Source organism: Salinibacterium sp. NG22 (assembly GCF_015864925.1).
In the GTDB taxonomy this organism is placed as follows: domain Bacteria; phylum Actinomycetota; class Actinomycetes; order Actinomycetales; family Microbacteriaceae; genus Rhodoglobus.
This window is the reverse complement of sequence record NZ_JADYWG010000001.1, coordinates 1024119-1253488: the sequence shown is the minus strand read 5'-3', so window position 1 is coordinate 1253488 and position 229370 is coordinate 1024119. Positions and strand designations below refer to the sequence as shown.

235 protein-coding genes, 2 tRNA genes and 1 pseudogene (2 of these 238 cut by a window edge) are annotated in these 229370 nt (G+C 60.9%); 172 read left to right on the top strand and 66 right to left on the bottom strand.

What is annotated here, in order from left to right; genetic code table 11:
* The 14 genes from I6E81_RS06190 to tuf all read left to right on the top strand — a co-directional run.
* Nucleotides 1-483, top strand: partial view of a type II secretion system F family protein gene (locus I6E81_RS06190; protein WP_197106480.1) — the 3' portion only. The gene continues 759 nt to the left of window position 1, outside the view; 483 of the gene's 1242 nt are visible here — the last part of the coding sequence; the start codon falls outside the window, past its left edge; its stop codon occupies nt 481-483.
* Between the two features lie 352 nt (nt 484-835).
* Nucleotides 836-1255, top strand: coding sequence for a prepilin-type N-terminal cleavage/methylation domain-containing protein (locus I6E81_RS14545; protein ID WP_197106479.1), 420 nt, complete (start codon nt 836-838; stop codon nt 1253-1255).
* A gap of 141 nt (nt 1256-1396) precedes the next feature.
* On the top strand, nt 1397-2776 hold the full coding sequence (locus I6E81_RS06180) for a prepilin-type N-terminal cleavage/methylation domain-containing protein (RefSeq protein ID WP_197106478.1): 1380 nt from the start codon (nt 1397-1399) through the stop codon (nt 2774-2776).
* Entirely contained in the window at nt 2776-3483 is a 708-nt protein-coding gene (locus tag I6E81_RS06175; protein WP_197106477.1) for a Tfp pilus assembly protein FimT/FimU, read from the top strand. Before I6E81_RS06180 ends, I6E81_RS06175 begins: the two co-directional genes overlap by 1 nt.
* Nucleotides 3480-5231, top strand: coding sequence for a hypothetical protein (locus I6E81_RS06170; protein WP_197106476.1), 1752 nt, complete (start codon nt 3480-3482; stop codon nt 5229-5231). The genes I6E81_RS06175 and I6E81_RS06170 overlap by 4 nt, the downstream gene beginning before the upstream one ends.
* Nucleotides 5228-6031, top strand: a complete 804-nt coding sequence (locus I6E81_RS06165; RefSeq protein ID WP_197106475.1) for an A24 family peptidase — start codon at nt 5228-5230, stop codon at nt 6029-6031. The genes I6E81_RS06170 and I6E81_RS06165 overlap by 4 nt, the downstream gene beginning before the upstream one ends.
* Before the next feature lie 19 nt (nt 6032-6050).
* Complete coding sequence (gene pilM, locus I6E81_RS06160; protein WP_197106474.1) at nt 6051-7091, top strand: type IV pilus assembly protein PilM; 1041 nt, start codon at nt 6051-6053, stop codon at nt 7089-7091.
* Nucleotides 7088-7882 (top strand): fimbrial assembly protein, encoded by a 795-nt coding sequence (locus I6E81_RS06155; RefSeq protein ID WP_197106473.1) that lies wholly within the window; start codon nt 7088-7090, stop codon nt 7880-7882. Before pilM ends, I6E81_RS06155 begins: the two co-directional genes overlap by 4 nt.
* Complete coding sequence (locus I6E81_RS06150; protein ID WP_197106472.1) at nt 7879-8589, top strand: hypothetical protein; 711 nt, start codon at nt 7879-7881, stop codon at nt 8587-8589. The genes I6E81_RS06155 and I6E81_RS06150 overlap by 4 nt, the downstream gene beginning before the upstream one ends.
* A gap of 117 nt (nt 8590-8706) precedes the next feature.
* Nucleotides 8707-9543 (top strand): hypothetical protein, encoded by an 837-nt coding sequence (locus I6E81_RS06145; RefSeq protein WP_197106471.1) that lies wholly within the window; start codon nt 8707-8709, stop codon nt 9541-9543.
* Between the two features lie 335 nt (nt 9544-9878).
* A complete protein-coding gene (gene rpsL, locus I6E81_RS06140) occupies nt 9879-10253 on the top strand; it encodes a 30S ribosomal protein S12 (RefSeq protein ID WP_197106470.1) in 375 nt (124 codons plus the stop codon).
* The gene (rpsG, locus tag I6E81_RS06135; RefSeq protein WP_009773140.1) at nt 10253-10723 is read left to right on the top strand and encodes a 30S ribosomal protein S7; all 471 of its coding nucleotides are present in this window, start codon (nt 10253-10255) and stop codon (nt 10721-10723) included. The genes rpsL and rpsG overlap by 1 nt, the downstream gene beginning before the upstream one ends.
* Before the next feature lie 89 nt (nt 10724-10812).
* Nucleotides 10813-12927: an elongation factor G gene (gene fusA / locus I6E81_RS06130; protein ID WP_197106469.1), complete on the top strand. Its 2115-nt coding sequence runs from the start codon at nt 10813-10815 to the stop codon at nt 12925-12927.
* A 109-nt stretch (nt 12928-13036) separates the two neighbouring features.
* Nucleotides 13037-14230, top strand: coding sequence for an elongation factor Tu (gene tuf, locus I6E81_RS06125; protein WP_197106468.1), 1194 nt, complete (start codon nt 13037-13039; stop codon nt 14228-14230).
* 54 nt (nt 14231-14284) lie between these two features.
* Here the strand turns inward: tuf and I6E81_RS06120 are convergent, their stop codons facing one another.
* Nucleotides 14285-15052 carry an IclR family transcriptional regulator gene (locus I6E81_RS06120; protein WP_197106467.1) on the bottom strand — a complete coding sequence of 256 codons (768 nt, stop codon included), beginning with the start codon at nt 15050-15052 and terminating at the stop codon, nt 14285-14287.
* 79 nt (nt 15053-15131) lie between these two features.
* Between I6E81_RS06120 and hutH the strand changes: the two genes are divergently transcribed.
* The 27 genes and pseudogenes from hutH (at nt 15132) to I6E81_RS05985 (ending at nt 33731) form a co-directional block, all read left to right on the top strand.
* Complete coding sequence (hutH, locus tag I6E81_RS06115; RefSeq protein WP_197106466.1) at nt 15132-16676, top strand: histidine ammonia-lyase; 1545 nt, start codon at nt 15132-15134, stop codon at nt 16674-16676.
* Nucleotides 16677-16684: 8 nt separating this feature from the next.
* Complete coding sequence (hutU, locus tag I6E81_RS06110) at nt 16685-18349, top strand: urocanate hydratase (RefSeq protein WP_197106465.1); 1665 nt, start codon at nt 16685-16687, stop codon at nt 18347-18349.
* The gene (locus tag I6E81_RS06105; RefSeq protein WP_197106464.1) at nt 18336-19193 is read left to right on the top strand and encodes an arginase family protein; all 858 of its coding nucleotides are present in this window, start codon (nt 18336-18338) and stop codon (nt 19191-19193) included. The genes hutU and I6E81_RS06105 overlap by 14 nt, the downstream gene beginning before the upstream one ends.
* Nucleotides 19190-20359, top strand: coding sequence for an imidazolonepropionase (gene hutI, locus I6E81_RS06100; RefSeq protein ID WP_197106463.1), 1170 nt, complete (start codon nt 19190-19192; stop codon nt 20357-20359). Before I6E81_RS06105 ends, hutI begins: the two co-directional genes overlap by 4 nt.
* 512 nt (nt 20360-20871) lie before the next feature.
* Nucleotides 20872-21180: a 30S ribosomal protein S10 gene (gene rpsJ, locus I6E81_RS06095; protein WP_009773132.1), complete on the top strand. Its 309-nt coding sequence runs from the start codon at nt 20872-20874 to the stop codon at nt 21178-21180.
* Between the two features lie 40 nt (nt 21181-21220).
* A complete protein-coding gene (gene rplC, locus I6E81_RS06090; RefSeq protein ID WP_197106462.1) occupies nt 21221-21871 on the top strand; it encodes a 50S ribosomal protein L3 in 651 nt (216 codons plus the stop codon).
* A gap of 5 nt (nt 21872-21876) precedes the next feature.
* A complete protein-coding gene (gene rplD / locus I6E81_RS06085) occupies nt 21877-22536 on the top strand; it encodes a 50S ribosomal protein L4 (protein ID WP_197106461.1) in 660 nt (219 codons plus the stop codon).
* A complete protein-coding gene (gene rplW / locus I6E81_RS06080) occupies nt 22533-22832 on the top strand; it encodes a 50S ribosomal protein L23 (RefSeq protein ID WP_010203832.1) in 300 nt (99 codons plus the stop codon). The genes rplD and rplW overlap by 4 nt, the downstream gene beginning before the upstream one ends.
* Before the next feature lie 17 nt (nt 22833-22849).
* Entirely contained in the window at nt 22850-23689 is an 840-nt protein-coding gene (gene rplB / locus I6E81_RS06075; RefSeq protein WP_197106460.1) for a 50S ribosomal protein L2, read from the top strand.
* A 15-nt stretch (nt 23690-23704) separates the two neighbouring features.
* Complete coding sequence (rpsS, locus tag I6E81_RS06070; RefSeq protein WP_009773127.1) at nt 23705-23986, top strand: 30S ribosomal protein S19; 282 nt, start codon at nt 23705-23707, stop codon at nt 23984-23986.
* Between the two features lie 24 nt (nt 23987-24010).
* The gene (gene rplV / locus I6E81_RS06065; protein WP_197106459.1) at nt 24011-24403 is read left to right on the top strand and encodes a 50S ribosomal protein L22; all 393 of its coding nucleotides are present in this window, start codon (nt 24011-24013) and stop codon (nt 24401-24403) included.
* On the top strand, nt 24403-25218 hold the full coding sequence (gene rpsC / locus I6E81_RS06060; RefSeq protein WP_197106458.1) for a 30S ribosomal protein S3: 816 nt from the start codon (nt 24403-24405) through the stop codon (nt 25216-25218). Before rplV ends, rpsC begins: the two co-directional genes overlap by 1 nt.
* 2 nt (nt 25219-25220) lie before the next feature.
* Nucleotides 25221-25640: a 50S ribosomal protein L16 gene (gene rplP / locus I6E81_RS06055; protein ID WP_009773124.1), complete on the top strand. Its 420-nt coding sequence runs from the start codon at nt 25221-25223 to the stop codon at nt 25638-25640.
* The gene (gene rpmC / locus I6E81_RS14540) at nt 25640-25972 is read left to right on the top strand and encodes a 50S ribosomal protein L29 (RefSeq protein WP_197106457.1); all 333 of its coding nucleotides are present in this window, start codon (nt 25640-25642) and stop codon (nt 25970-25972) included. Before rplP ends, rpmC begins: the two co-directional genes overlap by 1 nt.
* Before the next feature lie 2 nt (nt 25973-25974).
* Entirely contained in the window at nt 25975-26274 is a 300-nt protein-coding gene (rpsQ, locus tag I6E81_RS06045) for a 30S ribosomal protein S17 (protein WP_197106456.1), read from the top strand.
* A complete protein-coding gene (gene rplN / locus I6E81_RS06040; protein ID WP_100388198.1) occupies nt 26274-26645 on the top strand; it encodes a 50S ribosomal protein L14 in 372 nt (123 codons plus the stop codon). The genes rpsQ and rplN overlap by 1 nt, the downstream gene beginning before the upstream one ends.
* A gap of 2 nt (nt 26646-26647) precedes the next feature.
* A pseudogene (rplX, locus tag I6E81_RS06035) lies at nt 26648-26989 on the top strand (50S ribosomal protein L24); the annotation flags it as partial.
* Between the two features lie 89 nt (nt 26990-27078).
* Nucleotides 27079-27669: a 50S ribosomal protein L5 gene (gene rplE, locus I6E81_RS06030; protein WP_197106454.1), complete on the top strand. Its 591-nt coding sequence runs from the start codon at nt 27079-27081 to the stop codon at nt 27667-27669.
* Between the two features lie 73 nt (nt 27670-27742).
* Nucleotides 27743-28141, top strand: coding sequence for a 30S ribosomal protein S8 (gene rpsH, locus I6E81_RS06025; protein WP_197106453.1), 399 nt, complete (start codon nt 27743-27745; stop codon nt 28139-28141).
* Between the two features lie 6 nt (nt 28142-28147).
* The gene (gene rplF, locus I6E81_RS06020) at nt 28148-28684 is read left to right on the top strand and encodes a 50S ribosomal protein L6 (RefSeq protein ID WP_197106452.1); all 537 of its coding nucleotides are present in this window, start codon (nt 28148-28150) and stop codon (nt 28682-28684) included.
* Between the two features lie 2 nt (nt 28685-28686).
* A complete protein-coding gene (gene rplR / locus I6E81_RS06015; RefSeq protein ID WP_100388203.1) occupies nt 28687-29058 on the top strand; it encodes a 50S ribosomal protein L18 in 372 nt (123 codons plus the stop codon).
* Nucleotides 29055-29780 (top strand): 30S ribosomal protein S5, encoded by a 726-nt coding sequence (gene rpsE / locus I6E81_RS06010; RefSeq protein ID WP_197106451.1) that lies wholly within the window; start codon nt 29055-29057, stop codon nt 29778-29780. Before rplR ends, rpsE begins: the two co-directional genes overlap by 4 nt.
* Nucleotides 29780-29965, top strand: coding sequence for a 50S ribosomal protein L30 (rpmD, locus tag I6E81_RS06005; RefSeq protein WP_009773114.1), 186 nt, complete (start codon nt 29780-29782; stop codon nt 29963-29965). The genes rpsE and rpmD overlap by 1 nt, the downstream gene beginning before the upstream one ends.
* Complete coding sequence (rplO, locus tag I6E81_RS06000) at nt 29965-30597, top strand: 50S ribosomal protein L15 (protein ID WP_197106450.1); 633 nt, start codon at nt 29965-29967, stop codon at nt 30595-30597. The genes rpmD and rplO overlap by 1 nt, the downstream gene beginning before the upstream one ends.
* Nucleotides 30598-30722: 125 nt before the next feature.
* A complete protein-coding gene (gene secY, locus I6E81_RS05995) occupies nt 30723-32045 on the top strand; it encodes a preprotein translocase subunit SecY (RefSeq protein WP_197106449.1) in 1323 nt (440 codons plus the stop codon).
* A complete protein-coding gene (locus tag I6E81_RS05990; protein ID WP_197106448.1) occupies nt 32042-32641 on the top strand; it encodes an adenylate kinase in 600 nt (199 codons plus the stop codon). The genes secY and I6E81_RS05990 overlap by 4 nt, the downstream gene beginning before the upstream one ends.
* An 82-nt stretch (nt 32642-32723) precedes the next feature.
* Nucleotides 32724-33731, top strand: a complete 1008-nt coding sequence (locus I6E81_RS05985) for a hypothetical protein (protein ID WP_197106447.1) — start codon at nt 32724-32726, stop codon at nt 33729-33731.
* 15 nt (nt 33732-33746) lie between these two features.
* Here the strand turns inward: I6E81_RS05985 and I6E81_RS05980 are convergent, their stop codons facing one another.
* On the bottom strand, nt 33747-35678 hold the full coding sequence (locus I6E81_RS05980; protein WP_197106446.1) for a transcription antiterminator: 1932 nt from the start codon (nt 35676-35678) through the stop codon (nt 33747-33749).
* Nucleotides 35679-35806: 128 nt separating this feature from the next.
* Between I6E81_RS05980 and I6E81_RS05975 the strand changes: the two genes are divergently transcribed.
* The 12 genes from I6E81_RS05975 (at nt 35807) to I6E81_RS05920 (ending at nt 43847) form a co-directional block, all read left to right on the top strand.
* Nucleotides 35807-36139, top strand: coding sequence for a PTS sugar transporter subunit IIB (locus tag I6E81_RS05975; protein ID WP_197106445.1), 333 nt, complete (start codon nt 35807-35809; stop codon nt 36137-36139).
* Nucleotides 36132-36398 carry an HPr family phosphocarrier protein gene (locus I6E81_RS05970; protein WP_197106444.1) on the top strand — a complete coding sequence of 89 codons (267 nt, stop codon included), beginning with the start codon at nt 36132-36134 and terminating at the stop codon, nt 36396-36398. Before I6E81_RS05975 ends, I6E81_RS05970 begins: the two co-directional genes overlap by 8 nt.
* 57 nt (nt 36399-36455) lie before the next feature.
* Nucleotides 36456-37985, top strand: a complete 1530-nt coding sequence (locus tag I6E81_RS05965; protein ID WP_197106443.1) for a PTS mannitol transporter subunit IICB — start codon at nt 36456-36458, stop codon at nt 37983-37985.
* An 11-nt stretch (nt 37986-37996) separates the two neighbouring features.
* Nucleotides 37997-38434: a PTS sugar transporter subunit IIA gene (locus I6E81_RS05960; protein ID WP_197106442.1), complete on the top strand. Its 438-nt coding sequence runs from the start codon at nt 37997-37999 to the stop codon at nt 38432-38434.
* Nucleotides 38431-39564, top strand: a complete 1134-nt coding sequence (locus tag I6E81_RS05955) for a mannitol-1-phosphate 5-dehydrogenase (RefSeq protein ID WP_197106441.1) — start codon at nt 38431-38433, stop codon at nt 39562-39564. Before I6E81_RS05960 ends, I6E81_RS05955 begins: the two co-directional genes overlap by 4 nt.
* 144 nt (nt 39565-39708) lie before the next feature.
* Nucleotides 39709-39930 carry a translation initiation factor IF-1 gene (gene infA / locus I6E81_RS05950; RefSeq protein ID WP_010203795.1) on the top strand — a complete coding sequence of 74 codons (222 nt, stop codon included), beginning with the start codon at nt 39709-39711 and terminating at the stop codon, nt 39928-39930.
* A 75-nt stretch (nt 39931-40005) separates the two neighbouring features.
* Nucleotides 40006-40122 carry a 50S ribosomal protein L36 gene (rpmJ, locus tag I6E81_RS05945; RefSeq protein WP_197106440.1) on the top strand — a complete coding sequence of 39 codons (117 nt, stop codon included), beginning with the start codon at nt 40006-40008 and terminating at the stop codon, nt 40120-40122.
* A gap of 196 nt (nt 40123-40318) precedes the next feature.
* Nucleotides 40319-40693, top strand: coding sequence for a 30S ribosomal protein S13 (gene rpsM, locus I6E81_RS05940; RefSeq protein WP_197106439.1), 375 nt, complete (start codon nt 40319-40321; stop codon nt 40691-40693).
* A gap of 51 nt (nt 40694-40744) precedes the next feature.
* Nucleotides 40745-41143, top strand: coding sequence for a 30S ribosomal protein S11 (gene rpsK, locus I6E81_RS05935; RefSeq protein ID WP_197106438.1), 399 nt, complete (start codon nt 40745-40747; stop codon nt 41141-41143).
* Between the two features lie 163 nt (nt 41144-41306).
* Entirely contained in the window at nt 41307-42302 is a 996-nt protein-coding gene (locus tag I6E81_RS05930; protein ID WP_129072180.1) for a DNA-directed RNA polymerase subunit alpha, read from the top strand.
* A gap of 38 nt (nt 42303-42340) precedes the next feature.
* Nucleotides 42341-42853, top strand: coding sequence for a 50S ribosomal protein L17 (gene rplQ, locus I6E81_RS05925; RefSeq protein WP_197106437.1), 513 nt, complete (start codon nt 42341-42343; stop codon nt 42851-42853).
* A 73-nt stretch (nt 42854-42926) separates the two neighbouring features.
* A complete protein-coding gene (locus I6E81_RS05920) occupies nt 42927-43847 on the top strand; it encodes a tRNA pseudouridine(38-40) synthase TruA (protein WP_197106436.1) in 921 nt (306 codons plus the stop codon).
* Nucleotides 43848-43899: 52 nt separating this feature from the next.
* On the opposite strand, the gene I6E81_RS05915 is transcribed toward I6E81_RS05920, so the two are convergent.
* A complete protein-coding gene (locus I6E81_RS05915; RefSeq protein ID WP_197106435.1) occupies nt 43900-44952 on the bottom strand; it encodes a LacI family DNA-binding transcriptional regulator in 1053 nt (350 codons plus the stop codon).
* Nucleotides 44953-45233: 281 nt separating this feature from the next.
* On the opposite strand from I6E81_RS05915, the gene I6E81_RS05910 reads away from it, so the two are divergent.
* The 11 genes from I6E81_RS05910 to glmM all read left to right on the top strand — a co-directional run bounded on the left by I6E81_RS05910 (nt 45234) and on the right by glmM (nt 56089).
* Entirely contained in the window at nt 45234-46265 is a 1032-nt protein-coding gene (locus tag I6E81_RS05910) for an autoinducer 2 ABC transporter substrate-binding protein (RefSeq protein ID WP_197106434.1), read from the top strand.
* 92 nt (nt 46266-46357) lie between these two features.
* Nucleotides 46358-47872, top strand: coding sequence for a sugar ABC transporter ATP-binding protein (locus I6E81_RS05905; protein WP_197106433.1), 1515 nt, complete (start codon nt 46358-46360; stop codon nt 47870-47872).
* A 1-nt stretch (nt 47873) separates the two neighbouring features.
* Complete coding sequence (locus I6E81_RS05900) at nt 47874-48890, top strand: ABC transporter permease (RefSeq protein WP_197106432.1); 1017 nt, start codon at nt 47874-47876, stop codon at nt 48888-48890.
* A gap of 8 nt (nt 48891-48898) precedes the next feature.
* Nucleotides 48899-49942 (top strand): ABC transporter permease, encoded by a 1044-nt coding sequence (locus tag I6E81_RS05895; RefSeq protein WP_197106431.1) that lies wholly within the window; start codon nt 48899-48901, stop codon nt 49940-49942.
* Nucleotides 49939-50502 carry an RpiB/LacA/LacB family sugar-phosphate isomerase gene (locus tag I6E81_RS05890; RefSeq protein ID WP_197106430.1) on the top strand — a complete coding sequence of 188 codons (564 nt, stop codon included), beginning with the start codon at nt 49939-49941 and terminating at the stop codon, nt 50500-50502. The genes I6E81_RS05895 and I6E81_RS05890 overlap by 4 nt, the downstream gene beginning before the upstream one ends.
* A gap of 26 nt (nt 50503-50528) precedes the next feature.
* Nucleotides 50529-51278 carry a glutamine amidotransferase gene (locus I6E81_RS05885; RefSeq protein ID WP_197106429.1) on the top strand — a complete coding sequence of 250 codons (750 nt, stop codon included), beginning with the start codon at nt 50529-50531 and terminating at the stop codon, nt 51276-51278.
* Between the two features lie 21 nt (nt 51279-51299).
* Nucleotides 51300-52715 carry a rhamnulokinase family protein gene (locus tag I6E81_RS05880; protein WP_197106428.1) on the top strand — a complete coding sequence of 472 codons (1416 nt, stop codon included), beginning with the start codon at nt 51300-51302 and terminating at the stop codon, nt 52713-52715.
* Nucleotides 52716-52775: 60 nt separating this feature from the next.
* Nucleotides 52776-53552 carry a class II aldolase/adducin family protein gene (locus tag I6E81_RS05875; protein WP_197106427.1) on the top strand — a complete coding sequence of 259 codons (777 nt, stop codon included), beginning with the start codon at nt 52776-52778 and terminating at the stop codon, nt 53550-53552.
* Between the two features lie 172 nt (nt 53553-53724).
* Nucleotides 53725-54171 (top strand): 50S ribosomal protein L13, encoded by a 447-nt coding sequence (gene rplM / locus I6E81_RS05870; protein ID WP_197106426.1) that lies wholly within the window; start codon nt 53725-53727, stop codon nt 54169-54171.
* A 41-nt stretch (nt 54172-54212) separates the two neighbouring features.
* Entirely contained in the window at nt 54213-54701 is a 489-nt protein-coding gene (gene rpsI / locus I6E81_RS05865) for a 30S ribosomal protein S9 (RefSeq protein ID WP_010203784.1), read from the top strand.
* A gap of 26 nt (nt 54702-54727) precedes the next feature.
* Nucleotides 54728-56089 carry a phosphoglucosamine mutase gene (glmM, locus tag I6E81_RS05860; RefSeq protein WP_197106425.1) on the top strand — a complete coding sequence of 454 codons (1362 nt, stop codon included), beginning with the start codon at nt 54728-54730 and terminating at the stop codon, nt 56087-56089.
* Between the two features lie 60 nt (nt 56090-56149).
* Here glmM and coaA read toward each other — a convergent pair whose 3' ends face one another.
* On the bottom strand, nt 56150-57097 hold the full coding sequence (coaA, locus tag I6E81_RS05855; RefSeq protein ID WP_231600380.1) for a type I pantothenate kinase: 948 nt from the start codon (nt 57095-57097) through the stop codon (nt 56150-56152).
* A gap of 55 nt (nt 57098-57152) precedes the next feature.
* On the opposite strand from coaA, the gene glmS reads away from it, so the two are divergent.
* The 9 genes from glmS to I6E81_RS05810 all read left to right on the top strand — a co-directional run bounded on the left by glmS (nt 57153) and on the right by I6E81_RS05810 (nt 64552).
* Complete coding sequence (gene glmS / locus I6E81_RS05850; protein ID WP_197106423.1) at nt 57153-59003, top strand: glutamine--fructose-6-phosphate transaminase (isomerizing); 1851 nt, start codon at nt 57153-57155, stop codon at nt 59001-59003.
* An 8-nt stretch (nt 59004-59011) separates the two neighbouring features.
* The gene (locus I6E81_RS05845) at nt 59012-59386 is read left to right on the top strand and encodes a holo-ACP synthase (RefSeq protein WP_197106422.1); all 375 of its coding nucleotides are present in this window, start codon (nt 59012-59014) and stop codon (nt 59384-59386) included.
* Nucleotides 59379-60479 (top strand): alanine racemase, encoded by a 1101-nt coding sequence (gene alr / locus I6E81_RS05840; protein ID WP_197106421.1) that lies wholly within the window; start codon nt 59379-59381, stop codon nt 60477-60479. The genes I6E81_RS05845 and alr overlap by 8 nt, the downstream gene beginning before the upstream one ends.
* Nucleotides 60476-61048, top strand: coding sequence for a tRNA (adenosine(37)-N6)-threonylcarbamoyltransferase complex ATPase subunit type 1 TsaE (tsaE, locus tag I6E81_RS05835; RefSeq protein ID WP_307784109.1), 573 nt, complete (start codon nt 60476-60478; stop codon nt 61046-61048). The genes alr and tsaE overlap by 4 nt, the downstream gene beginning before the upstream one ends.
* Nucleotides 61032-61652 (top strand): tRNA (adenosine(37)-N6)-threonylcarbamoyltransferase complex dimerization subunit type 1 TsaB, encoded by a 621-nt coding sequence (gene tsaB / locus I6E81_RS05830; protein WP_197106420.1) that lies wholly within the window; start codon nt 61032-61034, stop codon nt 61650-61652. The genes tsaE and tsaB overlap by 17 nt, the downstream gene beginning before the upstream one ends.
* The gene (gene rimI / locus I6E81_RS05825; RefSeq protein ID WP_197106419.1) at nt 61649-62140 is read left to right on the top strand and encodes a ribosomal protein S18-alanine N-acetyltransferase; all 492 of its coding nucleotides are present in this window, start codon (nt 61649-61651) and stop codon (nt 62138-62140) included. Before tsaB ends, rimI begins: the two co-directional genes overlap by 4 nt.
* The gene (gene tsaD, locus I6E81_RS05820; RefSeq protein WP_231603992.1) at nt 62140-63249 is read left to right on the top strand and encodes a tRNA (adenosine(37)-N6)-threonylcarbamoyltransferase complex transferase subunit TsaD; all 1110 of its coding nucleotides are present in this window, start codon (nt 62140-62142) and stop codon (nt 63247-63249) included. Before rimI ends, tsaD begins: the two co-directional genes overlap by 1 nt.
* A gap of 100 nt (nt 63250-63349) precedes the next feature.
* Nucleotides 63350-63628, top strand: a complete 279-nt coding sequence (locus tag I6E81_RS05815) for a DUF4190 domain-containing protein (RefSeq protein ID WP_197106418.1) — start codon at nt 63350-63352, stop codon at nt 63626-63628.
* Between the two features lie 75 nt (nt 63629-63703).
* Nucleotides 63704-64552: a DUF4190 domain-containing protein gene (locus I6E81_RS05810; RefSeq protein WP_197106417.1), complete on the top strand. Its 849-nt coding sequence runs from the start codon at nt 63704-63706 to the stop codon at nt 64550-64552.
* A gap of 53 nt (nt 64553-64605) precedes the next feature.
* Here the strand turns inward: I6E81_RS05810 and I6E81_RS05805 are convergent, their stop codons facing one another.
* Complete coding sequence (locus I6E81_RS05805; protein ID WP_197106416.1) at nt 64606-65796, bottom strand: class I SAM-dependent methyltransferase; 1191 nt, start codon at nt 65794-65796, stop codon at nt 64606-64608.
* A gap of 123 nt (nt 65797-65919) precedes the next feature.
* Here I6E81_RS05805 and groES point away from each other — a divergent pair, with 123 nt between their 5' ends.
* From groES to I6E81_RS05780, 5 genes are all read left to right on the top strand, one after another.
* Nucleotides 65920-66216, top strand: a complete 297-nt coding sequence (groES, locus tag I6E81_RS05800; protein WP_197106415.1) for a co-chaperone GroES — start codon at nt 65920-65922, stop codon at nt 66214-66216.
* A gap of 138 nt (nt 66217-66354) precedes the next feature.
* Complete coding sequence (gene rarD / locus I6E81_RS05795) at nt 66355-67299, top strand: EamA family transporter RarD (protein WP_197106414.1); 945 nt, start codon at nt 66355-66357, stop codon at nt 67297-67299.
* Nucleotides 67300-67354: 55 nt separating this feature from the next.
* Nucleotides 67355-68641 (top strand): ABC transporter substrate-binding protein, encoded by a 1287-nt coding sequence (locus tag I6E81_RS05790; RefSeq protein WP_197106413.1) that lies wholly within the window; start codon nt 67355-67357, stop codon nt 68639-68641.
* A 130-nt stretch (nt 68642-68771) separates the two neighbouring features.
* Nucleotides 68772-70031: an ABC transporter substrate-binding protein gene (locus I6E81_RS05785; protein ID WP_197106412.1), complete on the top strand. Its 1260-nt coding sequence runs from the start codon at nt 68772-68774 to the stop codon at nt 70029-70031.
* A gap of 170 nt (nt 70032-70201) precedes the next feature.
* The gene (locus I6E81_RS05780; RefSeq protein ID WP_197106411.1) at nt 70202-71473 is read left to right on the top strand and encodes an ABC transporter substrate-binding protein; all 1272 of its coding nucleotides are present in this window, start codon (nt 70202-70204) and stop codon (nt 71471-71473) included.
* Between the two features lie 371 nt (nt 71474-71844).
* Here the strand turns inward: I6E81_RS05780 and I6E81_RS05775 are convergent, their stop codons facing one another.
* The 4 genes from I6E81_RS05775 to I6E81_RS05760 are packed head-to-tail and all read right to left on the bottom strand — an operon-like array spanning nt 71845 to nt 75813.
* Nucleotides 71845-72582 carry an ABC transporter ATP-binding protein gene (locus I6E81_RS05775; RefSeq protein ID WP_197106410.1) on the bottom strand — a complete coding sequence of 246 codons (738 nt, stop codon included), beginning with the start codon at nt 72580-72582 and terminating at the stop codon, nt 71845-71847.
* Nucleotides 72579-73553: an ABC transporter ATP-binding protein gene (locus tag I6E81_RS05770; RefSeq protein ID WP_197106409.1), complete on the bottom strand. Its 975-nt coding sequence runs from the start codon at nt 73551-73553 to the stop codon at nt 72579-72581. Before I6E81_RS05770 ends, I6E81_RS05775 begins: the two co-directional genes overlap by 4 nt.
* Nucleotides 73543-74523, bottom strand: coding sequence for a branched-chain amino acid ABC transporter permease (locus I6E81_RS05765; RefSeq protein WP_197106408.1), 981 nt, complete (start codon nt 74521-74523; stop codon nt 73543-73545). Before I6E81_RS05765 ends, I6E81_RS05770 begins: the two co-directional genes overlap by 11 nt.
* A 9-nt stretch (nt 74524-74532) precedes the next feature.
* Nucleotides 74533-75813 carry a branched-chain amino acid ABC transporter permease gene (locus I6E81_RS05760; protein WP_197106407.1) on the bottom strand — a complete coding sequence of 427 codons (1281 nt, stop codon included), beginning with the start codon at nt 75811-75813 and terminating at the stop codon, nt 74533-74535.
* Between the two features lie 281 nt (nt 75814-76094).
* Here I6E81_RS05760 and guaB point away from each other — a divergent pair, with 281 nt between their 5' ends.
* Complete coding sequence (gene guaB, locus I6E81_RS05755; RefSeq protein WP_197106406.1) at nt 76095-77597, top strand: IMP dehydrogenase; 1503 nt, start codon at nt 76095-76097, stop codon at nt 77595-77597.
* 120 nt (nt 77598-77717) lie between these two features.
* On the opposite strand, the gene I6E81_RS05750 is transcribed toward guaB, so the two are convergent.
* The 3 genes from I6E81_RS05750 to I6E81_RS05740 are packed head-to-tail and all read right to left on the bottom strand — an operon-like array spanning nt 77718 to nt 80075.
* Entirely contained in the window at nt 77718-78536 is an 819-nt protein-coding gene (locus I6E81_RS05750; protein WP_197106405.1) for an ABC transporter permease subunit, read from the bottom strand.
* Complete coding sequence (locus I6E81_RS05745) at nt 78533-79447, bottom strand: ABC transporter ATP-binding protein (protein WP_197106404.1); 915 nt, start codon at nt 79445-79447, stop codon at nt 78533-78535. Before I6E81_RS05745 ends, I6E81_RS05750 begins: the two co-directional genes overlap by 4 nt.
* 25 nt (nt 79448-79472) lie before the next feature.
* Nucleotides 79473-80075, bottom strand: coding sequence for a TetR family transcriptional regulator (locus tag I6E81_RS05740; RefSeq protein WP_197106403.1), 603 nt, complete (start codon nt 80073-80075; stop codon nt 79473-79475).
* 81 nt (nt 80076-80156) lie between these two features.
* Between I6E81_RS05740 and I6E81_RS05735 the strand changes: the two genes are divergently transcribed.
* Genes I6E81_RS05735 through guaA form a run of 5 tightly spaced genes read left to right on the top strand, consistent with a single transcriptional unit; the run spans nt 80157 to nt 85910 of the window.
* Entirely contained in the window at nt 80157-81278 is a 1122-nt protein-coding gene (locus I6E81_RS05735; RefSeq protein WP_197106402.1) for a GuaB3 family IMP dehydrogenase-related protein, read from the top strand.
* A gap of 40 nt (nt 81279-81318) precedes the next feature.
* Nucleotides 81319-83046 carry a glycerol-3-phosphate dehydrogenase/oxidase gene (locus I6E81_RS05730; protein ID WP_197106401.1) on the top strand — a complete coding sequence of 576 codons (1728 nt, stop codon included), beginning with the start codon at nt 81319-81321 and terminating at the stop codon, nt 83044-83046.
* Nucleotides 83043-83855, top strand: a complete 813-nt coding sequence (locus tag I6E81_RS05725; RefSeq protein ID WP_307784108.1) for an SURF1 family cytochrome oxidase biogenesis protein — start codon at nt 83043-83045, stop codon at nt 83853-83855. Before I6E81_RS05730 ends, I6E81_RS05725 begins: the two co-directional genes overlap by 4 nt.
* A gap of 4 nt (nt 83856-83859) precedes the next feature.
* Nucleotides 83860-84318 (top strand): DUF3817 domain-containing protein, encoded by a 459-nt coding sequence (locus tag I6E81_RS05720; protein ID WP_197106400.1) that lies wholly within the window; start codon nt 83860-83862, stop codon nt 84316-84318.
* Nucleotides 84315-85910 carry a glutamine-hydrolyzing GMP synthase gene (gene guaA / locus I6E81_RS05715; protein WP_197106399.1) on the top strand — a complete coding sequence of 532 codons (1596 nt, stop codon included), beginning with the start codon at nt 84315-84317 and terminating at the stop codon, nt 85908-85910. The genes I6E81_RS05720 and guaA overlap by 4 nt, the downstream gene beginning before the upstream one ends.
* Nucleotides 85911-85985: 75 nt before the next feature.
* On the opposite strand, the gene I6E81_RS05710 is transcribed toward guaA, so the two are convergent.
* The 3 genes from I6E81_RS05710 to I6E81_RS14320 form a co-directional block, all read right to left on the bottom strand.
* On the bottom strand, nt 85986-86789 hold the full coding sequence (locus I6E81_RS05710; protein ID WP_197106398.1) for a Bax inhibitor-1/YccA family protein: 804 nt from the start codon (nt 86787-86789) through the stop codon (nt 85986-85988).
* Between the two features lie 79 nt (nt 86790-86868).
* A complete protein-coding gene (locus I6E81_RS05705; protein WP_197106397.1) occupies nt 86869-87378 on the bottom strand; it encodes a hypothetical protein in 510 nt (169 codons plus the stop codon).
* Nucleotides 87368-87562 carry a DUF4190 domain-containing protein gene (locus tag I6E81_RS14320; RefSeq protein WP_197123207.1) on the bottom strand — a complete coding sequence of 65 codons (195 nt, stop codon included), beginning with the start codon at nt 87560-87562 and terminating at the stop codon, nt 87368-87370. The genes I6E81_RS05705 and I6E81_RS14320 overlap by 11 nt, the downstream gene beginning before the upstream one ends.
* A gap of 171 nt (nt 87563-87733) precedes the next feature.
* On the opposite strand from I6E81_RS14320, the gene I6E81_RS05695 reads away from it, so the two are divergent.
* Genes I6E81_RS05695 through I6E81_RS05685 form a run of 3 tightly spaced genes read left to right on the top strand, consistent with a single transcriptional unit; the run spans nt 87734 to nt 92618 of the window.
* Complete coding sequence (locus I6E81_RS05695; protein ID WP_197106395.1) at nt 87734-88735, top strand: glycerophosphodiester phosphodiesterase family protein; 1002 nt, start codon at nt 87734-87736, stop codon at nt 88733-88735.
* A 12-nt stretch (nt 88736-88747) separates the two neighbouring features.
* Entirely contained in the window at nt 88748-91153 is a 2406-nt protein-coding gene (locus tag I6E81_RS05690; protein WP_197106394.1) for an ATP-dependent helicase, read from the top strand.
* The gene (locus I6E81_RS05685; RefSeq protein ID WP_231603869.1) at nt 91140-92618 is read left to right on the top strand and encodes an RNB domain-containing ribonuclease; all 1479 of its coding nucleotides are present in this window, start codon (nt 91140-91142) and stop codon (nt 92616-92618) included. The genes I6E81_RS05690 and I6E81_RS05685 overlap by 14 nt, the downstream gene beginning before the upstream one ends.
* Before the next feature lie 37 nt (nt 92619-92655).
* On the opposite strand, the gene I6E81_RS05680 is transcribed toward I6E81_RS05685, so the two are convergent.
* Entirely contained in the window at nt 92656-93429 is a 774-nt protein-coding gene (locus I6E81_RS05680; protein WP_197106393.1) for an oxygenase MpaB family protein, read from the bottom strand.
* Nucleotides 93430-93618: 189 nt separating this feature from the next.
* Between I6E81_RS05680 and sucC the strand changes: the two genes are divergently transcribed.
* The 3 genes from sucC to I6E81_RS05665 all read left to right on the top strand — a co-directional run bounded on the left by sucC (nt 93619) and on the right by I6E81_RS05665 (nt 99540).
* On the top strand, nt 93619-94788 hold the full coding sequence (sucC, locus tag I6E81_RS05675; RefSeq protein ID WP_197106392.1) for an ADP-forming succinate--CoA ligase subunit beta: 1170 nt from the start codon (nt 93619-93621) through the stop codon (nt 94786-94788).
* Between the two features lie 10 nt (nt 94789-94798).
* Complete coding sequence (gene sucD, locus I6E81_RS05670; RefSeq protein ID WP_197106391.1) at nt 94799-95686, top strand: succinate--CoA ligase subunit alpha; 888 nt, start codon at nt 94799-94801, stop codon at nt 95684-95686.
* Nucleotides 95687-95940: 254 nt separating this feature from the next.
* A complete protein-coding gene (locus I6E81_RS05665; RefSeq protein ID WP_307784107.1) occupies nt 95941-99540 on the top strand; it encodes a S8 family serine peptidase in 3600 nt (1199 codons plus the stop codon).
* A 114-nt stretch (nt 99541-99654) separates the two neighbouring features.
* On the opposite strand, the gene I6E81_RS05660 is transcribed toward I6E81_RS05665, so the two are convergent.
* A complete protein-coding gene (locus tag I6E81_RS05660) occupies nt 99655-100428 on the bottom strand; it encodes an IclR family transcriptional regulator (RefSeq protein WP_197106390.1) in 774 nt (257 codons plus the stop codon).
* Nucleotides 100429-100554: 126 nt separating this feature from the next.
* On the opposite strand from I6E81_RS05660, the gene I6E81_RS05655 reads away from it, so the two are divergent.
* The 10 genes from I6E81_RS05655 to I6E81_RS05610 all read left to right on the top strand — a co-directional run bounded on the left by I6E81_RS05655 (nt 100555) and on the right by I6E81_RS05610 (nt 112421).
* Nucleotides 100555-101370: an MIP/aquaporin family protein gene (locus I6E81_RS05655; protein WP_197106389.1), complete on the top strand. Its 816-nt coding sequence runs from the start codon at nt 100555-100557 to the stop codon at nt 101368-101370.
* On the top strand, nt 101370-102368 hold the full coding sequence (dhaK, locus tag I6E81_RS05650) for a dihydroxyacetone kinase subunit DhaK (protein WP_197106388.1): 999 nt from the start codon (nt 101370-101372) through the stop codon (nt 102366-102368). The genes I6E81_RS05655 and dhaK overlap by 1 nt, the downstream gene beginning before the upstream one ends.
* A 5-nt stretch (nt 102369-102373) precedes the next feature.
* Nucleotides 102374-103015 (top strand): dihydroxyacetone kinase subunit DhaL, encoded by a 642-nt coding sequence (gene dhaL / locus I6E81_RS05645; RefSeq protein ID WP_197106387.1) that lies wholly within the window; start codon nt 102374-102376, stop codon nt 103013-103015.
* Nucleotides 103016-103017: 2 nt separating this feature from the next.
* Nucleotides 103018-103791, top strand: a complete 774-nt coding sequence (dhaM, locus tag I6E81_RS05640; RefSeq protein WP_197106386.1) for a dihydroxyacetone kinase phosphoryl donor subunit DhaM — start codon at nt 103018-103020, stop codon at nt 103789-103791.
* 146 nt (nt 103792-103937) lie between these two features.
* Nucleotides 103938-105152 carry a DUF6350 family protein gene (locus I6E81_RS05635; RefSeq protein WP_197106385.1) on the top strand — a complete coding sequence of 405 codons (1215 nt, stop codon included), beginning with the start codon at nt 103938-103940 and terminating at the stop codon, nt 105150-105152.
* A 9-nt stretch (nt 105153-105161) separates the two neighbouring features.
* Nucleotides 105162-105746 (top strand): phosphoribosylglycinamide formyltransferase, encoded by a 585-nt coding sequence (gene purN, locus I6E81_RS05630; protein ID WP_197106384.1) that lies wholly within the window; start codon nt 105162-105164, stop codon nt 105744-105746.
* A gap of 5 nt (nt 105747-105751) precedes the next feature.
* Nucleotides 105752-107353: a bifunctional phosphoribosylaminoimidazolecarboxamide formyltransferase/IMP cyclohydrolase gene (gene purH / locus I6E81_RS05625; protein ID WP_197106383.1), complete on the top strand. Its 1602-nt coding sequence runs from the start codon at nt 105752-105754 to the stop codon at nt 107351-107353.
* An 84-nt stretch (nt 107354-107437) separates the two neighbouring features.
* Nucleotides 107438-108640, top strand: a complete 1203-nt coding sequence (gene ddaH / locus I6E81_RS05620; RefSeq protein ID WP_306790140.1) for a dimethylargininase — start codon at nt 107438-107440, stop codon at nt 108638-108640.
* Nucleotides 108641-108912: 272 nt separating this feature from the next.
* Nucleotides 108913-110619 (top strand): ABC transporter ATP-binding protein, encoded by a 1707-nt coding sequence (locus I6E81_RS05615; protein ID WP_231599854.1) that lies wholly within the window; start codon nt 108913-108915, stop codon nt 110617-110619.
* Nucleotides 110616-112421: an ABC transporter ATP-binding protein gene (locus I6E81_RS05610; protein ID WP_197106381.1), complete on the top strand. Its 1806-nt coding sequence runs from the start codon at nt 110616-110618 to the stop codon at nt 112419-112421. The genes I6E81_RS05615 and I6E81_RS05610 overlap by 4 nt, the downstream gene beginning before the upstream one ends.
* Here the strand turns inward: I6E81_RS05610 and I6E81_RS05605 are convergent.
* Together I6E81_RS05605 and I6E81_RS05600 are read right to left on the bottom strand one after the other, a co-directional pair.
* Nucleotides 112418-112729 carry an MGMT family protein gene (locus tag I6E81_RS05605; RefSeq protein ID WP_197106380.1) on the bottom strand — a complete coding sequence of 104 codons (312 nt, stop codon included), beginning with the start codon at nt 112727-112729 and terminating at the stop codon, nt 112418-112420. The two genes, I6E81_RS05610 and I6E81_RS05605, sit on opposite strands and share 4 nt — an antisense overlap.
* Nucleotides 112730-112731: 2 nt before the next feature.
* Nucleotides 112732-113184 (bottom strand): GNAT family N-acetyltransferase, encoded by a 453-nt coding sequence (locus tag I6E81_RS05600; RefSeq protein ID WP_197106379.1) that lies wholly within the window; start codon nt 113182-113184, stop codon nt 112732-112734.
* A 105-nt stretch (nt 113185-113289) separates the two neighbouring features.
* Between I6E81_RS05600 and I6E81_RS05595 the strand changes: the two genes are divergently transcribed.
* From I6E81_RS05595 to I6E81_RS05570, 6 genes are all read left to right on the top strand, one after another.
* On the top strand, nt 113290-114504 hold the full coding sequence (locus tag I6E81_RS05595) for an NADP-dependent isocitrate dehydrogenase (RefSeq protein WP_197106378.1): 1215 nt from the start codon (nt 113290-113292) through the stop codon (nt 114502-114504).
* Between the two features lie 207 nt (nt 114505-114711).
* The gene (locus I6E81_RS05590) at nt 114712-115566 is read left to right on the top strand and encodes an NAD-dependent epimerase/dehydratase family protein (RefSeq protein ID WP_197106377.1); all 855 of its coding nucleotides are present in this window, start codon (nt 114712-114714) and stop codon (nt 115564-115566) included.
* Nucleotides 115567-115658: 92 nt separating this feature from the next.
* Complete coding sequence (locus I6E81_RS05585; protein ID WP_197106376.1) at nt 115659-116945, top strand: serine/threonine-protein kinase; 1287 nt, start codon at nt 115659-115661, stop codon at nt 116943-116945.
* Nucleotides 116942-117394: a hypothetical protein gene (locus I6E81_RS05580; protein ID WP_197106375.1), complete on the top strand. Its 453-nt coding sequence runs from the start codon at nt 116942-116944 to the stop codon at nt 117392-117394. Before I6E81_RS05585 ends, I6E81_RS05580 begins: the two co-directional genes overlap by 4 nt.
* A gap of 150 nt (nt 117395-117544) precedes the next feature.
* Nucleotides 117545-118039, top strand: a complete 495-nt coding sequence (locus I6E81_RS05575; protein ID WP_197106374.1) for a pyridoxamine 5'-phosphate oxidase family protein — start codon at nt 117545-117547, stop codon at nt 118037-118039.
* 37 nt (nt 118040-118076) lie between these two features.
* Nucleotides 118077-118955: a Rieske 2Fe-2S domain-containing protein gene (locus I6E81_RS05570; protein WP_197106373.1), complete on the top strand. Its 879-nt coding sequence runs from the start codon at nt 118077-118079 to the stop codon at nt 118953-118955.
* On the opposite strand, the gene I6E81_RS05565 is transcribed toward I6E81_RS05570, so the two are convergent.
* Nucleotides 118952-119464, bottom strand: coding sequence for a DUF805 domain-containing protein (locus I6E81_RS05565; protein WP_197106372.1), 513 nt, complete (start codon nt 119462-119464; stop codon nt 118952-118954). The two genes, I6E81_RS05570 and I6E81_RS05565, sit on opposite strands and share 4 nt — an antisense overlap.
* A gap of 37 nt (nt 119465-119501) precedes the next feature.
* Complete coding sequence (locus I6E81_RS05560) at nt 119502-120281, bottom strand: potassium channel family protein (RefSeq protein ID WP_197106371.1); 780 nt, start codon at nt 120279-120281, stop codon at nt 119502-119504.
* Between the two features lie 103 nt (nt 120282-120384).
* Here I6E81_RS05560 and I6E81_RS05555 point away from each other — a divergent pair, with 103 nt between their 5' ends.
* Entirely contained in the window at nt 120385-122238 is a 1854-nt protein-coding gene (locus tag I6E81_RS05555) for a heavy metal translocating P-type ATPase (protein ID WP_197106370.1), read from the top strand.
* Here the strand turns inward: I6E81_RS05555 and I6E81_RS05550 are convergent.
* The 9 genes from I6E81_RS05550 to I6E81_RS05510 all read right to left on the bottom strand — a co-directional run bounded on the left by I6E81_RS05550 (nt 122235) and on the right by I6E81_RS05510 (nt 131477).
* Nucleotides 122235-123743, bottom strand: coding sequence for an FAD-dependent oxidoreductase (locus I6E81_RS05550; protein WP_197106369.1), 1509 nt, complete (start codon nt 123741-123743; stop codon nt 122235-122237). The two genes, I6E81_RS05555 and I6E81_RS05550, sit on opposite strands and share 4 nt — an antisense overlap.
* Nucleotides 123740-124600, bottom strand: a complete 861-nt coding sequence (locus I6E81_RS05545; protein ID WP_197106368.1) for an FAD:protein FMN transferase — start codon at nt 124598-124600, stop codon at nt 123740-123742. The genes I6E81_RS05550 and I6E81_RS05545 overlap by 4 nt, the downstream gene beginning before the upstream one ends.
* Nucleotides 124584-125033, bottom strand: coding sequence for an FMN-binding protein (locus tag I6E81_RS05540; protein WP_197106367.1), 450 nt, complete (start codon nt 125031-125033; stop codon nt 124584-124586). The genes I6E81_RS05545 and I6E81_RS05540 overlap by 17 nt, the downstream gene beginning before the upstream one ends.
* 92 nt (nt 125034-125125) lie before the next feature.
* Nucleotides 125126-125599: a monovalent cation/H(+) antiporter subunit G gene (mnhG, locus tag I6E81_RS05535; protein ID WP_197106366.1), complete on the bottom strand. Its 474-nt coding sequence runs from the start codon at nt 125597-125599 to the stop codon at nt 125126-125128.
* Nucleotides 125596-125862, bottom strand: a complete 267-nt coding sequence (locus tag I6E81_RS05530; protein WP_197106365.1) for a monovalent cation/H+ antiporter complex subunit F — start codon at nt 125860-125862, stop codon at nt 125596-125598. Before I6E81_RS05530 ends, mnhG begins: the two co-directional genes overlap by 4 nt.
* The gene (locus I6E81_RS05525) at nt 125859-126494 is read right to left on the bottom strand and encodes a Na+/H+ antiporter subunit E (protein ID WP_197106364.1); all 636 of its coding nucleotides are present in this window, start codon (nt 126492-126494) and stop codon (nt 125859-125861) included. The genes I6E81_RS05530 and I6E81_RS05525 overlap by 4 nt, the downstream gene beginning before the upstream one ends.
* Nucleotides 126491-128047 (bottom strand): Na+/H+ antiporter subunit D, encoded by a 1557-nt coding sequence (locus I6E81_RS05520; protein WP_197106363.1) that lies wholly within the window; start codon nt 128045-128047, stop codon nt 126491-126493. The genes I6E81_RS05525 and I6E81_RS05520 overlap by 4 nt, the downstream gene beginning before the upstream one ends.
* Nucleotides 128044-128568, bottom strand: a complete 525-nt coding sequence (locus I6E81_RS05515) for a Na(+)/H(+) antiporter subunit C (RefSeq protein ID WP_197106362.1) — start codon at nt 128566-128568, stop codon at nt 128044-128046. The genes I6E81_RS05520 and I6E81_RS05515 overlap by 4 nt, the downstream gene beginning before the upstream one ends.
* On the bottom strand, nt 128565-131477 hold the full coding sequence (locus tag I6E81_RS05510; protein WP_197106361.1) for a Na+/H+ antiporter subunit A: 2913 nt from the start codon (nt 131475-131477) through the stop codon (nt 128565-128567). The genes I6E81_RS05515 and I6E81_RS05510 overlap by 4 nt, the downstream gene beginning before the upstream one ends.
* A 273-nt stretch (nt 131478-131750) precedes the next feature.
* Here I6E81_RS05510 and I6E81_RS05505 point away from each other — a divergent pair, with 273 nt between their 5' ends.
* Nucleotides 131751-132524: a glucosamine-6-phosphate deaminase gene (locus tag I6E81_RS05505; protein ID WP_197106360.1), complete on the top strand. Its 774-nt coding sequence runs from the start codon at nt 131751-131753 to the stop codon at nt 132522-132524.
* Nucleotides 132525-132527: 3 nt separating this feature from the next.
* The gene (locus I6E81_RS05500; RefSeq protein WP_197106359.1) at nt 132528-133070 is read left to right on the top strand and encodes a DUF1697 domain-containing protein; all 543 of its coding nucleotides are present in this window, start codon (nt 132528-132530) and stop codon (nt 133068-133070) included.
* On the opposite strand, the gene purU is transcribed toward I6E81_RS05500, so the two are convergent.
* Entirely contained in the window at nt 133067-133909 is an 843-nt protein-coding gene (gene purU / locus I6E81_RS05495) for a formyltetrahydrofolate deformylase (RefSeq protein ID WP_197107174.1), read from the bottom strand. The genes I6E81_RS05500 and purU overlap by 4 nt on opposite strands.
* A 52-nt stretch (nt 133910-133961) precedes the next feature.
* Between purU and I6E81_RS05490 the strand changes: the two genes are divergently transcribed.
* Nucleotides 133962-135215: an MFS transporter gene (locus I6E81_RS05490; protein WP_197106358.1), complete on the top strand. Its 1254-nt coding sequence runs from the start codon at nt 133962-133964 to the stop codon at nt 135213-135215.
* Here I6E81_RS05490 and nagA read toward each other — a convergent pair.
* Nucleotides 135151-136323 carry an N-acetylglucosamine-6-phosphate deacetylase gene (gene nagA, locus I6E81_RS05485; protein WP_197106357.1) on the bottom strand — a complete coding sequence of 391 codons (1173 nt, stop codon included), beginning with the start codon at nt 136321-136323 and terminating at the stop codon, nt 135151-135153. The genes I6E81_RS05490 and nagA overlap by 65 nt on opposite strands.
* A gap of 221 nt (nt 136324-136544) precedes the next feature.
* Between nagA and glyA the strand changes: the two genes are divergently transcribed.
* From glyA to I6E81_RS05470, 3 genes are all read left to right on the top strand, one after another.
* Entirely contained in the window at nt 136545-137828 is a 1284-nt protein-coding gene (glyA, locus tag I6E81_RS05480; protein ID WP_197106356.1) for a serine hydroxymethyltransferase, read from the top strand.
* Between the two features lie 206 nt (nt 137829-138034).
* Nucleotides 138035-138910 carry a bifunctional methylenetetrahydrofolate dehydrogenase/methenyltetrahydrofolate cyclohydrolase gene (locus I6E81_RS05475; RefSeq protein WP_197106355.1) on the top strand — a complete coding sequence of 292 codons (876 nt, stop codon included), beginning with the start codon at nt 138035-138037 and terminating at the stop codon, nt 138908-138910.
* 2 nt (nt 138911-138912) lie between these two features.
* On the top strand, nt 138913-139068 hold the full coding sequence (locus tag I6E81_RS05470) for a hypothetical protein (RefSeq protein WP_197106354.1): 156 nt from the start codon (nt 138913-138915) through the stop codon (nt 139066-139068).
* Nucleotides 139069-139078: 10 nt separating this feature from the next.
* Here the strand turns inward: I6E81_RS05470 and I6E81_RS05465 are convergent, their stop codons facing one another.
* Nucleotides 139079-140095 carry a galactokinase family protein gene (locus I6E81_RS05465; RefSeq protein ID WP_197106353.1) on the bottom strand — a complete coding sequence of 339 codons (1017 nt, stop codon included), beginning with the start codon at nt 140093-140095 and terminating at the stop codon, nt 139079-139081.
* 44 nt (nt 140096-140139) lie between these two features.
* Between I6E81_RS05465 and I6E81_RS05460 the strand changes: the two genes are divergently transcribed.
* The 3 genes from I6E81_RS05460 to I6E81_RS05450 are packed head-to-tail and all read left to right on the top strand — an operon-like array spanning nt 140140 to nt 142718.
* Nucleotides 140140-141060, top strand: a complete 921-nt coding sequence (locus I6E81_RS05460; RefSeq protein ID WP_307784106.1) for an aldose 1-epimerase family protein — start codon at nt 140140-140142, stop codon at nt 141058-141060.
* Nucleotides 141057-142130, top strand: coding sequence for a VIT1/CCC1 family protein (locus tag I6E81_RS05455; protein ID WP_197106352.1), 1074 nt, complete (start codon nt 141057-141059; stop codon nt 142128-142130). Before I6E81_RS05460 ends, I6E81_RS05455 begins: the two co-directional genes overlap by 4 nt.
* A 15-nt stretch (nt 142131-142145) precedes the next feature.
* On the top strand, nt 142146-142718 hold the full coding sequence (locus tag I6E81_RS05450) for a cysteine hydrolase family protein (RefSeq protein WP_197106351.1): 573 nt from the start codon (nt 142146-142148) through the stop codon (nt 142716-142718).
* On the opposite strand, the gene I6E81_RS05445 is transcribed toward I6E81_RS05450, so the two are convergent.
* Complete coding sequence (locus tag I6E81_RS05445; protein ID WP_197106350.1) at nt 142715-142918, bottom strand: PLDc N-terminal domain-containing protein; 204 nt, start codon at nt 142916-142918, stop codon at nt 142715-142717. The two genes, I6E81_RS05450 and I6E81_RS05445, sit on opposite strands and share 4 nt — an antisense overlap.
* A gap of 258 nt (nt 142919-143176) precedes the next feature.
* On the opposite strand from I6E81_RS05445, the gene I6E81_RS05440 reads away from it, so the two are divergent.
* A complete protein-coding gene (locus I6E81_RS05440; protein WP_231600547.1) occupies nt 143177-144709 on the top strand; it encodes a stealth family protein in 1533 nt (510 codons plus the stop codon).
* A gap of 32 nt (nt 144710-144741) precedes the next feature.
* Here the strand turns inward: I6E81_RS05440 and I6E81_RS05435 are convergent, their stop codons facing one another.
* A complete protein-coding gene (locus I6E81_RS05435; protein WP_197106348.1) occupies nt 144742-145749 on the bottom strand; it encodes a phosphodiesterase in 1008 nt (335 codons plus the stop codon).
* A 206-nt stretch (nt 145750-145955) separates the two neighbouring features.
* Nucleotides 145956-147995, bottom strand: a complete 2040-nt coding sequence (gene tkt, locus I6E81_RS05430; protein WP_197106347.1) for a transketolase — start codon at nt 147993-147995, stop codon at nt 145956-145958.
* A gap of 159 nt (nt 147996-148154) precedes the next feature.
* Between tkt and I6E81_RS05425 the strand changes: the two genes are divergently transcribed.
* The 7 genes from I6E81_RS05425 (at nt 148155) to I6E81_RS05395 (ending at nt 154728) form a co-directional block, all read left to right on the top strand.
* A complete protein-coding gene (locus tag I6E81_RS05425) occupies nt 148155-148922 on the top strand; it encodes a GntR family transcriptional regulator (protein WP_197106346.1) in 768 nt (255 codons plus the stop codon).
* A gap of 23 nt (nt 148923-148945) precedes the next feature.
* On the top strand, nt 148946-149398 hold the full coding sequence (locus tag I6E81_RS05420; protein WP_197106345.1) for a PTS sugar transporter subunit IIA: 453 nt from the start codon (nt 148946-148948) through the stop codon (nt 149396-149398).
* The gene (locus I6E81_RS05415; protein ID WP_197106344.1) at nt 149398-149694 is read left to right on the top strand and encodes a PTS sugar transporter subunit IIB; all 297 of its coding nucleotides are present in this window, start codon (nt 149398-149400) and stop codon (nt 149692-149694) included. The genes I6E81_RS05420 and I6E81_RS05415 overlap by 1 nt, the downstream gene beginning before the upstream one ends.
* Complete coding sequence (locus I6E81_RS05410; RefSeq protein WP_197106343.1) at nt 149691-151100, top strand: PTS ascorbate transporter subunit IIC; 1410 nt, start codon at nt 149691-149693, stop codon at nt 151098-151100. The genes I6E81_RS05415 and I6E81_RS05410 overlap by 4 nt, the downstream gene beginning before the upstream one ends.
* A gap of 80 nt (nt 151101-151180) precedes the next feature.
* The gene (locus I6E81_RS05405) at nt 151181-151813 is read left to right on the top strand and encodes an HAD-IA family hydrolase (RefSeq protein ID WP_197106342.1); all 633 of its coding nucleotides are present in this window, start codon (nt 151181-151183) and stop codon (nt 151811-151813) included.
* 87 nt (nt 151814-151900) lie between these two features.
* Entirely contained in the window at nt 151901-152731 is an 831-nt protein-coding gene (locus I6E81_RS05400) for a nuclease-related domain-containing protein (RefSeq protein WP_197106341.1), read from the top strand.
* A gap of 77 nt (nt 152732-152808) precedes the next feature.
* On the top strand, nt 152809-154728 hold the full coding sequence (locus I6E81_RS05395) for a hypothetical protein (protein WP_197106340.1): 1920 nt from the start codon (nt 152809-152811) through the stop codon (nt 154726-154728).
* Nucleotides 154729-154807: 79 nt separating this feature from the next.
* Here the strand turns inward: I6E81_RS05395 and I6E81_RS05390 are convergent, their stop codons facing one another.
* The 3 genes from I6E81_RS05390 to I6E81_RS05380 form a co-directional block, all read right to left on the bottom strand.
* On the bottom strand, nt 154808-158374 hold the full coding sequence (locus I6E81_RS05390; protein ID WP_197106339.1) for a DUF4132 domain-containing protein: 3567 nt from the start codon (nt 158372-158374) through the stop codon (nt 154808-154810).
* 144 nt (nt 158375-158518) lie between these two features.
* Nucleotides 158519-158995 (bottom strand): hypothetical protein, encoded by a 477-nt coding sequence (locus tag I6E81_RS05385; RefSeq protein ID WP_197106338.1) that lies wholly within the window; start codon nt 158993-158995, stop codon nt 158519-158521.
* 96 nt (nt 158996-159091) lie between these two features.
* Nucleotides 159092-159164 (bottom strand) — tRNA-Lys (locus I6E81_RS05380).
* A 25-nt stretch (nt 159165-159189) separates the two neighbouring features.
* On the opposite strand from I6E81_RS05380, the gene I6E81_RS05375 reads away from it, so the two are divergent.
* The gene (locus I6E81_RS05375) at nt 159190-159819 is read left to right on the top strand and encodes a DNA-directed RNA polymerase subunit beta (protein ID WP_197106337.1); all 630 of its coding nucleotides are present in this window, start codon (nt 159190-159192) and stop codon (nt 159817-159819) included.
* On the opposite strand, the gene I6E81_RS05370 is transcribed toward I6E81_RS05375, so the two are convergent.
* From I6E81_RS05370 to I6E81_RS05355, 4 genes are read right to left on the bottom strand one after another with little or no spacing between them, the layout of a single operon-like run.
* Entirely contained in the window at nt 159816-160637 is an 822-nt protein-coding gene (locus tag I6E81_RS05370; RefSeq protein ID WP_197106336.1) for an ABC transporter permease, read from the bottom strand. The two genes, I6E81_RS05375 and I6E81_RS05370, sit on opposite strands and share 4 nt — an antisense overlap.
* The gene (locus tag I6E81_RS05365; RefSeq protein WP_197106335.1) at nt 160634-161551 is read right to left on the bottom strand and encodes an ABC transporter permease; all 918 of its coding nucleotides are present in this window, start codon (nt 161549-161551) and stop codon (nt 160634-160636) included. The genes I6E81_RS05370 and I6E81_RS05365 overlap by 4 nt, the downstream gene beginning before the upstream one ends.
* A 2-nt stretch (nt 161552-161553) precedes the next feature.
* Nucleotides 161554-162735, bottom strand: coding sequence for an ABC transporter ATP-binding protein (locus I6E81_RS05360; protein ID WP_197106334.1), 1182 nt, complete (start codon nt 162733-162735; stop codon nt 161554-161556).
* Nucleotides 162735-163946 carry a PotD/PotF family extracellular solute-binding protein gene (locus I6E81_RS05355; RefSeq protein ID WP_197106333.1) on the bottom strand — a complete coding sequence of 404 codons (1212 nt, stop codon included), beginning with the start codon at nt 163944-163946 and terminating at the stop codon, nt 162735-162737. The genes I6E81_RS05360 and I6E81_RS05355 overlap by 1 nt, the downstream gene beginning before the upstream one ends.
* 514 nt (nt 163947-164460) lie before the next feature.
* On the opposite strand from I6E81_RS05355, the gene I6E81_RS05350 reads away from it, so the two are divergent.
* From I6E81_RS05350 to I6E81_RS05325, 6 genes are all read left to right on the top strand, one after another.
* Nucleotides 164461-165069, top strand: coding sequence for a sigma-70 family RNA polymerase sigma factor (locus tag I6E81_RS05350; protein ID WP_197106332.1), 609 nt, complete (start codon nt 164461-164463; stop codon nt 165067-165069).
* On the top strand, nt 165066-165962 hold the full coding sequence (locus I6E81_RS05345; protein WP_197106331.1) for an anti-sigma factor: 897 nt from the start codon (nt 165066-165068) through the stop codon (nt 165960-165962). The genes I6E81_RS05350 and I6E81_RS05345 overlap by 4 nt, the downstream gene beginning before the upstream one ends.
* 86 nt (nt 165963-166048) lie before the next feature.
* The gene (locus I6E81_RS05340) at nt 166049-166651 is read left to right on the top strand and encodes a hypothetical protein (RefSeq protein WP_197106330.1); all 603 of its coding nucleotides are present in this window, start codon (nt 166049-166051) and stop codon (nt 166649-166651) included.
* A 106-nt stretch (nt 166652-166757) separates the two neighbouring features.
* Nucleotides 166758-167330: a copper resistance protein CopC gene (locus I6E81_RS05335; RefSeq protein ID WP_197106329.1), complete on the top strand. Its 573-nt coding sequence runs from the start codon at nt 166758-166760 to the stop codon at nt 167328-167330.
* A 7-nt stretch (nt 167331-167337) separates the two neighbouring features.
* Entirely contained in the window at nt 167338-167907 is a 570-nt protein-coding gene (locus I6E81_RS05330; RefSeq protein ID WP_197106328.1) for a copper chaperone PCu(A)C, read from the top strand.
* Nucleotides 167908-169170, top strand: a complete 1263-nt coding sequence (locus tag I6E81_RS05325; protein WP_197106327.1) for a Dyp-type peroxidase — start codon at nt 167908-167910, stop codon at nt 169168-169170.
* Between the two features lie 75 nt (nt 169171-169245).
* Here I6E81_RS05325 and pstB read toward each other — a convergent pair whose 3' ends face one another.
* From pstB to I6E81_RS05285, 8 genes are all read right to left on the bottom strand, one after another.
* The gene (gene pstB, locus I6E81_RS05320; protein ID WP_197106326.1) at nt 169246-170025 is read right to left on the bottom strand and encodes a phosphate ABC transporter ATP-binding protein PstB; all 780 of its coding nucleotides are present in this window, start codon (nt 170023-170025) and stop codon (nt 169246-169248) included.
* An 18-nt stretch (nt 170026-170043) separates the two neighbouring features.
* Nucleotides 170044-171126: a phosphate ABC transporter permease PstA gene (gene pstA, locus I6E81_RS05315; protein ID WP_197106325.1), complete on the bottom strand. Its 1083-nt coding sequence runs from the start codon at nt 171124-171126 to the stop codon at nt 170044-170046.
* Entirely contained in the window at nt 171126-172070 is a 945-nt protein-coding gene (gene pstC / locus I6E81_RS05310; RefSeq protein WP_197106324.1) for a phosphate ABC transporter permease subunit PstC, read from the bottom strand. The genes pstA and pstC overlap by 1 nt, the downstream gene beginning before the upstream one ends.
* A gap of 147 nt (nt 172071-172217) precedes the next feature.
* A complete protein-coding gene (locus I6E81_RS05305) occupies nt 172218-173312 on the bottom strand; it encodes a phosphate ABC transporter substrate-binding protein PstS (protein WP_197106323.1) in 1095 nt (364 codons plus the stop codon).
* Between the two features lie 176 nt (nt 173313-173488).
* A complete protein-coding gene (locus tag I6E81_RS05300; RefSeq protein ID WP_197106322.1) occupies nt 173489-174568 on the bottom strand; it encodes a phosphate ABC transporter substrate-binding protein PstS in 1080 nt (359 codons plus the stop codon).
* A 103-nt stretch (nt 174569-174671) separates the two neighbouring features.
* A complete protein-coding gene (locus I6E81_RS14610; RefSeq protein ID WP_197106321.1) occupies nt 174672-175610 on the bottom strand; it encodes an NUDIX domain-containing protein in 939 nt (312 codons plus the stop codon).
* Nucleotides 175607-177787 carry an RNA degradosome polyphosphate kinase gene (locus I6E81_RS05290; protein WP_197106320.1) on the bottom strand — a complete coding sequence of 727 codons (2181 nt, stop codon included), beginning with the start codon at nt 177785-177787 and terminating at the stop codon, nt 175607-175609. Before I6E81_RS05290 ends, I6E81_RS14610 begins: the two co-directional genes overlap by 4 nt.
* A 74-nt stretch (nt 177788-177861) precedes the next feature.
* Complete coding sequence (locus tag I6E81_RS05285) at nt 177862-178593, bottom strand: response regulator transcription factor (protein ID WP_197106319.1); 732 nt, start codon at nt 178591-178593, stop codon at nt 177862-177864.
* A gap of 95 nt (nt 178594-178688) precedes the next feature.
* On the opposite strand from I6E81_RS05285, the gene I6E81_RS05280 reads away from it, so the two are divergent.
* The 4 genes from I6E81_RS05280 (at nt 178689) to I6E81_RS05265 (ending at nt 181605) form a co-directional block, all read left to right on the top strand.
* Nucleotides 178689-178943 carry a hypothetical protein gene (locus I6E81_RS05280; RefSeq protein WP_197106318.1) on the top strand — a complete coding sequence of 85 codons (255 nt, stop codon included), beginning with the start codon at nt 178689-178691 and terminating at the stop codon, nt 178941-178943.
* Nucleotides 178944-179099: 156 nt separating this feature from the next.
* Complete coding sequence (locus I6E81_RS05275; protein ID WP_197106317.1) at nt 179100-179696, top strand: FABP family protein; 597 nt, start codon at nt 179100-179102, stop codon at nt 179694-179696.
* A complete protein-coding gene (locus tag I6E81_RS05270) occupies nt 179686-180759 on the top strand; it encodes a folate-binding protein YgfZ (RefSeq protein WP_197106316.1) in 1074 nt (357 codons plus the stop codon). Before I6E81_RS05275 ends, I6E81_RS05270 begins: the two co-directional genes overlap by 11 nt.
* A gap of 102 nt (nt 180760-180861) precedes the next feature.
* The gene (locus I6E81_RS05265; RefSeq protein ID WP_197106315.1) at nt 180862-181605 is read left to right on the top strand and encodes a phosphoglyceromutase; all 744 of its coding nucleotides are present in this window, start codon (nt 180862-180864) and stop codon (nt 181603-181605) included.
* An 80-nt stretch (nt 181606-181685) separates the two neighbouring features.
* Here the strand turns inward: I6E81_RS05265 and phoU are convergent, their stop codons facing one another.
* Nucleotides 181686-182339, bottom strand: coding sequence for a phosphate signaling complex protein PhoU (gene phoU, locus I6E81_RS05260; RefSeq protein WP_197106314.1), 654 nt, complete (start codon nt 182337-182339; stop codon nt 181686-181688).
* Between the two features lie 167 nt (nt 182340-182506).
* Here phoU and I6E81_RS05255 point away from each other — a divergent pair, with 167 nt between their 5' ends.
* Both I6E81_RS05255 and I6E81_RS05250 read left to right on the top strand, forming a co-directional pair.
* Complete coding sequence (locus I6E81_RS05255) at nt 182507-183661, top strand: cell wall metabolism sensor histidine kinase WalK (RefSeq protein ID WP_197106313.1); 1155 nt, start codon at nt 182507-182509, stop codon at nt 183659-183661.
* Nucleotides 183658-184338, top strand: a complete 681-nt coding sequence (locus I6E81_RS05250) for a response regulator transcription factor (protein WP_197106312.1) — start codon at nt 183658-183660, stop codon at nt 184336-184338. The genes I6E81_RS05255 and I6E81_RS05250 overlap by 4 nt, the downstream gene beginning before the upstream one ends.
* A 92-nt stretch (nt 184339-184430) precedes the next feature.
* Here the strand turns inward: I6E81_RS05250 and I6E81_RS05245 are convergent, their stop codons facing one another.
* Entirely contained in the window at nt 184431-184940 is a 510-nt protein-coding gene (locus I6E81_RS05245) for a hypothetical protein (protein ID WP_197106311.1), read from the bottom strand.
* Between the two features lie 101 nt (nt 184941-185041).
* Between I6E81_RS05245 and I6E81_RS05240 the strand changes: the two genes are divergently transcribed.
* From I6E81_RS05240 to I6E81_RS05190, 11 genes are all read left to right on the top strand, one after another.
* Nucleotides 185042-185524, top strand: coding sequence for a CarD family transcriptional regulator (locus I6E81_RS05240; protein WP_129072070.1), 483 nt, complete (start codon nt 185042-185044; stop codon nt 185522-185524).
* Between the two features lie 110 nt (nt 185525-185634).
* Entirely contained in the window at nt 185635-186840 is a 1206-nt protein-coding gene (ispD, locus tag I6E81_RS05235; protein WP_197106310.1) for a 2-C-methyl-D-erythritol 4-phosphate cytidylyltransferase, read from the top strand.
* 318 nt (nt 186841-187158) lie between these two features.
* Entirely contained in the window at nt 187159-187866 is a 708-nt protein-coding gene (locus I6E81_RS05230) for a PTS glucitol/sorbitol transporter subunit IIC (protein ID WP_197106309.1), read from the top strand.
* Nucleotides 187867-187868: 2 nt separating this feature from the next.
* The gene (locus tag I6E81_RS05225; RefSeq protein WP_197106308.1) at nt 187869-188924 is read left to right on the top strand and encodes a PTS glucitol/sorbitol transporter subunit IIB; all 1056 of its coding nucleotides are present in this window, start codon (nt 187869-187871) and stop codon (nt 188922-188924) included.
* A gap of 45 nt (nt 188925-188969) precedes the next feature.
* Nucleotides 188970-189344 (top strand): PTS glucitol/sorbitol transporter subunit IIA, encoded by a 375-nt coding sequence (locus I6E81_RS05220; RefSeq protein ID WP_197106307.1) that lies wholly within the window; start codon nt 188970-188972, stop codon nt 189342-189344.
* 1 nt (nt 189345) lies between these two features.
* Complete coding sequence (locus I6E81_RS05215) at nt 189346-189747, top strand: transcriptional regulator GutM (protein WP_197106306.1); 402 nt, start codon at nt 189346-189348, stop codon at nt 189745-189747.
* Between the two features lie 128 nt (nt 189748-189875).
* On the top strand, nt 189876-191201 hold the full coding sequence (locus I6E81_RS05210) for an NAD(P)H-dependent oxidoreductase (RefSeq protein WP_197106305.1): 1326 nt from the start codon (nt 189876-189878) through the stop codon (nt 191199-191201).
* A gap of 14 nt (nt 191202-191215) precedes the next feature.
* Complete coding sequence (locus tag I6E81_RS05205) at nt 191216-192190, top strand: thiamine pyrophosphate-dependent dehydrogenase E1 component subunit alpha (RefSeq protein ID WP_197106304.1); 975 nt, start codon at nt 191216-191218, stop codon at nt 192188-192190.
* Nucleotides 192191-192195: 5 nt separating this feature from the next.
* Entirely contained in the window at nt 192196-193233 is a 1038-nt protein-coding gene (locus I6E81_RS05200; protein WP_231599651.1) for an alpha-ketoacid dehydrogenase subunit beta, read from the top strand.
* 1 nt (nt 193234) lies between these two features.
* Nucleotides 193235-194548: a dihydrolipoamide acetyltransferase family protein gene (locus I6E81_RS05195; RefSeq protein WP_306790139.1), complete on the top strand. Its 1314-nt coding sequence runs from the start codon at nt 193235-193237 to the stop codon at nt 194546-194548.
* A 76-nt stretch (nt 194549-194624) separates the two neighbouring features.
* Nucleotides 194625-194882, top strand: coding sequence for an HPr family phosphocarrier protein (locus I6E81_RS05190; protein ID WP_197106302.1), 258 nt, complete (start codon nt 194625-194627; stop codon nt 194880-194882).
* A gap of 158 nt (nt 194883-195040) precedes the next feature.
* On the opposite strand, the gene I6E81_RS05185 is transcribed toward I6E81_RS05190, so the two are convergent.
* Together I6E81_RS05185 and I6E81_RS05180 are read right to left on the bottom strand one after the other, a co-directional pair.
* Nucleotides 195041-196477 carry a PTS galactitol transporter subunit IIC gene (locus I6E81_RS05185; protein WP_197106301.1) on the bottom strand — a complete coding sequence of 479 codons (1437 nt, stop codon included), beginning with the start codon at nt 196475-196477 and terminating at the stop codon, nt 195041-195043.
* Nucleotides 196478-196580: 103 nt separating this feature from the next.
* The gene (locus tag I6E81_RS05180) at nt 196581-196862 is read right to left on the bottom strand and encodes a PTS sugar transporter subunit IIB (protein ID WP_197106300.1); all 282 of its coding nucleotides are present in this window, start codon (nt 196860-196862) and stop codon (nt 196581-196583) included.
* 156 nt (nt 196863-197018) lie between these two features.
* Here I6E81_RS05180 and I6E81_RS05175 point away from each other — a divergent pair, with 156 nt between their 5' ends.
* Complete coding sequence (locus tag I6E81_RS05175) at nt 197019-197540, top strand: PTS sugar transporter subunit IIA (protein ID WP_197106299.1); 522 nt, start codon at nt 197019-197021, stop codon at nt 197538-197540.
* A gap of 24 nt (nt 197541-197564) precedes the next feature.
* Here I6E81_RS05175 and I6E81_RS05170 read toward each other — a convergent pair whose 3' ends face one another.
* Nucleotides 197565-198491 (bottom strand): sugar-binding transcriptional regulator, encoded by a 927-nt coding sequence (locus I6E81_RS05170; protein ID WP_197106298.1) that lies wholly within the window; start codon nt 198489-198491, stop codon nt 197565-197567.
* Nucleotides 198492-198778: 287 nt separating this feature from the next.
* Between I6E81_RS05170 and I6E81_RS05165 the strand changes: the two genes are divergently transcribed.
* The 3 genes from I6E81_RS05165 to rlmB all read left to right on the top strand — a co-directional run bounded on the left by I6E81_RS05165 (nt 198779) and on the right by rlmB (nt 202222).
* On the top strand, nt 198779-199639 hold the full coding sequence (locus tag I6E81_RS05165; RefSeq protein WP_197106297.1) for a 3-hydroxyacyl-CoA dehydrogenase: 861 nt from the start codon (nt 198779-198781) through the stop codon (nt 199637-199639).
* Between the two features lie 86 nt (nt 199640-199725).
* Nucleotides 199726-201156: a cysteine--tRNA ligase gene (cysS, locus tag I6E81_RS05160; RefSeq protein WP_197106296.1), complete on the top strand. Its 1431-nt coding sequence runs from the start codon at nt 199726-199728 to the stop codon at nt 201154-201156.
* 31 nt (nt 201157-201187) lie between these two features.
* Nucleotides 201188-202222 carry a 23S rRNA (guanosine(2251)-2'-O)-methyltransferase RlmB gene (gene rlmB / locus I6E81_RS05155; protein ID WP_197106295.1) on the top strand — a complete coding sequence of 345 codons (1035 nt, stop codon included), beginning with the start codon at nt 201188-201190 and terminating at the stop codon, nt 202220-202222.
* 84 nt (nt 202223-202306) lie between these two features.
* Here rlmB and I6E81_RS05150 read toward each other — a convergent pair whose 3' ends face one another.
* The gene (locus I6E81_RS05150; RefSeq protein ID WP_197106294.1) at nt 202307-203491 is read right to left on the bottom strand and encodes a PLP-dependent aspartate aminotransferase family protein; all 1185 of its coding nucleotides are present in this window, start codon (nt 203489-203491) and stop codon (nt 202307-202309) included.
* Between the two features lie 99 nt (nt 203492-203590).
* On the opposite strand from I6E81_RS05150, the gene I6E81_RS05145 reads away from it, so the two are divergent.
* Entirely contained in the window at nt 203591-204073 is a 483-nt protein-coding gene (locus I6E81_RS05145; RefSeq protein WP_197106293.1) for an Lrp/AsnC family transcriptional regulator, read from the top strand.
* A 14-nt stretch (nt 204074-204087) separates the two neighbouring features.
* On the opposite strand, the gene I6E81_RS05140 is transcribed toward I6E81_RS05145, so the two are convergent.
* Both I6E81_RS05140 and I6E81_RS05135 read right to left on the bottom strand, forming a co-directional pair.
* Nucleotides 204088-205398, bottom strand: coding sequence for a DUF4032 domain-containing protein (locus tag I6E81_RS05140; RefSeq protein ID WP_197106292.1), 1311 nt, complete (start codon nt 205396-205398; stop codon nt 204088-204090).
* Between the two features lie 82 nt (nt 205399-205480).
* Nucleotides 205481-206581, bottom strand: a complete 1101-nt coding sequence (locus I6E81_RS05135; protein ID WP_197106291.1) for an ABC transporter ATP-binding protein — start codon at nt 206579-206581, stop codon at nt 205481-205483.
* A 246-nt stretch (nt 206582-206827) separates the two neighbouring features.
* Between I6E81_RS05135 and I6E81_RS05130 the strand changes: the two genes are divergently transcribed.
* The 11 genes from I6E81_RS05130 (at nt 206828) to I6E81_RS05080 (ending at nt 216971) form a co-directional block, all read left to right on the top strand.
* On the top strand, nt 206828-207748 hold the full coding sequence (locus I6E81_RS05130) for a thioredoxin domain-containing protein (protein ID WP_231599652.1): 921 nt from the start codon (nt 206828-206830) through the stop codon (nt 207746-207748).
* Nucleotides 207749-207983: 235 nt separating this feature from the next.
* A complete protein-coding gene (locus tag I6E81_RS14665; RefSeq protein WP_197107171.1) occupies nt 207984-208037 on the top strand; it encodes a hypothetical protein in 54 nt (17 codons plus the stop codon).
* Nucleotides 208038-208415: 378 nt separating this feature from the next.
* On the top strand, nt 208416-209585 hold the full coding sequence (locus I6E81_RS05120; RefSeq protein ID WP_197106289.1) for an ROK family transcriptional regulator: 1170 nt from the start codon (nt 208416-208418) through the stop codon (nt 209583-209585).
* Between the two features lie 59 nt (nt 209586-209644).
* Entirely contained in the window at nt 209645-210469 is an 825-nt protein-coding gene (locus tag I6E81_RS05115; RefSeq protein ID WP_231599653.1) for an ABC transporter permease, read from the top strand.
* Nucleotides 210469-211227, top strand: a complete 759-nt coding sequence (locus tag I6E81_RS05110; RefSeq protein ID WP_197106288.1) for an ABC transporter ATP-binding protein — start codon at nt 210469-210471, stop codon at nt 211225-211227. Before I6E81_RS05115 ends, I6E81_RS05110 begins: the two co-directional genes overlap by 1 nt.
* 52 nt (nt 211228-211279) lie before the next feature.
* Nucleotides 211280-212299 (top strand): ABC transporter substrate-binding protein, encoded by a 1020-nt coding sequence (locus I6E81_RS05105; protein WP_197106287.1) that lies wholly within the window; start codon nt 211280-211282, stop codon nt 212297-212299.
* On the top strand, nt 212296-213360 hold the full coding sequence (locus tag I6E81_RS05100) for a Gfo/Idh/MocA family oxidoreductase (protein ID WP_307784104.1): 1065 nt from the start codon (nt 212296-212298) through the stop codon (nt 213358-213360). The genes I6E81_RS05105 and I6E81_RS05100 overlap by 4 nt, the downstream gene beginning before the upstream one ends.
* A 30-nt stretch (nt 213361-213390) precedes the next feature.
* On the top strand, nt 213391-214821 hold the full coding sequence (locus tag I6E81_RS05095; RefSeq protein ID WP_197106285.1) for a sulfatase: 1431 nt from the start codon (nt 213391-213393) through the stop codon (nt 214819-214821).
* Nucleotides 214822-214920: 99 nt separating this feature from the next.
* A complete protein-coding gene (locus tag I6E81_RS05090) occupies nt 214921-215343 on the top strand; it encodes a DUF1761 domain-containing protein (protein WP_197106284.1) in 423 nt (140 codons plus the stop codon).
* A gap of 10 nt (nt 215344-215353) precedes the next feature.
* On the top strand, nt 215354-215701 hold the full coding sequence (locus I6E81_RS05085) for a YciI family protein (protein ID WP_197106283.1): 348 nt from the start codon (nt 215354-215356) through the stop codon (nt 215699-215701).
* 1 nt (nt 215702) lies between these two features.
* A complete protein-coding gene (locus I6E81_RS05080; protein WP_197106282.1) occupies nt 215703-216971 on the top strand; it encodes an RNA polymerase sigma factor in 1269 nt (422 codons plus the stop codon).
* A gap of 28 nt (nt 216972-216999) precedes the next feature.
* On the opposite strand, the gene I6E81_RS05075 is transcribed toward I6E81_RS05080, so the two are convergent.
* The gene (locus I6E81_RS05075; protein WP_231603867.1) at nt 217000-217635 is read right to left on the bottom strand and encodes a YdeI family protein; all 636 of its coding nucleotides are present in this window, start codon (nt 217633-217635) and stop codon (nt 217000-217002) included.
* 83 nt (nt 217636-217718) lie between these two features.
* Between I6E81_RS05075 and I6E81_RS05070 the strand changes: the two genes are divergently transcribed.
* Both I6E81_RS05070 and I6E81_RS05065 read left to right on the top strand, forming a co-directional pair.
* Nucleotides 217719-218759, top strand: a complete 1041-nt coding sequence (locus I6E81_RS05070; RefSeq protein ID WP_197106281.1) for an alcohol dehydrogenase catalytic domain-containing protein — start codon at nt 217719-217721, stop codon at nt 218757-218759.
* Between the two features lie 178 nt (nt 218760-218937).
* Nucleotides 218938-219978, top strand: a complete 1041-nt coding sequence (locus tag I6E81_RS05065; RefSeq protein ID WP_197106280.1) for an alcohol dehydrogenase catalytic domain-containing protein — start codon at nt 218938-218940, stop codon at nt 219976-219978.
* A gap of 46 nt (nt 219979-220024) precedes the next feature.
* Here I6E81_RS05065 and dapC read toward each other — a convergent pair whose 3' ends face one another.
* Both dapC and I6E81_RS05055 read right to left on the bottom strand, forming a co-directional pair.
* Nucleotides 220025-221110 carry a succinyldiaminopimelate transaminase gene (dapC, locus tag I6E81_RS05060; RefSeq protein ID WP_307784103.1) on the bottom strand — a complete coding sequence of 362 codons (1086 nt, stop codon included), beginning with the start codon at nt 221108-221110 and terminating at the stop codon, nt 220025-220027.
* Nucleotides 221111-221425: 315 nt separating this feature from the next.
* Nucleotides 221426-221499, bottom strand: a tRNA-Thr gene (locus I6E81_RS05055).
* A 36-nt stretch (nt 221500-221535) separates the two neighbouring features.
* Between I6E81_RS05055 and I6E81_RS05050 the strand changes: the two genes are divergently transcribed.
* Nucleotides 221536-222507: a DMT family transporter gene (locus tag I6E81_RS05050; RefSeq protein WP_197106279.1), complete on the top strand. Its 972-nt coding sequence runs from the start codon at nt 221536-221538 to the stop codon at nt 222505-222507.
* On the opposite strand, the gene msrB is transcribed toward I6E81_RS05050, so the two are convergent.
* On the bottom strand, nt 222504-222902 hold the full coding sequence (gene msrB, locus I6E81_RS05045) for a peptide-methionine (R)-S-oxide reductase MsrB (RefSeq protein ID WP_197106278.1): 399 nt from the start codon (nt 222900-222902) through the stop codon (nt 222504-222506). The two genes, I6E81_RS05050 and msrB, sit on opposite strands and share 4 nt — an antisense overlap.
* Nucleotides 222903-222955: 53 nt before the next feature.
* On the opposite strand from msrB, the gene I6E81_RS05040 reads away from it, so the two are divergent.
* Both I6E81_RS05040 and I6E81_RS05035 read left to right on the top strand, forming a co-directional pair.
* On the top strand, nt 222956-223414 hold the full coding sequence (locus tag I6E81_RS05040) for a GNAT family N-acetyltransferase (RefSeq protein WP_307784102.1): 459 nt from the start codon (nt 222956-222958) through the stop codon (nt 223412-223414).
* Nucleotides 223414-224214 (top strand): HtaA domain-containing protein, encoded by an 801-nt coding sequence (locus I6E81_RS05035; RefSeq protein ID WP_197106277.1) that lies wholly within the window; start codon nt 223414-223416, stop codon nt 224212-224214. Before I6E81_RS05040 ends, I6E81_RS05035 begins: the two co-directional genes overlap by 1 nt.
* Nucleotides 224215-224222: 8 nt before the next feature.
* On the opposite strand, the gene I6E81_RS05030 is transcribed toward I6E81_RS05035, so the two are convergent.
* On the bottom strand, nt 224223-225329 hold the full coding sequence (locus tag I6E81_RS05030; RefSeq protein ID WP_197106276.1) for an ABC transporter substrate-binding protein: 1107 nt from the start codon (nt 225327-225329) through the stop codon (nt 224223-224225).
* A gap of 134 nt (nt 225330-225463) precedes the next feature.
* Here I6E81_RS05030 and I6E81_RS05025 point away from each other — a divergent pair, with 134 nt between their 5' ends.
* From I6E81_RS05025 to groL, 3 genes are all read left to right on the top strand, one after another.
* Nucleotides 225464-225760 carry a DUF3263 domain-containing protein gene (locus I6E81_RS05025; RefSeq protein WP_197106275.1) on the top strand — a complete coding sequence of 99 codons (297 nt, stop codon included), beginning with the start codon at nt 225464-225466 and terminating at the stop codon, nt 225758-225760.
* Nucleotides 225761-225763: 3 nt separating this feature from the next.
* Nucleotides 225764-226360: a LytR C-terminal domain-containing protein gene (locus tag I6E81_RS05020; protein WP_197106274.1), complete on the top strand. Its 597-nt coding sequence runs from the start codon at nt 225764-225766 to the stop codon at nt 226358-226360.
* 230 nt (nt 226361-226590) lie between these two features.
* Entirely contained in the window at nt 226591-228219 is a 1629-nt protein-coding gene (gene groL / locus I6E81_RS05015; protein WP_197106273.1) for a chaperonin GroEL, read from the top strand.
* Between the two features lie 202 nt (nt 228220-228421).
* Here groL and I6E81_RS05010 read toward each other — a convergent pair whose 3' ends face one another.
* Together I6E81_RS05010 and I6E81_RS05005 are read right to left on the bottom strand one after the other, a co-directional pair.
* Nucleotides 228422-228712 (bottom strand): WXG100 family type VII secretion target, encoded by a 291-nt coding sequence (locus I6E81_RS05010; RefSeq protein WP_197106272.1) that lies wholly within the window; start codon nt 228710-228712, stop codon nt 228422-228424.
* Nucleotides 228713-228751: 39 nt separating this feature from the next.
* Nucleotides 228752-229370, bottom strand: partial view of a HAMP domain-containing sensor histidine kinase gene (locus I6E81_RS05005; RefSeq protein ID WP_197106271.1) — the final stretch only. The gene runs 1103 nt beyond the window's last position; 619 of the gene's 1722 nt are visible here — the last part of the coding sequence; its start codon lies beyond the right edge, outside the window; its stop codon occupies nt 228752-228754.

Genomic DNA, 229370 nt, shown 5'->3' with positions numbered 1-229370 from the left:
GAACGAGTGCGCAAGTTCCTTGACCCGTGGAAGCTGCGGATGCCCGTTTTCGGTCCGCTTTTCCGCAAGGTTTCGATCTCTCGCTTCACCCGTAATTTCGGCACCATGCTGGGCGCAGGTGTCCCCATCCTTCAGGCTCTGTCGATTGTCGGCGAGACTTCCGGAAACTATGTGATCGAAGAATCCCTTCGCCGCGTTGCCGATGCTGTCCGTTCAGGACAGTCGGTCTCAGCCCCGCTAGCGAAGGAAACCGTATTCCCGTCGATGGTGACCCAGATGGTCGCCGTGGGTGAGGACTCCGGATCAATGGAGGTCATGCTCTCAAAGATCGCAGACTTCTACGACGATGAGGTTCAGAAGACAACTGAACAGCTCACGGCGCTTATCGAGCCTCTCATGATTGGCGTGATTGGTGCGATCGTCGGCGTCATGGTTATCGCACTGTACCTGCCTATCTTCGCAATTTTCGATCAGATCAAATAACGCCTAGCAGCCCCAGACGGGGGCATCGCGACCCGAGTCGCGGTGCCCCCGTCTGGTCTTTAACGAGGCGCGAGATCGAGCTGCACGAGGTGCATCAGCCGGCTTGGTCCTCGGCCCTGAGCTGCCAGCTCAACTGCGCTCGCGAGGGGGTCCGTACTCCTGAAAAAGGCACAAAACGCGCTGCGACGCGCTTGTGACCCCTCAGACTGGGGGCGTGATTCGGGCAGTTCACCCCCGTTTGTGGGATTCTCAGGTAGCCCACATGTTGAGAGTATTTTTTGTGGGGGGCTGAGAAGCTAATTTTTTCTGGGGGCCCCTGTCCAAGATCCGAACCACAGACAGGAAATCCAAAATGATTGCACGTTTGAATGACGCACTGCGCAGCAAGCGCTCAGACCTCGAGAACGACCAGAAGGGCTTCACTCTTGTTGAGCTCCTCGTTGTTGTTCTGATCATCGGCATCCTTGCCGCGATCGCTATCCCCTTCTTCCTCAACCAGCGCCAGGGCGCTTGGGAATCACAGGTCAAGTCGGACATCGCTAACGCTGTTATCGCTGCTGAGACTCACGCAGTCAGCGCCAACGGTTCGTTTGAGGCACTCGACGACACGGCTTTGACCGACAACGGTTACAAGGCAACTCCCGGTGTAGTTCTCACCATCGATTCTGCATCCGCGACGCAGTACACCTTCACTGTTGAGCACGATCTCTACGACACGCGTCACTGGACTTACGACAGCGAGACTGGCGTAACTGACTTCACCGACGACTAAGAACCTAGCTAGTCACAGAACGGGGCGTCGCCAAGCGGCGGCGCCCCGTTTTCACACCTCGAGAGTGATCGCTCTCACCGGGAGAACCGATCTCCCCAGCACGACTTTCATACCCTTAAAACCCGCAAGAAAGGGCTCATCATGCTTAGGGTTCTACAGCGTCTTCGTAGCTCCGACGCAGGAATGAGCCTTCTTGAGGTTCTCGTCGCAATGATGATCTTCGCGATCGTCTCGCTCGGCGTACTGCAGACTCTGACAACGGTTCTGGCTATCACCCGCGACAACCGCGCTCGCGTTGTTGCCACCAACTTGGCTGCTCAAGAAGTTGACCTGGCGCGCGACGCCGGCGACGTCTTCACACTCTTCGACGACACGTACACCAAGACGCTCAATGGCGATGTCTTCACCGTGTCTCGCTCAACGGCTTGGGTGCCATCGAGCAACGCTGACGCGACCTGCGGATCGGGTGGCGGAACGCTTCAATACAAGCGCATCAACGTCGAAGTCACGTGGCCCAATATGCGCGTCGGCACCGAACCCGTGCAGTTCGACACTCTTCTTGCTCCGAACGACCGCATCAACGACCCCGATCTCGGCACGATCCTGGTGTCCGTAATTGGCGGTTCGGGTGAAGGGTCATCCGGGGTCAGCGTGGGGGCAACCCCCGCATCGCCGTCTGAAGGAGCTCAGAGTTTGTCGACTTCGCCAGTCCCGACCGATGACGAAGGATGCACTTTTATCCTGAAAGTTGCACCCGGCAACTACAACGTGAGCGTCTCCCGTTCGGGATACATCACCGATGAAGGTCAGTCGAGTTCGCCAAGCCAACTCACACAGGTTGTCGCGGGCACAGCAAGCTCCGTCTCCTTCAACTATGACGAAGCGGCGCGCTTCGATGTGGACTACATCGCGGCGACCGCTCCTGCAGACGTCGAGATGTCGCGCGATATGGATACCTCCTTCGTGAGCACGTACGGAGTTCATTCTGAGTCAAGCAGCTCGTCGAGTCTCTCGCGCAGCGTAGATCTTTTCCCGTGGCGCTCGGGTTATGTCGGGCTTGCCGGCACGTACATCGCCAAGCCGGAAGACCCCGACAGCACGGCAAATTATTGCGCTTCGCCTAATCCTGCTTTGTGGCCAGAAGAAGTGGTTGCCGGCGTTACCTATCGCTCTCCCGCCGCCGCTCCCGTCGCGGCCAATCCGGGCGACAGCGTCGACATGGTTGTGCCGATGGGGCTCGTCGATGTGAGCTCGATCGCTGGCTCCCGCATCCGGGCCACGTCGACGGCTCCAGTCGTAGGAAGCAGCGATCCTGGTTGCACGGAGTCGGTCACACTGAATTTCGACAGGCTGAACTCGAGCACGCAACACATCGCCCTCCCCTACGGAACATGGGAGATCGAGCGTCGTGTTTCTGGATCCTGGGTTTCTCTTGGACTCGGCGATATCCTCAGCCCGATTGTGGGCGCCACGGATACGGTCGCCAGTGTCGTCACTGTCGATCCACGGGTGGCATCGTAATGAGAAGAATACGAGCTGCACTTTTCAGCAGGCTATCGCGACTCCAGCGCGACGAGGCGGGCGTTACTCTCGCCGAATTGATTGTGACAATCGCCCTCATGGGAATGCTGCTGGCAATGGTGATGACGATCTTCATTACCTTCACCCGAACTTTCGCCGTGGAACGGTCTGCAACTGCGAACACTTCTGCGGCGACGATCGCGATGAACGAACTCACCCGTGTTATTCGTTCCGGTACAGAAAATCCTGTAGCGTCCGTGACTCTCAACGAACCAGTGTTTAGCGTCGCAAGCCCAGAAAACGTTGTATTGCAGGCCTACCTCGATACTGATGCTCTTGATCCTGAGCCGGTTCGGGTTCAATTTCAAATCACCGCGGACCGCACACTGGTAGAAACCCGTTGGGACGCGCGTGCGCTTTCCTCTGGATACTTCTCCTTCTACAGCACTCCGGCTTCTGAGCGAACAGTTGTGCGTCAGATTGCCGCTGGCAGCACCTCGGTCTTCCAGTTCTACACAAAAGAGAACATTGAACTCACGATGCCAGCAAGCGGCTATCTCTCAGAATCAGACCGTCGCCTCATCTCTGCGGTAAAGGTGACGATGACCGTTCAGACTGACCCTTCGGGCAACGCAAAAACTGCAACTCTCGAAAACACCGTAGGTATCCCCAACCTCGGTTTCTCCAGGATTGGAATTGACCGATGATTCGTCTTCTTCGTGCTCGCCTTGGTGGCGAAAAAGGTGCGGCTCTCCCCATGGTGATTGGTATCACTGTCGTGTTGGGGCTGTTGGTGACTACAGCTGTTGCTTATGCAACTGGTGGTTTTCGTCAAGCTGCAGCAACTCAAGAGTGGTCTGCCTCTCTCGCAGCTGCGTACGCTGGCGTCGAGGACTATCAGAGCAGACTTTCTGAAGACACGTCGTACATTCAGTACGGCAACCCTGCCGCCGCTTTCTCTGCCAGCAGCGACGTTCGACTTCCCACGGGAGCGAACGCTAACCCAGCATTCAATGTGGCCGCAGGCGACCCGTGGGTGAGCATTCAGGGAAGTAACGACAACTCTTCCTTCCGGTACGAAGTCGACAACTCCAATTACCAGAGCAGCGGAACAATTCGGGTTCGCTCCACCGGCAAGGTGGGCAGCGAAACCCGCACCATCGTGGCAGACCTACGCCAATCTGGATTTATCGACTTCTTGTACTTCACCGACTACGAAATCATGGACCCTACTTTTAGCAGCGCTAGTAATAGCTGCGTCAAGTACTGGTGGGATGGTCGAGACGGCATCTCTGGAAACTGTGGTGAAATCGCGTTCTCGGGAGGCGACACCATCGACGGTCCGGTGCACTCCAACGACACGATTCGAATTTGCAGTGCAAGCTTCCTCGGTGCCGTAACAACGAGCTACCGCCCCTCGAGCGGCAACAAGTACAACTCCCGCGACTCCAACGGTAACTACTGCAGCGGACAGTACTTCGAGGTTCCTGGTTCTCCGAGCTTCAGCCCGGTGATCGGCATGCCCGCGACTAACTCACAGCACTTGCGTGAAACCCGGTCCGATTTGACAACCGATGGCGTAGCTCGCCCAGGATGTCTCTACACGGGGCCAACTCAGATCACCCTGAACTCGAACGGCACCATCAACGTTCGCTCACCGTGGACTAAGAAAACTCAGATAACCGGATCGCCGGCAACTGGCGGTAGCACGCCTGCCGCCTGTGGCAGCATCACCGCGCTGAACAGCACCTCAGGAGCAACTTTCACGCTGCCGCCAAGCAACGTCATTTACATACAGAATGTGCCAAGCGTGTCCAGCGACCCCAACTACTGGTCGAGCTCCAGCCGTCCGAGCGGTTTGAGCTGCGTTGGTGCCAACAACCACACCGACTCGAACGGCAACGGCAATGGCATCGGCTATCCGATCAGCTCGGAAACAGCTCCGAGCGGAAGCTACGGATGCCGCAACGGCGACCTCTTCGTCAAGGGCACCCTCAGCGGCCAGACCACGCTGTCGGCGGAACATTACATCTATATCACCGGCGATATTAAGTACAACAATGCAGACGAAGACGTCTTGGGCCTTGTCGGAAACGACGCGGTCTGGGTCTGGAACCCGACTACCGGCGACAACCGCTACTACCACAGCACCTTGCTGAGCGGCACGAACCGTCGTATCGATGCGGCTATTCTCTCCGTCGGCCACACCTTCGCAGTGCAGAACCCGGGTATCGGAAGTGGCCGCGGAACACTCACGGTCAACGGTGCTATCGCGCAGAAGTTCCGTGGAATTGTACGCAGCGGTAGTGGTGGATATGTCAAGAACTATGTTTACGATGGCCGTCTCAAGTACACGGCGCCGCCGAAGTTCCTTTCGCCCGTGACCACCACCTATGGTGTGAACGTGTGGATTGAGGTGGAGCCGGCCTACGAGGCATCGGGTGCCGCTCGATGACAGCAACTGCTCTACTCGTCATCTTTGCTGTGATTCTTGGCCTAGCCGTCGGCTCGTTCTTGAACGTTGTGGTGTGGCGGCTGCCGCGTGGGGAAAACCTCACGTCACCGCCGAGCGCGTGCCCGAAGTGTGAACACCGCATCCGCTGGTACGACAACGTTCCGGTGCTTGGCTGGTTGATGCTCCGTGGTCGTTGCCGCGATTGCTCCGAACCCATCGCGGTTCGTTACCCTCTGGTCGAAGCAGCGACGGCGATTGCCTTTGGACTTGTCGCGGCGGTAATCGGCGCCGAAACCAGTCTTATTTGGGCATTGCCGGCGTTCCTTTACTTGGCAGCCATTTCAATCGCGCTGACTCTCATAGACCTTGACACGCAGACGTTGCCCAATCGCATTGTGTTGCCGTCAATCATCGTCGGTATTGTGCTTCTAGCTGTCGCGAGTGCTGGCACCGGAGACTGGGGAGCGCTCATCGGAGCTCTTCTCGGCGGCGCTGCACTCTTCGTTTTTTACCTCATCGTCGCCATCATCCAGCCTCGCGGGATGGGCATGGGGGACGTCAAACTAGCTGCCGTGCTTGGCCTCTACCTGGGGTGGCTCGGATGGGGGGTCGTAGCAGTGGGTGCCTTTGCGGCATTCTTGCTCGGGGGCATATTTGCAATCGCACTGCTCATTATTCGACGAGCAGGCCGACGCACAGCCATCCCATTTGGACCGTGGATGATCGCGGGCGCGTGGGTAGGCATTGCTTTCGGTTCACAACTGTGGAATGGATATATGGTGGCCGCCGGTCTCGTTTGACCGTGGCCCGGGGGGAACTATGGGAAAGAAATTAGTGGGGCTGGATATCGGCTCAACAGCAATCCGTGCTGTTGAAGTCGAAAACCCGCACCTTCAGAAGCCAACGGTGCTTCGCTTCGGCGAAGTGTCATTACCAGAGGGCGCCGTTCGCGCCGGTGAAGTTATCGACTCCGCCACCGTAACGGCATCCATCAAAAAGTTGTGGTCGGCGAACGGCTTCCGCACTCGCGACGTAGTGATCGGCTTTGGTAATTCCAAAGTTGTCGCGCGCGATGTCACGGTGCCACGTCTGCCGCTGAACCAAGTGCGCGAGTCGCTGCCCTTCCAGGTGCAGGATCTCTTGCCGGTTCCCGCATCGGATGCCCTCCTAGACTTTTATCCCGCTGCTGAGGCAATGGGCGAGAACGGCCCGATGTTGCAGGGCATGCTGGTCGCCGCGATCAAGGCTCCCGTTCTTGTGAACGTGAATGCCGCATCCGCAGCGTCGGTCACTCCCGTCAATGTGGATCTCGCACCCTTCGCTCTTACGCGTTTGTTTTCCACACCGGAGCTTTCGACGATGACGACACTGTTGGTCGACATCGGAGCGTCGACGACCACGCTGGTCGCGTTGGAGGGGCACGTTCCTCACTTCATCCGTTTCTTGCCTAACGGTGGTGCGGACATCACTAAGGGCATCTCGCAGCGCCTGGATATTTCAACGCGAGATGCAGAAGCGATTAAGCGTTCAGTCGGTGTCGTCGCGGCACGCGCGACCGCTGAGCAGCGCCCCGCGCTTGAAGTTTCGTTCGAACTGGTCAACGAAACGCTCATGGCCATTCGTGCCACGATCGCGTACTTCCAGAACGCGCGTAACAACCGTGCAATCGATCGGATCGTTATGACCGGTGGTGGCTCACAGCTCCTTGGCCTCGTTGAAACGGTTTCTGAGTTCACGAAGACGCCAGCATCGTTGCCTGATCCGTTCACCATGACCGCGGTATCTCGTGGGCTCAAGGGAACCGGGTCGCCGTTTGACATGGCAGTGGCACTGGGACTGGTTACGGGGGTATCCGCATGAGCGACGATAAGAAAAAGGCGCCGAAGGCTCGTAAAGAGCTGAAGGTTCCCACCGCGTACCCGCCGTACGTCAATCTCCTGCCGCCAGAAGTCGGTCAGAAGAAGGCGGCAGCTCGTGCACGAGGTCGTGCTATTTTCGTGGCAATCATCGCGATTGGCGTGGTCATTCTCGCGTCCGTGGGCATGAATCTTTACGCGCTTCAGCGTTACCTTGCGCTTGAGAATGCGCGGTCGCTCACCCAGAGCTTGCTTACGCAGCAGGGTGAATACAACGATGTGCGTGTCGCCGGTCAAATGGTGCAGTCGGCAACGAACGCTCGAATCTTCGCGACCTCCACCGAGGTCTCCGTCGAGGACATCATTACTGCATTGGGAAAGAATATTCCCGATAGTGCGCCAGGCATCATTTCCTATAGTTTTGAGACGGCCACGCCGCTTCAAGCCTTCGGCGCCGGTATCTCCGTGCTGGAACCGGAGCGGATTGCTCAGTTCGCGATGGAGATCAGTTTCGCCACAATTGCAGACGCTGATAAATGGCTTCGCTCCACCCCCGATGTTGAGGGCGTTTTTGATGCCACCCTCGTCGACGCAGAAAGCGCAGAGGACGGCACAGTCACTGTCAACGTCGTCATTTACCTCGACGACGAAGCTCTCGTCCACCGTTTTGACGAAGTCGAACTCGACCCGGAGGCCGAGGAGACTGAAGCAACGCCAGCTCCCGCGGAAACTCCGGAACCCACATCGACACCCTCACCGACCGAGGAAGCTACTGAAGAGGGGAGCGGATCATGACCATGACACGCTTATGGACGTTGATCGGTGTGCTCGCCGTCGTGATCATTCTCGCCGCGGGCTATGCGGTCGGCGTTGGTCCGGCCTATAGCGCCGCTGGGGAATCTGATCGGCAGCTTGTAGACGTTGACACTCAAAACCAGGTCAAGGCGGCCGAACTTGCTCGGCTTAAGGCTCTGGACGAAGACTCTGCGTCTCTGTTCGCCGAACTCGAAGACCTCCAGCGCGCAATTCCTGCAGTTCACAACACTTCAGTATTCACTGCGCAGATCGAGTCGCTTGCTTCCAAAGCGGATGTCACGTTGCTCAAAATCAGTTACACGAGCGCGGAAGATGCGTTGGCGCCGGAATCTGATGTCGTTCCTGCTCCTCCCGTAGAGGGAGAGGAGAGCGAGGCTGATGCGGGGGCTGCTACCGAAGCCGAGGCTGGTTCACCCGAGAACACGCAATCCGTGTCCTCAGTGCCTGGTTTGGTCGCCGTAGCAGTGAGTTTCGAGCTGGAAGGCGATCCTGTTGCGCTTCATTCATTTTTAGAGAGCGCACAAACTGGTCTACGAACGCTTACTTTGAGTTCGGTCATCTTTGATTTGAGCAGTGATGCAGGCGTGTTTGAGATGAAAGTCGCTGGATACGTCTATGTGCTTGCTGGCACGGATATCTCGACGCTCAACGCCGACACTGGCGCTGACGGCACCACAGTTGGCTAGTCTTTCCGCACGATGAAGAAGAACGCCACGACCTTTGGGCCGTGGCGTTCTTCTCGTTTCTGAGGGTTGCTTCGGTAGACTGAGCGGATCAGTCGCTGGCACGAGGAGGCATCAGTCATGACCGATCCATCTGTAGAGCGTGGTTCTTCACCGGAGAACGACGACAACATTGAGGATGCTGTGGTTGTCGACGAGACCCCCGCGGCTTCCGAACCCGTCACACCTCTTGTCGACCCCGTTGAGGTGCCCACGGCATCCGCGGAGTCCGCTGCGTACGGCGACGCCACCCTCGAAGCTGAAGCGGAGCCCGTTGTTGAGCCCGCGCTCGTTGTTGAGCCCGAGATTATCGCCGATCCCGAGCCAGAGCCGTCCGCTGCCGAAGCTACAGAATCCGCGGCATCCAGCGAGCCTCGAGTCGTCTACGTCACCGCCCCTACGCCACCCAAGGTCTCTGGCAACCGCGGATTTGGCGTGTTCATCGCGCTGGCGTCCGCTGTCGCCTTCGCGATCGTTTTCGCCATCGCTGTCGTCATCATCGGTGCAGCAGCATCCGGCCGAGTCGCGGTCGCTTTTGTGCAGGCGCCGTCGTTCTACGTTCCCGTCGCCTTCTTTGCACTTGGCGCAATCGTGATTGCGCTCATTGTGAACCGCGCAGGCTGGGCAGCGCACGTCTTTTCGAGCATCATCGTCGGGCTTGTCGTGTACTTCGGCACCGTCGGGGCGCTCCTGCTGATCAACGGAGTCATTCAGAACACTCCGGAACAAGCACATGCAATGTTCCTCGCAGCGCTGGCGGATCCACTAGTCATCGCAGCAGGTTTGCTTGGCCGTGAGGTCTCACTGTGGACGGGTGCGCTGGTCGCGAGACGAGGCCGCAAGGTCACGCAACGCAACGTGGATGCGCGTGCCAAGTGGGAAGCCGAGCTCGCGGAGAAAACTGCTGCTCAGCGCTAAAGTCTCTACCGTGCTCGCGTGCCCCGTTCTGGAGCCTGCGTGTGGGCTGTGACCATTTGACCCCGGCCTGTCCCGGGGGCTATTCTTTCTGAGGTGTGCGCTTTGTCGTGCGCTTAAGCCATGCCTCTCGAGGATTACCGCTCACGCGGGGTTTAGGTGCGAGTCACTCCACACCACAGGGTTCGACCTTCCGGTTGGCCCCCACGGCATACCCGCAAACCAACCGATCAGTTCGGTAGGGGCGTGGGTCCAGATGAACTCGGTGTTCTGAAAAGAACGTCGAATGCTAACCATCATGACGCTGTCACCGTGCAGCAAAATCAAGGAGTAATTTAGTGCCCACCATTCAGCAGTTGGTGCGTAAGGGACGCACGCCAAAGGTCGTCAAGACCAAGGCTCCCGCCCTTAAGTCCAACCCGCAGCAGCGCGGCGTTTGCACGCGCGTCTACACAACAACTCCGAAGAAGCCGAACTCGGCACTTCGCAAGGTTGCTCGTGTCAAGCTTTCTAACGGCACCGAGGTCACGGCCTACATTCCCGGAGAAGGTCACAACCTTCAAGAGCACTCGATGGTGCTCATCCGCGGTGGTCGTGTAAAGGACCTCCCCGGTGTTCGCTACAAGATCGTTCGCGGAGCGCTCGACACCCAGGCCGTTAAGAACCGTAAGCAGGCTCGTAGCCTCTACGGCGCGAAGAAGGATAAGAAGTAATGCCTCGTAAAGGACCAGCACCAAAGCGTCCCGTAGTCGCAGATCCGGTTTACGGCGCACCCATTGTCAGCCAGCTTGTCAACAAGATTCTTCTTGATGGCAAGAAGGGCCTTGCTGAGCGCATCGTTTACGGCGCACTCGAAGGCGTAACCGAGAAGACCGGCCAAGACGCCGTTGTCACGCTCAAGAAGGCTCTCGACAACGTTCGCCCGACCCTCGAGGTCAAGTCGCGTCGTGTCGGTGGATCGACCTACCAGGTTCCTGTTGAGGTCAAGTCGCACCGTGCTAACACGCTCGCATTGCGTTGGCTCACGAGCTACGCAAAGGGTCGTCGTGAAAAGACGATGACTGAGCGTCTCACCAACGAGATCTTGGACGCATCGAATGGCCTTGGCGCCGCTGTAAAGCGCCGCGAAGACACCCACAAGATGGCCGAGTCGAACAAGGCATTCGCTCACTACCGCTGGTAGTCAGCACCTCGCAGTGAGGCGGGTCAGACGCTGTCTGGCTCGCTTCACTCTTGAGATTCTCGCTTCACCAACATACTTCGGAGGAACCTGTGGCACAGGACGTGCTCACCGACCTGACTAAGGTCCGCAACATTGGCATCATGGCTCACATCGATGCCGGCAAGACCACTACGACTGAGCGCATCCTGTTCTACACGGGTGTAAACCACAAAATTGGTGAAACTCACGATGGTGCGTCGACTACTGACTGGATGGAGCAGGAGCAAGAGCGTGGCATCACGATCACGTCCGCTGCTGTCACCTGTTACTGGAACAAAAACCAGATCAACATCATCGACACCCCCGGCCACGTTGACTTCACGGTTGAGGTGGAGCGTTCGCTCCGCGTTCTCGACGGTGCAGTCGCTGTGTTCGACGGTAAAGAGGGTGTGGAGCCGCAGTCGGAGACTGTATGGCGCCAGGCCGACAAGTACGACGTTCCTCGCATCTGCTTCGTCAACAAGATGGACAAGATGGGCGCGGACTTCTACTACACGGTAGACACCATCGTGAAGCGCCTCGGTGCTCGTCCCCTCGTTATTCAGCTCCCCATCGGACTCGAGTCTGAGTTCGAGGGTGTTGTTGACCTCGTTGAGATGCGTGCACTCACGTGGCGCGGAGACTCAAAGGGTGACGTTCAGATGGGCGCTAAGTACGCCATCGAAGAGATCCCCGAAGACCTCAAGGAGAAGGCTGCGGAATACCGCACCGCTCTGCTCGAGGTTGTCGCTGAGACCGACGACGCCATCATGGAGCGTTACTTCGCCGGCGAAGAGATCAGCGTTGCTGAGATCAAGGCTGCGATCCGTAAGCTCACCGTCAACAGCGAGATCTACCCGGTTCTCTGTGGTTCTGCTTTCAAGAACCGTGGCGTTCAGCCGATGCTCGACGCTGTTATCGACTACCTTCCTTCGCCGGTTGATGTGCCTCCCATGGAAGCACGCGACCCCCGCGATGAAGACAAGATCATCATCCGCAAGCCTGACGCTTCGGAGCCGTTCTCGGCTCTGGCCTTCAAGGTTGCAGTGCACCCCTTCTTCGGTCGCCTCACGTACATTCGCGTGTACTCGGGACACCTTGACTCTGGTGGAGCTGTTGCTAACTCCACCAAGGGCAAGAAGGAGCGCATCGGAAAGATCTTCCAGATGGCTGCTAACAAGGAGATCCCTGTCGACAGCGTTACCGCTGGACACATCTACGCCGTCATTGGCCTCAAGGACACCACGACTGGTGACACGCTGTGTGACCCGAACGACCAGGTCGTTCTCGAGTCGATGACGTTCCCTGAGCCCGTGATCGAGGTAGCGATCGAGCCGAAGACGAAGGCTGACCAAGAGAAGCTTGGTATTGCTATTCAGAAGCTCGCTGAAGAAGACCCCACGTTCCGTACCGAACAGAACCAGGAAACTGGCCAGACGGTAATCAAGGGAATGGGTGAACTTCACCTCGACATCCTCGTAGACCGCATGAAGCGCGAATTCAACGTTGAAGCCAACGTTGGTAAGCCGCAGGTTGCGTACCGCGAGACCATCCGCCGCATTGTGGACAAGCACGACTACACCCACAAGAAGCAGACGGGTGGATCGGGACAGTTCGCTAAGGTCCAGATCTCGCTCGAGCCGATGGAGGTTGAAGGCGACAAGATTTACGAATTCGTAAATAAGGTCACCGGTGGCCGTATTCCTCGCGAATACATTGGCTCAATCGACCAGGGTTTCCAGGCATCGATGAACGTCGGAATCCTCGCAGGATTCCCGATGGTCGGCGTCAAGGGAATCATCCTCGATGGTGCTGCTCACGATGTTGACTCGTCAGAAATGGCGTTCAAGATCGCGGGAACCATGGCATTCAAAGAGGCAGCGCGCAAGGCTGACCCAGTTCTCCTCGAGCCGCTCATGGCGGTCGAGGTTCGTACTCCCGAGGAGTACATGGGAGATGTCATCGGTGACCTTAACAGTCGCCGCGGACAGATCCAGTCCATGGAGGACGCGACCGGCGTAAAGGTCGTTCGCGCCCACGTACCACTGTCGGAAATGTTCGGCTACGTCGGTGACTTGAGGTCCAAGACTTCAGGTCGTGCGGTGTACTCGATGACGTTCGACAGTTACTCTGAGGTTCCCCGCGCGGTAGCTGACGAGATTGTTGCAAAGAACAAGGGCGAGTAATCGCCGCACTACCAGCGCGCAACTAACATAGATACACACCAACTTGCGAAACATTCGGCAGTGAAAAGTCGTCGGGTGCAGAGCAACCGAGTCCTGAGGAGGACCCACAGTGGCTAAGGCCAAGTTCGAGCGGACCAAGCCGCACGTAAACATCGGAACCATCGGTCACGTTGACCACGGAAAGACCACGCTCACGGCAGCGATCTCGAAGGTACTTGCTGACAAGTACCCTTCGGCGACGAACGTGCAGCGCGACTTCTCGTCGATTGACTCGGCTCCGGAAGAACGTCAACGCGGCATCACAATCAACATCTCGCACGTTGAGTACGAGACCCCCAAGCGCCACTACGCACACGTAGACGCTCCGGGCCACGCTGACTACATCAAGAACATGATCACCGGTGCAGCTCAGATGGACGGTGCAATCCTCGTGGTTGCAGCGACCGACGGACCGATGGCTCAGACTCGCGAGCACGTTCTGCTCGCGAAGCAGGTTGGTGTTCCTTACCTGCTCGTTGCACTCAACAAGTCCGACATGGTAGATGACGAAGAGATCCTTGAGCTCGTTGAGCTCGAGGTTCGCGAACTCCTCTCCAGCCAGGGCTTCGACGGTGACAACGTTCCTGTTGTCCAGGTTTCAGGTCTCAAGGCTCTTGAGGGCGACGAGAAGTGGACCCAGTCCATCCTCGACCTCATGGATGCTGTTGACGAGAACGTTCCTGACCCCATCCGCGACAAGGACAAGCCGTTCTTGATGCCGGTTGAAGACGTCTTCACGATCACTGGTCGTGGAACCGTTGTTACGGGCCGCGCCGAGCGTGGAACGCTTTCGATCAACTCTGACGTTGAGATTGTTGGAATCCGTCCGACCCAGAAGACCACGGTCACTGGTATCGAGATGTTCCACAAGCAGCTCGACGAAGCATGGGCTGGCGAGAACTGTGGTCTGCTTCTCCGCGGAACCAAGCGTGAAGATGTTGAGCGTGGACAGGTTGTTGTTAAGCCTGGTTCCGTTACTCCTCACACGAACTTCGAGGGAACCGCATACATCCTGTCAAAGGATGAGGGTGGGCGTCACAACCCGTTCTACGCGAACTACCGTCCGCAGTTCTACTTCCGTACCACCGACGTCACCGGCGTCATCACGTTGCCTGAGGGCACCGAGATGGTTATGCCTGGCGACACCACTGACATGACCGTTGAGCTTATTCAGCCCATCGCCATGGAAGAGGGCCTCGGCTTCGCCATCCGTGAGGGTGGACGTACCGTAGGTGCCGGTAAGGTAACCAAGGTTCTGGCGTAAGCTCAGTAACTAATTACGACGAGGGTCGAGCCGAAAGGCTCGGCCCTTCGTCGTTTAACCAGCGCGGCCGGTGAGCCGCGAGGTGAGGGCGCGAGCGGCGGCCACTGTGGCCTGACCGAGCTCGTCCCACTGGTCATCGACGGCATCCGTTCTGAAGGTCAGCCCGATCGCTGCCGAAGGATAGCCATTGCGGTCGAACGCCGCAGCGCCCACCGAGGCGTACTCCGCAGTGATGTCGCCCACTTCGCTGGCCCAGCCGCGCTCACGAGTCGCAGCCAGCAACCGGTCGAGTTCTGCCAGTGTGTTCGGCCCGGCAGTCTGGCGTCGAGTGAGGCTACTGCGTGAGGGATACAGCGCCCGCACTTGCGGAGCTGTCAGTTGCGCGAGCATGGCTCGACCGGTCGCGGTCAAATGCGCGGGGAGTTTTACACCAACAGCCGAAACAGTGGTGGGCGCCCGGGTTCCTTGCACTCGGGCGGCGTAACTGACATCGGCACCGCTGAGCACGGCAAGGTGCGCGACAACCGGGATTGGGGCCTCGGCGGCGAGGCTCCGCATGAGCGGGCTAGCGAGTGCGGAGAGTCGTTCGCTACGCAGCGCAGACGTGCCGATCTCGGAGACGAGGGAGCTCAACCCATAGGTGCGGTCTTCGGGGTAATGCACCACGAAGCCTTCGTCGATCATGACGGTAAGCAGCTGGTAGACGGATGACCGGGGGAGCGCTAGCTCGCGCGCCAAAGCAGAGGCGGGCACTGGCCCTTTGCGGGTCGCGAGGTGTCGCAGCACGGCCATGGTGTTGCGCGCGGCAGGAATGTTGGACACAGGGCTCCTGTCTGGTATTTCAGACACCATATCGCGATATCCACTCGTGGCGGAGGGGCGATGCGCGTTCACTGGGATCATGACCTCAGCCCCCAGCCAGACAGTGACCATCGGCGTCGGCGCCGTGAGCATCTCCGATGTTGTGGCGGTCGCGCGCCACGGTGCACCCGTCACGATCTCGGCCGAAGCGACGAGCGCGATGGTTGCCTCGCGTGCGGTGATCGAAGCGTTGGCCGACGACGTGCGCCCGCACTACGGTGTCTCCACCGGTTTTGGCGCGCTGGCGACGAAACACATCGCCCCGGAGCAGCGGCTGCAGCTGCAGCGGTCACTCGTGCGCAGTCACGCCGCAAGTTCCGGTGCAGAAATTGCCGACGAAGTGGTGCGTGCGACGATGTTGCTGCGCCTCTCCACGATGGCCACCGGGCGCACGGGTGTGCGGCCCCTCGTTGCCGAAACCTATGCGGCAGTGCTCAATGCGGGCATCACCCCAATCGTCGGTGAGTACGGCAGCCTCGGCTGTTCCGGTGACCTCGCACCGCTCGCGCACTGCGCGTTAGCGGTGATGGGCGAAGGCGACGTACGGGTTGCGGGCGAGCAGCTGCCGGCATCCGCTGCTCTCACAGCTGCCGGCATTACCCCCGTTGTCTTGCACGAAAAAGAGGGCTTGGCGCTGATCAACGGCACCGATGGGATGCTCGGCATGCTGTCGCTGGCGATTACTGATCTTGAGGCGTTGCTCACCACCGCCGATCTGTCCGCTGCCATGAGCGTGGAGGGTCTGGCCGGAACCGACCGAGTCTTCGCGGAGGATCTGCACGCCCTCCGGCCGCATCCGGGCCAGGCGCAGTCGGCGGCCAACATGCGCGCGGTGTTGCGCGACTCCGACACGATCGCGGCCCACGCCACGAGCGGCTTCACGCGAGTGCAGGATGCCTACTCGTTGCGGTGCGCGCCGCAAGTGCACGGAGCGGCGCGCGACACGGTAGATCACACGCGTCGGGTGGCCGAGCGCGAGCTCATGAGCGCGATCGATAACCCGGTGGTGACGGTGGATGGCCGGCTGGAATCCAACGGTAATTTCCATGGGGCGCCGGTGGGCTACGCTCTCGATTTCCTCGCGATTGTTGCCGCCGATGTTGCGAGCATGAGCGAGCGTCGCACTGACCGCTTCCTTGACAGCAATCGCAGCGGCGGGCTCAACGCGTTCCTGGCCGATGATCCCGGGGTGGACTCTGGGCACATGATCGCGCAGTACACCCAGGCGGGAATCGTCAGTGAGATGAAGAGGTTGGCGGCTCCGGCATCCGTTGATTCAATTCCGACGAGCGCGATGCAGGAAGACCACGTCTCCATGGGGTGGAGCGCTGGTTTGAAACTTCGCCGCAGTATCGATGGGTTATCACGAGTGATCGCCATTGAGTTGCTGACGTCGGCACGCGGGATCGAGATGCGTGGCGAGCGACCGTCACCGGTATCAGCGGCGGTGATCGCGAACCTGCGCCAGCACGTTCCCGCTGCAGGGCCCGACCGCTACTTGGCGCCCGACATTGCCGCGAGCGTTGCGCTTGTGCAGTCGGGTGCGCTCTTGTCCGCCGCACGCACTATTACCGAACTCAGCTAGGAGACGTCATGATTCAGGCACACCGCGGTTCCACACTCAACACTCTTGGCTGGCAGCAGGAGGGTGCTTTGCGCATGCTCCAGAACAACCTCGACCCTGAGGTCGCCGAGCACCCGGAAGATCTCGTCGTCTATGGCGGCACGGGCAAGGCTGCGCGTAATTGGCCCAGCTATCACGCGATTGTTCGTTCGCTCACGACCCTCAAAGGTGACGAGACGCTGCTTGTTCAATCAGGCAAGCCCGTCGGTGTGATGCAGACCCACGAGTGGGCTCCACGGGTGTTGTTGGCAAACTCCAACTTGGTTGGCGACTGGGCCAACTGGGATGAGTTCCGTCGTCTCGAGCAGCTTGGCCTCACCATGTACGGCCAAATGACAGCAGGATCGTGGATCTACATTGGCACGCAGGGCATTCTGCAAGGCACCTACGAGACCTTCTCTGCAGTCGCGGCTAAGCGATTCGGTGGCACTCTCGCTGGCACCATCACCCTCACGGCTGGCCTCGGAGGCATGGGTGGCGCTCAGCCGCTTGCCGTAACCATGAACGACGGTGTTGCGATCTGTATTGATGTTGACCAGAGCCGCATCACGCGTCGCATCGATCACGGCTACCTCGACGTTGAGGCGAAGTCGCTCGCGCACGCGGTCGAACTCGCTGTTACCGCGCGCGATGCGAAGAAGCCGCTCTCGATTGGGGTGCTCGCCAATGCGGCTGCTGCCGTCCCTGAGTTGCTGGCCATGGGTGCGCCGATCGATATCGTCACTGACCAGACGAGCGCCCACGATCCTCTCGCTTACCTTCCTCTCGGCGTGGACTTCCATGACTGGCAGAGTGCCCGCAGCCATCCTGTCTTCGCTCAGCGTGCTCGCGAGTCGATGGCGATCCATGTCGAAGCGATGGTGGGCTTCCAACGTCAGGGTGCCGAGGTCTTCGACTATGGCAATAACTTGCGCACGGAGGCACTCGCGGCCGGGTATGCCGATGCGTTTGCTTTCCCCGGGTTCGTGCCGGCCTACATTCGTCCATTGTTTGCGGAGGGCAAGGGCCCGTTCCGGTGGGCCGCTCTCAGTGGCGAAGCCAGCGACATCCACAAGACAGACAAGGCGATTCTCGAGTTGTTCCCTGAGAACGAATCGCTCGCGCGCTGGATCAAGCTTGCGGGAGAGCGCGTGCACTTCCAGGGCCTTCCTGCCCGCATCTGTTGGCTCGGCTATGGCGAGCGCGACAAGGCTGGGCTGAAGTTCAATGAGATGGTGGCGTCGGGAGAGCTGGCCGCACCGCTGGCGATCGGGCGCGATCATCTCGATAGCGGCTCTGTCGCGTCGCCGTATCGGGAGACCGAAGCCATGAAGGATGGTTCGGATGCCATCGCCGACTGGCCGCTGCTCAACGCGCTCGTGAACACGTCATCGGGCGCAACGTGGGTCTCCATTCATCACGGTGGCGGTGTTGGCATCGGCCGGTCGATCCACGCCGGTCAGGTGACGGTCGCTGACGGCACCGAGCTCTCTGCCCAGAAGCTTGAGCGCGTGCTCACGAATGATCCCGGTATGGGCGTGATCCGTCACGTCGATGCTGGCTACGATGAGGCTATTGCGGTCGCTGATGATCTCGGCGTTCGCATCCCCATGAACGAGGCTCCGCTCACGAAGGATCACAATGCTCAACGCTGATCCGCTGTGGCCGCGTGCGGGGGATTGGCCTTCGCCGGTTGACGACGAGTGGGCGGATGTCGCACTCATCGGTATGCCGACGTCGCGCACGTCACTCTCGCCGACGCAGGCTCACACGACTCCCGCTGCGGTTCGTGAGGCACTTCGTCGTTATGCCGCGCTGTCTGATCTTCGGATCGTAGACGCCGGCACCGTGCGCGAGCCTGATCTGAATGAGCAGGGTGCGATTGATGCGGTGGCGCAGTTGCGGGCTGAGCTCGTTATCGCCCTGGGCGGAGACAATGCGGCGACGGTGCCGACGGCGTTGGGGCGGTGGGGTTCAGAGATCGAGTCGGCTGGATTGATCACGCTCGATGCTCACTACGACCTACGAGACGGCACCAGTAATGGTTCACCCGTGCGTCGCCTTCTTGAGGCCGGCCTCGATGGCAGTCGTGTGGTGCAGATCGGCATTGAGCCGCTCGCGAACTCGCTGGCGTACGCCGAGCGGGCGCGCGAGGCAGGAATCACGGTCATTACCCGTGACGAGTTGCGTTCGCGCTCGATGGAGAAGGTGATGGCGCAGGCGCTGGAGATCGCTGGCGCGGCGGGCGGGCCTATCCACGTCGATCTTGATGTCGATGTGTGTGATCGCTCGGTTGCTCCCGGTTGCCCCGCGTCGGTGCCGGGTGGCATCTCGGCGATTGAGTTGCGCACGGCCGCACGGCTCGCTGCCGCGCATCCGGCGGTCTCCTCGATTGATCTCGTCGAGGTGGATGCTGCCGCCGACGCTCCTGACGAACGAACGGTGCGCTTGGTGGCACTCTGCATTCTCGAAGCAATCGCGGGAATGGCGCTGCGATGACAAGCACGGTGATCGAGAACATTGGCCTATTGCTCACGCATGATGACGAGCGTCCCGAGATCGCCGATGCCGCCCTCGTATTCGACGAGGGTCGCGTGGTTTGGTGGGGTGCGTCGGTCGATACTCCTGCTGCTGACGGGCGAGTGGATGCCGCTGGCCGCTGTGTGCTCCCCGGTTTCGTTGACAGCCATAGCCACATCCTCTTCGCAGGGGACCGCTCGGCTGAGTTTGAGGCCCGCATGGCTGGCCGTCGCTACGAGGCGGGCGGAATCCGTCGCACGGTCGCACTTTCGCGCGCAGCGACTGACGCTGAGTTGCTCGCGAACGCGACCGCTCTGGTTGCGGAGATGCGCCGCCAAGGCACGACGACGGTCGAAATCAAGAGCGGCTACGGTCTGAGCGTTGCAGATGAGGCGCGGATGTTGCGGCTCGCGGCCACGCTCACTGACGAGACCACGTTCCTGGGTGCGCATGTCGTGCCGGCCGAGTACGCGGACGATCGCGCCGCCTACGTCACGCTCGTCATGGGCGACATGCTGGAGGCGTGCGCTCCCCATTCGCGCTGGATCGATGTTTTTTGCGACAGCGGCGCCTTCACCGAGGGCGAGACGCGCGCCATCATCAGGGCCGGGCAGGCTCGTGGCTTGGGCGCTCGTCTGCACGGTGCACAATTGGCGGAGTCGGGTGCTGTGCAACTCGCGGTTGAGCTGGGCGCAGCGAGTGTCGACCACTGCACCTATCTCAGCGATGACGACGTGCAGGCGCTCGCCGGCAGCAGCACGGTCGCCGGACTTCTTCCCGGTGTCGAGTTCTCCACCAAGCATCCGTTCGTGGATGCCCGACGACTCCTCGACGCGGGAGTGACCGTTGCGCTCGCCAGCGATTGCAATCCCGGCTCCAGTTTCACCTCATCCCTCCCGTTCTGCATTGCCCTCGCGGTGCGCGAAATGGGGATGACGTCGCTAGAAGCCGTCACGTCGGCGACGCTCGGAGGGGCACGTTCCTTGCGCCGTGATGACGTCGGCCACTTGAAGGTCGGCGCGCGAGCAAACGCCCAAATTCTGGATGCTCCGCACTACCGTCACTTGGCGTACCGGCCGGGGGTTCCCCTGGTCTCCAGCGTCTTTGTGGATGGCGTTCACGAGCTAGTGCGGCCGTTGGCCTGAGGCCCCCTAAAAGTCCCGCTATCAGGCGGTAGTGGATGCTCACATCGAGGCATCACGCCGTCAGCAGGACGACACCGATCGGTGCCGTAAAAATCCGACACGCCCGGGTTGCAGTAAATGCGTGGATGTGACAAACTCTTCTAGTTCAACATTTCGCCGCCATGTGCGTGCGGATCACTTCCAGGCAGTGCATAGTTCCACATCGTATGACCCACGCAGAGCGTGAGTTATACAGCGTGTTGTAGCTAGGCCGCGGGGAGCAGAACCAAGCTTAACCAACTCCCCAATTCGATTCGAAAGAATTCGTGCTGCGGGAGACGCTTGTGCCAGTTCGCTGGCATGTGCTCCTCGCGGCTTCGCGGGTTGGTATCACAAGCAGTGACAGCAAGAACTTGACAGATAAATAGTGGTGCGAAAGCAAAAGTGCTGAGCGTCTTCGGGTGGCAACATCCGGTGTCGAACAGCCCAGGTGCACGCAGTGCAGCCAAAGTACTAAGGGAAGAGAGCCAGTCATGGCGGGACAAAAGATCCGCATTCGACTTAAGTCGTACGACCACGAGGTCATCGACTCGTCGGCACGCAAAATTGTTGACACGGTTACCCGCGCGGGTGCCACGGTAGTAGGCCCGGTGCCGCTGCCCACCGAGAAGAACGTGATTGCAGTTATCCGTTCTCCCCACAAGTACAAGGACAGCCGCGAGCACTTCGAGAAGCGCACCCACAAGCGGCTCATCGACATCATCGACCCGACGCCCAAGGCTGTGGATTCGCTTATGCGTCTCGACCTGCCGGCCGACGTCAACATCGAGATCAAGCTTTAGCTCGCGCAGTTATTGAGCGACAGAGCCGATAAGGAAAATAATGTCTACAACTAAGACGACTAAGGGTCTGCTGGGCACAAAGCTCGGCATGACGCAGGTTTGGGACGAGAACAACAAGCTCGTTCCCGTGACCGTTGTCGAAATCTCCCCGAATGTGGTTACGCAGCTGCGTAGCCCCGAGGTTGATGGATACAGCGCAGTCCAGATCGCGTACGGCCAGATCGACCCTCGTAAGGTCAACAAGCCGCTTACCGGTCACTTCGACAAGGCAGGTGTTACGCCTCGCCGTCACCTCACCGAGATTCGCACCCCTGACGCCGCGGAATACACCGTTGGCCAGGAGCTCGCAGTCGACATCTTCACCCCAGGCTCGAAGGTCGACGTTGTCGGCACGAGCAAGGGTAAGGGTTTCGCGGGTGTTATGAAGCGTCACAACTTCAAGGGTGTATCTGCAAGCCACGGTTCGCACCGTAACCACCGCAAGCCTGGTTCCATTGGCGCCTCGTCGACCCCCAGCCGTGTCTTCAAGGGCATGCGCATGGCCGGTCGTATGGGTGGTGACCGTGTAACGGTCATGAACCTCGCCGTCCACTCGATCGACCTTGAGAAGGGACTCGTGCTCATCAAGGGCGCTGTTCCCGGTGCTCGTGGCCGTATCGTCTTCGTCCGCAACGCAGTGAAGGGGGCGTAGTACACATGGCTACCTCCATCGACGTCATCGACGCCAAGGGCAAGAAGGTCGACTCTGTTGAACTTCCCGCCGAGATCTTCGACGTGCAGACCAACGTTCCGCTCATCCACCAGGTTGTTGTTGCACAGCGTGCAGCAGCACGTCAGGGTACGCACAACACCCTGCGCCGCGGTGAAGTTTCGGGTGCTGGTCGCAAGCCGTTCAAACAGAAGGGAACCGGTCGCGCTCGTCAGGGCTCGATCCGTGCTCCTCAGATGAAGGGTGGTGGCATCGTTCACGGGCCGCACCCGCGTGACTACTCACAGCGCACCCCCAAGAAGATGATTGCTGCAGCACTTCGCGGCACGTTGTCCGACCGGGCTCGCGGTGAGCGCATTCACGTCATCGACGCTCTCGCTGTAGACGGCAAGCCTTCGACGAAGTCGGTCTTGGCTCTGCTGAACAACATCGCGCCGAGCAAGAACGTTCTCGTTGTTCTCCAGCGCGAAGATGCAACCAGCCTCAAGAGCATTCGCAACCTCGACACGGTTCACGTCTTGGCTTACGACCAGCTCAACGCCTACGACGTCGTCGTCAGCGACGACATCGTGTTCAGCAAGGGCGCCTTCGAGGCGTTCGTTGCGTTCAACACCAAGTCTTCGAACAAGGAAGAGGTCAGCGCATGACCGTCACGTACAAGGACCCGCGCGACATCATCATCGCTCCCGTGGTCTCTGAGAAGAGCTACAACCTGATCGACATGGGCAAGTACACCTTCGAGGTAGACCCCCGTGCGAACAAGACCGAGATCAAGCTCGCTATTGAGAAGATCTTCAGCGTCAAGGTCGACTCGGTCAACACGTTGAACCGCACGGGCAAGACCCGTCGTACCCGTTTCGGTATGGGCAAGCGCAAGGACACCAAGCGCGCCATCGTCACGCTTAAGTCCGGTTCTATCGACATCTTCACGGCTGTCGGCTAGGGACCAAGGAGAAACTAATGGCTATTCGCAAGTACAAGCCCACGACGCCTGGTCGTCGTGGATCCTCGGTTGCAGACTTTGCTGAGATCACCCGTTCAACGCCGGAGAAGTCGCTTCTGCGCCCTCTGCCGAAGACTGGTGGACGCAACAACGCAGGTCGCATCACGACTCGTCACATCGGTGGTGGCCACAAGCGCCAGTACCGCGTAATCGACTTCAAGCGCAACGACAAAGACGGCGTAAACGCCCGCGTTGCCGAGATCGAGTACGACCCCAACCGCACCGCACGTATCGCACTGCTTCACTTTGTTGATGGCACCAAGCGCTACATCGTTGCTCCGAACAAGCTCAATCAGGGCGACATTGTTGAGTCGGGTCCCGGCGCAGACATCAAGCCTGGTAACAACCTCCCGATGAAGAACATCCCCGTCGGTACGGTTATCCACATGATTGAACTTCGCCCCGGTGGCGGCGCCAAGATGGCCCGTTCCGCTGGTGCATCAGTTCGACTCGTTGCAAAAGAAGGCCCCTACGCGCAGCTGCGTTTGCCTTCCGGTGAAATCCGCAACGTTGACGTTCGTTGCCGCGCAACGATCGGCGAGGTCGGCAATGCCGAGCAGTCGAACATCAACTGGGGAAAGGCCGGCCGCATGCGCTGGAAGGGCGTTCGCCCGACCGTCCGTGGTGTTGCCATGAACCCTGTTGACCACCCCCACGGTGGTGGTGAGGGTAAGACGTCCGGTGGACGTCACCCCGTTTCCCCTTGGGGCCAGGCAGAAGGGCGCACACGTAAGCGCAAACTGCCCAGTGACCAGCTCATCGTTCGCCGCCGCAATGTCGGCAAGAAGCGCAAGTAGTAGGAGAGTCAGAAGATGCCACGCAGTCTGAAGAAGGGCCCCTTCGTCGACGACCACCTCCTACAAAAGGTTGTCAAGGCGAACGAAGCCAAGAGCAAGAACGTAATCAAGACCTGGTCGCGCCGCTCGATGATCGTTCCAGCAATGCTGGGTCACACGATCGCGGTGCACGATGGTCGCAAGCACATTCCGGTGTTCATCACCGAAACCATGGTTGGGCACAAGCTCGGCGAGTTTTCGCCCACCCGTACCTTCCGTGGACACGTGAAGGACGACAAGAAGGGTCGCCGCCGCTAACGCGGTGGTGGAGGAGGTAGAGAAATGGTGGAGTCGATCGCACGCGTGCGTCACATCCGCGTGACCCCCATGAAGGCTCGTCGCGTTGTCAACATGATTCGCGGCAAGCAAGCACAGGAAGCACTGGCAATTTTGAAGTTCGCACCTCAGGGCGCGAGCGAGCCGGTCTACAAGTTGGTTGCATCTGCAATCGCGAATGCGCGAGTCAAGGCAGACGCTTCGAACACGTTCCTGGACGAACAGGATCTGATCATCTCGAAGGCTTATGTCGACGACGGTGCAACGCTCAAGCGTTTCCAGCCGCGTGCCCAGGGCCGCGCGTTCCAGATCCTGAAGCGCACAAGCCACATCACGGTCGTGCTGGCCACGCCAGACCACGTCGTTGAAGCCGAGGCCGACAAGGCAGGGAAGAAGTAATGGGACAGAAGGTAAACCCCTACGGTTTCCGTCTGGGAATCACCACCGACCACGTGTCGCGTTGGTTCTCCGACAGCACCAAGCCGGGTCAGCGTTACAGCGACTACGTTGCGGAAGATGTAAAGATCCGCAACCTGCTCAAGTCGAACCTCGACCGCGCAGGTGTTGCTCGCATTGAAATCGAGCGCACCCGTGACCGCGTTCGCGTAGACATTCACACTGCCCGTCCGGGCATCGTGATCGGTCGCCGCGGCGCCGAAGCAGAGCGTATTCGTGGCGAGCTCGAGAAGCTCTCCGGTAAGCAGATCCAGCTCAACATCCTCGAGGTCAAGAACCCCGAGGCTGAAGCTCAGCTCGTTGCACAGGGAATTGCGGAGCAGCTTGCTGCTCGTGTCGCTTTCCGTCGTGCAATGCGCAAGGGTCTTCAGGGCGCCCAGCGCGTTGGTTCGGTCAAGGGTGTTCGCATCCAGGTATCGGGTCGTTTGGGTGGCGCAGAAATGAGCCGCTCAGAGTACTACCGCGAAGGTCGCGTTCCGCTGCACACGCTGCGCGCAAACATCGACTACGGCTTCTACGAGGCTAAGACCACGTTCGGTCGTATCGGTGTCAAGGTGTGGGTCTACAAGGGCGACATCACCAACAAGGAGCTCGCTCGCGAGCAGGCTAACCAGAAGTCGTCGCGTCCAGAGCGTCGCGATGGTGGCGACCGTGGCGGTCGTCGCACCGGTGGCCCTTCGTCCGCACCGAAAGCTGAAGCACCCAAGGCAGAAGCCCCCAAGGCCGACGCACCGGTTGCAGCAGGAGTTGAGGCATAACAATGTTGATTCCGCGTAAGGTCAAGTACCGCAAGCAGCACCACCCCTCCCGTAGCGGCCACGCTACTGGTGGAACCACGGTGTCGTTTGGCGAGTACGGTATTCAGGCTCTGACGCCCGCATACGTTACGAACCGCCAGATTGAGGCAGCTCGTATCGCAATGACGCGTCACATCAAGCGTGGTGGAAAGGTGTGGATCAACATCTACCCCGACCGCCCGCTCACCAAAAAGCCCGCTGAAACCCGCATGGGTTCCGGTAAGGGCTCGCCCGAGTGGTGGGTCGCCAACGTCAAGCCAGGTCGCGTGCTCTTCGAGCTCAGCGGCGTGGACGAGACGACTGCGCGCGAAGCACTCACTCGTGCAATTCACAAGCTGCCCCTCAAGGCACGCATCATCAAGCGCGAGGAGGGCGACGCATAATGGCGATCGGATCCAAGGAGCTAGCCCCTGTCGAGCTAGACACTTTTGAAGACGAACGACTCGTTGACGAGCTGAAGAAGTCGAAGGAAGAACTTTTCAACCTTCGTTTCCAGGCCGCAACTGGTCAACTGGAAAGCCACGGACGTATTCGCGCTGTAAAGCGCGACATCTCCCGCATCTACACGGTTATCCGTGAGCGCGAGCTGGGCATCCGTGCAACCCCTGCTGCCGTCGAGGCTCCCGCCAAGGAGACCAAGAAGCGCAGCACCAAGAAGGCAGACGCCGCGGTTGAGACTGCAGCAGACGCCGCTGACGAGACGAAGGAGGCGTAGTCATGGCCAAGGTTGAAGACAAGAAGACCGCGGAGACGACCGCCGAGGTCGCTCGTGGGTACCGTAAGACCCGTCGCGGACTGGTTACGAGCGACAAGATGGATAAGACCATCGTTGTCATCGTTGAAGACCGCGTAAAGCACCCGTTGTACGGCAAGGTTGTTCGCCGTAACTCCAAGGTGAAGGTTCACGACGAGGCCAACACGGCCGGCGTCGGTGACTCCGTACTTATCAGCGAGACCCGTCCGCTCAGCGCTACGAAGCGCTGGCGTCTGGTCGAGATCCTCGAAAAGGCTAAGTAATGCTTCAGCAGGAATCCCGAGTAAAGGTTGCCGATAACACCGGCGCCAAGGAGCTCCTCACGATTCGCGTTCTCGGTGGCTCAGGCCGTCGTTACGCAGGTCTCGGCGATGTCATCGTGGCAACCGTCAAAGACGCGATTCCTGGCGGAAACGTCAAGAAGGGTGAGGTCGTCAAGGCCGTCATCGTTCGCGTTATCAAGCAGACTCGTCGTCCAGACGGCTCATACATCAAGTTCGATGAGAACGCGGCTGTAATCCTCAAGTCCGATGGCGGAGACCCCCGTGGTACCCGCATCTTCGGGCCGGTTGGCCGCGAACTTCGTGACAAGAAGTTCATGAAGATCATCTCGCTCGCACCGGAGGTGCTGTAGATATGGCAAAGATTCGCAAGGGTGACCTCGTACAGGTCATCAGCGGCCCGACCGAAGAGCGTGGCGGAAGCCGCGGCAAGCAGGGTCGCGTAATCAGTGTTATCGCTGGAAAAGACCGCATTGTCGTGGAGGGTGTCAACTTCGTCACCAAGCACGTCAAGGTTGGCCAGACTCAGCGTGGAACCAAGACCGGTGGCATCGAGACGATGGAGGCATCAATTCACGTGTCGAACGTCGCCCTCGTTGACCCCGAGACCAAGCTCCCGGCTCGTGTTGGCTTTACCGTCGGCACCGATGACCGTGGCAAGACCACGCGCGAGCGCTTCTTCAAGAAGTCGCGCCGCGTAGAGACCAAGAAGTCAAAGGCAGCTAAGGCTGAGCCCAAGGCTTCGAAGAAGGATGCCGAGAAGGCAACCGAGAAGGACGCAGACTAATGACGACGACTGCACCTGCTGCTGGCAAAATCCAGCCGCGCCTCAAGCAGAAGTACCGCGATGAACTTGCGGCTCAGCTCAAGAAGGATCTTGGACTCACCAATGTCCACCAGGTTCCGGGGATCGTTAAGGTCGTCGTCAACACTGGTGTTGGTGAAGCTGCTCGCGACGGAAAGATCATCGATGGGGCCGTCAAGGACCTCACCGCGATCACCGGTCAGAAGCCGTACGTAACTAGCGCTCGCAAGTCGATCGCTCAGTTCAAGCTTCGTGAAGGACAGCCTATTGGCGCACACGTTACCCTCCGTGGTGACCGCGCTTGGGAGTTCCTCGACCGCCTGATCACGCTGGCGCTTCCGCGTATCCGTGACTTCCGCGGTCTGTCGGACAAGCAGTTCGATGGCAACGGTAACTACACCTTCGGCCTCACGGAACAGTCCATGTTCCACGAGATCGACCAGGACAAGATTGACCGCGTTCGTGGTTTCGATATCACTATCGTCACCACCGGTAAGAACAACGAAGAAGGTCGCGCATTGCTTAAGGCTCTGGGCTTCCCCTTCCGCACCGCTGAGAACGCATCTAACTAACCAAGTAACACCGATCGACCAGGTCGGCCTTCGTGTAACGGATGCCGAAACCAGTTGAGACAGGAAACACATAATGACAATGACAGATCCGGTCGCTGACATGCTGACCAGACTGCGCAACGCCAATTCGGCGCACCACGACAGCGTTTCAATGCCTAACAGCAAGCTGAAGTCGCGCCTGGCTGAAATGCTCAAGGCTGAGGGATACATCCTCAGCTGGAGCACCGAGGACGCTCGCGTGGGCCAGACCCTCACGATCGAACTCAAGTACAGCCCCACTCGCGAGCGTTCCATCAAGGGAATCAAGCGCGTCTCGAAGCCTGGTCTTCGTGTCTACGCTCGCTCGACCGAAATCCCCAAGGTTCTTGGCGGACTCGGTGTGGCTATTTTGTCCACCTCCTCCGGTCTTCTGACCGACAAAGAGGCGACTCAGAAGGGCGTAGGTGGGGAAGTCCTCGCCTACGTGTGGTAACCCAAAATGTCACGTATCGGAAGACTTCCTATTGATGTCCCCGCTGGTGTCACACTCACCATCAACGGCCAGGACGTCACTGTAAAGGGCCCGAAGGGTGAGCTTGCGCTCACCGTCAAGGCACCTATCGCTGTAGCACTCGAAGAGGGTCAGGTTCTCGTAACCCGTCCCGACGACGAGCGCGAATCGCGTTCACTGCACGGCTTGACTCGTACACTCATCGCTAACCAGATCATCGGTGTTACCGATGGATACACCAAGGGCCTTGAGGTCGTTGGTACTGGTTACCGTGTCACCGCAAAGGGCAGCTCAATTGAGTTTGCTCTCGGGTACTCGCACTCGATCACCGTTGACCCGCCCGCAGGCATCAGCTTCGCGGTCGAGGGCAATAACAAACTAGTTGTCAGCGGCATCGACAAGCAGGCGGTTGGCGAAGTAGCAGCCAACATTCGTAAATTGCGCAAGCCAGAGCCCTACAAGGGCAAGGGTGTGCGCTACGCCGGCGAAGTTGTTCGTCGCAAGGCCGGAAAGAGTGGTAAGTAGACATGGCTCTCGGAACCAGAGGTAAGAGCAAGTCGGCCGCTAAGGGCCGCCGTCACGCACGTCTCCGCAAGAAGGTTGTGGGCACCGAGGTGCGCCCCCGTCTCGTGGTTACGCGCTCAGCGCGTCACGTATTCGTCCAGGTTGTTGATGACTCGAAGGGCGTTACCGTCGCTTCTGCATCGACCATGGAGTCGGACATGCGTACGTTCGATGGAGACAAGACCGCCAAGGCACGCAAGATCGGCGAAATGGTCGCCGAGCGCGCGAAGCAGGCCGGTGTTGAGGCCGTCGTATTTGATCGTGGTGGAAGCCGTTACGCAGGTCGCGTTGCAGCTATCGCCGACGGAGCGCGAGAGGGTGGATTGAACCTGTGAGCGACAACGTGGACAACAAGACAACAAACAAGGAGCAGGCCGTGGCCGCTGAGGCGACTAGCGCCATCTCCGTACCCGAGGTCGTCGTAGACGCCCCCGCGACCGACGTAACGAGCGAGCCCCGCGAGGCTCGTCGTGGCGGCCGTGAGCGTGGACCCGACCGTGGTGGCCGTGGTGGTAACAACAGCCGCGACAACGACAAGAACCAGTTCCTGGAGCGCGTCGTCACCATCAACCGTGTATCGAAGGTTGTCAAGGGTGGTCGTCGCTTTAGCTTCACCGCTCTCGTCGTCGTCGGTGACGGTAACGGAATGGTTGGAGTCGGATACGGCAAGGCTCGTGAGGTTCCTCTCGCGATCTCCAAGGGTGTCGAAGAGGCGAAGAAGAACTTCTTCCGCGTTCCTCGCGTCGGCGCTACTATCCCTCACTCGGTCCAGGGCGAGGCAGCTGCAGGTGTAGTCCTGCTGCGTCCCGCATCCGCTGGTACCGGTGTTATCGCTGGTGGACCCGTTCGCGCCGTACTCGAGTGCGCCGGTATCCACGATGTACTGAGCAAGTCGCTCGGTTCCTCGAACACGATCAACATCGTTCACGCAACGGTTGAGGCACTCAAGCAGCTCGAAGAGCCGCGTTCGGTTGCCGCTCGTCGTGGGCTCGATGCAGAACACGTTATCCCGGCTCGCTTGCTGCGCGCCGAGGCTGAAGCTAAGGCAGGTGTCTGATGGCTGGTCGCCTGAAGGTAACCCAGATCAAGTCCAAAATTAGTGAGAAGCAGAACCAACGCGACACGCTGCGCAGCCTTGGGCTCAAGCGCATCGGTTCCGTGGTTGTGCGCGAGGACAACTCGCAGAACCGTGGTTACGTCAACACGGTCGCTCACCTTGTCAAGGTCGAGGAGATTGACTAATGGCTGACGAGAAAGAAACCCCAAAGAAGGCCGCAGCTGCGAAAGCACCTGCTGCCAAGAAGGCTGCTCCTGCAAAGGCCGCAGCTGACAAGGCTCCTGCTGCGAAGGCATCCGCCACGAAGGCTCCTGCGAAGTCGACCGCTGCTAAGGCGTCGACCACCACGAAGTCCTCGAGCGATGATGTTGCAAGCCGCCCGCAGGTTCTGAAAATGCACCACCTCCGTCCCGCTGCCGGTGCTAAGAAAGACCGTATGCGTGTTGGCCGTGGTGAAGGCTCCAAGGGTAAGACCGCGGGCCGTGGAACCAAGGGAACCAAGGCGCGTTACAACATGCGCGTTGGTTTCGAAGGTGGAAACATCAACTTCGTAATGCGTGCGCCTAAGCTGCGCGGATTCAAGAACCCGTTCCGCGTCGAGTACCAGGTTGTTAACCTCGAAAAGCTCGCGGAACTTTACCCCAAGGGAGGCGACGTAACCGTTGCTGACCTCGTGTCCAAGGGCGCGGTTCGTAAGAACGAAAAGGTCAAGGTTCTTGGTCAGGGTGATATTACGGTTAAGCTGAACGTTGTAGTTGACAAGGTCTCCGGCTCTGCCGAGCAGAAGATCGTTGCAGCCGGCGGTTCGGTTCAGTAACTGTCACTACGACAAACGTTAGTGTCGCGTTGGTCACACCGGTGACAAACGCAGGCAGGTTGAGTGGGGAATCCCGCATTGGGATTCCCCACTCGCCCGTAGTACATAGATAAATCGGAGGCCTTGTGTTTAAAGCTGTCGCGCGGATAATCCGCACGCCTGACCTTCGCAGGAAGATCGGGTTCACGCTAGGCATCATTGCGCTGTTTAGACTTGGCTCCTTCATCCCCGCGCCGTTCGTTGACTTTGGTAACGTCCAGGCCTGTCTCGCAGCTAATGCTTCGAGTGGCGGATTGTATGACCTCATCAACCTCTTCAGTGGTGGGGCGCTCCTTCAACTTTCCGTATTTGCACTCGGAATCATGCCGTACATCACGGCGTCGATCATCGTGCAACTACTTCGTGTGGTCATCCCACACTTCGAAACTCTTCACAAAGAGGGCCAGTCTGGCCAGGCAACGCTGACTCAGTACACGCGTTACCTCACGATCGCTCTCGCGATCCTCCAGTCCACGACGCTGATCACGGTTGCGCGAAGCGGCGCACTGTTCCAGTCGGCTGGTACTCCAGAATGTAGCCAGCTCATCACAAACGATGCGTGGTACGCGATCTTGCTCATGGTGATCACCATGACCGCCGGAACCGGCCTCATCATGTGGATGGGTGAACTGGTCACCGAGCGCGGTATCGGTAACGGTATGTCGCTGTTGATCTTCACTTCGATCGCTGCAACCTTCCCGAGCGCGCTCTGGGGCATCTACGTAGCCAGCGGAATCGAGACGTTCGTTCTTGTGCTGCTCATGGGCATCCTCATTATGGCTGCCGTTGTATTCGTTGAGCAGTCGCAACGACGCATCCCCGTGCAGTACGCAAAACGCATGGTTGGTCGTCGCACCTACGGCGGCAACAACACCTACATCCCGATCAAGGTCAACATGGCCGGCGTGATCCCCGTGATCTTCGCTTCGTCGCTGTTGTACCTCCCCGCCTTGATCGCGCAGTTCAACCAGCCACAAGCTGGCGAAACTTCTTCAGCGTGGGTTGTCTGGGTCCAGAACAACTTGGTCTCCGGCGATAGCCCGATCTACATGATCGGTTACTTCCTGCTCATCGTGGGCTTCACCTACTTCTATGTAGCGATTACCTTCAACCCTGAAGAAGTCGCTGACAACATGAAGAAGTATGGCGGCTTCATTCCTGGTATCCGTGCCGGTCGACCGACCGCGGAGTACCTCGACTACGTCCTGACTCGCGTCACTTTGCCTGGTTCTTTGTACCTTGGTCTTGTGGCAATGATCCCGCTGATTGCGTTCGTAGTCATCGGGGCCAACCAGAATTTCCCATTCGGCGGAGCTAGCATCCTGATTATCGTTGGTGTCGGTCTTGAGACCGTCAAGCAGATCGATTCACAGTTGCAGCAGCGCCATTACGAAGGTTTGTTGCGTTGACACGACTTCTCTTGATTGGTCCCCCTGGTGCTGGAAAAGGCACTCAGGCTGCTCGTCTTGCCGAGATCTACGGCGTTCCTGCAATTTCGACCGGTGACATTTTTCGCAGCAATGTGAAGAATGGCACCGAACTCGGGAACAAAGCCAAAGCATTCATGGATGCCGGCGACAATGTTCCCGACTCGCTCACGAACGCACTGATTCGCGATCGTCTCGAGGAGCAGGATGCCAAGCAGGGCTTCTTGCTTGATGGTTACCCTCGCACGACTGATCAGGTCCGTGAGCTTGACGAATTCTTGGCGACCCACGGTGCCGCGCTCGATGTCGTCGTTGAGCTCGAGGCAGACCCTGACGTTGTTGTGGGGCGTCTTCGCAAGCGTGCTCTCGAACAGGGCCGCAGCGACGATACCGAAGAGGTAGTTCGTCATCGCCTCGAGGTGTACAGCGAGCAGACAGCTCCGCTCGTGAAGGTCTATGCAGACCGCGGCGTGCTCGTAACGATCGATGCTCTCGGTGAAATCGACGCGGTTACCGCGCGAATCACTGAGGGTCTGTTCGATCGCGGCATCTCTGCCACTGATGCGGGTTCTCGCTAGAACTTTGATCGGTGGCTAGCGCCACTAGCAGCTCTCGCTGCGCCGTGCGTTGCTACCCACCCCGACAACAAGGGGCTTGTGGATGTCGAACGATGTGTCGAACTCTCAGCAGGATCCTGAGCCTCTAAGTTCGCATGCCGTAGAGCCTGCACCTGATGCCGCTACGGTCACTGATGCCGCTACAGTCGCGGATGTCCCTGGACAGCCGTCTCGGCGTCGCGGGCTCATCATCACCGTCGTTGTTCTTGCCCTCGCGTTCGTGGCCGCAGCCGTACTGTTCGTGCTTACCTTTGTTCGCCTTGAACAGGCTAGAGAAGCGATCGAGCAGAAGGATCGTGAGATCGAAGAGCAAATCGAACTCATCGATGAAAAGCAAACCTTCGGTCTCGCAATGGACGGCCTCATGGCGGTCGTCGCCGAGTTCGAAGGCGTGCGTGTGGGGGGAGTGGTGAACCTCGACCGCTATGAGGGTTGGGCGCAGCAGACTTGGAAAGACAGGTGGGATGCGCAGGAAGTGCGCGAGGATTCCCTCCGTGTCGAAGAGACAACCGTGGCACTCCAAGAGACGCTCGCTGCCGCCGCCACAAACCTCGCCACTAATTCAACCGGCACGACTATGGAATCGGTTACTGATTCCTTGGGTCGCGGTTTTGCTCTCTCTGCTGTCGATGATGCGGACGCGTTGTGTGGGCAGGACGTTGCGGGGTGCGTGACCTCTGATGACCCCTATACGGCGCACTACGATGCACAGTCCGACCAGCAGCCGTATATGAACACGTGGCAGCGCACAGGGCTCGCCTATCACGAGTACGCCCACGTGTTGCAGTTCACAAACTTCGACGAGACAGAGAAGGCTGTGGATGCCTTCGTTGCGAATGCAACCGTGGATGCGCCGAAGTACGAGATCATGGCCGACTGCTTTGCTCTCACTTATCTCGACGGCTGGGCGGTCGAGCAAACCGTATGGGTGAGCGAGTATGAGTATTGGGAGCTCGGCGGCTACGGGTATACCTGCAACGCCTCACAAAAGCAGACTATTCGTGACTGGTACGCGGCGATCGCTTTCGCGCCCCGCACTATCTCGCAGTAGCCCGCTCGCCGCTTGCTAGCTTTCGATGCCGCGAACGAGTTCGTCGATAAAGGTGGGAAAGTCGACTGCTTTCTTGACGAGTTGCTGCACGTAATCGCGATCCGAAAATACGGTGACGAACTGATCGAACACCGTCTGGAACGTCGTGCGTCCGGCAGCGCTGAAGGCGATCAAAGCGATGACGTTAACTTTGTTCTCGCCCCACGGCATCGGCGTTTCATTAATGACGATGCTGATAGCGGTGCGATGGGCATTCATGGTCATCGCGTGGGGAACAGCCAGCGTGTCAGTGAACGCCGTCGATGACATACGTTCCCGTTCGATGGCGCCCGTGATGTAGCCGTGGTCGATCACGCCAGCTTCGATCATCCGATGACCGAGGGCAGCGATCATTGCCTCCTCGCTGGGAGCCGTGAAATTGCGCAAGAAAAGCGCAGGGTCGAAGAATCGCAAGAGCTCATCAGTAAGCTCTCGACGGCGACGTAGACGACGGATGCGACTGATCGTGCGGCGAATCGCATCGACATCGGTTTCGGTCAAGAACGGCTGGATGAGCACGACATTGTCGGCGAACGACCGCAGATCGATTGTCGTGAGCACGAGATCCGTTGAAAGTTCGGCGAGGTCGACATCGGTGCGCGTGATCACGATGCGAAGTTGCAACTCGTCGCCGAGCACTGCTTCAATGCGCTCCCTCAGGATGACGTGGAGATCGTGATAGTTGGGGCACACGAGCGCAGCGGTGAGCCGCACTTCGCGTTTCGCTTGACGTTCGAGGTGCGACCCAACGTGGAGGGCGATGTAGGAGATCTCATCGTCGTGGATCGTGATGCCCTCATCACGTTGCACTTCTGCGGCGATAAAGACGGCGAGCTCGTAAATCATCGGGTAAGTGGTCTTGATCGACCGAGTCATGGGGTTGCGAGAGTAAGAGAGATCTTGGGCGCGCAAGATGAGATTGCGCACGTGCAGGGACAACCTCATGATGAAGTCGTCATCGTCAAGATCGATGAGATATTCCTCGCCGACGTGTTTCACAGTGCGGCGCACGCGTGTCGTGAGTTCTTCTAGATCGACATCGGCGGGGGAGTCGGGGCTGGCAGCGCGGGTGATCACGCGCGTAGTGAGCAGCAGCTCGATCTCGTTGAGGTCATCTTCGCGCAGGTTCGCACCGAAATGGGAGGTAATGAGCTCCGCAAGGTCGTCCGAGAACGCCGCGGCGTCTGTTGAGTGCACGGGCGCTGTACTCAACGCAGCCGCCGGTTCTGCCTCCGTTGTCTCGGAATCGCGAGGAAGCGTGCGGTCCGCCGCTATCGCGACGTGGAGCAAAACATGGTTGATCCCGTATTCGTTGACGAAGTATCCATGTGAGTCAAGAAGTTCGAGCAGCGAGGTCTTGAACGAGCGGAGGTCTGACGACTCGAACTCGCGCTGAATACTTTCGAGTTCAAGGAACCCCTGGGACTCTTCGTGGCGGAACATTTTGCTCAACAGGCGGCGCAGGTTCGGCTCGGTGCCCGACAAGATAACGAGCGGTCCTCGGCGGGCGAGGGTCAACCCCGACTCTTCGACTGCAGCCTTGATCTTTCGCAAGTCTGCCTCAATGGTGGACTCGCTCACGAAGAAGCTGTCGGCAAGAGCATGGATGTCGGTGCCTTCAGGGGCATCGCCAAGGCGACGAACAAGATGGTACTGCCGATCGCGGGGGCGCTCTGCCTCGCGATTCGAGGCGCCCTTAAGGAACTCCGCGTAGTTGTCGCGATTGAGGCGATAGCCCGAAGTCGACGACTCGATGACTTCAAGGGGGAGCGCTGAAGACTTGACCGCAGTGACATAACTGCGCACGCTGCGCGTAGTGACGCCGAGCTTGTCGGCGAGCTCGGCAGCGGTAACCCACGCCTCGGCCTGAGCGAGGTAGTCGATGAGTCGTGCATGGTTGGCGAGCATAAGAACTCCATTCTCGCCTATGAACCTTTCCGCGGGGGCGGAATCTTCTCTATTGGAACTCAGGGGACCTTCCCAGCGAATATAGATACCGAAGGAATTGAGCAGGTTTATCGCGAGGAGGCGATCAGGTGTCAACGGTGCTGGTCTTGTGCGGAGCAGGTGCCTCGAGCACCTTTTTGGCACACGCACTTCGTCGACAGGCGACTGTTCGCGGACTTCCCCATACCTTCGCCCCCGCGAGCGTTGCAGCGCTGAGCATGCCGCTCACCTCTGTGGATGTCGTGTTGGTGAGCTCCCACGTTGCCGACTTCTTCGATCAGGCAGCAATCGCGGCCCACGCGATTGGTGCGACGGCGATCCAGCTTCCCGCTCTGAACTTTGATGCGGCCGGCGCAAATATTGCCCTCGACCTTCTTGATTCCCTCCCTCAAGTAACGACAGAAAGCAGCAACAATGGCTGAACAGACTATTCGGGTGGCTTCGGCGCACGGGCTTCATGCTCGTCCCGCGTCACTCTTCACGCAGGCAGCAGCTGCCTCGGGCCTCGACATCACAATCGCCAAAGGCGACAAGTCGGTGAATGCGTCGAGCATCCTGAGCGTCATCTCGCTCGGTGTCTCCCACGGCGACGAGGTCACTATCGCCGCTGAAGGCGATGGCGCCGACGCTGTTATCGCCACCTTGACCGAAATTCTCAGTACCGATCACGACGAGAGCTAGTCGTGTTCGGTCGCTTCCCTCGCAGTATCCTCACATCACAGATATCGGAGTAAAACAATGACAACGTCGTCTACGACCGCCAAGAGTGGCGGTGCGCGCGTAGGGGTCCAGAAATTTGGAACCTTCGTTAGCGGAATGGTGATGCCGAACATCGCGGCATTCATCGCTTGGGGCTTTATCACTGCACTGTTCATCCAAACCGGTTGGTTGCCGCTACTCGGCATCGACCCGGTCTGGGTTCAGCAGCTCGGTGGCTGGAGCCTTGACCCTGAGGTAACGAACACGGGCCTCGTCGGCCCGATGATCATTTACCTACTCCCCTTGCTCATTGCTAACACCGGTGGCCGCATGGTCTACGGAACCCGCGGTGGAGTTATCGGAACCATCGCGACGATGGGTGTCATCATCGGCGCCGGTATCCCGATGTTCCTGGGTGCCATGATCGTTGGTCCTGGTGCTGCATGGGTCATGAAGAAGATCGACTCGATCTGGGTTGGAAAGATTCGTCCCGGCTTCGAAATGCTCGTTGACAACTTCTCCGGCGGAATCGTCGGAATGCTGCTCGCGATTGCTTCGTTCTTCCTCATTGCCCCGATCGTTACGGCGATCAGCAACGGTCTCGAATCCGTCATCGCGTTCCTCGTTGACAACGGCCTGCTCCCGCTCGCCAGCGTTTTCGTTGAGCCTGGCAAGATCCTCTTCCTCAACAACGCCATCAACCACGGTGTCTTCACACCGCTCGGTACGGCAGAGTCGCTCGAAAAGGGCCAGTCGATCCTCTTCCTCATCGAAGCAAACCCTGGCCCCGGCCTCGGTATCCTGCTCGCCTTCTTGGTGTTCGGTGTTGGCCTGCTGCGCGCAAGCGCTCCCGGCGCCATCCTGATTCACTTCGTCGGTGGTATTCACGAGATCTACTTCCCCTACGTATTGGCTAAGCCGCTTCTCGTTGTTGCAGCAATTGCTGGTGGAGCAACTGGTGTTCTCACGAACGTCATCTTCCAGTCCGGTCTGCGTGCTCCGGCATCGCCTGGATCGATCATTGCGGTCATCGCGCAGACTCCTCCTGGAAGCATCGTCGGCGTACTGCTGTCGGTAGTGTTCTCGGCTGCCGTTTCGTTCGCTGTCGCTGCGGTCATCATCCGCGCCGGCCGTAAGCGTGACCTTGAGGCAATGGCTAACGGCGACGACGCACTTGCTGCTGCTGTTGCTAAGAACGCTTCCAACAAGGGCAAGGACAGCTCGGTAGGCGACCTGCTCGGAACCGGTGCTGCCGCTGCTGGCGCAACCGCTGGTGCCGCAACTGCTACGAAGATCCAGAACGTTGTGTTTGCGTGTGACGCAGGCATGGGATCGAGTGCCATGGGAGCAACCGTTCTCCGCAACAAGTTTGCGAAGGCCGGCATCGAGGGCGTCAACGTGACGAACAAGGCAATTGCGAACCTCGATGGTTCGGAAGACCTCATCATCACGCAGAATCAGCTGACTGACCGTGCGACGGAGAAAGTTCCCGGCGCAATCCATGTTTCAGTTGATAACTTCATGAACAGTCCGAAATACGATGAAGTCGTAAACATGGTTAGCGAATAACAGGAGAAATCATGAGCAAGGTACTCGAGCTAGACCAGATCAAAGCGGCTGGCACCGCTCGCACCAAAGAAGAAGCCATCGCTGAGGCGGCGGAGATTCTGATTGCTGCTGGCGCGGTAACGCCCGAGTACCTTGGCTTCATGAAGGCCCGCGAAGAGTTGACATCAACTTTCATGGGTAACTTCCTAGCCATTCCGCACGGCACGAACGAGGGCAAGGACACGATCTTGTCGTCTGCGCTCTCGTTCGTGCGGTACGCGGATCCCATCGATTGGGATGGCAACGAGGTTCGCTTCGTTGTCGGCATCGCAGGCAAAGACGGTGGCCACATGGACACCCTCGCCGCCGTTGCCACGATCTTTAGCGACAATGACGAAGTTCAGAAGCTCATTGACGCGTCAAGCGAAGACGAACTTCTCGCTCTTCTCGCTGAATTGAACAACGCATGAAGGCCGTACACTTCGGAGCCGGCAACATCGGTCGTGGCTTCGTTGGTCTGATCCTGCACAAGGCTGGCTATGAGATTGTGTTTGCGGATGTCGCCGCAGAGCTCATCGACAGCCTCGCCGCCGCGGACAGCTACCAGGTGCACGAAGTGGGCGCCGAGCCCCGCACCGAGACCGTCGACAACTTCCGCGCACTCAACAGCGCGAGCAACGAAGCAGGCGTGATCGAAGAGATCGCCACCGCCGACATGGTGACTACCGCTGTCGGCCCCAACATCCTCAAGTTCGTCGCTCCCTTGATTGCTCAGGCGATCAAAGCTCGCGCTGATGATCTGCCACCGCTGCAGGTGCTTGCGTGTGAGAACGCGCTCTACGCCACGAACAATCTGCGCGCCGAAGTTGCGGTCGCTGTCGACGCTGAAACGCTCGCCGCGAAAGCGATTTTTGCGAACACTGCTGTCGACCGCATCGTGCCGGCCCAAGATCCTGCTGCCGGACTCGACGTCACGGTGGAAGACTTTTTCGAGTGGGCTATCGAGAGCGCCCCGTTTGGTGACAACGTTCCCGACATTGCCGACGTGCATTTCGTCGACAACCTCGAGCCCTACATTGAGCGCAAGCTCTTCACTGTCAACACCGGCCACGCCACTGTCGCCTACCACGGCTACCTCCGTGGGGCAGAAACTCTCTCTGCGGCGATGGCGATACCCGAAGTCTCCGCCGAGGTCGATGCCGTCTTAGCTGAGACCAGCGCGATGCTCATCGCTAAGCACAGCTTCGACGCTGCTGAGCACGCTGCCTATGTCGCGACGTGCACTCGTCGATTTAGTAACCCGCACTTGCCAGACACTCCTGAGCGCGTTGGCCGTAGTCCGCTGCGCAAGTTGTCGCGCAACGAACGCTTCATCAGTCCTGCCAGCGAACTGGCAGCATCCGGAACGACTCCTCACGCGATCCTGCGTGCGGTCGGCGCCGCGATGCAGTTCAACGTGCCAGAAGACCCCGAAAGCGTGCGGATGCTGGAGCTGCGGTCATCCCTGACGGCCCCCGATTTCGTGACTGAAGTGATGGGACTTCGCGAGGGCGATGCTCTCTACGCCGCTGCCGTCGAAACGGTTAGCGCGCAATCTTAGCCCCAACTTGGTGAAACGCCCGGGATTAGCGTAGGCTTTCTCTTTGGTGTTTCAGGCCGATTTTTTCGCGCCTTGGCTTTCTCGAAAGTCACTCACCACAATCTACGCAGACCAGCGAACCCCACTTATAGCGACGAAGAGGCTATGGCCAAAAAAGACGGTGTCATTGAGATCGAAGGAGCAGTAGTCGAGGCTCTGCCCAACGCGATGTTTCGTGTTGAGTTGACGAACGGCCACGTTGTGCTCGCGCACATCTCGGGCAAAATGCGACAGAACTACATTCGAATCCTTCCGGAGGACCGTGTAGTTGTAGAGCTGAGCCCGTATGACCTGACTCGCGGCCGCATCACCTACCGCTACAAGTAGACCGCGCTGGAAAGTAACGTCCACGGTGCCCTTGCGGGCTAGTGGAACGACGACAGCGATTCACAAGGAAAAATAATGAAGGTTAACCCCAGCGTTAAGCCCATCTGCGACAACTGCCGCGTAATTCGCCGCAACGGTCGCGTCATGGTTATCTGCAAGTCGAACCCGCGTCACAAGCAACGCCAGGGCTAAGGTTCCGCGAGCAGATCGCACAGTTGCACGGGGTGGGGCGAGCAATCGCCACACACCGCAGCGCACATAACTAAATACAAGAACTAGCAACACCAGATCCGAGGCTTGTGAAAATGAGCAACGGGGACACCACCGGTTGGAGGCCGGTGCACAGGTGCTGTTACAGACCTCCACTCATCAAACAGGAGAAGCCACTATGGCACGTCTAGCAGGCGTCGACATCCCACGCGACAAGCGTGTAGAGGTCGCACTGACTTACATTTACGGTGTTGGCCGCACGAGGGCACTCAAAACCCTCGCCGACACCCAGATCAGCGGAGAGATCCGCGTTCAGGATCTCACCGATGACCAGCTCATCGCGCTGCGCGACTACATCGAAGGAAACTTCCAGGTAGAAGGTGACCTCCGCCGTGAGGTTGCAGCAGACATCCGCCGCAAGGTTGAAATCGGAAGCTACCAGGGTATCCGTCACCGCAAGGGACTGCCCGTTCACGGTCAGCGCACGAAGACCAACGCTCGTACCCGCAAGGGCCCGAAGCGCACCGTAGCCGGCAAGAAGAAGGCCCGATAGACCCTGGGTTCAACCCCAGTGTCGTCGCCATCAACGTTTTAGGAGAAAACAATGGCAGCACCAAAATCGGCCGCTCGTAAGCCGCGTCGTAAAGAAAAGAAGAACATTGCTGTGGGCCAGGCTCACATCAAGTCAACGTTCAACAACACCATCGTGACCATCACTGACCCCACCGGCGCAGTTCTTGCCTGGTCGTCGTCAGGTGTCGTTGGCTTCAAGGGTTCGCGTAAGTCGACCCCTTATGCAGCGCAGATGTCTGCTGAGTCGGCCGCGCGCCAGGCTCAGGAGCACGGTGTCAAGAAGGTTGACGTTTTCGTCAAGGGACCGGGTTCGGGTCGCGAAACTGCGATCCGCTCGCTGCAGGCCGCTGGCCTCGAAGTGGGTTCGATCAACGACGTAACACCGCAGACGCACAATGGTTGCCGTCCGCCCAAGCGTCGTCGCGTTTAGTTTCACGCCGTACTAGCGGGGCAACTCGTTAGTGCTGGCGTCGTGGCGAGGGCCCTTGTGGCCCTCGCTCACAGTTCCAGCGCACAACTCAATACAACGTCGGGCCAGCCACCCGTCGCCCACAAGTGTCATATAGCGGACACTTCGCCGAAAGGAATTACCAGTGCTGATTGCACAGCGTCCCACCCTTGCTGAGGAGAACATTTCCGAATTCCGTTCACGGTTCGTTATCGAGCCGCTCGAACCTGGTTTCGGTTATACCCTCGGAAACTCCCTCCGTCGCACCCTTCTTTCGTCGATCCCCGGAGCAGCTGTCACCAGCATCCGTATCGATGGAGTTCTTCACGAATTCAGCACCGTCGCCGGTGTCAAAGAAGACGTCACTGAGGTCATCCTTAACATCAAGAACCTCGTAGTCTCCAGCGAGCACGACGAGCCGATCACCGCTTACCTGCGCAAGCAGGGTGCTGGTGAAGTTACCGCAGCGGACATCTCAGCACCTGCCGGTGTCGAGATCCACAACCCGGAACTCGTCATCGCAACGCTCAACGACAAGGCCAAGTTTGAACTTGAGCTGACGATCGAGCGTGGCCGTGGCTATGTCACCGCAACCCAGAACCGCAGCGAGTTCAGCGAAGCCGGCCAAATTCCGGTCGACTCGATCTACTCGCCCGTACTCAAGGTCACCTACCGCGTCGAGGCAACTCGTGCCGGTGAGCGCACTGACTTTGACCGTCTGGTTGTAGATGTTGAAACCAAGTCGGCAATCACTCCTCGCGATGCAGTGGCTTCGGCCGGTCGCACGCTGACCGAACTGTTCGGACTCGCTCGCGAGCTCAACACGGCCGCAGAGGGTATCGAGATTGGTCCTGCACCGGTTGACGCCGTGCTTTCGACCGAACTCAGCATGCCGATCGAAGATCTTGATCTTTCGGTGCGTAGCTACAACTGCCTCAAGCGCGAAGGCATCAACACCGTAAGTGAACTGGTTGCTCTGTCGGAGACTCAGCTCATGAACATCCGTAACTTCGGTCAGAAGTCGGTTGATGAAGTGCGCGACAAGCTCGTCGAGATGGGACTGTCGTTGAAAGACAGCGTTCCCGGATTCGATGGAGCACACTTCTACGGCGGATACGCCGACGACGAGACCAACGCTTGAGCCACTGGCTCGAAACTTTGACACTGGAGAATTAGAAAATGCCTACACCTACTAAGGGCCCGCGTCTCGGCGGTGGACCGGCGCACGAGCGCCACATGCTTGCCAACTTGGCCGCAGCCCTGTTTACTCACAAGAGCATCAAGACAACGGAAATGCGTGCCAAGCGCCTGCGTCCCGTTGCTGAGCGCCTGATCACGTTCGCGAAGAAGGGTGACTTGCACAACCGTCGCCGCGCGCTCGGAATCATCGGCGACAAGACCGTCATCCACGAACTCTTCACGGTCATCGCACCGCAGGTTGAGAACCGCGATGGTGGTTACACCCGCATCACGAAGCTTGGATTCCGCAAGGGTGACAACGCTTCGATGGTTCAGATGGAACTCGTTCTTGAGCCCGTAACGCCCAAGAAGAAGGCTCCGAAGGCTGCCGCTAAGGCTGAGCCCAAGGCCGCTGCAGAAGAGCCCGCCGTAGAGGAAGCTCCCGTCGAAGAAGTAGCAACCGAAGACGTCGCCGTCGAGGATGCTGCTGCAGAGACTGCAGAAGAGAAGTAACTTTCTTCGTTCGAGAAAACCCCGGCTCCGCTTCGTGCGGGCCGGGGTTTTCTTCGTGAAATAGGGTTGGACTATGACTGAAACGGCACCCGCCATCCCGGCGCTAGAGTCGGATGCCGCGCCCTTTGCTCGTCTGCGACTAGATATCGCCTACGACGGTACGAATTTCTTTGGGTGGGGCAAGCAACCTGTGCTGCGCACCGTGCAAGGCACCATTGAAGACGCCCTGGCCGTCATCTTTCGGCGGTTTGGGGTTACACCGCAACTGGTCGTTGCCGGACGCACGGATGCCGGCGTACACGCGACAGGCCAAGTGGCTCACCTTGACCTCACTGAGACTCAGCTGCGCAGCCTCGACCGCCCGCGGCGCGGCAACATGGGCGGCCGGCGGTATGACGGACCGGCCTCTCTGGCACGACGGATCAATGGCATCACGGGCCTCGAGTCCGACATCTTTGTTACCCAGTCAGTGATCGCAGCGGACGGGTTCGATGCCCGATTCTCGCCCCTCTGGCGACGCTACGAGTACCGTATTGCCGACAATGAGTCACCGCGCGACCCACGTCAACGCAATCACACACTCTGGTACCCGGCCACGCTCGACGTGGACGCGATGAATGTGGCGGCGAAAGAGCTTCTCGGGCTCCACGATTGGGCTGCCTATTGCAAGCCCCGCGAAGGTGCCACGACGGTGCGCAGCCTTGAGCGATTCAGCTTTACCCGCACCGATGAGGGCATCATCCTCGCTGAAGTGCGCGCCGATGCGTTTTGCCACAGCATGGTGCGGTCGCTGGTGGGAGCCGGAGTCTTTGTGGGACAGGGCAAGATTGATGCTTCGCGCCCTGCCGACATCCGCGATGAACGTTCGAAGGGCAGCGAATACAAGGTCATGCCTGCCAAAGGACTCACGCTTGTCGAGGTCGGTTATCCGCCAGATGAAGAACTGCACGCGCGTGCAGAACTCACGCGATCACGTCGTGAGTTGATCGACTAGTCACCGCGGTTGCTGGCTGCGCCGCCGCCGTTGCCTCGTGCCTCGTGCCTCGTCAGTGCTGCGCGGGCGCCCGAAGGTCGGTGGAACGTCGCACGACGAGCTCGGGCGGGAGTACCTCTTGGCGGTGGGTGTGGGAATCTTCTCGCGCTGAGTGCTCAATGAGCAATCGTGCAGCGCGCGTGCCGAGTTTGTCGATGGGTTGGCGCACTGACGTGAGCGGCACAACCCAGTCGCGGGCGAAGTCAATGTCGTCGTAGCCGACGAGGGCAACATCCTCTGGCACGCTGAGCCCCGCGTCGATAAGTCCGCGGTAGACGCCGAAGGCGAGCATGTCGTTACCGCAAAATACGGCGTCGGGGGTGTCTCCCTCGAGAAGAAGTTCTGCTGCTCGGCGGCCGTCTTGGATTCCGATCCCTGACGTGCTGACTTCAATCAACGACACTTCCGGATCCATGCCAGCCGCAATGATCGCTTCGCGTGCGCCTTGGGCGCGATCGGCGAACTGACGGAGCCCGGTTGGTCCTCCGACGACAGCGATGCGGGTGTGGCCTAGCTGCAGCAGGTGTTCGATTGCGAGGCGCCCGCCTGCGACGTTGTCGACGGAAATGGAGCAGTGTTCTGGGCCGCCGTTGTAATCGAGCAACACGACGGGCAGATCACCCGGGAGGTCTTTGTAGGGGTCGGAGTCTTCGTCGAGGCTCGCAGGTGCCAGTAGTACTCCGCGGACGCGCTGGGCGGCCAACATCGCGAGAAGTCCGGACTCGCGGGTGGTGTCACCTTCGGAGTTGCAGAGCATCACCACGTGGCCCGATTCGCGAACGGTGCGCTCGATGACGTGCGCGGCTTCCATGTAGAAGGGGCTTTCGATATCCAGAACAACAAGCCCGATGACGTTGCTGGAGGCTCCTGTGAGCACGCGGGCTTGCTGGTTGGGCACGAAGCCCAGTTCGGCAATCGCTTTCTCTACTGCGGCGCGGGTGCGAGGGTGGACGGTGTCGGGTCGGTTGATCGTATTCGACACGGTGCCGGTCGAAACCTGGGCCAGCGCGGCGACATCGCGGATCCCGGCGGGCGACTTCGATGTCGCAGTGTCGGGGGTACTCATGGATAGCTCACTTCTTGTGCATGGTTCGGGTGCTGCAGGTTTCTCACTCTAAGGGCATTGCTCGGGTGCGCCGCGTAAGGGTGCAGTCGAGGTTCTCGTAATCGCATCGTTGTGATCATCTCTGCCTAGCGGTTGCATATCGGTATTTGTCCAGTGTACGTTTGAACCGCTTTAAAAAATGAACCGGTTCAAATTCTCGACCGGGCGCAATGACGCGAAAGTGCTGAGGCTCTAGGCGCTGCGTCCGCGCAACACTGCACTCACACCAAAAGGAGAAACACATGAAGCAACGTCGCTTTGCAGGCCTCGCGATCGGTCTCGTGGCCGTCGTAGGACTCGGCCTCGCCGGATGTTCCGCTGACGCCGACACTTCCACCGCATCCGGGGAAGACGCCTACACAATTGTTATCGTCCCCAAGGACTCGACTAACCCGTGGTTCGTTCGCATGGAAGAGGGCGTCAACAAGTTCGCCGCTGATTCCGGCAACGATGTTTACCAAAAGGGCCCCGCTGAGACGGATGCCACACTGCAGGTTCAGGTCATCCAAGACCTCATCGCTCAGGGTGTAGACGCTATCGGCGTCGTACCGGTTGACCCGGGAGCACTTGAGACCGTCTTGAAGCAGGCCATGGACGCCGGCATCGTTGTTGTCACCCACGAAGGTGCCAGCCAAGAAAACACGATGTACGACATCGAAGCCTTCAACAACACCCAGTACGGCGCATTCATCATGGACAACCTCGCTGAGGCAATGGGCGAAGAGGGCACCTACGCCACGATGGTTGGCCACGTAACGAACGCTTCGCACAACGAGTGGGCCGACGGTGCAGTTGCTCGTCAGGCTGAGGCGTACCCCAACATGACGCTGCTTGCTGCTGAGCCGCGCGTTGAGTCGCAAGACGATGGAGAGGTCGCCTACCAGGCTGCCAAGGAACTCCTCAAGAAGTACCCCGAAGTAACCGGCATCGTCGGAACCTCGTCGTTCGACGCTCCTGGTGTCGCTCGTGCGATCGAAGAACTTGGCCTCACCGGCAAGGTCTTCGTCAGTGGAACCGGTATGCCGGCCGCTAACAAGTCGATCCTCGAAAAGGGCCTCGTCAAGACGCTGACCCTCTGGGACCCAGCAGACGCTGGTTACGCTCTGGCATCGCTCGCCGAGCAGATCCTCGATGGTGAAGACATCGCCGACGGTGTAAACCTCGGAGTCACCGGTTACGAGAACATGACGTTCGCTGAAGGTAGCGACAAGGTCCTCGAAGGTAACGGCTGGGTAGTTATCGACAAGGACAACGTAGATAGCTTCGGCTTCTAAGCAGTCCTGTTTTCGCGATCAGGGCAGAGCGAACATCCGTTCTGCCCTGGTCGCACCCCCACGATTTATTCACGCGCGGAAAGGACCGGACGATGGTAGATAACGTCATCGCGGTACGCGATATCGGTAAGGCTTTCGCTGGCGTTCAAGCGCTTGATGGCATCACCCTAGAGATCGCTCCCGGAGAGATCCACTGTCTCGCCGGAGAGAACGGCAGTGGCAAGTCCACGCTGATCAAGGTCATGTCTGGTGTGCACGCCCCCGATACCGGAACCATCGAACTGAACGGCAAAACGTTCTCGAAGCTGTCGCCCATCGAGGCGATCTCGAACGGTGTTCAGGTCATTTATCAAGACTTCTCCGTTTTTCCGAACCTTACGGTGATGGAAAACCTGGCGCTCAACGCCGAGCTCGCCGCCCACCGCACTTTCGTGAGTTGGAAGCGAATGCGGGCCGTCGCCGAAGAGGCGATCGCCAAAATCAACTTCACGATCGACCTTGACGAAAAGGTCGGCCAGCTTTCTGTCGCGCAGAAGCAACTCGTTGCTATCTCCCGCGCTCTCATGAGCGACGCAAAACTCATCATCATGGATGAACCAACGACGGCTCTAACGAAGCGAGAGGTTGACGCGCTCTTCGCCATCATCCTCGATCTCAAGGCCCGGGGAATTGCGACGCTGTTCGTGAGCCACAAGCTCGATGAAGTCTTCGAAATCAGCGAACGCTTCACGATCATCCGCAACGGTAAGTCAGTTATCACGTGCTTGCCGGAGGAACTCGATCACGCGACGTTCTCGCACCACATGACTGGTCGTGAATTCGACGACAACCATTTCGTTCCCGAGCACGTCTCGGACGAACCCATCCTCGAAACCCGCGGCCTCGGCGTCAACGGCGCCTTCGCAGATGTCGATCTCACTCTTCGCAAGGGCGAGATCCTAGGAATCACCGGGCTGCTTGGTTCTGGGCGAACTGAACTCGCGCTCTCGCTCTTCGGTGCGAAGCCCGCTGACTCTGGTGAGATCCTGATCAATGGCGAAGTCGTCGATGTGAACAGCGTTCGCTCCGCCATCGCCCACGGGATTGGCTATGTTCCCGAAGACCGCCTCACAGAGGGTCTCTTCCTCGAGCGTTCCATTAGTTCCAACATCGTGATCTCCGAGCTCGATTCGTTCGTCTCGAAGTTGGGGGCACTCGATCAGCGCAAGGCGGATGCCGAAGGCCAGCGTTGGGTAGACGAACTCAAGATCGCGACGCCCAACCCCGCTAACGCGGTGAACACTCTTTCGGGAGGAAACCAGCAACGCATCGTGCTGGCGAAGTGGCTCGCTACCCACCCGAAGATTCTGATCCTCAACGGCCCAACGGTCGGAGTAGATATCGGGTCGAAGCACGACATCCATCGCATCTTGCGCACGCTTGCGAGCGAAGGTCTCGGCGTCATCATCATCTCCGATGACATCCCTGAGGTCATCCAGAACTGCAACCGGGTCATGGCGATGAACGCAGGACGAATCGTGGCGGAAATCGACCCGCGCACGACGACCGAATCCGAGCTCGCCGAGCTCATGTCGAAAGACCCGAGCACTATTGACGGGAAGGGCTGAGATGGCCAAGTTAGTGCGAAAGCTCACTAAATCAAACGAGTTCTACCTCTTGCTCGTGATCATTGCCGTGAGCATTGTCATCCAGTTGCGGAGCGGTCAGTTCTTCTCCGCTAATAACCTGGTCGACCTTGCGAACGCGATGGTTGTTCCCGGCATCTTTGCGGTTGGCGCCTTCATGGTGCTGGTGGCCGGCGGAATCGATGTTTCGTTTCCGGCGCTGGCTTCGCTCTCGGTCTACGCGACCACCCGCGTGCTCGTGGATGCGGGCTATTCCGGGGGAGTCTGGCTCCCGTTCCTGCTAGTCATTGTGGTTGGCGCGATCCTCGGAGCGTTCAACGGACTCTTCACCTCGAGGTTCGTGGTGCCCGTGCTCATCATCACTCTCGGTACCGCGAGCGTCTTCTCCGGAGTCATGCAGGGCGTTTTCAAGTCGGTGCAGATTCCGAACCTGCCGCAGGGGATGAGTGACTTCGGCCGGTCAACACTGTTCGTGGCGACAAACCCCGAATCTGGGCTTACGTCCAACATGCCGATGGCCTTCCTCATCTTGGTTGCCGTTGTTGCCGTTGCCTTCGTCGTGATGAGATACACCACCTTCGGCCGTGGTCTCTACGCGATTGGTGGTGACGAAAGTGCTGCCGCTCGTGCCGGCTTTAAGGTGCGCAAGATCAAGTTCTGGCTCTTCGTCATCGTGGGAATCATCGCGAGCCTCGCCGGACTGGTGCGTACGAGCATGATGGACCAGATGCATCCGACGAACCTGCTCGGTATGGAGCTCATGGTCATCGCGGCGGTCGTGCTCGGCGGCGCCTCCATTACAGGAGGAACCGGAACACTGACCGGCACGATGCTGGGAACGCTTCTGATCGTGATTGTGCAAAACAGCATGATCTTGGTCGGCATCCCCACCTTCTGGCAAGGCTTCGCGCTCGGCACCCTGATCCTCGTCGGAACAGGTATCTCGGCCGTGCAACTCACCCGATCACGCAAACGCGCACCTGCGCTGGTTCAAGGATAGGGACGGCAATGTCAGCTCTTACGACTCTTACGCCTCTTCGGGATCGCCTCACTCGCGATCCGCACGTCACGCGCCTCGCCGTGATTCTCGTTCTGCTCTTGACGTTCTTCATGCTCGTCAAGACCAAGAACTTCTTTGGAATCGCGACGTGGCAGTCGATGGCTGTTCAGTTCCCCGAGTTCGGCCTCATGGCTCTCGGGGTGATGCTCACCATGATCATTGGAGGAATCGACCTCTCCGTGGTCGGTGTCGCCAACATGACGGCCATTGGCAGCGCGACCCTCATGATGTCAATCGCGCCCACCGGCGCCGACAGCCCCCAGGGCTACTTGGCTGTTGTCGCGGCGATCGCGTTCTCGCTCATTGTGGGAGCGATAGCCGGCGCCTTCAACGGGTTCTTGATAGCCAAAGTGAAGATCCCCGCCATTCTGGTGACGCTCGGAACGTTCGAGCTCTTCACCGGTATCGCAGTCATCATCACGGGAGGAAAGCCCGCAAGTGGCCTTCCCGCGCAGTACGGCGAGATCATGGCGCAGCGCGTCTTCGGGATCATCCCGATGCCGCTCATCATCTTCATCCTTGCCACTGTCGTGATCGCTCTGATCATGTACAAGACAGCATTCGGCACCAAGCTCTACATGCTGGGATCGAATGAGACGGCGGCACGGTTCAGCGGGCTCAAGACCGACAACCTCATCATCCGTACCTACATGACCTCGGGCATTTTTGCCGCCGCTGCCGGTCTCGTGATGCTCGCCAACTACAACTCGGCGAAGGCTGACTATGGCTCCACGTACACCCTGCTCGCCGTGTTGATCGTGGTGTTGGGTGGCGTGAACCCGAACGGTGGATCAGGTCGACTGTCTGGTGTGATTCTCGCGGTCGTCGTGCTGCAGGTTCTCTCCTCGCTGCTCAACACTTTCCCGAACATCAGCAACTTCTACCGCCCGCTGATCTGGGGTGGAGTGCTGCTTCTCGTCATCGTGGTGAATCAATGGACTAAAAAGAACAGGCTCTCTCGTCTGTTCGGTGTGAAAGGAAATAAATCATGAAGCTAACCAAGGACCGCCATGTAGTTGTGGGCGCTGACTTTGCCGGATTCCCGCTTAAAGAGGCCGTCAAGCGCCACTTGGAAGCACGGGACTGGACCGTCACTGACCTGACGCCAACGCTCGACGACATCCCGATGTACCACCGTGCCGGTTTCATGCTCGGAGCCAAAATCGCCGAGGGCGAGTTCGAGAAAGCTCTCGCGTTCTGTGGCACCGGAATGGGCATCCACGTTGCTGCCAGCAAGGTGCCTCACGTGCACGCCGCCGTCTGCGAAAGCGCTCCGGCAGCGCTTCGTGCAGCCACAGCCAATAACTGCAACCTCATGGCCATGGGCGCGTTCTACATTGGCCCGCGCCTCGGAATGGCGATGGCGGATGCGTTCCTTGAGAACAACTTCGGTGACGGTTACGAAGACTGGGAAGGCTTCGCTGACTACCACATGGTCGGTTACGAGGAATGCGAAAACTTCGACTACCAGGCGTACAAAGACAACGGCTTCGAGGTCGTAGGGGAGCGCAACGTTTCCATGGGGCCTGAGCCTCGCGGCCTCGCTTACTAACCGAACGAATAGCCACAGGGAGAGACATGGCGAAGGTATTACTCGCAGGAGAGTCATGGTCGACGACGTCGATCCACACGAAGGGCTTTGACTCTTTTGTCACTTCCGCGTACGCCGAGGGGGCAGATGACTTCATCGCTGCGCTGAAGTCAGCGGGTAACAGTGTTGAGTTCCAACCCAACCACGTTGCGGCCGAACGATTCCCGACTACCGCTGAGGAACTCAGCCAGTACGACGTTGTCGTGCTCAGCGATATCGGCGCTAACACGCTCTTGCTGCCCAACGGCGTCTTTGCCAAGGGCGAGCGGATTCCTCATCGCCTCGAAGTATTGGCCAAGTGGGTGCGCGACGGTGGATCGCTCTTGATGGTTGGCGGCTACCTCAGCTTCCAAGGCATCGAAGCGAAAGCGAACTACCGCAACACAGCTCTCGCGAGCATTCTTCCCGTCGAAATGGAAATCGGTGACGATAGGGAAGAGACTCCGCAGGGCGTCGAAGCGACCTCACTCGGTAATCACCCCGCGACCGCAGGGCTGCCGACCTCCTGGCCAGCAGTACTCGGTCATCACCGTTTGGCGGCACGGGGCAGCGCGCAGACCCTTGCGACCGTCGGCGACTTTCCCCTTCTCGTCGTGGATGGAGAAGGGTTAGGTCGTGTCGCGGCCTTCGCCAGCGACATGGGCCCGCACTGGTTGCCGACCGAGTTCTTGGAATGGGACGGCTTTGCCCCCATGTGGAACCAGCTCATCTCGTGGCTCGCTCGCGAGTCAGACTAAGCACGGAGCGAGTGAGATTTGATGGTGGGCCATGTTGTTGCTCTCGATTGTGGCGCGACTAGCGGCCGAGTAATTCTGGGCGAAGTCGGCCCCAACCAGCTGCGCACGGCAACGCACGCGCGCTTCGCTAACCGTCCGGTGAGCGTGCGCGGCCGCCTGCACTGGGATGTGCTCTCGCTATGGCAGGGCGCGCTCGACGGACTCACCTCCGCGATCCGTGAAGTGCCGACCATTTCGTCGATAGCGACCGATACGTGGGGCGTCGACTACGGGCTGCTGCGCGACGGGCAACTGCTCGGCAATCCACGGCACTACCGCGATGAACGAACCGGCGCCGCGATCGAGCACGTGGAGTCGATGAGCTCGCAGGCTGAGCAGTACGCGGCAACGGGCATCCAGTTCATGCCGATCAATACGATCTACCAACTTGCAGCCGACGCGGCAGAAAATCGGCTCGGGCTAGCTGACACCGTTCTTCTCATGCCTGACCTCTTTACCTACTGGCTGAGTGGGACCAGCATCGCCGAGACCACAATGGCCTCAACGACCGGACTGCTCGATGTGCACACTCGGCAGTGGAGCGACAGTCTGCTTGACGTCGCCGGAGTGCGGCGCGAACTGTTGCCCGAGCTCGTGATCCCGGGTACTCGCGTTGGCGAGCTGGACACGGATGTCGCTACCCAGGTGCGCGCAGAGTCACCCATCGAGGTGGTTGCGGTTGGTTCGCACGATACGGCCTCGGCGGTGACGGCGATTCCGATGCAACCGGAGACGGCAGCATTTATTTCGTGCGGAACGTGGGGACTGGCCGGTGTCGAGTTGGAGAGCCCCGTTGTTACCGAGGCGGCCCGTACCGGTGGGTTCACCAACGAGGTCGGCGTCGATGGACGCATTCTTCTCATGCGCAACGTCATGGGGTTGTGGATTCTGAGCGAAGCAGTGCGCCAGTGGGAACGCGACGGCGAAGCGATCAGTTTGCCCGAACTTATTGAGGCAGCCTCCGCTGTCTCCGACGCGATGCCCGTAGTCGACGTCGACGATCCTCGATTCTTGGCGCCAGGCAATATGCCTCGACGGATCACTGCGTGGTGCACGGAACGCGGCATCCGCCCACCGGGCAATCGCGCCGAAATGGCCCGCTGCATTATCGAATCGCTCGCCCAAGCTTTCGCGGATGCCGTGCTCAGCGCTGGCTCGCTCGGTGACGTCCCCGTAAAGACGATCCACATCGTTGGCGGCGGATCCCTCAACCGGTTGCTGTGTCAGCGCACCGCTGACCGCGCGGGAATCCCCGTTCTCGCGGGCCCGGTCGAGGCGACAGCACTCGGCAGTGTCCTTGTTCAAGCGCGCGCGATGGGGCACATCTCGGGCAGTCTCGACGCGCTCCGCGATCTCGTGCGACGCACGCATCATCCCGTCAGCTATACGCCTCGCTGACACCCCAACTTTCTCTGAATTCGCCTCACCCCTGAATTCGCCCAACAAAGGACTGAAAAGATGACCGCACGAATTGCTCCCGACCTCGTTAGTGCCGACCTGCTGGGACTCACCACCCGCCTCGGCCTGCCCGAGCGCGACCTCGTGATTCTCGCTGAAGGCAACACGAGTGAACTGATCGCTGATGGCACGATTATCGTCAAGACGTCGGGTTCATCGATGCAGAACGCAACGGCAGCAAACTTTGTCAGTGTCGAAATCGAGCCTCTCCTCGAGGTGCTGCGTGATCCGAATGCCAGCCAGGACCGATTGACTGCCGAACTGGATGCCGGTGAGGTCGACGGTCAGCGGGTGCGGGCATCCATTGAGACTCTCATTCACGTTGCGGTGCGTGCGTATGCCCCGGCGCGGTACGTGGCTCATACTCACCCGACCGCTGTTGTCTCGCTACTCGCGAGCGTTCACGCGGAGACTTCATTTGCGGATGCGGTCTACTCTGACGAACTCATGGTCTTGGGTCGCAGCCTCTACATTCCTTATGCTCAGCCCGGTATCGAGCTCGGCCAGTTGTTCCTCACGCGACTCGGTGAGCACGTTGAGCAGCATGGTGAGGTCCCGTCGCTGATCCTGCTCGGCAACCACGGCATTGTTGCCATCGCTGACACGGCGGAGGGTGCCGAAGCGATTTCCCTCATGGCTGTGAAAAGTGCACGGGTGCGCCTCGGTGCGTTGCAAGCCGGCGGAATCGCTAGTCTGAGTGCGGAAGTGACCGCCCACTACTTCGATCGCCCCGACTTCCGTGAGCGCCGCGCTGCTCTCACCGGCACCACCAAATAGTCGCATTGGCGTTTGCCGCCGGGCCACAGTTCCGCTAGAGTTGACCCTTGGTGTCTGCACTATAGGGTGCGGCATCCGATCATGAGCCCTCCAACCGGCATTGTTTCTTCTGAAACAACCATCGGAGCGGGATTCACGAACACCTCACTCGATCAATGAAAGCAGCACTATTGTGACGCGTACATATTCGCCCAAGCCCGAAGACGTCAAGCGGGAATGGGTCATCATCGACGCCGCCGACATCGTTCTCGGTCGTCTCGCCAGCCACGCAGCCATCTTGCTCCGTGGAAAGCACAAGGCCACCTTTGCTCCGCACATGGACATGGGTGACTTCGTCATCATCATCAACGCTGAGAAGGTTGCCCTCACCGGTTCCAAGCTCGCGCAGAAGAAGGCTTACCGCCACTCCGGTTACCCGGGTGGGCTCACGGCCACCACGTACTCCGAGCTGTTGGAGAAGCACCCCACGCGCGCCGTTGAAAAGGCCGTCCGCGGAATGCTCCCCAAGAATTCACTCGGTCGCGCTCAGCTGTCCAAGCTGAAGGTTTACGCGGGTACTGAGCACCCTCACGCTGCTCAGCAGCCGACTCCGTACACCCTCACCCAGGTCGCTCAGTAGCGCCCGCGCTTTACTAAGCAAAGATAAAAGGACTTATTACAGTGGCTAAGATCGAAGATTCAATCACCGAGGGTGCACCCGAGTCGTACACGACCGAGTCGGCAGCAGTTGAGGCGCCCAGCGCACCTCGCCCCGTTCTCACCGTTCCCGGCGCAGCCGTCGGACGTCGCAAGCAGGCAATCGCCCGCGTGCGTCTCGTTCCCGGTTCGGGCACCATCACGGTCAACGGCCGTGAGCTCGCCGAGTACTTCCCCAACAAGCTTCACCAGCAGCTAATCAACGACCCGTTCAAGGTCCTTGACCTGCTCGGCGGTTACGACGTAATCGCACGCATCACCGGTGGTGGCCCCTCGGGTCAGGCCGGCGCACTGCGTCTCGGTATCTCTCGTTCGCTCAACCAGATTGACGAAGAGAACAACCGTGCGATCCTCAAGAAGGCTGGCTTCCTTACCCGTGACGCTCGCGTCAAGGAGCGTAAGAAGGCTGGACTCAAGAAGGCCCGTAAGGCTCCGCAGTTCTCGAAGCGCTAACCCGCTTTCCCTGCTAGCAGCAACGCATGGCACGTCTTTTTGGTACAGATGGTGTTCGCGGATTAGCGAACAGTGATCTTACTGTCGAGCTTGCACTCGGCCTGGCTCAGTCGGCAGCAGTCGTACTGGGTCAGGGTCGAGTTGCTGATGGTCGGCGCGCTTCAGGCCGCCGTCCCGTCGCAGTTGTTGCACGCGACCCCCGCGTATCCGGCGAATTCATTTCCGCCGCAGTGTCCGCGGGGCTCGCGAGCTCGGGCGTCGATGTCTTCGACGCCGGAGTAATTCCCACCCCGGCAGCAGCGTTCCTCGTTGCCGATTTCAAAGCCGACCTCGGAGTCATGATCTCCGCGTCGCACAATCCCGCCCCCGACAACGGAATTAAGTTCTTTGGTCAGGGCGGCTCCAAACTTCCCGATGAGGTCGAAGACCGCATCGAAGCAGCCCTCGCCGCACCGAGCCTGGCTCCCACCGGCATCGAGGTTGGTCGCATCCGCCGGTTCGCCGATGCTGAAGATCGTTACGTCGTGCACCTGTTGTCGACGCTGCCCAATCAGCTAGCGGGCATCCACGTCGTTCTCGACTGCGCTCACGGCGCCGCGGCCGGCGTCTCACCGCAGGTATTCACGGATGCCGGTGCCAAGGTCACCGTGATCGGTGCAGACCCCGACGGCATCAACATCAATGAGGGTGTCGGCTCGACGCATCTCGACAACCTTGCCTCTGCAGTCCTCGCTCACGGTGCCGATGTCGGCATCGCCCACGACGGTGACGCTGACCGTTGCCTCGCCGTGGACAAAGAGGGCAACATCGTCGATGGCGACCAGATCATGGCAATTCTTGCCGTCTCGATGGCAGAGCGCGGTGTGTTGCAGGACCGCACACTCGTCGCGACTGTCATGAGCAACTTGGGGCTCCGCCGCGCAATGGCTGAGCACAACATCAAGATGCTCGAGACGAAGGTCGGCGACCGCTACGTGCTCGAAGCTCTGGGAGAGCATGGGCTGTCCCTTGGTGGAGAACAATCTGGCCATGTCATCATGACCAAGTTTGCTACCACCGGCGACGGCATCCTCACTGGTCTTCATCTGGTGGCCGAAATGGCGCGCACCGGCAAAACGCTGGCTCAACTCGCCGCTGTGATGACCGTCTACCCGCAGGTTCTTGTGAACGTTCGCGGGGTTGACCACCACTCGCTCGGTTCCAACGCCGCTATCGCTGACGCGGTAGCTGCTGTGGAAGCCGAACTGGGTGACACAGGGCGCGTACTTTTGCGGGCATCTGGCACCGAACCCATGATCCGCGTCATGGTTGAAGCAGAGCACCACGAGGTCGCTCAGCAGATGGCGGATCGTCTTGCCGCCGTTGTGCTCGCTCAACTCGGCTACTAACGAGAGTTCCCACGGCACGTCGTCGTTACCTGCGTGTGCACCCGGCGTGACCGCGATTCTCTAGGTCTTGCGCAGCAAAACCTTTGAGACTGCATGGTCGGCATCTTTGCGAAGAATGAGCGATGCCCGTGGTCGTGTGGGGCGAACGTTCTGGATGAGGTTGGGCTCGTTGGTGCGCTTCCACACTTCTTGAGCGCGTGCGCGGGCTGCACTCTCGCTGAGGTCGGCAAAGCGGTGAAAGTAGGATCGCGGGTTGCTGAACGCACCGCGCTGGAGTCTCAGGAAGCGCTCCTCATACCAGTGCGCAATGTCGCTCGTGCGGGCATCCACATAGATGGTGAAGTCGAAGAGGTCACTGACGGCGAGGCTATTTCCCGCGCTCGGTGGTTGCAGCACGTTGAGGCCTTCGACGATGAGTACGTCGGGTTTGCGCACAGTCACGGCCGCATCCGGAATGATGTCGTAGGCCAGATGAGAATAGAAAGGGGCGCGCACCACAGGCTCGCCGGCTTTGATCTTGCTCACGAAGCGGAGCAGCGCTCGGCGGTCGTAGCTTTCAGGAAACCCTTTGCGTTCGAGGATGCCGCGGCGTTCGAGTTCTGCGTTGGGGTGCAGGAAGCCATCGGTGGTGAGGAGTTCGACGCGTGGTGTGCCTTCCCAGCGGGAGAGCAACTCGCGGAGCAGCCGGGCGATCGTGGACTTTCCGACGGCGACCGACCCTGCGACACCAATGACAAATGGGGTGCGCCCGGTGGATGCTCCCAAGAACTGGGTGGTCGCGGAGTGCAGCTGTTGGGCGTTCTCTGCATACAGATTCAAGAGGCGACTGAGGGGGAGATACACCTCAGCAACTTCGGTGAGGTCGAGTTCGTCGCCGAGTCCGCGCAACTCAATGAGCTCCGCCTGGGTGAGGGGAACTTTCATTTTCGGGGCAAGTTCAGCCCAATCGCTCCGATCGATTTCTAGAAAGGGAGAGATGTGACCGTGTCCGGAGCCATGTTCATGCATCCCGAACATCCTATCTGCGCACGGATACCCAGCTTGGGGAACTAAACTCGTCTCCATGTGTGGAATCGTTGGTTACGTTGGTAACGAAAAAAGCCTTGAGGTTCTCCTCGGCGGTCTAAAGCGTCTCGAATACCGGGGTTACGACTCCGCCGGTGTTGCAATCATTGATGAGGCTGGAGTGCTCGGAACGCGCAAGCGTGCCGGCAAGCTGCAGATGCTCTTGGATGACCTCGAAGCCGAGCCTCTGAGCAACGGCGCCACCGGTATCGGCCACACTCGCTGGGCGACCCACGGTGGCCCCACCGATGTGAACGCACACCCGCACTTGAGCCGTGATTCAAAGCTCGCGCTCATTCACAACGGCATCATCGAGAACTTCTCTGAGCTGAAGAACGAGCTGCTGCTTGAGGGCGAAACTTTCATCAGCGAGACTGACACTGAGGTGGCGGCGCTCTTGGTTGGGCGCGAGTACGACAAGACGGGTGACCTCACTGCAGCGATGCAGAGCGTTGTTGCGCGTCTCGAGGGTGCCTTCACTCTTCTTGCCGTGCACCAAGACCAGCCTCGGGTTGTTGTCGGCGCTCGCCGCAACTCGCCCCTCGTTATCGGTTTGGGCGACGGCGAAAACTTCTTGGGCTCTGACGTTGCGGCTTTCGTGGAGTTCACCCGCCGCGCGGTTGCGATCGGCCAGGACCAGATCGTGACGATCCGTCCTGACTCCGTTGATGTCATCGACTTCGATGGCAACCCTGTTGAGGTCGAAGAATTCGATATCGCGTGGGACGCCTCAGCATCCGAAAAGGGTGGCTGGTCGAGCTTCATGGCTAAGGAAATCAGCGAAGAGCCGGATGCCGTAGCCAACACCATTCTTGGTCGTGTTCAGGATGGGCTGGTCAAGCTCACCGAATTCGAGCCCCTCGGAGACGATGTCATTGCGAACATCGACCGAATCGTCATCATTGCGTGTGGAACCGCGGCCTACGCGGGAATGCTCGGCAAGTACGCCATTGAGGCGTGGGCGCGCGTTCCTGTTGATGTTGAGCTCGCTCACGAGTTCCGCTACCGCAACCCGATTTTGACGGACCGCACTCTCGTGATCTCGATCAGCCAGTCGGGCGAGACCATGGACACGCTGATGGCGGTCAAGTTCGCTATGGAGTCCGGCGCGAAGGTTGTCTCGGTGTGCAACACGCACGGCGCAACGATTCCGCGTGAATCGCACGCTGTTGTCTACACGCACGCTGGTCCTGAAGTTGCTGTGGCATCCACGAAGGCTTTCGTTGCCCAAGCGACCGCGCTGTACTTGATTGGTCTGCACATCGCGGGCGTGCGCGGCACGCTCAGCGAAGAAGAGATTCGCGACAATGTGACCGAGTTGCAGGCTATTCCCGACAAGATCTCTGAGGTCTTGGTGACCTCGCAGTCGATCAAGCAGCTTGCGCACTGGATGACGGATACCCAGTCGGTGCTCTTCCTCGGTCGCCACGTTGGCTACCCGATCGCGCTCGAGGGTGCACTCAAGCTCAAGGAGCTCGCGTACATCCACGCTGAGGGGTTCGCCGCAGGCGAGCTCAAGCACGGTCCGATCGCGCTCATCGAGCCTGGTCAGGTTGTCTTCGTGATCGTTCCGAGCCCGCGCGACCCCAACTCCTTGCACAAGAAGGTTGTCTCCAACATTCAGGAGATTCGTGCTCGGGGCGCTCGCGTTATCGCGATTGCCGAAAAGGGCGACGCTGCAGTGCTGCCGTTCGCCGATGAGGTTATTCCGATTCCGTTGGCTGGTTCGTTCTTTGAACCGCTGCTTGCTGTCATTCCGTTGCACATCTTCGGCATGGAGCTTTCTGCTGCGAAGGGACTCGACGTCGATCAGCCTCGCAACCTCGCGAAGTCTGTCACCGTCGAATAGGTTTCACCGTGATTGTGGGGATCGGTGTGGATGTCGTCGATATCGCCCGCTTCGAGCGAGCGTTGCAGCGCACACCGACCCTCACATCACGCCTGTTCTCTGAGAGCGAACAGCTCAAGGATGGCAAACCTCGCCCCCTGCGCTCGCTGGCAGGGCGTTTTGCGGCGAAAGAAGCACTCATTAAGGCGCTCGGCGACTCTTCCGGAGTGACCTGGCACGACATGCGGGTGGTTTCCGATCAGCTCGGTAATCCTTCGCTTGAGCTCCACAATTCGACCAAAGCCATTGCCGAACGTCGCGGAATCACCTCGGTGCACCTGTCGATGAGTCACGACGCCGGAATCGCGATCGCCTATGTCATCGCGGAGGCACACCATGGCTGATCTTCGACTCGCCACCATCAACACGGCGGCCATCACCCACAACGTTGAGACCCTGCGTGCGCTCGTTGCGCCGGTGCAGGTGATGGCTGTTGTCAAAGCCAATGGGTACGGCCACGGTGCTATCGAGAGTGCCCGTGCGGCTCTGGCGGGAGGCGCCGACTGGCTCGGCGTTGCTGATCTGACCGAGGCCTTTGCTGTGCGCGGCGCCGGCATCGACGCTCCGCTGCTGGCGTGGTTGCACCAGCCGGGGGCTGCGTTTGGCGAAGCGGTTCGCGCGAACATCGACCTCGGCGTGAGCAGCACCGAGCAGCTGCATGAGGTTGCCGCGACATCCGATACTGCGTTCGTGCATTTGAAAGTCGATACAGGCTTGCATCGCAATGGCGCTTTCTTGGAAGAGTGGCACCAGTTCTTCGAAGCGGCGGTTGTTCACGAGCTCGCGGGTCGCATTCGCGTGCGGGGTCTGTGGAGTCACCTCGCCAATGCGGGCGCCGAGCACGACGCTGACCAGATTGAGCAGTTCTCGGCCGCCGTCGCGATGGCAGAGTCGGTAGGGCTCCGCCCCGAGCTGCGCCACCTGGCCGCGTCAGAGGGCGCGATCAAACATCCTTCTGCCCGTTTCGATCTCGTTCGTGTCGGCATCAGTAGCTATGGCCTGTCGCCCGCCGACGACGTGGATGCCGCGGCTCTCGGCCTTGTGCCGGCATTGACTCTCAGCGCTCCTGTCGTGTCGGTGAAGCGCGTTACGGCCGGTTCTGGGGTTTCCTATGGCTATGCCTATCGCTGCGAGCAGGACACGACGCTCGCGCTCGTGCCGCTTGGCTACGGCGATGGTGTTCCTCGTCACGCCTCCAATCGCGGGCCAGTCTCCATCAACGGTGTCGTTGGTCGGGTCGCGGGGCGAGTTGCGATGGACCAGATTGTTGTCGATATGGGCGATGCGAACGTTGCGGTCGGCGACCGGGCAGTTCTTTTCGGTGACCCATCACAGTCGGTTCCGACAGCGGATGACTGGGCTGCGGCCGCTGACACCATCAATTACGAAATCGTGACCCGCATCGGTTCTCGTGTTACCCGCAGGTATGAGTCGTGACCACTCTGACAATCGCTTCTCCCGACAGCATGGCCGAGCTCGGGGCCATTATTGCCGCGCAACTCGTGGCCGGTGATCTGGTGATGCTCAATGGTGAACTTGGCGCGGGAAAGACAACGCTGACGCGGGCGATCGGGGAGACTCTCGGCATCCGGGGCACGGTCACGAGCCCCACTTTTGTTCTGGCGCGCACGCATCCGCGACTCGACGGCTCGGGAGCAGAAGTCTCGCACACCGAGGCGCCTCCGCTCGTGCACGTCGACGCGTACCGCCTCGGTAGCGCCGTTGAACTCGACGACCTCGACATCGACTTTGAGGCATCCATCGTCGTTGTCGAATGGGGTGCAGGCCTGCTCGATGGAGTGAGTGAGAGCTGGCTCACGGTCGATATTGTGCGCCCGGTGGGTGCTGGGGCGGCAGATGAGAATCCCGCTTCAGGCGGCGACAGTGCCGCCATCGATCACACCGATGACTTTGCCGAAGAAGCAATCGAACCACGCACCGTTACCGTGACCGGAAACGGCCCGAGGTGGGCAGACATGGAGTGGCTTAATGCTGTTAGCGATTGATACCTCGGCGGGCACGAGTGTCGCGATCGTTGACGCTCAGGGTGTGGTGCATGCGGAACGTAGTTCATCAGATACTCGCAAGCACGCCGAAGTGGTTGGCGACTTCATCCACGGCTGCATTGCCGACGCTGGGTGCGCTGTAACCGACCTGACCGGTGTCGTGGCGGGAATGGGCCCAGGGCCCTTTACCGGTCTGCGGGTGGGCATCGTGGCGGCTCGAGCGTTTGCGTTCGGCGCTGGCGTGCCTGTGCTGCCCGTTGTGACCCACGACGCGATTGCCCTTGGCGAAACGGAACCGATTGTTGTGGCGACCGACGCCCGTCGCAAAGAACTTTACTGGTCGACCTATGAAGGGTCGGATGCCGCGGGCTTGCCCGTGCGCGTTGCTGGACCCGCGCTCGCCCCTGCCGCCGCGCTCGCCGCGAGCGTTCCGAATTTCGACCACTTTCAGCTGAGGGACTCGGAGCCTGTGCTGGCCTCGAACCTGGCTCGCCTTGCGTTTCTGCTGCGCGAACACAATCGCCCCTTCGCTGGCGAAGAAGCGCTCTACTTGCGTTCGCCAGACATCACGCTCTCTGCAGGGCCGAAACGAGTGACCGCATGAGCTGGCAATTGCGCCGCGCTACTGAGAGCGACCTCGATGGAATCATGGCCATCGAGCACAGCGAGTTCGCAAACGACGCGTGGTCGAGCGACATGATGCGTGCCGAGATTCGTGACAACCACGGGTACTACGTGATCGCGCATCCGGTGGGGGAGCCCACGGTGGTGACGGCCTATGCAGGTTTACGGTCACCCTTTCGGTCGCCGCAAGCGGACATCCAGACGATTGCTGTTTCTTCGGATGCCCGCCGCCAGGGCATCGGCCGGGCGCTCATGCATGCGCTCATGGTGGAAGCTCGTGATCGTGGAGCGAGCGAACTCTTTCTCGAGGTTCGCGACGACAATCCTTCTGCGCAGCGCTTGTACGATTCGCTCGGGTTCGAGCGTATTGCGGTGCGACCGAACTACTACCAACCGGATGGGGTTGATGCCATCGTGATGCGACTCACTATTCCTGAACCCAAGCTTTCGCCGGCGGTGGGCGCATGATGACGAATTCAGTGCCAGCGGTAGCAAGCTCTCCCCTTTCGGGACAGCTTCCCGCCAACACCACGAATCCCCTTGTGTTGGGTATCGAGACGAGCTGCGACGAGACCGGCATCGGTATCGTGCGTGGCAACCATTTGTTAGCCAACGTGATCTCATCCTCGATGGATGAACATGCCCGTTACGGGGGAGTGGTGCCGGAGGTTGCGGCCCGCGCGCACCTCGAGGCGATGCAACCGGCGTTGGAGCAGGCGCTCGCCGAAGCCGGCGTTGAGTTGTCAGAGCTAGATGCGATCGCGGTCACGAGTGGTCCGGGGCTTGCAGGCGCGCTCATGGTCGGAGTCGCGGCGGCGAAGGCGCTCGCGGTGGCCACGGGTAAACCGCTGTATGCGGTCAATCATTTGGTGGGCCACGTCGGCGCGGATGTTTTGCGTGACGATGGAACTGAGATTGAACTTCCCACGATCGCGCTGTTGGTGTCTGGCGGCCATACGTCGCTGCTCGAAGTGCGTGACCTGGTCTCTGATGTTGAGCTCCTCGGCGAGACGATCGACGATGCTGCGGGCGAGGCTTTCGACAAGGTCGCGCGTTTGCTCGGCTTGCCGTATCCGGGCGGGCCGCACATCGACCGTGTGGCGGTGGGAGGCAACCCGAAGGCGATCCGTTTTCCACGGGGACTCACCCATGCCAAAGACGTTGACCGTCACCGCTACGATTTTTCGTTCTCGGGCCTCAAAACGTCGGTTGCTCGGTGGGTTGAGCGCGAGCAAGACGCGGGTACTGATTTTTCGATTGCGGATGTCGCGGCAAGCTTCCGCGAGGCCGTCGTTGATGTTCTCCTCACCAAGGCCGTCTCAGCGTGTGTCGATCGCGGAGTTCCTCGCCTTTTGCTCGGTGGCGGAGTCGTGGCGAATGCGCGAGTTCGCGAGCTCGCTCGGGAGCGTTGCGCGGAGGCAGGGATCGAATTGCGCATTCCGCCGTTGTCGCTCTGTACCGACAACGGGGCGATGATCGCAGCGCTGGGCGCCCAGCTGATTATGGCAAGCAAAGAACCCTCAACGTTGGGCTTTAGTGCTGATTCGACGCTCCCGGTCACCCAAATTCAGGCGTAACACTGGCGAGAAATCTGGGGGTGCTGCGTTGACAGGCTTCTTTCAGGCTGAGAATATAGGTGCGCCGGTTTCGGCATCATCACCAAAGGAGACCTTCGTCATGTCAGAACCCACGCCTTACGCCGCATCGCCCGCAGGCGCGCCGGTTGCCAAATGGAACGTCCTCTCGATCATCTCCCTCGTGACGTCGGTTCTCGGCCTCAGCCTCGTCGGCATCATCCTCGGGCACATCAGCCTGAGCCAGATCAAGAAGACGGGTGAGCAGGGCAACGTGCTCGCCATCATCGGCCTCGTCCTCGGATACCTCGGTTTCGTTGTCTTCCTCTTCCTCGCCATTGGCTTCGTCGTCACTCTCGGCGCTGTAGGAACCTCGTACTAAGTAGCAACTCACGAAAAGGGCCCGCACGCGAGTGCGGGCCCTTTTCTGTGGGGAGAGTCTTGCTAAAGTGTGCGCATGGCTACCAACAACTCAGACGACTCAATTCCGTCGATCTCAACGCCCGGCGCGTCCTCAACTTCCGGCGAGCCCCTGGCGAAGGCCACTCCCTCAGCTAAGAAGCCCGCAGCGAAGAAGTCGACGACCTCCAAGTCGACCACTGCGTCACAAACAACTCCCGCGGCCAAGGTAACCGCCGCGCCGAAGGTCAGCGCGACAAAGCCCGCGACTGCCAAGCCCGCGACTGCCAAGGCGGCAACGACGAAAGCCGCGGCAACTAAGGCTGCAGCGGCCAAGACGACCGCTGCCACGACTGCAGCGGCTAAGACTGCCAAGGCAAATGAAACGGCTGCGCCCGCGTCTGCTGCGCCGACCGCAAGCAGCACGGGATCAAGTGTCCCGCCGGTATCGTCAGCGCCCAAGGCCGCCCCGGCTGCCCCCGCAGCGAGCGACGCCGTGAGCGCTGTTTCGCCCGCGGTAACACCACCCGCTGCAGCCGCTAATGATCCCTACTCTGCCCCGACCGGAACCCCAATTCCCGGCTATGCAGCCAGCGCCACCCCCGGTCAGGCGCCATATACGCCAGTCCCTGCCGGTCCGCCGCAGGGCCTGTCGATCGCCTCGATGGTTACCGGAATCGTGGGTGTCTTGTTGACCTTCGTCGGTATGGGACTCCTGCCTGCCGCAGCAGCCGTAGTTCTCGGACATCTAGCGCAGAAGAAGCAGAAGTATGCCCGGCCGTTCTGGTTGACCGGTCTCATCACTGGTTATGTCGGAGTCGGGCTGAGCATCATCATTGGGCTCGTCGTCGCAGCGGTATTCTTTCTGCCGTTCATGCTCATGGGTGGAAACGACTACCGCTTCTAATCGCCACTCTCCGCTGAGCTTCTCGCTCACCCGTTGCGGCGAGCTGCCTAGTCTCAGGCCGGCGTTGGCGTGACGCGCTGCGCAAGCAGTGCGCGCCGCTTGCCAGCAACGCGCGTCAGAATCAAGGTCGCGCTGTTCTCGCCCTTGAGCGAGAGTGACGTTCTAAAAGTCGCGGGGTCGATATCGACCCCGCGCTTTTTGATTTCCAGGGTGCCGATCTTGCGCGCCGCCAGTTCCTTTTTGAGTGAGCGCTTGTCGAGAGTGAAGTCCTCGACGATCTCGAAGCAGGTGGCGAACGGGCTCGCGACAGCGGCATCCGCACTGAAGTAGGCGATTGAAGTGTCGAGCATGCGCCCGTTCAGTTGTCGTGCGAGATCCCCGATGAGGCGCGCGCGGATGACAGCGCCGTCGGGTTCGTAGAGAAACTGCCCGAGCTCTCCCGCGGGTTCGTCTTCGCTGTCAGCGGCTGCCGTGAGTTCAGCGGTGCCGTGGTCTCCGATCACGAGGGCTGCTCGTCGGATGCCGGGGCGGGCGACAGCCCCAAACCAGAGTCCGAGCTCAACAACTTCGCGCCCAACTGAGATCCACTGGGCTTCGGCGGTGTCGGGGATGAGGTCGCGGTCGATTCCGGGGCCGAGTTTGATGCCGGTGGGGTAGCGCTCGGCAAGTCCGAACGCAAAGTCGAGGGAGGGCGTCCAGTCGGCGGGGTTGGTGAGGCGAACCCGGGCGTCGCGGCGAGCAGGATCGAGATACACGCCGTCGATGCCAGCGAGGTCGGCGGTTTCGGCGTCGCCATGAACGACCTGAGCGTTGCTCCACGGCGCGAGGTTGAAGCTGGCAATGGCGGCGGTGGTTTCGTCACGCTCAACGGCGGTGACGTTGATCTCGAGGGCCGCGATGGCGAGCGCATCCGCTCCAATGCCGCAGCCGAGGTCGGCCACCCATTTCACGCCGGCCTTCGAGAACCGACCGGCGTGCTGGGCGGCAACGGAAAGGCGAGTTGCTTGTTCGAGGCCAGCCTCGGTGAAGAGCATCCGGTCGGCAAACGGGCCAAACTTGCTGGCCGCTTTCGCGCGAAGTTTGGATTGGCTCAGCACGGCGGCAACTAGGCCGGGGCTGTGGCCGGCCTTGCGAAGCTCGGCGACGGTGCGCACGATTTCGTCACTCGAGTGCCAGGTCGGCAGCGAGTCCAAGAGGCGAAGGCCCTCGGCTGAAAGTAGCTCGCGCAATTCGCTCTGATTCATTCTCTAACCGTATCCGCATCCGTATTGGCACTCACGTTGATCGAGTGCCAACCAAGCCGTATAGTTGATCTGGCACTCCCGTACGGAGTGTGCCAGCCCAAGCACTTTAGAAAGAGGTCAAACGTGTCGGTGTCCATTAAGCCGCTCGAAGATCGCATTGTTATCAAGCAGGTCGATGCAGAACAGACCACCGCGTCTGGGCTCGTCATTCCTGACACTGCGAAAGAGAAGCCCCAAGAGGGTGAAGTAGTCGCTGTAGGTCCCGGTCGTATCGACGACAACGGAAACCGCGTGCCGCTCGACATCGCAGTTGGTGACAAGGTCATCTACTCCAAGTACGGCGGAACCGAGGTGAAGTACGACGGAGAAGACCTTCTCGTACTTTCGGCTCGCGACGTTCTCGCTGTCATCGTTCGCTAAGTAGTCTCTCGCTCACGCGAAACTAACTTTCTCGTCTCCCGTTCGCGGTGAGGCGTTTCGAAAGCCCAGGGCCTCGGCTCTGGGCTTTCGTCGTTCCTGGTGGCTTTCATGGGCAGCATCCGACCCTAGGATTTAGTAGTGACCTCCACTTCTTCGGCGACTGATCGCGTCTCGCCTAGCGGCCTCGGCTTTGCTATTTCTGCCTACGTCCTGTGGGGCGCGATGCCGATCGTGTTTTTCTCGCTCAAAGAGTCGGGAGCGATCGAGATTGTCGCGTGGAGAATCGTGCTGTCGCTGGTGTTTTGCGCGGCACTTTTGGTGGTCACGCGGGGATACGCACGGGTCATGGCGATCGTCCGCGATCGTCGTACCTTCTGGATGTTGGGCCTGGGCGGCGCCTTTGTCGTCGTCAACTGGCTCATTTATGTGTACGCGAGCCTGAACGGCCACATTGTGGAGGCTGCTCTCGGCTATTTCACGAACCCGATTGTCACGGTGCTGCTCGGGGTGCTCGTGTTGCGCGAGCGACTTCGCCCGCTGCAGTGGGTTGCCCTGGCGATCAGCGCGCTCGCTGTTCTCGTCTTGGCCATTGGCTACGGCAGCTTTCCGTGGATCGCGTTGGGCCTCGCTTTCAGCTTCGGTCTCTATGGGCTCGTGAAGAAAAATGTGGGTCCGAAGGCGGATGCCGTGGGCGGCCTCGCCGTCGAGACCGCCTTTCTGACGCCGGTTGCGATCGTTGTTCTGCTCGTGCTTGCGGCCAACGGGCAGCTCGCGGCGGGCACTGCGGGCCCGGGACACCTCACTTTGACGCTCTTTTTGGGTGCCATCACCGCGATCCCATTGATTCTGTTTGCTGCTGCAGCGCGGCGGTTGCCGCTCACCTATATGGGCTTGGCCCAGTACTTGGCACCGATCCTCCAACTCATTGTTGGCGTCTTTGTTTTCCATGAGGCGATGCCGCCAGAGCGCTGGTTGGGCTTCGCGATCGTCTGGGTGGCGCTCGCCATTCTTACGTATGACCTGTTTCGGCACTCTTCTCGCACGCGGCTCGGTTCAGCCGCTGAAGCTCCGGGCGCACCGTAGTATTCCTCTGAAGGTGCGTGATCGGCCGAGAATGGGCACCGAGAGAGGTAAATAAATGACGAGGTTTCGCACGACTCGACGTGTGATTGTGGCGGCAACTATCGTTGTGGCTCTCGCAGCGTGCAGTTCACCGACGCCCACGGCAACGCCGGTTGCGGCATCAACGCCAACGGCAACTCCCGCTCCGGTCGTGACGCCGACGGGCGATGGCGTTCTTCGCATTGGAACGATCTTTCCCACCAGTGGCACGTTCTCCTTCTTGGCTGCAGCGCAAAAAGCGGGTGTTGCGGCAGCGGTGAAAGAAATAAATGCTGCCGGGGGAGTGAACGGTGAGCCTGTCGAGATTGTGGCGGTCGATTCGGGCGAGGCCAAGAACGCGAAGCTGGAATCAGGTTTCAAGACCCTGGTGTCAAAGGATGTCGACGTGGTGATCGGCCCGTCATCGTCGGTGCTGGCGCAGCGAGCGATCCCGTTGGCGATAGAGGCGAAGATCCCGCTCATTTCTCCTGCCGCGACGCTGTCGAGTCTCGATGACGTTTTTGATGACGGCTACTTTTTCCGCACCATTCCTGCCTACGACCAACAGGGGTACGCACTAGCGGAGGCATTGGCTGGTGGCGACACAACGCAGAGAATCGCTTTTGTCTATGTCGACGATGAGGAGGGCGTAGCGCTGCACGACACGTTTGTCGAAGCACTCGCCGAGTACGACACCGAACTCGTCGCGGATGAGGTCTTCACGAGTTCAACGACGAAGTTCGACACGATCACCGCCAGCGTGAAGAAGGCAGAACCCGACATCGTGGTGATCGGGTCGACCTATGAAGCTGAGAAGGCGACGAAAGCGGCAATCGAGAAGATCGTGGCTGCGGGGTATAAGGGTTCGGAGCTCTGGCTCACCTCGCTGAACACGGGCGACTATTCGCAAGCGTTCAAGAACGGCACGCTCAAGGGCGTTCGCGGGGTGATTGAGGGAGTTCAGCCGTCGAAGACCTTCACCGCCACGCTCAAGGCCACCAACTCAAAGTTGACAACCTACCGCTACGGGGCCGAAGCGTATGACGCCACGATGGTGGCGGCGCTCGCTGCAATCGTGGCGGGGGACGATGCGGGTGAGGCCATCGCCGGTTCGCTTTACGATGTCTCGAAAAGCGGTGTGAAATGTCTGAGTTTTGAGGAATGCCTCGAAGTGCTCAAGACCACGAACGACATCGACTACGACGGTGTTTCTGGCCCCGTGAACTTCACTCCTGGTGGCAACGTAGAGCCCGCATTCTGGGGTTACTACACTTATGACGGCGAAAATAAGTTCGTCTATAAGACTGGCTCAATCGTCGGCTAGGTCGAGTGCCGCCCGGATTGGGGGCGAGATTGTGCCCATAAATGGCCCGCTCTGAGTTCTTCTTTTCAGCATTGGCCAGTACCGTAACAATGCCGCTCTCTGTTGGGGGTGGTAGATAGGAGCGACTGTGATGACATCCATGCCCTATGGATCACGCGTGTCGTTGCGAACCCGTCGCGGGTTCACGGCAGTTGCAGGCGTTATCGCTGCGGCCCTTGTGTTGAGCGGATGCTCGGCCGAGGCGCCGGTTGAAGAGACCCCTGCGCCCAAAGATTTGACTCTCACCGTCGGAGCCTTGGTGCCCGAGTCGGGAGCGCTCGACAAATTCGGTCCGGCAGTGTCTGCTGCGATCGCATTGGCTGCTCAAGATGTGAATGACGCCAATGCCAAGCTCACGGTGAACGTGGAGTCGGCTGATTCCGGCGACTCCACGGGAACGACCGCTGAGGATGCCGTCACGGAGTTGCTCGCTGCTCGCGCAACAGTGATTATCGGCGGACTCTCCAACGGTATTTCCAAGAAAGTGATCGACACGATCACGGAAGCGGGCGTTGTCGAGATCTCGCCGGCGAACGATTCTCCTGACTTCTCCAACTACGGTGACAACAACCTGTACTGGCGCACCTCGCCGTCCTGCGCGCTCGAAGGCACCGCATTAGGCAATGAGATGGCAGAGCGTATTGGTGAGGGCTCGATTGCGATCCTCTCCGAGGACACCCTGTGTGAACCGCTTCTCCCGCGTGCCTTGAGTGAGGCATTCTTGCGTGGTGGTGGCGAATTGCTTTCGCAAGAGATGATCGATGAGAGCGCAATCGATCTCGATGAGCAGATCGATCGAGCGATCGCAGCCAAACCGGATGCCGTAGCAATCGTGGGTTCGAAGCAGGCAGAGAAGATTGCCAAGGCTTTCATCGCTGCCGGTTACTCGGGCGACCAGCTCTTCTTTACCGGGCTATCGCTCGGCGAGCGTGGCTCGGGATTCGCGGCGGGCAGCCTGACCGGTTCCATCGTGACGCATCCGGGGCTTGATGTTTCGACGATCTCGGACTTCACCGATCGACTGCTGGAAATCAACCCCAGCCTCAAGGACTTCAGCTACGCCGCTGAGAGCTATGACGCGGTCATCCTCGCGAGCTTGGCGGCCTTGGCCTCGCAGAAAATTTCGGGAGAAGCAATCTCGAGCAAGCTGCAAGAGGTCTCTGGTGGCAGTGGTGACGGCGAAGTGGCGACAACATTTGCGGATGCCGCGAAGATTGTGCTCGATGGGCGCACCGTTGATTACGACGGTGTTTCAGGCCCGATAACCCTCAATGACAATGGTGATCCACAGGGCGCCATCATTGGGATTTACCAGTACGGTAGCGACAACGTGTACACCCGGATTAACTGAGAAACGCCCTTGTTTCTCAAAGTCTACGAATGGTAACGATTCCCAAGAGCGTTACAAGGCTGTAGTACAGACGTATTGTGCGGATGTGCCGGGTGGGCATAGCTTGACAGTGTGGTGACACGGTAGTGCCACATTTGATTCCTGAACACATTCGAAACGCAAGGAGCAACATGAGCGTATTCGCGAAGGCTACGGCCTCCCCATCACGGTCCAAGCGGACCCTGTTGAGCGGTCTCGCAATCGTCGGTGCAAGCGCACTGGTATTGGCTGGCTGTGCTACTGACGGTGGAGAAACCTCCACTGGATCCGAGGGTGGCGAACTGTCCCTCAAGCTTGGAACGGCACTGCCCGTAACCGGTAACCTCGCATTCCTCGGCCCGCCCGAGATCGCAGGAACCGAGTACGCAGCGTCGCAGATCAACGAAGCCGACGCTGGCATCCAGATCGACCTCATTCAGGGCGACTCCGGTGACACCGACAACAAGGCATACGAGACTGAAATCCCTCGCCTGCTCGGTGAAGACGTTTCCGCAATTCTTGGTGCAGCATCCTCGGGTGTTTCGCTTCAGTTCATTGACCAGGTTGTTGGCGCTGGAGTAATCCAGTTCTCGCCGGCAAACACCTCGGCCGCATTCACGACGTACGACGACAAGGGCCTGTACTTCCGTACCGCTCCTTCCGACGTGCTTCAGGGTGAGGTTCTCGGTAACCTGATCGCTGGCGATGGTCACGAGACCCTCGGCATGATCGTTCTCAATGACTCCTACGGAACCGGTCTTGCCGGCTACACGCAGGAAGCATTCGAAGCCGCCGGTGGTGAAGTTGTTTCACAGCCCACCTACAACACCGGTGACACCACGTTCGATGCTCAGATCTCTGAAGTTCTTGCTTCGGACCCTGACGCCATCGCACTGATCACGTTCGAAGAAGTTTCGACCATGCTCCCGAGCATCGTCAGCAGCTTCCCGGCCGAGAACCTCTACTTCGTAGACGGTAACCTCGCCAACTTCGGTGATGAGTTTGCTACTGGAACCCTCGAGGGCGCCAAGGGAACTCTTCCCGGCCTGAGCGTCGACACGATTGCTGACTTCACGTCGGCCGTCAACGACTTCTGGGTCGAATCCGGACAGCCTGAGCTCGAAGAGTTCAGCTATGCAGCAGAGTCCTACGACTCGGTAATCCTTCTTGCTCTCGCATCGCTCGCAGCCGGTTCCACCGACTCCGCAGCAATCGCTGAGAAGCTTCAGGAAGTATCGGGTGGTTCGGGCAACGGCGAGAAGTGCACCACTTTCGCTGACTGTGCAGAAATCATCAACGGTGGCGGCGTAGCTGACTACGACGGCATCTCTGGTCCGATCACCTTCGATGAGCTCGGTGACCCCACCGAAGCTCAGGTTGGTATCTACCAGTACGGTGAAGACAACACCTACAGCGCTTACTAAATCTCTCCGAGAGTCACTCTCATAGAGAACGTAAGTTAGCTCAGAGAAAGGCCCCAACCCTCACCGGGTTGGGGCCTTTTTCGTGCGCCCAGCGTTCGGATGTTGTGCTGAATTTCTTTCACGGAAGTCACTAGCGGTGAACCAAACCTGAAACAGCGTCAGGAGCCGTCGTGTGGACGCGAAAGGGCTGTGCGTGAATATCAACCCGCCGAGGGGTGCAAACGCGGCTTAGCGGGCAGCGTGGCGCTCTCTAGCCCTATGGCGAGCCGTGAAGCTGAGCTGCGGAGCGGATGAGAGGGTCGCCCTTGACGCAGTGATGCCCCGTCCGGACGAATCCGGGCGGGGCATCAGGTGTTGCGAAGTGCTGGTGGCTAGGTGCCGAGGGTTCCGAGGTAGAGGCCAATAACCTTGGGGTCATTGAGCAACTCGCGCCCGGTGCCTTCGTAGGCATCGTGGCCCTGGTCGAGAACGTAGCCGCGGTCACAGATTTGCAGGCAACGACGTGCGTTCTGCTCAACCATGATCGTGGTCACGCCGGCCTTGTTGATCTCCGATACGCGGATGAATGCCTCATCCTGCTTCACTGGCGAGAGTCCAGCAGACGGCTCGTCGAGAAGGAGAACGTGCGGATCCATCATGAGTGCGCGAGACATGGCGACCATTTGGCGTTCTCCACCCGAGAGTGAACCCGCGCGCTGCTTGAGGCGCGACTTCAACTCGGCGAAAATGCCAGTCACAAATTCGAGACGCTCATCGTAGATCTTGGGGTTTTGGTACAGCCCCATCTGAAGGTTTTCTTCGATCGTCAGGCTCGGGAACACGTTGTTGTTTTGCGGAACAAAGCCAACACCGCGCGCTACAAGCTTGTTTGCTTTGAGCCCGGTGATGTTGTCACCGTTGAGGGTGATTGATCCGCCGCGCACCTGTACCTGGCCGAAGATTGCCTTCAACAGGGTCGACTTGCCGGCACCGTTCGGACCAATAATTCCGATCAGTTCACCCGGGTTAGCGACCAAATTGCAGTCGTTGAGGATGTCGACGCCGGGCAGATACCCTGCGGTCAGGTCCTTGACGTGGACAACCGCATTCTCGGTAGGGATTGCGTTCACTTGCCGGTCTCCTTGCGGTTAGCGATGTTTTCGTCGAGGTGTTTGACCTCCGCGGCGAGTTCGATCGCTTCAGTGTTGAGTTCGCCTTCGATGCGGCCCGTGACGATTCCCAGGTCGACATCCTGATGCGAACCGAGGTACGCATCGATGACGGCTTGGTTCTTCATGACCTCATCCGGGGGACCTTCAGCAACGACCTGACCTTCAGCCATCACGATTACCCAGTCGGCGATGTGACGCACCATGTGCATGTCGTGCTCGACGAACAGCACCGTCATGCCCTCTTCCTTCAGGTCGAGGATGTGGTCGAGCAGCGACTGAGTCAACGCGGGGTTAACACCGGCCATAGGCTCATCCAGCATCACCAGCGTCGGCTGGCTCATGAGGGCGCGAGCCATCTCGAGCAGCTTGCGCTGACCACCGGAAAGGCTGGCGGCGAAGTCAGACGATTTGGCGTCGAGCTTGAACTTCTTGAGTAGAACGATTGCGCGTTCTTCGATTTCGGCTTCTTGCTTGCGCCAGAGGCTGGGGATCATGGCGCGGAAAATGTTCTCCCCGATCTGATCCTTTGCGCCGAGTTTCATGTTCTCAAGAACCGTCAAGAGCCCGAGGGCCTTCGTCAGCTGGAACGTGCGCACCTGGCCGAGGCCGGCCACTTTGTGCGCGCCCATTCCGGCAAGCGAGTGGCCATCGAAAGTCCACTTGCCTTCGTCGGGCTTGTCGAAGCCGGTCAGAAGGTTGAACAGCGTCGTCTTACCGGCACCGTTCGGACCAATCAACGCGGTAATCGCATTGCGGGGGATCTCGACGTGGTCGACGTTCACCGCGGTGAGGCCACCGAAGGTTCGACGAATTCCGTCAGCGATGATGATCGGGTCGACCTTGGCGACACCAGGAACGATGTCACCCTTGTGGAGTCCGGTTGTCTTTGCTCGCTGCACCGGCGCAGCCGATGCGTCATTACTTGACAAAGGTCAGCTCCTTCTTGTTGCCGAGGATGCCCTGCGGTCGATAGATCACGAGCAACATCAGTGCCACACCCACAAGGATGAAACGCACCGTCTGCGACTGCGTCGTGGTCATGAACGGCAAGAGGCCGACGTTGACCATGGCGGGAAGCAGGTTGCTCAGGAGGGTTTGCACACCCCAGAAGATCACCGAACCGATAATCGGTCCGAAGATCGTTGCAGCTCCACCGAGCAGCAACGCGGTATAGACGAAGAACGTGAGCGACGTGACATACACGCCGGGGTTCACCGAGGCCGGGAGGGCGTAAATGATTCCACCCATAGCACCGAAGACACCACCGAGCATGAGTGACTGCAACTTGTACGAGAACACGTTCTTACCGAGGGCGCGCACGGCATCCTCGTCTTCACGGATTCCCTTGATCACTCGACCCCACGGGCTGCGCATGACAGCCCAGAGGATGAAGGCAGCAAGCGCCAGAATTGCGATTCCGAAGATGCGAACCCACCAGCCGTTGGCGTTGTACTCCCACGGGCCGAAGCCGTAGGTGCCGTCAGGAATCGGGTTGAACGCACGGAAGCTCTCGTGGTAGCCACTCAGTCCATCGGCAGAGCCGGTGTACTTGTCGAACGTCGTGGTCAGGAACAACAGACGCACAACCTCGGCGGCCGCAATGGTCACGATCGCCAGATAGTCACCGCGCAGTCGCAGAGTAGGAATACCGAGGATCAGGGCGAAGACAAGCGAGCCACCGACACCGACGAGCATGCCGCCCCACCACGGGAAACCGAAGGTGAGGATCGAGATCGCGTAGCCATAGGCGCCGATCGCCATGAAGGCGGCCATACCCATGTTGAGCAAACCGGTGAATCCGAAGTGCATGGCAAGCCCGAGCGCCGCAAGGGCGTACCCGATCGTTGCCGGTGCAATCAGTGATGACCCGGTGTTGGAGAGAATTTGCAGAATATCCATGAGCGGCCCCTAACCTATTCTCTCTTTGCGACCCAAGATGCCTTGTGGTCTGAACAACAAGACGATGATGAGCACACCGAGCGCGCCGACATACTTCAGGTCGGATGGGATGAAGAGGCTAGACGTCTCAACAAGAACGCCGACGATGATCGAGCCGACAAGCGCACCAAATGCTGTGCCCAGTCCACCGAGGGTTACCGCTGCGAAGACGAGCAGCAGAATCTGCGCCCCCATATCCCAGCGGATGCCTGGACGGAAGTAGGCCCACAGCACACCGGCGAGGCCGGCCATGGCTGCAGCGAGGATCCACACCACACGGACGACCTGGTCGACGTCGATTCCGGATGCCGCTGCCAGCGACGGGTTGTCGGAGACGGCGCGAGTTGCCTTACCGATCTTGGTCTTGACGAGCCACCACGCGAAGATACAGATCACGACGATGCTGATGACCATGCTGATCATGTTGGTTTGGCTGAGCGATACCGATCCGAAGAGCGGAATATCGGGGGAGTCGGAGCCGGGCAGTTGCTCGGTTCCTCCTCCACGGAAGTACTGGAAGGTATAGCGCAGTGCCAGCGACAGACCGATTGACACGATCATGAGCTGAACGATACCGACGCCCTTCTTGCGCAGCGGTTTCCAGAGCGCGGCATCGAGTGACCACCCGAAGCCGGCACTGAGGAGCACGGCAAGGGGTATCGCTATCCAGACGGGCCAACCGAGGTCGACCGACACAATGAGTGCCATCACCGCACCGAAGGTCACCATTTCTGCGTGCGCAAAGTTGGAGAGCCCGGTGGTTCCGTAAACGAGCGAGATGCCAATGGCCGCGAGGCCGAGCATCAGTCCGAAGTTCACGCCGTTGACGATACGTTCGACGAACTGATCGAAGAAGCTCGTGACGTTACGTTCACCGCGGCCGATAAAGAAGTTCATGACGGTCGAGCCACTGGGGCCGATCATCGCCTCTTTGACGTTGGGAGTGTCGTCGTCGCCCACCTCGTCGATTACCGCAATGCCCTCGGGCAGCGTGTCTTCGTTGAGAGTGACAGTGAATTCGTCACCGTCGGGAACGCCGACTTTCCAGCGACCATCAGCATCCGTGGCTACTTCAACCTCGTAGCCGCCGCCAGAGATGGTGAGAAGTACACCCTCTAGCGCCACGCTCTCGAGCTTGACGTTACCGATGATGCTGTTGTCGTATTCGTCGACGTTAACCTCGTCGGCCATTGCAGGCATGGCCATCAGAGAGAAGGCGGCAGAAAGAGCAACAATGAGTGCTACAAGCACTCCTCGTCTATTTTTCCGTCGCGTGCGGCGATATTCCGCTGTGTTCACAGGACCTCCAGGAAGGGACCCAGCCGGAATCAAGAATCCCAGCGGGTTCTGACGTGTCGACGGCAATGACGACACCGGCCGATTGCGGTCCGACATACAAATGCTTGTCGGGTACAAAGCGGTGAAGCCATTATGCGGGGGAATGTTCTGGCATGAAACCCGTTAATATTGATTGGCCGGAGATTTAACACAAGATCACCGGTTTCGCGCTCCCGCCGTAAGGAAGATTTAACATGGAACAGCCAGACCCCTTCGGCTTCGTCGGCCTCACCTATGACGACGTAATGCTTTTGCCCGGGCACACCGATGTAATTCCAAGCGATGCTGACACCAGTTCACGTCTCACCCGCAGAATCCGGGTGTCTTCGCCGCTTATTTCATCGGCAATGGACACGGTTACCGAGGCTCGAATGGCCATTGCGATGGCCCGCAACGGTGGTCTTGGGGTGCTTCACCGCAACCTCTCGATCGACGATCAGGCGGCCTACGTCGACAAGGTCAAACGCAGCGAATCGGGCATGATTACCAATCCGGTAACAACTACGCAACAAGCGACTGTTGCCGAAGTGGACGCCCTCTGTGGCCAGTTCCGTGTCTCTGGTCTTCCTGTCGTGGAAGAAGACGGAACACTCGTCGGAATCATCACGAACCGTGACATGCGGTTCATCGAGCCAGAAGATATGGATTCGGTGCTCGTGCGCGACGTCATGACGACGACGCCGCTCGTGACCGCTCCAGTCGGCATCGACCGCGAGGGCGCTATCGCCCTCCTGAACAAGCACAAGATCGAAAAGCTGCCTCTCGTCGACGACGCAGGCAAGCTCAGTGGTCTCATCACGGTCAAGGACTTTGAGAAGACCGACCAATACCCCAACGCCACTAAAGACGAAGAAGGACGACTGCGCGTCGGAGCGGCAATCGGTTTCTTCGGCGACGCGTGGGAGCGCGCCGAACGCTTGCGCGATGCTGGTGTTGACCTCATCGTGGTCGACACCGCCAATGGCGAGTCCGCTGGCGTGATCGATATCGTTCGTCGCCTCAAGGCTGACTCGTCGTTTGACGCGATCGACATCATCGGCGGCAACGTTGCTACTCGCGCGGGTGCTCAAGCGCTCATCGATGCAGGGGTGGATGCCGTCAAGGTCGGCGTTGGCCCCGGATCGATCTGCACGACCCGTGTCGTGGCCGGTGTCGGAGTACCGCAGGTGACCGCCGTGTACGAAGCGTCACTCGCAGCGCGGGAGGCCGGCATCCCGGTCATCGCTGATGGTGGCCTCCAGTATTCCGGTGACATCGCCAAGGCACTCGTTGCCGGTGCTGAGACCGTCATGCTCGGTTCGTTGCTCGCCGGAACCGATGAGAGCCCCGGCGACCTCATCTTCCTCAATGGCAAGCAGTTCAAGAGCTACCGCGGAATGGGTTCGCTCGGCGCCATGCAGACGCGAGGCAAAAAGACGTCCTACTCGCGCGACCGCTACTTCCAGGCTGATGTGCCGTCGGATGACCAGCTCATCCCTGAGGGCATCGAGGGCCAGGTTCCTTACCGTGGCCCCGTTTCCACCGTCATGTACCAGTTGCTCGGTGGTCTTCGTCAGTCGATGTTCTACACGGGAGCTCGCACCATTGAGGAGCTCCAGCAGAAGGGCAAGTTTGTGCGGATTACCGCCGCAGGCTTGAAAGAATCGCACCCCCACGACATCCAGATGGTTGTTGAGGCGCCGAACTACCGTCGCTAACACGCGCACTCGTCTTGGCCATTGCGCCCGGAAGTGAGTGAGCGAGAGACACTGAAGGCCTGCTGGAGCAATTGCTTCCAGCAGGCCTTCAGTCGTGAAGGGAGGTGTGTGCGTGCGCCCTTAAGCGGAGACGTCGCGGCGGTTGAAGACGACTCCGCCGAGCGCGAGCACAACGGCCGAGATGCCGAAGATGAGGCCGAGGGAACCCCCGTCGACTCCCTCGCTCAGCGGTGAATTGCCGAACGCCCAATGGTACGGGGAGAGGCTGTGAAGCCATTCGACATCGGCACTTTGGTTGCCGAGCGAGTTAAGAATGTAGCCCAGCAGGGAGATTCCGGCCGCAGCGGCGGAGGCGAAGGCGCGGCGACCAGTGATGGCGCCGACGGCGAGGCCGAAACTGGCTGCGAGCACTCCCAGACCGAGTAGCGCCGCGCATCCAGCGACCACGTGAGCAGGCTCGAGGTCGATTCCCGAGGAATCGTTGAGCGCGAGAATCAGCAGCGCCGAGACGATGCTGAGCCATAGCAGTCGGAGCATGACGCCGAGACTGCGCTCGACCATGATCTGCACTCGGGAGACGCCGTGGGCGAGAGTGAGTTCGAGCGAACCCGATTCTTCGTCGCCTGCGATTGCGGCCGAGCTCCACAGCGTGGCGGCAATGGTGAACAGAACGAAGCCGATCAGGCCGAGGAACGTGGCCTGGACATAGCCGGCGCCGCTCGTGAGGTCCTCGAAACCGAGAGTGCTCGAAAGCCCCTCGGGAATCGATTTGATGACCTCATCGAAGCCCGCGTTCTCGCCCGAGAACGACGAATACAACGGAACGTAGAGGAAGATCGCGCCGGCAACTCCGGCAGTCCAACCGAGCAGGCCACGCCAAGAATCGGCGAGATTGCGTCGAGTGAGCGGGAGAAAGCTGGCGCTCGTAGGCTGACTCATTTGGTTGCCTCATTCGAGTAGAGATCGATAACTGACGATTCGAGATCTTGCTCTTCAACCCGAAGGTCGACCACGTGGAACGGGGCGATCGCCTTGACGAGCGCATCGATGTGTCCCTCGACCGTGCCGGTGACTTGCACCACATCGCCAGCGGTGACGGCGAGATTGTCTAGTTGAGGCAGCGCAATCAATGCCGTGCGGATGTCGTCGGCTGCGGCATCCGTGAAGTCAATGACAACGCGGCGAATGGCGCTCGCTCGCAGGCTGGCAACGTCACCGACTTTTACTACCGTGCCGTTGCGCAGCACCGCGACCTGATCGGCAGCGTTCTGGATTTCGCTCAAGACATGAGAGCTGAGGAACACCGTTTGGCCATTGTGTTGGGCTTCGCGCACCATCGAGAGGAACTCTTGTTGCACCAGAGGGTCGAGGCCGCTCGTAGGTTCATCGAGCACGAGAAGTTTCGGCTCGTGCATGAAGGCCTGCACGAGCCCCAGCTTCTGCTTGTTGCCTTTGGAGAGAGTGCGTACGTGGCGGGTGAGGTCGAGCCCTAAGCGCTCAGAGAGCGCGTCGATGCGGCCGGGCGCGACGGGGCCGCTGATCGCGGCGTAGTGCTTGAGTAGTGAGCGGCCAGTGATGCGGCCCTCGAGGAGGAGTTCCCCCGGCAGGAATCCGATGTCGCGGCGCAGCGCAGCACCGCCAGCGATGGGGGACTTGCCGAGCACCGTGGCGCTGCCGGACGTGGGGCGAATGATGTCAAGCAGTAGCCTCATGGCGGTTGTCTTGCCGGCGCCGTTGGGACCAATCATGCCGAACACGCTGCCGGTTTCGACGGCGAGGTCGAGGCCGTCGAGGGCACTATTGCTGCCGTAGCGCTTGGTGAGCGCGTGGGTTTCTATGGCGTAAGTCATGGGTGGGGCCGGAGCCCGGTCCTTCCTAGGAGGGAGTGGTTGAGGGGGTGTAAATGCCGTGGGTGTAGAGCTCGAGGGCGGCATTGCCCATGCGGCTGAGGCTGTCGAGGCCGAAGTGACTGCTGCCGAGGCTGCGAGCGATGTGGCTTTGCAGGGTGAGTGTCGACAGGCTGTGGGTGACGAGGAGCACAGCGCGGGCGTGCTCGTCGGCTGTTGGCGTGATGGTGCCGCTGGCTACTCCCTCGCGCAGCATCGTGTGGGACATCTCGACAAAGCGGTCGAAGAGGTCGGCGCCCGCGACAGAGTCATCGGTGAAGAGGCGACCCAGGTAGATAAGCCAAGGCTCGAAGGTGGCGAGGTCGGCGTACCACTCGCTTACTGCCGCGCTCACGTCTCCTTCGCCCAGTCCCGCTTTGCGGTGGGTGACCTCCGTGATGATGAAGTCATCGCACGCGGCTTTGAGTTCGCGCATGCTTCCAAAGTGGTGAATGACGAGGCCAGCGCTCACGCCGGCCTCCGTTGCTACGGCGCGGGCGCTCGTTGCGGCGAACCCGTTATGCCCGATGAGCCGAATTGCGGCGTCACGGATGCGGGCTTTGGTGGTGGAGTCATCCGATCTTGAACGCATGTTTAACAAACTAAACAGTTGTTTAATGGTTGTCAATGGTGGACAGGTTCCGCCCAATCCTCGGCGCGGTAGGCTGGAGTAGTGAATGATTTCGAGATTGGCCGCGCCAAGCGCGCTCGCCGCGTCTACTCCTTTGATGACATCGCTATCGTGCCGTCGCGCCGTACGCGTGACCCCCGTGATGTGTCGGTGAGCTGGACGATTGACGCCTACACGTTCGACATCCCCGTGATCGCTGCTCCGATGGACTCCGTGGTCTCGCCAGCAACAGCAATTGCGATGGGAAAGCTCGGCGGGCTGGGAGTGCTCGACCTCGAAGGGCTCTGGACCCGGTACGAGAACCCCGAACCCGTTCTCGAAGAAATCCGTTCGTTGCCCGCCGACCAGGCGACCGCACGGATGCAGCAGCTGTATGCCGAGCCGATCAAGCCCGAGCTTGTCACTCAGCGTCTCGCCGAGATCCGCGAAGCCGGAGTGCCCGTCGCTGGCGCACTAAGCCCGCAACGCACACAAGAGCTGTACCAAACAGTGGTGGATGCCGGAGTCGACCTGTTCGTCATCCGCGGCACGACTGTGAGTGCCGAACACGTCTCCAAGACGACTGAGCCGCTCAACCTCAAGGAATTCATCTACGAACTCGACGTGCCCGTGATCGTGGGCGGTGCCGCAACCTACACCGCAGCACTGCACCTCATGCGCACCGGAGCCGCCGGAGTGCTCGTCGGATTTGGTGGCGGAGCCTCCAGCACCACGCGCACTGCCCTCGGCATCCACGCTCCCATGGCAACAGCGGTTGCCGATGTTGCTGGCGCCCGCCGCGACTACATGGACGAGTCGGGTGGACGCTACGTTCACGTCATCGCCGATGGTGGCCTCGGTACCAGTGGCGACATCGTGAAAGCGATCTCCGTCGGCGCCGACGCCGTCATGCTCGGCAGCACCCTTGCCCGCGCGACCGAAGCTCCTGGTGGCGGTTACCACTGGGGCCAAGAGGCGCACCACTCCGAACTTCCCCGCGGAAACCGTGTCGAAGTTGGGCAGCTTGCTCCTCTCGCAGAAATCCTTAACGGGCCATCGTCACACCCGAACGGTCAGTCGAACCTCATCGGTGCGCTGCGTCGCTCGATGGCCACCACCGGCTACTCCGACCTCAAGGAATTCCAACGGGTCGATGTTGTTGTTGCTCCGTACAATCCGCTGTAGCTAAACCCACGTTTACGTCAACTGGCGCTGGAGGAAAACAATGGTCACACTTCGATCGATTGCCCCGACAGCGCCACTGAGCGCTGAGCAACGAACAGCAGCCATTGCGGCGCTGCGCGACACTGAACTCGACATCCTCGTGATCGGTGGCGGCATCGTTGGCACGGGTAGTGCCTTGGATGCCGTGACGCGCGGCCTCAACGTCGGCATGGTTGAGGCGCGTGACTGGGCCTCGGGCACGTCGAGCCGGTCATCGAAGCTCGTGCACGGCGGCATCCGCTATCTGGAACAGCTCGACTTTCGGCTGGTGCGCGAAGCGCTCAAGGAGCGTGGCTTGCTCTTGCAGCGTCTTGCTCCTCATCTCGTGCGGCCGGTGCGATTTCTTTATCCGGTGACGAAGCCGATCTTTGAGCGGCTATATATCGGTGCCGGAATGTTGCTCTACGATCTTCTGAGTTACACGGGTGGGCGACCTCCCGGAGTGCCTCATCACCGTCACCTGACGCGCGGCCAGATGCTGCGGGCGGCGCCGAGCTTGCGCGCTGATGCCTTCCGCGGCGGACTTACGTACTACGACGCTCAAGTCGATGACGCCCGCTATGTATCGACGCTCGCGCGCACCGCGAGCTTCTACGGCGCTCACGTTGCGAACCGTGTTCGGGTCGAAGATTTTGTCAAGGTCGGCGAGCGGGTTGTCGGTGTGCTGGCGCACGATCTTGAGACGGGCGAGAAGTTTGAGGTTCGCGCCAAGCAGGTTGTCAACGCCACCGGAGTGTGGACCGATGACACTCAGGCGATGGTCGGTACGCGTGGCCAGTTCAAGGTGCGAGCGTCCAAAGGGGTGCACCTTGTGGTGCCGCGCGATCGTTTCCAATCGAAGCTGGGGCTGCTGCTGCGCACCGAGAAGAGCGTGCTCTTTGTGATTCCGTGGGGCCGTCATTGGCTCATCGGCACCACCGACACCGACTGGGATCTCGACAAAGCGCATCCCGCTGCCACGGCGGCCGATATCGACTATTTGCTGGCGCATGTCAATAAAGTACTGGCCGTTCCGCTGACCCGTGATGATGTCGAAGGTGTCTATGCCGGCCTCCGCCCGCTGCTCGCGGGGGAGTCAGACCTCACGTCAAAGCTCAGCCGCGAACACATCGTTGCCCACAGTGTTCCCGGTCTCGTTGTTGTCGCCGGCGGCAAGTGGACGACCTACCGCATCATGGCCAAGGACGCTGTGGATGCCGCGGTCGACGCTCTCGACGGCAAGATTTCGCCGAGCATCACCGAAGAGGTCGCACTGCTCGGGGCGGAGGGCTACCGGGCTGCATGGAACAAGCGCGCCGCCCTCGCGCGCAGCTACGACGTGCACAAGTCGCGCGTCGAACATCTTCTCAACCGCTACGGCGTGCTCGCCACCGAGGTGCTTGAGCTTGTGCGCGCGACGCCAAGCCTGGCCGAAGCGCTCCCCGGTGCAGACGACTACATCGCTGCCGAAATCGTGTATGCCACGAGTGCCGAAGGTGCCCTTCACCTCGACGACGTGCTGGCTCGCCGCACACGTATATCGATTGAGGCATGGGATCGCGGAGTCTCCGCTGCGCCCGTCGCGGCAGAACTCATGGCTGATGTGCTGGGGTGGGATAAAGCCCGTACTCAGACGGAAGTTGAGCGCTACCTACAGCGGGTCGACGCAGAATTGGCGAGCCAAAAGCAGCCCGACGACGAGTCGGCTGACAGGGTTCGCCTCGCAGCACCAGATATTGTTAGCGAGTGAGTACGAGCAATTCCCCCCTGAGCACGCCAGCCCCCAGCACTGAGCCAGCGACGATGTGGGAAATCGCGCGTCGACCGCGCTGGATCGGCGCCCTCGTCTTGGCTCTCGCTATTGCCGCCAGTTTCGCAGCCCTCGGCCAGTGGCAGCTCAGCCGCAGCCTCGAGGGTGGCGAGATCACCGCGCAACAGAGCGAGAGCGTCGTCGAACTCGATTCGGTCGCTACAGCCCAAGAACCGTTGTCGTACCTCACGACAGGTCAAACGGTCACGCTCACGGCTGAGCTCATTGCGGGCGACTACGTCATCCTCTCCGACCGCAACAACGACAGCCAAGGAATGGGCTACTGGGTCGTCGCTCATGGAGTTGAACCGAGCGGTGCGAGTATCGCCATCGCGTTGGGCTGGGCCGAGTCGGCGGATGCCGCGGCATCCGCTATCGCTGATTTAGACACGATGGCGACCACGCTGACGATCACCGGAAGGCTGCTGCCAACCGAGTCGCCCCAACAGTCTGACTTTGAAGAGGGGGAGCGCAGCGCACTCGCTGTCTCTGAACTCGTGAACCTGTGGTCAGAGGTTCCGGCGGGAACCTACGGCGGATATGTTATCAGCTTCGATGCTCCCGCAGGTCTCGAGACGATTGATTCGCCCCCGCCATCGACCGAGGTTTCGCTCAACCTGCTCAACGTGTTCTACGCCGTTGAATGGGTAGTGTTCGCGGGATTCGCCGTCTTCCTTTGGTTCCGCCTTGTGCGGGATGTGTGGGAAGAGGAGCGCGAAGCTCGCAGCTCTGACGCGGCCGTAGACTAGAGCCATGGCTCTCGGTCCCCGGCTTTCAGATATTCCCAGCATTCGACGCACTCTTTCGTTCTACAAGGTGTCGTCGATCGTCACCGGTACCTTCCTGCTTGTGCTGTGCCTCATGATGATCTTCCGCTACGGACTGGGCGGCGACATCGAGCTCAACGGCCCTTCCGCTTTCTTGACGCTCACGCCAAAAGAGCTCGTGCAGGGCATCAACGTATCGACCATCATTCTGATCGTTCACGGCTGGCTTTACGTCTTCTACGTTGCCGCAGACTTCATCCTGTGGCGCCTCACGCGTTACTCGTTCCTGCGCTTCCTCTACATCGCCCTCGGCGGTGTCATCCCTTTTCTGTCGTTCTTCCTCGAACGTCAGGTACCGCGACTCGTTGAGACGAAGATCGCGACCCTCGAATCCGCTGCAGCCGCGAAAGCGGCCGGCGCTGACTCCGCAAAGGCAACTGCATGACCGACTCCACGGCCACATCCGCAGACACGAATGCACGCCCCGTTCTTGTCGTCGACTTCGGCGCCCAATACGCGCAACTGATCGCGCGTCGTGTGCGTGAGGCGAACGTCTATAGCGAGATTGTTCCCCACACGATCACCGCAGCAGAGATCGCCGCCAAGAACCCGGCTGGCATCGTGCTGAGTGGTGGCCCCTCGAGCGTCTACGAGCCTGGCTCGCCCGACCTCGACCCCGGCATCCTCAAGCTCGGTGTTCCTGTTTTTGGTATTTGCTACGGCTTCCAGGTGATGGCACGTCAGCTCGGCGGCACCGTTGCCAAGACGGGGCTGCGCGAATACGGCGCTACCGACATGACCGTTCAGGGCGGTGGCGGAAACCTCTTGGGCGACCAGCCGTCGGAACAGACGGTGTGGATGAGCCACGGTGATGCTGTGACCGAAGCGCCAGAAGGTTTTGCCGTTTTGGCGAGCAGCGAGGCGACTCCGGTCGCCGCATTCTCCAGCGTTGAGCGCGGTCTGTATGGAGTGCAGTGGCACCCCGAGGTCAAGCACTCGACGCACGGTCAAGACTTGCTCGAGAACTTCTTGCACGATGCTGCCGGCATCCCCGCCGACTGGAACAGTGGCAACGTTATTGCTGAGCAGGTTGCGCGCATTCGCGAGCAAGTTGGCTCGGCCAAGGTCATTTGTGGTCTCTCTGGTGGCGTCGATTCCGCTGTTGCTGCCGCGATCGTGCACGAAGCTGTGGGCGATCAACTCGTTTGCATCTTTGTTGACCACGGTCTGCTGCGTCAGGATGAGCGCCGCCAGGTTGAAGAAGATTACGTTGCCTCGACCGGTGTGCGTCTCGTCACCGTCGATGCCGTCGATCAGTTCATGGATGCTCTCGCCGGAGTCACTGACCCCGAAACGAAGCGCAAGATCATCGGCCGCGAGTTCATCCGCAGCTTTGAGAACGCCGCAGAAGCCCTCGTACTTGAGACGAAGGGCAGCGAAGACACTGTGAAGTTCCTCGTGCAGGGAACGCTCTACCCGGATGTCGTCGAAAGTGGCGGAGGAACCGGCACCGCCAACATCAAGAGCCACCACAACGTTGGCGGGCTCCCCGAAGACTTGCAGTTCGAGCTTGTCGAACCGCTGCGCACCCTGTTCAAAGATGAGGTGCGCGCGATCGGTCGCGAGCTGGGCTTGCCGGAGGTCATTGTTGGCCGCCAGCCGTTCCCTGGCCCTGGCCTCGGCATCCGCATCATTGGTGAGGTCACTCACGACCGTCTCGAGTTGCTGCGCAAGGCTGACGCGATTGCTCGCGCCGAGCTGACCGCCGCTGGTCTGGATGACACGATCTGGCAGTGCCCCGTCGTGCTTCTCGCTGACGTGCGCTCGGTCGGTGTGCAGGGCGACGGTCGCACTTACGGTCACCCGATCGTATTGCGCCCCGTCTCGTCGGAAGACGCGATGACCGCCGACTGGACGCGCCTGCCGTACGACGTGCTCGCCAAGATTTCTAACCGCATCACCAACGAGGTGGATGGGGTCAACCGCGTGGTTCTCGACGTCACGTCGAAGCCGCCAGGAACTATCGAGTGGGAATAGCGCTTTAACGACAAAGCCCCCGTTACCCGGCTAATGCCGAGGTGACGGGGGCTTTGTCGTTGCTGAGTGGTGCTGCTAGTCGCGGCTGATGGCGAACATGCGCAGCAGTTCGAGGTAGAGCCAGATGACGGTGACCATGATTCCGAAGGCACCCTTCCAGCCGAACGCGCGGGGTGCGCGATTGTTGGCACCTCGCTGGATGAAGTCGAAGTCGAGCACGAGTGAGTACGCGGCCATGATGACGACCAGCACGCCCAAGATGAGACCGAAGGGGATGCCGAAGATGGTCTCGCTGCGAAGCCCGAATGCGTTGTCGGTAGCGCCGGTGATCATCATGACGAAGTTCACGAGCGAGAAGACAACGTAACCGATCATCGCAATCATGAAGACCTTGGTGGCCTTCTTCGACGCGCGAATCTTGCCACTCGCGAAGAGCGCGAGCGTGACGCCCACAACAACGACGGTGGCGATGACGGCCTGCGAGACGACTCCGCTATATGCGTTTTCGAAGACGCGCGAGATGCCGCCGACGAAGAGACCTTCAAAGGCGGCGTAAGTCAGAACAAGAGCGCCGGAGGGCTGCTTCTTGAAGATGTTGACGAGGGCCAGCACGAAGCCGATGAGGCCTGCACCGATCCACAGAAGGGGAAATGCGGGAACGAGCATCCAGCTGAGGCCAGCGCCGACGACGAGCAGCGCGAAGGCCCCTACAGTCTTGGCGATGGTGTCTTCAACGGTCATGACATCACCGGAGGCGGGAGCCGACTCCTGGTTGTACATGTCGTTGAGCTGCTGGTTGGAGACCTGGTTCGCGACGGCGATTCCGCCGCGCGAGCTGAATGCAGCATCGCGGGAGAAAGCGGGGTTATTGAGTGCCATGATTCCTCTGGTTGGTGTGGTGTCACACGTTTGTGACGCACCCCCAAAACTACCGGAGTTCGCTGAGAAATGCCGCGTTTTAGCGTCGGGCGGCTGCGCTGACAGCGATCAGCCGAGCAAGCCAGGCTGCCGCCACGAGCACGACGAAAGAAATGGCGAGTGCTTGAGGCATCTGCGAGTACTCCTGATAGAACCGCGGAAGGATGATGCCGTTGGCAATCGGGAGGGCAAGCGCGAGATACGAGATGAGCGGTCGGTGTCGCACGATGAGCCAGCACAGCAGCGGGATCACGAGGGTCCACATCGACATCGGGCCCGTGAGCATGAGCCAGATTTGGGTGACCGCTGGCAGGGCCACGATCATCCGTCGCCACCCTTTCGCAGGCATGATCGAGTACCCGACGACCGTCGATGTGGTGCCGATGAGCAAGATGATGAGCGTGTAGTTGTTGGCTCCCTGCAGGTGCATGGCGCCCGCGATGATGAGCACTAACCCCGTGTAGTAGCGGTCGGCGTAGTTGCCCCACCGCAGGGGAAGGCGCCGGGTTGGCTCCCGGAACCGCGTGCGTGTTGGCGGCTTAGCGACCATTGGTGAGCAGCGAGTACAACAGAATTGCCCACACGACTAACCACACATAACCCAGCGCCGTGGCAATGATCGCCATGGCCTTGCCGCGTTCGCCCGTCTCTTTGATCTGCCGAAGCGCCAAGTGGCCAAAGATGAGGGCTGGAGGCCCGCCAATCGCGGCCAAAATGAGCGCGAGAATAGCCAAAGGACTCGTCCGTTTTGCTGCCAGCGGCGCCGGGCGGGCGGCATCAGCAGACGTGGGTTCTCCGCAATAAATGCAGAATTTCCACTCCGGTTGCACTGTTGCAGCGCATGACGAACATTCGGGCATAACTAAATATTAGTGGTTGGTCGCGTAACGCATATTCTTGACCCAATGAGCACCACCATTCGCCCGCTTGTGATCGGGCACCGCGGGGCAAGCGGATACCGCCCAGAGCACACTCGAGCCGCCTACGAACTCGCTTTCACCCTGGGGGCGGATGCTGTCGAACCCGACATTGTGGCCACCCGCGATGGCGTGCTGGTGTTGCGCCATGAGAACGAAATTTCGGGCACAACGGATGTGGCGGAGCATCCCGAGTTTGCTGACCGGCGCACGTCAAAGACGATCGACGGCACCGCGATGACGGGCTGGTTTACGGAAGACTTCACGTGGGAGGAACTCAGCACTCTGCACGCTCGTGAACGCTTGCCCGAGGTGCGGCAAGCGAGTACCGCCCACAACGATGTTTCGCCGATTCTGCGATTGAGCGACCTGCTTGAGGTTGTGGACCAGCATCCGGAGGCTGCGCGTCGCCCCCTGAAGATCGTCGCTGAGATCAAGCATGCGAGCTATTTTGCGTCGATCGGGCTGCCGCTTGACGAGCTTTTCGCCCGCGACGTGAGCGGGTGGGCGACGGCCGACAACCTCATTATTGAATCATTCGAGCAGAGCGTGCTGCACCGCATCCGGGAGCGTGGGATTCCGGGCCAGCTCGTGTTCTTGCTCGAGTCGAGCGGGGCGCCGTCTGATTTGATTGCGCGCTTCGGTGCGAAAGCGCGGAGCTACGCCGACCATCTCACCGCTGACGGCCTTGCCCAATTGACCCGCGAAGTCGACGGAATCAGCGTCGATAAGAAGATGCTGATGGTGAAAGATCTGGCGGGCAATCTCACCGGCACCAACGATCTCGTTGAGCGCGCTCATGCGGCCGGGCTTCTCGTTTTCTGCTGGACACTGAGGGCTGAGAACCGCTTCTTGCCGAAGAACTTGCGCTCGAGCAAGCAGCCCGAGCAACACGGAGATTGGCGTGCGGAGTTTCGGATGCTCATCGATTCCGGTCTCGATGGCGTTTTCGCGGACCAACCCGACCTCGCCGTCAGCGCGCGCGGGTAGAGTCGAGGGGCCATGACGACTGCTCTTGACCCTCACGACCCTGGCCGTTCTGACGACGGGGATTCCATTAGCGACCCTCTGCTCGACGGGCTGAATCCGCGTCAACGGGAGGCTGTTGAATACCGCGGGCCTTCGCTGCTGATTGTGGCGGGCGCTGGCTCGGGTAAGACGAGCGTTCTGACGCGTCGCATTGCCGGGCTGTTGCGTTCGGGAGAAGCCTGGCCGAGCCAGATTCTTGCCATCACCTTCACCAACAAGGCTGCCGCCGAAATGCGCGAGCGTGTGGGTGCCATCGTGGGCAATACCGCCGAGGGCATGTGGATCTCGACCTTCCACTCCGCCTGCGTACGCATTTTGCGCCGCGAAGCTGAAGCCTTTGGGTTCTCCAAGAACTTCACCATTTATGACTCGGCCGACAGCAAAGCTCTGCTCAAGCGGATTCTCAAAGAGCTCGACGCCGACATGTTCGGCCTCACGGTCAGCAAGGCCGCGAACCGCATTTCGCAGCTCAAGAATGAGCTAACCGACGTCGACGGTTTCGCGCGGGATGCCAACATGAGCGACCCGACAGAGAAGAAGTTCCTTGAGGTCTTCCGGCGCTACACTCGCGGCCTCAGCGACGCCAACGCCTTCGACTTCGACGACCTCATCGGGCAGACCGTGTACCTGTTCCGGGCGTTCCCGCAGATCGCGGCCACCTACCAGCGTCGCTTCAAGCACATCCTTGTTGACGAATATCAGGACACCAACCACGCGCAGTATTCGCTCATCCGCGAGCTGACGCGGCCGCCAGCTCCTGAGCAGTTCGAGACCTCGCCTGGAGTGCTCATTGCCGGCTCCAGCAGCGAGGCGGATGCCGCGTCGCTGACCGTGGTCGGCGACAGTGACCAGTCGATTTATGCGTTCCGCGGGGCCGACATCCGCAACATTGTGGAGTTCGAGCGCGACTTTCCGAACTCGACCGTGATTCTGCTTGAGCAGAACTACCGCTCAACCCAGACGATTCTGGATGCCGCCAACGCGGTGATCTCGCACAACTTCGATCGCAAAGACAAGAAGCTCTTCACGACCGTGGGTGCTGGCGACAAGATCATGGGCTTCACCGGTTACTCGGGCCACGACGAAGCGCAGTTTGTGGCCGACGAGATTCAGAAGCTGCACGATCAGGGCGTCGCCTACAAAGACGTCGCGGTTTTCTATCGCACCAACTCGCAGACTCGTGCGCTGGAAGAGATTTTCATTCGCGCAGCGTTGCCGTACCGCGTGCTCGGCGGCACGAAGTTCTATGAGCGCGCAGAAATCAAGGATGCCTTCGGCTACTTGATTGCGGTCGCGAACCCGGCGGATCCGCTGGCTCTGCGTCGCATCATGAACACGCCGAAGCGGGGCATTGGCCCGGCGACGGAAGCTGCGCTGCAGGCGTGGGCGGATGACCGGGGCATGACATTGCGCGATGCGATGCGCAACGCCTCCGAACTCGGCCTCGGCCCCAAGGTCACGAAAGCGATCGTTGGTCTGGCTGAGGTGCTCGACGAAGTGATGGCGAAGGTGGAGACATCCAAGCCCGCTGATATTTTGACCGAGCTTCTAGAGCGCTCGGGGTATCTGACGGCGCTGCGCGCCTCGCAAGACCCGCAAGACGAAGCTCGCGCCGAGAACGTTGACGAGCTCGTGGCGGTGACGAAGGAGTTTGGCAAGAACAACCCCGACGGCACCCTGCTCGACTTCCTCACCGAGGTGTCTCTCGTGGCGGCGGCCGATGATCTGGATGACTCCAGCGGAACCGTCTCGCTCATGACGCTGCACACCGCGAAGGGCCTCGAATACGATTCGGTGTTCCTCACCGGTGTCGAAGAAGACCTGCTGCCGCACCGCATGTCGGCGAACGAGCCTGGCGGCCCCGCCGAAGAACGTCGACTGTTCTATGTCGGCATCACGCGTGCCCGCAAACGACTCTTTCTCTCGCTGGCCATGACCCGCGCCCAGTTCGGCGAAGTCAACGTCGCGATGCCGAGCCGCTACCTGCAAGAGATTCCCACCGAACTCATCGAGTGGAAGCAATCACCCGGCATGGCGAACTCGCGCGGCGGAACCCAATCCCGTGCGCTCAACGCTCGCCGCGACGGCAACAGTGGCGGTGGCTCGTGGGCCGGCTCGCTGCGGCAAGCGGCATCCGGTGGTCTGCCTCCGGCACCGCCGCGGGCCAAGACCGAATGGGCCAGCCCCATCACCGCAACCGTGCGCGACAACGGTGACCTCACGCTGGCGGCGGGCGACCGCATCCGGCACACTGATTTTGGTGACGGAACCGTGAACCAAGTCACGGGCGCTGGCCCTAAGAGCATCGCTGACGTTCAGTTCGACACCTCCGGGCGCAAGCGCCTGCTGATCAAGATTGCTCCCATTGAGAAACTTTGATTCTGAAGGAACACCGCAGTCGGGTACGCCGCGTCACTGGGAACCCCGGCTCGTGGTGCCGCGCGTTCGGCCACTCGACACCGACGACGAGTTGGCTCAGGCGCTCGCAGCAGTGCGGGTCGAGCTGAAGCTTCCCACCGAGTTCAGCGCTGAAGTCGAGGAAGCAGCCAACGCCGCAGTGGCAGCATTCGAGCCGCCGGAACGCGACCTCACCGGCATCCCGTTTGTGACGATTGACCCCGAGGGCGCGACCGATCTCGACCAGGCGCTCTACCTCGAACGCACCGGCGAAACACTGCGCGTGATGTACGCCATCGCAGAAGTGCCCGCCTTCGTGCTTCCCGGCTCAGCCGTGGATGCTGAAGCCCGCAAGCGTGGCCAAACCTTGTACGGTCCTGACGACCGGGTGCCGCTGCATCCGACGATCATCAGTGAAGACGCCGCCTCGCTTCTCGCCGGTGCGACGCGACCCGCTTTTGTCTGGACTTTTGACTTGGATGCCGCGGGCGAGGTCATCACGACAACTCTCGTGCGTGCGCAAGTGCGTAACCGTCGCCAGTTCAACTATCTCGAAGTGCAAGAGTTGCTCGACAACGACCGCGCGGACGAATCCCTCTCGCTGCTGCCCGAGTTTGGGCGCCTGCGTATCGAACTTGAACGCCAGCGCGGGGGAGCGAGCCTCAACCGTCCCGACGAAGAAGTGGCTGTCGTTGATGGCCAGTATGTGATCGAGCGTCGAGCGTCGCTGCCCGTTGAGGATTACAACGCGCATGTCTCGCTCATGACCGGCATGGAAGCCGCTCGCATCATGCTCGAAGGCAAAGTCGGCATTCTGCGCACGATGCCCGCGCCCGATGATGAAACGCTCGAACAGTTCCGCCGTCAAGTGGCGAGCCTTGGATGCCCGTGGCCCGAGAACCAGAACTATGGCGAGTACTTGCGGGCTCTCGACCACTCCGATCCGCGTGCTCTCGCGGCGACCCACGCCGCCACCTCGCTGTTCCGTGGAGCGGGCTACACGCCCTTCGACGGTGAACTGCCCGAAGACACCATCCAAGCTGCCGTAGCAGCGCCTTACGCTCACGCAACAGCGCCGCTGCGTCGACTCGTCGACCGCTTCGTACTTGTCGCGTGTGAAGCGATTGTCGCGGGGCGCGAAGTGCCGAAATGGGTGCGCGAAGCGCTGCCCCAACTGCCCAAGATCATGGGCCGCACGAGTCAGCTCGCATCGCAGTTCGACCGCGCTTCGGTCGACGTGATCGAAGCGGCACTGTTGCGGCCGCGAGTGGGCGACGAGTTCGAAGCAACAGTGGTTTCGGAGCGCGCCGAGGGTGGAGTCATTCAGATTGCTGAACCGGTGATCACGGCTCGCATCTCCGGCACGGTTTCGGCTGGCGATACGGTGCGCGTTCGACTGGTATCTGCCGAGATTGCGACAGGAAAGATCGAGTTCGAACTCGCGTAAGTAGCGCTGCTGCTCCCGGCACCCGCGCAATCGAGCGCTAGGTGGCGTCGGCGAGCGATCGCCGGAACGACGCCAGATACCGGCGCTGCGCAGCGAAGCGCACCCAGCGGGGAAGGTGCGGGTACACAGCACGCGTGACCCGCATGATCCGGTCGAAGCGTTTCTGGTTGTGGGGGAGCGCATAGGCCTCGCGCAACTCAGGGCTCAGCAATCCCGCGGTCAGCACTCGAACGAGCGGCATTGACGCTCGCAACCACCACGGTCCGCCGGTTGGATGTAGCAGCTGCTGGGCTACTCCACGGCTCGCGTTCGTGACGCGCAACGAGGCCACGCTCTCGTTCCAGTAGGCGGCAAACGCCGCGCGATCGGCCGGCCACCGCGCGCGCGGAACGCCCAACGCGGTCGCAATCACCGCGTAGTCAGCAAGTAAGGTCTCGGCATCCACGTCGCGCAGCGGCCCGAAAACCAGCTCGCGCACCCGCATCGCGGTGTCGTAGAGCGTGGCGGCGACCCACAACTGCAGCTGCGGGTCACGGGCGTCATAGCTGTCGGCCCGCACCGGGCGGTGAGCCGCGCCCACGCGCCGCGCGACCTCGGCAGCCTCGGCCGGCGTGCCATAAACGGTGACATAGAGATACGTGAGGGTGCCGTTGAGACGATCCAAGGGGCGCCGCGCAAAGTCACTGTGCTCGGCCACCGCCTGACCCACAGCGGGGTGCGCGATTTGCAACAGGATGGCCGCCCCACCGCCGGCTAACAGAGCGACGTCGGCAGAGACATCCGCAATTCTGAGGGGGTCGGATGCGGGCACACGGCCAGTTTACGAGGCCCGAACCACAAGATTCGCTGATCTTTCGCCACATTCAGCCCGCTATCGGAAAACCCACAACGTTAGGCACGGTAAGGTTTTCTATTGGCGTGCGACTCATGGAGCCGACCAATTTGGCACCGATTCGCCGCCTTCCCCACTCACCATTACGCGCGGATTGGAATGAGCAGCGTGGATCTATATGAGTACCAAGCCAGGGACGTATTTGAGTCCTATGGCGTACCAGTACTTGCCGGCCTAATTGCCGACACCCCAGAAGAAGCCAAAGCAGCAGCCGAGAAAATCGGTGGAACTGTCGTTGTCAAGGCTCAGGTCAAGACCGGCGGTCGCGGCAAGGCGGGTGGTGTCAAGGTCGTTCACAACGCCGACGACGCTTTCACCGCAGCCGAGCAGATCCTTGGTCTCGACATCAACGGCCACACGGTCAAGCGAGTAATGATTGCTGCCGGTGCTCGCATCGCGCAGGAGTTCTACTTCTCCGTGCTGCTCGACCGAGCAAACCGCTCCTACCTTTCGCTGTGCAGCGTTGAGGGTGGAGTGGAAATCGAGGTGCTTGCTGTTGAGCGCCCCGAAGCTCTCGCCAAGATCGAGGTCAACCCGCTGACGGGTATCGACCTCGCGAAGGCCACCGAAATTGCGATCGCTGCTAAGTTCCCGGCAGAGCTCGTCGACAAGGTTGCTCCTGTCTTCGTGAAGCTCTACGACGTGTACAAGGGCGAAGACGCAACTCTCGTTGAGGTCAACCCTCTCGTGATCACCGAAGACGGCGACATTGTTGCCCTCGATGGCAAGGTATCGCTTGACGAGAACGCTGAGTTCCGTCACCCCAAGCATGCAGAACTCGAAGATGCTGCTGCCGCTGATCCCCTCGAGGCGAAGGCTAAGGCCAACAACCTCAACTACGTCAAGCTCGACGGTGAAGTCGGTGTCATCGGTAACGGTGCAGGCCTCGTCATGTCGACGCTGGATGTTGTTGCCTACGCTGGCGAAAACCACGGCAACGTGAAGCCAGCCAACTTCCTCGACATCGGTGGCGGAGCCTCCGCTGAGGTCATGGCCGCCGGACTCGACGTTATTCTCAATGACCCTCAGGTCAAGAGCGTATTCGTCAACGTCTTCGGTGGAATCACCGCGTGTGACGCTGTTGCCCACGGAATCGTGGGTGCGCTCGCCGCGCTCGGCGATGCCGCCAACAAGCCTCTCGTTGTCCGTCTCGACGGCAACAAGGTTGAGGAGGGTCGCGCGATTCTCGCAGAAGCGAACCACCCCCTCGTGACGCTAGCCGCCTCAATGGACGAGGGCGCCGACAAGGCCGCCGAACTCGCCAACGCTGCGAAGTAAGGAACCGAGCATGTCAATTTTCCTCAACAAGGATTCCAAGGTCATCGTTCAGGGCATCACCGGCGGTGAGGGCACCAAGCACACTGCTCTCATGCTCGCTGCTGGCACCCAGGTCGTTGGCGGCGTCAACGCACGCAAGGCTGGCACCACCGTGACGCACGGTGACGTTGAGCTGCCCGTGTTCGGCACTGTTGCTGAAGCAATGGAGAAGACGGGAGCGGATGTTTCGATCGCTTTTGTTCCTCCGGCCTTCACCAAGGATGCCGTTATCGAAGCTATCGACGCTGAGATGCCACTGCTCGTCATCATCACTGAGGGTGTTCCCGTCGGTGACTCGGCTGAGTTCTGGGCGTACGCGCAGGAGAAGGGCAACAAGACCCGCATCATTGGTCCGAACTGCCCCGGCATCATCACGCCCGGTGAAGCACTCGTCGGCATCACGCCGGCGAACATCACCGGCAAGGGCCCGATCGGTCTCGTCTCCAAGTCGGGAACGCTCACGTACCAGATGATGTACGAACTCCGTGACCTCGGATTCTCGACCGCAATCGGTATCGGTGGAGACCCCATCATCGGCACGACGCACATCGACGCTCTTGAAGCGTTTGAGGCCGACCCCGAGACCAAGGCAATCGTGATGATTGGTGAGATTGGTGGAGACGCTGAAGAGCGTGCCGCTGACTACATCAAGGCTCACGTGACGAAGCCTGTTGTGGGCTACGTTGCTGGCTTCACGGCACCCGAGGGTAAGACCATGGGTCACGCCGGTGCGATCGTTTCTGGCTCCGCCGGAACCGCTCAGGCCAAGAAGGAAGCTCTTGAAGCTGCCGGTGTAAAGGTCGGCAAGACGCCGTCTGAAGCAGCCAAGCTCATGCGCGAAATTCTCGAAACTCTGTAGCAAGCACTCTCGCTACACAGAAGCGCCGCCGTCCACTGGACGGCGGCGCTTCTGTCGTTTAACGGCGTCCCCCAAAGAGCGGACAATATGTCACGTTAACGTAACGATGAGTTAAAGGGGGGCCCCCATTAAGGGGTAGACCGCGCATATAGTGGCTCGTGGTGAGTGCCCGACCACCAGCTTTGCAAACACGCCATGATCAGCGTGTGTACGTCACATAAGCAAGTCCCATTCACAGAAGAATAGGAACATTCGTGAGCATTCGAAGAGTCATATCGGTGGTGGCAACGACAACTCTTGTCGCCACTTCCCTGGTTACGGGCGCCGCACTCGGCGCTACAGCTGCACCAGCATCCATTGGTGGCGGCGGCCAAACTGAATTCACCCCGGGGCGTTACATCGTCACGATGGTGGATCAGGCTGCTGCAACCTACGACGGTGGTGTGCGCGGTTTTGACGCAACAACCCCACCCGATGGCGAGCAACTCGACACTCGCCGCCAAGTAGTGCAGGACTACACCGAATATTTGGAAGAGAAGCAAGACGATGTCGCGGCATCCGTCGGTGCTGATATCGACTATTCGTACACGCTCGCGACCAATGGTTTCGCGGCAGATCTGACCGCGGCTCAAGCAGTCGAGCTCTCGGCAAATAAGCTTGTTGCCTCGATCGTTCCGGACGAGCTGAAGCACATCACGGCAGCGCAACGGTCGACAGAGTTCCTTGGCCTCGAAGGCGAAGACGGACTCTGGGCATCCATTGGCGGTGCTGAAGCTGCGGGTGAAGGAATCGTTGTCGGCGTGCTCGACACTGGCTTCGCTCCCGAGAACCCCGCCTTTGCGGGAGACGCCCTCGGCAGCACGCCGGGAGCAGCTCCGTATCTCGACGGTGGTTCCGTCGTCTACGAGAAAGCCGACGGCCAAACCTTCACCGGTGTCTGCACCGAAGGCGACCAGTTCACCGCTGACGACTGCACGACCAAGGTCATCAGCGCTCGCTACTTTGTTGATGGTTTCGGTGCCGGCAACCTCGGTGACACCAGCGTTGGCGAGTACGTCTCGCCGCGTGACGGTGACGGCCACGGATCGCACACTGCGAGCACCGCAGCGGGAAATTACGAAATCGACGCCAACGTTGGCGGAAACGCCCTCGGCTACTTCTCCGGTGTCGCCCCCGCGGCAAAGATCGCTGCCTACAAGGTGTGCTGGAGCGGACCAGACCCGGTCGCCACGACCGACGACGGTTGTGCATCCACCGACCTCTTGGCTGCAATCGACCAGGCTGTCGCTGACGGTGTTGACGTGATCAACTACTCGATCGGTGGAGGCGCTGCCACAAGCACCGTTTCGCCGACCGACCAGGCCTTCCTCGGTGCGGCTGCTGCCGGCGTTTTCGTCGCAGCCTCCGCCGGAAACGACGGCCCCGGAGCGACAACCCTCGACAACGCGGCACCGTGGATCACCACCGTTGCCGCCAGCACCATCCCGAACTACGAAGCCACCGTCACCCTCGGTGACGGCCAAGAGTTCGCCGGTGCCTCGATCACGGTTGACCTCGACCCTGCCGCAGAACCGCTGACGGGCGAGCTCGTCTACGCTGCGGATGTCGCGCTCGACGGTGCTGTTGACCCCGCGCTGTGCCTGGCCGACACTCTCGACCCGGCGCTTGTCACCGGCAAGATTGTGGTCTGTGACCGCGGTGTCATCGCTCGTGTCGACAAGTCGGCCGAGGTTGCTCGCGCTGGCGGTATCGGTGCGGTTCTTGTGAACGTGACGCCGAGCTCGACCGACCTCGACACTCACGTGATTCCGACCATCCACCTGGATGCTCAGTACCGCGATGCTGTCCTTGCGTATGCAGCGACCGAAGGTGCGACCGCGACCTTCACTCCGGGTAACGAAACCGCGTACCAACCGCCGACCCCTCAGGTCGCTGGCTTCTCGTCGCGTGGTCCCGTTGAAGCTGACGGCAGCGACATCATCAAGCCCGACATCTCGGCACCTGGTGTCGGAATCCTCGCCGCTAGCGCCAACGCTGAAGGAGCCGAGCCGACGTTCGCGCTTCTCTCGGGAACCTCGATGTCGTCACCGCACGTTGCCGGTCTTGCCGCGCTCTACCTCGGCGAACGCCCCAACGCGACTCCCGCCGAGATCAAGTCGGCATTCATGACAACTGCCTACGACACCGTGGATGCCGACGGAAACCCCGTCACTGACCCCTTCACGCAGGGTGCCGGCCACATCGATCCGACCAAGTTCTTTGAGCCTGGCTTGCTCTACCTGAACGGCATCGGCGACTGGCTGTCCTACATTGAGGGCGCTGGCTACGACGTGCTCGACCCCGCGGTCGAAGCAATCGATCCCAGCAATCTCAACCTGGCATCCATCGGTATCGGCTCGCTGACGGCAGCCGAGACGATCACTCGCACCGTGACCTCCACTCAGGCGGGCACGTTCGAGGCATCCATCTCGGTCCCCGGAATCGAAGCAACGGTCTCACCTTCAACGCTGACCTTTGGTGCTGCAGGCGAGACACAGAGCTACGAAGTGACGATCAGTCGAACGGATGCTCCGCTCGACCAATTCACCACCGGAGCCCTCACGTGGACCAGTGGCGACACCGTCGTGCACAGCCCCATCGCCGTGCGCCCCGTCACCATCCTCGCGCCGGACACAGCCAGCGGAACCGGAACCTACGGCGCCGTTGACGTAACGGTCACGCCCGGCGGCAACGGCGACATCCCGCTGACATCGACCGGTCTCACCGCTGGAGTCTTCTATGAAGACCCCACTGGCACCGAAACCGATCACTCGGGTTCTGGTGTGAGCGGAGACGAGTTTGAGTACGCAGCAACCGTGCCTGAGGGCACAACGTATGCGCGCTTCGATCTCGACTCGATCGATGACACCGCTGACCTCGATCTGATCGTGTACCTGCTCGATGGCAGTGGCACTCCGATCGCCGGGTGGCAGTCCGCCACGGGAGCCGCCGATGAGCGCGTCAACCTCGCTGATCCGACACCGGGTGACTACCTCGTGATCGCATCGGTGTATGCCGCGAACCCGTCTACCGCGTTCGACGTGCGCACCTTCGCCGTCGTTCCTGGTGCGGGAGAGCCCCTCGGGTTGGACCCCGAAGTTCTCCCGGGTGTGCAGGGTGAAGCAGTGAGCTACACCGCATCGTGGGAGGGCCTCGCCCCCTTCACGAACTACCTCGGTCTCGTCAGCTATGGCGACACGGGAGCAACAACCGCGATTGAGGTTGTGACGCAGGAAGATGTTCTGCCGGGAACGCCCGTGAACACCGTTCTGCCGACCATCTCGGGCAAGCCGCTCGTGGGCAGCAAGCTCACCGCCAACGCTGGCGAGTGGGATGTTGACGGGCTGAAGTTCAGCTACCAGTGGCAGGCGAACGGCGAGAACATCGCCGGCGCCGACAAGCGCAAGTACACGGTCACGAAGGCTGACGAGGGCAAGGCGATCACCGTCGTTGTCACCGCCAATAAGAAGGACCTGCCGAGCGCAAGCGCCACCTCTGAGGCCGTGATGATCAACTACAGCTCGAGCGTGAGCCTGTCAGTGAGCAAGCACGTTGCCTTCTCGTGGAACACCGTGAGTGCCACCATCCGAGTCGCTACCGGTGAGGATGCCGCAGCGACCGGAACCGTGAAGGTGACGGTCGACGGCAAGAAGGTCGACACCATCACGCTGGACGAAGCCGACAACGGAAAGGTGACGGTGAAGCTGCCGAAGCTCGACCGTGGCCTGCACCAGGTGAAGGCAGAGTTCACTCCGGCCGGTGAGAACGTGACCGGCTCAAGCAGCCGCAACGACTGGGTCTGGATCGTCTTCTAGACGACACCTGCTCAGGAGCAACACTCAACAACGGCTGGTCGCCTCCCCACGGGCGGCCAGCCGTTGTTGCGTGTTGGCGCGCTCGCAGGGTGAGGCGTGTTGGCGCGCTGGATGTTAGTCGTCGGTGGGGCGCCGCACGACGGGCGGCGGCCAGGCGGTGTAGCCGAGTTCGCGCGAGATATTGCGGGCGGTTTCGCGCAACACATTCAATACGTTGTCTTCGGGCGGCCACTCGCTGGAGTGCAACACGACGGCCACGGCGGCGATGACGTTGCCGTTGCGGTCGGCAATGGGCGCGGCAATCGAGGATTCGCCGAGCACCGCTTCATCTTGCTCCGTGGCGATGCCGCGCTCGGCAATCTGCGCAAACTGCAGAATGAGTTTCGAGGGGTCGGTGATGGTGTCACCGGTGAGGCTGCGGAGCGGTTTCTCAAAAAGTTGGTCGGCGGCATCCGCGTTGTAGGTCAGCAGGATTTTGCCCATGGCGGAGGCGTGCACGGGAATGGAGAGGCCTGTCTCTGGCATTTGTTCGGTGCCGTCTGGCCGGTTGTTGTGGTGGATGACGATGACTTCGTCGAAAAGTTCGGAGCCGAGGCGAACAGCGAGCCCGGTGCGTCGCGACAGTTCTTGGGTCCAGCGCATTGCGCGGGCACGCACGTCGAGGGTGTCGAGGTAGACGTTGGAGAGTTTCAGCAAGGCCGGGCCGAGCATGTAGCGGTTGCCGTTGGGTTCTTTGGCGACGAGTCCGTGTACCTGGAGGGACTTAACGATGCCGTGCACCGTGGACGGCGGCAGCGAGAGAAGGCCGGCGAGTTCCGTGATGCCGAGATGCCGGGCGCCCTGGAGCGACGACAGCACTTGTGCTGCTCGATCAATGGATTGGATCAACGCTGTTCCCCGTCATTTAGCCGGTATTCATTATCTCTGCACCACCGGTCTACTTTCGAACCGGTTGGGCTTGACAAGATGTAACTGAACGTAGCATATTCGACATTATCGAATAACGTTCCGATATTGACGAACGTTCGCGACACCCGGTCGCACGCGCAATACAAGTTCAAAGGAGAACTCATGGATGAGAACAAGCAGTGGCAGAAGCTGGCTGCGGAGTTTCTAGGAACCGCCTTCCTCGTTTTCGTCGGCGTTGGCTCAGTGCCCGCGACGTTCATCTTGAATGGCGATGAGCCGTTCACCATGGCGAGTCTCGGAATCATCTCCTTCGCGTTCGGTCTGATCGTTGTCGTGACGGTCTACGTCTTCGGCTACATCTCCGGCAACCACATCAACCCCGCCGTCACGATCGGCCTCGCTGTCGCTGGCAAGTTCGCGTGGCGTGAAGTTCCCGGCTACCTCATCGCTCAGCTCCTCGGTGCAACCGCCGGTGCCTTTGCGATCGTCGGCGTTCTTGGCCAGGCCGCGGTTGACGCCGGTCTTGGCGTCGCCGCCTACAACCCCGACACGATTCCCGTCAGCCAGGCATTCTTTGCCGAGTTCGTCGGAACATTCCTCCTCGTCTTCACCGTCTTTGGAGTCATCCACCGCAAGGCAGCCCCCGGCTTTGCCGGACTCGCCATTGGTTTCGTCGTCTTCGCCGCCATCATTCCCGTTGGCCCGATCACTGGCGCATCCATCAACCCCGCTCGTACCACTGGTCCGATGCTCGTTCAGCAGATCATGGGCGGCGAAGTGGCGTGGGAGCAGCTGTGGGTCTACCTCGTAGCTGAACTGCTCGCTGGTGTGCTTGCCGCACTCGCCTTTGGTTTTATTTCCAAGACCAACGCCGACAACGAGACCCTCACTGAAGCACTCACGGAAGAGAAGGCCAAGTAATGAAGAAACTGATCAATACCCCCGAATCGGTACTCGCCGACGCGCTCGCCGGAATCGACGCCGCGCATCCAGAGCTCAAGGTCGACCACGTCAACCGCGTGATCTACCGTGCAGAACCCACTCGCGCTGGCAAGGTTGCGCTGATCTCTGGTGGCGGCTCGGGCCACGAACCGCTTCACGGCGGCTTCGTTGGCTTGGGGATGCTCGACGCAGCGTGTGCCGGCGAAGTCTTCACCTCGCCAACCCCCGACCAGATGCAGGAAGCCACCAAGGTTGCTGACTCTGGTGCTGGCGTGCTGCACATCGTCAAGAACTACACCGGCGACGTCATGAACTTCGAGATGGCTGCCGAAATGGCCGAAGCGGAAACCGGAGTGAAGGTTGCCTCGGTCGTCGTCAACGACGACGTGGCTGTTCAGGACTCGCTCTTCACGGCCGGACGCCGCGGCGTTGGCCTCACTGTATTGCTCGAAAAGATCGTCGGCGCAGCAGCGGAAGAGGGACAAGACCTCGCCGCGGTCACCGCACTGGCACACCGCGTCAACGACTCCGGCCGCTCCATGGGCATGGCACTCACCAGCTGTACCGTTCCTGCCGCAGGCAAGCCGACCTTCGACCTGCCCGACGACATGATGGAAATCGGCGTCGGCATCCACGGAGAACCCGGTCGTCACCGCGAAAAGCTCGCGGATGCGGCATCCATTGCTAAGCAACTGGTCGACCCGATCTTGGCCGACATGGACTTCACAGGATCACCAGCCATTGTGATGATGAACGGTATGGGCGGAACCCCGCAGATCGAGCTGTACATCATGTACAACGAGGTCGCGAAGCTGCTCAAGGCTGCCGGAGTTGAGGTTGTGCGCAACCTCGTCGGTGACTACATCACGAGCCTTGATATGGCCGGATGCTCGGTCACGATCCTTAAGGCTGACGAAGAAATGTTGAAACTATGGGATGCCCCGGTGAACACCGCCGGGCTCCGCTGGGGAGTCTAAGAACTATGTCTACAAGCACCATCTCTCTCGACCAACTGATCGCCTGGCTTTCGCGGTTCCGCGATCTCGTGACCGAGAAACAGAGCTACCTGACCGAACTCGATTCGGCCATTGGCGACGCGGACCACGGCTCCAACATGGTCCGCGGCATGAACGCAGTGGTCGAGAAGATTGGTGCAGAACCCGCGACCGCCGCCGACGCACTGCTGAAGTCTGTAGGTATGACTTTGGTGACGTCCGTCGGCGGCGCGAGCGGCCCCCTCTATGGCACGCTCTTCCTGCGCATGGGCGTGAACGCTGGCCCCGTGGCTGAACTCGACGCTGCCGCCCTCGGCGCAGCTCTGCGAGCCGGCCTTGAGGGTGTTGTGGCACGCGGCAAGGCTGAAGCGGGCGACAAGACAATGTTCGACGCGATCGCACCCGCGCTTGACGCGTGGGATGCTGCTGTCGCTGACGGCGCCGATGTCGCTGCGGCGGCATCTGTGGCTCTCGCTGCTGCCGAGAAGGGGCGCGACGCGACCGAACCTCTCGTTGCCCGCAAGGGTCGCGCAAGCTACCTCGGCGAGCGTAGCGCCGGACACATCGACCCGGGTGCCACCTCGAGCACACTGCTGTTCCAGGCTCTCGTCGACACCGTTTCGAGCTGATCGTGATTGGCATTGTGGTCGTAAGCCACAGCCCTGCGCTCGCGCAGGCCGCTGTGGATCTCGCGCTTGAAATGGTGGGGGAGACCCCGCCGCCGATCGCGATTGCCGCGGGTGCCGGCGACGGCATCATCGGTACGGATGCCGTGAAAGTTGCTGCGGCAATCGACGAGGTAGCCAACGGCGAGGGCGTTCTTGTCTTCATGGATCTCGGCTCAGCGGTGCTCAGCAGCACCATGGCCACCGAGTTCATGACAACAACTGACGAGGTGCGGCTCACCGATGCGCCCTTCGTAGAAGGACTCATTGCCGCGATTGTTCTTGCGAATGCAGGGGCCTCGCTCGACGAGGTCGACCGCGAAGCGCGGGCAGCAATGGGCGCAAAGCAGAGTCAACTTGCTGACCAGGGCGGTGCTCCTGCCGTGGCTGCTGCTCCTGCCGCTGAGACACCCGCTGCGGCCGCTCCTGCTGCGGATGCTGCGCCAGCCGACCCCACAGAGGTCACCGCCGAAGCCCCCCTCGTGAACCCTGACGGACTGCACGCACGACCGGCGTCTCTCATCGTTCAGGCGCTCGCGGGAGTGGACGCCAAGCTCACGATCACCGACGTGACCGCGGGCAAGGGTCCGGTTTCGGGCAACAGTCTGATCGGAATCATGTCGCTCGGGGCTGCACACGACCACGTCTTGAAATTCACGGCAACCGGTGGTGCCGCCCAGCAGGCCGTCGACACTCTGGTCGCCATGACCGGCGAAGGCTTCGGGGAACTCGCCAGCTAGCGAATCCGCGGCGACACCCGCGCGAGTTGTGCCCGCCTGAGCGTCGCCGGTCCGCCCGGCGGCGGCATCCGTCACGCTGACAGATCGATCTATTTTCGGTCCGCCGTCGCGGCTGTTGGCGCGCGGGCGGGTACGCTCACCGAGACATGAATCGCCAGCTCACTCTTCTCTTCGCCGCCTTCGAGGCGCTCCTCGTTGTCGCTATCGGGATCGCGATTCCGCTGGTCCCGCTGACGCTGCTGTGGGGCATCCACTACGGCTTGGCCATCGACTGGACAGTGTTCTGGCGTGCCGCCGTTGATATTTGGCTTGTCGGCCACGGCGTCGACATCACCGTTGTGCTTGATCCGACCGTCGCGAGCGCCGTTGGGTTGCCCGCAGCGAGCACGCCGGTCACGATCACCATGGCGCTGCTCGGGTTCGCCCTTCTGACTCTTCTGCTCGGCGTTCGGGCTGGTCGTCGGGTCGCCGAGACTCCCCACATGCTGCTGGGCACTCTCGCCTCGCTCGCCACTTTCGGCGCAACGTCGCTCGTGCTCACCTTGTCGGCTTTGCACCCGGTGGCGCGCCCCTCGCTGTGGCAGGGCACCCTGTTACCGACGGTTGTCTTCGCGGTCGGCCTGCTGATCGGCAGCCAGATCGTTTCGGCGGCGAACCCCGTGTCGGGAGGCATCCGTCGCTGGATTGCCGGATGGCCAGCCCACGTACGCACGATCGTGGCCACCGCGCTGCGGGGCGGGGCGATCGCGGCTGCCGGTTTGCTCACGGTCGCGTCTCTCGTGACGACGCTCGCGATTGTCACGTCCTTCGCTGAGATCATCACGCTGTATGAAGGACTCCACACCGAGGTGCTGGGTGGCGTCGCCGTGACGATCGGCCAACTCGCGCTGTTGCCAAACATCGTGTTGTGGGCGGCAGCCTGGCTCGTGGGGCCTGGCTTTGCGATCGGAACAGGTTCCGCGGTCTCGCCGCTGGCCACCACCCTCGGGCCCATTCCTGCCATCCCCGTCTTTGGCGCCCTGCCGAGCGGAGATTTCGCATTCGGATTCGCCGGACTCCTTGCTCCCGTTGTTGTCGGCTTCCTGGTGGCAGCCGTGCTCGGGCCGCGTATCGCCGGAGAACTTCGTCGCCGCGAACTGGCCATCGTCGCGGTCGGGATCGGGTTCACGGCCGCCACCATCATGGGGTTGTTGACGTGGGCATCCGCGGGATCTGCCGGTCCGGGACGACTCATCGATGTTGGCCCCCAGCCGTGGATTGTTGCCCTGTGGGCGTTCGTGGAGTTTTCGGTCGCAGCGGGGCTCGGTCTTCTGGCGTCCGCACGCCCGGAGCGCACTGACGACGGCTTCACTGAGCGCTAGGCTGGGTGCGTGCTCACACTCGTTGTCTTGATTTCCGGGGGCGGGTCTAACCTCGCCGCCCTGCTCGAAGCGGCCGAGAGTGCCGACTTTCCCGCCCGTGTCGTCGCCGTTGGCGCCGACCGCGTTGCTGACGGGCTCGACCATGCCGAGCATTACGGCATCCCCACCTTCTCGGTCGCGATGTCGAACTTCAAGAACCGCGACGAGTGGGGCGATGAACTGCTCGAACAGATCCAGTTCTGGAACGCCGACCTCGTCGTGCTGAGTGGCTTCATGAAGCTGCTGCCGCCGCGCGTCGTCGAGGCTCTTTCACCCAACATCATCAACACTCATCCGGCCTACCTGCCGGAGTTCCCGGGTGCCCACGCGGTTCGCGATGCGCTTACTGCTGGGGCAACCCAGACGGGCGCCAGTGTTATCAAGGTCGACAACGGTGTCGATAGTGGTCCGATCATCGTGCAAGAGCGCGTTGCAATCGAGCCGGGAGACACCGAAGAACACCTGCACGCGCGCATTAAGCCGATTGAACGGCGCTTGCTCGTGCAGACGATCGAAGACATTGCCACCAATCGCATCAACCTAAAGGAACTCTGAATCCCATGAGCGGCCCCAGCCATAACCCAGCCGATTTCCGCGAACGCGATGTCGTTCCTATCCGCCGCGCCCTCATCTCGGTGAGCGACAAGTCGCGCCTCCTTGACCTCGCGGGTGCGCTTGCCGATGCGGGCGTAGAGCTCGTCTCGACCGGTTCCACGGCGAAGACGATCGCCGAAGCTGGTTATGACGTCACCGAGGTATCCACGGTCACGGGTTTCCCGGAGTCGCTCGATGGTCGCGTCAAGACGCTGCACCCCTCCGTGCACGCCGGCATCCTCGCTGACCTGCGCCTCGAGTCGCACGAAGCTCAGCTCGCCGAGCTCGGTATCAAAGCCTTCGACCTCGTTGTCGTGAACCTCTACCCCTTCGTGGAGACGGTTGCCTCTGGCGCTGCTCCCGCCGACATCGTCGAGCAGATCGACATCGGGGGCCCCGCCATGGTGCGCGCCTCCGCCAAGAACCACGCCAACGTTGCCATCGTCACGAGCCCAGACAGCTACGACGAGATCATCGCCGCGGCAGCGGGGGAGGGCACAACCTTCGCTCAGCGTTACGCGCTCGCCTCCAAGGCTTTCGCTCAGACCGCCGCCTATGACACCGCTGTGTCGCAGTGGTTCCTGACCGGTGCGCTCCTCGGTGAGACGGATGCCGCGGCATCCGCCCCCACACTGCCGGTGCACCTCGAGGTTGCCGCCGATCAGCTCGCCGTACTTCGCTATGGCGAGAACGCCCACCAGCAGGCAGCCCTCTACGGTGTGGCCGCGCAGCCCGGAATCGCGCAGGCCACGCAGCTCGGTGGCAAAGAGATGTCGTACAACAACTACGTGGATGCCGACGCCGCTCTGCGCGCCGCCTTCGACCACGACACTCCCGCTGTTGCGGTCATCAAGCACGCTAACCCGTGCGGAATCGCCACTGCGGCCAGCATCTCGGAGGCCCACGTTTTGGCGCACGCCTGCGACCCGATCTCGGCCTACGGCGGAGTTATCGCGGCCAACGGAATCATCACGAAGGCTGCTGCTGAGTCGATCGCCCCGATCTTCACCGAGGTTGTTGTTGCTCCCGCCTTTGAGCCAGAAGCACTCGAAATCTTGAAGGCCAAGAAGAACCTGCGCTTGCTGCAGCTGCCTGAGGGCTACGCGCGTGACAGCCGTGAGCTGCGCCAGATCTCGGGCGGCATGCTCGTGCAAGAACTGGATAAGCACTTCTCCCCGGCCTCCGCGTGGACGCTCGCTGCCGGTGACGCCGCCGATGCGGAGACTCTCGCCGACCTTGAGTTCGCGTGGCGAGCAGTGCGCGCCGTGAAGTCGAACGCTATTTTGCTGGCTAACGGCGGAGCATCCGTCGGTGTCGGCATGGGGCAGGTCAACCGAGTTGACTCGTGCCAGTTGGCGATCTCGCGGGCTGGTGACCGTGCCGCAGGTTCCGTTGCGGCCAGTGACGCGTTCTTCCCCTTCGCCGATGGCCTGCAGCTGCTGCTCGATGCGGGTGTGCGTGCGGTGGTTCAGCCTGGCGGTTCGATCCGTGATGAAGAAGTAATTGCGGCAGCGGTTGACGCCGGCGTGACCATGTACTTCACGGGTGAGCGCCACTTCTTCCACTAACAAATGTCGCCCGGTGTACGCCGGCTCTCTACGAGGAGCCGGCGTAGGGCAAACGCATAGAATCTTCCCGGTAGGTTGGGGCGCATGATCAGTGCACAACGGCGTATGGCCGCAGCTTTTATTTCCGGAATTGCCGTTGCCGGCACCGTCTATCTCGCAACCGGGCTGGCGTTCTTTACGTCGAACGGTGCCGCGGCAGAGAACCTGCCGACGATCGCCGAGTACTTCTTGCCGATGGCGCTTGTGCTCTTCTTGCTCTACTCGCTTGCGGCGGCGCTCGAGATTCACCGCTACTGGTACACGACCGCCGTGTCGGCTCTCGTGATCGGCATCGCTGCGGCCTTCTTCGGCACCGCCCTCGGCATCATTGCCTCGGGAGCCGAGTGGAATCCCGAAGCGATGGCCTTCATCTTGGCGAGCCTGCTCGGCACGAACCTCATCTTTGTCGTAGCCACGATCGTGACCGCACTCACGGTTGGTCGCCGCGTGTGGTTTGCCATGGTCGCCCGTGCCCCGCAGCCGACCCCCACGCTCACCGCTCTCGTTCGCGCCCCTTCCTCGCGCATGGCTGAGGGAGAACTCACTCACCTCGACCGTGTTCCGGTGGATGCCGACCTTGCCGATGCGCAGTGGGAGGCCTACGTTGCCGCCCTCAAAGACAACGGCTTCGAAGTAATCGAAGTGCCCGCCGACGACGATCTCGCCGATTCTGTTTTCATCGAAGACACCATCGTGATGTTCGGCGAGGTTGCGGTGCTCACGAGCCCCGGCGCTGAGAGCCGTCAGGCCGAGATCGTTGCCGTGCGCACGAGCATCGACGACCTTGGTCTCGAACTCCACGAACTCACCGAACCCGGCACTCTCGATGGCGGTGACGTGCTCAAGGTTGGTTCCACGGTGTACGTCGGTCGCGGTGGCCGCACCAACGCAGAGGGCATCCGCCAGCTGCGGGCGATCGTCACCCCGCTCGGCTACACCGTGATTGCGGTGCCCGTGGAGAAGGTGCTGCACCTCAAGAGCGGCGTCACAGCCCTGCCTGACGGCACGATCATTGGGTACCCCGACCTCGTCGACAACGTCGACCTGTACGACCGCTTCTTGGCCGTTCCTGAGGCCGAGGGTGCTGCCGTTGTTGTGCTGTCGGATGACGCGGTTCTCATGTCCTCGTCGGCGCCCCAGACTGCTGCCCTCATCGAGAACTTGGGCTACCGCGTGGTTACCGTCGACGTGTCTGAGTTTGAGAAGATGGAGGGCTGCGTCACGTGCCTCTCCGTCCGCATCCGCTGAATTGAGACTCTGTCAAAAAATTTGTGGATAGTGATTGTGAAAGCGCCGGGGCGGGCATATTCTAAAAGGCTGTCTGCCCCGCGCCATTCACGACGAGGAGCAGCGGTTCACGGTCGCACACGACGCGACCCGCAGTAATCGCGATCCCTGAACGCAGGGATCCCTCTCGTCAAGGATCCATGGTGTCACCACAGTCTGACCAGCCAGAACGCGTCAAAGCGGTCGGCACTTTTACGGCTATCCGCCGGCTTTACCCCTACGCACAATCGGCCATGCCGTTCATCTACCTCGGCATGGCAGCAGCTCTCGCCGCCGGTATCGTTGCGCTGCTCATCCCGCAAGTGTTGCGCTCGCTCGTGGATGGGCCGCTTCAGTCGGGCGATTCTAGCCAGATTTGGCCCGCCTTCTTCATCGTTCTCGGGCTCGGCATTGTCGAGGCGATCATGATCGCGCTTCGTCGCTACTTCGTGCTCACGCCGGGAACCCATGTTGAAGCGCGCATGCGCAACACCCTCTACATGACCTTGCAGCACCTACCCGTGAGCTTCCACGACCGCTGGCCGAGTGGCCAGCTGCTGTCGCGCGCCGTCAGCGACCTCAACCTCATCCGCCGATGGTTGTCGTTTGGTCTCGTCTTGCTCGTGGTCAACGTGCTCACGATCATCGTGGGGCTGCTGTTCCTCGTGAACATCTCGTGGGTGCTCGGTGTGATCTTTATCGTCACGTCGATCCCGTTGTGGATCTACGGGTACGTCTTCGAAAAGAAGTACTCGATCGTGGCCCGCCGCAGCCAAGACCAAACCGGTGACCTCGCGACTGCCGTCGAAGAGTCGGTGCACGGCATCCGTGTTCTGAAAGCATTCGGGCGAGGAAAGCACGCGCTCGTCGGCTTCTCGGCTCAGGCCGAAAGCTTGCGGGGCACCGAGATTGAGAAAGCCCGCGCAATTGCCGGCATCTGGCTCTGGCTGCTGCTCGTGCCCGACGTCATGTTCGCGCTCGGACTTCTCGGCGGTGTGTGGCTCGTTGTCGAGGGCAATATCTCAGCGGGTGACCTGGTCGCGTTCTTCGCCACGGCCACCGTCTTGCGCTTCCCCGTGGAATCGATCGGCTTCTTGCTGTCGATGACGTTCGACGCGCGCACCGCCGCCGACCGTTTCTTCGAAGTGATGGACTCAGCAAACCCCATCACCGATCCAGAACACCCCGAAACGATCACGGATAGCCAGGGTCGCCTTCAGTTCACGAACGTGCACTACCGCTACCCCGATTCACCCGCGAACGTTCCCGATCTCGTGAACGGTATCGACTTGAGCATTGAGCCGGGGGAGACCATGGCCCTCGTGGGGCTGACTGGCTCAGGCAAATCGACGATCACAGCCCTGACGACACGTCTCTACGACGTGACGGAAGGATCGATCAGCATCGACGGCGTCGACATCCGCAACCTCACTCTGATTGAGCTACGGCGTCATCTTGCGATGGCGTTCGAGGATGCCACGCTGTTCTCGTCGAGTGTGCGCGAGAACGTGCTCATGGGGCGCCCCGATTCCACCGAAGAAGAACTGCGCGAAGCGTTGAGCATCGCGCAAGCCGACTTCGTGTACGACCTGCCCAAGGGCCTCGACACCCTCGTCGGCGAAGAGGGCCTGAGCTTGTCAGGTGGGCAACGACAGCGCCTCGCGCTCGCCCGCGCCGTTGCCGCGAAACCCGCGGTGCTCGTGCTCGATGACCCGCTCTCGGCGCTCGACGTCGATACTGAAGCGCTCGTCGAGGCCGCGCTGCGCAAGGTGCTGAGCTCCACGACGGCGCTCATCGTTGCTCACCGCCCATCGACCGTGATGCTCGCTGACCGCGTTGCTCTTCTCGAAGATGGCAAGGTCACCGCGGTCGGAAAGCACTCCGACCTGCTGGCCACCAGCAGTCATTACCGTTACGTCATATCCAGTCTTGAAGAGGAAGAGCAGGAGGTCAGTTCATGAGCGTGATGGGAACCTCCGGCGAAGAACGCAACGACTACACCAAGGACGAGAGCCGTCAGATTCGGCAGCGCTCGCTGCGCCTGCTCGGATCGCTGATCGCGCCCGTGCGCCTTCGTGTGGTTCTCACGATGGCCGTGGTTGTCGTGAGCACTGCCGCGCAAGTGGCTGGCCCCGCGCTGATCGCCTACGGCATCGACAACGCGTTGCCCGCCCTCATCGACGGCGAAACGTTGCCGCTCGTGCTCGTCGTCAGCGCCTACCTGTTCACGGGCATCGTTGGTGCATCGATGATTGCCTGGTACACCGTGCTGAGCGCGCGCGTGAGCCAAGCAATCCTGTTCGACCTGCGCAAACGCGTCTTCTTGCACACGCAACGCTTGAGCCTTGAATTCCACGAGAGCTACACCTCGGGGCGCATCATCGCGCGCCAAACGAGTGACCTCGATGCGATTCGCGAACTACTCGACTCGGGCATCAACCAGCTCGTGCAGGGTGCGCTCTACATGGGATTTATTGCTATCGCGATGTTCTCGCTCGACTGGGTGAGCGGCGTCATTCTGTTCTGCGCGCTCGTTCCGTTGGGCTTCCTCACGCGCTGGTTCCAGGTGCGCTCGCAATTGCACTTCCGTGAGACTCGCACGACTTCGGCCAAGCTCATCGTGCACTTCGTGGAAACCATGACCGGCATCCGTGCGGTGAAGGCCTTCCGCAAAGAAGAGCGCAATCGCGAACAGTTCGGCGGGCTGGTCGAGAACTATCGGGATGCCAACGCTCGCGTCATCCAATTGTTCGGAATCTTTGACCCGGGTCTGGTTCTCATCGGAAACGTTGCTCTCGCGATGATCCTGCTCGTGGGCGGCTTGCGCGTCTCGACTGGCGACCTTGCGATCGGTGCCCTGCTTGGTGCGCTGCTGTATGCCCGCCAGTTCTTTGCGCCCGCACAAGAGATGGCGATGTTCTACAACTCGTACCAGTCCGCTGCCGCGGCTTTGGAGAAGATTTCGGGAGTGCTTGAAGAGCGCCCGACCGTTGCTGACCCCACGACTCCCATTGACCTGCGCAAGGCCAAGGGAACCGTGACGTTCGACGGTGTGGAATTTGCCTACAACGCCGACAAAGTGATCCTGCCGAAGTTCGATCTTGAGCTGCCCGCCGGTCAGACGGTAGCAATGGTGGGAACGACGGGCGCCGGAAAGTCGACGCTCGCCAAGCTCATTTCGCGCTTCTATGACCCCAGCCAGGGCACCGTCTCGCTCGACGGGGTGGACCTGCGCAAGTTGCATCCGAAGGATCTGCGCCGTGCGATCGTCATGGTCACACAAGAGGCGTATCTGTTCTCGGGCAACGTTGCCGACAACATTGCTCTCGGCAAACCTGATGCCACCCGCGAGGAGATCATCGGTGCAGCGAAAGCAGTGGGCGCGCACGAGTTCATCGAGGCGCTGCCCAATGGGTACGACACCGACGTGAACAAGCGTGGTGGTCGAGTGAGTGCCGGGCAGCGACAACTGTTGTCGTTCGCGCGCGCGTTCATCGCCGACCCTGTTGTGCTGATTCTGGATGAGGCAACCGCGTCGCTCGATATCCCGAGCGAACGCCTTGTTCAGGCTGGCCTTCAGACGCTGCTCTCCGACCGCACCGCCATCATCATTGCGCACCGTCTATCGACGGTCGCAATCGCTGACCGCGTGCTAGTGATGGAACACGGTCGCGTTATCGAAGACGGCACCCCGCAAGAACTCATTTCGGGCTCCGGCAAGTTCGCGCAACTGCACGCGGCCTGGCGAGACTCGCTCGTTTAGGGGCGGTGTCGCGCTGACCGCAGGTCGACGCGATAGCTGCCGTCGGGCATCCATTTCAGCGGCGTTGATTCGGCCTCGTAGTGCACGAGTGCCCGGTCTTCGTGAGCGAGAGGTGGATGCCCGCCAGAACGGATGACGCGCCACCACGCCACGTCTGAACCGTAGCGGGCCATCACGGTGCCGACTGCCCGCGCGGCTCGCGAGCCGATCGTGGCAGCCACCTCGCCGTAGGTCATCACGTGCCCCGGCGGGATCGACTCCACAACCTCGAGCACGCGGCTCACGAAGTCGTCGCTAGGAGCGGGCACGCTTAGAGCGTGTATTCGCCGAGCTTCTCGCCGTACTGAGTTTCGCCGACGACCTTAAAACCGACCTTGAGGAAGAACTGCTCCGGGCCGTCGTCGCCCTCTTCCCAAATGGCGGTGATGCGGTCGAAGCCACGGCTGCGTGCTTCTTCGCTGAGAGCCTTAACGGCGAAACGGCCGATGCCCTGGCCCTGCTCGTCTCCGGCGACGCTGACCCGCCAAATGCAGCTGCGGAACTCTTCTTGCGACGCATTGTTGTCGAAATTGCCCCGGACGAATCCGACAACTTTGTCGCCGTCGAGGACAACGCGCGGCCACGACGTCAGCGGGTCGATGAAGGCGTCCGCGATCGCGTAGGAGGGCGGCGTAACGAACTGCTCCTGCCCGCGACGCAGCGACAGGTTGTTGGCAGCCACGATGGTGCTTGCCGATAATTCTTCAAGTCTTAGCTCACCCATGAATACAGGCTAACCCGCGGTAGACAGATGCGCCAAGGTATCTCGATGTCGAGATACATAGGAAAAAGAGTAAGCTGGAGGTGGCCACTAACTAAGGAGCAAAGCTTGTCCAAGATCAAGGTAGAAGGCACCGTCGTCGAACTCGACGGCGACGAAATGACGCGCATTATTTGGCACCGGATCAAGGAAACCCTGATCCACCCCTACGTTGACGTCAACCTCGAGTACTACGACCTCGGCATTGAAAGCCGCGACGCAACCGACGACCAGATCACCATTGATGCGGCTCACGCCATCCAAAAGCACGGTGTTGGCGTCAAGTGCGCAACCATTACCCCCGACGAAGCCCGTGTTGAAGAATTCGGTCTCAAGAAGATGTGGCGCAGCCCTAACGGCACCATCCGCAACATCCTTGGTGGCGTTATCTTCCGCGAGCCCATCATCATCTCGAACATCCCGCGTCTCGTACCGGGCTGGAACAAGCCGATCATCATCGGCCGTCACGCCTTCGGCGACCAGTACCGTGCCACTGACTTCCGCTTCAAGGGCAAGGGAAAGCTGACCGTCGAGTTCGCTCCCGAAGATGGTTCAGAGCCCATGAAGTTTGAGGTCTACGACTCCCCGGGCGATGGAATCGCTCAGGTTCAGTACAACCTCGATGACTCGATCGTTGACTTCGCTCGTGCCAGCCTCAACTACGGCCTCACGCGCAACTACCCCGTGTACCTCTCGACGAAGAACACGATCCTCAAGGCCTACGACGGTCGCTTCAAGGACATCTTCGAGGAGATCTTCCAGACCGAGTTCAAGGACAAGTTCGAAGCTGCCGGCCTCACCTACGAGCACCGCCTCATCGACGACATGGTCGCTTCGGCCATGAAGTGGGAGGGCGGCTACGTCTGGGCCTGCAAGAACTACGACGGCGACGTACAGTCCGACACCGTAGCTCAGGGCTTCGGCTCGCTCGGCCTCATGACCTCCGTTCTGGCCACGCCAGACGGAAAGGTTGTTGAAGCAGAGGCAGCTCACGGCACCGTGACGCGTCACTACCGCCAGCACCAGCAGGGCAAGCCCACCTCCACGAACCCGATCGCTTCGATCTACGCGTGGACCCGTGGTCTAGCTCACCGCGGTGTGCTCGACAACAACCAGGAGCTCATCGAGTTCGCTTCGACCCTGGAAGACGTTGTCATCAAGTCGGTAGAGGGCGGTCACATGACCAAGGACCTCGCACTGCTCGTCGGACCGGACCAGAAGTGGGAAACCACCGAAGAGTTCCTCGACACGCTCGACAAGAACCTCGCCGCACGCCTCGCATAATCTGCGTCTCGCGCGGTAACTGACTGGTTCACGCCACGAGGTTTCAGGAAGGGCCCGAAAGCTTCGGCTTTCGGGCCCTTTCGCGTCTGCGCACCCGCCGGAAAACACCCAGCTGTCTCTCGTTATTCTTGAGCGGCGGGTGCTGTGAGGTGCCCACTCATGCAGAACGCGACAGCGTGCCAAGCGGTGCGCCGTGAGGAGGCAGCAGTGACCGTCGTCATAGCCGGATGTGGTGACCTAGGTATCGAGGCTGGGCTCCGCTTTGCGGCGCTGGGGCATCCTGTGCTGGGCCTGCGGCGTTCAGTCGAGAAGCTGCCGCCCGAGATCGCTGGGCAATCCGTGGACTTGTCTGCGCACGTGCCCACGCTTCCTGCCGATACCAGCGTCGTAGTGATTGCCGTCAGCCCCGATGAGCGCACGCGCGACGGCTATCTCGCTACCTATGTCGAAAGCGTGCGGAACATCGCCGCCGCTATTGAGCGAGACTGCGCTGCTGCGCCGAGGGTCATTTATGTCTCGTCCACCGCGGTCTATGGCGTCAACGATGGCTCATGGGTCGATGAATCTACGCCGGCCACACCCGCCTCGCCGACCGCAACTGTCTTGCGAGAAGCCGAAGTGCTGCTGCTCGAGAGCGTCGCTAATTCGACAATTCTGCGCTTGGCGGGAATCTATGGGCCAGGCCGCACCCGTCAGATCGACCGCATTCGTGAGGGGAACGAAACCTTAGCGCTCACCCCTTACTTCACCAATCTGATCCATCGTGATGACGCTGCAGCGGCTATCGTGCACCTCGCGACAATGGCCACATCGCCCGCCAGTATCTACCTCGGGGTAGACGACGAGCCGGCCGATCAACGCGAGGTCATCGGCTTTCTCGCCCGCAGTATCGACCGACCGGTGCCGCCGCCGAAGGCAGACGACGGCGCCAACGATGGCAGGGGCCGCGGCAAGCGTTGTCGCAATGACCGGCTGAAAGGCGCAGGCTTCTCGTTCGTGTACCCGAGCTACCGCGAGGGGTATGCGGCAGTGCTCAGGGGAGTGGGAACCCTTCATCGCTAACGTCTCCTGCTCATTCGATGAGGACCGGGAAAGCGACCTCAGTTCCTGCAGAACTCATCTAAACTCTCCTCACCAGATCTAAGGGGGTTCGCGTGGCAACAGCCAATCGCTCACGGTCATCCTCTCGCTCGGATGATGAGCTCATTGACACAGTAATCGGCGGCCGGTATCGCATCACAGATCTGATCGGCCGCGGCGGCATGGCTTCCGTCTACCGGGCCCGTGATGAGTCGCTTCCCCGGGAAGTCGCGCTCAAACTGATGCTGCCTGGCCTGGCAAATCCGGATGAGATCCGGAGACAGCGCAACGAGGTGGAGACTCTCGCGGCGCTCAACCATCACGCATTGGTCACTCTCTTCGATGCGGTCACCGAGACGGCTGAGACTGCGGATCGCGTCTTTCTCGTCATGGAGTTCGTGGACGGTCCCAATCTGCGTGAAGCGATGACGGCTCCGTTGCCGTCGCCATTGGTGGCCCACCTCGGAGCCGATATTGCCGAGGCGCTTCATTACATGCACGGTCGTGGCGTCGTGCATCGGGACATCAAGCCAGCCAATATCTTGCTAGCGCCTTCGGAACTTCCGGACCGACAATTTCATTCGAAGCTTGCAGATTTCGGGATTGCACGTCTTGTCGATGGCGCGAAGATGACCTCGACGGGAACAGTCATCGGCAGTGCAAGTTACCTCAGCCCCGAGCAAGCACGCGGCAGTGACGCATTGGGACCTTCCGATGTCTATTCGCTCGGTCTCGTTTTGCTTGAAGCGCTCACGGGGCAGCGCGCATTTCCCGGGAGCGCCGTCGAGACGATCGGTGCGCGCCTCAACACCCCACCCCGGGTGCCGGATGGTCTTAGCAGGCCGTGGCGAGAGATGCTGGTCACTATGACGGCACTCGATGCTGAACAGCGGCCGCTTCCGATGGATATCGCTGTCGCTTTGCGGGCGCTCGCCTATTCCTCTGAGGACGTGAACGACGCCGAAGGTGAACCCACCCGTTCGCTCGTTTCCTCGGAGAACGGGACAAATGATGCAACGGGTCTCGAACCCACGAAGGCGTACGCCCGCGTGGAGACACAAGCAACCGAAGCGTGGCGTGCGCCGGAGGCCTCAGAATCTGCAACGGTATCAGCGGCAGCGGCATCATCCGCAGTGCCAGCGCCAGCGCCGAAGCGAAACCCCAGACTAAGTCGGCACAGCGTCAAGCGCCTCGGGATTGTGCTGGCTACCGCTCTCGTGCTCACCCTGGGTGTGGTCGCGTGGACAACTACTCAGAACCAACAGGCGACTCCGTCTGAACCGACGTCGCCCAGCTACCCGGTGGTTCCTGGCGAGCTTGGCACGCACCTCGAGCAGCTCCAAGAGAGCGTGGAGCCATGAATCTCAGAAATCTAACCCTCCCGCGCCGCATCGTCGCCGTCGGCGCTGCCCTCATGCTCGCCCTATCGTTGAGCGCCTGTGCGCCAACCTCACCGGACTTCGATCCCGACGCGGCGGCGCTGCTGCAGTCATCGGTTGCTGATGTAACTGATGCTGCCGCGGCGGGTGACCCCGTGGCAGCCCTGGCAGCCCTCGATGTTCTCCAAGAACAGCTCAACGAGAACACCGCGACCGGTGCCATCGGAGCTGAGCAAAGTGCCCGAATCCAAGCGTCTCTCGACCTTGTACGCGCCGACCTTACGGCGGCGTTGCCTGACCCCTCGCCCGTTACCGATCCGGTGGACGAAGAATCAGACGAAACATCGAACGGCAACGGCAACAGCAACGGCAACGGCAACGGCAAGGACGACGATAAAGAGAAAGACGACAAGGGCAACAAGAAGGATTAGGCGCAGTCTGTCGTGCGCGATTTTTGGTGCGCCGGCATCGGCTCCTTGCTCTCATCCAACGCTCGGCTAGTACTCGGCCAGCATTGAGGATTGCTCCCTAGCGTCGAAGGGCCAGTACAACTGCGCAACCTTCGACGAATTGGAGACACCATGTCATCTCATGCCCACGCAACAGCAGATCAGCTCGGCACCATCCGCTCCATCATGAAGAGCACGCGCATCGCGATGCTCACGAGCGTGTCCGCGGATGGCGCGCTTCACAGCCACCCCATGACCGTGCAGGAGGCAGAGTTCGATGGCGACTGCTGGTTCTTGGCTTCCGCCGAGTCGGACACCGTTCAGCAGCTGCTCGCGAATCCTCACGTCAACCTCGCGTACGCGGGTTCGTCTGAGTGGCTGTCGCTGGCCGGCTCCGCCGAAATTGTCCGGGATGGCGTCAAGAAAGAAGCGCTCTGGGACACCTTCACCGACGTGTGGTTCGACGGCGGTGCGGAAGATCCTTCGGTGGTGCTGATTCACGTGAAGGCCGACTCGGCACAGTATTGGGAGAGCCCCGGCAAAGTGGCGACTCTCGTTAGCGTTGTCGCTGCGAAGGTAACCGGGGATGAGCCTCACACCGGGTCATCCGAATCGGTCACGATCTAGTTCTCCAACAACACACGCTGAGAGGGACGAGGCTCTGATGAAACGACTGCCAGTATTGCGAAACGTTGACCGTCTAGAGGAAGCGGCCGCGCTCGATCCCGCTGTAGAGAAGACGCGGGGCGTCGTGGATGCAGTTCTTCGCCCGCGGTGGTTGCGAGACCTGCTGCATGGCGTTCCGCTGGGTCACCCCGTGCATCCGCTCGGTGTGCACGTTCCTCTGGGCGCGTGGATCTCGGCGGGCGTGCTGGATGCCCTGCCCGGAACCGAGAAGGCGTCGCGAGCACTCGTCGGAGTTGGTGTGCTGGGAGCGAGCGGAACAGCCGTCGCCGGCTTCGCGGATTGGTCGAAGCTCGACGAGAAGCAGCAGCGCGTCGGCATCGTGCATGCCGCGGTCAACATTGTGGCGACAGGATTCTTCGCGGCATCCTTCGTGCAGCGCTCGCGAGGAAAGCACACGAGTGGCAAGGTGCTGAGCTACGCGGGGCTGGCCATCGCGTCGGGCGGCGGCTACCTCGGTGGCCACCTGACCTACCGCCAAGCAGCGGGCGTCAGTCATGCTCCCGACGTCGAGGCGACCTTCCCCAGCGGGTGGCAGCAGCTAGCGCCGCTCACTGAGCTTGCGGATGGCTCACTCGAGAAGCGCGTTGTCGCCGATACCGAGGTGGTGGTCTTCCGTCGCGGAGACCGCGTCTCCGTGCTCTCGAACACGTGCAGCCACCTCGGAGCCGAACTCCATGACGGGTACGTCGTCGGCGATGATTCCACCCCGGGCGGGGCGTGTGTGGAATGCCCCTGGCATCAGAGTGCGTTCTCGCTCGACACGGGTGAAGTCATCCACGGGCCAGCGACAAGTCCGCAGCCACGCTTTGAGAGCCGCATCGTGGATGGCACGGTAGAGATTCGGTTGCCGCTCTAGTCGAAGCGCAACCCGTCGGGGCGCGATCCGCGCAGAGCGAGCACGAGCACGATGAGGGCGCCGAGCGGGACGAGTGCGAGAAACGCCCACCCTCCCGAGAGGTTCGAGTCGTGGAGGCGCCGCACGGCAATGGCGATGCCGGGAATTGCTGTGAGCAACACCCAGCCTCCCGCGATGAAGGAGAGAAACACGAGCGCGGGAGAAGTAGCCGTGGTGGCACCGCTCCAGCTTGCGATGCTGAGAGTCGGATAAACCAGCGAGCCGAACGGGCCCACGGTGAGTTCAGTCACCATCGGGCGGCCGGCAATCAGAAGCGGCGCGACGACCTCCAACGCGGTCACCACGGCGATGTTCACGAGCATCCACCACCAGTATTCGCTGCGACTGGCGCGCCCGCGCATCCGGAACGAATGATCGAAGTACCGACGCATCGCGACTCGCATCGACGCCCCGAGGAGTGGTGCGCTCGCCGGCTCCATCGTGGGTGCTGCCGTGGCAGTGAAGGTCATGCCCACAGCTTAGGTGAGCGAATTTCGTTTCGTAAGTCTAGGACGACGGTTTTTTCTCGGAGGAGCCGGGCAAGGTGGGCGCTGGGTTTCCCGAGGTTGCTGCCATTTGCGTCGCATGCTCGAGGAGCACGTGCTTAAGCTCAGCCACCTGCTTCGTGAGATCCGTGACTTCGCGACGGGTAGCGACATGCGAGAGCTCGTCTTGAGCCGCCACTCGTTCCACGATCCAGGAGGCGAGGGTTGCGGTCACGACACCGAGCAGGGCGATTCCGGCCACCATCACGCCAGCGGCAATCACCCGACCGAGCGTCGTCGCGGGATAGATGTCGCCGTAGCCGACCGTCGTGATCGTGACGAAGGCCCACCAGATGCCGTCGCCCAGATTGCTGATCTGGGTGCCGGTCACGCTGCGCTCGGTATCCAAAATGGCGAGCCCGGCGACAAACACGAGCAGGAGAGATGATCCGACCGCATAGGTGAGCACACCGCCGCGCACGGCGGTTCCCGCCCGTCGTTGCAGCACGTTCAGCAGAGTGACCAAGCGTAGGAGGCGCAGCGGGCGCAACATCGGCAGCACGACAACAAACAGGTCGAAGAGGTGCTTTCTGAACCAGAACCAGCGTCGGTCAGCCAGTACCAGATTCACGAGGTAGTCGGCCACGAATACCACCCAGGTGACGGCGATGATGATTTCGGCGACGAGCATGGCGGTGCCGTCGAGGTTGGCGATCACTTCCCACGCATACGCGATGAGGAAAATTACGGCGGCAACGGTGAGCGGAATATCCATGATCTGTTGCCAGCGCCGTTGAGTCATGGTGTCGAGCCTAGCGAGGCACAAGCGTCGTGCGGTGCAGAAAGCCGCTAAGGGGAGCCTGTGCTGGCTGGCCGGATGCCGCGAACGAGAGTACAACGAAGGTATGGCTACACTCCTTTCCGTAACGCTGCGCTCGGCCGTGCGTCGCTATCCGCTCGTTGCTCTCACGGTCGTGGTCGGCGTCGTGGGGCTCGCGCTGAACTGGACTCCGGCATCCGCCGTCGTTCCGTGGTTGTTGTCGCTCTATGCGCTGGCGGTTGCCGTGCGCGAGGGCGTGTCGATGGTGCGCAAGCTGCTGCAGCATCAGTTCGGGCTTGATGTGCTGGCGGTCACCGCGATCGTCGCGACGGTGGTCGTCGGCGAGTACTGGGCGAGCATCGTGATTGTGCTGATGCTCACCGGTGGTGAAGCACTCGAAGATTTTGCGGCTGGTCGCGCCAAGCGTGAGCTGAACGCGTTGCTCAGCCGTGTGCCTCAAACGGCCCATCGGCTGACGGCCGCCGGTGACCTGGTCGACGTGCCGGCCACTGAAGTGGCAGTCGGGGATCGTCTTGTGGTGCGTCCGTCTGAGATTGTGCCGGTGGATGCAGTGCTTGTCTCCGCAGCGACCGCCATCGACGAGTCATCCCTCACCGGCGAAAGCATGCCGGTTGAGAAAGTCACCGGAGACCTGTTGTTGAGCGGTTCAGTGAACGGGCCAGAGGCAGTCACGGTGCAGGCGAGCGCTCGCGCCGCCGACAGCCAATACCAAAGGATTGTCGAGCTCGTCACGGAAGCGGCCGAGAGCAAAGCACCGATCGTGCGCCTCGCCGATCGGTACGCGGTGCCGTTTACGCTCATCTCTATCGGCTTGGCTGCAATCGCGTGGTGGATTTCGGGTGACCCCGTGCGGTTCGCCGAAGTGCTCGTGGTGGCGACGCCATGTCCGCTGCTGATTGCGGCCCCGGTGGCGTTTATGGCCGGGATGTCGAGTGCCTCCACCTATGGCGTCGTCGTGAAGAACGCCGGCACTCTTGAGGTGCTCGCTCGGGCGAAAACTGTCGTGTTCGACAAAACAGGCACGCTCACGAGCGGCCGTCCCGTTGTGGTCGACGTTCGTCCGCAGGGCGCGCTAAGCCGCGACGAGCTGCTGGCCCTGGTGGCTGCCGCAGAACAGTATTCGTCTCACGTGCTAGCGGCATCCCTCGTTGATGCAGCGAAGCACGAGTCTCTCGACCTTCCTGAGGTGTCGGATGCCCGCGAAGTGGCGACCCACGGAGTGCAGGCTCGAATCGACGGCAGGCTCGTGACCGTCGGCAAGCCCGCGTTCGTCGCCGAACAGGCTTCCGCACTCACTCGCATCGATCTTGCGAGCGGTGAAGCTGCCGTCTACGTCGGCATCGATGATCAGTACGCCGGCGCGATCGTGCTGCGCGATGCTGTGCGGCCCGAAGCGGCCCGCACCCTGACAGGACTGCGCGAGCTGGGCATCCAGAAAACGTTGATGCTCACGGGGGATGTGGAGCAGACGGCGCGCAAGGTCGCCGACGAACTTCACATCAGCGAAGTTCATGCGGAATGCCTGCCTGAAGATAAGGTGCGTCTCGTGCACGCGACTAGCCCGCACCCGGTCGTGATGGTGGGGGACGGCGTAAACGATGCCCCCGTACTGGGAGCCGCTGATGTTGGCATCGCGATGGGCGCCAAGGGTTCGACGGCGGCGAGCGAGTCGGCTGACGTGGTGATTCTCGTCGACGATCTCTACCGCGTGGTCTCGGCGGTGCAGGTCAGTCAGCGCACGGTGCAGATTGCGTTGCAAAGCATTTGGATCGGTATCGCCATCAGCATCGGGCTCATGCTTTTTGCGATGACGGGAGCGCTGCCCGCTGTGGTCGGTGCGGCGCTGCAAGAAGTCGTTGACCTCGTCACAATCCTCAATGCGCTGCGGGCGCTGAGCCTCAAGCGTCGCTTGCGCTAATACCCCGAGAAGTAGTCGGTGTGGATGCGGCGGGCTCCGTTAGCGCGCAGCGTCGCCTTGAGGTCGTTGACCAGGGCGGGCGGGCCCGAGAGGTAGGCGCGGCGGTCAGCCAAATCGGGCACGAGCGCGGAGAGGGCGTCGCCGTTCATCCGTCCCTCGCTGCCGAGCACCCAGCCCTCAGGAAGCGACTCGACCGGCTGCGGCCCGAACACAATGACGCGCACGCCGGCTTCGACAAAGAGTCCGCTGAAGGGCAGTGTCTCAGTGCTTGAGGTGGCGTAGATCAGCACGATGTCGCGTTCGTCATCGTGCAGGTGAGAGTGCGCGATATGGCTGGCGAAAGGCGTGACACCGATGCCGCCGGCGACGAGCAAGAGCGGCTCGGTGGTCTTTCGCGGAAGTACGAAGTCGCCCCAGATGCCGGTGGCGTTCACGTCAGCGCCGCGGGGCAGTGCCAGAAGCGCGGCTTTGAAGCTGCTCGATTTCTCAGGCGCCGTAAACGTAATCGACAGGGTTGCCCCCGCCGAGGGTGCTGACGAGATCGTGAAGTATCGACGCGCTCCCCGCAGGTCGGGCGAGGGATGCGGCAACGTGAGCTCAATGTATTGACCCGCCCGGAACGAGAGGGTGCGATGCGGGGCAAAGGTGAGTTCCCACGTGCCGGGAGCTATCTCTTCTGTTTCGGTGAGTGTCATCCGGATGGTGCGGCGCTGGGTGAAGGCGAAAGCGACCAGGTTGCCGATGAGGAGTGCCAGCAGCGGGTCGCTGTAGAGGCTGCCGATGGAGAACGGGATGGCGACGAGCAGCGCGACGAGGGCGGCGACGCTGAGGCGTTGCCACCGTCGTGGCGGCAACGTGAGGGGTTCGCTGAGCATGAAGCCGACGAAGAAGATCAACTGCGACGACGTGAAGGTCACGGCAATCGCTTCGGCAATGTCACCGCCATTGGCGAGCGTGAGAGCGATGCGGATGCTGGCCGCGAGCACCACAAAGGTGATCCCCAGATCGAGGCGTTGCGTGCGATACAGGATAAGGAAGGCGGCGATCACGATCAGCGGCTGTAACCACGGTGTGCCAATCCACCAGGTGGGGAAGCCGATCGGAATCCAGTAGAAGACGTAGGCGCCGAGCGCGGCAGGGTTGAAAATATGGCGCCCGCGGAATGCGATCAGAAACTTGGATGCCGCCGCCGCTGTTGAGGCAAGCGCGATCGCCAGCAGCCCGTCGAGTTGCAGGCTCGGTGCCATGATGAAGAACACGAGCAGCCCGGTGATGAGCGACGATTCGAGGTGAGCACGCTGCCGCACGATGCGGGCGCCGAGCCAGCTGGTGGCGACGCTGAACACGACTGCGATGGGCAGGCTGGCAAGCAGAGCGAAAGGGTCGGGGGAGATGAGGCCGACGAAGGCGAGCACGATCGAGGCCACACCGATCACGGCGAGGGAGCCGAGCACGAGGGTGTACATCGGCACGGCACCGAGGGTGCGATCTAGCCAGCGCTTCATAAAAACAATTCTCCGGTGAATCCCGGCGAGTGCTCTACTCGACCGGTGGACAGCATCCGCACCCACTGAAAATCGAACTCTTCGGCAAGTGACGCAGGATCGGCAAAAAAGAGCGCGGTGGCGAGGCCGTCGGCTTCGAGTGCGGTTGGGGCGATCGCCCAGGTGGCGATGATGCGGTCGGTGGGGAGGCCCGTGCGGGCATCCAGAATGTGGTGCAGCCCAGCCCACGCGCGTCGGTTCGGGGCTGAGGCGCACATCGCCTGATTGCTCACGGGCACGACTCCGATGGCTTTGCTGGTGTCGAGTGGATGCTCCAGCGCGACCCGCAGTTCACCCGCGCCCCGGTGCAGCATGTCTCCGCTCGCATCCACCGTTGCCGTGGTGACTCCGTGCTCGGTGAGAACCGCGGCGACGAGATCGACGAGGTAGCCCTTGCCTGCGGCGCCGACATCGAGCATGGCGGGCGTGAGGGTGGTGAGGGTACTGCCGTTCCAGCTGATGGCTTCGTGCCAGTCGGGCACGCGCGTGCGGGTCGCGGTGGGCTGCAACGAGTAGGTGCGGTCATAGCCGAGCTCTTCCAGAGCGCGGCCCACGAGCGGACTCATGGCGCCGGCGGTGGCATCGTAGAGACGACGGTAGAGCTCGAACAGGGCAGGAGCATCCGCCGGGAAAAGGTAACTGCCGGGGGTTCGTGCAATGCGACTGACGAGGGAGTCGTCACGAAATCGCGAGTAAGTGCTATCGAATTGCTCGATGCGCTGCGCTATGGCCGCGAGAATGGCGGCACCCAGTGGCTGTGCCGTATCAATCTGCCAGGGCGCACCAATGGCATCGAACTGTTTACTGGGCGAGGGCATCCGCCTTGATGGCGTCGACGGCGTTGTTGAAACCGCCGCTCGTGAGGGAGGAGCCCGCTACTTTGTCGACGGAAAGTTCGTCGATGTTCTTGCCCACAACTTCGGCGGCGATTCCGTCAATGAACTCGCCTTGAAACTGCTTCGAGTTGGGGTTGTCTCCGTTGCCGACAACGGTGACGTCGGTGATGACGTTACTTTCGAGAGTGAGCGTCACGTCGACGTTTTCTTGGCCGTCGGGGGAGGTGTATTCGCCCGACTCTGTGTAGGTGCCGTCGGTGTACTCGGCACCGGTCGCGGTGGCATCGGGAACAGTCGTTTCAGCCGAACCGACATCCGCAGTGGTTGCCGTGCTTGAGCAGGCGGAGAGTGCACCCACGAGGGTGACACCGGCAAAGAGGGCAACGGCGGTCTTGTTGTCGGTGAGGCTGCGCATGGGGCTCCCAGAGGTAGGCGAGTGTTCAGTATGCCCGAGCAACCCTGACGGGAAGCTGGAACTTCGGCATCGCTCACGACGGTTGGTTGCCGTCAGCCGTCGAGTTGTGTTCCCTCGTCGCTACCGAGCGGATTGTGAGCGTTCGGCACGCTTGTAGGCGGCGCACTGCTCTCTCCATCGTCGTCGCTCGGCGTTGCGTCATCCGAATCGTCGAATTCTGGAGCGGCGTCGATGGCCTGCTCAAGTTCATCGACGAGGAGCGATTGGGGCGCGATGATTCCTCCCCGGTACCCGGCGCGAGCAATCATGTGCGCCGACACCGGAGCGGTGATCATTTGGAAGATGAGCAAGAAGATCAGCAGGAGAATCGTGGAGAGTTGACGTTCTTGCAGGGCGATGGCCAGGAGCACGAACGCTAAGCCCAGAATTTGGGGCTTGGTCGTCGCGTGCAGGCGTGCAATGGCATCCGGAAAACGGAGAAGGCCAACGCCGGCAGCGACGGAAAGGAAGCCGCCGAGCAAGAGAAATAGGCCGGTAAGGATGTCGAGGATTGAGTCGAGAATCATGAGTTGGTTCTCCTCGACACATAGCGCGCCACCACGACGGAACCGAGGAATGCGGTGCTCGCGAGCACGAGCATTGCGGGCAGGCTTCGCGTATGGCCGTTGTAGACCATCTCCGCTCCTAGCGCGCAAATGATTGTCGTGAGCAGCATGTCTGAGGCGATCATGCGGTCAAGGATGGAGGGGCCGCGGATGATGCGGTAGAGCGCCAGTAGGCCGGCCACGAGCAGCATCACACCGACGGCAATAAATACCCATTCGCTCATCGGGTGGCCTCCGCTTCGTGAATCCGAGCAAGATCATCTTTCGATCCGATGGCGCGGACGATGCGCGCTTCCACAACGAGAACTTTGGTGCGCATCGCCTCGACGTCGGCGGCCGTTGTCGTATCGAAGGAGTGGAAATACAGGATGGCGCGTTCCCGATCGGCTTCAACGACGATGGATCCCGGAACTAGAGACATCGCAATCGCGTCGAGCGTCATGACGAAGTCGGAACGGGTGCACAGCTGAACTGCAATGACCGAGGACGTGGGAATCGGCCGCGGGTTCAGAGCCTGGAACGCCACCGTAAACGACGCTACGGTGACGTCGGCGATGAAGTGGGCGATAAAGACGAGCGAGTACCAGAGATTCAGCCGCCCCGAAATATCGGCGGGGGGCAAATACAGCACTCGGGTCACGGCGATCGCCACGAGGAATCCGGTCAGGATGTTGAGCCACGAGAATTGGCCCCAGAGCACGCCCCAGAGCACCACGAGCCCGAGCAGCAGCGGCAACTGCTGCCAGACCCGGCCGCGAACTTCGGTGCGCGAGACCTTGCGTGCACTCGCTGATTCGGAGGCGGTCGGAGCCGTTGACGCCGTTACAGAGGCGGGCTGGTTGTCATGAGGACTCATTCAAGGCCTCCCGGAAACACAGTGTTGACGTAGTAGGCCGGGCCATTGATGTTCTCACCGGCGTTAGCGCTCAGGTCGAAGAGCGGGGTCGCGAAGACGGTGAGCGCGATGCTCACCGCCACCATCGCGACGGTGGCGCCGACCATGATTCGAGGTGTTGTGCGCACTGATTCGACGGTGGGGGAGCTTCCGGTTTCTGCCCGCATCGCCAACGGATTTTCGTAGTCGGCAACCTCTTCAGCATCGCGCCAGAAAATCATGCTCCACGCGCGAGCGAGAGCATAGAGAGTGAGCAGCGACACGGCCGCGCCGCAGCCGATCAGTACCCACGCGAGCACGGAACCGTTGTTGGCCCCGGCCTCGAACAGCGCCAACTTGCCGAGGAATCCGGAGAAGGGAGGGATACCGCCCAGGTTCAACAGGGGGATGAAGAACAGCACCGCAATCATGGGACTGGTCTTGAGCATCCCGCCCAGTTTGTTGATGCCGGTCGTGCCACCTTGACGTTCCACCAACCCGGTGGCCAAGAAGAGGGTGGTCTGAACGGTGATGTGGTGAACGATGTAGAACGTGGCCGCGGCGAGGCCGGCCGCTGTGTCGATGCCGATACCGAACAGCATGTAGCCGATGTGGCTGATGAGCGTAAAGGACAACAGTCGCTTGATGTCGGACTGCGCAACGGCGCCCAGAATTCCGATCACCATCGTGAGCGCCGCCACAACGAGCAGCACCGTATTGAGTTGGCCATCCGGGAAGATGATCATTTCGGTGCGGATGATCGCGTAGACGCCGACTTTGGTGAGCAGGCCGGCGAAGACAGCCGTTACCGGCGCGGGCGCCATCGGGTAGGAGTCGGGCAGCCAGAACGACAGCGGGAAGACTGCGGCCTTGATGCCGAACCCAATCAGCAACATGACATGGAGGATCAACTGGATGTCGTCGGGCAACTCCGCGAGTCGCACGGTGAGCTGCGCGATGTTGACAGTGCCGGTCGCACCGTAAATCATGGCGATGGCCGCGAGGAAGATGGCGGAGGAGACCAGGCTCACGACGATGTACACGGTGCCGGCACGGATGCGCGGCTTGGTGCCCCCCACGGTGATCAGCACGTAGCTCGCGACGAGAAGGATCTCGAAACTGACATACAGGTTGAAGAGGTCACCCGCGACGAAGGCGTTGAAGACTCCGGTCGCCAAGATGAGGTAGGTCGGGTAGTAGATCGAGACGGGAGTTTCGCGGTCGCCATCGGCGAGGCCTTGGCCCACCGAGAACACGAGAACGGCCAGAAGCACAGCGGCGGAGACGACGATCATGAGGGCCGAGAGTCGGTCGACCACGAGCACGATGCCGTAGGGGGCAGGCCACCCTCCGACTTCAACGGCAATTGCGCCATTGGTGTTGACGGCCACCAGCAAGGCGGCACCGATCAGGAGAACGGCGCTGAGCACGCTCACGGCAATGAGCGTTTGAACGCGGGGACGGTTGGCTTGGGTGAGAGCTGCTGCCGCGCCGAGCAATGGCAGGAGAACGACAAGAGTGGTTAGTGCGCTCATGCGTCTTCCTCCTTCTCGTCAATTTCTCGCTGTCTGCGTTCGGCCGCCAGGCTCTCTTGCTCCTCGCGTTCCTCTTGCTTTTTGAGGTCGAGGGCGGTGGAGATGGCCGCTGCGGCGCGAGTACCGAACTCGGTGTCATCACCGTCAACGGCACGATCGGTGGTCACCGAGGTTTTCCTGCTGCCCATCGCGAGGTCTTCTGAATCGTCGTAGACCACATCAGCGTTGGCTAGTCGCCACGACCGGTAGATAAGGGCGAGCAGAAATGCTGAGACGCCGAAGGTGATCACGATGGCGGTCAGGATGAACGCCTGCGGCAGCGGATCGGCGGTGGCATCTTCTTCGCCAAAGAACGCTGCAGCTCCGGAGGGTCCCGAGACGATGAGGATCAGCAGGTTGGTGGCATTGCCCACGAGCAGGAACCCCAACAAGACGCGCGTCATGCTGCGCTCGAGAAGCAGGTATACCCCTACCGAGTAGAGCACGACCATGATGACGACGAGGGTGAGAGAGGCGTTCATATGGTGCTTCCGCTCTCGAGAGATTCAGAGGATTCTTCGCGCTGACGGTCGATCTCAGCTCCGAGGCTGCGGAGAACATCCAGCACCATTCCAATAACGACGAGGTAGACCCCGATATCGAAGAGGGTGGAGGTAGAGAACTCCACATGGCCGAGCACGGGAATCGTCGTTTCGAAGAAGGTGGAGGTGAGAGCATCCGCCCCCAAGAGCAGTGGCACGGTTGCGGTTCCCGCCGCGAGTACGAGCCCGACCCCAAGGATGCGCCCGGCGTCAAAGGGTGCCGCTGCGCCGAGTTCGTAGCGTCCACCGGCGAGGTAGCGGCCTGCCAGCGCGAGTCCCGCCACGAGACCGGCGGCGAACCCGCCTCCCGGCAAATTGTGGCCAGCAAACAAGAGGTAGATCGACAGCACGATCAGGGGGTGGAAGAGCAGGCGAATAACAACTTCGAGGAGAATCGACCGGTTCTCGGGAGCCAACTTGCGGCCCGCGAGTAGCCACGCGTTGCGCGTCGACGGGTCTTGAACGCCGGGCAGATACTCGGAGGATACGACCTCACGCGACGGCTTGAGACGAGCGCGGATCGTTCCACGGGCGCGGGTTTCGGAGACGCGGGGCAGGTTGTCGGTGCGGCTGCGCAAGAACACCAGACTGGCGACGCCGGTGGCCGCAGCCACGATCACCGAGAGTTCTCCGAGGGTGTCCCAACCGCGGATGTCGACGAGCACCACGTTGACGACGTTGCGGCCGTGACCGATCTCGTACGCGAGTTCTGGCAGCGACGCGGAGATGGGATCTGCACTTCGGGCGCCGAGCGCGACGATGGCGACGATGCCCATGAGGAGGCCGACGGAGAGGCCAACGGCAGCACGCAAAACGCGTCGCGAACTGCCGTGCGCTTTGCCCAAGCGAGCAGGAAGTCGCCGGAGCACTAATACGAAGGCAATCAGAGTGACGGTCTCGACCAGCACCTGAGTGAGAGCGATATCGGGAGCACCGTGGAATGCGAACAACGCGGCCATGCCGTATCCCACGACTCCCACGAGCACAGCAGCTTGGAACCGCTTCTGGGCGCCGAGCAGGGCGAGGGCGGCAACGATCATGACCGTACCGATAGCGAGTTGCCCTGGGCTGTCAAAGAGTCGGATGGAGTCGGGCCACGTGCGATTCAGCGCCAGCGTGCTGCCTACCGAACCGACCATCACGAGCAGGATGACGGTGAGGTAGAACGGCAGCGAACCTCGTTGAGTGGTTGCTGTCACTCGCAGGGCAATGCGGTCGAGCGTGCGCAGGCCGGAGCGGTACAGCTTGTTCGAGTCGACTAGCGAGGGCACTCGGGACTGAAGCCTGAAGACCTGGGCGCGTGCCCAGAAGAGTGCGAGACCGCCGATGAGGGTGGCGGCAGAGATAAAGAAGGCCGCATCGAAGCCGTGCCAGAGTTTGAGGGAATACTCGTAGCCCTCCGAGGGGAACAGCTGCGAATAGCCTTCGAGCACGGTTCCGATGGTGCCGAAGAGCGGTGCGAGCACGAGTCCAGTGAGCGCAAGAATGGCCGGCGACGACAGGAACCAGACATTCTCATGCAGCGGACGCACTGTCTCGACGCCCTCTTTGCGGGCGAAGGCGCCCCAGAGGAAACGTGCGCTGTAGGCCACAGTGAGGGTGGACCCTACGGCGACTCCGATGACTGCGATCCAGCCGAGTGCCGATCCCGTGCTCGCGCTTTCGAGGAAGCTGGCGAGAACTGCTTCTTTGGCGACGAACCCGGCGGTGAAGGGGATACCGGCCATCGATGCTGCGGCGATGATCGCGACCGTGGCGAGGAAGGGCGCTTCGCGGCCGAGCCCGCTCAACTTGGTGAGGTCGCGCGTTCCGACGCGGTGGTCAATGAGCCCGACGACCATGAACAGCGCCGCCTTGAAGAGAGCGTGGGCAAGCAGCAGCGCGACTCCAGCGAGAGCCGCGGTGCGAGTGCCAAAACTCACGATCGTCAGCAAGAACCCGAGCTGACTGACGGTGCCATAGGCAAGCAAAAGTTTGAGGTCGACCTGGGTGAGCGCGCGCCATCCGCCCACCAGCATCGTGAAGACGCCCAACCCGAGGAGCAGCGGCTGCCAGCCGGGGGTTTCAGCGAACCCGGGTGCCAGGCGAGCGATGAGGTAGATGCCGGCCTGCACCATCGCGGCAGCATGCAGATAGGCGCTGACCGGGGTCGGGGCGGCCATCGCCGAGGGCAGCCAAAACTGGAACGGAACGATTGCTGACTTGCTGAGCGCGCCCACGAGAATCAGCATGATCGCGATGGTGACAGTGGTGCCCTCGGGGGCGAGGTCGATGAGCCGCGCCAAGCTGGCAGTGCCTGTCCGCTCGGCGAGCATCACAAGACCGACCAGCATCACGAGCCCACCGGCGGTCGTGACGATGAGGGCCTGCATCGCAGCAATGCGGCTCGCGAGTCGACCGGTGTTGTGGCCGATAAGGAGGAAGGAGAACACCGTCGTGGCTTCCCACAGGATGAAGAGCAAGTAGACGTTGTCGGCGATCACGAGGCCGTACATCGTGCCCGTGAACGCGAGGAAGACCGCGGCGAACCGGCCGAGACCTTCTTCGGTGGCAGCGAAGTACTTGATGCAATAGAGCATCACGAGTGTGCCGACGCCGGTAACGACGAGGGCAAGCAGCCACGAGAGGGTGTCTACCCGAAAACTCAGATCGAGGTTCAGCTGGGAGATCCACGGAATGGTTTCCGTCGGTGGCGTATCCGCGAGAACGGCGGGAGTCTGCAGCAGGGTATAGATAAATGCCGCTGCGGGAATGATGGCCGTAACGAAGAAAACACGAACGCCAATTCGGCGGGTGAGCGCAGGGATCACGAGGGAAACGAGCGCGAACGCACCGAGCAGCGCTATCACAGGGCTCTCCGCTGTGAGTTGGGGCTGGAACCTTGCGGATTCAGTGCAGTTCTCCCTTAGGGTGCTCGATCTGGTAGTCGAGTGCTGCAGCGCAACCAGGGCGAGTGGTGTTGCGGCAGAGTGGCGAGATGGTCGGTGTCTTCGTCACGAACATTCTACCGGACGAATATCTGGACGGGTGGTGAAGGTGTCGATGGGGGTGCTGCAGGGATTCGCAGAGACCACTTCGGCAATCCTCCCTCGATCACACTGGGTAGCTCTAAGGTCGATGACATGGCAGAAATAGTGATTGTCGACTCGAAGGAGGCGGCGGGCGAAGTCGCTGCCGACCTCATCGAGGCACTCGTGCGTCAGGCTCCGGATGCCGTCCTAGGCCTAGCAACCGGGTCGACCCCATTAACAACGTGGGCTGCGCTCGCGGCTCGAGCCCTCGACCTCTCTGCTGTGCGGGGTTTCGCCCTCGATGAATATGTCGGATTGCCTGCGGGGCATCCCGAAAGCTACCGCTCGGTCATCACGCGCGAAGTTGTTGAACCGCTCGGGTTGACGCCCGAGCTCGTGCAGGTGCCGGCCGAGAGCGGGCCCATCGAAACGGCGGGTGATGACTATGAGCGCGCGATTGTGGCGGCCGGTGGTGTTGACCTGCAGATTCTGGGAATCGGTTCGACGGGGCACATTGGGTTCAACGAGCCTGGATCGTCGTTCGCCTCCCTCACGCGAGTGAAGACGCTGACCCAACAGACCCGACTCGACAACGCGCGCTTTTTCGATTCGCCCGATGATGTGCCCAAGCACTGCATCACGCAGGGGCTCGGCACTATTCAACGCGCGGGCCACCTTGTCTTGTTGGCGTTTGGTGAGGCGAAGGCGGCGGCGCTCGCGGGAGCGGTCGAGGGGCCGGTGACGGCGAGCCTTCCGGGATCGGCAATTCAGTTGCATTCAACCGTCACGGTAATTGTGGATGAGGCTGCGGCATCCGAGCTGAAGTATGCCGACTACTACCGGTATTCGTGGGATAACCGACTCGACTGGGAACGGTTGCGCTAAGTCATGACGAACTATGTGGCGCTGCTTCGCGGCATCAATGTGGGCGGCTCAAACGTGATCAGCATGGCGGCGTTGAAAGAGTGCTTCGCCGATGCTGGCTTCGGTGACGTGCGCACCTACATCCAGAGCGGCAACGTCGTGTTCGCCTCTGATGCAAACGGCAGTGCCGAGCTCGAAGTCACAATTGAGCGGATGCTGCGCGAGCGGTTGGGCGCAGACATCCTCACCGTCGTGCGTTCCCGCGACGAGTTCGCGGCGACGGTAGCGACCTCTCCGAGCGACCACGGTTCTGCGGAGCTGCTGAGTGACGTGCTCTTTCTCAAGCGGCCTCTGACGGCCGCCGAAGCACTGACGCAACTGCCCGAACTCCATCCGCGGGTCGACTCTGTTTCAGCCGGCCCAGACGCGCTCTACTTCTCGCGCACCGTTGTCGATTCAGCGAAATCGCGCGTCGACCGACTGCGCGCAAACCGGCTCTCTAAGCGGATGACGGTGCGCAACTGGCGCACGACCCTGAAACTGCGCGACCTGCTCGAGGTCGATTAGCGGAAGATAATCGTGCGTGCCCCATCGAGCAGCACGCGGTCTTCGGCGAACCACTTCACGGCCTGCGTGAGGGTGCGGCTCTCTTCGTCTTGACCGATCGACCTGAGTTCGCTTGAGGTGCTCGCGTGATCCACGCGCACGACGTTTTGCTCAATGATCGGGCCCTCGTCGAGGTCGCTCGTCACGAAGTGCGCGGTGGCACCAATGAGCTTCACGCCGCGAGCGTGGGCCTGCTTGTAGGGGTTCGCGCCCTTGAAGCCGGGCAGGAAGGAGTGGTGGATGTTGATGATCTTGCCACTCAACTGCGCGCACAGTTCAGGCGACAGAATCTGCATGTAACGGGCGAGCACCACGAGCTCAATGTCGTGCTCTTCGACAACTTCGATGATGCGCTCTTCGAACGCCAACTTCTGGCCGGGTGTGGTGACCGCGTGCGACTCGAACGGCACCTCATAGAACGCGGCGAGCGAGCCCAGGTCGGGGTGGTTGCTCATGATCAGCGGCATATCGATGGGCAACTGGCCAGCGCGCTGGCGGTAGAGAAGGTCGTTGACGCAGTGTCCAGCCTTGGATGCCAACACGAGAGTACGCAGCGGGCGCCCCACAACGTCGAGTTGCCATTCCATCGTGTACCGCTCGGTCACGGGGGCGAGGGCTTGCTCGAATACTTCGCGCGGAGCATCCGACTCCACTTGAAGGCGCATGAAAAAACGGCCGGTGTCGCCGCTGGAGAACTGCTGCGACTCGGTGATGTTGCCGCCGGCCTCAACGATGGCGCCACTGATGGCGTGAACGATGCCGGGCTTGTCATCACAAGTGAGAGTTACGATCCAGTGCATTGAGGTAGTCACTGATTTAGCGTACCGGTGCTCACGGTAGAGTTAGTCAAACATGAGCACGCCACACACTTCCTCGCCATCGTCTTCTCAAGCATTTCCGTGGGCGGGCCTCTTCACTCTCTCGGCACTGATCTTCACCTCGGTAACCAGCGAATGGTTGCCCACCGGTTTGTTGCCGGAGATCGCCGCCGAGTTGTCGGTGTCAGAGTCGCAGGTCGGGCTGCTCATCACGATCTTCGCCGCGACTGTCGTTGTCTCTACGGCTCCGCTCGCCGCGCTCACGCGTAACCAGCCCCGCAAGAAGCTCGTGATCATCGTGCTGATTGTCTTCGTGATCGGCAACCTGCTTGCTGCCGTGGCGCCTAACTATGCGGTGCTCGTGATCGCCCGCATCATCGGTGGGCTTTCGCACGGACTGTTCTGGGCGGTAGTCGGTGCCTACTCGGCTCACCTCGTTCCGCCGCACCAGGTTGGCCGCGCCGTTGCTGTCACGAGCGCGGGCGCGACTGCCGCCTTCGTGCTCGGAGTGCCCGTAGGAACCGCTCTCGGTCACGCCCTCGGCTGGCGCCTCGCCTTTGTCGTCATCGCGATCATCATCGCGGCCCTCACCATCATGGTCGTGCGCATCTTGCCGCCTGTCGATCACCAGCAGCCCCTCGCCACCGGCGAGATCTCGATCCCGCTGCGCAAAGACCGGTCAGTTCCCGGCGTGATCTACGTGTGTATCTTGGTCGCTCTCGTGATGCTCGGCCACAACCTCTTCTACACCTACATCGTTCCGTACCTGATCGGCCCGGCCGGAATCGACACCGGTGCCGTCGCCGGCGTGCTCCTCATCTTCGGCGCCGCTGGTGCGCTCGGTCTCGCGCTCGCCGGTCTCCTGATCGACCGCTTCCCGCGCAGCATCATCCCCGTCACCGTTGCGCTCGTCGCTATCTGCGCCGTGCTGCTCGCCATGTTCCCCGCCGAACCCGCCATCATGTTCACCGTCATCGTCGTCTGGGGAACCGCTTTCGGTGGCGTTCCCGCGATGATGCAAACGCGACTCTTGCAACTGGCCTCTCCGCGCATGCGCGACGTCGGCTCGGCATACCTCACGACCTCGTTCAACATCGGTATCGGTGGCGGCGCGCTCGTGGGCGGCATCCTGCTCGACAACTACGGGGTCATCTCGTTGCCCTACGTCGACGCCGCCATTCTGGGCGTTGCTGTGATCTTCGCGATCATCGGCGGCGAACTGCTTAGGCGACGAGGCGCGAAGGCCGCGGCAATTCGCGACCAGCAGCCCACACCGCCCGTACCTTAAGGTCGGCATCGAGCAGCACGGCGTCAGCGGCAAATCCGGGTGCAAGCGAACCTAGGTCGCCGGAGCGCCCAATGGCCCGGGCAGGAACAGCGGTAGCCGCGGCAACAGCCTGGGGAACGCTCAATCCCACTTCGGTGACAGCGCGGCGCACCGCGGCATCCATCGTCAGAGTTGATCCCGCGATGGCGCCGCTGTCGCTCAAGCGGGCAACGCCGTCGGTCACCGTGACATCGAGCGAGCCGAGAAGGTAGTGACCGTCACCAGCGCAGGTCGCCGCCATCGCGTCGGTAACGAGCGCGATGCGGCCCGGGGCCGAAGCGAACAACATTTTTACGACATCCGGATGCACATGCACGCCGTCATTGATGACCTCGAGCGTGACACCGGGGGAGTGGAAAGCGGCAGCCACCGGGCCGGGAGCGCGGTGATGGATTTCGCGCATGCCGTTGAACGCGTGCGTCAAAATGCTGGCGCCAGCCTCGAACGCGGCGCGAGTCTCGGCGTAGGTGGCGGCCGTGTGGCCAACCGCTACGCGCACATCGGCGGCGACGAACTGGGCAACAGCGTCGGCGCCGCCCGAAAGCTCAGGGGCCAGTGTGACCTGGCGCAGAGTGCCATTGGCCGCAGCCAATAGCTGCTCGATCTCGGTGGGCGTGGGGGCGCGAAGTGTGGCCGGGTTGTGTGCTCCGCGAAACTCGTTGTCGATAAACGGACCCTCGAGGTGGCTGCCCAACACGAGCGGATCGCGGTGCGCGAGTGCGGCGACCTCGGTCAGCCGTTCAACCAGGTATTCGTGGCAATCACTAATCAGTGAGAGAACAGACCGAGTGGTGCCATGACTGCGGTGGGCGGCAAGCGCCGTTGTGATGGCATCCAGCCCATCGTCGAAGGAGACTCCGTTGGCTCCATGAGAGTGGATGTCGATGAAGCCGGGAGTAAGAAAGTCGCCTTCGGCGTCGGTAACGATGGTTGCCGCATCCGCTCCCTCGCGCCAGGAGCCCCCAGCGCCGGTAGCCGCAATGCTGTCGTTCGTGAACGCTACCCACGCGTTGTCGCGCTGCACACCGTCGCTCACGAGCGTCGCGGAGTGGATGATGCGGGTAAACATGGGTTCCGTTCAGGGGAGGAAGGGTGCTCTCAGGCGTGGCGTTTAGCGCGACGATGTAGTCCAAAGTCTGACAGAAATAGGGTGTATCTCAAGGGTGCGTTAGACCACTTTGGGCTCAGACTTCTTTCCGGCCTTGCGGAAATGAGACAAACACTAACTGCTTGCGTTGAGCGTTCACCCGGTATCTTGGAAGTATCCACCCCGTCGCAAGGAGATCATCTGTGTCAACGTTCCTTTCGCCTCTCTCTGAGGTAGACCCTGAGATCGCTGCGGTGCTCGCTCAAGAGCTCGACCGTCAGCGCAATACTCTCGAGATGATCGCGAGTGAGAACTTCGTTCCGCGCGCTGTTCTTGAGGCGCAGGGGTCGGTTCTCACCAACAAGTACGCCGAGGGTTACCCCGGGCGCCGCTACTACGGTGGTTGCGAATTTGTGGATATTGCCGAGAAGCTTGCCATCGACCGCGCCAAGAGCCTCTTCGGTTCCGCGTTCGCTAACGTTCAGCCCCACTCGGGTGCGTCGGCCAACGCCGCCGTTCTGTCGGCTATCGCCAAGCCCGGCGACCGCATCCTCGGTCTCTCGCTCGACCACGGCGGGCACCTCACGCACGGCATGCGCCTCAACTTCTCGGGCAAGCTCTACGAAGCTCACGCTTATGGTGTGAACGAAGAGACCGGCGTTCTTGACATGGCGGATGTTCGTGCCAAGGCCATTGAGGTTCAGCCGCAGGTCATCATCGCTGGGTGGTCTGCCTACTCGCGTCAACTCGACTTCGCTGAGTTCCGTTCGATCGCCGATGAGGTCGGAGCTGTGCTCTGGGTCGACATGGCGCACTTCGCCGGACTCGTTGCCGCAGGCCTGCACCCGAACCCCGTTCCTTTCGCGGATGTCGTGTCGTCGACCGTTCACAAGACCATCGGTGGTCCCCGCTCGGGCTTCATCCTCACCAACAACGTTGATATCGCGAAGAAGATCAACTCCAACGTGTTCCCCGGTCAACAGGGCGGACCACTCATGCACGTGATCGCAGCCAAGGCCACCGCATTCATGCTCGCGGCATCCGATGACTTCAAGGACCGCCAGGAGCGCACGCTTCGCGGCGCCAAGCTTCTTGCTGAGCGTCTCGTTCAAGACGACATGACGTCGATCGGCATTGACGTGCTCACGGGAGGCACCGACGTGCACCTCGTGCTCGTCGACCTGCGCAAGTCAGAACTCAACGGTCAAGAAGCCGAAGACCTGCTGCACTCCGTCGACATCACGGTCAACCGCAACGCTGTTCCGGCTGACCCGCGCCCGCCGATGGTGACCTCTGGTCTCCGCATCGGAACGCCGGCGTTGGCCACCCGCGGATTCGGAGACGCCGAATTCACCGAGGTTGCCGACATCATCGCCGAAACCCTCAAGCCCGGTGCCGACATCACAGCGTTGCAGCGTCGTGCCCGCGCGCTCGCCGATGCCTTCCCGCTCTATGAAGGACTCGAGAGCCCCGGTAGCTGGGCCTAACCAACACCACCAGCAGAACCAGCAGAATCTCGGCCGTTCGCGGTCGCTACTCAAGAGCCCGTCGTCGTGTGAACACAGCGGCGGGCTCTTTAGCGTTTAATAGACAACGCAGTTGATAAACAACGCAGTTGATAAACAACGCAGTTGATAAACATGGCAGTTGTAGGTGGCCGATCAGCGCATGGGCCCGAGGGGAACGGAAAACGATGACCGCAGTAAAGCTTGATGGTGTTGCCACAGCAACCGCAGTGAAGAATGAACTGCGCATTCGCGTCGACGCGCTCAAGGCTCGCGGCATCACTCCGGGCCTCGGCACCCTTCTGGTCGGTGACGACCCCGGAAGTCGTTCCTACGTTGCCGGCAAGCACCGCGACTGTGCCGAAGTGGGCATCGAGTCGTTCCGGGTCGATCTGCCGGCCACGGCATCCGCTGACGAAGTTCGGGATGCCATTGTGGCGTTGAACGAAAACCCTGCCGTTACCGGTTACATCATTCAGCTGCCGCTGCCCGCCGGTCTCGACGAGAACGCAATGCTCGAACTCATGGACCCCGCCAAGGACGCGGACGGACTGCACCCCACCAACCTCGGTCGCCTCGTGCTGGGCGTCGGTACGAAGCTCGATTCGCCGCTGCCCTGCACCCCGGCCGGAATTGTCGAAATGCTCGAACGCTACGACGTTCCTATCGCGGGCAAGCACGTTGTCGTTGTCGGTCGCGGCCTGACAGTTGGTCGCCCCATTGGCCTGCTCCTCACCCGCAAGGGGCTGGATGCCACGGTCACCCTCACTCATTCCCGTACGACCCAGCTGGAGACTCACGTTCGCCAGGCGGACATCGTGGTTGCCGCCGTCGGCTCTGCTGGCCTTATTCGCCCCGAGTGGATCAAGCCCGGAGCAGCCGTTCTCGACGTCGGAATCACCCGCGTCATCGACGAAGCAACCGGCAAGGGCCGCCTCGTCGGAGACGTTGACCCCGGCGTTGCGGAAGTCGCCGGCTACCTCTCGCCCATGCCGGGCGGCGTTGGCCCGATGACCCGCGCGATGCTCGTGAAGAACGTCGTCGACGCAGCCGAACGGCTGTAACGGTGAGCTCGAAGCGTCCGGCGCCGCAGCAGGGTAGCGCCACTCAGCGCACCCCGCGCAAGCGTCGGTTTCCGTGGGCCCAAGTGTGGGTGTGGACAGGCACGATCGTGGCGATTGCCTTCGCTGTCGCCCTCGTGCTCAAGATCGTGAGCGAATAGCGAATATGCCTTAGCGGTCGCGCAACGCCCCGAGCGACGGCAGTACTTCGGTCACCGTCGGCTGGCCCATGGCATGCTCGGCGAAGGCGCCATCGAGAGCAACGCGCACTCGCGATGCGGTGTCGGTGTCGACGAGAGCGACGGCTACTCCGCTAAAGGGACGGCCGAGCATCCGCGCGCCAAGTGCTCCGGATGCCAGAGCAGTTTCCACGGCAAGGTCGACCTCGGTGGTGGAGATTCCGTAGTCGTCGCGCAGGCTCGCGTGTGAGGCATCGAGCAGGGCGCCCAGCAGGCGAGGCGTCTCGTCACGGATAGCGAGAGCCGCGTCGCGGACCCGCTGGTTTTCAGTGATGGTGTGGAGGGTGCGACGCACTTCGTCATCCGCGACCGCTGTTTCGAGTTCGTCGGCGGTGGGCGCATCGGTGTCGATAACCAGCAATTCAAGGCCTGCGGTTTTCCAGTCGAGGGGGAGCGGCTCGGGGCGGGATTCGCCCTCCAAGCGCACAAGAGCGTGGTCGTCGAGCGCAAAGACGCTCGCGGCAACGTCGGGGTGCTCGGAAAGCTGAGCGGTGCGCTCGTCCAAGTTCCACAGATTCGTGAGGGCGAGCGCCAGTGCCGCCTCCAACGCCGACGATGACCCCATGCCGGCCCCGACGGGAATGGTGGTGTCGATGAACACGTCAATGCCGCTCAATGCGTCGGAATCAGCGGATGACGCCATCACCTCCTGCACGATGGCCAGCGCACTGCGGCTCCAGCCTTCTACCGCGGTCGTCGCTAGCTCGTCGAGATCCACCGTGACCATCTCGTCGACGAGGGCACTCGCGATGCGCACGGTGCGGTCAGGGCTGGGGCCGGCGGCGAGCACGGTGCGACGGTTGATCGCGATGGCGAGTTCGGCATCCGTGTCAGGGCTATCGGGGGTGCCGAGCAGGGTGAGGCGACCCGGCGCCGACCAAACGCCAGCGGCGGGGCGACCGAACACGGCCTCGAAGTCGTTGAGAACGTCATCGCGAATATCTGACATGAGTGCTTCCTTCGTTGTTGCGTCTGCGCCGGTAGGCTGTTGCGGTGAGCACGCCTACAGGAACCCAGTACATCATCACTCGCGCCACTGAGCAGGGCGAAGCGCGAGCGACCATCACTGAACTTGCCGCATCGTTGCGTGAGTTCAGCATCGGTGGTGTCGATCTTGTGGAGTCCTACGCCGAAGCGGCGATGCCGCCCTTCGCTGATGGCATCGTTTTGGTGCCGTGGCCCAATCGCATCGAAGACGGCACGTGGATGCTCGACGGTGAGCCACAGCATCTCGACATCACCGAACGCGACCGTAACAACTCCATCCACGGCCTGCTGCGCAACACGGGGTATTCACTCATTGAGCGCACAGAAGGCTCGGTCACTCTCGGCGCCACGATCTTCCCGCAGCACGGTTATCCCTTCCACGTGCACACCACGGTGCGCTACGAACTCGTCGAGGGCGGACTGCGCGTGAGCCACACCGCCACCAACCTGTCGGATGCCGCAGCCCCCTACGCGCTCGGAACCCACCCGTTCTTCAAAATCGGTGACACTCCCATCGCGGAGTTGACGCTCACGATGACCGCCGCCACTCGCTTCGAATCGAACGATCGTCTCATCCCGACGGCAGAGGTAGCCGTGCCCGGAACGGACTTTGACCTGAGCGCTGGCCGCCCCATCGGTGAACTTGATCTCGACATGGCATTCGCTGGCGTCGAAGTTGTCGATGGAGTCGCGGCTCGCCTCACCGCTCCCGATGGCCGCGAAGTGCGCGTGACGGTCGACGAGAAGTTCGACTTCGTTCAGCTCTTCACGCCCCGCAACTTCCCGACCCTCGCCGGCATTAGCCAGGTCGTCGCAATCGAGCCCATGACAGCGGCGCCCAATGCCTTCAACACGGGCCGCGGCTTGCTGTGGCTCGAGCCCGGCGCCCCGTTCTCGGCGACGTGGGGAGTCGAGTTCTCCGCATGACCCAGCCCGACGTGAGTTCAGCACCCCGAGCCCGCGATGTGCGCCGGTGGCGACGGTATCTCGCCGCCGAACGAGCCGAAGCAGCCGTGTATCGGGATCTCGCATCCCGCCGCACGGGAGAAGAACGCGAAATCCTGTTGGCGCTCGCCGCCGCCGAAAAACGCCACGAGGACCACTGGCTGGTCTTGCTGGGGGAGCACGCCGGTCGACCGCTCCCCACCGATCCGCGCACCCGGATGCTCGGCTTCCTGGCCCGACGCTTTGGCTCGGTCTTCGTGCTCGCGCTCGCCCAGCGCGCCGAGTCACGGTCGCCGTATCTGGATGACGACGACGCGACCGACACGATGGCCGCCGACGAAGCCGTGCATGAGGAAGTGGTTCGCGCTCTCGCTACCCGTGGGCGCCAACGGCTCTCGGGAACGTTCCGCGCCGCCGTGTTCGGAGCAAACGATGGGCTCGTCTCCAACCTCGCCCTCGTGCTCGGCATGAGTGCTGCCGGGCTTCCCAACGCTGTCGTGCTGCTCTCCGGAGTCGCCGGCCTCCTCGCCGGCGCACTCTCGATGGCCGCCGGCGAATACGTCTCGGTGCGATCGCAACTCGAACTCGAACAAGCCGCAGCGCACGGCCCCGTCGCCACCGACTCCGTCACCCACCTCGACGTCGACGAAAACGAACTCGCCCTCGTCTACCGGGCGCGCGGAATGTCCGCTCAGGAGGCCGAGCTGCACGCCGCCGAAGTGCTCGCCGGCCGCCAAACGGATGCCGCGACAGCGACGGCAGAACACAACCCGATCGGCTCAGCGCTCGGGGCTGCGGCATCCAGCTTCGGCTTCTTTGCGTCGGGCGCCGTCATTCCCGTGCTGCCGTATCTCTTTGGCGCCGAAGGACTCACCGCTGTGGTGATTGCGTCGGTCTTGGTGGGAATCGCCCTGCTCGTTACCGGCTCGATTGTGGGACTGCTTTCTGGGGCCTCGCCGCTCAAGCGTGCCCTGCGTCAACTCGGTATCGGTTTCGGCGCTGCTGCGGCAACGTACCTCCTCGGACTACTATTCGGGGTAAGCGTCGGCTAAACCCCGGAGGTTGTCATGGCTTCAGCACTCATCGTTGTAGATGTGCAGCAAGGTTTCGATGATGCTGCCTACTGGGGGCCACGCAACAACCCCGACTGCGAATCGAATATCGGGGTGCTGATCGGGCACTGGCGCCGCGAAGGCTGGCCCATTGTGTATGTGCGGCACGATTCCAACGACGACACGTCGCCGCTGCATCCCAGCTCGCCAGGCAATGCCTTCAAGGAGTTACTCTCGGGCACCCCCGATCTGCTCGTCACCAAGAGCGTGAATTCGAGTTTTCATGGCAGCCCCAACCTCGACGAGTGGCTGAAAGCATCCGTTATTGATTCGATTGTGGTGTGCGGCATCACCACCAATCACTGCTGCGAAACGACCGCGCGGGTGGGCGGCAACCTCGGCTACGACGTCACATTTGTGGTGGATGCCACCCACACGTTCGACCGCGAAGGGCCGTTTGGCGAAGAAGTCACCGCCGATGAGCTCTCGCGCATCACGGGAGTGAACCTGCACGACGAGTTCGCTCAGGTGGTGTTGACCCGCGACCTCGTGGGAGGAAACGCGGGATTCAGCGGCGTCGTGATCTAGAGCAGGGCGCTATTGCGACCAATCGCAAACCAGATCAGTGGTCCGAGGAATGGTGCGACCAGGATCACGATGAGCCACAGGAGTTTGGTATTCGTGGGCATGGCGGAGCGGTAAATCTGCAGCAACGCCACGGCGATTAGGGCCACGTAGGCGACGATCGCGAGAATGCCGATCACGTTCCACAAGACAACTTCAGACATGAAAGCCTCCCGATAGGCTGTTCGACCGCGTGGAGCGGGTACGTCAACTGTAGCGAGCATCGCTCATTAATCAAGCGAGGGATGAGCGTAAGGTCGGCAGCATGTAGTTCGGCGTCGCCGGGCGCAATCCGACCGATTCTCAGCGGGTCAGGCTACTCTCAGAGAAGCTAAAGGCACGCCGATTTTCGGTCGCTTGGCAGCTCACTCACGCTATAACGACGGGGCCCCATGATTGACCATGTTTCTTCTCCTGCGGTAATGAACCGCGACGATGTTGTACTGCACGATGGACTCCTCGCGCTCAGCAATGACACTCTGACGCCGCGCGAAGCAGTGCGGGACGATCTGCTGTTTATTCGCGGCATTCTTGATGACGCTGAGATCCCGTTTCTGCTCGTGCGCGGCGACGGTGAGACCCCAGTTGTTGCCGTCGATTGGAAGGATCGCAAGGCGCTGAAGAACGCGTTGGTCACGGCCTGCCAGAACGAGCCCTTCTATGTGAAGCCGGCGCGCATCAAGGAGAACGGCAAGCCTGTTGCTTCGGATGAGCGCGATAGCCCCGTGTTGGTCGCCGATGGTGTGCTGGTCTCGTCGATCAAGGCAAAAGCGATGATGCTGTTTCGGCCTCGAGTTGAGCCCGCGGGTCGCCTGCGTTTCGATGCGCCATTCGGTGTGCGTCTCGAACTGTGGGAGCACGTGCGCAACGAGGTAGTCGCGCCGAACCCTAACGCCCTCATGCGCCGCTGGGTGCCGCGCAGTGAAGCCATCGACGACACCGTTGAGTTCTATGGGCAGTCGTGGCCGACGCTGAAGGGCATGTTCGAGCCACTGGCCAGCGACATCCAGTTCGACATCGACATTGTGTTCTCGTGGGTTGATGGTGCCGCGGTCGAGTGGCAAAAGGCGAGAGCTGCCCGCATGGCGAACTTCATTGTGGGCGAGGGCGACGACTCTGAGGCGCGCTACCGGCAGTTGGATGAGCTCAAGTACGCGCTTCGTTCCGTGCACTTGTTCGCGCCGTGGATTCGCAATATCTACATTGCTACTGATTCTCCGCGACCGGCTTGGTTGGCCGAGCATCCGCGGGTCACGTTGATGCGCAGCGAAGACTTCTTCGCGAACCACGACGACCTGCCAACGCACAACTCGCATGCGGTCGAGAGCCAGCTACACAACATCCCGGGCCTCAGCGAACATTTCTTGTATTCCAACGACGACATGTTCTTCGGTCGCTCGGTAAGCCCCTCGGCGTTCTTCACCCCTGGCGGCATCTCGAAGTTCATCGAGGCACGCACCCGTATCGGTTTGGGCGAGAGCAGCATTGAGCGCTCCGGCTTCGAGAACGCGGCGCGGGTGAACCGTCGACTACTTCAAGAGAAGTTCGGCGCGACGATCACTCGTCACCTGGAGCACGCGGCAACACCGCTGCGCGTTTCGGTGATGAAAGAGCTCGAGCAGACCTTTCCGGAAGACTTTAAGCGCACGAGTGCGAGCGCCTTCCGTCAGGCCACCGATGTGTCTGTCACGAACTCGCTGTACCACTACTACGCCCTGCTGAGCGGCAAGGCAATGATTCAGGCGGATGCCAAAGTCAAGTACGTCGACACGACGTCGCTTGAGGGGTTGCGCAAGATGCGCTCGCTGCTGCGCAAGCGCACGAGCGACTTCTTCTGCCTCAATGACGGCAGCTTCCCGGAGATCTCGGTCGAGGATCGGGCAGCCGCAGTCGGCTCATTCCTTGATGAGTACTACCCGGTTGCAGCGCCGTGGGAGTTGCCAGAGCCTGAGTAGCGGCTAGCCGCTAGCGGTCGCAGCGTAGTGCTCTACGCTGCGATGGTGATTGCTGAGACCGTGTGTGTGGCGGCGTCATCCTGAGCGTCATCGGTGACGTTGCTGGGCGCTGCGTCAGTGGTGCTGTCGGCGGGGCTGCTGGCCGTCACGTGCGGGTTCACTGCGGGGGCGATCGTGATGCCCTCCTTGACCAGAATCGCAGCGGTCTCTTCTGGCGTCACATAGGCGAGACTGCCGTAGTCGCCGAGCGGAACGACCGAGTGCAAGACGGTGTCGTCATACACGTGCACCAGGTTGAACGACTGCGCGCCATCGCGGCCACGGCTGCCGCCTACGGCCACGTTGAGGTCTTGCGTGTAACAGGTTGCCGAGGCAACAGACACGGGGATTCCGGCGAAGGTTGCCGCCGTGGAGTAGTGCAGGTGGCCTGCGATGATGCTGCGGATGTCGCTGCCGCGAATGACGGCCGCGAGTTCTTTCTGGCCACGTAATTCGACGGTCACCGCAAGGTCAAGCACGGCGGGTACCGGCGGGTGGTGCATGGCGAGAATGGTGCCGTGGGGCGCCGGGGTGGCAAGCACATTCTGCAACCACAGCAGCTGGGCATCCGTCACATGGCCGTAGTGGTGGTCGAGAACGGTGGAATCAAGCGAGATGATGCGAAGCCCATTGATGTCGATGACTCGGTCGATGGGGTCTTCGGAGGCAGCCTCGTCGAGCAGGTGGGAGTTGAACGCAGAACGGTTGTCGTGGTTGCCCATGACCCACACCACACGAGCGCCGAGGCGTTCTGCTGCAGGTTCGACGATTTCGCGAATAGCACGGTAAGCCACAGGGTCGCCCTTGTCGGCGATGTCGCCGGTGAAGACAATTGCTTCCGGACGGGAATTGGATGCCTCGAGTTCGGCAAACAATTGCCGGAGTTTGACCTCGCTGTCGAGGGAGTCGTAGAGCTTCCCCCCGTTTGCCAAGAAGTGAGTGTCACTCAGATGCAAAACGAAATGGTCGGGCCGTGGATACTGCGACGCGTAGCCGGTCATAGAGGTAGTCCAACACTTCAACATGGATGCGAGGTGAACATACTGCGGCAAGTTGCAGCGCGGTACAAGGGTTTAGGCGGGTCGCGCCGCGGTTTGTGGCCCGGTTTGGGGGCATACATCCGCTTGCGGCGGAATGGTCTTGATCTCGCTGGCGATCGTGCGGTGCCGCAGCACCCTGCCGAAGCAGGGTGCTGCGGCGGTGGCGCTTACGAGTTCTGTCGTGTTGCTGCCAGGGTCGTGGCGACGGCATCTAGCACGCGCTGCACCGTCATGCCGCGAGCCTGGAGAGCATCGGCAGCGGGTGCGGAAAGCCCAAATTCGTCGATGCCGACCATCTGGCCGAATGGCCCGGCGAGGTCGCTCCAACCGAACGTCGATGCTGCCTCTACGGTGACACGGGCGGTGACCGTCGAGGGGAGTAGCTCATTGCGATACGAGTCAGGTTGTTCAGCGAACCACTCGCGCGACGGCATTGAAACGACGCGTACTGCGAGATTGTCTGAGGCGAGGGCCGCGGCAGCTTCTAGCGCGAGGCTCACTTCGGATCCGGTTGCGATAAGGATGACGTCGGGGGCCTCAGCGTCGAGCACGGCGTAGGCACCTCGGCGTACTCCATTACGAACGTCAGCGGCGGGGGTCGCGGCGACGGGCAGCGGCTGGCGAGCGAGAACGAGGCCCGCGGGAGCGTTGCGCTCCAGGATTGCGAGCCAGGCGGCGGCAGTCTCTGTGGCATCCGCGGGGCGAACAACCGCGAAGCCTGGAATGGCGCGAAGGCTGGCGAGGTGTTCGATGGGTTGGTGGGTCGGGCCGTCGCTGCCGAGCGCTACTGAGTCGTGGCTCCACAGATAGGTCACGGGGAGTTGCATCAGCGAGGCAAGGCGAATCGAGGGGCGTTGATAATCGCTGAATACCAAGAAGGTTCCGGCAAAGAAACGGGAGCCGGTGACGAGGGTGATGCCGTTCATTGCGGCTGCCATGGCATGCTCGCGAACGCCCCAATGCACGTTGCGACCGGCCCGCCCTGACGTTTCCGTCTCTTCGGGCAGGAATGATTTGCCGCCGACGATCGACGTGCGGTTGGGCTCTGCGAGGTCGGCAGAACCGCCCCAGAGTTCGGGTAGCCGCTCTGCGAAGCGTTGAATGGTGTGGCCCGAAGCATCGCGAGTAGCGAGTGCTTGACCGGGTTCGTACGTGGGAAGTAGCGATTCAAGATCGTCTGGCAACGCCCCGGAGCGGATTCGTGTCAGCTCGGCGGCGAGTTCGGGATGCTCGACGCTCCACGCGTCGAACACGCTGCTCCAGATGCCCTGAGCCTCCGCGCCGCGTGCGAGTGCGCTGCGGGTGTGCGCCAACACCTCGTCGCTCACTTCGAATGGGTCGGTGGAGACACCCAGAATCTTGCGCAGTTCGGTTGCCTCTGTGGTTCCTAGCGGGGCGCCGTGTGATGCTGCGGTGTTGACGGCGTTGGGCGCAGGCCAGGCGATCTGAGATTTTAGAATCACGAGATGCGGGCCAGTGGATGTTGCGCGTCGCTGAGAGAGCACCGAGTCGAGTTGTTCAATGTCGACGTCGCCGTTCGTGGCAAGCCCGACTTCGTCGACGGTCCACTTCTGGGCGCGGAAGCGTTCCGCGACATCTTCGGATGTCGTGAGGGCGGTGTCGCCTTCGATTTGGATCTCGTTGTCGTCGTAAATGACCACGAGGTTGTCGAGTTCATGTCGTCCGGCAATAGCGCCTGCTTCGTAGCTCAGGCCCTCTTGAAGATCGCCGTCCGAGGCCACTACCCAGACGGTGCGATCGAACGGCGATGATCCCTGCGGGGCATCAGCGTCATACATGGCGCGTTCGTGCTTCATGGCCATGGCCATGCCGACAGCAGTTGCTAGGCCTTGACCGAGCGGCCCCGTCGTCGTTTCGACACCGGCGGTGTGGCCGTATTCGGGGTGACCGGGAGTGAGCGACCCTAGGGCGCGGAAGCTCCGAAGATCATCAACGGTCAGGCCATACCCGGTGAGAAAGAGCTGCGTGTACAGAAGGATGCTCGCATGGCCGCACGACAGCACGAAGCGATCACGGCCAGCCCACTGTGGGTCGCTGGGGTTGTGGCGGATGTGTTTCTGGAACAAGAGATGCGCGACGGGAGCGAGCGCAATGGCGGTTCCCGGATGTCCAGACCCCGCGCTTTCCACGGCGTCTAATGCAAGAAGGCGGGCGGTGGTGATCGCGTCGTTGTCGACAGATGACATTGTTTTCTCCTTGGGATGTGCTCGGGGCTGGCCGTGATTAGACCGTAGCGGATAAATTATGTCGTCATAACGAATTGAGACGAGTGCTGGCCCAGATTCGTCCTGTTGCGAAAACGGCAAACGTGGCCCTACACTCGCCATAGTCGTCATGATGACCTGATGACATTACCTGCCAACAAAGATGTGGAGCTGTCGATGTCGACTGCGAGAGGAACGAGCAAGTACGTCGCGGTGAGGGAACATTTACTCACCCGCGTGCAAGGCCTTGAACCGGGTGCACGCCTTCCCTCTGAACCTCAACTGTGTGACGAGTACGGCGTCAGCCGGATCACGCTGCGGCACGCAGTTGACGGACTGATCTCCGACGGCTACCTCGTTCGGGAACAGGGGCGCGGAACCTTTGTCGTTGAACCGCAGTACCGCACGCGGTACCGGGAACGTTTCGCCGACGCCGTCACCGGATTCCATTCTCAGCAAACGAGCGACGGCTTCGAAGTAACCACGTCAGTCGTCGAACTCGCAGAGTTCCCCGCTGGCGAACCCACTGCCAGTCAACTCGGTATCAGTAGCGCGGATCGAGTGGCACGGCTCACTCGTCTTCGTTCAGTGAATGGAACGCTTCACCACCTGGCCGTCACCGATCTTCCGGTATCCCGCTTCCCCGGCATCCTCGATGAGGACTTCACCGACGCGTCGCTCTTCAGCTACCTCGGCGAGACCTACGGGGTTTCGTTGAAACGCAATGACCTGCTGGTGTCCATCAAAGCGGCGGATGAATTTATCGCCGAACACCTGGACGTCGCACTAGGCGAATGCGTGCTCGCTGTTGCCTCCACGGTCTTCGATGCAGACGACCGAGCGGTCTCCTATGGCATGGCATATTTCACGCCCCAGAACAGCGAAATCGCGTTCGGCCTCCACAGCTGACCCCCCCCCTGAAACGGAAAAGAATGCTTACCGACTACCTCACCCCCAGCACCATCAACTTCGCTGAAAACGTCGAAGGATGGCGCGCGGCGATCGCGCTCGTCGCTCAGCCCCTGCTCGAATCTGGTTCCATCACGACCGAGTACGTCGACTCCATGACGGACTCGATCGCTGGAGGCGGCACATATATCGACCTCGGCTTCGGAATCGCTCTTGCTCATTCCCGTCCGGAGGATGGCGTGGTGCGAACCGGGCTATCGAGCCTGCGGGTGACGCCACCTGTGCTGCTGAACGACGAAGCGGCGCATCCCATCGATCAGTTCTTCTGCCTCGCCGCCATCGACGCGAAAGGTCACATCGAAACTATGCAAGAACTCGCTGGATTGCTCAGTGATGACGAGCTCCGAAGCGAGCTGCTTGCAGCACAAACCTCCGCCGAGGTCACGGCGGTCCTCCACAAGATTGGAACACCCTAATGAAATTCCTCGCCGTGTGCAGCACTGGCCTAGGCAGCAGCTTCATGGTCCACATGAATATCGAGAAAGTTCTTAAGGAACTGGGGATCGCTGGGGTCGATGTCGACCACGCTGACCTCGGGTCTGTCGCTAAGGGTGATGCCGACACCATTTTTGTCGGTAGTGACTTAGCGGAGGCCGCATCAGGGCTCGGAGACGTCGTTGTCCTCGACAGCATCATCGACCTGAAAGAACTGAAGCAAAAAGTCCGCGACACCGCCGTCCGCAAGGGCATCACTATTGGAGAATCAGAATGAATGCAGTACTCGACTTACTCCTCGACATTTTTAGGCAACCAGCAATCATCGTTGCGCTGATTTCGTTGATCGGGCTCGCCGTTCAACGAAAGCACTTCAGCGACGTTCTCAAGGGAACCGTTCGCACGCTTGTGGGCTTCCTCGTGCTCGCGGCGGGTGCCGGCGTGATCGTGGGCTCGCTGAGCTTCTTTGGCGACATGTTCCAGCACGCTTTCAATGTTCAGGGCGTTGTGCCTAACAACGAGGCAATTGTCGGTCAGGTACTCCTGGACTACGGTTCCGCAGCCGCACTGATCTTCTTCTTCGGAATGATCGTGAACATTGCGTTGGCGGCAACGACGCGGTTCAAGTTCATCTACCTTTCCGGTCACGTAGCGTTCTACATGGCAGCGATGATCGCGGTTATCTTCGGCGTCGCCGGCTTCGAACCGTGGGCAGTTGTGCTGTGGGGTTCGCTTGCTCAGGGTCTCTACATGACGTTGTCGCCCGCGATCGTGCAGCCGTACATGCGAAAAGTCACCGGAACGGATGATGTTGCGCTCGGCCACACCGGCGGTGCTGGCATTGCGCTGAGTGGTCTTGTGGCAACGCTGACCCGCGGCAAGGGAACGTCGAAGTCCACGGAGGAGATCGTGGTCCCCAAGGGTCTTGGATTCTTGCGCGACACCACCGTGATCGTCGCCGTGTCGATGGCGATCATCTACCTCATCGTTGGCGCGTTCGCCGGTGCTGCATACATCGAGACTGAACTCAGCGGTGGCCAGAACTTCATCGTGTTCCTGCTGATGCAAGCCGCTACGTTCTCGGCCGGTGTATTCATCATCCTCGCCGGAGTGCGCGTCGTTCTTGCTGAGATCATCCCCGCGTTCAAGGGCATCTCTGACCGTCTCGTCAAGGACGCGAAACCTGCTCTCGACGTGCCGGTGACCTTCACCTTCGCACCGAACGCTGTGCTCATCGGCTTCATCTCGAGCTTCGTGGGTGGAATCATCGGCATGGTGGCAATGATCTTCATGGGCACAGCCGTTATCGTTCCCGGTGTGATCGCTCACTTCATGACGGGTGCTGCTTCCGGAGTTATCGGTAACGCCGCCGGTGGTCGACGCGGTGCAGTTCTTGGGGCGTTCTCCAACGGAATCGCGATCACCTTCCTTCCATTGCTGCTCCTTCCCGTTCTCGGAGAAATTGGCTTCGCGAACTCAACGTTCTCAGATGCCGATTACGGCGTAGTGGGGCTTTTCTTCGGATGGCTCTCCGTCGGAGGTGGACAGATTGCGGTCATTGCCGGCATCATCCTCTCCATCGCCGCGACGTTCGTTGTGACCTTCGCGATGCGCGGACGTGACGCACGCAAGGCTGCAGCTCAAGCAGAGGAATCGGCATCAAGCGAGTCGGTTGACGCCTAAAGTACGACTGACACAGTAGTGAAGTGCCCTAGGCAATCGTGCCTAGGGCACTTCCTTATTTTCACGAAGGGGCTAGTGCTATGGAGATTGCCACTAAAGGAATCTTGTTCGACTGCGACGGGGTTCTCGTTGACTCCTTGGAATCTGCGGGGCGAGCCTGGGATTCGTGGGCGCGACAATGGGCGCCAGCTTTCAACTTCGCTGAGGACATTGTGCATGGTCAGCGCGCGAGCGACACCGTTGCGAATCTCGTTCGCGCCGATCAGTTCGACGACGCTGTGCGGGATCTCACCGCTCGGGAACGTGCGACGGCATCCGCCACGAACGAAATCCCCGGTGCAGCTGCTTTTGTGAGATCCATAAATGCGCATGTTCGATGGACTGTCGTGACCTCTGCGTTGCGGGACCTCGCAATTCTGCGCCTGGGTGCTGCCGGGATCGAACAGCCAGAGTCCTTCGTCACCGCTGACGATGTGACTCACGGCAAGCCAGCACCCGACCCCTACCTGCGCGGCGCTGAGCTCCTGGGCCTCCACCCGTCTGACTGCGTCGTATTCGAGGATGCCCCGGCAGGGATCGCGGCTGCGCGCGCAGCTGGAGTTGCCTTTGTCGTCGGGGTGGGTGCTGATTCTGCACCGGGAGCTCCCGATGTCATCATCCGCGATCTTCGCGATGTCTCGTGGAATGGGGCGAGGCTGGCGTTGGTAGGTTGACGTCGCCCGTCTTGGGGGCCGCGCCCCAAACTGCAAACGAGATAGCCTCGGTTTGATGGCGCTCGGGGGAGTGCTCGTGGGGGAAGAATGACTAACGAAGTTCACGTTGTGCAGCCCGTATCTCCGACGCGGGTGGCGGGCGATCTGATCGAGCGGCCCGCGGCTTACGCGGTCATTGAAGAGCTGTTCCGGGTTCAAGAAACGATGGAGCCGCAGAACGTTCTTCACCAGCTCTTTGGATTTCGTCCCGTGCACCCGCATGCTCAAAGCTGGTTCTCGGGGGCGATCGGCGAACGCAAAGTCGGTGACCTCCTTCTGCAACTCGGCCCGGAGTGGGCTGTTCTCCACGCAGTTCCCGTCGGTAAGGGCGACAGCGATATCGACCACGTGGTCATTGGCCCAGCCGGTGTATTCACTATCAACACCAAGCGCCACCGAGGTAAGAAGATTTGGGTCGGTGAGCGCATGCTCATGGTTGCCGGCCAGAAAACGGACCACCTTCGTAACTCTCGTCACGAGGCCAAGCGTGCGGCCAAACTGCTGACGAAGGCCACAGGCATCCCTGTCGGCGTGCACCCGGTCTTGGCGATAGTCGAGCCGGCATCGTTCACCTTTCGGCAGCGACCACAGGACGTCAGCATTATGGATGCCCGCCGGCTGCCCCGCTGGCTGAAGCGCCGCCGGGCTGTCCTGGCCCCTGACGAACTCGCACGAATTATCGATGCCGCGGCAGAGGTGCGCACGTGGCACCCGACCGCAGACCTCTCGATAGATCCCTCCTACCGTGAACGTTTTTCCGAACTTGAGCGCAAGGATCATCAGGCCTACCTAGTTCGATTGGCGTGGTCGCTTGCTATAGCCATTGCGGCGGGTGCCGTCGCAGTCTCATTCCTCACTTCGTTAACGGCAGGTTTTTGATCGTTCCGCAGGCTCCATCGAAAGCGCTGAAGTGGTCTAAGTTCCCGCCCCGAAGAGTTTGACGTTGTTACGCTGCTGTGAACCCGAAGTCTGCTTTCAGTGCGGTGACGACAGCGAGTGGTTTCCCGCTTTCTGCTGTTGTTGGTGCTGTTTTACCCGAGATGTGCACCGTGATCCCCACCGCTTTATTCCGTTCGTCGTTCTCTGCTCTGCGAACCGGCTTTGCTGCTGTTGTCGCGTTGGCGCTGTTCGTGCCCGCTCTCGGGGTGGCGCTGCCCGCCAGTGCTGCTCCAGTAACGGTGACGACTGAAGCCGAATTGCAGTCGGCGATTGCAGCCGCGAATACTCAAGTGGGCGCAGACGTTATCAACATCGGCGCTGACATCCTCGACGTTGACGTTCTGCTCGATGTGGACGACGAACTCACGATCAACCTCAACGGGTACTCCGTGGGGAGCGTCCGTGTTCGGGCTGCGGCTGATCTCACCCTCGAGGGCCCAGGATCGTGGACAGCAGGCATTGACTATGGCGGCAACTCGGCCGACGAGCGCGACGGTGACCTTAATGCGGCACCCGGATTAGGTGTGCGCGAGGGCAGTACGCTCACGATTAGCGGCCTCACTGTTCATGCGTATGGAACCTTCTGCGACGCCGCCATTGGCGGCTGGAACACCTCAGCGGTGCTCGTGTGTGCATCGACCACCATTGTGGAACCGGGAAGCATTGTGATCGTTGGCAGCGACGTTTACGCCAGAGGAGGATCCTCTGCGTCGGGAATTGGAGGCGGGGCGTTCTCGCAAAGCTCCACCGTGTCGATCACCGGAAGTGTGGTTGAGGTTTCTGAAGGAATTGGAAGCCAGGATCGATTCGGCGAGACTGGCCCGAACGTGCTGACCGTACAGAACTCAACCCTCATCAATGCGGTCATCGAGCAGACAGCGGTATTTGACAGCGGCACCGTACGTTTTCAGGGGCGGTCAGAAATTCGACAGCCACTGCGCAATGAGGGGACTATCGAAGTTGATCCCGCGGGAACGCTGAGGGTCACCGCCGCCGTGACCAATAATGCGATCATTCGGCCATCGACTCTCGTCACGAACGTCGGCGACATGATCTCTGGCAATTCTTACCGGATCATTGCTGATGTGAACGCTCTGGCCCCCGCGGCGCCTGCAACCACAGTTCTCACCGCGTATGCGCCGACACTGGCCGCTGCCGGGGAAGAGTTTCCTGCTGTGAGCAACGGGCAACTCGTGGTCTCGGGATGGAACACTGCTCCTGATGGATCGGGGGTGACCGTCACGACCTCAACCGCCCTCTCAACGCTCGCTGACGCATCCGGAGATCTCGTTGTGTACGCACAGTGGGTTGACCCTGTTCTCACAATGGCCCCACTGCTCGCCGCGTTGACCGCAGGAGATTCGCGCAGTTTCACTCTGGATGCTTCGGGAACCGAGCAGACGGCAGCGGCGACTTTCGTTTCCTCCAACACGAGCGACGTGATCAGCGGGAACGTGATCACCGCTACCGAGGCGGGAACGCGCACGATCACGGCCCGATATGGCACCTTCGCTGTCTCGACTGAGCTGAGCGTTGAAGCGGCGGAGTTCGGCGCGCTCACCGTTACTCCTTCAGTAGCCGACGTTGATCAAGACGGTTCCGTCACCCTCACGATCGCTGGTTTCGACGCGTACGGAAACCCCGTTATGGTCGACGCTTCTGCAGCAGTGGTGACGAGCAGTGTTGCGACTGATGTTATCGACAGCCTCACTGTGACCTTCCCCCATGCCAGCCCCCACACGCTGACGGTGACGCTCGGGGCGATCTCCGGGTCGACGACGATTAATGTGATCCCTGCCGCGACCACTGCGGCTGCGGGGCTTGCTTACACGGGATCAGATGCGGGCGCAGCCGGACAGCTGATGTGGCTTGCGCTTGCGCTCGTGCTCGCCGGGCTCGCTCTGGTCGCAGCCCGAGTAGTGGCGGGTCGGGCCTAGCCCCGCCAGCTGTGCTGCGGCGCGAACGAAAAGCATGAGTTGGCCGCGAACAACGCTAGTTCTCGAGGCCTCGTCTCACTTACACGGCCCCGAAGAACTCGTAGTCGGCCACGAGTTCCGCGAGTAACGCGGGTGGCAGCTCCGAGAATTGTGCTGCGCCACCGCTGCCGCGCGGTGTGATCCGGCGAATGGTGAGCGCCCCGAGTTCGATAGGGATGTTCGTTTCCGGCAAGCTGCTTCCCGAAAACGACAGCACGCCTTCCAACCCGACGGTATCGAACCGCTTCACGTATTCGAAGAAGCTCACGTCGTCGCCCGTCTCCCCGCGGTTCCATTCCCTCGCTTTCGCTCGCGAGCGGAGTCGGAACGATTCACTCTCCGTCCCGTCGAGGTTGTCGCGCCGTGACTCCGTTCCTGTGATGGCAATCGGGGTTGCGCCAAATTGGTCAAAGCCAAGAGCCAAGGGGGCTGCATTCGCGCGCCAGGCTTCAATCACGGAGGTGTCGAGCGTTGTCGGGTGCGCAACGCTCACGCGGGCATCCGAGGTCACTTCGACAGGAGAGCCATCGACGGTTCGTAGGGTGCCGTCGAGATCAGGGCGAACTGTGATGCCATCGACGTGCCAGACCAACGCCGCAACGAGAACGCCCATGATCGGATGCTCGAGCATCCGCTCGCGCCACTCAGCGCCAGTCCACTCTCGTCGTACGCACATCGCGTCGTAAAGCCGCCGGCGTTGGGTAGTGACGACCGCGGTGAGTTCCTTCCTATTGGTGGCCCAGTGGGTTTTCGCTGCCGCAGCAGATTCGTCAGCCTTGCGCGGGGCGGGGAGTGCCTTGATCAGTTCGCCCTCAGCGGTTTCGAGACTGAGTTTGAGAGAGGTGCCGAAGCGCGCCATAAACGAGCGCGGCCCATAGTCGAGCGCGAACGAACGTGAGCTGTCGAGACCGGCAGTCGGGATCATCCGATCGGCAAGCTCGTCTGTCGACCACCCTCGCGCCTCGGCAATCGCATCGACAAGCTCGCCAGCCCGCTTTTGGATGCCGGCGGTGCGATACCGCCGTGCCGTCGCGACGAGGAGCTGGGTCGGTTCTGGATCGCCCGAGAGCGACAAGACCACGAGGAGTGCGTCGATCTGCGCCCGCTTCAAATGCTTTCGTCTCATGTACTGCCGCACGATTTCGGCAAGCTCGGCGCCTGGAACGTGGCTGCAGAGGGAGAGGATGCCGCGGTGTGCTGTCGCGGTTGGCACCTTGCCATATTCCCGCAAACGTTCCCGCTCGAAATAGTCCAACTCTCTTGAGTTCGCGAGAGAAAACTCCGGTGGCAAATCTGCATCCACGATGTCAAAGAACAGCAGAGTTTCGCGCGTAATTTCCGGATCATCTAGAGCGAGTGCCTTCACGATGCCTGAATAGCGGATAGCAGCTGTGAACGCTTTCTCCATGGAGACGGCGTCGTCTTTCGTCGCGTCGCGTGCGATCCACGTCGTCAGCACGAAGCGGCCGAGTGCACTGGCGCTCGCCGCAGTGAGCGTACGCAGGTATAGCGGCAGCAGGCCAGCACCTGCAGGGTCTTTCAGCGTGAAGCCGAGAACGATCCACCAGCGCAGAACGTCGGAGGGCACCTCAACGCCGTCCGCGTAGGCGGCCGTCGGCAGGTCGGCGAAGGGAAACCACTCCATCTCCTTGGGCAGGCCCTTAGCGAGTCCCTTGGCTGCCTCGGACGCAAGAGCAGATGGCTGCAGATAAACACCGATGTTTCGCCCTAGTCGCTCAAGCGCGGCGATGATCGTTGCGCGAACTGTCGGGACTTTTTCTTGTTCGAGTTGCTGAGCGAGTGCATCAACCGCCCAGTCGCCGCCGAGCGATCCCACCCAGACCACTGCTGCGGTGCGAATTTCGGTGTTGCCGACGCGGAGAGACTCCTCGGCGATGCGCTCCGCCAGGCCGTGCTTCTCCAGCACCCGCTGAGCCGCTGCGCGATTCGACTTTGCAGTGCCGATTGCGAGGTCAGTGACAAGGGGTAAGTAGCGCGCAGCGAGACGGGGAGATGCTTCCAGAATCGGAAGCACATCGGCGCGCAAATCATTGCCGGACCAGTGGCCTTCGATCTCACCGAACTCAAGACCCAGGACAACATCAAATAGGTGGGGATTCTCCGCCATGAAGCCCACAAGTTGGGACGGCAGCAGCGATGGTCCGCTGAAATAGTCGGTGAGCGCTGATCCGAAGATATGAATGTTGGCACTGTCGACCGTCGACCCCGATTGGATGAGCGCGTGTGCGATCGAACGAGCGTCGATCTCCCGATCGCTATCGCTAGCTCCACGTCCCCAGTAGGAGGTTCCCGATTGCCGTACCCAGTTGATGGGGGCGAAGCCCACGAGGCGATGGCTCACGTGATGCAGCGGGTACAAAAGAGTGCGCTCGGGTGCCTCGCCGCCGTAGGAAAGGTAGTCGATGATTTGGGGTAGCGCTTTCAGCGTCGCGTCTGCCTCAACGACGTGCTGCTCATAGGACTTAACCAAATCGCCCGCGTCATTGCCCGGGTGTTCTTTGAGAAAATCTTCTCGTTCTTTCTTCGCCGATTCGACCAGGCGGCTCTGTCGTGCGCGGTAGTCAGTGACAGCCGTGCGTATCGATTCGACAGCGGCGTCGTCGAGCACATTCTCGGCGAGTGGCACCATCGCGGGTACCTCAATGTGCTCCGGGGCTCCATACAGCTCGTAAATGGCGAGGCGTTGAATCGCCCGATCGATCTCTACGGTGCCCTTCGTGCCTCGTGCCAGCGCGCGCTCAAGTACACCGATGGCAGCCGGGATATCTGGCACGTTCTCCAGTGCGTAGATGACCCTTTCGCGATGGGCTGCAGACCCCGTTTCGAGAAGAGTTTCCAGAACGGCGAGTTGGCGGGCAGGGGCGATTCCGCGGAGAACGGCCAGTGCAGGCATCCGCAATTTCTTATCGCCGTGAATGGCGAGGGCCGCGATGAGCTCCCCATGCATCTCTGCGAGCGGGGGATGGCTCGCGGCGATTCTGACTAACTCGAAGAGCGCTCCGTACGTGAATTTGGGGAGCAAGTCTTCAAGCGCGTCGGCGTTCGTGACGAGAAATTCAGCCATGCCGGGAATCGCTCGAAGTCCGGTGGCTCGATAGCGAGCGTAATCGTCTGCAGTGCCGATTAGTTCGGCGATCAACGTTCGGGGGAGATCATTCTCGTTCACCTGCTCAAGTCGCATGAGCGCGGCGATTCTTCCAGCCGTTATCGACGTGAACGGAATGTCGGCAAACCTCCGCCGTCCGTTGCGGCTGAAAGCAGACAAGGCATCCATGAGGAGCGCCCACACAGAGTTGGGCATCGTGCCAGGAGTGCTGAGGGGCTCGACTCGTGCCGCCGAGAGAAAACGACCCCACCGCACGAGAGTCTCATCGTTGGCTCGCTCAATGGACTCCAGCTGAAGGTAGAAGTCCGTGCGGGTAAGGGTGTCGATGCTGGAAAACGCGGCACGGTCGTTCTTGCTGAGCCGCGACGGATAATCCTGATTGCTGCCGTCGAAGACGTAGTCGAGAATGTCGTGACGCAGCACAACATCCAATTCCGCCAAAGAATCTGCGAGCAGAGTGCGGGGGCCGCTGGATGTCATGTGGTTCCTCACCGGGACGCGAACACGGGGTGAGTGAACCTCACAATGAAATGCTACGGGTCTGGATGCTACCGCGCTGTCCCCACATAGGGGCGCGTTGAGCGCGACGTTAGCAGTGCCTCGGCAGCACTCGCGGTGAGCGTCCTAGCCGCGCAGGGGGAACTCGGCGAGTTCCGTCTCCCACGCCGCGACCGCCTGCTTGAGGTCACTCGGCGCGATCGTGAGGTCCATGAAGAATTCCATCTCGCTCGTCACGCTCGGCGGTTGTGACTCAAGCCAGAGGAACACGCGGAGCACGACGGCAGAGGGATCCCAACTCACGAGACCAAATCCGAGGTTCGGTTCGACGTGAGAAATGGTGGGCTGCAGCGCGCCCGCCCCGCTCAGCTCTATTGGCTCAACAAGTCCGCGGGCGGCGCGCGTCAGCCACGTGCCCAAGTTGAGCGCTTCCTCGACGAGCAAGCATGGCTCGAGAAAGTTCCACTCTTCGGTGCCGCAGCGCGCACGCCCGTCGATCAACAGCCAGTTGGCGTCGTAGGGATCGACCCGTACATCCTCAAACTGGTACGCCATGGGCTCGATGCTGAGATAGTTCGTTCCGCCAGCGTCCCATAACTCCATGGTGAGGAGCCTAATCGCGGCACGCTCCTGAATGCGGAAAACAACCGCAAGCCGGAGAAGAACCGCAATCAGCTACTTCGAAGGCGAAGAAAAATGTGGGCCCGCCGGGACTCGAACCCGGGACCCGCGGATTAAAAGTCCGATGCTCTACCAACTGAGCTACAAGCCCTACACGTTAAGCGTACCGTGAACTTATGGCAGATAACTTCCATAAGCCCACTCAATACTCTGGAGATAAGTTTGACACATTCGAAGGCGGTCAAGATCCAGCCCAAATAATGCGCGCGGCCCATGACACGGCCCATGCACTCATCGATGGTGCCCGCAATTCGGATGACCCTGCCGTAGTCGACCGCATCGTTGCGTACACCGACAAGCACGGCATTGATGCGCTCGCCGAACTCTGGTCGCGATCGAGCGCCAGCAGCCTTCCGGGCGCACTTTGGCGCATCTATCTGCTGCGTGCTGTCATCCAGCAGGATGCGGTGGGCACGAGCCTTCTCTTCCAGCGGGGCATCGACACTCTTCCCACTATCGATGCCGCCGTGACCGGTGCCGTGAATCCGACCGGGCCCCACGAGATCAAGGAGCTTGCTGACCAGATTTTGCGTGGGCTCTTCCACGGCGACTTTGGGGTCGCCCTCGATCGGGCGGCATCCTTCAGTCGAATTTTGGCTTCAGGGGCGACGAGCGTTGCGGATGATCAGGAACTCCTCAATCCCGAACGTGCGAGTGAGCTCACCACTCGAGCCGCTCGCTACTCGCTCACCGCCCAAGAGTTCACGGCCTGCGCGAAACTATTCCGCGCAGGTTCGCTCGACTAGTTCACTCCGGCCTGGTGCAGCTTCTCGAGCCGTTTCGCTCGGGCCGCGCCCGATACCTGCACGGTGACGACGATGATCAGCGCAAAGATGAACACTGCCGAAGCGAGAACGTTCGCTTCAGCAGGGATTCCTCGCGCCGCCGATACCCAGATGTACTTGGGGAAGGTCGACACAGCGCCCGAGTTGAAGTTGGTGATGATGAAGTCGTCGAATGACAGCGCGAACGACAGCAGGGCTGCGGCGAGAATACCGGGGAGCAACAGCGGGAACGTGATGCGCAGAAACACCTGAAGCGCTGAGCCGTAGAGGTCGCGGCCGGCTTCCTCGAGCGCCGGGTCCAAGCTGGCAACGCGGGCCTTTACCGCGACGACCACAAAGCTGATGCAGAACATCGTGTGGGCCAAAATGATGGTCAGCATGTCCTTCGGAACACCGATCGACAGAAACTGGGCAGCGAGTCCAGCCCCCAGCACAACTTCCGGGGTGGCCATGGGGAGGAACAGGAACAGGCTCAGCTGCGAGCGGAACTTGAACCGATAGCGCACCATCGCTATTGCGATCATGGTGCCCAGGGTGGTCGCCAGCACTGTTGCCACGACACCGATGAAGATGCTGTTACCGAAGGCCTCGCAGACTGCGCCGTTTTGCACGTTGCAGACGTTGAGCCACTTGTCGAAAGTGAATCCGCGCCATGTGATGTTCGACTTGAGAGAATCGTTGAAGCTGTAGACGAAGGTGTAGCCGATCGGAATCATGAGGATCAGCAGCGCGAGGGCGCTGTACGCGGGCAAAACCCATTTGCTGATGGAGTGTTTCACAGCAGGTCCTCCGTTCCCGACTTCTTCACATAGAAACTCACCATCACGAGAATTGCTGACATCAGAATGATGGAGAGAGCTGCTCCCGCCGGAAAGTTTTGCAGCACAAGAAAGTTCGCCTCGATCACATTGCCCATCATTTGGGTTCCGGTGCCACCGAGAAACTCTCGGCTCGCATTGATGTAGTCACCCGCCGCAGGAATGAACGTGAGCAGGGTTCCTGCCACGATGCCCGGCATGGAAAGCGGGATGGTTACCTTGCGGAAAACGTGGAAGGGGCTGGCATAAAGGTCGCTACCGGCTTCGAGGTAGCGCACGTCGAGCCGTTCCAGAGTCGTGTACAACGGCAGCGTCATGAACGGGATGAAGTTGTAGGTGAGGCCGAAGATCACCGAGAAGGCGGTTCCCGTGACGTGGGCATCCGGGGCAAGCAGCGACATTGCTTTGAGCGAGGTCACCAGGAATGACTCATCCGAGAAGATCTGCTTCCACGCCAGCGTGCGCAGCAGAAAGCTGATGAAGAACGGCGCGACGACCATTACCAGGGCGAGGCTCTGCAGCAGCGGCCAACGACGAGCTTTGACCCCGATGAAATACGCCAAGGGGTAACTAATGATCAGAGCAAAGAACGTGGCCGTGATCGCGTAGCCGAATGAGCGAAGAATGTGGGGCCAGTACGCGCTGATGACGTCTGTGTAGTTTTCCCAACGGAACGCGTAGCTGAACTCTCCAATGTCTCCGAACTCTGCCGGCACCTTGAACGACGTCAGCAGCAGCGACACCAGGGGAGCGAGAAAAAAGAGAACGAGGTACAGGATGCCGGGCAGGAGTAACAGGAGCGCCACCGGGCTCTTCTTCTTGATGCTGTCAGAAGAAGTCGGAGCAGCTGTCGTAGAGAAAGCCGCGAAAGCCATCGCTACGCACCCTCGAGGTGGCGCTGCGCGGCAATCGAGCGAGTGTCGAAGTCAGCCTCGAACCGCGGAGCATCCGCAGGATCGTCGTCAAGGCCAAAACCGTGGCCAACGCCCCAGCTGACCCACACTTCATCTCCGAACTTGACGTCAGAGCCGAAGGTCATGTTTTGCGCGAACACAATGAGCGTGCCTGCGCCGGGGACCTCGACCAAATACTGCGTGCTCACGCCGCTGAACGAGACATCCGTGACGCGGCCGGGGCCCATCACGTTGACGTCAGCGTCATGGGTGGGCTTTGCGGAGTGCAAGGTCAACTTCTCGGGGCGCACGCCGATCGTGATTTCACCGGTTGTGCGGTGGGCTCGGGCGGCGGGGACCACAATCTTGTGACCCGCGACATCCACTGCCACACCCGCGCTTGTCGTGCTCACAACGGGGCCGGTGAACAGATTGGACTGCCCCAGGAAGTTCGCCACAAACGATGTCCTGGGCAATTCGTAGAGCTCTTGGGGGGCGCCCATCTGCTCGATGCGGCCCTTGTTCATCACGGCGATCGTGTCGGCCATAGTCATGGCCTCTTCCTGATCGTGAGTCACGTGCAGGAAGGTGAGACCGACATCCTCTTGGATGGTTTTGAGCTCAAGCTGCATTTGGCGACGCAACTTGAGGTCGAGTGCTCCCAGCGGTTCATCGAGCAAAAGCAGTGCTGGCCGATTGACGATGGCGCGTGCCAGTGCAACGCGCTGCTGCTGCCCTCCGGAGAGTTGCTGAGGTCGCCGGCTAGCGAGGTGGTCAAGTTCCACCAGTCGCAGCACTTCGTGCGCTTTGCCCAGCGGGTCGGCCATCTTGCGGCGACGCAACCCAAAAGCGACATTCTCGAGTACGGTCATGTGCGGGAAAAGGGCGTAGCTCTGAAACACCGTGTTGACGGGGCGTTGGAACGACTTCTGGTTGGTCACATCGGTGCCGCCGACCAGGATCCGCCCGGCGGTGGGAGCCTCAAGGCCAGCGACGAGTCGCAGCGTCGTTGTCTTGCCGCAGCCAGACGGCCCGAGCAGTGCAAAGAATGACCCTGCGGGGATCGTGAGATTGAGCTCCTCAATCGCAGTGAAGCCGGGGAAGCGTTTGTGAATCCCCACCAACTCCAGGTCGGCGCCACTCTCCGCGAACGTGTCTGTTGTCATTAAGCTGCCCCGAGCACGACGCTCTGGAAAGCGGTGTTGTACTTCTGTTCCTCAGAGCTGTCGAGCTCACGGAACACGAACGCTTTCGACAGCATCTCGTCGTCGGGAAAAATCAGTTTGTTGTTGGCGAGCTCAGGATCGATGGCGGCGGCGGCCTCTTGGGCTCCGCTGACCGGAGTGATGTAGTTCACGTAGGCGGCTACCTCGGCAGCGACCTCGGGGTCGTAGTAGTAGTTGATCATTTCTTCCACGTTCGACTTCGCGCCACTGCCAATCGGCACCATGAAGTTGTCGTTCCACAGAGTTCCGCCATCGTCGGGAACGATGAACTCCCACTTGTTACCGTTTTCGGCGTTCAGCTGCACGATGTCACCCGACCACACAATCGCAGCAACGGTGTCGCCGTTCACAAGGTCCTCCTTGTAGGAGTTGCCCTTGATGTTGCGAATCTGGCCATCGGCGACTTGCTTCGAGAACTCGTCGATCGCTGCGTTGAACTCGTCGTCGCCCCAGTCCCCAGCGATATCGACGCCCTGAGCGAGCATGATCAGGCCCATAGTGTCGCGCATTTCAGAGAGCACACCGACGCGACCCTTAAGATCGGCCTTCCAGAGATCCTGAACGGATTCGATTCCACCGGGCAGCAGTTCCTTGTTCCAGCAAATGCCCGCGAAGCCGCCCTGCCACGGGATGCTCAACTCGCGACCCGGGTCAAAGTCGACGTTCTGCAGCGACGGCAACAGGTTGTCGACGTTCGGCATCTTGCTGCGATCAAGCTTCTGCGCGTAGCCAAAGCGGATGAGGCGAGTGGCCATCCAGTCCGTGAGGCAAACGACGTCGGCACCAATATCTTTGCCGAGCGAGAGCTGGTCTTTGACCTTGGCGTAGTAGGTGTTGTTGTCGTCAACAGCTTCGGTGTATTCGACCGTGATGCCGGTCTGAGCTTCGAAGGCGTCGATGGTGGGGTAGTTGCCCGCATCATCGACGTCGACATACAGCGCCCAGTTGTCCCAACGGACGAGCTTGTCGGTGGCGCTGGTGTCTGGGGCTGCGGTCAATTCAGCAGGGCCGGTCGAGCAGGCAGAGAGTGCAAGCCCGGTCGCGCCTGCAGCGGCACCAGTCAGCAACGCACGTCGATTCATGGTGGCGCTCTGGGCCTTGCGGACCAGCTCGCGGATGATCGGATCAGCAGGTAAAGGCTTGGACTTCATGACAAGTTCTCCTAGCATTCGTGACGTGCACCGGACGCCCCGCTGCGCTGTAGGGCTGACTGATATTTGCACATATGCGCAGGAAAATCATTAAAAAGTGTCGAAAACATCGGCATTGCAATATATTTGTCACGAAATCCGCACAAACCGGAAACAAAGGGCGTCTGCTCACAGGAGCGCATTCGGAGCGTGCGCACAGGAAGCCCTTTGCTACACTTTTCTTCGCCGGGCCACAGTAACCCCGGGCTCCAAAATTAGCCGCTTAGAGCGGCCCTGCGTCGTGAGGCGTTCTCTGTGGCTCGGCTTTTCTTCTGTCCGGGCACAATGCTGCACGACAGTACTGCGCCGCGAGACAACACCACGGTTTCTGAATGCCGACCAATCCCTTTGCGCAAGGGCACCGAATCACCCACCAGTGAAAGCAACCGACACAAGCCATTGTCGGCCCGCATCCACTGACTGAAGATTCGCTGCTGAACCCGAAAACTGCGATGAAGGAGCACAGGAACCTGTCATGCTTGTCCTTATGCCTCGTGAAGCTGATGTCGGCGTAAAGCCCGAAGAACCCGGCGTGCCCGCCACAAGCCCGCAAGACCTACTCGAGCGTGTCTCCACCGGTGATCAAGCCGCTTTTAGCGAGCTCTACGACCAGATGGCTCCCCGAGTCTTTGGACTCGTCAAGAGGCTCCTGCGTGACCATTCGCAGTCCGAAGAAGTGACGCAAGAAATCTTCTTAGAGATCTGGCAAACCGCAACCCGTTTCGATTCGAACCGGGGTGCCGCGGTCAGCTGGATTCTCACCATGGCTCACCGCCGAACTGTTGACCGTGTGCGTGCATCACAGTCGTCTCGCGACCGTGACGTACGCATCGGCATCCGTGATCACAACCCGGACTACGATCACGTTTCAGAAACCATAGAAGTCCGACTCGAACACGAAAGGGTAGAGAAGGCCATGTCCCGACTGACTGAACTCCAGCGCCAAGCTGTTTCCCTTGCGTATTACGGCGGCTACAGCCACAGTGAGGTGGCGACCATGCTCAAGGTTCCTGTCGGCACTGTCAAAACCCGACTACGTGATGGAATGATCCGCTTACGCGACGAAATGGGGGTGGCATCATGAACGACCGCAACGACGACTTCGCCGCCCAATCTGGCGCCTACGCCCTAAACGCGTTAAGCCCAGAAGAACGCGAAGCATTCGAGAAGCACCTGGCCTCGTCCAGCGAAACTCGCACCGAAACCACTGAACTCTCTGACACAGCAGTAGCGCTCGGCCTGGCCGTTGACCCGGTCACGCCGCCGCCCGCGCTCAAGAACAACCTCATGGCGCTGATTGCGCAGACTCCACAGTTGCCGCGCGAAGCCGACGTTGTTGCAGAAAGCGACGCCAACAGTGTGGATGCCGCATCCGCGCCACTCGCACACGTCACGCCGTTGGCGGCTTCGGCTGCGCTCGCGGCTGACGACTCGGCGGAGCAGTCAAGCACCGCGCCTGCTGCCCCGGCAACTCCCGCGGAGACCAAGGCTCAGGCCCGCTGGTTCACTCGTCCGGCTACGGCGCTCGCCGCAGTGGCTGCCGCAGTGGCGCTCATTGTTGCGGGTGGGGTGGTGGCTGATTCCATCGGTCGCTCAAGCATTGAGCAGTCCACTTTTGCGTCGCAGCAGGCTGACCAGCTTGCGGCAATTAATGCGGCGAGTGATTCGCAGCGGCTGGTTTCGACTGTTACGGGCGGCGCGACGGCTACCTTCGTGTGGTCGAGTGAACTCGCATCATCCGCAGTGATTGTGGATGGTCTTGAAGCGCTGCCCGCTGATCAGGTTTACGAACTCTGGTACATCGATGACTCTGGCGCTCGGCCGGCGGGTCTCATGGATGCCGCTGACGATGGTCCCACCTGGCGCGTGCTTGATGGCGAGATGGGTGCCGGCGATATTATCGGTGTCACGATCGAACCTCAGGGCGGCTCGGATGCACCAACCACCGATCCCATCGTTGTCTTCGAGAGCGCGTAAACTGTTGCTGAGTCGCTAACGCAGGCTGGCTCGCCCACGCAGCTGGCTCGCGTCACTCGCGAACTGTCGCACTCAGAGGAGCAATCATGATCGGCAGGGGAACCCAAGTTCTCCGGGCGCTGATCGTCGCTGCCTTCTCGGTCTTTGTTGCCGCAGCCGCTCACGTTTTTGGTGGCGGCAGCATGCCCAGCTGGGTTGCTCTCGTTCTCGCTCTTACGTTCGCGGCGCTCATCAGCATTCCGCTCATCGGAAAGCGGATGTCGCTCCCGCGCGTCGCCGTGGCGGTCACGATTGCTCAAACGCTCTTCCACACCGTCTTCGCGGTTATCGGCAATCCGGGCAACGTCGTGGCTCAGTCCAGCGGACACCACGACCTCGCGTTCACGGTCCTCGCTGGGTCGATTAACCATGGCTCGCACGGTGCGGGGGCAATGACCGCAGGGCACATTGTTGCCGGCATCATCACGATTGTGGCGCTGCGTCAGGGCGTGACCGCTCTCAGTTCGATTGCCGCGAGTGCTGGCCGCCACCTTCGTCACTTGTTCTCGACACAGGTTGTTCCGGTTGTTATCCGTCGCACGGTTGTTGCTAACGCCGTCTGCCGCGACGAGTTTGTGGCAACGCTTCAGTTATTACGTTCCGTTATGAGCCGCAGAGGGCCACCGACCGTCAGCGCGGTCTTCTCCTAACCTTCTCTGCAGTGTGGCGGCTTCGTGCCGCCCCTGTGCGGTTGCGCGCACGCCCCTGATGGGCTGTGTGTGCCTCCGCGATAACAACGGAAAGCTGACAACTCAGATGACGTTTGTGCGTACTTATGCGCGCGTAGTCGGGGGAGTGGCTCTTGCTGCTCTGCTCGTATTCGCGATGCCTCAGACGGCTTTTGCCCACGATCAAATCATTGGGCAAATACCGAATGAGAACGAAGTGCTTGAGGTTGCCCCGAGCGAGATCACTCTCGAATTTACGGGCGAGCTCATGGACATCACGCAACTTGCCATGGTGGTGGATGCCGACGGCACCGACTGGGTCAGTGGACCCATGCAGGTGACAGATCGCACCGCCATCCAGCCTCTGCTGCCTGACATGCCCGAGGGCAGTTATCAGGTGCGGTGGCGTGTGGTGTCGAGCGATGGCCACCCGATTTCGGGCAGTTTTGAATTCGCGGTTGGTCAGGAGACGCCGGGGGCAACTTTCGGCCTCGAAGAAGAAGCCTCGGAGCAAGAAGACACCGCAGCCTCAGCAACAGACAACTCGACAACGGGCATGAGTCCGCTCGTTGTTACCAGCCTCATCGGTGCCGGCAGCGGCATCGTCCTTTTTGCCGGAGTCATCGCAGCGCGATGGTTCTGGATTAGACGAAAGAAGTAATACAGAAATGATCCGCACCAAAAACACCTTTAGCCTCATCGCCGTTCTCGCGGCAGGGGCACTTGCTCTCGCCGGATGCTCGACCACAGCATCCACCGATGGCGACGACAGCATGGAGTCGAGCGCCACTACTCTCACGACGTCCGACACGTGGGTCAAGGCAATCGACAGCGGCATGACGGCCGCGTTCGGCATGGTTGAAAACCCCACCGATCACGACATCACGATCGTGTCGGCGACCACGAGTGCCTCAGATATGACGGAACTCCACGAGACGCTGGAGAACGAATCGGGCGACATGGTCATGCAGCCGATCGAGGGTGGCTTCACCATTCCGGCGGGCGGAATGCTCATGCTTGAGCCCGGCGGAAACCACATCATGATCATGGGCGTTACTGACCCGATTCTTGCGGGAGATGACGTCACTGTCACCCTCACGCTCGATGATGGCAGCACGCTTGAGTTCACGGCTCCGGCCAAGGACTACTCCGGCGCCAACGAGAACTACGAGGGCGACGACGAGATGGACATGGACAACGGCGACACGGACCACGATGACATGGAGATGGACGAATAATTGTCTGAACCAGTAGAGCCTGACACTTCGCGTCGGCTCTCGCGGCGGCACCTCCTCTGGGGCGGTGCCGCTGCGGCGGGCGTCGGCGCGGCAACAGCAGCCGGAGTGAGCATCGTTGGTGGCACTTCGGGTTCGGTCGCACCGACGAGCTCTGGCGATGCCACGACTGCGGGTTTCACCCCGCAGGAGGCCTTTGAAGGTGCTGTGCCGTTTTATGGGGTGCACCAGGCTGGCATCGAAACGCCAGCCCAGTCCAACGCCGTCTTTATCGCGCTCGATCTACGCGACGATATCGACGCTGCTGGGTTGCGTCGCCTCATGAGCGTCGTGACGGATGACGCGGCTCGCCTCACGGCAGGCCAGCCCGCGTTGGCGGACTCCGAGCCTGAGCTCGCCGTCATCCCGGCGCAGCTCACGGTCACCTTCGGATTTGGACCTCGCGTTGTCGAGCTGGCAGGCAAAGCTGCTCCCGAGTGGCTGCGCCCGCTTCCCGCCTTCGGTATTGACCAGCTCGATCCGGCGTACTGTGATGGCGATCTCCTCATCCAGATCGCTGCCAATGACCCTCTGACGGTCACTCACGCTGCGCGAATGCTGCTCAAGGATGCTCGGAGCTTTGCGCTGCCGCGGTGGTCGCAGAGCGGCTTCCGTCGCGCGGCGGGAGCCGAGAATCCCGCCGCCACGATGCGCAATCTGTTTGGTCAGCTCGATGGCACCGGAAATCCTTCGCCTGGCACCACCGAGTTCAGTGACGCTGTGTGGAGCACCGACGTTCCTTCGTGGCTGGAGGGTGGCACGAGTTTCGTGTTGCGCCGTATCGCCATGGATCTCGATGGCTGGGACAAGATCGACCGCCTCGGCCGCGAGGAGACGATCGGTCGCACCCTCGACACCGGTGCGCCCCTCACTGGCACCGTTGAGGGCGACGAACCCGACTTGGAGGCCAAAGACAGACTGGGCTTCCCTGTCATTCCCGCCTTCGCCCATGTTCGCCGGGCGAAAGAGAACGAGGCAGCAAACAAGATGTTCCGTCGTGGCTACAACTACGACGACACGGTGCTGACGGGCGCCGAGAGCGTCTCGAACTCGGGGCTGCTGTTCGCCGCATTCCAAGCGGATGTCGATAAGCAGTTCGTTCCCGTGCAGAAGGCTCTCGACACGCTTGACTTGCTCAACACGTGGACAACGCCCGTCGGGTCTGCGGTCTTTGCTATTCCGCCCGGCTGTCAGCAGGGTGGCTACATCGGAGACACCCTCTTTTAGAGCGTGCGAGCAGACAACGAGAACAGCCCCCGGCCAGCTGGCGCGGGGGCTGTTCTGTTGTGCTTAGGTGGCTCGTTAGCCGAACTTGCCCGAGACGTAGTCTTCGGTTGCTTGGATGCTGGGGTTCGAGAAGATGGTGGTGGTGTCGTCGTATTCGATGAGCTTGCCTGGCTGGCCGGTGCCCGCGATGTTGAAGAATGCGGTGCGGTCAGAGACTCGGGCGGCCTGCTGCATGTTGTGGGTCACGATCACGATCGTGTAGTCCTGCTTGAGTTCCTCGATGAGGTCTTCAATGGCCAGGGTCGAGATGGGGTCGAGGGCCGAACACGGCTCATCCATCAGTACTACGTCGGGCTTGACGGCGATGGCGCGCGCGATGCAGAGTCGTTGCTGCTGTCCACCAGAAAGTCCTGATCCTGGCTTGTCGAGGCGTTCTTTAACTTCTTGCCACAGGTTCGCCCCGATGAGGGACTGCTCGACGAGGTCGTCGGCGTCACTCTTGCTCATGCGGGAGTTGTTGAGCTTCACCCCAGCAATCACGTTGTCGCGAATCGACATCGTGGGGAACGGGTTGGGGCGCTGGAAGACCATGCCCACTTGGCGGCGAACGCTGACGGGGTCAACACCGGGCGCGTAGAGGTTGTTGCCGTCAATGAGCACTTCACCCTCAACGTACGCACCGGGGATCACCTCGTGCATACGGTTCAGGGTGCGCAGGAACGTTGATTTACCGCAACCAGACGGGCCGATGAAGGCGGTGACGGTGCGGGGCTCAATGGTGAGTGACACACCTTCTACAGCGCGAAACTTGCTGTAGTAGACGTTGAGGTCATTGACTTCGATGCGCTTAGACACGAGTGGGGGTTCCTTCGGTTATCGACCGGTCTTGGGGGCGAAGATCTTGGCGATGATGCGTGCCAGGAGGTTCAGTGCCATCACGATCAGGATGAGGGTGAGTGCTCCAGCCCACGCCCGATCGATGTAGGCCTGGGCGTCGGTGCCCTGAGAAATGTAGGAGCTGTACACGAATACGGGCAAGCTCTGCATCCGGTCGCTGAACAGCGAGTAGTTGAAGTTGTTGGTGAAGCCAGCGGCAACCAGCAGCGGGGCGGTTTCACCGATGACGCGGGCGATGGAGAGCATCACACCGGTCGTGATTCCGGCGATGGATGTCGGCAGCACAACCTTCAGAATGGTCAGCCACTTGGGCACGCCGAGTGCAAACGCAGCCTCACGCAGTTCGTTGGGCACGAGTCGCAGCATTTCTTCGCTCGAGCGCACGACCACGGGGATCATGAGCACCGACAGGGCGACTGCTCCGGCGATTCCGACGCGAACGCCGGGGCCGAAGAAGATCACGATGAGGGAGTAGGCGAAGAGACCGGCGACGATCGAGGGGATACCGGTCATGACATCCACGAAGAAGGTGATCGCTTGGGCAAGACGACCGCGCCCGTATTCGACGAGGTAGATCGAGGTCATGAGCCCGATGGGCACCGAGATGATGCTTGCAGCGAGCGTCATTTGCAGGGTGCCGATGATGGCGTGGGCCGCACCGCCACCTTCGCCGACGACGTTACGCAGCGAGAGGGTGAAGAAGTCGAGGTCGAAGCGGGCAGCGCCGTTGATCGCCACGGTGTACAGCAGCGAGATGAGCGGCAGGAGCGCGATAACGAACGCGAGCGTAACCAGAGTCGTCACAAGGCGGTCTGTGGCGCGACGGTGGCCTTCAACGAGCCGTGAGACGGTCACGAGAACGACGCCGTAGAGAACGACGCCCAAAAGCACGGCGCCGACGACGTTGAATTCGGCTGCATCCTGGCCTGCTTGAACGAACAGGAAGATGATGACGAAAGTGGCAAGGCTGCTGATCAGGATGAGCAGGGGAGCCCAGCGGGGCAGTTGCCCGGCGGCGTAGGCGTTCTCGATGGGGCGCGCGGGTGTGGTGGTAGTCATCAGTTCGCTCCCGAGAATTCCTTGCGGCGGTTGACGATGTAGCGCGCGATCGTGTTGACGATCAGCGTGATGGCGAACAGGATCAGGCCTGTTGCGATCAGTACGTTCACATTGAGTCCGTAGGCCTCGGGGAAGCTCAGTGCGATGTTGGCGGCGATTGTCGACGGGTTAGTCGAGCTGATCACGTTGAAGGTGATGACGTTGGAGGCCGACAGCACCATCGCAACAGCCATGGTTTCGCCGAGGGCCCGACCGAGGCCGAGCATTGCTCCGGAGACGATGCCGGCGCGACCGAAGGGGAGCACCGCGATTTTGATCATTTCCCAGCGCGTAGCGCCGAGGGCGAGTGCAGCTTCTTCGTGCAGCACGGGGGTCTGGAGAAAGACTTCGCGACAGATGGCGGTGATGATCGGCAGGATCATGACGGCGAGCACGATGGAAGCGGTGAGGATGGTGCGGCCGGTGCCAGAGGCGGGGCCGGCGAAGAAGGGGATCCAGCTGAGGTTATCGGCAAGCCACGCGTAGGCGGGCTGCACGCCGACGGCGAGAACGTTGCCGCCCCAGAGGCCGAAGACTACGGAGGGCACTGCGGCAAGCAAGTCGATGATGTAGCCGAGGGTTGCTGCCAGCGGGCGCGGCGCGTAGTGCGAGATGAAGAGCGCGATGCCGATGGCGATCGGTACGGCCATGATGAGGGCGAGGCCAGCTGACCAGAGCGTTCCGAAGACGAGCGGGCCGACATACGCCCAGAAGTTCGTTCCTTCAAGGAGCGTCGTCTTCTCGGGATCCGCGGTGATTCCGGGAACTCCCTGGATGACGAGGAAGGCAGCGACGGCGGCGAGAATCGCGAGGATGAGCGCGCCAGCGGTGAGGGCCGTACCTGAGAAGAGGCGGTCTCCGGGGCGCTGTTTCGCGCGAATACGGGCGGCCGCAGTCGAGGTCATGTGTCGAGTATCCCTTATCCCTGGCTTGGCTTAGTGCGTGATCTGTACTGCGTGGTGCTCACGGGGACTGCGCGGTGCGCCGGGCCCAGTGCAAAGTCTGCCCGACCCCGCTGCCAGTAGCAACGGGGTCGAAGCAGACTCGAGGTGTTACTTGATGGCGTCTACTGCAGCCTGAGCCTTCTCGAACAGCGTCGAGGAGATCGGAGCTGAACCAGCGGACTCTGCGGCAGTTGCCTGGCCTTCGTCGCTAATGATGTAGGACATGTAGGCCTTCACCAGGTCAACGTTGTCGCTTGATGCGTACTCGTTGCAACCGATGAGGTAGCTGATCAGGACGACCGGGTAGACACCCGATGCGTCGGAGGCGCGGTCGATCTCTACAGCGAAGTCGGTCTCGCCGCGGTCTGCTGCGAAGGGCGAGGCGTCAACGATTGCTGCTGCAGCTTCAGGCGAGTACGGCACGTACTCGTCGCCGACCTTGACAGCAACGATTCCGAGGTCACCGGCGCGCGATGCGTCGGCGTAGCCGATGGTTCCGGTTCCGTTGGTTACTGCGTCAACGAGACCAGAGGTCTGAGGAGCACCCTCGCCACCGAACTCGGTTGGCCAGGCTTCGATCGATCCGACGGTCCAGACCGACGAAGCTGCAGCCGACAGGTAGTCGGTGAAGTTCGCGGTCGTTCCCGAGTCATCAGCGCGGTGAACTGCGGTGATGCCGAGGTCGGGGAGGTCTACGCCATCGTTCTGGGAGACGATTGCATCGTCGCTCCAGTTGGTGATTTCACCCGTGAAGATGCCGGCGATCGTGTCAGCGTCGAGGTTGAGCGAGTCAATGCCGTCGATGTTGAAGATGATCGCGATGGGGGAGATGTAGGCCGGGATCTCGAGGATGCCGGTGCCGGGTACGCAAGATGCGAAGTTGTCTTCAGCGATTTCTTCGGCGCTGAATGCGCGGTCGGATCCAGCGAACTGGCTTCCGCCACCGATGAACGTGTCGCGTCCTCCACCAGAACCGATGGGGTCGTACTCAACAGTGACGTTTTCGTTGGCCGTCTGGAATCCAGCAACCCAGGCCTCCTGGGCTGACTGCTGCGACGAAGCTCCGGCGCCAACGAGGGTGCCAGTGAGGTCGGACATGTTCTCATCGCTGCTGCCGTCTTCGGCTGCTGTTGCGCAGGAGGAGAGGAGGATCGTGCCTGCGATAGCAATGGCACCGATGGTGCCAAGACGCTTGAAGTTCACAGTTTTCCCTTCGGAATGTTGATTACAGGTTTCAGGTCGGTGCGACCCAAATAGAAAACTTAGGCACGGCAGGTAGCCACCTTCGCCCGGTTAGGTAAACGGGAGGTAAACGCCGAATCAACATGAGAAGGGTGAGCCCCGGTTTCGCGGGGATGACGACGGGGAGGAGCTGTAAATTACTTCATCGCGGCTACGGCGGCCAACGCTTTCTCGTAGAGCGAGTCCGAGATGGGGGCCGAACCGGCAGACGCGGCAGCAGCCTGCTGACCTTCGGGACTGATCACGTAGTTCAAGTAGCCCTTAATGACATCCAGCCGGTCGGTGGAAGCATATTCGTTGCAGGCGATGAGGTAGCTGATGAGCACAACCGGGTACACGCCGCTGGCGGTGGATGCTCGGTCAATGTCGACCGCAAAGTCTGTGTCGCCACGGCCTTCCCCAAACGGCGAGACATCGACAATCGCTGCGGCGGCTTCTGCCGAGTAGGAGACGTACTCGTCACCGACCTTCACGGCGACGGTGCCGAGGTCACCGGCGCGCGAGGCATCGGCGTAGCCAATCGTTCCCGTTCCGTTGGTGACAGCATCCACGACACCGGATGTTTGCGGTGCCGCTTCACCGCCGTACTCGAGCGGCCATTTCTCGATTGAGCCAACCGTCCAGGCGTCGGGTGCTGCGCCAGAGAGGTAGTCGGTGAAGTTGGCGGTGGTGCCCGAGTCATCGGCGCGGTGTACGGCGGTGATGTTCAGGCTGGGCAGCTCAACGGTGGGATTTTGCTCGGCAATGGCCGCGTCATCCCACTGATCGATCTCGCCCGTAAAGATGCCAGCGATGGTCTCGGCGTCGAGGTTGAGCGAGGCGATCCCCTCGAGGTTGAAGATGATGGCGATCGGTGAAATATAGGCAGGGATTTCAAGGATGCCGGTGCCGGGCACGCACGAAACGAAGTCGGCTTCGGCGATTTCTTCGACCTTGAATGCGCGGTCGGATGCCGCAAACACTGCGCCACCACCAATGAAGGTGTCGCGTCCTCCTCCGGAGCCGATGGGGTCGTATTCGACCGTTGCCGCCACGTTGGCGAGCTGGAAACCCCGAACCCATGCCTCTTGCGCTGCCTGCTGTGACGAGGCGCCGGCGCCGATGATGGTGCCGGAGGGGCCAGACGCGTCGCTAAGGTCGGTGGGTACACACCCGGTGAGCGCGAGTGCGCTGGTCATCGCGATGATGCTGACGGTGCCGAGGCGGGTGAACTTCACTGGGGTCCCTTCGAGAAAATGACGTGCACGTCATTGTCTCGCGAATTCCCTAGTAATTCACCGCCCGGCAACCTTGATGGCCTGCAGGGTGGGCAGGCTTGACTTAGGACTCGTGGGTCTCCACCGCTACGAGGCGCGGTTTTTTGGCATCGCGGGCGAAGTGCAGCACCGAAAAATCACCGGTATTGAGCAGGGCCGCTGCGCGCAACTGGGAGTCGGGCTTTGCCTGGGCGGCTTCGGCGAGCGCCCCCACGATCTGTGGCAATACGGGCCCGTGACTACACATCACGGCCGTCTGCTGCTTCTTGAGTCGCTTGGCGACGAGGGCGGTCACCGCTTTGCCGTTGCTCGCGTAGGCGTCTTGGCTCAGATCATCGGTCGCTTTGATTTCGAGTTCGGTGCGTTGCGCGAGCGGGGTGATTGTGGCGAGGCAGCGCGCTGCGGTGCTGCTCAGGATGCGGTTGGGGGCGAAAGCAGCAATGCTCCCGGCGATGGCGGCAGCCTGGTCTGTTCCGCGGTGCATGAGCGGGCGGGTGGCATCCGGTCCGTCCCAGGTTTCCCCGGGAACGGCTTTGCCGTGGCGAACGGCGATCATCGCAAAGGTGCGCGCGTTACCGGCGTCGTAGACGGCCGCGAAGCGATCGAGAATGTCAATGTCGTGCGTGTAGCTGACCTTTTTGCGTGCTTTTGCCAGCGATAACCATTCGAGCGAGGAGATTTCGCCGTTGGGGGTGAACTTGGCGCGCTCAAGAATGTGGTCGTTCACTTCGGCAGCCCAGTAGTGCACATACTTGTCGCGGCCGTTAGCGAGTGTGTAGTGCACGTCGCCGAGTGGCACCCCGAGATCGACGGTTAACCCGGTCTCTTCGAAGATCTCGCGCACAGCGGTCTCCGGCAGCATCTCACCAGGGTCGAGCTTGCCCTTGGGCAGCGAGACGTCCTTGTGAACGGTGCGATGCACGAGCAGCACTCGCGGTTTGCCGTCGACAACGCGCCAGCAGACTATGCCTGCGGCGAGGACCGGAGTGTTCGCGGCGCTCACCGGCGAGACCCTCCTCGTTTGCGCTGCGTTATTCGCTTCATAAGAACATTCTGCATGTCATTGAGGGGTTCACCGGTCTCTGAACGGCCGTGGCGCACCCAATCGCCTGCCGCATCGAGCCACCACGAGGAGGTCTCTTCGTCGACGGCGAGGTCGAACATGTACTCGAGTTCAGCGATGTCGTCGGGTTCGACGATGCGCACAAGGGCTTCAACGCGACGGTCGAGGTTGCGGTGCATCATGTCAGAACTGCCGATGTACACCTGAGGGTCTCCGCTGTTGTGGAACGCAAATACTCGCGAGTGCTCCAAGTAGCGACCGAGGACCGAGCGCACCCGAATGTTTTCGCTGAGGCCGGGAACTCCCGCCCGCAGGGAACAAATCCCGCGCACCACGATGTCGATCGGAACGCCAGCATTGCTCGCCCGGTAGAGCGCGTCAATGATCGCCTCATCCACCATCGAGTTCAATTTGATACGGATGCCTGATGGCAGGCCTTCGCGAGCGTTGGCGGCTTCGTTCTCAATCTGCTTGATGAGGCCCTTGCGCAGATGGCGCGGAGCCACCAGAAGCCGCTTGAACTTCTTTTCGATCGCGTACCCCGAGAGCTCGTTGAAGAGTCTCGTGAGGTCTTTTCCGACTTGATCGTCGGCCGTGAGCAGCCCCAGGTCTTCATAGAGGCGGCTGGTCTTCGGGTTGTAGTTTCCCGTGCCGATGTGGGCGTAGTGACGAAGCTTGCCCTCTTCTTGGCGCACCACGAGCGCTAGCTTGCAGTGGGTTTTGAGGCCGACGAGTCCGTACACGACGTGCACTCCGGCTTTCTCGAGCTTGCGAGCCCACGAGATGTTCGCGGTCTCGTCGAAGCGGGCCTTGATCTCGACAAGTGCCAGAACTGCTTTCCCGGCCTCAGCGGCGTCAATGAGTGCCTCGACGATGGGGCTGTCACCACTCGTGCGATACAGCGTCTGCTTGATGGCCAGCACGTTGGGGTCAGCGGCGGCCTGCTCGAGGAACGCCTGAACACTCGTGGAGAACGACTCATAGGGGTGGTGCAGCAGGATGTCTTTGCGTGCGATCGCTCGGAAGATATCCGCCCGCTCATTGCCCTCGGTCGGCATGAGGCTGCGACTCGTGATCGGCACGTGGCGCGGATACTTCAGCTTGGGTCGGTCGATGCCGGCGAGCTGAAAGAGTCCGCTGAGATTCAGTGGTGCCGGAAGGCGATAGACCTCTTGCTCGGTGATCTTGAGCTCGCGAACGAGCAAGCCGAGCGTGACGTCATCCATGTCGTCGGTGATTTCGAGCCGGATGGGCGGCCCAAAGCGACGGTTGAGAATCTGCTTCTCGAGCGACTTGATGAGGTTCTCCGACTCATCTTCGTCAACGTTGACATCTTCGTTGCGGGTAACGCGAAACTCGTGGTGCGCCAGAATCTCCATACCGGGGAACAGGGCGCCCAGGTGATTGGAGATCAGATCTTCGAGCGGGATGTAGCGCAGCTGGTCGCTGCCATCATCCGGCAATTGGATGAAGCGCGGCAGAACGCTCGGCACTTTCAGGCGCGCGAACTCTTCTTTTTGGGTCTTCGGGTTACGCACTCGAATCGACAGGTTGAGCGAGAGCCCCGAAATGTAGGGGAACGGATGCGCGGGGTCGACGGCTAGCGGCATCAGCACGGGAAAAATCTGATTGGAGAAGATGTCGTGAACGCGCTCGCGGTCTTCCGGCCCGAGATCGGCCCACGTTTCGATATGGATGCCCTCGGAATCCAGTGCAGGCTTCACACTGTTGCGAAACTCGGCAGCGTGGCGCTCTTGCAGGGCGTGGGCGGCAGCACTCAGTTCTTCGAGAACCTCTGCCGGCGCCCGGCCGGTGTTGCTTGGCACGGCAAGCCCGGTGTCGATACGGCGCTTGAGGCCAGCAACGCGCACCATGAAAAACTCATCGAGGTTGCTCGCAAAGATGGCCAAGAAGTTGGCGCGTTCGAGCAGGGGCAGAGACTCGTCTTCGGCTAGTTCGAGCACGCGCTGGTTGAAGGCTAGCCAGCTCAATTCCCGATCAAGGTAGCGATCGTAAATCAGTGTTCCATCATCAACACTCGACGACTCGTCATTGTCGTACTCGTCAAGCGAGTCCGTTGCAGAGCTCGGGTCGACGATCGCGGTCTCGTTGTCCATCCCCTCATCCTGCCACTGAGTGATGAACAACTGATTAACTCCGCCCACACTGGGAGGCAGTTGATAGCGCTTTGCTAGACAGCGATACTTTGCTGATCGAGGTCGGCGGTGGAGCTAGTAACTACATCTACGGCGGGGGCTTTTTCTGTCTCTTCCGCGATATTGAAGCAGTAACCAACGTTGCGTACGGTGCCGATGAGCGATTCGAGATCCCCGAGCTTGGCGCGCAAGCGACGCACGTGCACGTCTACCGTGCGGGTTCCACCGAAGTAGTCGTAACCCCAGACTTCGCTCAAGAGCTGCTCACGCGTGAAAACATGCGAGGGGTGTGAGGCCAAGAAGCGCAGCAATTCGAACTCTTTGAAGGTGAGGTCGAGAGAGCGGTCGCGCGCCTTCGCCGAGTAGCTGGCTTCGTCGATGACGATTCCGGATGCTCGAATCTTCGAGGCGGAACTCTCACCTTCGCGGCGGGCCAGTGCCAACCGGATGCGAGCATCCACTTCGGCTGGTCCGGCACCTGCAACGAGGAAATCGTCGATGTGCCACTGGTGATTGACTGCCGCCAGGCCGCCGTCGGTGACAATGGCGAACAACGGAACCGCAATTCCGCTGGAATTGAGCACGTTGCACAGCCCTTTGGCTGCCGCAAGATTTGTGGTCGCGTCGACCATGATGAGGTCTGTCGTTGGGGCGGCAACAAGAGTTGCAGGCGCAGCAACGACTACCTCCACCGTATGGCTGAGCAATCCCAGGGCTGGGAGCGGTTCAACGTCGGGCGCAGAGCTAAGCATCAAGATGTGTGCCATATGGCCTCCCCACTGCGTGAAAGAAATTCTAGCGCGTGCTCGCGCTCTCCCTTGACGGGGCCCGGCTTCGCCCATTCGTCGATACGATGGGGAGCATGACTTGGCAAAAGTGGAGCGTCGTGCCCGTATGGGCATTAAGTCTTATCGGTGCCGTCATTATTGGTGTCTTCGAGGCACCGGAGCTGCGGGTGACGTGGCTGGCGATCGTGCTGGCGGCCTGCGTCATTCTTACTTTCGTTATCCAGTTGATAATTCACCGCAAAGAGGGATTCGTGGCGCGAGCCACCGCCAGCATGGTTGGCGCGCTTGTCATCGTCGCGGCCGCTACCGCGATTTTCGCTCTGATTTAGTGCGGTTCGGCTGCACAGGGATAGGATTAGTACATGCTTCTCGCACTTGAGCTCTTCTTCGTCGGCCTTCTCGGTCTCGCGACGCTGTCAATCGGCTACGTGTCGGTTGTCGTTGTCTACAACCTCTTTCGCGGCCAGCGCTAACCGCGCCGCATCGTGATTGAGCTAGACACCTCCGGCCCCGCTGAACTCGCGCCACTTTCGTGGCTCGTTGGACTGTGGGAAGGCACTGGCATCGTCGACTATAAGTTCGGCGAAGAGTCACGCAGCGTCGAATTTGGGCAGCGCATCAGCTTCACTCACGACGGTCTTCCGCACCTCAACTACAACTCGTACACGTGGTTGCTTGACGACAAGCAAACTCCGCACGTCACCGAAACCGGGTACTGGCGACTTCGCCGTCCCGCCACCGAGGGAGACCCCGGTCCCGGCCTGTTGCCCGCGATCGGCGAACGCCCCTACGGCACGGCTGACGACGTCGAAACGCTGCGCACAGCCGACGGCGGCTTCGAAATCGAAGTGTCGATCGTGCATCCAAGTGGCATCAACGAGTTTTATATCGGCGAAGTGAAAGGGCCACGCATCGATCTGGCTACCGACGCCGTGATGCGCACCGAAAGCGCCAAAGAGTACACGGCAGCTACTCGCATGTACGGCCTCGTGGAAGGCCACTTGCTCTGGGCGTGGGATATTGCCGCGCTCGGCCAAGATCTCCGCACGCACGCTTCAGGAAGACTCGCTCGTGTCGAATAATTCCTTTGCGGCTCGGCCCGGCGCGGTCGGAACCCCTCCCGAGCATTACGGAAACCCGTTTGGCGAGCAACGCGCTCTTGTCGAGGGGCGTTCCATTGTCGAGCTTGCCGACCGCGCAGTCATCACGATCACCGGTCCCGACCGGCTCACGTGGCTCGACTCTCTGACGACACAGTCGCTCAAGGGGCTTCAGCCCGGAGAGAGCGCCGAAACGCTGTTGTTGAACCCCAACGGTCGCGTTGAGCACGCCATGCGCCTTGTCGACGACGGCGAGACCGTCTGGTTGCTTGTCGACGGTTCGCAACGCGAGGCGCTCGCCGCCTGGTTCGATCGCATGCGCTTCATGCTGCGCGTCGAAATTGCCGACCGCAGCGACGACTTCATGACGATTGGCAGTTTCGGTACCTCGCTTGAGCTTCCCGTTGCCGTCTCGCGCGACACCGCACTTGACTGGCACGATCCGTGGGCAACTGTGACTCGTGGCGGGCACCAGTACTCCACAACTGATGCGCACCCGGCTGCCACCTGGAACTACCGTGAATCACTCGTCGCAGCCGACGCCGACCTCAGCGGTTTCGCCGCCGCAGGATCGCTCGCCGTCGACGCACTCCGCATTGCTGCCTGGCGCCCGGGCTACAGCTCCGAAGTCGACGACCGTACTATCCCGCACGAACTCGACTGGATGCGCTCCGCCGTGCACCTCAACAAGGGGTGCTACCGCGGGCAAGAGACAGTGGCCAAGGTGCACAACCTTGGGCACCCGCCTCGTCGCCTTGTGATGCTGCACCTCGACGGCTCTGAGGGCGCACTGCCCGAACCGGGTGCCGAAGTGAAACTGGGCGAAAAGACTGTCGGCAGCGTCACCGCTTCCGCACGACACTTTGAGCTGGGACCCATCGCTCTCGCCGTGATCAAACGGGGAGTGAATGCCGCGGAGACTCTGGCTGTTGCCTCCGACATCGGTGAGATCGCCGCAGCGCAAGAAGTGATCGTTCCGCCTGACGCGGGTGCCGAAGCCAACGTGCCGCGCCTGCCTCGGCTCGGAGCCGTCACTCGCGGCTAGCACCATCCATTCGCTGTCCACAGTCCAGGCGACTCTGAACGTTCATTGCGAGTGACCTGTCATGGATGCACGTAACGTCGCTGTTCTCGGTACTCTTGAGGTATGACTCACACCCTGATTTTGTTGCGCCACGGCAACTCCGAATGGAACCAAAAGAACCTCTTCACCGGATGGGTGGATGTCGGGCTCACCGATCAAGGCCGCACCGAAGCGAACCGCGCAGGCGAGCTCATCGCCGCGTTCGACAAGCAGCCTGACGTTCAGTACACCTCGCTGTTGAAGCGTGCGATCCACACCGCAAACATCGCGTTGCAGGTTGCTGACCTCGACTGGCTGCCCGTGAAGCGCTCATGGCGACTCAATGAACGCCACTACGGCGCTCTGCAGGGTAAAGACAAGGCGCAGACTCTCGAAGAGTTTGGCGAAGAGAAGTTCATGACCTGGCGTCGTAGCTTTGATGTACCGCCGCCCCCGCTCGACGACGATGCTGAGTACAGTCAGGTTCACGACCGCCGCTACGTCGGCATCGACGGTGAGATCCCTCGCACCGAGAGCCTCAAGCTCGTGATCGACCGCATGTTGCCCTACTGGGAGTCGGACATCACCAAGGACCTCGCCGCAGGCAAGACCGTGCTCGTCACCGCCCACGGCAACTCGCTGCGCGCGCTCGTAAAGCACCTCGATGGCATCTCGGATGACGACATCGCGAGCCTCAACATCCCGACCGGTATCCCGTTGGTGTACGAACTCGACGACAACTTCATGCCGATCAAGCCGGCCTACTACCTCGACCCCGAAGCAGCAGCAGCCGGTGCTGCCGCTGTTGCGTCGCAGGGCAAAAAGTAGCCTTCAGCCCCACGCACGCTTAACGCACAAAGCCCCGACGAGAACGAATCTCGTCGGGGCTTTGTCGCGGAGTGACGGGGTTAGTCGTCTGTCGGAACCCAGTCGCCGGTAGCAAGGTACTGAACCTTCTTGGCGATGGAGACCGCGTGGTCTGCGAAGCGCTCGTGGTAGCGAGACGCCAGAGTGGCATCGACGGTATCAACCGCTGCGCCCTTCCACGTCTCACCGAGCACCTTGTCGAATACGCTCAAGTGCAGCGCGTCGATCTTGTCGTCGTCGTTGCGAATCTCTTCAGCAACGCGCACGTCTTCATGCTTGAGCAGCTCGACCAGCTTGTTGGCGACCGCGACATCGAGTGCACCGAGTTCTGCGAAGGTTCCTCGCAGCGACTTCGGCACAACCTTGTCGGGGAAGCGGTAACGCGCAAGCTGAGCAATGTGCTCAGCCATGTCACCCATGCGCTCGAGTGAAGCGCTGATGCGCAGGGCGCTCACTACAATCCTCAAGTCGCGGGCGACTGGTTGTTGACGAGCGAGGATATTGATCGCAAGCTCATCGAGTTCGGCTGCCGCCGCATCAATCTGGTCGTCGTCTGCGATCACTGTTTCTGCCAGTGATACATCCGACTCATTAAATGCTTTTGTGGCGTTGTCGATCGACACCGCCACCAGGCTGGCAATTTCCACGAGGCGATCTTGCACCTCGCGTAGTTCTTGTTGAAATACTTCGCGCACGCTATCTACGTCCCTTCGATACGGGCATGACGAAGCCCGCACGGCTTAGGCCACCCTGCCCGCGTCAGGTTAACAGCAGGTGTTGGCGGCCTGAACTTTATCTGAAGTGAGCCCCCGTCGCGAACTTGCGGCAAGTGAACGCCTCAGATGTAACTAACCTAGTGGCTATGGACTCTGCGTGGCTCGTGCCGGCCGCCCTCGCTTTCGGGGTATTTCTTGGCAGCGGTATGTCCTTCATCATTTATGCGGCCGCTAAACGCGGTCAGCGGGCTGCCCACGTGGTGTCTTCTGCGGTGCCGGATGGCGTCGATCAGGTCATTGATGCGCTCGAATCCGCGGGTATCGTGCTCGATCCGTCGAACAACATCATGAAGGCGTCTAATGCGGCGCTGACCTACGGTCTCGTCTGGAATCACGCGCTCGTTCATCCCGAGCTTGTGGAGTTCGTCGACCAGGTTCGCCGCACTGGGGTGCCCATTGCGCAAGAAGTTCACGTTTCTCGTGGCCCCTTCGGCGACGCGAACATTTATCTTTTCGTTCGTGTTGCTCGCTTGGGCACGCGATACGTTTTACTGTTGGCCGAAGATCGCACCGAGTCGTACCGACTGGACGAGGTACGGCGCGACTTCGTCGCCAACATCAGCCACGAGCTGAAGACCCCGATCGGCGCTGTTGGATTGCTGGCGGAAGCGCTCGTGAGCGCTTCTGATGAACCGGATCAAGTGAAGCGATTCGCAAAACGGCTCACCAAGGAGTCGCATCGTCTCGCTCGCATCACGCAAGAGATCATCGAACTTTCACGACTGCAGTCTGCGGACGGGCTTGCCAAGGCGGCTCCTGTCGACATCGACACCGTCGTGTCAATCGCGATCGATCAGAACCGTGCGGTGGCGGAGTTCAACAAGGTCACGCTCGTGAGTGGCGGGCTGACCGGGTTCGAGACGTTCGGCGATGAAACCCTCCTTGTGCTCGCCCTCGACAACCTCATCTCTAACGCCGTGCAGTACTCGCCCGAGAACACTCGAGTCGGCATTGGGGTAAGGCACCGTGACGGTGCCGTCGAAATTTCCGTCACTGACCAGGGCGTCGGAATTCCGGAAGAGGAACTCGACCGTGTCTTCGAACGCTTCTATCGCAGTGACCCCGCCCGCAGCAGGCACACGGGCGGTAGTGGGCTTGGCCTCAGCATCGCTAAACACGTTGTGCAGAACCACGGTGGCGACATCCGTGTGTGGTCGCAGCTTGGCCACGGTTCAACTTTCACGATTCGACTACCCGAGATCGATCCCGACGTAATCAACGCAACAGGAGAAAAACAATGACTCGCATTTTGATCGTCGAGGACGAACCGTCGTTGAGCGAGCCCCTTGCGTTTCTTCTTGAGCGCGAAGGCTACGAAACAACCATCGCCGAAGATGGACTTGCCGGCCTCGCGGAATTCGACCGCAATGGTGCCGATCTGATCCTGCTCGACCTCATGTTGCCTGGACTTGCCGGCACTGAGGTTTGTCGCGAGATTCGCACGCGTTCCAGCGTTCCGATCATCATGCTCACGGCCAAAGACAGCGAAGTGGATATCGTGGTCGGTCTCGAGCTGGGAGCGGACGACTACGTAACGAAGCCGTATTCGAGCCGCGAGCTCTTGGCCCGCATCCGTGCCGTTTCTCGCCGTCGTGCGGAAGACATCGACGACACCGATTCGGTTCTTGAAGCCGGGGGAGTTCGCATGGATGTCGAGCGCCACACGGTGTCGGTGGATGGCAAGGATGTCACTATGCCCCTGAAGGAATTTGAACTGCTCGAGCTCTTGTTGCGCAACGGCGGTCGCGTACTGACGCGCGGCCAGTTGATCGATCGAGTGTGGGGTGCTGATTACTTCGGCGACACGAAGACGCTTGATGTGCACATTAAGCGCATCCGCTCGAAGATCGAGAAGACGCCGTCTCAGCCGACGATGCTCGTGACGGTTCGCGGTCTCGGGTACCGCTTCGAAGACTAGAGATCAGCGGGGGTGCATGCCGGACTCGCTGAGCCGGTGTGCACCGCTAGGCGCCCCTCTGTGTCGCTGGGGCGAACGAACGCTAGTGTGGGCTATTCGCCGAGCGCGCTTGCCGGAGCGAGGTCGCTGTAGATCGGGTTGTCGCCGGAGATGACCGGAACGAGAAGTTCTTGGCCGCCCTCGTCGCCGAACTGCATGTAGATCGGGAAAAGCGCGCCAGCCTTGACGCCGGCATCGGTGATGACGATCGTGTCGCCGTCTACCTCGGTGCCGTAGGTCTTGACTGCGTTGGAGGTGATCGGCTTCGAGATGTCGATGCGCTCACCGTCGGCCGATTCGTACTGAAGGCGCAGGCTGCCGCTCGTGGTGGTCGTGTTGACGACCGTGATCATGAGGCTTACAGCGCTGTTGTCGTCGTTGCTGATGGCAAGAACGTTGCGCACCTTGACGTCGCCAACCTCGGCTCCGATGCCGTCGCTGGGGTCATAGTGGTTCAATGTCGCCGTAGGCGTGATGAACGAACAACCGGCGGTGCCCACTAGGAGAGCGCCGGCAATAAGGGCGGAGGCTGCAGCGCGTGCTGCGCGAGTGCGTACTGTCACAGATCCATACTATAGATAGCCGAGCCGAGGGGTTTACTTAGGCAAGCCTTACCATGTGTTTACTGTGATAAACTGGGTTTTCTTCGAGAGGACCACTATTCATGTTGTTTGAGGTCGGCGAGACAGTCGTTTATCCCCACCACGGTGCTGCAACCATCACCGAGGTTAAGAAGCGCACCATCAAGGGTGAAGAGAAAGTTTATCTAAAGCTCAATGTAACCCAGGGTGATCTCACCATCGAAGTGCCTGCAGAGAATGTTGATCTCGTGGGTGTTCGCGACGTTATCGGTCGCGAGGGACTCGACGCAGTATTCGAAGTGCTCCGCGCGCCGTTTACTGAAGAGCCCACCAACTGGTCGCGCCGCTATAAGGCCAACCTGGAGAAGCTTGCTTCTGGCGATGTCATCAAGGTTTCCGAAGTTGTTCGCGACCTGTGGCGCCGTGACCAAGACCGCGGGCTTTCAGCCGGCGAGAAGCGCATGCTTGCCAAGGCACGTCAGATTCTTATCTCCGAGCTCGCTCTTGCTGAGAAGACTGACGAAGACAAGGCATCGCTGGTTCTCGACGAGGTTCTGGCTTCCTAAGCCTCGAATAGCTGGCCGTATTCACAGGTGAGCATGGGTAGGCTGATTCGCTACGTCTTTCTGGCGGAGGAGTATTTCCTCGCCCATCGATTTGGAGATACCCGCCCCCTATGACTCAACAGAATGCTCCGCGCATTGCAGTAATCCTGCTCGGCGCCGGAAACGGTACCCGCCTCGGCCGCAACGAGCCAAAAGCTTTCGTTCATCTCGCTGGCCGTCCGACCCTGAGCCGTGCTCTTGAATCCGTGTTCGCCATGGTCGATCCGATTCAAGTCATCATCACGGTGCCTAAGTCGTACGCTCCCATCGCCAAGCAGCTTGCGCGCTCGGTTCCGGGCGGTCGCGACCACGAGCCAACGATTATTGTCGGTGGCGCTACTCGCCAAGAGTCCGTGGCAGCCGCGCTCGACTTCCTCGAGCCCAGCGTCGATGTTGTTCTCGTGCACGATGCCGCGCGCCCGTTGACCCCGAGCGTTGTCTTCGACTCTGTTGCTGCTGAAGTTCGCAGCTCCGGCGCTGGCGTTGTTCCCGGCCTGCCGGTTGCTGACACCATCAAGCGCACGGATGACAGCGGCCTGATTGTTGAGACCGTTGATCGCTCGGTGCTCATGGCCGTCCAGACCCCACAGGGCTTTCCCCGCGACCAGCTCGTCGCGTCGCACGCCGCTGCTCAAGAAGAGCACACCGATGATTCAGCGCTGGTAGCCGCCGCCGGGTATCCCGTCTCGATCATTGCTGGCGACCCTCTCGCGTTCAAGATCACCACGGCGTGGGAGCTTCGTCGCGCCGAACAGCTGTTCACCGAATCCGCGGCCACCGGCATCCGGGTCGGCACGGGCACCGATGTGCACGCCTACGACGAGACCAAGCCGCTCTGGCTTGCGGGTCTTCACTGGCCAGACGAGGTCGGCCTTCGCGGTCACAGCGATGGTGACGTCGTTGCACACGCAATCTGCGACGCAATGTTGTCCGCAGCAAAGCTCGGTGACCTCGGCAGCGTCTTCGGCACGAGCGATCCCAAATTCGAAGACGCTCACGGTGATGTGTTCCTGCGTGAAACTCTCTTCCTCCTTCGGGATGCGGGTTTCGAGGTCGGCAACGTTTCCGTTCAGCTCATTGGCAATCACCCGATGGTGTCGCGCCGCCGCGTTGAGGCAGAGGAGTTCCTCAGTGGAATCCTTGGTGCTTCGGTGAGTATCGCTGGCACGACATCCGATGCTCTCGGCTTTACGGGCCGCGGCGAAGGAATGGCGGCGATCGCTACAGCGCTCGTGCACGTGCGCACCGTCGCCGAAGCGGCACACAGCAAGGGCTAGCTTCCCGCATCACCCCTGGCGCTGGACTCTTTCTGGGTCACGTCGCTTTGTCGTCGTTTTTCGAGCCTCGTTGCGCGAGTTCTAGCGGTATGGGGCGCACTGTCGCGCCCTCGGACAGAATCTGAGCGGTATTTTTTTTCGGTTCTGCCTTGGTTCATTGCTTGTCGGACTGCTATACCTGTTATTACACGACTGTGAGCCCAATGCTCACATATGTGCAAATGCAGTACCAGGGTCGATGGGGACACGCACCTCACGTCTACGCCGCCGGCCCTGACAGGCGCCGACAACGAAGTTGCGGCTGGAGAAAGGTGTGAGATGCAATCTGTTCTGGACACGATAATCTGGGCGGCTGATTCGCCGCCAGTGCCGGCCAGCGACAACCCGTTCATTCAGGCCCTTACGTGGGGTGCAACGCACTTCATCGGCCTCTTCAACGCTTCGGGCGAAGCCCTTGTCGGTTTGGCTACCGGCATCCTGCCGACACTGATCGTGCTCCTCACGTTCATGTACGCGATCACCACCTGGGTGGGCGAAGCGCGCATGACTCGTGCGGTGCAGTGGTCAGCTCGTTGGGCCATCACTCGCTACACGCTCATGCCCATCATCGCGGTCATTGTGTTGACCAACCCGATGGCGTACTCCTTCGGCATCTATCTACCCGAACGACAGAAGCCGGCGTTCTACGACTCAGCAGTATCGTTTGTGCACCCCGTAACGGCCTTCTTCCCGCACGCTAACGCTGGCGAGATCTTCGTCTGGGCTGGTGTCTCGGCTGGAGTGCTCTCCATCGCTCCTGAAAAGTACCCGCTGCTCGCGCTGCTGTACTTCGGAACCGGCATCGTCGTCATCTTCATTCGTGGCATCGTCACCGAATGGATCACGAACCTGCTCATCCGTCGTCAGGGTCTGACCGCCGTCTTCGACGAGTACGACCGCGAATTTGCTTTGGCCAGTGAACGCTTCATCGAGGCAAAGTCGACCAAGAAAACCGGATCCTCGGTTGCCACTGAAGGGACGGTGTGATCATGACTGAGAACACCTACAACAAAGTATTCGTCAAGCCCGGCAACGGCGGCTGGGGCAAGGGTCTCCTGCTCGAGCCCAGCGAGACCAAGAACGTCGTTCTCTCGGTTACCGGTGGCGGAATCCACCCGGTTGCCGCTCGCATCGCTGAACTGACTGGCGCAGAAGCTGTGGATGGCTTCACCAACAGCATTCCCGAAGAGCGCGTTGTCGCTGTCGTGATCAACTGTGGTGGAACCGCTCGCATCGGCGTTTACCCCAAGAAGCGCATGATGACAGTGGATGTCTTCCCGGGGGAGCCATCGGGCCCCCTCGCGAAGTACATCACCGACGATGTCTTCGTCTCCGCAGTAGGAACCGAAGATGTTGAACTGGCCGGAGGCTCAGCAGCGTTCGCAACTCACGCTGCTGAAGCGGCTGCAGCATCCGAAGCCGCAATTGGCAGCCCCGCACCGTCGGGAGCGTTCGGTACAAGCAACGTGACGCACTTCACGGCCGAGACCACAACCGGTGGCGGTTTCATCGGATTCTTCTCGAACATCGCTACACGCTTTGGTTCGGTCATCGGAAACATCATCAACACGCTCCTGTCGTCTGGTCGCCAGACAGTTCAGCTCGTGCTGCAGACGATCCTCCCGTTCATGGCGTACGTGAGCCTCTTGATCGGTTTCGTCACCTACTCGGGACTGTCGGACCTCATTGCGCAGGCAGTGACTCCGCTGGCCTCGAACCCGATCGGCCTCATCCTCCTTGGGGTGATCACGGGACTACCGTTCCTGTCGCCCATCCTGGGACCGGGTGCGGCTATCGCTCAGGTCGTCGGTGTACTCATGGGTACACAGATCGCCGCTGGCGCTCTGCCCGTGCAGTACGCACTGCCGACGCTGTTCGCCATCAACGGTCAGGTTGGTTGTGACTTCGTTCCCGTGGGTCTTGCCCTCGGAGAAGCCAAGCCGGAGACGGTCGCAGTGGGCGTTCCCGCTGTACTCTTCTCTCGCCTGATCACATCGCCGCTGGCAGTCTTGATCGCGTGGGGCGCAAGCTTCGCACTGATCTAACCAGCACAACCACCACACGTAACAGCAGAGAAAAGCGAGACAGCAATGACTACCTACTACCGCAGCGAGGTCACGTCCATCGGAACGGACGCCACCGAAATGTTCGAAGGAGGAGTGGTGATCTTCTTCGGAGAACCCTGCCCCACCGAACTGGCTGAGGTAAGCGTGGTCCACACTGTCGCGCACCACCACCCGCAGCGCGACCCCCAGCCGGGAGACGTGCTGCGGGTGGGGGACTCTGAAGTCACCATTACGGAGGTCGGCGAAATTGCCGGACACAACCTCCGCACGCTTGGCCACTTCGTGGTCTACAGCGACCCAGAAGACAGCCAGAAAGTTCTCCCCGGCGCCATTCACGCGAAGGGCACACTCTCGTTGCCCAACGCGGGCGTCACCATTGAGCTCATCGAAGGTAGTTGACATGGACACCGGCTTCGCATTGCTGCTGATGGCAGCGCTCGTTCTGAGCGTTGTATTCAGCCTTCTTCAACAGCGCACGTACTCACGTGCAACCAAGCGCCTGGGAACCAGCTTCCTCGGCGTCAAAGACCACTTCCTCGTCTCCGGACGAGGCAAGAACTTCCTCCGGGGAGCGATCGTGCTTCTCGTCGTCGACGCATCAACGTCGCGCATCGTGGCCGCTGAGGCCATGGTGGGCAGCACCGTGATGGCGCACTTCAAGCCGCGGCCCGAGCTGATCGGTGATCTTGATACCGCCGTGCTTCGCACGAAGGAAAAGATGATGACCGCAGCCGTGGACTATGCGACCAAGCAGTACTGGGTCACGTACAAGCGCAACGTCGCAGCGGCAGCCCGCAAGTAGCGACCGTGCATGTTCGGGTGCTTAGGCATCCGGCATTGCATCGTCGTTCCTATCGGGGCATACTAAATACACATACTTGATTAACTAACGCACATAAGTGCATATAACGTGGTTTCAAAGGGGTAGTCATGGGTTACACAAACAAACTGCTTGCGCGTCAGCGTGAGGTCGGTCGTCCCGTCCGCATCGGACTCGTGGGAGCAGGCCAGATGGGCTCCGGCTTCATCGCCCAGATCGCACGTCAAAAGGGCGTCGACATCACCGCCGTCGCCGACATCGCGATCGACCGTGCCGTAAGCGCTCTCGCCAACGCCGGCATCACCGACGTCGACCAGTCGGCCGATCTTGACACTCTCGCCGCCACGATCGAAGCGGGCGGCCACGTTGTCGTCAACGACGCTCTGACGCTCCCCAAGCTCCCCATCGACATGGTTATCGAGTGCTCGGGCGTTCCCGAGATCGCCGCCAAGGTCGCGCTGGCATCGCTGCTCGGCGGCAAGGACGTCGCCCTCATGACGGTGGAAGCAGACGTCACCGTCGGTCTCCTCCTGGCTCGCATCGCAGCGCAGACCGGCAACATCTACACGGTCTGCCGCGGCGACGAGCCGGTTGAGTGCCTCAAGCTCGTCGAGTACGTCGAAGACATCGGTCTCGACGTTGTTCTCGCCGGTAAGGGCAAGAACAACCCCCTCAACGAAACCGCTACCCCCAGCAGCCTCGAAGCAGAAGCAAAAGCCAAGGGCATGAACCCGCGGATGCTGTGCAGCTTCGTCGACGGAACCAAGACGATGATCGAGATGGCTGCCCTCGCTAACGCGGCAGACCTCGAGCTCACGAAGCGTTCGATGCACGGACCGGCCGCAACAGTGCCGACCCTGCAGGACATCTTCAAGCCCATCGAAGACGGCGGAATTCTCGACCGCAGCGGTGTTGTTGACTACGCCACTGGCCCGGTTGCTCCCGGAGTGTTCGTTGTGGCCAAGGCAACCGACCCCGTTGTTCATGAGGAGCTCAGCTACCTCAAGCTCGGCGAGGGCCCCTACTTCGCGTTCTACCGCCCGTACCACCTCGCGAGCGTCGAGGCAGTGCTCTCGATTGGTGAGGTCATGATCGACCGCCAGCCGTCGCTTGCTCCGATCGCCTGGAACGCCGATGTTTCGGCCATGGCCAAGCGTGACCTCAAGGTCGGCGAGAAGATCGACGGTATCGGTGGCGAGCACGTCTACGGCGATGCTGTTCCGGCAGCCGAGGCTAAGGCCGGGCGCGAACTGCCTATCGGTCTCGCATCGGCGGGCACGCTCATTCGTGACGTTGCCCAGGGCACCGCGGTGACCTACGACGACGTACAGCTCGACGAAACAAAAACCATTGTCATCTTGCGCAAGCTGCAGGATGCCCTTCTCGCCGATGGCCAGTTGCAGGTTCCTGCACTCGCGTCGTTGCTCTCCGCCTAAGAAAGGTGACCTCTATGAACACGCAGATCGTTGCGGACCGCGAACTCGCGGCAGCCAGCCTCGCCACCATGTGGAAGATCCGCCGCTTTGAAGAAGCAGTGGAAGACCTCTACGGTCGTGGCCTCATGCACGGCACCATGCACCTCTCGATCGGTCAAGAGGCCGTGCCGACCGGTGCGTGCCTCGCCCTCAACAAGGACGACTACATCACCTCGACGCACCGTGGCCACGGTCACTGCATCGCCAAGGGCGCCGACATGGAGCGCATGATGGCCGAACTCCTCGCCAAGGAAACCGGCTACTGCCGCGGACGTGGCGGCTCGATGCACATTGCGGATACCGAAACCGGAAACCTCGGCGCTAACGGCATCGTTGCCGGTGGAATCCCGATCGCGACCGGCGCAGCGCTGTCGGCCAAGATGCGCGGCACCAAGCAGGTTGCTGTGAGCTTCCACGGTGACGGTGCGATGGGTGAAGGTGCCTGGCACGAGGGTGTTGTGCTCGCGGCCATGTGGCAGCTTCCCGTGGTGTTCCTGTGCGAAAACAACCTCTACGGAATGTCGATGTCGTCGGAGAAGGCCTTCAATCTCGACCAGCTTTCTGACCGCGCAAAGGGCTACGGCATCCCCGGAGTCACCGTCGACGGTAACGATGTTCAGGCTGTCTACGATGCCACGAAGGAAGCGGTTGACCGCGCGCGTGCCGGCGGCGGACCGACCTTCATCGAAGCGAAGACGTACCGCTGGCGCGGACACTCGAAGTCAGATAAGAACCTGTACCGCACGCGCGACGAGATCGATGAGTGGCGCGGCAAGGACCCGATCCCGCACTTCGAAGCTCTGGCTCTCGCCGCCGGTGGCCTCACGCAGGCTGACATCGACGCTGTGCGCGACAACGTGCGCACCGAGCTGCGCAGTGCCGTTCAGCGCGCCAACGCTGCGCCGGACGCCACTGCTGACGATCTTCTTTCCGCCGTCTACGCAAGGTAACAACGATGACTATTGAGACGACCGCGGCCCAGCCCGCAGCGGCCCCCGCAACGGCCGAGACAGTGACAATGACCTACTCTGAGGCCATTCGCGACGCTATGCGCATCGCCATGGCTAAGGACCCCGCCGTCTTCATCATGGGTGAAGACGTCGGAACCTACGGTGGCGCCTTCGGAGTGACCGGCGAGCTGATCAACGAGATCGGCCCCGACCGCATCCGCGACACCACCATCAGCGAGCTCGGCATCATGGGTGCCGGTGTCGGTGCAGCGATGACGGGCATGCGCCCGATCGTGGAGATCCAGTTCTCTGACTTCACAGCTCAGGCCATGGACCAGATCGCGAACCAGGCAGCGAAGATCCACTTCATGCTCGGCGGCGCGGTGAGCGTGCCGATGGTTATTCGCGCTCCCGGCGGTTCGGGAACGGGTGCTGCCGCGCAGCACTCGCAGAGCCTCGAAGCGTGGTTCGTGCACATTCCTGGACTCAAAGTTGTCATGCCAGCCACGGCGGATGACGCCAAGGGCCTGCTGCTGTCGGCCATCGACGACCCCAACCCGGTCATGGTTATCGAGCACAAGCTGCTCTACAAGACCTCGGGAGAGGTGCGCACGGGAGACATCCGCACTCCGCTCGGTGTCGCTGCTGTTCCTCGCGAGGGCAAGGATCTCACGATCATCGCCACCGGTGTCGAGGTGAGCCGCGCGCTCGAGGCTGCCGAGATTCTCGCCGCCGACGGTATCGAAGCAACCGTGGTCGACCCGCGCACACTCAAGCCGCTCGACAGCGACACCATCCTGCGCACCGTCAAGGCCACCGGTCGTGTCCTGCTCGTTCAAGAGGCTGTGCGTACACTCGGCTTCATGTCCGAAGTATCTGCGATCATCTCCGAGTCGGATGCCTTCGGCTACCTTCGTGCGCCGATCAAGCGTCTTGCTGGCCTCGACATTCCCATCCCGTACGCACCCAAGCTCGAACGTGCTTCGGTTCCTCAGGTTGAAGATATCGTCGCGGCAGCCACTGATCTCGTTCGGAAGTGGTGACATGTCTGAGCTGCCACTGACAATGCCCAAAATGTCCATGACCATGGAAGAGGGCACGATGGTCGCGTGGCTCAAGCAGGAAGGTGACTCGGTTCGATCCGGGGAACCGATCTGTGAGGTCGCGACCGACAAGGTCGACATGGAAGTGGAGTCGCCATTTGATGGTGTGCTCGCTCGCATCATTGCGCAGCCCGATGACGTCTACGCGGTAGGCGACACGATCGCGTTCATCACAACCGAAGCTGATGACCTGCTCGGCGGACTCTTCGATGAGCCCGTTGTTGAGGCTCCGGCTGCGGTCGCGGCTGACGCGGCGCTGCCCGTTGCTGCGCCTGCGCCGATCGCTACCGGCTGGATCCCTGCCGTTCCGGCCGCCCGCAGTGCAGCAGAGACCGCAGGCATCGACCTCGCTACCGTGACGCCGACTGGCCCAGATAACACCGTGCGAGTCGCGGATGTCGAAGCGGCTACCGCAGCACCCGCTGCGCCAGTTGCGGCGCCGGTCGCGCCAGCTGCTCCCGTTGCCCCTGCGGTCGTTCCGACCGCCGCAGCGCCCGTCGCTCCCGCTGCCGTCCCGACCCCAGCGGCTCCGACTGCGGCTCCGGCTGTGGCCGCCGCGCCCGCTGCTGCCGCAGCCCCCGCTCCCGCGGTGGACCCGGTAGAAGCTCGCCGTCTGCGCACCCGCAAGCAAGTTGCCAAGGTGATGTCGGCATCCGCTCTCGTTCCGCAGTTCACTGCCTACGTTGATCTCGATTTGTCAGCTTTGGCTGCCGTGCGCAAAACCACGCTCGGCGGCGCAAGCTGGACCGCACTCTTTGTGCGGGCTCAAGCAATCGCTCTGGCCGAGAACGCTGCGCTCAATGGCACCTGGACTGATGGGGGAGTTGCTGCCAACGAGCACATCGGAATCGCGCTCGCGATTGACTCACCATCGGGGCTCATCGCGCCGGTGCTGACGAACTCGCACGAGGGAACGCTCGCTGAACTGGTAGCCGAAATCGCCACCGTCGTAGACGAGACGCGTAACGGCACACTGCCGCCAGCGCGCCTCGGCGGCGGAACAAGCGTATTCTCGAACCTGGGTGGATTCGGCGTGGAATCGTTCAACGCACTACTGACACCACCGCAGTCGACGGCTCTGTCGTCGGGGGCCGTCAAGCCACGCATGCGCGTGTTCGCTGATGGAACCTTCGGTGTTCGTTTGAGCTGCACGATCGGCCTCACCGTCGATCACCGTGTAGCTGACGGTGCGGATGCCGCGCGCATGCTCGCGACCATCACTAACCTCGTCGCGACCCCGGAGCGTTTGCTCTAGAGCCGCAACCCGCTCGCGGGTTCCACCCCAGCGCTCCGTACGGGCGCTGTCCACCACGTTTCGAAATAGGTACACCATGTCAGAACGCACAGCCACAATCGTTTCGCCGTCCGGACTTCATGCCCGCCCCGCTGCACTGTTCACGCAGGCCGTCAGCAAGAGCGGTTTCAAGATCACCGTCGCTAAGGGTGAGAAGGCTGTCAACGCAGCCAGCATCCTCGCGGTGATCTCGCTCGGCGTTGCTCAGGGGGAAACCGTCACGATCGCTTCGGACGATGAGGGCGCTGACAGCGTTCTCGACCAGCTCGCAGAGCTGCTCGCCACCGTCGAATAACTCGCACTGCAGAAGGCCCGCACCAGCATGGTGCGGGCCTTCTGTGCGTTAAGCGCCGTTCGCCGGTGGGCGATTCTCCTTCAGTGCCGTCTAGTGCGCGCACAAAAGCCCCGCTCCTTCCTGGGGGAGCGGGGCTTTCGGCGGCGAAGCCAGGCCGGTTAGGCCTTGGCTGCTTCTTCGTCGGATGCTGCAACAGCATCCGCTTCGACCTGAGCACGAACGATGTCGCGCTTCTTTTCGAGGCGGCTCACCCAGTAGGCGAATCCGAGGGAGAGAACGGCGAGGACCGCGATGGTCCAGCCGCCGAGGTTTGCTACTCCGAAGAACAGACCGGTCAGAGGGTTAGCTCCGTCGACGAGCGACGAGATGAGCTGTGATCCCTGGTTGTCGCTGAAGCCGGACGCTTCGGCGATGGCCGTGAACTGTGGTGCCGTTGCGGTGGCGATGAACAGACCGATCGCAATAACGATGGCGCCACCGATGACGGAGCGCACGATGTTGCCGCGGAAGATCGGAACCATCATGGCCACGATGAACGGCAGGGTCGCAAGGTCGACGAGCGGCAGCACCTGGTTGCCCAGGGGAGCAAGCGCAATAGCGATCAACACGGTAACCGGCACGAGCACGAGCGACGTGGCGAGCACAGCGGGCTGTCCTACTGCGATCGCGGTGTCGAGACCGATGTAGAACTTGCGGCCGGGGAAACGCTTCTGCACGAACTCGCGAGCGGAGTCGGAGACGGGGATGAGGCCTTCCATCAGGATCGACACCATGCGCGGCAGTAGCAGCAGAACGGCAGCGAGGCTGATCGCGAGAACGAGAATAGCGATCGAGTCTTCACGCGGGTCGTCGAAGCCGAAGCCAGCGAGCCCGATGATGATTCCGAGCACGAGACCGAGGATCATCGATTCGCCGAAGACACCGAAACGCTTCTCGATGGACTGCGGGTCGGCCTTCAGGTTGCGGAAGCCGGGGATGCGGTCGAAGATCCAGTTGAAGGGGATCGCGAACAGAATGTACGGCGCGCTGGTGCCGTGCGGGAACGAGATGTCGGGGAAGTTGAAGTACTTCTGAATCAGCGGCGCAGAGAGGTCGGCGAGGGCCAGAACGATCACCATGTGCACGGCGGCGGCGGCGATACCGATCCAGAAGTTGTCGGTGACGGCACCGACGAGAGCGCCGACGAGGGCGAAGTGCCAGAAGTTCCAGAGGTCAATGTTGAACGTGCGGGTAAGGCCTGACCACAGCAGCAGCATGTTGACGAGGATGCCGACAGGGATAATCACCGCCCCGATGGTTGATCCGAAGGCGATGGCGGCGCTCGCGGGCCAGCCAACGTCGAGAACGGTGAGGTTCACGCCGAGGTTCACGGCGAGAGCCTGCGCGGCGGGACCAACGGTGCCGGCCATGAGACCGATGACGAGGTTGATTCCGATGAAGCCGATACCGATGAGGACACCGGCGCGGAGGGCTTGGCTAAACTTTTGGCCAAGAATCATGCCGAAGATGGTGATGAGGATCGGCAGGGTGACCGCGGCACCGAGTGCCGTGAGATAGCTGGTGATATTCGTCAGAATATCTTCAATGATGTTCAACGTTGAACGTCCATTTCTCTGTCTGAAGTGAGTGGTGTGGGTGCGCTAGAGCGCGCTGTAATGCACCGCAATGGTTAACTGCGGTGCACGACGTAGGGGTGAATTAGGCGAACTGCTTCTCGATTTCGGCATACACCTTGTCGAGGCCCATTCCGGTAAGGAACGGGAGTCCGGCGATAACGGGGATTCCGACCGAGTCGGGCACTTGGGTAGTGGCGACGATGAAGTCTGCAGCGAGGTCGCCGCGCAGAGTGTCGGTTACTTTGCCTTGCGAGATTGTGGCGTCGAGGCCCTTGGAGGCGCAGAAATCCTTAATCTTGGTTGCAACCACGGTGGATGTTGCTACTCCGGTGCCGCAGATCACGAGGATGCGTTTTGAGGCCAATTTCGATACTCCAATGTATTCGCGAAGGACTGTTGTGACACAATTATGCACGTTTGATGTACAAATGTGTACAAGTGGTTCTTGTTTTGACTATGACAGTCACCAAGAGCCCGACAGGCACGAGACTTAACCACCGCCAATGAAGGATGAGGGTTCATGAGCGACACGACCAACGCAGCTGCGGCAGACACCAACCACGACGGCGCGACCGCGACCGTAGTGCCCCGCGCCGACCTCAGTTTTGTGGGGCTGCGGGCGAATTCGAGTGCGGAAGTTCTCACGGCTTTCGCGACCCAGGCACTCGCCGTCGGAGCCGTGCATCCCACCTATGAGGTGGCACTTCTCGAACGCGAAAGCGCGTACCCCACCGGGCTGCCGACCGTCATCCCTGTCGCGATCCCGCACGCGGATGTCGAGCATGCCATCGAATCAGGCCTCGGGATTGCGATGCTGGCAGAGCCAGTTCACTTCGGCGAGATGGGCGGAGCCGACTCCACTGTCGCAGCCAGAGTGGCGGTGCTTATTTTGGTCACCGAGCCGCACGCGCAAACGGAGATGCTCACGCAACTCATCGCCGTGTTCCAACTCGATGGCTGGCACGAGGCTCTGAGCGCCGCCACGACTCCCGAGGAACTCGCCTCAGCGTTCGCGGGCCTGCTGGCCTCAACGGGCCAGTAACCGCCGGCCTTGCGCCGGCCTGGCCTAGATCTGGTTGAGGAGCGCGAGCGCGAGTTCCGAGTCGACAACTAGCACGTCAAAGAGCCCACCCTTCAGCGCAGCATGGGTGCCCTCTAGTTTCTGTGCTCCGGCGGCAACGCCTACGACGGTGGGAATGTTGCCGAGCTCGTCAAGGTCGATCGCGATAACGCGGTCATTGACGACAGACTCGACCAGTTTTCCGTCGCGGTCGAAGAAGCGCGTGCAGCAGTCACCGACGGCTCCGGATGCCGCGAACTCGCTGCGTTCTGTCTTGCTCAGGTTCATCGACTCGATGATGGCCCCGGAAGCTCCGACACCGACGTTACCGACACCGACAATGGCGATCTTGGCGCGCCGTGATGCGTTCAGAACGCCCGTGATGGAGGGCTCGCGCAGAAATGCTTCGCGGGATTCGCGGGATTCGACGACGGCGGGCGCGTAAAGGCGGCGGTGCTGCGCTCCCAGTTTGGTGGCGAGCAAGCGCACGAGAACGTTGCCGTCGCGAGCGGAATCGACGATGGAAAGCCCACCGACGAGAGGCAAGACTTCGATGTTCTCGTGGGAGGCGTCATCCGGAATCTCGTCGACGACGGCCTGAACGCTCGAACCCCAGGAGAGTGCCACGCCGCCATCGCGGGGCAGATTGTCGATGAGCCACTGGGCGCCGAGTGCGCCAACGCGGGAAAGTTGATTGTCGGCACCGGTGCTGGGGGCTACGCGGCACTCGCGCAGTCCGTAGCGGGCGACGAGCTGGGCTTCGAGGTCTTGAGCGCGACCGAAAGGATCGTTGATGCGGATCTCGACGATGCCGTTCTTGCGGGCGTCAGCGAGAACGCGCGAGACGTTCGATCGCGAGACGCCAATCTCTTGGGCGACTTCGGCTTGTGATTTGCCCTCGAGGTAATAGAGAGTGGCTGCCTTCACAAGCATGGCCTGATTGCGTGGACTGGGTATCGGTCCATTCCTCTCTCATGCTTCGTTGCTGATTTGCACTGATTCTACTTCGGTCTTCACACCCGTGCGCGTGATTTGCAGGGTTCTGCTAGCTAGGAGTGTGGAAGGCGTGCCGGCCAACGCGCTAGTTTCCACAGGAAACATCCGAATTTTGTGCGGGCCAAACCCGGCTGGCTCACTTCTGGGGCACAGCCAAGGTTCAGGCGATCGGGAGTAAATTGGGAGGATCGGATCAGGTTACAAACCGAAGAGAAGAGAACACAATGACAAACATTCAGCGTGTAACGGTTCTAGGCACTGGAGTGCTCGGATCGCAGATCGCCTACCAAACCGCGTTCAGTGGATTTGAGGTCGTGGCATACGACATCAACGACGAGGTGCTCGAGAAGGCTCGCACTCGTTTCGACGGACTCGCAAAAACGTACGTTGAAGACAGCGTCGCTGGCGCGGCAGACGGCAAGGCACAAGAAGCTCTCGGACGCGTACGATTCTCGTCCGACCTCGCCGACGCCGTTAAGGATGCTGACCTCGTCATCGAGGCCATCCCCGAGATTTTGGACCTCAAGAAGACCACGTACGCCGAGCTGGGAAAACTCGCTCCCGAACACACGATTTTCGCCACGAACTCGTCGACACTGTTGCCGAGCGACATGAAGGACTCCACTGGTCGTCCTGACAAGTTCTTGGCGCTGCACTTTGCCAACCAGATCTGGAAGTTCAACACTGCCGAGATCATGGGCACGAGCGACACCGATCCCGCAGTCTTCACTGCAGTGGTCGAATTCGCTTCGTCCATCGGAATGGTTCCCATTCCGATCCATAAGGAGAAGGCCGGCTACGTTCTCAACTCCTTGCTCGTTCCGTTCCTTAACGCTGCGGCAGAGCTCGCGGCCGATGGTTACGCAGAGCCCGCTGACGTTGACAACACGTGGCGGATTGCCACCGGCGCCCCCATGGGACCGTTCCAGATCCTTGACGTTATTGGGCTCACGACTCCGTACAACATCATGTCCCACGGCGACGAGAACACGAAGCGGTTCGCCGAGTGGATGAAGGCCGAATACATCGACAAGGGCTACCTCGGTATTTCCACCGGTCGAGGCTTCTACACCTACACGAAGTAGTGCTGAGAGGCACGGGGGTGCTCACCTTCCCCCCGTGCTCTCTACCCGACCGTGTAACGTCCAGCGTTGGTCGCTAAACTTGCTTAGTGACTATTCGCCTTTATGACACTCGCAGTGCCAGCCTTCTCGACCTCGATCCCCGTGAGCCGGGCAAGGTAGGCATCTACGTCTGCGGCCCCACCGTGCAGTCATCCCCGCATATCGGCCACCTGCGTTCAGCGCTCGTGTACGACATTTGGCGTCGTTGGCTCACCTATCGGGGGCTCGATGTCACGCTCGTGCGCAACGTCACCGACATCGACGACAAGATTTTGACCCGAGCAGCGGATGCCGCAGCCGAAGGCTCGACCGAACAGTGGTGGGCCTTGGCCTACCGTGTAGAACTCGAGTTCACCGCGGGCTACAACGAGCTCGGCATTCTGCCGCCGACCTACGAACCCCGCGCCACCGGCAACATCGGTGAGATGCGCGAGTTGATCGCCACCCTTATCGAGCGTGGCCATGCTTATGCCGCAAGCGACGACTCCGGTGACGTCTACTTCGACACCCAGTCGTGGCCCTCCTACGGTGAACTCACTCGCCAAAAGCTCGACGACATGGTCGCCGCAGCCGATGCCGACCCTCGTTCCAAGCGTGACCCGCGCGACTTTGCCCTCTGGAAGGGCAGCAAGCCGACCGAGCCTGAGTCGGCGTCATGGTCATCGCCTTGGGGCAACGGGCGTCCAGGATGGCACATTGAGTGCTCTGCCATGTCTCGCCGGTATCTGGGCGGGGCCTTCGATATCCACGGTGGCGGCCTCGATCTGCGGTTCCCTCACCACGAGAACGAACTCGCTCAATCGAATGCGGCTGGCGACGAGTTCGCTCGCCACTGGGTGCACAACGGTATGGTCAACGTCAACGGCCAAAAGATGTCGAAATCACTCGGCAACTCGGTGTTCGCTCGCGACCTTTTGGACGCCGCTCGGCCCATCGTGGTGCGCTATTTATTGGGAGCGGCCCATTACCGCTCCACAATCGACTACACTGACACGTCACTTGCTGAAGCGGAAGCAGCCTTTGAACGCCTTGAGGTGTTCATTGAGCGTGCCTCGCGTCGACTGCGAGACACTCGCTTCGACGTCGCGAACACCACAGAGGTGCCCGAGGCATTCGGCGAGGCTATGGATGACGACCTCGCAGTGCCTCAGGCGCTCGCGGTCGTGCACGAGACGATTCGTTCGGGCAACGCTGCCCTCGACGACGGAGATCTTGCGGCGGTTGCCACCGCGCGGTCACACGTGATCGCTATGGCACAGGTTTTGGGTATCAACCCACTTGATCCACGATGGGGTTCTGAGCGTTCAGAGCCAGCCGTTGCTGCTTTGTCAGTACTGGTTGAACAGCTCATTGAGGATCGCAATACGGCCCGCGCAGCAAAGGATTTTGCTGCCGCAGACCGAATCCGTGATGAACTATCAGCGGCGGGCATCGCACTAGAAGATGACTCGACCGGATCGCATTGGAGCTTGCCGTGACTGATCGGCGCTTCCGACAGGAGCAACACTCGTGAAAAACCCAGGTAACACACCCCGCGCAGGAGCGGTACGCAAGGGCCGCAAGGGCCCCCAGGTCGGCTCGGGAGGCCAGGGACGTCAGGCTCTCGAAGGTCGCAAGCCCACCCCTAAGGCAGAAGACCGCCCGTACCACCCCGCGGGCAAGCGCAAGGCTGCTGCCGAGCGCTACGAAGCAGCCGGTGGAACTCGCCGCAACGGTGGCAAGCCCTCCGAGGGCGGCCAGCGTCCGAGCCAGCCCAGCCGGTCGCGGGTAGCGAAGTCTGCCGACGAGTCCGAGATGGTCACGGGCCGCAACTCGGTGCTCGAGGCTCTTCGCGCCAAGATCCCCGCGCACACTCTCTACATGGCTGCACGCATCGAATACGATGACCGCGTCAAGGAGATCCTCAAGCTCGCGACCTCGCGCGGCATTGCCGTGCTCGAAGTGATGCGTCCAGAACTTGACCGCCTTGCTGGTTTCGACTCCGTGCACCAGGGCTTCGCCCTCAAGGTGCCGCCGTACGAGTACGCGCATCCCATGGAACTGCTCGACAAGGTAGAAGCACGCGGCCAGGTTCCGCTGCTCGTTGCCCTCGACGGCATCACCGACCCGCGCAACCTTGGCGCCATCGTGCGCTCGGTTGCCGCGTTTGGTGGCCAGGGTGTCATCGTTCCGCAGCGTCGCTCAGTCGGCATGACGGCATCCGCGTGGAAGACCTCCGCCGGTGCTGCCGCTCGCACGCCCGTTGCTATGGCTAACAACCTCACGCAGATGATCAAGGAATACAAGAAGCGCGGTGTCTTCGTGCTCGGACTTGATGGGGATGGCGACGTGTCGCTTCCCTCCTTGCCGCTGGCGAAAGAGCCCGTGCTGATCGTCGTTGGTAGCGAAGGCAAGGGTCTCTCTCGACTCGTCACCGAAAACTGTGACGCCATAGTCTCGATCCCGATCAGTGCATCGACCGAGTCGCTCAACGCCGGTATCGCCGCGAGTGTCACGCTCTACGAAATCTCGAAGCTGCGTTCAGCAGCTCGCAAAAAGAAGTAGCGTGCCGCAGGAGTGATCCTGCGCCGCAACGCAGAGAGCCGCTGCCCCCGAGGGGACAGCGGCTCTCTGCGTTTAAGGCTGCTGTTAGCTGGCGCTGACCGCGTCAAGCGCAGCCGTGATGTCGTTCATGAGGTCATCGACGTGCTCGAGCCCGACCGAGACGCGCACAATTCCCGCTCCGGGCTTCGCTTCCGACGCAACCGGGCGGTGCGTGAGTGATGCCGGATGCTGCACGAGGGTGTCGATTCCGCCGAGCGATACCGCGTGCGTGATGAGCTTTACCGACTCCGTGAACTTCGCTGCAGCGTCGTAGCCACCGGCGAGGTCAAGGGCGATGAGCGAGCCGGCACCGTCGGATTGCGTGCCGATGAGGCCTGACGGGTCCTGGCCGGGAAGGCCGGGGTAGAGCACGCGAGCGAGTGCGGGGTGGCCGTCGAGGCGACGAGCAAGCTCCCCAGCGGTCTCCTGCTGGGCGCGTACGCGCAGGGGAAGTGTGCGAAGTCCGCGGTGCAGCAGGTAGGCCGCAAACGGGTGCAGAACGCCACCGGTAAGGGCGCGAACGTTGCGCAGGGCCTTGGCGTGCTCCTCGCTTGTGGCGATAACGCCGCCCATGACATCCCCGTGGCCGCCGAGGTACTTGGTGGCGCTGTGCAGCACCATGGCTGCACCGAGTTCGATGGGGCGCTGCAGAACGGGGGTCGCGAAAGTATTGTCCACGAGAACGGGCACGGTGCCGGCGGCTTCGACGACCTTCTTGATGTCGACAAGTTCGAGAGTGGGGTTCGCGGGCGACTCAATGATGACGAGGCCCGTGTTGGGCTGAATAGCGTTGACGATCGAGTCGGCATCCGCCCAGGTCACAGTCGTGCCGAGCAGTCCGTTGTCGAGCACGTGGTCGGTTCCGCCGTAGAGCGGGCGAACGCCCACAACGTGCGGGCGGCCGGCGGAAGCGATAGCGATGAGCACCGCAGAGAGTGCTGCCATGCCGCTCGCGTAAGCGACGGCTGCTTCAGCGCCTTCGAGGGCCGCGAGGCTGTCTTCGAAGCGAGCAACTCCGGGCTGCCACAAACGCTGGTACACCGCAGAGTGGCCATCGATGAGGGGATTTCCCGTGGCGAGGTTCTCGTAGGAGTCGCCACCCACTTCGACGCTGGGCAGCGGATTGGTCGTGGAGAGGTCAATAGAGGGAACGTGTTGACCAGATTCCTGCACGCCCTCCATTCCCGCGTGAACAGCAAGGGTTTCGAGATGGATGTCGTGAGGCAGCATTACTTGATAACAGCAGAAACTTCGACGCTAATCAACTCTCCTGCAGAATCTTCACGAATTGTGTCGTTTTTCGCATAAGCTGCGACGCAGGAGGCGACCGTGAGAGAGAACACCAGTTTGCCGATCGACTCAATCGATCAAAAAATCTTAGCGAGCTTGGCCGGCAATGCTCGGATGTCCGGATCGGCGCTCTCTGCCGCAGCCGGAGTTTCCGAGTCAACAGTCTCCCAACGTCTTCGCCGGCTGCATGATGAAGGCTATTTGCGAGGCTTTCACGCTGATATCGATGTGGCCAAGCTCGGCGTGAGCGTGCAAGCTCTCATCTCGATCAAGCTCGTCAAGCACGTGCGCGAGGACGTGGATGCCTTCCGAACCGCCGCTCCCCACTGGCCTGGGGTGCTGGCCTTCTTCCACACCGGCGGCGGAGACGACTATCTCCTCCACGTTGCGGCTCACAATGCGGCAGAGCTCAGAGACTTCGTGCTCACCTATTTGGCCGGTCATCCGGCCGTGGCGCACTCCGAGACCAATCTGGTCTTTGAGCATGTGACCGGGCGCGGACTCGAGCAGCTCTTGTCGTAGCGCGTGAGGCGGCGCTAGACCTTGAGGCGCCAGTCCTCTTCGTCATCGCCACCGTCATCCGCCGCGGCTAGCTCACCCTGTATCGAGATGGGCATCGTGAACGAGCCCGTTGGCGGGTTGATCATCGTCGCCTCGTCGCGCCGGAACTGCAGAACGTTTTCTACATAGCTGCCAACCGCTTCAGCCAGCGGGATGTCGTGACCGGAATCCTGCGCGAGCTGACGACGGTGATCCAGCAGCTGGTGGAATGCCTCAGCAGGTTCAAGCTTGCCGCGCATCTCTTTCGGGATCGCGCGAATGACAGGTTCGAAGACGCGTGCTGCCCACTCATGGGCAAGCATCTCTTCGTCCATGTCTTGCTTGTCGAACGCGGCGCGGTAGGAGTCCATGTCATTGAGCAAGCGGCGAGCTTGGTTTTCTTGAGCATCGAGACCGGTCAACCGCAGCAGACGACGTGAGTGGTGTCCGGCATCCACAACCTTCGGCTGAATGCGCACGCGGGTGCCCGAGTCTTCCGTCTTGATGGCGAGTTCTTCGATGTCAAAGCCGAGAGCGTTGAGACGCTCAACGCGCTGGTTGATGCGCCAGCGTTCTGACTGGTCGAAGCGTTCGGAACCCGTGAGTTCCTGCCACAGCGTGCGGTACTGGGCGACGATGCCATTGCTGATCTCGACGGGGTCAATGTCTTGTTCGAGTCGTCCGCCGGCCTGCAGGTCGAGCAGTTCGCCCGCAATGTTGACGCGACCGATTTCAAGGTCGTTCTCGCGTTGACCATTCGACAGCCGGTCATACAGCTGCCCGGTCTCGGCATCCACGAGGTAGGCCGCGAACGCGCCAGCGTCACGGCGGAAAAGAGTGTTGGAGAGCGAAACATCGCCCCAGAAAAAACCGACAATGTGCAGACGAACCAGCAGCACCGCCAGAGCATCGACGAGCCGGCGAGCGGTCTCTGGACGAAGGCTCTGGGAGTACACGGCCCGGTAGGGGAGTGAGAAGCGCAAGTGTCGGGTAACAAGAACCGACTTCAGTTCTTCGCCATCGGCCGCCGTGCGGTTCGTGATGATCGCGAGCGGGTCAACACAGGGAACGTCGAGTTTCTGCAGCGTGCGCAGCATCTCGTACTCGCGCTTGGCGAGCTCGCTCGAGGTCTCTTTGATCGCCACGACGTAGCCGCTGAGATTGGCAAAGCGCACGAGGTGGCGCGAAATACCCTTCGGCAGGATCGCGATGGAATCATCGGGCCACAGCTCAAGCGGCAACTCCCACGGCAGATCCAGCAGGGCCGGATCGACGGTGGCGGCGGTGATGTTGACAGAACCAGTCATTCACGTGTCCTTGAAAATAGAACGAGCCCGCCAAACATCCGAACTGGGTTCGACGTCGACGGGCTCGATCGTAAAGCGGAAGTTAGCTTGCGACTACAGGCTTCTTGGTGAGGCGCAGGCCCGACTCGGTGTCGAACACGTGCACGTGGTGAGGCTCAGGGGTCAAGAAGACCTTGTCGCCAGCGTTCGGGTGCGAGCGGCCATCAACGCGAGCAACGATGTCAACACGCTCACCCTTGATTTCTGCGTGGCCGTAGAGGTAACCGTCAGCACCGAGTTCTTCAACCAGGTCAACATCAACGGGAAGACCGTTGCCCGTCGTCGAAACAATGACGTCTTCAGGACGGATGCCGATGGTGACGGTCTTAGCGTCGGTTTCGCCGAGGGTCTCAGCGTCAACCGCAACAACAGCGTCGCCGAACTGCAAGCCACCGTCGACAATGTCAACGCTGAAGAGGTTCATGGCTGGGCTGCCGATGAAGCCAGCAACGAAGATGTTCTGCGGTGCTTCGTACAGGTCGCGAGGAGTACCAACCTGCTGGAGGATGCCATCCTTGAGCACAGCGATGCGGTCACCCATGGTGAGCGCTTCGGTCTGGTCGTGAGTCACGTAAACCGTGGTGACTCCGAGGCGACGCTGCAGGCTAGCGATCTGCGTACGAGTCTGAACGCGAAGCTTGGCGTCCAAGTTCGACAGCGGCTCATCCATGAGGAAGACCTGAGGCTGGCGAACGATGGCGCGACCCATGGCAACGCGCTGACGCTGACCACCCGAGAGTGCCTTGGGCTTGCGGCTCAAGTAGGGCTCGAGGTCAAGAAGCTTCGCTGCTTCGAGTACGCGAGCGGCGCGCTCTTCCTTGTTGATGCCAGCGATCTTGAGCGCGAAGCCCATGTTCTCGGCAACCGTCATGTGCGGGTAAAGCGCGTAGTTCTGGAAGACCATGGCGATGTCGCGGTCTTTCGGCGGAACGTCGGTGACGTCGCGGTCGCCGATGAGGATGCTGCCATCGTTGACCTCTTCAAGGCCGGCGAGCATGCGAAGGCTGGTGGACTTGCCGCAACCCGATGGGCCGACAAGTACGAGGAATTCGCCGTCTTCTACGTGAAGATTCAGCTTGTCTACAGCGGGGACCGTTGATCCCGGGTAGAGACGGGTTGCGTTGTCAAAAGTTACAGACGCCATTGTTCTAGTTTTCTCCTTCACCGGCAGGTACGTGCCGGACGATCCGTTGTGATGGACAGCGATCGAAATCGCGTTTCGTCATTATTGCACTCTTTTGGGGGGTGGATGACAGAGTGGTCCACCCCAGAACAGTGCGCATCTTAGGATTCGGTTGGGCAATTCCCAGAGATTTCTCCTAGGATTCGAGAGGTGCGCCGTCATTTCTGGGCGCCCCACACAGCGATATACACGGCAGATGAGGTTCGATTGAGCAACGGCAACCCCGGCGACAGCCGACTCAGCAAGAATGAGCGGCGCGAGGCAGCGCGCGAAAAGGCTCGCATTCAGCGTGACGAACAGAAGAAGAAGGATCGCCGCACGAAGTGGATTCTTCAGGGCAGCGTTGGCCTCGCGCTCGTCGCCATCGTCGCAGTAATCGCGCTCGTACTCGTGAACTCGAACCAGCCAGCAGGCCCAGGCCCGCAGAACTTTGCTAGCGACGGAATCCAGCTCAATCAGGGCTTCATCGCGACGACATCCGACGCTCAAGCAGCAGACGCTGAGCCCATCGCGAACGATCGCGACGAGGAATCCGGTGTTCTCGACATCCAGATGTATGTCGACTACCTGTGCCCGATTTGTGGTTCTTTCGAGCAGACCAACGGTGCCTACATTGAGAGCCTCGTTGCCAACGGTGCGGCAACTCTCGAAGTGCACCCGATCACGATTCTTGACCGTCTTTCGCAGGGTCAGCGTTACTCGTCACGTGCGGTCAACGCCGTTGCGTGTGTTGCAGACACTTCGCCGAACGACTTCTACGCGTACCACTCGCTGCTTCTCACCGAAGAGGTGCAGCCTGAAGAGAACACGAGCGGTCTCAGCAACGAAGAGCTCATCGAACTCTTGGATGTCGCCGGCGTCGAAAGCACCGACGCGATCGCCGAGTGCATCACCGATGAGAGCTTCAAGTCGTGGGTGAGCAACTCAACTGCTCGCGCTCTTTCGGACCCCATCCCCAACTCTGACGTCGGAGCGGTCACCGGAACCCCGACCGTTCTCGTCAACGGAATCAAGTACGAGGGTGCAGTAAACGACCTCGTCAGCTTCCAGGCATTCGTTACTCAAGCTGCTGGTGATGACTTCATCGAAAGCTCAACGCCTACGCCTACGCCGACACCTACTCCGTAGCTCGCGCTAGCGCACGAAACGGGCCCCCGATCCGGTTGGATCGGGGGCCCGTTTCGTTGTGCAGAGGAGCGCTGATTATCCGAAGGTGTACGAATACGCTTCGACGGGAAGCTGTAGATGTTGGTGCCCGATGAACACTTCTCGTGGCCGCCATAGTTCACGAACGAGCTTCTCGGTGGTCTGGTAGCTATCTTCACCGAACGTGATGTGACGGCCAACGACCTCAGCGCCAGCCTTGACGCTGGCCGGAACCTTCTCAAGGCGTACTCGGGGGAGTGGGCGTCGATGACGTTTCGGCCGAGGTCCTTGTTCTGCTCGTTGACGAGACCGCCCAAGTTGAGCTGTTCTGCAATCTGTGCTGAATTGCTGAATTGGTCTTTCAGTGCGCTCGTGTATTCGGGAGGGAGGCCGAGAGCGAGAGCGTTCACACCGCAAACGCAACCGTTTACCTCATCGATGGTGTCCTCACCCCCGGTGCGTATTTTGTAGCAAAACTTACGGGGATCCGCGCCTGGCGCGGGTCCCCGTTTGTGCGTTAGGGCCCGTAGTTGCAGGGTTTCTGGTGCTTCGCCACGGGGTAGACGCGGGGCTCTAGGGTCGTGAGGGCGATGCGCTTTCGTTACCTCGAGGCTTGACTTTCTTCCCTTGGCAGAGTTATTTTCTCTAAGTGAGCAATGAAGCCGTAAGCCGATTCGATGAGGCAACCTCTGTACGTGCGCAGGTCTTGACCATGCTGCGCGACAGCGGACCGTTGCCCCGAATTGAACTCGCCCGCCGCGCTCACCTCAGCCCCACCACCATCACCCGTGCCGTCAGCCAGCTCGTTGACGAAGGCGTGATCGTCGAGGGCAACTCGATCTCACCGACCAAGCTCGGTCGGCCCGCCACCGAGATTTCGATCGTCCGCGACGCGTTCGTCGTCGTCGGCGTTCAAGTGGGCGTCGGCTTCGTTCAGCTCGGTCTTATCGACCTGCTGGGCGGCACTGTGGCATCCAGCTCGCTCAGCTACGACATCGAGACCCCCGCCACCGAGGTCATGGTGGAGGCCGCGACCGCGATCAACGAACTTATAGCGGCATCGGAATATGACCCGTCGATGGTCATCGGCGTTGGAGTGGCCGTTCCTGGTCCCGTGGATGTCGCGGGCCGAAGCATCCTGCTCCCCATCAACCTGGACTGGCGCGATGTTCCCGTCGCCGACATCCTCGAACCGCTCACCGGACTTCCTGTCACCGTCGAGCACAACGTTCGCTCAATGGCGCTCGCCGAAGCCCGCTTCGGTGTCGCCAAAGACCTCGGCAGCGTTGCGTTCATCTACCTGCGCACCGGCCTCGGCGCCGGCCTCGTCGTTGAGGGGCAGCCCTTCGCTGGCGGCGTGCGTGGGGCCATTGAACTCGGTCACCTGCACGTTATCGACAACGGCATCGACTGCGTCTGCGGCGGAAACGGATGCCTCGAAACCATCGTGAGCGAAGGTGCCCTGCAGCGCCAGCTCGCCGAAGCCGGGCTCTCGAGCAACGGCGGGGGAGCGCTCACCGCGCTGTACGCCGCATCGGACTCGAACGAGACCGCGCGAGCATCCATCGACTCGATCATCACCCAGTTGGCTACCGCAACATCGGCCATCGTCAACCTGCTCAACCCCGACGTGATTCTGCTGGGGGGCGCGCTCGCCGAGGTGCCCGAGGCTTTCTTCGAGCGCCTGACCGAACAGACCCGCCAGCAAGTGTTTCCGCTCATCCGCCCTCTCGTTCGCATCGAGCCATCGTCGCTCGGCATGTACGCGGGAGTGCTCGGAGGCGGAACCGCTGCGCTTGAACGCTATTTCTACATCTAAACCACAACTTCTCCATCGAACCAAGAGGACCGGACAATGACGTCGAACAGGAACGTGACATGACAGATCGAAAGGCCGAACCAGAGGCCCTGACCATGGCAACACCGACAGCTATCGCTGAGGACACCGAAAAGGGCGAGCGTTCTCTCAAAGGGCTGTACGTCATCACGTTCTTCCTGGGCATTGGAATCTGGACGCTGAGCGCCGTACTCTCGCGCAACGCGCTCATCCCGACGCCCATCGATGTCGTTGCCAGCTTTGCGGAGCTCATCGCCAATGGAACCCTCTGGGGCCACACCGTGACGAGCCTCAGCCGAGTCACGACCGGATTCCTCCTCGGTGTCGCGCTGGCCATTCCCGCCGGCTTCCTCATGGGCTGGTACTGGCTGGCGCGGGGGTTGCTTGAGCCGTGGATTCAGTTCTTCCGCACCATCCCGCCGCTCGCGCTCATCCCGCTGGTCATCGTGATCCTCGGAATCGGTGAGACCGCGAAGATCTTCGTGATCTTCCTCGCCGCGTTCCTCTCCTGCGTGCTCGCGACCTTCCAGGGAGTGCGCAACGTGGACATCACCCTCATCAATGCCGCGCGAGTGCTCGGCGCCAAGGACTTCACGATCTTCACCCGCGTTGTCATTCCGGCATCCACCCCGTTCATCTTCGTCGGAATGCGCGTCGCGCTCGGTGCCTCGTGGGCGACCCTCGTGGCCTCGGAGCTGATCGCCGCCCCGACGGGTCTTGGACGGATGATGCAGCAAGCCGCCCAGTTCTTGCAAACCGACCGCATCGTCGTCGGCATCATCATGATCGGTGCGCTCGGCTTCATCATGGACCGTTTGCTTCTTCTCGCCGAACGGCGACTTACTCGCTGGCAGGAGACTCGCTAATGCCTCTCATCTCGATCAAAGACGTCACCAAGATCTACAACACGGAGCGCGGCCGCACGGTCAGCCTCGACCACGTCAGCCTCGACGTGGAGCAGGGCGAGTTCATCACTCTCGTCGGGCCAAGTGGCTGCGGCAAGTCCACGATGCTCAACCTCGTCGGCGGCTTGCTCATGCCGACCTCTGGTCAAGTGCTCGTGAACGATGAACCCGTCAAGGGGCCCGGCCCCGACCGCGGTGTGATCTTTCAGCAGTACGCGCTGTTCCCGTGGCTTACCGCTCAAGAAAACGTTGAGTTCGGGCTTCGCCTGCAGAAGGTCCCCAAGAAGGAGCGGGCCGAACGTGCCATGCACTACTTGAGCCTCGTCGGTCTTCAAGACTTCGCCAACGCGCTGCCCAAGGAACTTTCGGGCGGTATGAAGCAGCGTGCGGCAATTGCGCGGGCCTACGCCGTGCATCCATCAGTACTGCTCATGGATGAGCCGTTCGGTGCCCTTGACGCCCTCACCCGGGTTCAGATGCAGGATGACCTGCTCGAGACCTGGGAAAAAGAAAAGCGCACCGTGGTGTTCATCACCCACGACGTTGACGAGGCCGTGTACCTCGCCAGCCGCGTGGTGGTCATGAGCCCACGCCCCGGTCGCATCAGCGAAATTATCGACGTTCCCCTCGCGTATCCACGCGGGGAGGAGATTCGGCTCTCTCCCGAGTTTGCCGAGATCCGCGCCAGAGTGTGGCGCGGAGTGCACCACCACGAATGACCCAACCACTCATTACCAACCAATCATCTCCAATCACAGGCAAGGACGCCCCATGAAGAAGAAAATGCTCGGCGCGGCAGCAGTCGCCGCAACATTTGCTCTCGCATTGACCGGTTGCACGACGGATGCCGGTAGCAACGAGAGCGGCGAAGAACTCGTCGCCATCAACGTCGGCTACATCGACACCAGCATCAACGGTGTCGGCATTATTGCCGTCGCTAATGAACAAGATCTCTGGACCAAGGCTGGCCTCGACGTCAACCTCGTTCCCTTCACCAACGGCCCGACGCAGATCCAGGCTATGGCCAGTGGCTCGCTCGACGTTGGTTACATCGGTGGTGGCGCCATGTGGATGCCCGCCTCAGGCCAGGGCACCGTCATCACCCCCAACGAGAGCACCTTTGGTGACTTCCTCATTGCTTCGCCCGAGTCAGGTGCAACCGAAATGGCCGACCTCAAGGGACTCAAGATTGGTGTTCCGGATGGCGGATCGGGCGAAATGATTCTCGCACTCGCCCTCGAAGAAGCCGGCCTCACCGAAGCTGACATCGAGCGCATCCCGCTGGACCCGCCGAGCGTCGTTTCGGCATTCGTTGCTGGCCAGATCGATGTCGCAGCAATCTTCTCGCCCTTGAGCGACCAGATCTTCGAGTCGGTTCCTGACGCTCAGGTCATTGCTAACAACGTCGACTTCCCCGAAACCGAGTTCCTCGGAGCCTGGGTTGCCTCGAACGACGCGATTGCCGACAAGAGCGAAGCGCTTACCCGCTTCCTCGAGGTCTTCATCGAAGCGAACGACTACCGCATCTCCGACACCGAAGACACTGTTGCTCTCTCAGCTGCGCTCTCGGGTGCTCCCGCAGAACAGCTTCAGAGCCAGGCCGATGGACTCGAATGGTGGACATCTGACCAGATCTTGGCTGACAACGCCGACGGATCAACCTACGAGCGTTTCGGTTCCTTCACGCAGCTGTTCCTTGACGTCGGTCGCCTGACGGCAGACGAAGCTGCAGCACCGGAGGACTTCATCAACGTGGACCTCTTCGCCGCAGCCAAAGACAACCTCAAGTGACCGGTCGGCTAGGGACCGGTGATCCGGTCCGAATAGGGATCGTGGGCGCCGGGTTCGTAGCCGACTTCTACCTTCGAGCACTCGGCAGCATCCGCGGGCATGACGTAACAGTTGTTGCGGCACGCTCGGCGGAGTCGGGGACAGCATTCGCGGAACGCTTTGGCATTCCGGTAGTTGTCTCCACTGTCGCTGAACTCGTGGAGCGCGACGATGTCGACATCGTCATCGTCGCGCTCCCGCAAGACCAACACGTGGCAGTTGTTGCCGCTGCGGCGGCCGCGGGCAAGGGCATCATTTGCACCAAGCCGCTCGGCCGTAACTCCGCCGAAGCTGCCGAGTGTCTGCGACTCGTTCGCGACGCAGGCGTCTGGCACGCCTACGCCGAAACCGAAGTGTTTGCTCCGGGCCTCGTGAAAGCGAAAGAACTCGTGGATGCCGGCGCCGTTGGCCGAGTGACCTCGGTTCGAGCGCGGGAATCTCACGGGCATCCGCACAAGCACGCTCGCGATGTGTCACGTTCTGGCGGCGGACCACTGCGCGCTCTCGGCTGCCACTGCGTAGCCATCGGGCGCTGGTTCATCGGCTACGACACCGCCCCCAAAGAGGTCTTCGCGTGGGGTGCACGACTCTCGCGCGACGATGTTGACACCGAAGACACCGCTGTGGCGCTCATCCGTTTCGAGGATGACCGCATGGCTCAGGTCGAAGTGAGCTGGGGCCACATTGCAGGGCTGGATGTGCGCAACGAGATTCACGGAACCGCAGGCTGGATCGGCACCGACGAAACCGGCGAGACGGGCATCCGTGCCTTCGCAGGAAACCCCGCTGACTATGTCGTCGAAAAAGCCGGAGCCGCAACCGGCTGGATCACCCCCGTGCCCGACGAGCCCTGGGTGTATGGCTACCACGGAGAACTCACCCACTTCGTGGAGTGCTACCGCGCGGGCGTCGAGCCCCGCCAAACCTTTGTTGATGGCTACATCGACAACGCAATCATTGATGCCGCGTATCGCTCCATGGAGGTCGGAACCTGGGTTCCGATCGACATGTCCGCGGTCTAACGCAGCACGCTGAACGACGAAAGAACACTAATGACTGAGAAAGCCACGCGCCGCCCCAACATCGTGATGATCCTCACCGATGATCACGCCTCGCACGCCATCGGTGCGTATGGGTCGGTAGTGAACCAGACTCCGCGCATCGACGAGATCGCGCAGCGGGGATGGAAGCTCGACAACTGCTTCGCGACCAACTCACTGTGTTCGCCGAGTCGGGCATCCATTCTCACCGGGACATATAGTCACATCAACGGTGTCAGCACGCTTGTGACGCCGATCGATGCGAGCCAGCCGACCTTCGTGTCTCAGCTGAAAGAGGCCGGCTACCGCACCGCCATCGTCGGCAAGTGGCACATGGGTGATGGCGGAGAAGCTGACCCCCAGAACTTTGACTACTGGGATGTGCTCATTGAGCAGGGCGAGTACCACGATCCAAAATTCTTGAACCCGGATGGGCTGCGCACCGTTCCCGGTTATGCGACTGACATCATCACCGACCTGTCGCTCAAGTGGGTCGATGAGCTCGAGGGTGACGACCCGTGGTGCGTTCTGATTTACCACAAGGCACCGCACCGCCCGTGGGAGCCCGACGAAAAGCACGCCGGAATGTACTCCGACCCCATCCCGGTGCCCGCGACGTTCACCGATGACTACGAAACGCGCACGTCGTCGGCTCGCCGGGCCGCGATGCGCATCGCCGAAAATCTCAACGAAGACGACCTCAAGCAGACGCCACCCGAGGGGCTCACGTATGACGAGCTCGCTCTGTGGAAGTACCAGCGCTTCATGGAGGACTACCTCGCGTGCGTCGCCTCCGTCGATGACAACGTTGGCCGCGTCACCGACTGGCTCACAGAGCGCGGCGACATCGACGACACCCTTCTCATGTACAGCTCAGACCAAGGCTTCTTCTTGGGCGACCACGGTTGGTTCGACAAGCGCTTCATGTACGAAGAATCGTTGCGGATGCCGTTCGTGCTCAGCTATCCAGCTCAGCTGGCGGCCGGCAAGTCGTACGAGGGCATCGTGACCAATGTTGACCTCGCGCAAACGATTCTCGACGCCGCCGGGGTCGAACACCACCCGCGGATGCAGGGCCGCAGCCTCTGGCCCGATCTCATTGAAACTCCGGATGTCGAACCCGCCGAGGGCATGTACTACCGCTACTGGGAGAACGACGATGTCTTCCATCGCGCGCCCGCCCACTACGGCTACCGCACCGACCGCTACAAGCTGATCTTCTTCTACAACGACGGATTGGGTGTGCCAGGAACTGGGCCGTTCTCGTACCCCTCCGAGTGGGAAATGTACGACCTCGAAACCGATCCCGACGAACTCAACAATGTCTACGGAACGGCCGAATACGCCGAAGTCGAAGCAGATATGAAAGTCAAAATGTGGAAGGCGCAGGCGTCATTCAAGGATGAGCCGCACCCCAGCCAGCCGAAACCGGTTGGCATCTAAAGAACTTTTCGAAAGTTTTTTCAGGGCACGTGTCGATTCGGCACGTGCCCTGCGTCATGTCAGTGAGGGCAGGGAAATCCCCGGCCCCGAAAGGACATGATGACGCTGAACTTTCTGGCAATCGCGGTAGCTACGGTGGCAGGGATGCTCGTCGGGTGGGCCTGGTTTTCACCAGCGCTTCTCGGCAAGCCGTGGGCGGCGCGAGCCGGGATAGATCTGGCTGCGAAGACTCCCGGGTGGGCGTATCTGCTGGCGCTTGTGGCCACGGCCATAACGGCAACGGTGCTGGCGCTTGCAGCAGCGATCGCCCACGACCAGTTTGGTGGCTCGTTTCTGACCGTGACGTTGGCTGTGGCATCCATTGGCTGGCTCGGTTTTACCGCGTCGCGGAACGCTGTCGAGTATCTTTTTGAGAAGAAGTCCCCGACGCTGTTTGCGATCGATATGGGTCATCAGCTCGCAGTTCTCATCGTCATGTCCGTTGTTATTGGCCTTTTTGGCCACACTTCACAAATCGGTTAGGGAGAAAAACATGCAGTACATGATCCTGATTCATTCTGAACCCATGGACGGCCCGAACCCGGGAGAGCCCGGATTCGACGAGATGATGGCGCCCTGGATGGCCTACAACCAGAAGCTCATTGATGGCGGCCACTATGTCGCCGCCGACCAGCTGCAGGGCGTCGAGACCGCGACCACGATTCGCCGGGCCTACGGTGCCGGCGACACGATCGTCGATGGTCCGTTCGCTGAAACCAAGGAGCACTTCGGTGGCTTCTACATTGTGGAAGCCACCGACTTGGATGAGGCGCTTGCGCTCGCTGCCGAGGTTCCGATTCCGGCCGGCTCGCTCGAGGTTCGCCCGGTGGTGCCCTCGTAGCGTGCCTGACAACTCAGAGGCGGTCACCCGCCTGGCGCGTGAGGAGAGTGGGCATGTGCTCGCTCTTCTCACGCACCGCTTTGGGCTCGACGTTGCCGATGACGCGGTGCAGGATGCGCTCGTTGAAGCGCTGAACTGGGCCGTAGTGCCTGACAACCCCGCAGCCTGGCTCTATACGGTCGCGCGTAATCGTGCGGTAGACCGTGTGCGACGAGAGGCTGCGGCTGCTCGACGACTAGCGCGAGCAGCGCCCGATCTTGTGCAGGCCGCAGAGCGCAACGGCGTCAGCGGCGGGCACGGCGGACTCGGCGGCAACCAGGAGGAGGTGCCCGAAATGATTGATGACGCTCACTATTCGGGCGACGAACACCTGCGGCTGCTGCTGCTCTGTTGTCACCCGGCGCTGAGTCGAGACACTCAAGTGGCGCTGACCCTCCGGCTCGTCGGCGGCCTCTCGACGGCGGAGATTGCCGCGGCATTCTTGCTGCCCGAGCAGACCCTTGCGCAACGAATCGTGCGGGCGAAGCGCAAGATCCGCGACGCGGGCATCCCGCTCAGCATCCCCGAAGACCTCACGTCGAGAGTCGATGCCCTGCTCACCGTGGTGTATCTCATTTTCAACGAGGGCTATCTCTCGCGGGGGAGTGCGGCTGGCGCCCGCATCGACCTCGTGGAAGAAGCGATTCGACTCACGATCACCGCGCGCGAGCTGCTCCCCGGCAATCCCGAAGTCGAAGGCCTATTAGCGCTGGAGCTGTACGCTCGCGCCCGCCACGACACTCGCTTTCGCGGCGACGAACTGATTCTCCTTGAGCATCAGGATCGCACCCGCTGGGATGGCGAACTCATCGAGCAAGCGAACGGGCTTCTGGGTGGCGCGTTGAGTCGCCTGCAGCCGGGGCCATTCCAGACCCAAGCGGTGATTGCGCGTCACCATGCCACCGCACGCACTGCTGCTGACACCGACTGGCCGGCTATCGCATCCGCCTATGCCGTGCTGCTGGCTATGACGGGTGGATCGCCCGTGGTGGCGCTCAATCGCGCCGTCGCGTTGTCAATGGCCGACGGCCCTGACGCAGGGCTGCGCTTGCTCGCCGAGATCACGGGCCTTGAGAACTATCACCTGTATTGGGCCACTCGCGCCGAACTGCTGCTGCGTGCCGGTGACGCGGATGCCGCGGCCATCGCCTTCGCTCGTGCGCGCGAACTGGCCACGAACACCGCCGAGCAGCAGCATCTCGATCGCCGTATCGCGCAACTGCCCGAGTAGCTCCAGCGGAGTCCCGCTCGCCCCGCAGTTAGGGCCGCTTCGGAGCGGGCGTCGGCTGCGCATAGTGGTGCTCGCCATTCGCGCCCTTTTCCACGACGTCCCGGATGCGGGCTGCGCGCACCGCTGGCGTCTTGATGCCGGTGAGGCGCGCATAGATCTGAAAGCGCTCGCTCCGGGTGAGGCTGGCGTGGAACTCCGCGGAGGCGGGGTTTGCGTCGAGGGCAGTCTGAAGGTCGGGGGGAGTCGTCATGTTCTTCTGGCTGTAGGCGGCATCCCAGCGGCCATCCGCTTGGGCGCGTTCGACTTCGGCGAGACCGCCGGGTCGCATCGTTCCCTCCTCGATGAGGCGAGCAACATGGTCTCGGTTCACTTGTGACCAGGGGCTGTTCTTGCGGCGTGGAGTGAACGCTTGCAGCGTGTAGTCGTCGTCGAGGCGTGCCATTTGGCCATCGATCCATCCGAAGCACAGGGCAACGTCGAGCGCTTCGCTCCAGGTGATCCCAGTGGCCTTCGATAGTTTCTTGCGCAGCTTGAGGCGCACGCCCTCGAGCGAGGGCTCGCTTTCAAGGTAAGCCGTCCACTCGGCGATGGTGACGTCGAGGATGGGCTTGTCGGCAAAACTGGCCACGGTCTGGTCCTCCTTGGGTGCTCCGCGTTCAAGCATCGCACCATCCACTGACGGCTACTCCTGCTCGCTGAACAAACACTGATTCGTTGCTGGGCGCGAATCGGGCGTTGAATAGACTCATGCGAGCTACTTACATTTACGGCGCCGGCGATGTCCGCGTCATCACTGCCCCTGACCCCACGCTCATCGAGAGCACCGACGCAGTCGTTCGCATTACGCGGGCGTGCGTGTGCGGCAGCGACCTGCACCCATTCCATTCGATGCCAGCGGATGCGGATGCTCGCCCCATAGGCCACGAATTCATCGGCGTTGTCGAAGAGCTTGGCAAAGACGTTTCTACGCTCAAGGTCGGCGACTTCGTCATCGCGCCGTTCGCGTACTCCGACGGAACCTGCGAGTTCTGCCTCGAAGGACTCCAGACCTCGTGCATCCACGGTGGCTACTGGGGCAACGGTGGCATCACGGGCGGCCAGGCCGAAGCCGTGCGCGTGCCCTTCGCTGACGGCACCCTCGTGAAGGTTCCCGGCACCGTTGACGAGTCACAGTACGCCGGCCTCTTGTCTCTCTCTGACGTCTATGCCACCGGCTGGCACGCCGCCTACAAGGCTCGCGTCGCTCCCGGCCAGACCGTTACCGTGATCGGTGACGGCGCTGTCGGCCTCCTCGCTGTGCTCTCTGCCAAGCAGATGGGTGCTGAGCGCATCATCCTCATGGGGCGCCACAAGGCACGCACCGACCTTGGCATCCACTTCGGAGCCACGGATGTCGTAGCCGAGCGGGGCGAAGAAGGCATCGCCATGGTGCGCGAACTCACCGGCGGCTCCGGAAGCCACGCGGTTCTCGAAGCTGTCGGCTTCATGCCCGCCTACGAGCAGGCCCTCGGGGTCGTTCGTGCCGGCGGAGTGATCAGCCGTGTCGGCGTTCCGCAGTACGAGAATGCGCCTGTCGGCCGCGGCAGTCTCTTCGGCAAGAACGTCGGCCTTGTCGGCGGTGTGGCCCCCGCTCGCGCCTACATCGAGCAACTGCTGCCTGGTGTGCTCGACGGAACCGTCAACCCCGGCCTTGTCTTCGACCAGACCGTGAAACTCGAGCAGACCCCCGACGGCTACACCGCGATGGATGAGCGCACCGCTCTCAAGGTGATGGTCGACCCGACGTAGCAGTCGCGCGGCATCCCGACGACTAGCGGGAGGGCTCAATGCCGCCTGCGGACGACGTGGATGCTCTGCCAGAAATCGAAAATCACGCCGTGTAGGGTTGTTTCGTCATCTGGTCGCGCGTTCACGGATCCACGTGGAGAACGACTTCAGCCGCAGGCTTATAGTGCGAGGAAACCCTATGAAGGCAACATTTCTTTACGGCGCGGGCGACGTCCGAGTGGAGACAGTAGCGGACCCGGTGATCCAGCTTCCGACAGACGCTATCGTCCGGGTGGTTCGTGCGTGTGTCTGTGGCTCAGACTTGCACCCGTATCACACGCGTAAGCCAGGCCTGGTTGGTGCTCCGATGGGCCACGAGATGGTCGGAGTAGTCGAAGAAATCGGCTCTGAGGTTTCTACCGTGAAGCGAGGGGACCTCGTCGTCGCCACGTTTACGTACCAAGACAACACCTGCGTTTTCTGCCAAGAAGGATTCCACACATCGTGCCTCCACGGCGGCTTCTACAACAAGCCCGAAGTCGGCGGCTTCCAAGCGGAATACGCACGGGTGCCGCAGGCAGACGGCAGCCTGGTGACGGTGCCGGGCGTCGACGAGAAAAGTGAACTGATTCCGTCGCTTCTCGCCCTGTCCGATGTTTACCTCACTGGCTATCACGCCGCGCACATGGGGCGGGTCGGTGCGGGCAAGACTGTGACAGTGATCGGCGACGGCGCGGTCGGGTTGTCGGCCGTACTGGCGTCAAAGAAGCTCGGGGCCGAGCGGGTCATCCTCATGGGGCGGCATCAGTCGCGCACTGATCTCGGTGTCGAGTTCGGGGCAGACGAGATCGTGGCCGAGCGCGGAGAAGAAGGAGTCGCCCGGGTGCGCGAACTCACCCGCGGCGAGGGTAGCCACGTCGTTATCGAGGCGGTTGGCCACTTCCCGGCATACCAGCAAGCTTTGGGATCCGTCCGTGTGGGCGGCACCATCTCGCGCGTAGGCGTTCCCCAGTATTCCGAGGCTCCGATCGGATGGGGTTCACTCTTCAGCCGCAACATTACGCTCACGGGTGGCCCCGCCCCCGTGCGCGCCTACATCGAATCCGCGCTCCAGGACGTGCTCGACGGCTCGATCGCCCCGGGTCGCGTCTTTGACCGCGTCGTGGGTATCGACGAGGTTGCACTGGGATACGCCGCCATGGACTCGCGCGAGAGCCTCAAGGTGATGGTCGCCTTCTAGGCCCCGAGCTGGTTTCTCGTCAGCGGGACCACGAGCTGTGGTCCCGTCAGCGGGACCATGACTGGAGCGCGGTGATAGCCCGGTCGAGGTATTCATCGCGAACCGTCACGGCAAAGCGCACGAATTGCGTGCCGCTCGGACCGTAGAACTCGCCGGGCGAGACAAGCACGCCGATGTCGGCGAGCGCCATCGCGGTATCAATTCCGCTTTCGCCCCGCGTGGCCCAGAGGTACAGGCCGCTTTCCGAGCCGTGAATCTGGAGTCCGGCTGCCTCGACGGCAACTCGGAGACGCTCGAGGCGGGAGGAGTAGAGGGCGCGCTGCTCGGCCACGTGCTCATCATCGGACAGGACTGCGCTGAGCACCTGCTGCACGGGCGCGGGGACCATGAGACCTAGGCTGCGGCGCTTCGACGCGATCTTTCCGATCAGTTGCTCGTCTCCGGCGATCATGCCGCCTCGGTACCCAGCCATGTTGGACTGCTTGCTGACCGAATAGCAGGCGAGAACCTGGCTCATGTCGTCGCCAACCACTCTCGGGTCGAGGATGGAGGGGATCCGCTGCCCGTCGACCTCATTCAACACGGCGTAGCACTCGTCGCCGACGATCACCGCACCGAGCTCACGAGCTCGGGCGACAGCACGACGCAACTCCTCAACGGTCAAGGTCTGACCGTCGGGGTTGCGGGGGGAGTTCAGCCAAATGAGTTTGGTCGCTTCAGGCCACTTGGCCGGATCGTCCTCCGCGACGACGCTGGCGCCCACGGCGAGCGCCCCCGCTTCATAGGCGGGATAAGCCAGTGCGGGGCGTACCACGACGTCATCCGCGCCCAGCCCGAGCAAAAATGGCAGTAGACCCAACAGCTCTTTGGACCCGATCGTGGGTAGAACACCCTCTCGATTGAGAGGGACGCCACGTACGCGGTCGAACCAGTTCACCATCGCGTCACGCAACTCGACGACCCCAATGGTCAGGGGATAGCCAGGTGCGCCGCCCGCTGAAGCCAGCGCATCAATAAAGACTTGCGGCGTCGGGTCGACAGGGGACGCGGTCGCGAGGTCGGCAAACCCGCCCGGGTGGGCGACTGCGCGACGGCGGAGCTCGGCCGACACCTCCATCGCTGAAGGGCTCACAGGAGCCGAAGACCCCACGGGGGCGCTCACGCGGCTACTCCGGAGCAGCGAATCGAACGAATCGATACCGCCAGGGGAAGGGGCGATCGGGCTCCGGTGTGGTTAAAGAAAGCATCCATGTCATCCATAAAATCAGCGCTTCCTATGAATCTCATGGACGTGAACAGCCCATTGGTGTTGCGGGCACCGCTTTTAGGGTGATGAATGACCCGACGTATTAGACGTGTGGCACTCCGCCGACGGCCACTGGTTAAACAGCGATGTCGAGGACAGCTAGGGTTAAAACAACCCCGACTGCCCTCGACATCTTTGCTGGGCCTCCTGTCGGATTCGAACCGACGACCCCCGCTTTACAAGAGCGGTGCTCTAGCCAGCTGAGCTAAGGAGGCTTGGGCCAACGCCCTATTTTAGACATGACTTCACCTATGCTCCCAACCAACCCGCGCAGTCGCCGTCGCGCGCTCGCCGGAATCATCGCTGCAATCGTCGCTGGAGCCCTTGTTGCAGGCCAAAGTCGCATCAATGGAGAGCTCGCAGTAGAACTTCACGATTCGACTCTCGCGGCCCTCATTTCGTTCGGATCAGGGCTCGTCATCCTCACTCTGATCGTTCCGTTTGTGCCGAGTGCACGCGCCGGCTTCCGCACCCTGGGCGTCGAAGTGAGAAGCAAACGTCTTCCCTGGTGGTATCTCACCGGTGGAACCTTTGGCGCATTTTTCGTGCTCACTCAAGGTCTCGCTGCAACAGCCCTCGGAGTAGCGCTGTTCACCGTTGCGGTAGTGGCGAGTCAAACCATTAGCTCTGCGGTCATCGACCGAGTCGGAATCGGCAGCCTGCAGAAGCGGCCCGTTACTCCGCTCCGAGTGGCGGCATCCGCCCTCGCCGTGGGCGCAGTCATTTTTTCGGGGCTGTCAGACCTGCGCCTCGACGGACCCTTCCTGCTGGTGTTCTTGCCGCTTGCCGCTGGCTTCGGGATCGGATGGCAGCAAGCCATCAATGGTCACGTGCGGCATGTGACGCGTTCGCCGCTCACCGCGACCTACGTCAACTTCATTGCGGGCACCTCGGTGCTGGCCATCGCAGCGATCGTTTTTGGTTTTGTTGGCGGCTGGCAGCACGAGTTCCCCACCGACCTGACGCTGTATCTCGGGGGAGCGATCGGCGTGATCTTCATCATCGTTGCCGCAGTGCTCGTGCCCATCACCGGAGTGCTGTTCTTTGCCCTTGGCTCGATCGCCGGGCAATTACTCGGAGCGCTCGCTCTCGAACTTCTTTTGCCCACAGACAGCGATGGGGTGGCACCAACCACCATAATCGGCGTGGTACTCACCCTCATCGCAGTGGCGATCGCTTCGCTCTCCGGCAAGCGACCGCCCAAAACGCTGCTGTCGAACTAGTCCTGCTCGTCGAACTCCAGCGAGCTCGAGTTCAAGCAGAAACGGTCACCGGTCGGTGTCTGGCTGGCGTCGTCAAAAAGATGTCCGAGGTGTGAGCCGCAGGTTGCACAGACAACCTCGGTGCGCACCATCCCGAGTGAGCGGTCTTCACGCAGCTCAACAGCATCCGGGTTGATTGCTTCGTAGAAGCTTGGCCATCCCGAACCGGAGTCGAACTTGGTGTCGCTCTTGAACAGCTCTGCGCTGCACGCACCGCAACGGTAGGTTCCCGCACGCTTTTCGTCGAGAAGGGCGCCAGACCACGGACGGTCGGTGCCGGCTTCACGCAGCACTGAAAACTTGATTCCGAGCTCTTCGCGCCATTGCTCGTCTGTCTTAGTCACCTTGTACGTCATGTGGTCTCCTCTATTCGTGAGCTTTCTCTGCTCAGTACATTAAACTCGGGGATGTGCCTATTGATTCCGTGATCGCCAAGTCTTGGGGCGAAATAACAACATCCGAGCTCTACTCGATCATGAAACTGCGCACTGACGTATTTTTTGTTGAGCAAAAAGTCGACGAGACCGAACTTGATGACCGTGATCAAGAGGATGCCACCCGCCACTATTGGCTCGCCGACGGTGCTGACGTCGTCGCCTACATCCGCGTCCTGTTCAACGAGACAGCCGAACACCTCGACGGTCACCGTGTCATCGGTCGCGTTGTCGTGCGCGACGACCACCGCGGTGAAGGCCTCGCCCAGATCATCATGAAGCGCATCGTTGACGACTTCGGTGGCGAAGGGATGCTGCTGCACGCCCAGGAATACATCGTGCCGCTCTACACAAAGTTCGGTTTCGAAGCCTTTGGTGAGCTCTACGACGAAGCCACCATCATGCACCAGTCGATGTACCGCGCAGGTCGCTAATGCGCGGCCTCAACGTCTGCGTGCTCGGCCCCGCCGCGCTCATCGTCACCGCTGTTCTTATTGCGCTGACGCCGATGACCAGCAATGCTGCAGTTCTGGATGCCGCGGGCACCCCTTCTGCGCCGGCAGACGTCACCCTCGCGGCCGACTCTGACAGCTGTGACGTGACGGATGCCGCCATCACCTGGGGCCTCAAAGAGTCACTGCGGTCATACATCAGCGGCACCATCGCCAACGGCGAATGGGCGGTGAGCGACGGTGCCACCTACGAAACTCCCAACTTCGGTTGGACGGCAGGCTCCGGCCAACTCGACGCGGGCAGCGGCACTCTGGCTTTTGACGGCAGCCTTCGCCTCACGGGCCACGACGGCATCCTCGACACCACCCTCACGGGCCTTGAGATCGTCTTCGACGGCAGCACGACCGCCAACCTCGTTTTCGATGTCTTTGGAACGACCCAAGAAGGGCTCCCCGTAAACGAGAGTGCTGTCGAGTTCGCCACGATTGATGTCTCAGGCATCACCGTCGCCGATGGCGTAGCAACGCTCGCGGGCGCACCCGTCGTGCTCACTGAAGCAGGATCCGAAGCCTTCGGCACCTATCCGGCTGGGGAAGAATTCGACCCCATCACCGTCACTTTCAGCGCCAACCCCGAGTGCATGCCGCAACCTCAGGATGGCAACCAAGCCCTGCTAAGCGCTCTCATCATCGTCGGCGCCATCATCGCAATCCTCGTAGCGATCGCCATCGTTCTGATTCTGGGACGCCGGCGCCGCCGCAAGCGCGCTGCGGCAATGTAGCTGACGCTCTACGAACCTGATGTTGGCGCGTAAATCGCCCGAGCGAGAGCATCAAGCACCGTGACCGTGCGCGGGCCGAAGCTCAAAATTTCGCCGTCATCCATCTCGACGAAGCGCTGGTTCTTGCCCGCTTCGGTGAGCGCGACCGCGGGGCGGGCTTCGAGCAATCCACTCACGCCGCCAACACTGTCGAGACCGCCCGTCATCACCAGAATGAGATCAGGGTTGGCCGCGACCATCGCCTCGTCGGTCATAGGGCGCATGCCTTCGAGACCGATCTCGGCTGCGACATCCACACCGCCGAGCGCATCGATCAGCACATCTGAGCCCGACTCTTGACCGAACAAGTAGTAGATCCCTGACGTGCCCCGCAAGTAGACGAACATCATCCGCAGCCGGTCACCCGAGGGAACGATCTGAGCGATCTCCGCAACCTTCGCCTCGATCGTGGCGCTGAGCTCCGCAGCCAAGGCGTCGCCGGCGGCGGAAACCCCCAGCGCGGCTGCCGTTTGACGTGCCAACTCGGCGATGCCCTCAAGAGAAGGGTCCGTGTCGACGAACACCACCGGAATGCCCGCATCGCGCAGTTGCAGCACCACATCGATCGGGCCAATCGAGCCATCCGTCAATACAAGATCAGGGCGCAGCGCCAAAATGGCCTCGCTATTGACGGTGTGAGCGTTCGACGTAATCACCGGAAGAGTGGATGCCTCATCAAACGTCGTTGAAATATCCCGCGCCACCAGCGAATCCAGCATTCCCAGACCGGCAATCGTCGCCGCGATGGAGCCCGAAATGTCCATAGAAATCACGCGGTCAGTCGATGACACCGTGACGGGCACATCGCCAGCCAAATCGTGCGAAACCACCGTCACCGGCAACGACTGGGCGGGAGCGCTCGGGGGAGCGAGGATTCCGGATGACGGAAGCGCCGCCTGCACCAGCCCGCTGTAATCCTTCGCATCATCCAGCACCGTCAACGCGGTGAGGGGAGAAGCGAGATCAGCCGTGACCGTCACCGTCGGAGTCTCCGCAATAGTGGCAGCCGAACATCCACTGGCGGCAAGCACAACACCAGACAACACCGCCGCAGCAGTGAACAGTCGAGTGCGCATGACAACCAATCAGAAATATCGGGTACTAAGGCAATCCTAACCTCGACTCGCTCCAATTGGTCCACGAAGCCGAGTCGTTCGGCGGGCGCGCAGCCCCAACGCCCTAGGCTTGCCAACACAGTGGAGGTATTGCCGTGTCCGAAAACGAAGCCGCGTCGCATCCCACTACACGCCTGTCCGAACGCGACAGCCTCATCCTCGACTTTGAGCGCGAATGGACCCGACACGTCGGCGCCAAAGAAGAGGCCATTAGCTCCCAGTTTCAGGTGTCAAGCGCGCGCTATTATCAAATGCTCAATGCGGTAATCGACTCACCGGCAGCCGTGCGCTACGACCCCATGTTGGTCTCGCGACTGCGCCGCAATCGAGACAACCGGATGCGCAACCGATCAGTGCGCACCCCCGACCACAACGAAGAATTGACAGACTAAGCAATGGCGAGTTACCCGAAAGACCGATTCGACGAACTACCCGACGACGTCGACCGCATAGGAGCCCACCGTGGCCCTCGACGACGCGGACGCGGCTGGATCGGCTTCGCCTGGGCCCTGCTCGCCACCGGCGTGCTTGTCTTCGGCGGTCTCTTCGCCCTCAGCCAGTACCTCGATGACGACCTCGGCATCCCCTTCTTCGCCACACCAGAAGAGGCTGTCGTCACCCCCGAACCCACCGAAACCGTGCCGCCCGTCACCGACCCCGCCGCAATAGACCCCGAACGCGCGCTCACCATCGACGTGCTCAACGGAACACCGGAAAGCGGACTCCAAACCACCGTCTTTGACGAGCTCACCGCAGCAGGATGGCCGACAGGCAGCGCAGCCCCCGCCTCCGCGCGAGACATCGAAGACACCTACGTTTATTACAGCAATCCCGACGATGAAGATGTCGCTGCCGGCCTTGTTGCCGCCATCGGCCGCGGCGAAATTCGCCTCGTGGAAGAAGACATCTTCCCCGGCGCAGAACTCACCGTCGTTCTTGGCACCGACTACCTCACCCCCTCAGCAGAAGCCACAGAAGAGCCCACAGAATAAAGGGAAGCCCGCACTGCGGGCTGACGCACGCTCGCCCTGATGGGGTGCGCTGCGTCGACTTCTGATTGCCCCCTCCGAGTGCGCTGGGCTGTCTTGCACTCGCCCCTGTCGAGTGCGCTGCGCCGTCTTGCACTCACCCCTGTCGAGTGCTAATTTTGACCTTGGCACTCGCACAGTTCGAGTGCCAACTTATTCGCTTGTACGACGTCCGGGAGGGACGAGAAACACACATGGCAAAGATCATTGCTTTCAACGAAGAGGCCCGTCGCGGCCTTGAGCGCGGCCTGAACATTCTCGCTGACGCCGTAAAGGTCACGCTCGGCCCACGTGGCCGCAACGTAGTTCTTGAGAAGAAGTGGGGCGCTCCCACCATCACGAACGACGGTGTATCCATCGCCAAAGAAATCGAGCTCGACGATCCTTTCGAAAAGATCGGTGCTGAACTCGTCAAAGAGGTAGCAAAGAAGACGGATGACGTTGCCGGAGACGGTACGACCACTTCTGTTGTTCTTGCTCAGGCTCTCGTTCGCGAAGGCCTCCGTAACGTTGCTGCGGGTGCAGACCCCATCAGCCTCAAGCGCGGTATCGAAAAGGCAACCAACTCGGTCATCGAGGCACTCATTGCGAGCGCCAAGGAGATCGAGACCAAGGAAGAGATCGCGGCTACCGCATCCATTTCTGCTGGTGACCCCGAGATCGGTGCACTTATCGCTGAGGCGATCGACAAGGTCGGCAAGGAAGGTGTTGTCACCGTTGAGGAGTCGAACACGTTCGGCACCGAGCTTGAGCTCACCGAAGGTATGCGCTTCGACAAGGGATTCCTGTCGGCATACTTCGTCACCGACCAGGAGCGCCAGGAAGCGGTCTTCGAAGACCCCTACGTTCTTATCGTCAACGGCAAGATCTCGAACATCAAGGATCTGCTCCCCATCGTCGACAAGGTAATCCAGAGTGGCAAGCAGCTGCTCATCATTGCTGAAGACGTTGACGGAGAAGCACTCGCAACTCTCGTTGTGAACAAGATCCGTGGCATCTTCAAGTCGGTTGCTGTCAAGGCTCCTGGCTTCGGAGACCGTCGCAAGGCTCAGCTCGCTGACATCGCCATCCTCACCGGTGGCCAGGTCATCTCTGAAGAAGTTGGACTCAAGCTCGAGAACGCAACTCTCGAACTCCTCGGTCGCGCCCGCAAGGTCGTTATCACCAAGGACGAGACCACGATCATCGAAGGTGCTGGTGAAGAAGAGGCGATCGCAGGTCGCGTCAAGCAGATCCGTGCCGAGATCGACAACACTGACAGCGACTACGACCGTGAGAAGCTCCAAGAGCGTCTCGCCAAGCTCGCCGGTGGTGTTGCAGTTATCAAGGCTGGTGCCGCAACTGAGGTTGAACTCAAGGAGCGCAAGCACCGCATTGAGGACGCAGTCCGCAACGCCAAGGCTGCTGTTGAAGAGGGAATCGTCGCCGGTGGTGGCGTGGCCCTGATTCAGGCTGGCAAGATCGCATTCGACAGCCAGGCAATGGCTGACTTGGTCGGCGACGAAGCAACCGGAGCGAACATCGTCCGCGTTGCTATCGACGCACCGCTCAAGCAGATCGCACTCAACGCAGGCATGGAGCCCGGTGTTGTTGCTGACAAGGTCCGCAACCTCCCCATCGGTCACGGCCTCAACGCAGCAACCGGCGAATACGTCGACATGCTCGCTGCAGGCATCAATGACCCGGTAAAGGTAACGCGTTCGGCTCTGCTCAACGCATCGTCGATCGCCGGTCTGTTCTTGACGACCGAAGCCGTCGTTGCTGACAAGCCTGAGAAGAACCCGGCACCCATGGGTGACCCGTCGGGCGGAATGGACTTCTAAGTCCCACCGCTCTACACAGCTTCACTGCACTACACAGAATGGGCGTCTCCTTCGGGAGGCGCCCATTCTGTCGTTAACGAGAGTTTCTGTGGGTGGGGGAGTCTCTAGCGCCCGCAGCATCCGCAGCGCGCTGGGCGTGCTGGGCGTGCTGGGGGTGCTGGGGGTGAGCTGGGGCGCGTTGTGAGCGTGCCTGGGCGTACCGCTAGCGGGAGAAGAGGCGCGCGTTTGCGGCTTCGATCTCCGCGTACTGCTGCCCGGCCTGGCTGAGGGCGGTATTAATCGCGGCGAGGTTCTCTTCTACGCGCTGTTGAGTGGTTTTCCAGTCGGTGACGACCGTGGAGAAGGCTGTCGCTGCCTGCCCGGTCCACGAGCCCTGCAGGTTCGTGAGTTGACCGTGAAGGCCAGCAACTTCCGCTTGGATGCGGCCAATGGAATTCTGAACCGCTCCGGTGGCGCTGAGAACGGCTTCGCTATCTACTTGGTATCGAGTCATAACTCGACGGTAGATTCCCGGTCCGCGTTGCGGCGGTCGCTATTCCGCTTCGGTGTCGTCTGACGGGCTCGGAGTGCTGGGGAGGAGAGGAAGCTCCACACGGAAGGTTGCGCCGCCTCCGGGTGTCTCAAGCGCCTGAACGGTGCCGTGGTGGGCTGTGACGATGGCCGCAACGATGGCGAGCCCTAGGCCGCTTCCGCCGGTGTCGCGGTTGCGCGAGCTGTCGGCACGCCAGAAGCGTTCGAAGACCTTGGCGCGAATCTGTTCCGGGATGCCCTCGCCGTGGTCAATAACCGACAACACAGCCAGCTGGCGCTCATGGTCAACTCCAACGCCGATCTCAACAGGAGTGTCTGTCGTGAAGCGCAGAGCGTTGGTGACCAGGTTGGTGAGTACCTGGCGAATCTTGTTCTCTTCGGCCATCACAACGGCGTTGAGGTCCTTCGGCACCGGCGCAATGGCCTGAGTGAGACGAGCAGTCGCCTTAGCGACGGCGGCAGACTTCTTGCGGGATGCCAAGCGTGAGAGGCGAGCGCCTGCGGCAGCAATGGGGCCGGTGGCGAGCGCGGCAACTCCGCGAGAGGGGGTGCTGGGATCGGGGTGTGAGCTCTCGGGGAGAGTGATCACCTTCGTGTCGGTGTCAGCATCCGCGGTGAGG

Coding starts and splice junctions, on each gene's coding strand:
- groL (WP_197106273.1), top strand. CDS start 226,591: ATGGCAAAGATCATTGCTTTCAACGAAGAGGCCCGTCGCGGCCTTGAG.
- I6E81_RS06180 (WP_197106478.1), top strand. CDS start 1,397: ATGCTTAGGGTTCTACAGCGTCTTCGTAGCTCCGACGCAGGAATGAGC.
- rpsM (WP_197106439.1), top strand. CDS start 40,319: ATGGCACGTCTAGCAGGCGTCGACATCCCACGCGACAAGCGTGTAGAG.
- I6E81_RS05240 (WP_129072070.1), top strand. CDS start 185,042: ATGTTGTTTGAGGTCGGCGAGACAGTCGTTTATCCCCACCACGGTGCT.
- I6E81_RS05205 (WP_197106304.1), top strand. CDS start 191,216: ATGAACACGCAGATCGTTGCGGACCGCGAACTCGCGGCAGCCAGCCTC.
- I6E81_RS05720 (WP_197106400.1), top strand. CDS start 83,860: ATGGCTCTCGGTCCCCGGCTTTCAGATATTCCCAGCATTCGACGCACT.
- I6E81_RS06155 (WP_197106473.1), top strand. CDS start 7,088: ATGAGCGACGATAAGAAAAAGGCGCCGAAGGCTCGTAAAGAGCTGAAG.
- rpsS (WP_009773127.1), top strand. CDS start 23,705: ATGCCACGCAGTCTGAAGAAGGGCCCCTTCGTCGACGACCACCTCCTA.
- rplE (WP_197106454.1), top strand. CDS start 27,079: ATGACGACGACTGCACCTGCTGCTGGCAAAATCCAGCCGCGCCTCAAG.
- I6E81_RS05695 (WP_197106395.1), top strand. CDS start 87,734: ATGAGCACCACCATTCGCCCGCTTGTGATCGGGCACCGCGGGGCAAGC.
- I6E81_RS05035 (WP_197106277.1), top strand. CDS start 223,414: ATGCGCGGCCTCAACGTCTGCGTGCTCGGCCCCGCCGCGCTCATCGTC.
- I6E81_RS05890 (WP_197106430.1), top strand. CDS start 49,939: ATGAAGCTAACCAAGGACCGCCATGTAGTTGTGGGCGCTGACTTTGCC.
- I6E81_RS05190 (WP_197106302.1), top strand. CDS start 194,625: ATGTCAGAACGCACAGCCACAATCGTTTCGCCGTCCGGACTTCATGCC.
- rplN (WP_100388198.1), top strand. CDS start 26,274: ATGCTTCAGCAGGAATCCCGAGTAAAGGTTGCCGATAACACCGGCGCC.
- I6E81_RS05610 (WP_197106381.1), top strand. CDS start 110,616: ATGAGCGTGATGGGAACCTCCGGCGAAGAACGCAACGACTACACCAAG.
- rpsJ (WP_009773132.1), top strand. CDS start 20,872: ATGGCGGGACAAAAGATCCGCATTCGACTTAAGTCGTACGACCACGAG.
- I6E81_RS05010 (WP_197106272.1), bottom strand. CDS start 228,712: ATGACTCGATACCAAGTAGATAGCGAAGCCGTTCTCAGCGCCACCGGA.
- I6E81_RS05545 (WP_197106368.1), bottom strand. CDS start 124,600: ATGCCCTCGCCCAGTAAACAGTTCGATGCCATTGGTGCGCCCTGGCAG.
- rplR (WP_100388203.1), top strand. CDS start 28,687: ATGGCTCTCGGAACCAGAGGTAAGAGCAAGTCGGCCGCTAAGGGCCGC.
- I6E81_RS05490 (WP_197106358.1), top strand. CDS start 133,962: ATGAGCACGCCACACACTTCCTCGCCATCGTCTTCTCAAGCATTTCCG.
- I6E81_RS05290 (WP_197106320.1), bottom strand. CDS start 177,787: ATGGACAACGAGACCGCGATCGTCGACCCGAGCTCTGCAACGGACTCG.
- rpmJ (WP_197106440.1), top strand. CDS start 40,006: ATGAAGGTTAACCCCAGCGTTAAGCCCATCTGCGACAACTGCCGCGTA.
- I6E81_RS05875 (WP_197106427.1), top strand. CDS start 52,776: ATGACCGCACGAATTGCTCCCGACCTCGTTAGTGCCGACCTGCTGGGA.
- I6E81_RS05105 (WP_197106287.1), top strand. CDS start 211,280: ATGAAGAAGAAAATGCTCGGCGCGGCAGCAGTCGCCGCAACATTTGCT.
- I6E81_RS05560 (WP_197106371.1), bottom strand. CDS start 120,281: ATGACTCAACGGCGCTGGCAACAGATCATGGATATTCCGCTCACCGTT.
- I6E81_RS05955 (WP_197106441.1), top strand. CDS start 38,431: ATGAAGGCCGTACACTTCGGAGCCGGCAACATCGGTCGTGGCTTCGTT.
- I6E81_RS05965 (WP_197106443.1), top strand. CDS start 36,456: ATGACAACGTCGTCTACGACCGCCAAGAGTGGCGGTGCGCGCGTAGGG.
- I6E81_RS05900 (WP_197106432.1), top strand. CDS start 47,874: ATGGCCAAGTTAGTGCGAAAGCTCACTAAATCAAACGAGTTCTACCTC.
- pilM (WP_197106474.1), top strand. CDS start 6,051: ATGGGAAAGAAATTAGTGGGGCTGGATATCGGCTCAACAGCAATCCGT.
- glmM (WP_197106425.1), top strand. CDS start 54,728: ATGGCACGTCTTTTTGGTACAGATGGTGTTCGCGGATTAGCGAACAGT.
- I6E81_RS05465 (WP_197106353.1), bottom strand. CDS start 140,095: ATGTCAGATATTCGCGATGACGTTCTCAACGACTTCGAGGCCGTGTTC.
- I6E81_RS05140 (WP_197106292.1), bottom strand. CDS start 205,398: ATGACTGGTTCTGTCAACATCACCGCCGCCACCGTCGATCCGGCCCTG.
- tsaD (WP_231603992.1), top strand. CDS start 62,140: ATGACGAATTCAGTGCCAGCGGTAGCAAGCTCTCCCCTTTCGGGACAG.
- I6E81_RS05390 (WP_197106339.1), bottom strand. CDS start 158,374: ATGACATCCAGCGGCCCCCGCACTCTGCTCGCAGATTCTTTGGCGGAA.
- I6E81_RS05345 (WP_197106331.1), top strand. CDS start 165,066: ATGAACGACCGCAACGACGACTTCGCCGCCCAATCTGGCGCCTACGCC.
- mnhG (WP_197106366.1), bottom strand. CDS start 125,599: ATGATTCTCGACTCAATCCTCGACATCCTTACCGGCCTATTTCTCTTG.
- I6E81_RS05340 (WP_197106330.1), top strand. CDS start 166,049: ATGATCGGCAGGGGAACCCAAGTTCTCCGGGCGCTGATCGTCGCTGCC.
- I6E81_RS05265 (WP_197106315.1), top strand. CDS start 180,862: ATGACTCACACCCTGATTTTGTTGCGCCACGGCAACTCCGAATGGAAC.
- I6E81_RS05375 (WP_197106337.1), top strand. CDS start 159,190: ATGGCAGATAACTTCCATAAGCCCACTCAATACTCTGGAGATAAGTTT.
- I6E81_RS05530 (WP_197106365.1), bottom strand. CDS start 125,862: ATGAGCGAATGGGTATTTATTGCCGTCGGTGTGATGCTGCTCGTGGCC.
- I6E81_RS05525 (WP_197106364.1), bottom strand. CDS start 126,494: ATGAGTCCTCATGACAACCAGCCCGCCTCTGTAACGGCGTCAACGGCT.
- rplC (WP_197106462.1), top strand. CDS start 21,221: ATGTCTACAACTAAGACGACTAAGGGTCTGCTGGGCACAAAGCTCGGC.
- I6E81_RS05550 (WP_197106369.1), bottom strand. CDS start 123,743: ATGAAGCGCTGGCTAGATCGCACCCTCGGTGCCGTGCCGATGTACACC.
- I6E81_RS05575 (WP_197106374.1), top strand. CDS start 117,545: ATGTCATCTCATGCCCACGCAACAGCAGATCAGCTCGGCACCATCCGC.
- guaB (WP_197106406.1), top strand. CDS start 76,095: ATGGAACAGCCAGACCCCTTCGGCTTCGTCGGCCTCACCTATGACGAC.
- rplV (WP_197106459.1), top strand. CDS start 24,011: ATGGTGGAGTCGATCGCACGCGTGCGTCACATCCGCGTGACCCCCATG.
- I6E81_RS05215 (WP_197106306.1), top strand. CDS start 189,346: ATGGACACCGGCTTCGCATTGCTGCTGATGGCAGCGCTCGTTCTGAGC.
- I6E81_RS05555 (WP_197106370.1), top strand. CDS start 120,385: ATGGCTACACTCCTTTCCGTAACGCTGCGCTCGGCCGTGCGTCGCTAT.
- rplB (WP_197106460.1), top strand. CDS start 22,850: ATGGCTATTCGCAAGTACAAGCCCACGACGCCTGGTCGTCGTGGATCC.
- I6E81_RS05455 (WP_197106352.1), top strand. CDS start 141,057: ATGACCCAGCCCGACGTGAGTTCAGCACCCCGAGCCCGCGATGTGCGC.
- nagA (WP_197106357.1), bottom strand. CDS start 136,323: ATGTTTACCCGCATCATCCACTCCGCGACGCTCGTGAGCGACGGTGTG.
- I6E81_RS05335 (WP_197106329.1), top strand. CDS start 166,758: ATGACGTTTGTGCGTACTTATGCGCGCGTAGTCGGGGGAGTGGCTCTT.
- I6E81_RS05810 (WP_197106417.1), top strand. CDS start 63,704: ATGGCTACCAACAACTCAGACGACTCAATTCCGTCGATCTCAACGCCC.
- I6E81_RS05070 (WP_197106281.1), top strand. CDS start 217,719: ATGCGAGCTACTTACATTTACGGCGCCGGCGATGTCCGCGTCATCACT.
- I6E81_RS05750 (WP_197106405.1), bottom strand. CDS start 78,536: ATGAGTCAGCCTACGAGCGCCAGCTTTCTCCCGCTCACTCGACGCAAT.
- I6E81_RS05085 (WP_197106283.1), top strand. CDS start 215,354: ATGCAGTACATGATCCTGATTCATTCTGAACCCATGGACGGCCCGAAC.
- I6E81_RS05740 (WP_197106403.1), bottom strand. CDS start 80,075: ATGCGTTCAAGATCGGATGACTCCACCACCAAAGCCCGCATCCGTGAC.
- I6E81_RS05095 (WP_197106285.1), top strand. CDS start 213,391: ATGACTGAGAAAGCCACGCGCCGCCCCAACATCGTGATGATCCTCACC.
- I6E81_RS05580 (WP_197106375.1), top strand. CDS start 116,942: ATGAATCTCAGAAATCTAACCCTCCCGCGCCGCATCGTCGCCGTCGGC.
- I6E81_RS05805 (WP_197106416.1), bottom strand. CDS start 65,796: ATGAATCAGAGCGAATTGCGCGAGCTACTTTCAGCCGAGGGCCTTCGC.
- rplQ (WP_197106437.1), top strand. CDS start 42,341: ATGCCTACACCTACTAAGGGCCCGCGTCTCGGCGGTGGACCGGCGCAC.
- I6E81_RS05115 (WP_231599653.1), top strand. CDS start 209,645: ATGACAGATCGAAAGGCCGAACCAGAGGCCCTGACCATGGCAACACCG.
- pstC (WP_197106324.1), bottom strand. CDS start 172,070: ATGACCTCGACTGCGGCCGCCCGTATTCGCGCGAAACAGCGCCCCGGA.
- I6E81_RS05970 (WP_197106444.1), top strand. CDS start 36,132: ATGGCTGAACAGACTATTCGGGTGGCTTCGGCGCACGGGCTTCATGCT.
- I6E81_RS05730 (WP_197106401.1), top strand. CDS start 81,319: ATGGTCACACTTCGATCGATTGCCCCGACAGCGCCACTGAGCGCTGAG.
- I6E81_RS05785 (WP_197106412.1), top strand. CDS start 68,772: ATGACATCCATGCCCTATGGATCACGCGTGTCGTTGCGAACCCGTCGC.
- I6E81_RS05075 (WP_231603867.1), bottom strand. CDS start 217,635: ATGCTTGAACGCGGAGCACCCAAGGAGGACCAGACCGTGGCCAGTTTT.
- rplD (WP_197106461.1), top strand. CDS start 21,877: ATGGCTACCTCCATCGACGTCATCGACGCCAAGGGCAAGAAGGTCGAC.
- I6E81_RS05165 (WP_197106297.1), top strand. CDS start 198,779: ATGACAAACATTCAGCGTGTAACGGTTCTAGGCACTGGAGTGCTCGGA.
- rplO (WP_197106450.1), top strand. CDS start 29,965: ATGGCTGACGAGAAAGAAACCCCAAAGAAGGCCGCAGCTGCGAAAGCA.
- I6E81_RS05170 (WP_197106298.1), bottom strand. CDS start 198,491: ATGCTTGTGAAGGCAGCCACTCTCTATTACCTCGAGGGCAAATCACAA.
- I6E81_RS05440 (WP_231600547.1), top strand. CDS start 143,177: ATGAACCGCGACGATGTTGTACTGCACGATGGACTCCTCGCGCTCAGC.
- I6E81_RS05110 (WP_197106288.1), top strand. CDS start 210,469: ATGCCTCTCATCTCGATCAAAGACGTCACCAAGATCTACAACACGGAG.
- I6E81_RS06150 (WP_197106472.1), top strand. CDS start 7,879: ATGACCATGACACGCTTATGGACGTTGATCGGTGTGCTCGCCGTCGTG.
- I6E81_RS05915 (WP_197106435.1), bottom strand. CDS start 44,952: ATGAGTACCCCCGACACTGCGACATCGAAGTCGCCCGCCGGGATCCGC.
- I6E81_RS05405 (WP_197106342.1), top strand. CDS start 151,181: ATGGAGATTGCCACTAAAGGAATCTTGTTCGACTGCGACGGGGTTCTC.
- I6E81_RS05705 (WP_197106397.1), bottom strand. CDS start 87,378: ATGGTCGCTAAGCCGCCAACACGCACGCGGTTCCGGGAGCCAACCCGG.
- I6E81_RS05570 (WP_197106373.1), top strand. CDS start 118,077: ATGAAACGACTGCCAGTATTGCGAAACGTTGACCGTCTAGAGGAAGCG.
- I6E81_RS05745 (WP_197106404.1), bottom strand. CDS start 79,447: ATGACTTACGCCATAGAAACCCACGCGCTCACCAAGCGCTACGGCAGC.
- I6E81_RS05765 (WP_197106408.1), bottom strand. CDS start 74,523: ATGGATATTCTGCAAATTCTCTCCAACACCGGGTCATCACTGATTGCA.
- I6E81_RS05780 (WP_197106411.1), top strand. CDS start 70,202: ATGAGCGTATTCGCGAAGGCTACGGCCTCCCCATCACGGTCCAAGCGG.
- I6E81_RS05910 (WP_197106434.1), top strand. CDS start 45,234: ATGAAGCAACGTCGCTTTGCAGGCCTCGCGATCGGTCTCGTGGCCGTC.
- coaA (WP_231600380.1), bottom strand. CDS start 57,097: ATGCATGAACATGGCTCCGGACACGGTCACATCTCTCCCTTTCTAGAA.
- I6E81_RS05225 (WP_197106308.1), top strand. CDS start 187,869: ATGACTGAGAACACCTACAACAAAGTATTCGTCAAGCCCGGCAACGGC.
- tsaB (WP_197106420.1), top strand. CDS start 61,032: ATGCTGTTAGCGATTGATACCTCGGCGGGCACGAGTGTCGCGATCGTT.
- I6E81_RS05540 (WP_197106367.1), bottom strand. CDS start 125,033: ATGCGCAGCCTCACCGACAACAAGACCGCCGTTGCCCTCTTTGCCGGT.
- I6E81_RS05250 (WP_197106312.1), top strand. CDS start 183,658: ATGACTCGCATTTTGATCGTCGAGGACGAACCGTCGTTGAGCGAGCCC.
- I6E81_RS05615 (WP_231599854.1), top strand. CDS start 108,913: ATGCCGTTCATCTACCTCGGCATGGCAGCAGCTCTCGCCGCCGGTATC.
- I6E81_RS05350 (WP_197106332.1), top strand. CDS start 164,461: ATGCTTGTCCTTATGCCTCGTGAAGCTGATGTCGGCGTAAAGCCCGAA.
- rpsQ (WP_197106456.1), top strand. CDS start 25,975: ATGGCCAAGGTTGAAGACAAGAAGACCGCGGAGACGACCGCCGAGGTC.
- I6E81_RS05410 (WP_197106343.1), top strand. CDS start 149,691: ATGAATGCAGTACTCGACTTACTCCTCGACATTTTTAGGCAACCAGCA.
- I6E81_RS05330 (WP_197106328.1), top strand. CDS start 167,338: ATGATCCGCACCAAAAACACCTTTAGCCTCATCGCCGTTCTCGCGGCA.
- rpsK (WP_197106438.1), top strand. CDS start 40,745: ATGGCAGCACCAAAATCGGCCGCTCGTAAGCCGCGTCGTAAAGAAAAG.
- I6E81_RS06175 (WP_197106477.1), top strand. CDS start 2,776: ATGAGAAGAATACGAGCTGCACTTTTCAGCAGGCTATCGCGACTCCAG.
- I6E81_RS05150 (WP_197106294.1), bottom strand. CDS start 203,491: ATGCTGCCTCACGACATCCATCTCGAAACCCTTGCTGTTCACGCGGGA.
- I6E81_RS05030 (WP_197106276.1), bottom strand. CDS start 225,329: ATGCGCACTCGACTGTTCACTGCTGCGGCGGTGTTGTCTGGTGTTGTG.
- I6E81_RS05360 (WP_197106334.1), bottom strand. CDS start 162,735: ATGACAACAGACACGTTCGCGGAGAGTGGCGCCGACCTGGAGTTGGTG.
- I6E81_RS05420 (WP_197106345.1), top strand. CDS start 148,946: ATGCTTACCGACTACCTCACCCCCAGCACCATCAACTTCGCTGAAAAC.
- I6E81_RS05980 (WP_197106446.1), bottom strand. CDS start 35,678: ATGCTCGCCAACCATGCACGACTCATCGACTACCTCGCTCAGGCCGAG.
- rpsG (WP_009773140.1), top strand. CDS start 10,253: ATGCCTCGTAAAGGACCAGCACCAAAGCGTCCCGTAGTCGCAGATCCG.
- I6E81_RS06165 (WP_197106475.1), top strand. CDS start 5,228: ATGACAGCAACTGCTCTACTCGTCATCTTTGCTGTGATTCTTGGCCTA.
- rplP (WP_009773124.1), top strand. CDS start 25,221: ATGTTGATTCCGCGTAAGGTCAAGTACCGCAAGCAGCACCACCCCTCC.
- I6E81_RS05255 (WP_197106313.1), top strand. CDS start 182,507: ATGGACTCTGCGTGGCTCGTGCCGGCCGCCCTCGCTTTCGGGGTATTT.
- I6E81_RS05905 (WP_197106433.1), top strand. CDS start 46,358: ATGGTAGATAACGTCATCGCGGTACGCGATATCGGTAAGGCTTTCGCT.
- I6E81_RS05175 (WP_197106299.1), top strand. CDS start 197,019: ATGAGCGACACGACCAACGCAGCTGCGGCAGACACCAACCACGACGGC.
- rpmC (WP_197106457.1), top strand. CDS start 25,640: ATGGCGATCGGATCCAAGGAGCTAGCCCCTGTCGAGCTAGACACTTTT.
- I6E81_RS06105 (WP_197106464.1), top strand. CDS start 18,336: ATGCTCAACGCTGATCCGCTGTGGCCGCGTGCGGGGGATTGGCCTTCG.
- I6E81_RS05425 (WP_197106346.1), top strand. CDS start 148,155: ATGACATTACCTGCCAACAAAGATGTGGAGCTGTCGATGTCGACTGCG.
- tkt (WP_197106347.1), bottom strand. CDS start 147,995: ATGTCATCTGTCGACAACGACGCGATCACCACCGCCCGCCTTCTTGCA.
- pstA (WP_197106325.1), bottom strand. CDS start 171,126: ATGACTACCACCACACCCGCGCGCCCCATCGAGAACGCCTACGCCGCC.
- purU (WP_197107174.1), bottom strand. CDS start 133,909: ATGCACTGGATCGTAACTCTCACTTGTGATGACAAGCCCGGCATCGTT.
- msrB (WP_197106278.1), bottom strand. CDS start 222,902: ATGACGTACAAGGTGACTAAGACAGACGAGCAATGGCGCGAAGAGCTC.
- I6E81_RS05280 (WP_197106318.1), top strand. CDS start 178,689: ATGACTTGGCAAAAGTGGAGCGTCGTGCCCGTATGGGCATTAAGTCTT.
- I6E81_RS05475 (WP_197106355.1), top strand. CDS start 138,035: ATGACCGCAGTAAAGCTTGATGGTGTTGCCACAGCAACCGCAGTGAAG.
- I6E81_RS05365 (WP_197106335.1), bottom strand. CDS start 161,551: ATGGCTTTCGCGGCTTTCTCTACGACAGCTGCTCCGACTTCTTCTGAC.
- I6E81_RS05500 (WP_197106359.1), top strand. CDS start 132,528: ATGACGAACTATGTGGCGCTGCTTCGCGGCATCAATGTGGGCGGCTCA.
- sucD (WP_197106391.1), top strand. CDS start 94,799: ATGTCAATTTTCCTCAACAAGGATTCCAAGGTCATCGTTCAGGGCATC.
- I6E81_RS05985 (WP_197106447.1), top strand. CDS start 32,724: ATGTCGAACGATGTGTCGAACTCTCAGCAGGATCCTGAGCCTCTAAGT.
- rpsH (WP_197106453.1), top strand. CDS start 27,743: ATGACAATGACAGATCCGGTCGCTGACATGCTGACCAGACTGCGCAAC.
- I6E81_RS05895 (WP_197106431.1), top strand. CDS start 48,899: ATGTCAGCTCTTACGACTCTTACGCCTCTTCGGGATCGCCTCACTCGC.
- I6E81_RS05600 (WP_197106379.1), bottom strand. CDS start 113,184: ATGGGTGAGCTAAGACTTGAAGAATTATCGGCAAGCACCATCGTGGCT.
- I6E81_RS05960 (WP_197106442.1), top strand. CDS start 37,997: ATGAGCAAGGTACTCGAGCTAGACCAGATCAAAGCGGCTGGCACCGCT.
- I6E81_RS05210 (WP_197106305.1), top strand. CDS start 189,876: ATGGGTTACACAAACAAACTGCTTGCGCGTCAGCGTGAGGTCGGTCGT.
- I6E81_RS06170 (WP_197106476.1), top strand. CDS start 3,480: ATGATTCGTCTTCTTCGTGCTCGCCTTGGTGGCGAAAAAGGTGCGGCT.
- purH (WP_197106383.1), top strand. CDS start 105,752: ATGAGCGGCCCCAGCCATAACCCAGCCGATTTCCGCGAACGCGATGTC.
- I6E81_RS05230 (WP_197106309.1), top strand. CDS start 187,159: ATGCAATCTGTTCTGGACACGATAATCTGGGCGGCTGATTCGCCGCCA.
- I6E81_RS05065 (WP_197106280.1), top strand. CDS start 218,938: ATGAAGGCAACATTTCTTTACGGCGCGGGCGACGTCCGAGTGGAGACA.
- infA (WP_010203795.1), top strand. CDS start 39,709: ATGGCCAAAAAAGACGGTGTCATTGAGATCGAAGGAGCAGTAGTCGAG.
- I6E81_RS05450 (WP_197106351.1), top strand. CDS start 142,146: ATGGCTTCAGCACTCATCGTTGTAGATGTGCAGCAAGGTTTCGATGAT.
- I6E81_RS05220 (WP_197106307.1), top strand. CDS start 188,970: ATGACTACCTACTACCGCAGCGAGGTCACGTCCATCGGAACGGACGCC.
- I6E81_RS05355 (WP_197106333.1), bottom strand. CDS start 163,946: ATGAAGTCCAAGCCTTTACCTGCTGATCCGATCATCCGCGAGCTGGTC.
- hutU (WP_197106465.1), top strand. CDS start 16,685: ATGATTCAGGCACACCGCGGTTCCACACTCAACACTCTTGGCTGGCAG.
- hutI (WP_197106463.1), top strand. CDS start 19,190: ATGACAAGCACGGTGATCGAGAACATTGGCCTATTGCTCACGCATGAT.
- I6E81_RS05415 (WP_197106344.1), top strand. CDS start 149,398: ATGAAATTCCTCGCCGTGTGCAGCACTGGCCTAGGCAGCAGCTTCATG.
- I6E81_RS05200 (WP_231599651.1), top strand. CDS start 192,196: ATGACTATTGAGACGACCGCGGCCCAGCCCGCAGCGGCCCCCGCAACG.
- I6E81_RS05815 (WP_197106418.1), top strand. CDS start 63,350: ATGTCAGAACCCACGCCTTACGCCGCATCGCCCGCAGGCGCGCCGGTT.
- I6E81_RS05385 (WP_197106338.1), bottom strand. CDS start 158,995: ATGGAGTTATGGGACGCTGGCGGAACGAACTATCTCAGCATCGAGCCC.
- I6E81_RS05885 (WP_197106429.1), top strand. CDS start 50,529: ATGGCGAAGGTATTACTCGCAGGAGAGTCATGGTCGACGACGTCGATC.
- I6E81_RS05285 (WP_197106319.1), bottom strand. CDS start 178,593: ATGGCACACATCTTGATGCTTAGCTCTGCGCCCGACGTTGAACCGCTC.
- I6E81_RS05050 (WP_197106279.1), top strand. CDS start 221,536: ATGCTCCCAACCAACCCGCGCAGTCGCCGTCGCGCGCTCGCCGGAATC.
- ispD (WP_197106310.1), top strand. CDS start 185,635: ATGACTCAACAGAATGCTCCGCGCATTGCAGTAATCCTGCTCGGCGCC.
- I6E81_RS05090 (WP_197106284.1), top strand. CDS start 214,921: ATGACGCTGAACTTTCTGGCAATCGCGGTAGCTACGGTGGCAGGGATG.
- I6E81_RS06145 (WP_197106471.1), top strand. CDS start 8,707: ATGACCGATCCATCTGTAGAGCGTGGTTCTTCACCGGAGAACGACGAC.
- I6E81_RS14545 (WP_197106479.1), top strand. CDS start 836: ATGATTGCACGTTTGAATGACGCACTGCGCAGCAAGCGCTCAGACCTC.
- alr (WP_197106421.1), top strand. CDS start 59,379: ATGGCTGATCTTCGACTCGCCACCATCAACACGGCGGCCATCACCCAC.
- guaA (WP_197106399.1), top strand. CDS start 84,315: ATGACCGACTCCACGGCCACATCCGCAGACACGAATGCACGCCCCGTT.
- dhaK (WP_197106388.1), top strand. CDS start 101,370: ATGAAGAAACTGATCAATACCCCCGAATCGGTACTCGCCGACGCGCTC.
- rplF (WP_197106452.1), top strand. CDS start 28,148: ATGTCACGTATCGGAAGACTTCCTATTGATGTCCCCGCTGGTGTCACA.
- rpmD (WP_009773114.1), top strand. CDS start 29,780: ATGGCTGGTCGCCTGAAGGTAACCCAGATCAAGTCCAAAATTAGTGAG.
- I6E81_RS05690 (WP_197106394.1), top strand. CDS start 88,748: ATGACGACTGCTCTTGACCCTCACGACCCTGGCCGTTCTGACGACGGG.
- I6E81_RS05520 (WP_197106363.1), bottom strand. CDS start 128,047: ATGAGCGCACTAACCACTCTTGTCGTTCTCCTGCCATTGCTCGGCGCG.
- rplW (WP_010203832.1), top strand. CDS start 22,533: ATGACCGTCACGTACAAGGACCCGCGCGACATCATCATCGCTCCCGTG.
- dhaL (WP_197106387.1), top strand. CDS start 102,374: ATGTCTACAAGCACCATCTCTCTCGACCAACTGATCGCCTGGCTTTCG.
- I6E81_RS05505 (WP_197106360.1), top strand. CDS start 131,751: ATGGCAGAAATAGTGATTGTCGACTCGAAGGAGGCGGCGGGCGAAGTC.
- I6E81_RS05445 (WP_197106350.1), bottom strand. CDS start 142,918: ATGTCTGAAGTTGTCTTGTGGAACGTGATCGGCATTCTCGCGATCGTC.
- I6E81_RS05790 (WP_197106413.1), top strand. CDS start 67,355: ATGACGAGGTTTCGCACGACTCGACGTGTGATTGTGGCGGCAACTATC.
- ddaH (WP_306790140.1), top strand. CDS start 107,438: ATGATCAGTGCACAACGGCGTATGGCCGCAGCTTTTATTTCCGGAATT.
- rpsC (WP_197106458.1), top strand. CDS start 24,403: ATGGGACAGAAGGTAAACCCCTACGGTTTCCGTCTGGGAATCACCACC.
- I6E81_RS05565 (WP_197106372.1), bottom strand. CDS start 119,464: ATGACCTTCACTGCCACGGCAGCACCCACGATGGAGCCGGCGAGCGCA.
- glmS (WP_197106423.1), top strand. CDS start 57,153: ATGTGTGGAATCGTTGGTTACGTTGGTAACGAAAAAAGCCTTGAGGTT.
- I6E81_RS05135 (WP_197106291.1), bottom strand. CDS start 206,581: ATGGCGTCTGTAACTTTTGACAACGCAACCCGTCTCTACCCGGGATCA.
- I6E81_RS05400 (WP_197106341.1), top strand. CDS start 151,901: ATGACTAACGAAGTTCACGTTGTGCAGCCCGTATCTCCGACGCGGGTG.
- I6E81_RS05020 (WP_197106274.1), top strand. CDS start 225,764: ATGGCGAGTTACCCGAAAGACCGATTCGACGAACTACCCGACGACGTC.
- I6E81_RS05710 (WP_197106398.1), bottom strand. CDS start 86,789: ATGGCACTCAATAACCCCGCTTTCTCCCGCGATGCTGCATTCAGCTCG.
- I6E81_RS05920 (WP_197106436.1), top strand. CDS start 42,927: ATGACTGAAACGGCACCCGCCATCCCGGCGCTAGAGTCGGATGCCGCG.
- rimI (WP_197106419.1), top strand. CDS start 61,649: ATGAGCTGGCAATTGCGCCGCGCTACTGAGAGCGACCTCGATGGAATC.
- I6E81_RS05880 (WP_197106428.1), top strand. CDS start 51,300: ATGGTGGGCCATGTTGTTGCTCTCGATTGTGGCGCGACTAGCGGCCGA.
- I6E81_RS05195 (WP_306790139.1), top strand. CDS start 193,235: ATGTCTGAGCTGCCACTGACAATGCCCAAAATGTCCATGACCATGGAA.
- hutH (WP_197106466.1), top strand. CDS start 15,132: ATGACCTCAGCCCCCAGCCAGACAGTGACCATCGGCGTCGGCGCCGTG.
- I6E81_RS05515 (WP_197106362.1), bottom strand. CDS start 128,568: ATGAACGCCTCTCTCACCCTCGTCGTCATCATGGTCGTGCTCTACTCG.
- I6E81_RS05435 (WP_197106348.1), bottom strand. CDS start 145,749: ATGACCGGCTACGCGTCGCAGTATCCACGGCCCGACCATTTCGTTTTG.
- I6E81_RS05635 (WP_197106385.1), top strand. CDS start 103,938: ATGAATCGCCAGCTCACTCTTCTCTTCGCCGCCTTCGAGGCGCTCCTC.